The 164,859-nt window shown below is 60.8% G+C and carries 155 protein-coding genes and 1 tRNA gene (1 of these 156 cut by a window edge); 78 read left to right on the top strand and 78 right to left on the bottom strand.

All coding sequences use genetic code 11. The features are described 5' to 3' along the window. Nucleotides 1-237: 237 nt before the first annotated feature. On the bottom strand, nt 238-1,155 hold the full coding sequence (locus BM413_RS19130) for a TolB family protein (RefSeq protein WP_244537920.1): 918 nt from the start codon (nt 1,153-1,155) through the stop codon (nt 238-240). A 29-nt stretch (nt 1,156-1,184) separates the two neighbouring features. Beyond that, entirely contained in the window at nt 1,185-1,862 is a 678-nt protein-coding gene (locus BM413_RS19125; protein ID WP_091915938.1) for a ceramidase domain-containing protein, read from the bottom strand. Between the two features lie 193 nt (nt 1,863-2,055). Between BM413_RS19125 and BM413_RS19120 the strand changes: the two genes are divergently transcribed. Both BM413_RS19120 and BM413_RS19115 read left to right on the top strand, forming a co-directional pair. Next, on the top strand, nt 2,056-2,820 hold the full coding sequence (locus tag BM413_RS19120) for a DUF1223 domain-containing protein (RefSeq protein WP_091915936.1): 765 nt from the start codon (nt 2,056-2,058) through the stop codon (nt 2,818-2,820). Nucleotides 2,821-3,276: 456 nt separating this feature from the next. Next, nucleotides 3,277-3,663, top strand: coding sequence for a DUF2794 domain-containing protein (locus BM413_RS19115; RefSeq protein ID WP_091915934.1), 387 nt, complete (start codon nt 3,277-3,279; stop codon nt 3,661-3,663). 5 nt (nt 3,664-3,668) lie between these two features. Here the strand turns inward: BM413_RS19115 and BM413_RS19110 are convergent, their stop codons facing one another. The 4 genes from BM413_RS19110 to BM413_RS19095 form a co-directional block, all read right to left on the bottom strand. After that, a complete protein-coding gene (locus BM413_RS19110; RefSeq protein WP_091915932.1) occupies nt 3,669-4,238 on the bottom strand; it encodes a GNAT family N-acetyltransferase in 570 nt (189 codons plus the stop codon). A gap of 111 nt (nt 4,239-4,349) precedes the next feature. Then, nucleotides 4,350-5,129, bottom strand: a complete 780-nt coding sequence (locus BM413_RS19105; RefSeq protein WP_091915930.1) for a Bax inhibitor-1/YccA family protein — start codon at nt 5,127-5,129, stop codon at nt 4,350-4,352. Between the two features lie 230 nt (nt 5,130-5,359). Next, a complete protein-coding gene (locus tag BM413_RS19100; RefSeq protein WP_091915928.1) occupies nt 5,360-7,909 on the bottom strand; it encodes an ABC transporter permease in 2,550 nt (849 codons plus the stop codon). An 11-nt stretch (nt 7,910-7,920) separates the two neighbouring features. Beyond that, nucleotides 7,921-8,619, bottom strand: a complete 699-nt coding sequence (locus BM413_RS19095; protein WP_091915926.1) for an ABC transporter ATP-binding protein — start codon at nt 8,617-8,619, stop codon at nt 7,921-7,923. 64 nt (nt 8,620-8,683) lie between these two features. Between BM413_RS19095 and BM413_RS19090 the strand changes: the two genes are divergently transcribed. Then, nucleotides 8,684-9,328: an arylesterase gene (locus BM413_RS19090; RefSeq protein WP_091915922.1), complete on the top strand. Its 645-nt coding sequence runs from the start codon at nt 8,684-8,686 to the stop codon at nt 9,326-9,328. 111 nt (nt 9,329-9,439) lie between these two features. Continuing rightward, a complete protein-coding gene (gene thpR / locus BM413_RS19085; RefSeq protein WP_091915920.1) occupies nt 9,440-10,033 on the top strand; it encodes an RNA 2',3'-cyclic phosphodiesterase in 594 nt (197 codons plus the stop codon). Here the strand turns inward: thpR and BM413_RS19080 are convergent. Next, on the bottom strand, nt 9,940-10,455 hold the full coding sequence (locus tag BM413_RS19080) for a low molecular weight protein-tyrosine-phosphatase (RefSeq protein WP_091915918.1): 516 nt from the start codon (nt 10,453-10,455) through the stop codon (nt 9,940-9,942). The genes thpR and BM413_RS19080 overlap by 94 nt on opposite strands. 50 nt (nt 10,456-10,505) lie before the next feature. On the opposite strand from BM413_RS19080, the gene BM413_RS19075 reads away from it, so the two are divergent. The 8 genes from BM413_RS19075 (at nt 10,506) to BM413_RS19035 (ending at nt 15,479) form a co-directional block, all read left to right on the top strand. Next, complete coding sequence (locus BM413_RS19075; RefSeq protein WP_091915916.1) at nt 10,506-10,802, top strand: 4a-hydroxytetrahydrobiopterin dehydratase; 297 nt, start codon at nt 10,506-10,508, stop codon at nt 10,800-10,802. Between the two features lie 60 nt (nt 10,803-10,862). Then, nucleotides 10,863-11,216, top strand: a complete 354-nt coding sequence (locus BM413_RS19070; RefSeq protein ID WP_091915914.1) for a YkvA family protein — start codon at nt 10,863-10,865, stop codon at nt 11,214-11,216. Nucleotides 11,217-11,505: 289 nt separating this feature from the next. Then, complete coding sequence (locus tag BM413_RS19060; RefSeq protein ID WP_091915910.1) at nt 11,506-12,009, top strand: invasion associated locus B family protein; 504 nt, start codon at nt 11,506-11,508, stop codon at nt 12,007-12,009. A 228-nt stretch (nt 12,010-12,237) separates the two neighbouring features. Further along, nucleotides 12,238-13,473, top strand: a complete 1,236-nt coding sequence (gene rlmN, locus BM413_RS19055) for a dual-specificity RNA methyltransferase RlmN (RefSeq protein WP_091915974.1) — start codon at nt 12,238-12,240, stop codon at nt 13,471-13,473. Continuing rightward, nucleotides 13,470-13,931: a hypothetical protein gene (locus BM413_RS19050; RefSeq protein WP_139238611.1), complete on the top strand. Its 462-nt coding sequence runs from the start codon at nt 13,470-13,472 to the stop codon at nt 13,929-13,931. Before rlmN ends, BM413_RS19050 begins: the two co-directional genes overlap by 4 nt. Then, complete coding sequence (locus BM413_RS19045; protein WP_091915906.1) at nt 13,928-14,380, top strand: hypothetical protein; 453 nt, start codon at nt 13,928-13,930, stop codon at nt 14,378-14,380. Before BM413_RS19050 ends, BM413_RS19045 begins: the two co-directional genes overlap by 4 nt. Continuing rightward, a complete protein-coding gene (locus BM413_RS19040; protein ID WP_091915904.1) occupies nt 14,377-14,874 on the top strand; it encodes a hypothetical protein in 498 nt (165 codons plus the stop codon). Before BM413_RS19045 ends, BM413_RS19040 begins: the two co-directional genes overlap by 4 nt. A gap of 62 nt (nt 14,875-14,936) precedes the next feature. Next, nucleotides 14,937-15,479 carry an acyltransferase gene (locus BM413_RS19035; protein WP_244537919.1) on the top strand — a complete coding sequence of 181 codons (543 nt, stop codon included), beginning with the start codon at nt 14,937-14,939 and terminating at the stop codon, nt 15,477-15,479. Between the two features lie 3 nt (nt 15,480-15,482). Here the strand turns inward: BM413_RS19035 and BM413_RS19030 are convergent, their stop codons facing one another. Then, the gene (locus BM413_RS19030; protein WP_091915900.1) at nt 15,483-16,124 is read right to left on the bottom strand and encodes a LysE family translocator; all 642 of its coding nucleotides are present in this window, start codon (nt 16,122-16,124) and stop codon (nt 15,483-15,485) included. A 168-nt stretch (nt 16,125-16,292) separates the two neighbouring features. Here BM413_RS19030 and BM413_RS19025 point away from each other — a divergent pair, with 168 nt between their 5' ends. Continuing rightward, on the top strand, nt 16,293-17,516 hold the full coding sequence (locus tag BM413_RS19025) for an argininosuccinate synthase (protein ID WP_091915898.1): 1,224 nt from the start codon (nt 16,293-16,295) through the stop codon (nt 17,514-17,516). Nucleotides 17,517-17,663: 147 nt separating this feature from the next. Here the strand turns inward: BM413_RS19025 and BM413_RS19020 are convergent, their stop codons facing one another. Then, a complete protein-coding gene (locus BM413_RS19020) occupies nt 17,664-18,482 on the bottom strand; it encodes a lytic murein transglycosylase (RefSeq protein WP_091915896.1) in 819 nt (272 codons plus the stop codon). A gap of 272 nt (nt 18,483-18,754) precedes the next feature. Here BM413_RS19020 and BM413_RS19015 point away from each other — a divergent pair, with 272 nt between their 5' ends. Next, nucleotides 18,755-19,426, top strand: coding sequence for a DUF1236 domain-containing protein (locus BM413_RS19015; protein ID WP_091915894.1), 672 nt, complete (start codon nt 18,755-18,757; stop codon nt 19,424-19,426). 70 nt (nt 19,427-19,496) lie between these two features. Here the strand turns inward: BM413_RS19015 and BM413_RS19010 are convergent, their stop codons facing one another. Continuing rightward, entirely contained in the window at nt 19,497-21,254 is a 1,758-nt protein-coding gene (locus BM413_RS19010) for a putative bifunctional diguanylate cyclase/phosphodiesterase (protein ID WP_091915892.1), read from the bottom strand. Between the two features lie 148 nt (nt 21,255-21,402). Between BM413_RS19010 and BM413_RS19005 the strand changes: the two genes are divergently transcribed. From BM413_RS19005 to BM413_RS18975, 7 genes are all read left to right on the top strand, one after another. Next, nucleotides 21,403-22,374 carry a CPBP family intramembrane glutamic endopeptidase gene (locus BM413_RS19005; RefSeq protein ID WP_091915891.1) on the top strand — a complete coding sequence of 324 codons (972 nt, stop codon included), beginning with the start codon at nt 21,403-21,405 and terminating at the stop codon, nt 22,372-22,374. Next, the gene (locus BM413_RS19000) at nt 22,371-22,829 is read left to right on the top strand and encodes a GNAT family N-acetyltransferase (RefSeq protein ID WP_091915889.1); all 459 of its coding nucleotides are present in this window, start codon (nt 22,371-22,373) and stop codon (nt 22,827-22,829) included. Before BM413_RS19005 ends, BM413_RS19000 begins: the two co-directional genes overlap by 4 nt. Nucleotides 22,830-23,095: 266 nt before the next feature. Continuing rightward, on the top strand, nt 23,096-24,688 hold the full coding sequence (gene ffh, locus BM413_RS18995; protein ID WP_091915887.1) for a signal recognition particle protein: 1,593 nt from the start codon (nt 23,096-23,098) through the stop codon (nt 24,686-24,688). Nucleotides 24,689-24,696: 8 nt separating this feature from the next. Continuing rightward, the gene (locus BM413_RS18990) at nt 24,697-25,068 is read left to right on the top strand and encodes a chorismate mutase (protein WP_091915973.1); all 372 of its coding nucleotides are present in this window, start codon (nt 24,697-24,699) and stop codon (nt 25,066-25,068) included. Nucleotides 25,069-25,095: 27 nt separating this feature from the next. Beyond that, nucleotides 25,096-25,491 (top strand): 30S ribosomal protein S16, encoded by a 396-nt coding sequence (gene rpsP, locus BM413_RS18985; RefSeq protein WP_091915885.1) that lies wholly within the window; start codon nt 25,096-25,098, stop codon nt 25,489-25,491. Nucleotides 25,492-25,573: 82 nt separating this feature from the next. Further along, nucleotides 25,574-25,858 (top strand): hypothetical protein, encoded by a 285-nt coding sequence (locus tag BM413_RS18980; RefSeq protein WP_133304717.1) that lies wholly within the window; start codon nt 25,574-25,576, stop codon nt 25,856-25,858. A 142-nt stretch (nt 25,859-26,000) separates the two neighbouring features. Further along, a complete protein-coding gene (locus tag BM413_RS18975) occupies nt 26,001-27,623 on the top strand; it encodes an ABC-F family ATP-binding cassette domain-containing protein (RefSeq protein WP_091915881.1) in 1,623 nt (540 codons plus the stop codon). 52 nt (nt 27,624-27,675) lie between these two features. Here BM413_RS18975 and BM413_RS18970 read toward each other — a convergent pair whose 3' ends face one another. Beyond that, nucleotides 27,676-28,584 carry a bestrophin family protein gene (locus BM413_RS18970; RefSeq protein WP_091915879.1) on the bottom strand — a complete coding sequence of 303 codons (909 nt, stop codon included), beginning with the start codon at nt 28,582-28,584 and terminating at the stop codon, nt 27,676-27,678. A gap of 316 nt (nt 28,585-28,900) precedes the next feature. Between BM413_RS18970 and BM413_RS18965 the strand changes: the two genes are divergently transcribed. Next, the gene (locus tag BM413_RS18965; protein WP_091915877.1) at nt 28,901-31,420 is read left to right on the top strand and encodes a putative bifunctional diguanylate cyclase/phosphodiesterase; all 2,520 of its coding nucleotides are present in this window, start codon (nt 28,901-28,903) and stop codon (nt 31,418-31,420) included. Between the two features lie 86 nt (nt 31,421-31,506). On the opposite strand, the gene BM413_RS18960 is transcribed toward BM413_RS18965, so the two are convergent. The 9 genes from BM413_RS18960 to BM413_RS18925 form a co-directional block, all read right to left on the bottom strand. Further along, on the bottom strand, nt 31,507-31,746 hold the full coding sequence (locus tag BM413_RS18960; protein ID WP_091915875.1) for a hypothetical protein: 240 nt from the start codon (nt 31,744-31,746) through the stop codon (nt 31,507-31,509). Between the two features lie 239 nt (nt 31,747-31,985). Then, a complete protein-coding gene (locus tag BM413_RS18955; RefSeq protein WP_091915873.1) occupies nt 31,986-32,651 on the bottom strand; it encodes a TetR/AcrR family transcriptional regulator in 666 nt (221 codons plus the stop codon). Nucleotides 32,652-33,948: 1,297 nt separating this feature from the next. Continuing rightward, the gene (locus BM413_RS18950; RefSeq protein ID WP_091915872.1) at nt 33,949-34,983 is read right to left on the bottom strand and encodes an aspartate-semialdehyde dehydrogenase; all 1,035 of its coding nucleotides are present in this window, start codon (nt 34,981-34,983) and stop codon (nt 33,949-33,951) included. A gap of 104 nt (nt 34,984-35,087) precedes the next feature. Then, on the bottom strand, nt 35,088-35,216 hold the full coding sequence (locus BM413_RS34005) for a hypothetical protein (protein ID WP_280141844.1): 129 nt from the start codon (nt 35,214-35,216) through the stop codon (nt 35,088-35,090). 150 nt (nt 35,217-35,366) lie between these two features. Next, a complete protein-coding gene (gene leuB, locus BM413_RS18945) occupies nt 35,367-36,470 on the bottom strand; it encodes a 3-isopropylmalate dehydrogenase (protein ID WP_091915870.1) in 1,104 nt (367 codons plus the stop codon). A gap of 85 nt (nt 36,471-36,555) precedes the next feature. Continuing rightward, nucleotides 36,556-36,939, bottom strand: a complete 384-nt coding sequence (locus tag BM413_RS18940; RefSeq protein ID WP_091915868.1) for a RidA family protein — start codon at nt 36,937-36,939, stop codon at nt 36,556-36,558. Nucleotides 36,940-36,966: 27 nt separating this feature from the next. Then, complete coding sequence (locus BM413_RS18935; protein WP_091915866.1) at nt 36,967-37,794, bottom strand: hypothetical protein; 828 nt, start codon at nt 37,792-37,794, stop codon at nt 36,967-36,969. Between the two features lie 154 nt (nt 37,795-37,948). Next, nucleotides 37,949-38,554: a 3-isopropylmalate dehydratase small subunit gene (leuD, locus tag BM413_RS18930; protein WP_091915864.1), complete on the bottom strand. Its 606-nt coding sequence runs from the start codon at nt 38,552-38,554 to the stop codon at nt 37,949-37,951. Between the two features lie 94 nt (nt 38,555-38,648). Further along, nucleotides 38,649-39,818 (bottom strand): NAD(P)/FAD-dependent oxidoreductase, encoded by a 1,170-nt coding sequence (locus tag BM413_RS18925; protein ID WP_091915971.1) that lies wholly within the window; start codon nt 39,816-39,818, stop codon nt 38,649-38,651. 95 nt (nt 39,819-39,913) lie between these two features. On the opposite strand from BM413_RS18925, the gene BM413_RS18920 reads away from it, so the two are divergent. Both BM413_RS18920 and BM413_RS18915 read left to right on the top strand, forming a co-directional pair. Beyond that, a complete protein-coding gene (locus BM413_RS18920; protein ID WP_091915862.1) occupies nt 39,914-40,795 on the top strand; it encodes an HpcH/HpaI aldolase/citrate lyase family protein in 882 nt (293 codons plus the stop codon). Between the two features lie 55 nt (nt 40,796-40,850). Further along, nucleotides 40,851-41,060 (top strand): DUF1737 domain-containing protein, encoded by a 210-nt coding sequence (locus tag BM413_RS18915; RefSeq protein WP_091915860.1) that lies wholly within the window; start codon nt 40,851-40,853, stop codon nt 41,058-41,060. A 4-nt stretch (nt 41,061-41,064) separates the two neighbouring features. Here BM413_RS18915 and BM413_RS18910 read toward each other — a convergent pair whose 3' ends face one another. After that, nucleotides 41,065-41,403 (bottom strand): YunG family protein, encoded by a 339-nt coding sequence (locus BM413_RS18910; RefSeq protein ID WP_091915858.1) that lies wholly within the window; start codon nt 41,401-41,403, stop codon nt 41,065-41,067. Between the two features lie 10 nt (nt 41,404-41,413). Then, the gene (locus BM413_RS18905; protein ID WP_091915856.1) at nt 41,414-41,848 is read right to left on the bottom strand and encodes a metallopeptidase family protein; all 435 of its coding nucleotides are present in this window, start codon (nt 41,846-41,848) and stop codon (nt 41,414-41,416) included. A gap of 201 nt (nt 41,849-42,049) precedes the next feature. Between BM413_RS18905 and BM413_RS33620 the strand changes: the two genes are divergently transcribed. From BM413_RS33620 to BM413_RS18895, 3 genes are read left to right on the top strand one after another with little or no spacing between them, the layout of a single operon-like run. Next, nucleotides 42,050-43,054 carry an ImuA family protein gene (locus BM413_RS33620; RefSeq protein ID WP_244537918.1) on the top strand — a complete coding sequence of 335 codons (1,005 nt, stop codon included), beginning with the start codon at nt 42,050-42,052 and terminating at the stop codon, nt 43,052-43,054. After that, entirely contained in the window at nt 42,936-44,462 is a 1,527-nt protein-coding gene (locus BM413_RS18900) for a DNA polymerase Y family protein (RefSeq protein WP_244537917.1), read from the top strand. The genes BM413_RS33620 and BM413_RS18900 overlap by 119 nt, the downstream gene beginning before the upstream one ends. Continuing rightward, on the top strand, nt 44,459-47,836 hold the full coding sequence (locus tag BM413_RS18895) for an error-prone DNA polymerase (RefSeq protein WP_091915852.1): 3,378 nt from the start codon (nt 44,459-44,461) through the stop codon (nt 47,834-47,836). The genes BM413_RS18900 and BM413_RS18895 overlap by 4 nt, the downstream gene beginning before the upstream one ends. A 47-nt stretch (nt 47,837-47,883) precedes the next feature. Here the strand turns inward: BM413_RS18895 and BM413_RS18890 are convergent, their stop codons facing one another. From BM413_RS18890 to BM413_RS18875, 4 genes are all read right to left on the bottom strand, one after another. Then, on the bottom strand, nt 47,884-48,117 hold the full coding sequence (locus tag BM413_RS18890) for a Trm112 family protein (RefSeq protein WP_091915850.1): 234 nt from the start codon (nt 48,115-48,117) through the stop codon (nt 47,884-47,886). A 27-nt stretch (nt 48,118-48,144) separates the two neighbouring features. Further along, nucleotides 48,145-48,816, bottom strand: a complete 672-nt coding sequence (locus tag BM413_RS18885; protein ID WP_091915848.1) for an LON peptidase substrate-binding domain-containing protein — start codon at nt 48,814-48,816, stop codon at nt 48,145-48,147. A gap of 132 nt (nt 48,817-48,948) precedes the next feature. Further along, the gene (gene trxA, locus BM413_RS18880) at nt 48,949-49,956 is read right to left on the bottom strand and encodes a thioredoxin (protein ID WP_091915846.1); all 1,008 of its coding nucleotides are present in this window, start codon (nt 49,954-49,956) and stop codon (nt 48,949-48,951) included. A gap of 93 nt (nt 49,957-50,049) precedes the next feature. Continuing rightward, nucleotides 50,050-50,547: a prolyl-tRNA synthetase associated domain-containing protein gene (locus tag BM413_RS18875; protein ID WP_091915844.1), complete on the bottom strand. Its 498-nt coding sequence runs from the start codon at nt 50,545-50,547 to the stop codon at nt 50,050-50,052. Nucleotides 50,548-50,778: 231 nt separating this feature from the next. Here BM413_RS18875 and BM413_RS18870 point away from each other — a divergent pair. Continuing rightward, nucleotides 50,779-50,853 (top strand) — tRNA-Gly (locus BM413_RS18870). A gap of 446 nt (nt 50,854-51,299) precedes the next feature. On the opposite strand, the gene BM413_RS18865 is transcribed toward BM413_RS18870, so the two are convergent. Continuing rightward, on the bottom strand, nt 51,300-52,124 hold the full coding sequence (locus BM413_RS18865; protein ID WP_139238610.1) for a hypothetical protein: 825 nt from the start codon (nt 52,122-52,124) through the stop codon (nt 51,300-51,302). After that, nucleotides 52,057-52,353: a hypothetical protein gene (locus BM413_RS32560; protein ID WP_139238609.1), complete on the bottom strand. Its 297-nt coding sequence runs from the start codon at nt 52,351-52,353 to the stop codon at nt 52,057-52,059. The genes BM413_RS18865 and BM413_RS32560 overlap by 68 nt, the downstream gene beginning before the upstream one ends. 189 nt (nt 52,354-52,542) lie before the next feature. Between BM413_RS32560 and BM413_RS18860 the strand changes: the two genes are divergently transcribed. The 4 genes from BM413_RS18860 (at nt 52,543) to BM413_RS18845 (ending at nt 55,951) form a co-directional block, all read left to right on the top strand. Beyond that, nucleotides 52,543-53,985, top strand: a complete 1,443-nt coding sequence (locus tag BM413_RS18860) for a MobA/MobL family protein (RefSeq protein ID WP_091915840.1) — start codon at nt 52,543-52,545, stop codon at nt 53,983-53,985. 293 nt (nt 53,986-54,278) lie between these two features. Then, nucleotides 54,279-54,479, top strand: coding sequence for a hypothetical protein (locus BM413_RS18855; RefSeq protein ID WP_091915838.1), 201 nt, complete (start codon nt 54,279-54,281; stop codon nt 54,477-54,479). Between the two features lies 1 nt (nt 54,480). Further along, nucleotides 54,481-54,816 (top strand): DUF2958 domain-containing protein, encoded by a 336-nt coding sequence (locus BM413_RS18850; protein ID WP_091915836.1) that lies wholly within the window; start codon nt 54,481-54,483, stop codon nt 54,814-54,816. Nucleotides 54,817-54,913: 97 nt separating this feature from the next. Continuing rightward, on the top strand, nt 54,914-55,951 hold the full coding sequence (locus BM413_RS18845; protein WP_091915834.1) for a PIN domain-containing protein: 1,038 nt from the start codon (nt 54,914-54,916) through the stop codon (nt 55,949-55,951). A gap of 367 nt (nt 55,952-56,318) precedes the next feature. On the opposite strand, the gene BM413_RS18840 is transcribed toward BM413_RS18845, so the two are convergent. Next, nucleotides 56,319-56,927: a DUF3800 domain-containing protein gene (locus BM413_RS18840; protein WP_210188939.1), complete on the bottom strand. Its 609-nt coding sequence runs from the start codon at nt 56,925-56,927 to the stop codon at nt 56,319-56,321. Between the two features lie 222 nt (nt 56,928-57,149). Between BM413_RS18840 and BM413_RS18835 the strand changes: the two genes are divergently transcribed. From BM413_RS18835 to BM413_RS18815, 5 genes are read left to right on the top strand one after another with little or no spacing between them, the layout of a single operon-like run. Beyond that, nucleotides 57,150-59,912 carry a class I SAM-dependent DNA methyltransferase gene (locus BM413_RS18835; RefSeq protein ID WP_091915830.1) on the top strand — a complete coding sequence of 921 codons (2,763 nt, stop codon included), beginning with the start codon at nt 57,150-57,152 and terminating at the stop codon, nt 59,910-59,912. Beyond that, on the top strand, nt 59,909-60,760 hold the full coding sequence (locus tag BM413_RS18830; protein WP_091915828.1) for a hypothetical protein: 852 nt from the start codon (nt 59,909-59,911) through the stop codon (nt 60,758-60,760). The genes BM413_RS18835 and BM413_RS18830 overlap by 4 nt, the downstream gene beginning before the upstream one ends. Next, entirely contained in the window at nt 60,760-61,935 is a 1,176-nt protein-coding gene (locus BM413_RS18825) for a hypothetical protein (RefSeq protein ID WP_091915826.1), read from the top strand. Before BM413_RS18830 ends, BM413_RS18825 begins: the two co-directional genes overlap by 1 nt. After that, on the top strand, nt 61,932-63,983 hold the full coding sequence (locus BM413_RS18820; protein ID WP_091915824.1) for a DEAD/DEAH box helicase: 2,052 nt from the start codon (nt 61,932-61,934) through the stop codon (nt 63,981-63,983). The genes BM413_RS18825 and BM413_RS18820 overlap by 4 nt, the downstream gene beginning before the upstream one ends. Further along, nucleotides 63,976-65,166 (top strand): GIY-YIG nuclease family protein, encoded by a 1,191-nt coding sequence (locus BM413_RS18815; protein WP_091915822.1) that lies wholly within the window; start codon nt 63,976-63,978, stop codon nt 65,164-65,166. Before BM413_RS18820 ends, BM413_RS18815 begins: the two co-directional genes overlap by 8 nt. 191 nt (nt 65,167-65,357) lie before the next feature. Here BM413_RS18815 and BM413_RS18810 read toward each other — a convergent pair whose 3' ends face one another. The 12 genes from BM413_RS18810 to BM413_RS18755 all read right to left on the bottom strand — a co-directional run bounded on the left by BM413_RS18810 (nt 65,358) and on the right by BM413_RS18755 (nt 83,757). Beyond that, on the bottom strand, nt 65,358-67,877 hold the full coding sequence (locus tag BM413_RS18810) for a DUF927 domain-containing protein (RefSeq protein ID WP_091915820.1): 2,520 nt from the start codon (nt 67,875-67,877) through the stop codon (nt 65,358-65,360). Then, nucleotides 67,874-68,173, bottom strand: coding sequence for a hypothetical protein (locus BM413_RS18805; RefSeq protein ID WP_091915818.1), 300 nt, complete (start codon nt 68,171-68,173; stop codon nt 67,874-67,876). The genes BM413_RS18810 and BM413_RS18805 overlap by 4 nt, the downstream gene beginning before the upstream one ends. A gap of 116 nt (nt 68,174-68,289) precedes the next feature. Continuing rightward, nucleotides 68,290-68,763, bottom strand: a complete 474-nt coding sequence (locus BM413_RS18800) for a hypothetical protein (protein WP_091915816.1) — start codon at nt 68,761-68,763, stop codon at nt 68,290-68,292. A 24-nt stretch (nt 68,764-68,787) separates the two neighbouring features. Next, nucleotides 68,788-68,997 (bottom strand): helix-turn-helix transcriptional regulator, encoded by a 210-nt coding sequence (locus tag BM413_RS18795; protein ID WP_091915814.1) that lies wholly within the window; start codon nt 68,995-68,997, stop codon nt 68,788-68,790. A 413-nt stretch (nt 68,998-69,410) separates the two neighbouring features. Further along, nucleotides 69,411-70,292, bottom strand: a complete 882-nt coding sequence (locus BM413_RS32555; protein ID WP_139238608.1) for a hypothetical protein — start codon at nt 70,290-70,292, stop codon at nt 69,411-69,413. Between the two features lie 17 nt (nt 70,293-70,309). Further along, nucleotides 70,310-71,632, bottom strand: coding sequence for a tyrosine-type recombinase/integrase (locus BM413_RS18785; RefSeq protein WP_091915811.1), 1,323 nt, complete (start codon nt 71,630-71,632; stop codon nt 70,310-70,312). Between the two features lie 272 nt (nt 71,633-71,904). Continuing rightward, nucleotides 71,905-73,317, bottom strand: a complete 1,413-nt coding sequence (locus tag BM413_RS18780) for an HlyD family type I secretion periplasmic adaptor subunit (RefSeq protein WP_091915809.1) — start codon at nt 73,315-73,317, stop codon at nt 71,905-71,907. After that, nucleotides 73,314-75,458, bottom strand: a complete 2,145-nt coding sequence (locus BM413_RS18775) for a peptidase domain-containing ABC transporter (protein ID WP_091915807.1) — start codon at nt 75,456-75,458, stop codon at nt 73,314-73,316. Before BM413_RS18775 ends, BM413_RS18780 begins: the two co-directional genes overlap by 4 nt. A gap of 34 nt (nt 75,459-75,492) precedes the next feature. Next, complete coding sequence (locus BM413_RS18770; RefSeq protein WP_091915805.1) at nt 75,493-75,798, bottom strand: hypothetical protein; 306 nt, start codon at nt 75,796-75,798, stop codon at nt 75,493-75,495. A gap of 33 nt (nt 75,799-75,831) precedes the next feature. Then, a complete protein-coding gene (locus BM413_RS18765; protein ID WP_091915803.1) occupies nt 75,832-77,058 on the bottom strand; it encodes a GTP-binding protein in 1,227 nt (408 codons plus the stop codon). Nucleotides 77,059-77,066: 8 nt separating this feature from the next. After that, nucleotides 77,067-82,355 (bottom strand): DUF4082 domain-containing protein, encoded by a 5,289-nt coding sequence (locus tag BM413_RS18760; RefSeq protein ID WP_175544357.1) that lies wholly within the window; start codon nt 82,353-82,355, stop codon nt 77,067-77,069. Between the two features lie 511 nt (nt 82,356-82,866). Then, complete coding sequence (locus tag BM413_RS18755; RefSeq protein ID WP_091915967.1) at nt 82,867-83,757, bottom strand: DMT family transporter; 891 nt, start codon at nt 83,755-83,757, stop codon at nt 82,867-82,869. 81 nt (nt 83,758-83,838) lie between these two features. On the opposite strand from BM413_RS18755, the gene BM413_RS18750 reads away from it, so the two are divergent. After that, a complete protein-coding gene (locus BM413_RS18750) occupies nt 83,839-84,765 on the top strand; it encodes a LysR substrate-binding domain-containing protein (RefSeq protein ID WP_091915801.1) in 927 nt (308 codons plus the stop codon). Nucleotides 84,766-84,871: 106 nt separating this feature from the next. Here the strand turns inward: BM413_RS18750 and BM413_RS18745 are convergent, their stop codons facing one another. The 4 genes from BM413_RS18745 to BM413_RS18730 form a co-directional block, all read right to left on the bottom strand. Next, complete coding sequence (locus tag BM413_RS18745; RefSeq protein WP_091915965.1) at nt 84,872-85,594, bottom strand: response regulator transcription factor; 723 nt, start codon at nt 85,592-85,594, stop codon at nt 84,872-84,874. A 537-nt stretch (nt 85,595-86,131) separates the two neighbouring features. Further along, nucleotides 86,132-86,857, bottom strand: coding sequence for a Crp/Fnr family transcriptional regulator (locus tag BM413_RS18740; protein ID WP_091915799.1), 726 nt, complete (start codon nt 86,855-86,857; stop codon nt 86,132-86,134). A 401-nt stretch (nt 86,858-87,258) separates the two neighbouring features. Beyond that, the gene (locus BM413_RS18735) at nt 87,259-87,942 is read right to left on the bottom strand and encodes a sugar transferase (RefSeq protein WP_091915797.1); all 684 of its coding nucleotides are present in this window, start codon (nt 87,940-87,942) and stop codon (nt 87,259-87,261) included. Between the two features lie 446 nt (nt 87,943-88,388). Next, nucleotides 88,389-89,312 carry a glycosyltransferase family 2 protein gene (locus BM413_RS18730; RefSeq protein ID WP_091915795.1) on the bottom strand — a complete coding sequence of 308 codons (924 nt, stop codon included), beginning with the start codon at nt 89,310-89,312 and terminating at the stop codon, nt 88,389-88,391. 147 nt (nt 89,313-89,459) lie between these two features. Between BM413_RS18730 and BM413_RS18725 the strand changes: the two genes are divergently transcribed. The 5 genes from BM413_RS18725 to wecB all read left to right on the top strand — a co-directional run bounded on the left by BM413_RS18725 (nt 89,460) and on the right by wecB (nt 96,188). Next, the gene (locus BM413_RS18725) at nt 89,460-91,193 is read left to right on the top strand and encodes a GMC oxidoreductase (RefSeq protein ID WP_139238607.1); all 1,734 of its coding nucleotides are present in this window, start codon (nt 89,460-89,462) and stop codon (nt 91,191-91,193) included. A gap of 406 nt (nt 91,194-91,599) precedes the next feature. Continuing rightward, nucleotides 91,600-93,165: a GumC family protein gene (locus BM413_RS18720; RefSeq protein ID WP_091915791.1), complete on the top strand. Its 1,566-nt coding sequence runs from the start codon at nt 91,600-91,602 to the stop codon at nt 93,163-93,165. Nucleotides 93,166-93,223: 58 nt separating this feature from the next. After that, nucleotides 93,224-94,024 (top strand): CpsD/CapB family tyrosine-protein kinase, encoded by an 801-nt coding sequence (locus tag BM413_RS18715; protein ID WP_091915789.1) that lies wholly within the window; start codon nt 93,224-93,226, stop codon nt 94,022-94,024. A 25-nt stretch (nt 94,025-94,049) separates the two neighbouring features. After that, nucleotides 94,050-94,934 carry an ExeA family protein gene (locus tag BM413_RS18710; protein WP_197716833.1) on the top strand — a complete coding sequence of 295 codons (885 nt, stop codon included), beginning with the start codon at nt 94,050-94,052 and terminating at the stop codon, nt 94,932-94,934. 51 nt (nt 94,935-94,985) lie between these two features. After that, nucleotides 94,986-96,188, top strand: a complete 1,203-nt coding sequence (gene wecB / locus BM413_RS18705; protein WP_091915785.1) for a non-hydrolyzing UDP-N-acetylglucosamine 2-epimerase — start codon at nt 94,986-94,988, stop codon at nt 96,186-96,188. A 184-nt stretch (nt 96,189-96,372) separates the two neighbouring features. On the opposite strand, the gene wecC is transcribed toward wecB, so the two are convergent. The 3 genes from wecC to BM413_RS18690 are packed head-to-tail and all read right to left on the bottom strand — an operon-like array spanning nt 96,373 to nt 99,695. Beyond that, nucleotides 96,373-97,629 (bottom strand): UDP-N-acetyl-D-mannosamine dehydrogenase, encoded by a 1,257-nt coding sequence (wecC, locus tag BM413_RS18700; protein ID WP_091915783.1) that lies wholly within the window; start codon nt 97,627-97,629, stop codon nt 96,373-96,375. A gap of 24 nt (nt 97,630-97,653) precedes the next feature. Further along, nucleotides 97,654-98,463 carry a WecB/TagA/CpsF family glycosyltransferase gene (locus tag BM413_RS18695; protein ID WP_091915781.1) on the bottom strand — a complete coding sequence of 270 codons (810 nt, stop codon included), beginning with the start codon at nt 98,461-98,463 and terminating at the stop codon, nt 97,654-97,656. Nucleotides 98,464-98,483: 20 nt separating this feature from the next. Then, nucleotides 98,484-99,695, bottom strand: a complete 1,212-nt coding sequence (locus BM413_RS18690) for a hypothetical protein (RefSeq protein WP_244537916.1) — start codon at nt 99,693-99,695, stop codon at nt 98,484-98,486. A 418-nt stretch (nt 99,696-100,113) separates the two neighbouring features. Between BM413_RS18690 and BM413_RS18685 the strand changes: the two genes are divergently transcribed. After that, the gene (locus BM413_RS18685) at nt 100,114-101,037 is read left to right on the top strand and encodes a glycosyltransferase (protein WP_091915779.1); all 924 of its coding nucleotides are present in this window, start codon (nt 100,114-100,116) and stop codon (nt 101,035-101,037) included. A 23-nt stretch (nt 101,038-101,060) separates the two neighbouring features. On the opposite strand, the gene BM413_RS18680 is transcribed toward BM413_RS18685, so the two are convergent. The 3 genes from BM413_RS18680 to BM413_RS18670 all read right to left on the bottom strand — a co-directional run bounded on the left by BM413_RS18680 (nt 101,061) and on the right by BM413_RS18670 (nt 105,065). Continuing rightward, entirely contained in the window at nt 101,061-102,278 is a 1,218-nt protein-coding gene (locus tag BM413_RS18680; RefSeq protein ID WP_091915962.1) for a glycosyltransferase family 4 protein, read from the bottom strand. A 2-nt stretch (nt 102,279-102,280) separates the two neighbouring features. Further along, nucleotides 102,281-103,486, bottom strand: coding sequence for a GNAT family N-acetyltransferase (locus BM413_RS18675; protein ID WP_175544355.1), 1,206 nt, complete (start codon nt 103,484-103,486; stop codon nt 102,281-102,283). Nucleotides 103,487-103,616: 130 nt separating this feature from the next. Next, entirely contained in the window at nt 103,617-105,065 is a 1,449-nt protein-coding gene (locus BM413_RS18670; RefSeq protein ID WP_091915775.1) for an O-antigen ligase family protein, read from the bottom strand. A 253-nt stretch (nt 105,066-105,318) separates the two neighbouring features. Between BM413_RS18670 and BM413_RS18665 the strand changes: the two genes are divergently transcribed. Further along, the gene (locus BM413_RS18665; RefSeq protein ID WP_244537915.1) at nt 105,319-106,404 is read left to right on the top strand and encodes a glycosyltransferase family protein; all 1,086 of its coding nucleotides are present in this window, start codon (nt 105,319-105,321) and stop codon (nt 106,402-106,404) included. Between the two features lie 44 nt (nt 106,405-106,448). On the opposite strand, the gene BM413_RS18660 is transcribed toward BM413_RS18665, so the two are convergent. Both BM413_RS18660 and BM413_RS18655 read right to left on the bottom strand, forming a co-directional pair. Next, nucleotides 106,449-107,486, bottom strand: a complete 1,038-nt coding sequence (locus BM413_RS18660) for a glycosyltransferase family 2 protein (protein WP_091915773.1) — start codon at nt 107,484-107,486, stop codon at nt 106,449-106,451. Then, nucleotides 107,483-108,700, bottom strand: coding sequence for a glycosyltransferase family 4 protein (locus BM413_RS18655; RefSeq protein ID WP_091915771.1), 1,218 nt, complete (start codon nt 108,698-108,700; stop codon nt 107,483-107,485). Before BM413_RS18655 ends, BM413_RS18660 begins: the two co-directional genes overlap by 4 nt. Before the next feature lie 556 nt (nt 108,701-109,256). On the opposite strand from BM413_RS18655, the gene BM413_RS18650 reads away from it, so the two are divergent. From BM413_RS18650 to BM413_RS18625, 6 genes are read left to right on the top strand one after another with little or no spacing between them, the layout of a single operon-like run. Next, a complete protein-coding gene (locus BM413_RS18650; protein WP_091915769.1) occupies nt 109,257-109,757 on the top strand; it encodes an acyltransferase in 501 nt (166 codons plus the stop codon). 1 nt (nt 109,758) lies between these two features. Next, nucleotides 109,759-110,796, top strand: a complete 1,038-nt coding sequence (locus tag BM413_RS18645; RefSeq protein ID WP_091915767.1) for a Gfo/Idh/MocA family protein — start codon at nt 109,759-109,761, stop codon at nt 110,794-110,796. Continuing rightward, nucleotides 110,793-111,899 carry a DegT/DnrJ/EryC1/StrS family aminotransferase gene (locus BM413_RS18640; protein WP_091915765.1) on the top strand — a complete coding sequence of 369 codons (1,107 nt, stop codon included), beginning with the start codon at nt 110,793-110,795 and terminating at the stop codon, nt 111,897-111,899. Before BM413_RS18645 ends, BM413_RS18640 begins: the two co-directional genes overlap by 4 nt. Continuing rightward, nucleotides 111,889-112,620 carry an acyltransferase gene (locus BM413_RS18635; protein ID WP_091915764.1) on the top strand — a complete coding sequence of 244 codons (732 nt, stop codon included), beginning with the start codon at nt 111,889-111,891 and terminating at the stop codon, nt 112,618-112,620. The genes BM413_RS18640 and BM413_RS18635 overlap by 11 nt, the downstream gene beginning before the upstream one ends. Then, on the top strand, nt 112,610-113,584 hold the full coding sequence (locus BM413_RS18630; RefSeq protein WP_091915762.1) for an NAD-dependent epimerase/dehydratase family protein: 975 nt from the start codon (nt 112,610-112,612) through the stop codon (nt 113,582-113,584). Before BM413_RS18635 ends, BM413_RS18630 begins: the two co-directional genes overlap by 11 nt. Continuing rightward, the gene (locus BM413_RS18625; protein WP_091915760.1) at nt 113,581-114,750 is read left to right on the top strand and encodes a DegT/DnrJ/EryC1/StrS family aminotransferase; all 1,170 of its coding nucleotides are present in this window, start codon (nt 113,581-113,583) and stop codon (nt 114,748-114,750) included. The genes BM413_RS18630 and BM413_RS18625 overlap by 4 nt, the downstream gene beginning before the upstream one ends. Nucleotides 114,751-114,815: 65 nt before the next feature. On the opposite strand, the gene BM413_RS18620 is transcribed toward BM413_RS18625, so the two are convergent. The 6 genes from BM413_RS18620 to BM413_RS18595 all read right to left on the bottom strand — a co-directional run bounded on the left by BM413_RS18620 (nt 114,816) and on the right by BM413_RS18595 (nt 121,208). Beyond that, nucleotides 114,816-116,324 (bottom strand): O-antigen translocase, encoded by a 1,509-nt coding sequence (locus tag BM413_RS18620; protein ID WP_091915758.1) that lies wholly within the window; start codon nt 116,322-116,324, stop codon nt 114,816-114,818. A gap of 9 nt (nt 116,325-116,333) precedes the next feature. Then, nucleotides 116,334-117,251, bottom strand: coding sequence for a dTDP-4-dehydrorhamnose reductase (rfbD, locus tag BM413_RS18615; protein WP_091915756.1), 918 nt, complete (start codon nt 117,249-117,251; stop codon nt 116,334-116,336). Then, entirely contained in the window at nt 117,248-118,315 is a 1,068-nt protein-coding gene (gene rfbB / locus BM413_RS18610; protein ID WP_091915755.1) for a dTDP-glucose 4,6-dehydratase, read from the bottom strand. Before rfbB ends, rfbD begins: the two co-directional genes overlap by 4 nt. A gap of 19 nt (nt 118,316-118,334) precedes the next feature. Further along, nucleotides 118,335-118,892 carry a dTDP-4-dehydrorhamnose 3,5-epimerase gene (rfbC, locus tag BM413_RS18605; RefSeq protein ID WP_091915753.1) on the bottom strand — a complete coding sequence of 186 codons (558 nt, stop codon included), beginning with the start codon at nt 118,890-118,892 and terminating at the stop codon, nt 118,335-118,337. After that, a complete protein-coding gene (gene rfbA / locus BM413_RS18600) occupies nt 118,889-119,794 on the bottom strand; it encodes a glucose-1-phosphate thymidylyltransferase RfbA (RefSeq protein WP_091915751.1) in 906 nt (301 codons plus the stop codon). Before rfbA ends, rfbC begins: the two co-directional genes overlap by 4 nt. A gap of 88 nt (nt 119,795-119,882) precedes the next feature. Further along, entirely contained in the window at nt 119,883-121,208 is a 1,326-nt protein-coding gene (locus BM413_RS18595; protein ID WP_091915749.1) for a polysaccharide biosynthesis/export family protein, read from the bottom strand. Between the two features lie 842 nt (nt 121,209-122,050). Here BM413_RS18595 and BM413_RS18590 point away from each other — a divergent pair. The 7 genes from BM413_RS18590 (at nt 122,051) to holA (ending at nt 129,230) form a co-directional block, all read left to right on the top strand. Beyond that, a complete protein-coding gene (locus BM413_RS18590; RefSeq protein WP_244537914.1) occupies nt 122,051-122,827 on the top strand; it encodes a response regulator transcription factor in 777 nt (258 codons plus the stop codon). Between the two features lie 220 nt (nt 122,828-123,047). Next, nucleotides 123,048-124,658, top strand: coding sequence for an ABC transporter substrate-binding protein (locus BM413_RS18585; RefSeq protein WP_091915747.1), 1,611 nt, complete (start codon nt 123,048-123,050; stop codon nt 124,656-124,658). A gap of 40 nt (nt 124,659-124,698) precedes the next feature. Next, nucleotides 124,699-125,685, top strand: coding sequence for an ABC transporter permease (locus BM413_RS18580; protein ID WP_091915745.1), 987 nt, complete (start codon nt 124,699-124,701; stop codon nt 125,683-125,685). After that, nucleotides 125,682-126,512, top strand: a complete 831-nt coding sequence (locus BM413_RS18575) for an ABC transporter permease (RefSeq protein WP_091915743.1) — start codon at nt 125,682-125,684, stop codon at nt 126,510-126,512. Before BM413_RS18580 ends, BM413_RS18575 begins: the two co-directional genes overlap by 4 nt. Beyond that, a complete protein-coding gene (locus BM413_RS18570; protein ID WP_091915741.1) occupies nt 126,509-127,312 on the top strand; it encodes an ABC transporter ATP-binding protein in 804 nt (267 codons plus the stop codon). Before BM413_RS18575 ends, BM413_RS18570 begins: the two co-directional genes overlap by 4 nt. Then, complete coding sequence (locus tag BM413_RS18565; RefSeq protein WP_091915739.1) at nt 127,309-128,088, top strand: ATP-binding cassette domain-containing protein; 780 nt, start codon at nt 127,309-127,311, stop codon at nt 128,086-128,088. The genes BM413_RS18570 and BM413_RS18565 overlap by 4 nt, the downstream gene beginning before the upstream one ends. Nucleotides 128,089-128,171: 83 nt before the next feature. Beyond that, nucleotides 128,172-129,230, top strand: coding sequence for a DNA polymerase III subunit delta (gene holA, locus BM413_RS18560; RefSeq protein ID WP_091915737.1), 1,059 nt, complete (start codon nt 128,172-128,174; stop codon nt 129,228-129,230). A 32-nt stretch (nt 129,231-129,262) separates the two neighbouring features. Here the strand turns inward: holA and BM413_RS18555 are convergent, their stop codons facing one another. The 5 genes from BM413_RS18555 to mnmE all read right to left on the bottom strand — a co-directional run bounded on the left by BM413_RS18555 (nt 129,263) and on the right by mnmE (nt 134,990). Next, a complete protein-coding gene (locus BM413_RS18555) occupies nt 129,263-130,138 on the bottom strand; it encodes a ParB/RepB/Spo0J family partition protein (protein ID WP_091915735.1) in 876 nt (291 codons plus the stop codon). 33 nt (nt 130,139-130,171) lie between these two features. Next, entirely contained in the window at nt 130,172-130,969 is a 798-nt protein-coding gene (locus tag BM413_RS18550) for a ParA family protein (protein ID WP_162931536.1), read from the bottom strand. A gap of 36 nt (nt 130,970-131,005) precedes the next feature. Further along, on the bottom strand, nt 131,006-131,638 hold the full coding sequence (gene rsmG, locus BM413_RS18545; protein WP_091915733.1) for a 16S rRNA (guanine(527)-N(7))-methyltransferase RsmG: 633 nt from the start codon (nt 131,636-131,638) through the stop codon (nt 131,006-131,008). After that, complete coding sequence (gene mnmG / locus BM413_RS18540; RefSeq protein WP_091915731.1) at nt 131,635-133,512, bottom strand: tRNA uridine-5-carboxymethylaminomethyl(34) synthesis enzyme MnmG; 1,878 nt, start codon at nt 133,510-133,512, stop codon at nt 131,635-131,637. The genes rsmG and mnmG overlap by 4 nt, the downstream gene beginning before the upstream one ends. A gap of 155 nt (nt 133,513-133,667) precedes the next feature. After that, nucleotides 133,668-134,990: a tRNA uridine-5-carboxymethylaminomethyl(34) synthesis GTPase MnmE gene (gene mnmE, locus BM413_RS18535; protein ID WP_091915729.1), complete on the bottom strand. Its 1,323-nt coding sequence runs from the start codon at nt 134,988-134,990 to the stop codon at nt 133,668-133,670. A 61-nt stretch (nt 134,991-135,051) separates the two neighbouring features. Here mnmE and BM413_RS18530 point away from each other — a divergent pair, with 61 nt between their 5' ends. Further along, nucleotides 135,052-137,076 carry a thioredoxin domain-containing protein gene (locus tag BM413_RS18530; RefSeq protein WP_091915727.1) on the top strand — a complete coding sequence of 675 codons (2,025 nt, stop codon included), beginning with the start codon at nt 135,052-135,054 and terminating at the stop codon, nt 137,074-137,076. 6 nt (nt 137,077-137,082) lie between these two features. On the opposite strand, the gene rho is transcribed toward BM413_RS18530, so the two are convergent. From rho to hemE, 3 genes are all read right to left on the bottom strand, one after another. Beyond that, nucleotides 137,083-138,348 carry a transcription termination factor Rho gene (rho, locus tag BM413_RS18525; protein WP_091915725.1) on the bottom strand — a complete coding sequence of 422 codons (1,266 nt, stop codon included), beginning with the start codon at nt 138,346-138,348 and terminating at the stop codon, nt 137,083-137,085. A gap of 161 nt (nt 138,349-138,509) precedes the next feature. After that, on the bottom strand, nt 138,510-139,052 hold the full coding sequence (gene hemJ, locus BM413_RS18520; RefSeq protein WP_091915723.1) for a protoporphyrinogen oxidase HemJ: 543 nt from the start codon (nt 139,050-139,052) through the stop codon (nt 138,510-138,512). Next, nucleotides 139,049-140,083 carry a uroporphyrinogen decarboxylase gene (hemE, locus tag BM413_RS18515; protein ID WP_091915722.1) on the bottom strand — a complete coding sequence of 345 codons (1,035 nt, stop codon included), beginning with the start codon at nt 140,081-140,083 and terminating at the stop codon, nt 139,049-139,051. The genes hemJ and hemE overlap by 4 nt, the downstream gene beginning before the upstream one ends. 397 nt (nt 140,084-140,480) lie before the next feature. Between hemE and BM413_RS18510 the strand changes: the two genes are divergently transcribed. From BM413_RS18510 to dnaQ, 5 genes are read left to right on the top strand one after another with little or no spacing between them, the layout of a single operon-like run. After that, entirely contained in the window at nt 140,481-141,302 is an 822-nt protein-coding gene (locus tag BM413_RS18510) for a pyruvate, water dikinase regulatory protein (RefSeq protein ID WP_091915720.1), read from the top strand. Between the two features lie 34 nt (nt 141,303-141,336). Beyond that, entirely contained in the window at nt 141,337-141,936 is a 600-nt protein-coding gene (locus BM413_RS18505; protein WP_091915718.1) for a Maf-like protein, read from the top strand. Next, on the top strand, nt 141,929-142,768 hold the full coding sequence (locus BM413_RS18500; protein ID WP_091915716.1) for a shikimate dehydrogenase: 840 nt from the start codon (nt 141,929-141,931) through the stop codon (nt 142,766-142,768). Before BM413_RS18505 ends, BM413_RS18500 begins: the two co-directional genes overlap by 8 nt. Next, entirely contained in the window at nt 142,765-143,370 is a 606-nt protein-coding gene (gene coaE, locus BM413_RS18495; protein ID WP_091915714.1) for a dephospho-CoA kinase, read from the top strand. Before BM413_RS18500 ends, coaE begins: the two co-directional genes overlap by 4 nt. Before the next feature lie 53 nt (nt 143,371-143,423). Then, entirely contained in the window at nt 143,424-144,128 is a 705-nt protein-coding gene (gene dnaQ, locus BM413_RS18490; RefSeq protein WP_091915712.1) for a DNA polymerase III subunit epsilon, read from the top strand. Between the two features lie 72 nt (nt 144,129-144,200). On the opposite strand, the gene secB is transcribed toward dnaQ, so the two are convergent. Both secB and BM413_RS18480 read right to left on the bottom strand, forming a co-directional pair. Next, a complete protein-coding gene (secB, locus tag BM413_RS18485) occupies nt 144,201-144,707 on the bottom strand; it encodes a protein-export chaperone SecB (protein ID WP_091915711.1) in 507 nt (168 codons plus the stop codon). 114 nt (nt 144,708-144,821) lie between these two features. After that, complete coding sequence (locus BM413_RS18480; protein ID WP_091915709.1) at nt 144,822-145,310, bottom strand: FxsA family protein; 489 nt, start codon at nt 145,308-145,310, stop codon at nt 144,822-144,824. Nucleotides 145,311-145,498: 188 nt separating this feature from the next. Between BM413_RS18480 and BM413_RS18475 the strand changes: the two genes are divergently transcribed. The 4 genes from BM413_RS18475 to BM413_RS18460 are packed head-to-tail and all read left to right on the top strand — an operon-like array spanning nt 145,499 to nt 148,230. Beyond that, nucleotides 145,499-146,206, top strand: a complete 708-nt coding sequence (locus BM413_RS18475; protein ID WP_091915707.1) for a Tim44/TimA family putative adaptor protein — start codon at nt 145,499-145,501, stop codon at nt 146,204-146,206. 22 nt (nt 146,207-146,228) lie between these two features. Next, nucleotides 146,229-147,326 carry a murein transglycosylase A gene (locus BM413_RS18470; RefSeq protein ID WP_091915705.1) on the top strand — a complete coding sequence of 366 codons (1,098 nt, stop codon included), beginning with the start codon at nt 146,229-146,231 and terminating at the stop codon, nt 147,324-147,326. Continuing rightward, on the top strand, nt 147,323-147,865 hold the full coding sequence (locus BM413_RS18465; RefSeq protein ID WP_091915703.1) for a Smr/MutS family protein: 543 nt from the start codon (nt 147,323-147,325) through the stop codon (nt 147,863-147,865). The genes BM413_RS18470 and BM413_RS18465 overlap by 4 nt, the downstream gene beginning before the upstream one ends. After that, nucleotides 147,862-148,230: a helix-turn-helix domain-containing protein gene (locus tag BM413_RS18460; RefSeq protein ID WP_091915701.1), complete on the top strand. Its 369-nt coding sequence runs from the start codon at nt 147,862-147,864 to the stop codon at nt 148,228-148,230. Before BM413_RS18465 ends, BM413_RS18460 begins: the two co-directional genes overlap by 4 nt. A gap of 13 nt (nt 148,231-148,243) precedes the next feature. Here BM413_RS18460 and BM413_RS18455 read toward each other — a convergent pair whose 3' ends face one another. The 6 genes from BM413_RS18455 to hslV form a co-directional block, all read right to left on the bottom strand. Continuing rightward, nucleotides 148,244-149,203, bottom strand: coding sequence for a DUF1402 family protein (locus BM413_RS18455; protein WP_091915699.1), 960 nt, complete (start codon nt 149,201-149,203; stop codon nt 148,244-148,246). A gap of 102 nt (nt 149,204-149,305) precedes the next feature. Further along, a complete protein-coding gene (hslU, locus tag BM413_RS18450; RefSeq protein ID WP_091915697.1) occupies nt 149,306-150,616 on the bottom strand; it encodes an ATP-dependent protease ATPase subunit HslU in 1,311 nt (436 codons plus the stop codon). Between the two features lie 25 nt (nt 150,617-150,641). Continuing rightward, nucleotides 150,642-151,709 carry a hypothetical protein gene (locus BM413_RS18445; protein ID WP_244537913.1) on the bottom strand — a complete coding sequence of 356 codons (1,068 nt, stop codon included), beginning with the start codon at nt 151,707-151,709 and terminating at the stop codon, nt 150,642-150,644. A 4-nt stretch (nt 151,710-151,713) separates the two neighbouring features. Beyond that, the gene (locus BM413_RS18440) at nt 151,714-152,313 is read right to left on the bottom strand and encodes a DUF2585 domain-containing protein (RefSeq protein ID WP_091915695.1); all 600 of its coding nucleotides are present in this window, start codon (nt 152,311-152,313) and stop codon (nt 151,714-151,716) included. Next, a complete protein-coding gene (locus tag BM413_RS18435) occupies nt 152,310-152,831 on the bottom strand; it encodes a GNAT family N-acetyltransferase (RefSeq protein ID WP_091915693.1) in 522 nt (173 codons plus the stop codon). The genes BM413_RS18440 and BM413_RS18435 overlap by 4 nt, the downstream gene beginning before the upstream one ends. Next, nucleotides 152,821-153,369 carry an ATP-dependent protease subunit HslV gene (gene hslV / locus BM413_RS18430; RefSeq protein WP_091915691.1) on the bottom strand — a complete coding sequence of 183 codons (549 nt, stop codon included), beginning with the start codon at nt 153,367-153,369 and terminating at the stop codon, nt 152,821-152,823. Before hslV ends, BM413_RS18435 begins: the two co-directional genes overlap by 11 nt. 193 nt (nt 153,370-153,562) lie before the next feature. Here hslV and hisB point away from each other — a divergent pair, with 193 nt between their 5' ends. From hisB to coaA, 8 genes are all read left to right on the top strand, one after another. Beyond that, a complete protein-coding gene (gene hisB, locus BM413_RS18425) occupies nt 153,563-154,162 on the top strand; it encodes an imidazoleglycerol-phosphate dehydratase HisB (protein ID WP_091915952.1) in 600 nt (199 codons plus the stop codon). Between the two features lie 5 nt (nt 154,163-154,167). Next, a complete protein-coding gene (locus BM413_RS18420; RefSeq protein ID WP_091915689.1) occupies nt 154,168-154,653 on the top strand; it encodes a DUF2628 domain-containing protein in 486 nt (161 codons plus the stop codon). 1 nt (nt 154,654) lies between these two features. Further along, nucleotides 154,655-155,305: an imidazole glycerol phosphate synthase subunit HisH gene (gene hisH / locus BM413_RS18415; protein ID WP_091915687.1), complete on the top strand. Its 651-nt coding sequence runs from the start codon at nt 154,655-154,657 to the stop codon at nt 155,303-155,305. Beyond that, nucleotides 155,302-156,045: a 1-(5-phosphoribosyl)-5-[(5-phosphoribosylamino)methylideneamino]imidazole-4-carboxamide isomerase gene (gene hisA, locus BM413_RS18410; protein WP_091915685.1), complete on the top strand. Its 744-nt coding sequence runs from the start codon at nt 155,302-155,304 to the stop codon at nt 156,043-156,045. The genes hisH and hisA overlap by 4 nt, the downstream gene beginning before the upstream one ends. Further along, entirely contained in the window at nt 156,042-156,890 is an 849-nt protein-coding gene (locus tag BM413_RS18405) for an arginase family protein (RefSeq protein WP_091915683.1), read from the top strand. Before hisA ends, BM413_RS18405 begins: the two co-directional genes overlap by 4 nt. Nucleotides 156,891-157,001: 111 nt before the next feature. Next, a complete protein-coding gene (hisF, locus tag BM413_RS18400; protein WP_091915681.1) occupies nt 157,002-157,787 on the top strand; it encodes an imidazole glycerol phosphate synthase subunit HisF in 786 nt (261 codons plus the stop codon). Between the two features lie 20 nt (nt 157,788-157,807). Continuing rightward, entirely contained in the window at nt 157,808-158,125 is a 318-nt protein-coding gene (locus BM413_RS18395; RefSeq protein ID WP_091915679.1) for a phosphoribosyl-ATP diphosphatase, read from the top strand. Nucleotides 158,126-158,297: 172 nt separating this feature from the next. Beyond that, nucleotides 158,298-159,257, top strand: a complete 960-nt coding sequence (gene coaA / locus BM413_RS18390) for a type I pantothenate kinase (RefSeq protein WP_091915677.1) — start codon at nt 158,298-158,300, stop codon at nt 159,255-159,257. A gap of 82 nt (nt 159,258-159,339) precedes the next feature. On the opposite strand, the gene lysM is transcribed toward coaA, so the two are convergent. The 3 genes from lysM to BM413_RS18375 form a co-directional block, all read right to left on the bottom strand. Beyond that, nucleotides 159,340-159,861 (bottom strand): peptidoglycan-binding protein LysM, encoded by a 522-nt coding sequence (lysM, locus tag BM413_RS18385; protein WP_091915675.1) that lies wholly within the window; start codon nt 159,859-159,861, stop codon nt 159,340-159,342. Nucleotides 159,862-159,969: 108 nt separating this feature from the next. Continuing rightward, complete coding sequence (arfB, locus tag BM413_RS18380; RefSeq protein ID WP_091915674.1) at nt 159,970-160,407, bottom strand: alternative ribosome rescue aminoacyl-tRNA hydrolase ArfB; 438 nt, start codon at nt 160,405-160,407, stop codon at nt 159,970-159,972. A gap of 79 nt (nt 160,408-160,486) precedes the next feature. Then, a complete protein-coding gene (locus BM413_RS18375) occupies nt 160,487-162,097 on the bottom strand; it encodes a phosphoenolpyruvate carboxykinase (RefSeq protein ID WP_091915672.1) in 1,611 nt (536 codons plus the stop codon). Nucleotides 162,098-162,465: 368 nt separating this feature from the next. Here BM413_RS18375 and BM413_RS18370 point away from each other — a divergent pair, with 368 nt between their 5' ends. Continuing rightward, on the top strand, nt 162,466-163,167 hold the full coding sequence (locus tag BM413_RS18370; protein WP_091915669.1) for a response regulator transcription factor: 702 nt from the start codon (nt 162,466-162,468) through the stop codon (nt 163,165-163,167). 129 nt (nt 163,168-163,296) lie between these two features. Continuing rightward, nucleotides 163,297-164,859 carry the 5' portion of a sensor histidine kinase gene (locus tag BM413_RS18365; protein WP_091915667.1) on the top strand. Its footprint extends 222 nt past the window's final position, so the window shows 1,563 of its 1,785 coding nt (coding positions 1-1,563); its start codon is at nt 163,297-163,299; its stop codon lies beyond the right edge, outside the window.

Raw genomic sequence — 164,859 nt, 5'->3', positions numbered from 1 at the left:
CCCGAAAACTCGCCATTCTGGCCAATGCCGTCATCGCAAGGGGAACACCTTGGACACCAGTCCATACGCGATGACGCAAACATGGTTGCTCCCCCTCAAAAGGGGAGAGGAAGGGCGCCCAGCATTGCCGACGGCGTTTCCTCTCCCCCGTCGATCGGGGGAGAGGTGGCTCGGCGAAGCCGAGACGGAGTGGGGGAGAGTCTGCGCCGGGCTGTTTCCGCCAAGATATGAAACGCTTCAGCCGTACCTCGGATACCGGACATAAGCGAGGCAGCGCGAATCGGGCGACCAGGAATTGACGTTGATCGTTCCCTGCCCGCCATCGAAGGCATCGAGGTCGCGGCCGTTGTTCCCCTCCGGGTCCATCATGCGCAGGATCACGGCGCGGTCGGCGGGGTGTCCCGTCGTGCCTTCCGGATAGCTCAGATAGGCCACCAGCGAGCCATCCGGCGATGGATGCGGAAACCAGTTCACCCGAGCATCATGCGCCAACTGCTCCAGCCTGCTGCCATCACGGCGCATGCGGAAGATCTGCGCGTGGCCGGGCCTCTCCGCTGCCGCCTCCGAGTTGAAATAGATCCATTCCCCGTCCGCCGAAAATTCCGGCCCATCCACCGGACAGGCCCCGTCGGTGAGAAAGACATCACCGCCGCCCGCAGCCGCCATCGTGCAGATCCAGGTCGTCGCCACGCCCTCGGGCGTGCGGTACATGCCGACATAGGCGAGCGTCGCGCCATCGGGCGAGATGCCATGCAGATAGTGGCGCAGGCCGCGCTCCGTCTCCCGGGAGACCCTTGTCGGCACGCCGCCCGCAAACGGCAGGACGTAGAGATGGCCGTCATAAGCGGTGACGAAGATGCTCTGCCCGTCGGGCGCGATCACGTGATCGTTGTTGAGGTTTTCGACCGGCGCGCTGTTGATGCGGTGCGGCCCGTCGCTGCCGTCGAGCGAGATGCGGAACAGGCGCCCGTCGGCATTGTAGACCAGCCATTTGCCGTCCGGCGTCCAGTTCGGCGCCTCGATCAGTTCACCGCTGTCATAGACGACGCGAGGCTGCCCGCCGTCGCGGTCGATGACGACAAGCTCGCTGAAATGGCCGGCCTTGAGCCGTCGCGCCCGCGCGTCGGGGCGCATGCTTGTGCCTGATGCTGTCATCGCTGAAATTCCTGATCGGCAAGATGGAGCTATTGTTGCGATGTCCGGCGCAAACCACCATACTTTGCGACGGCCATCAACAGCACGCCCAGCATCAGCCCGTTCAGGATGTGCCACAGGAAGTGGGTGCCCAGCGGAAACGCATCGCACACCACGGGATCGATGGCGCGGAACGTGACCGAGGCGACGAAGATCGCCGCTGCGGCCAGATTGTACCAGCCGGCGCGATTGCCATGCGCCGTCACCAGAATGCCGAAGAAGATCAGGGCCAGGAACGGCGGCAGATAGCCCGTCGAGCCGTTCGAGGCCTGCCGCAGCCAGTCGGGCACCATGAAGGTGAGAAATCCGACCACAGCGTAGAAGCCCACGAAGATCGCGACCGCCTTCGGCCAGCCGAAGCCGAGGAAGCGGCGCAGGTTCAAGAGCGTGTAGGCAAGAGTGAAGCCGGCAATCGGCAGCACATCGGCCCAGATCGTCAGTCGATTGGCGAAGGTATGGAACAGGGCCGAGCCGATGCCGATTGCCACCGCCCACCACGCCAGCACTTCGGCAAACGTGCCGGTGCCGCGCCTGCGCACTTCCCGCACGCCCCACAAGCCTGCGATAACAAAGGCCAGATTTGTCAGGGCGTTGGCCGGCTCCGCCCAGAGTTCCGGGCCCAATCTTTCGCAGTAGAGATCAACATGATCGAAAAGGGTGTTGGGCATTCTCGAAAGTTCTTTGGCTGGCGCTTCAATATCCCTAACGTTAGCCTTGGCACCTTTACCACTCGTTACAACACTATAAGGCACGTCCAGGTCACTATGTCACCGCAACGTGACTTCCCGTTGATTGCCGCACTGCCTATTGTTTCGGCAATGAAAAACTCGGCCAAAGGCCGGTGGGGATTGTGGAACGACCATGGAATTGCGTTTTTTCTCTCGGCTGGCGGTGGTAGCGCTGGCGATGCCGGCCCTTACGGCGGCGGCGGCAGCCGACGGCACGCGGCCTGCCGGCGTGATCGAGCTGTTCACCAGCCAGGGCTGCAGTTCCTGCCCCCCGGCCGACGCTTTGTTCGAAAAATTCGCTACCGGCGGTGACTACGTGGCGCTCGCCTATCATGTCGACTATTGGGATTATCTCGGCTGGCGCGACACCCTCAGCAGCCCCGACAGCACCGACCGCCAATACGCCTATATGCGCTCCTTCGGGACGCGCTCCGTCTACACCCCCCAGGCAGTGATCAACGGCCGCATCCACGTCAACGGCGCCAAGCGCGACGACATACTGGATGCGTTCGACGAGCTGAACAAAGCCGAGCAAGGCCTCAGCGTCGACGTGAGCGTCAAGCTTACCGGCGAAAGCCTGGTCATCGAAACGGGATCGGCGGCGAACCAGAGCTCTGCCAAGGCCCATGTCGTTCTGGTCTATTTCGATGCGCCTCAGGCAATTGCCGTGCCCCGGGGCGAAAACAAGGGCCGCACGGTCACGTATGTCAACGCGGTGTCCGATATCCAGAGCGCCGGAATGTGGCACGGCAAGGCCGCCCGGTATGAACTGCCGGCAACCAAGATCGCCACCAAGGGCGGCTTCGCCGTGCTGCTCCAGGCAGTCGGCAAGGATGGCATGCCCGGCCCGGTCCTGGGCGCCGCCATCTACCGCAAGCCGGACGGCAACCGCATCTGACTAGCCGTGCCGGGCGCCATCTGAAGCAGCCAGCGAGATACTTCTTTGCAAGCCGAATGCGGCGGCCGCCGGCATTCAGCCAACAAAAAACCGGGGCCAAACTGAGCTGACACCGGTTCCAATTTATTTGGGATCGTCGCACTCAGCCTCCTTGAGGAAGCTGAGGTTGGTTCGATCCGACTCTGACCCGTGGGCGGGGGGCTTGGGGTTTACAGGCCGGTGCCGGACCGAACCGTCTCAGGCAACACCCGCAAAGTCGACTGACATTGAGGCGGCAGCTTGTGCAAAAGGTGTCAGAATTGTGGCAGCGTATCACCTATAAAAACAGAGTGTACGGATTTGTTACAGGAACCCGGCTTGATTCTACCCTAGGGCGTATTCGAGCGGCGGGGCTTGCTTTTCACGGGCGAAAGCGCGACTCTCTTGTCGCCAAACTGTCACGGAAGGTTAAGCTGCATGACCGATCGCGGAGGTGGAGCGGAGGATGGGCAGGAATCAGCAATATTGATTCCCCTTCACGAGGCCAGGCGCGAGCGGCAGGAGCTACCGGTTTCCTTCGAGAGGCGTGAGCTCGAGCAGATTCTTCGTCTGTATGGCCGGATGGTCGCCGCAAACGAATGGCGCGACTATGCCATAGACCGCCTTCCCGACCGCGCCGTGTTCTCCGTATTCCGGCGCGCCAGCGAGACGCCGCTGTTCCAGATCATCAAGAACCCCAAGCTCGCCCGCAAGCAGGGTGCCTTCAGCGTCGTCGCAGCCGGCGGCCTGATCCTCAAGCGCGGGCATGAGCTCGCCCGCGTTCTCGGCGTCTTCGACAAGACGTTGAAACTCGTAGAAGCCTGATTTCGCTATACTTTTCCGCGAAACTTCCGCTCCGGCAGCGAGTCTGGATCGGGCTGCAGGCCGGCACCGCCATTCATCGGAAACTGCATGAACACCGTGTCGAGCCAGCGGCCATGCTTGTAGCCCGACCCTTCCAGCTTGCCTGAATGGATGAAGCCCAGCTTCTCATGCAGCCTGACGGACGGGCTCTGCGGCGAGCCGTCGCCGATCACCGCGATCATCTGCCGGAAGCCTAGCGCGGTCGCTTCAGCGATCAGCCGTTCAAGCAGCGCCCGGCCGACGCCCTTGCCCTTGGCTTGCGGCGCGACATAGATGGAATTCTCGACGATGAAGCGGTAGGCCGGACGGGCGCGGAAGGCTCCGGCATAGGCATAGCCGATGATTCGGCCACCCTCTTCGGCGACGACATAGGGGTACCCCTCTGCTCGCAGGCTGGCGAATCGCTCGCCCATTTCTACCCGTGATGGCGGCTCCAGTTCGTAGCTCGCCGTGCCGTGATCGACCGCGTCCGCGTAGATCTCCGTAATCGAATCGAGGTCCGAAGCCTCTGCTGGCCTGATATTGATGCTGCTCATAATTTATGCACTCTAATTGACGTGCCCGAATTTGAGCAGAGTGTTCCATAAAAGAAAAGGGCGGCCTTTTGGGCCGCCCTCGTCTTGTTGCTGGTCCAGCAGCGGTCGCGATTACTCGCGGTTGCCGAGGAACTGCAGCAGGAAGGTGAACAGGTTGATGAAGTCGAGATAGAGCGTCAGCGCGCCCATGATGGCCTTGCGGCCGGCAACGAGCACGTCGTCACCCTCGAAATACATTTCCTTGATCTTCTGCGTGTCGTAGGCGGTGAGGCCGGAGAATATCAGCACGCCGATAGCCGAAATGGCGAACTGCAGGGCCGGCGAGCCCAGGAAGATGTTGACGACCATGGCGATGATCAGGCCGAACACGCCCATCACCAGGAAGGTGCCCATGCCGGTCAGGTCACGCTTGGTGGTGTAGCCGAACAGCGACAGCGCACCGAAGGCGGCGGCGGTCACGAAGAAGGTCTGCGTGATGCTCTGCGCCGTGAAGACCAGGAAGATCGACGACAGCGACAGGCCCATGAGGGCGGCGAAGACCCAGAACGCGGTCTGCGCGCCGGAAACACTCATCGACTGGATACGGGCGCTCAGGAAGAACACCATGCCGAGCGGAGCGAGCATGACAACCCACTTCAGCGGTGAACCATAAAGGGCCACACCGAGGTTGGTCAGCATCTTGCCGTTGGCAAGTGTGGCGACGGCGGTCGCCGGATCGTTGGTGGTCGCCATCATCATGGTGGCGAGAGCGGCCACACCGGTGATTGCGAGCCCAAGCGCCATAAGGTTGTAAACCTTGAGCATGTAGGCGCGCAGGCCCTCGTCGATGACGCTGTCGGCGCGGGTACCCGCGTTTGCGACATGCGTCTGATAGTTGCGAAGGTCAGCCATTGATTTCCTCTATTGCTTCTGCCCCGTCGGGTGTCAGGTTCAAATGAACCCAGGCGCCGCTGGCGGGACTCCAGCATGCCTGCGGCAAATATGATGATTCTTTTTGACGAGAACAAGACCCGTTACACCCCGCAATGCCGCGTGATTGCAGGAAATGGCCAAAAAATACCCTTTTTTGCCATCAGGACTAGCCGCGCCTAGCTCCTTCGATCGATTGACAGGGCGACCCGCTACAGATTCCGCAGCACCGGTGCCGCCTTGTGTCCCAACACTCTCCATGTGCCGATCAGGCCGATGCCTACCGTGACGGCGAGCGCGATCAGGATCGTTGCCACCGCCACCTCGGGTAGAAAACGCGAAGGCAGCGTCATGATTCGTGCGACAACAAACCACGCCGCGACGCCGCCGGCAGCGAGCGCGAACACCGCCGTCGCCAAACCGATCAGCATGTATTCGAGCGAGAAGGCAGCAATCAGCGTGCGCCGCGTCGCGCCCAGCGTCTTCAGCACCACCGCATCATGGACCCGCGCCCGGTTGCCGGCGGCGAGCGCGCCGGCCAGCACCAGCACCGACGCGATCAGCGCCACGCTTGCCGCCGCGCGGATCGCCGTGCCGAGCTGGCCGACGATGCGGTTGACCACCTCCAGCGCATCCTTGACCCGCACCGTGGTCACGGCGGGAAAGGCGCGGGTGACCGCGTTGAGCAGGCGCGTTTCCTCGGCGCTGTCGGCCTTCGGCGTCAAAAGTGTCGCCAGCCATGAGTGCGGCGCGCCGGCAAATGTGTTGGGCGAAAACACCATGACGAAATTGATGCCCATCGATTCCCACTGCACTTCGCGGAAATTGGCGATCTTTGCCGTCACGTTGCGGCCAAGCACATTCACCGTCACCGTGTCGCCGAGCTTCAGGCCGAGCTCGCCGGCTTCTTCCGCCGCGAAGGAAACCAGCGGCTCGCCCGAATAATCCTCCGGCCACCACGTGCCGGCGCTCAGCGTCGAGTTCTCAGGCTGGTTCTTGGCATAGGTCAGGCCACGGTCGCCGCGCAGCACCCAGGCGCCTGCCGGCGGCACGGTCAGCTTCTGCACGTCGACGCCGTTCAGCGCCATGACGCGGCCGCGCAGCATCGGCACGCGCACCAGCTTGCCGTCCGGTGCTTCCTTCTCGACCAGCGCCGAGAAGGCGTCGACATCCGTGCTCTGGATATCGACGAAGAAGAAGTTCGGCGCCTGTTTCGGCAGGCTGCCGGCGATCTGCTGGCGCAGATTGCCGTCGATCAGCGCCAGCGTCACCAGCAGCGTCAGGCCGAGCCCCAGCGACAGCACCACCGACGGCGTCAGCGCACCGGGACGATGGATGTTGCCGACGGCAAGCCTGAGTGCTGTCGAGCGCAGGCGCGGGCTTTTTCGCGCCAGCCACTGCACGCCGACACCGACGCTGCGCAACACGATGAAGGCGAAGATCGTCGCGCCGACGAAGATCGCGGCGATGCGCCGGTCGCCCGAAAACCAGATAGCGAGCAGCGCCAGAAGGGCTGCGATCCCCAGCGCACCGACGACATAGACCCGGCGCGGCAAGCCACCACCGCCAAAGCCCATCTCGCGAAACAGCGCGGTCGCCGGCACGTCGCGCGCCCGGCCGAGCGGCAGCAGCGCAAAGGCCAGCGTCACCAGCAGGCCGAAGAGTGCTGCCATCGCCAGCGCGCCGGGATAGATGCCGCCTTCCGCGGGCACCGGTATGACGGTGGAAAGGGCAGCACTCGCCGCAAACGGCATCAGTGCGCCGACGACCAGCCCGATGACGATGCCGATGCCGGCGATGATCAGGATCTGCACGAGATAGACGGTGAAGACGAAGCCGCCCGAGGCGCCGAGGCTCTTGAAGGTGGCGATGACGCCGCGCTTGCCATCGAGATAGGCACGCACGGCATTGGCGACGCCCACCCCGCCGACGACCAGCGCGGTGAGCCCGACCAGCGTCAGGAACTGCGAGAAACGCTCGATGTTGGAGGAAAGTGCGGGTGCCGCATTGGTGCGGGTACGCACGCTCCAGCCTGCCTGCGGAAACTTTTCGGTCGCTTCATCGCGCACGGAAGTCACCGCCGCCTCGCTGCTGCCGTCTGCCAGCCGCACCTTGTAGGCATATTCGACCAGGCTGCCGGGCTGGACGAGGCCGGAGGCGCGCAGGCCATCCAGCGACACCATCAGGCGCGGCGCAAAGCCGAAGCCTTCCGAAACCGCGTCCGGCTCCGTGGTGATCTTGGCGCGCAGTTCGAAGGTGGCAGAGCCGAGCTTTATCCGGCTGCCTAGCTTTATGCTGAGCCGTTCGAACAAAAGGTCGGAAGCCGCAGCGCCGAACACGCCGTCCCTTTCACCGAACATCGCATCGCGCGACAGTGCCGGCTCCGTCACCAGCGCCCCGAACAGCGGGTAGACGCCGTCAACGGCCTTCACCTCGGCCAGCGACTGGTCGGAACCATCCTCCAGCCGCGCCATAGAGCGCATGTTCGCGCTTTCCGACAGCGTGCCCAATCCCTTCAGGAAGGCGCTTTCGTCGGCAGTCGCCTCGCGCTGGTTGAGCTGGAAGCGCAGGTCGCCGCCGAGCAGCGACTGCCCCTCATTGGCCACGCCTGCCGTGATCGACCGCGCCACCGAATTGACGCCGCCGATTGCCGCGACGCCAAGCGCGATGCAGGTGAGGAAGATCAGAAAGCCGGAAAACCCGCCGCGCATTTCGCGCAGCGAGAAACGGACGGCGAGTTTGAGGGTTTGCGAAAACGGCATCGGCAGCCGCCTCAAGCCGAAACGACGGCAAGCGGCGGCTCGGCTTCGATCCGGCCCGAGCGCATCGCCACCTGCCGCGTGCAGCGCGCGGCAAGCGAAGGATCATGCGTGACCAGAACCAGCGTCATGGCGCGTTCCTTGGCCTTGGCGAACAGAAGATCGGCAATCTGCCGCCCCGTCGCCTGGTCGAGATTGCCGGTCGGCTCGTCGGCGATGAGAATGCGCGGCTCCGGCGCCAGCGCCCGGGCGATCGCAACGCGCTGCTGCTCGCCGCCCGAAAGCTCGCCCGGATAATGCGTCACCCGGTCGGCCAGGCCCACCGACGCCAGTTCGCGCTCGGCAATGGCGAAAGCGTCGCGCTTTCCCGCCAGCTCCAACGGCACGGCGACATTTTCCAGCGCCGTCATGTTGGGAATGAGGTGGAAGGACTGGAAGACGATACCGACATTGCGGCCGCGAAACGCCGCGATCTGGTCCTCGCTCTTGCCGTTCAGAAGCTCGCCGGCAATTCGTACCGTTCCCGAATCGACCCCTTCCAGCCCGGCCAGAACCATCAACAGCGTCGACTTGCCGGAACCCGACGGGCCGACGATGCCGGTTGCCTCGCCGGCAGTCACCGTCAGGCTCACACCCTTCAGCACATGGACGGACGACGCCCCCGTGCCCAGTGTCAGCGAAACATCCTTCAGGTCGATGACGGCTTCTGTCACGGCAAATCTGTCCTATATGGAAATGAAAGCGGCAGGAATTTATTCGTCATATGGGCTTTGACACATGGCATTGAAACATCTGATTTTCGCACTCTTTGCCGCATCTCTTGCCTTTTTCACGGCAAACACCCCGGTTTGGGCCGAACCGTTCAAGATAGTCGGCTTCGGCGACAGTCTCATGGCCGGATATGGCCTCAACCCCGGCGAGAGCTTTCCCGAAAAGCTTGAAAAGGCGCTACGCAACAATGGTCACGATGTCGTGATCACCAATGCCGGCGTCTCCGGCGACACCACCAGCGGCGGCCTGTCGCGCCTCGACTGGTCCATTCCCGACGGCACGGAGCTTGTCATACTGGAGCTTGGCGCCAACGACATGCTGCGCGGCATCGACCCTGAGATCGTCGAACAGAACCTCGACAAGATGCTGGCCCGGCTCAAGGAGCGCAATATTCCGGTGCTTCTGGCCGGCATGGTCGCAGCGCCCAATCTCGGCCACTCTTATGGCGAGCAGTTCGGCACGATCTATCCGAAACTTGCCGAAAAATACGGCGCCACGCTCTATCCGTTCTTCCTCGACGGCGTCGCTGCCGACAAGACCGCATTGCTGGAAGACGGCATGCACCCCAACGCCACCGGTGTAGACCGCATGGTCGAACGCATGCTGCCGGTGGTCGAGAAGACGATTTCGGCCAATGCGAACAAATCCTGATCAACCATGTTGATGACGATGTCATCGCACCGACATGACAAACAAACAGCTTGCTCACATTGCGGATCGGTGATTCGCTAGACATCAAGAGTTCGATTCGGGGAGGCAGCGATGCCAAGACTTTTCACCGCCCTCGAAATCCCGCGTGACGCAGCGCTTTCACTTTCACTGCTGCGTGGAGGTCTGCCGGGAGCCCGCTGGATCGACGTCGAAAACTATCACCTCACTCTGCGCTTCTTCGGCGATATCGAAGGCCACGTCGCCGACGAGATCGCCAATGCCCTCGACCGGATCCGACGACCGTCCTTCCAGATGAAGCTTTCCGGCGTCGGCGCCTTCGGCTCGAAAAAGCCGCATGCGGTCTGGGCCGGGGTGCAAACCTCGCCCGACCTCTACGCGCTTCAGGCCGAGATCGAGCGCATCTGCCAGCGCCTCGGGATACCGGCCGACCCACGCAAATTCTCGCCCCATGTCACGCTGGCGCGGTTGCGCAATTCCAGCCCGCTGGATGTCGCGCAATATCTTTCGGCGCGCGGCAATTTCTCCACCGTACCCTTCAAGGTCGGGCGCTTCGTGCTGATGTCGTCGCGCGATTCGGTCGGCGGCGGACCCTATATCGTCGAGGAGGCCTGGCCGCTCACGGGTGGCGATTCGCGCTCCAGCCTGTCGGCCAGCGATTCCGAAGCATTGCGGATCATGCGGTAGACATCGGCGAAGCCGTCTGCACCACCGTAATACGGGTCGGGCACGTCCTTCCCCTTGCCATCGGCAAAGTCGAGGAACAGATGGACCCTGTCCCGCGCCTCCGGCGGTGCGGCCCGCCTGAGATCATCGACATTGGAACGATCCATTCCCAGGATCAGGTCGAAGCGCTGGAAATCGGCCGACACCACCTTGCGCGCCTTCTGCGTCGAAATGTCGAGGCCGTGGTCGGCTGCGATCGCCACCGAACGCGGATCGGGCGCCGAACCTTGGTGCCAGCCGCCGGTGCCGGCAGAGTCGAGCAGGAAGTCATCAGCGACGCCGCGCTCGGAAATCACCGCGCGAAAAACGCCCTCGGCCAGCGGCGAACGGCAGATATTGCCGAGGCATACGAAAAGAATGGACGTCTGGGACTTTGCGATCATCGTGCCGACACTATGATAAGAACCGACAAGCGATAGCACGGAAGCGCGAAATGGCCAGACAGAAACTTGACAGGGATGCCGTGGACAAGGCTTTGGCCGGGGTGAAAGGCTGGAGCCTGGACCGCGAGGGTGCCGCGATCTCCAAAAAATTCGTCTTCGCCGATTTCAGCGAGGCCTTTGCCTTCATGACCCGCGCAGCCCTTGCCGCCGAAACCATGGACCATCACCCCGAATGGTCGAATGTCTACAAGACCGTCGACGTGACGCTAACCACGCATGATGCCGACGGCCTCAGCCGCCTCGACTTCGAGCTGGCCGGCAAGATGGACGGTTTTGCCGGTTTTTGACCCCTATCTCTTGCGCAGCCCTTCACGCTTTCCCACATTCCGGGCGACAGGAGTAACGGAATGGCCAAGGCGGGAAATTTCGACACCAACGGTTTGCGTGGCGACGAGAAGCGCGTCCGCGACAGATTCTGGCACACCGCCAAGCGCGCGGCGCGTCATGTCCCCTTCATGGAGGACGTGATAGCTGCCTATTACTGCGCGCTCGACAGCAAGACGCCGCTGCGCGCCAAGGGCATCCTGCTCGGCGCTCTCGCCTATTTCGTGCTGCCGACCGACGCCATTCCCGACATCATCTTCGGCCTCGGCTTCACCGACGATATCGCGGTTCTGTCGGCTGCGATTGCCGCCGTGCGTGCGCACATCACCCCGGCGCATCGCCTTGCCGCCAAGGAAGCCCTTGAAGAACTGGACTGACCGGCCGGACGTTGCGCGCAGCGGCGTTGACATCCAGATTGCAGCCTGAAAAGAAAAGTCAAATTCTTGCCGTTTTCGTGGTCTTCAACCACAACCAAGGGACGGTGCTTGCAGGTCTCGACGGCGAGGCTTGCATGCGCGAGGCGGTTATACCTTTGGTGGTAATGATCCTTTTTTCAGGGAACATTCACCCTTTGGTAACCCAGATTAAATCAAAATGAACCCAAACGGGCAGGGCGGACCGGCCTGCTTGCGCACCACAATGCGAAATACAGGGAAACCAAAAACAATGCGCCGACTGACTGTCCTTTTATCGAGCCTCATCCTGGTCGCGGGCGCGGCGCCGTCCTTTGCCCAGTCGGCAACCAAGATCGGCCAGCACAATGCCTGGGGCACCTACAGCTACCAGGCCAACAACGGCAAGGTCTGCTACGTGCTGACCGTGCCGACCGACAAGCAGCCGGCAACGCTCGACCATGGCGACATCTTCTTCTTCGTCAGCCAGCGCCCCGGCCAGTCGATCTCCTATGAGCCGCAATTCATCGCCTCTTACGATTTCCAGGCGAACTCCAAGGTCACCGTCACGGTCGGCGACAAATCCTTCTCCATGTTCACGCGCGGAAAATCGGCCTGGGTGGAAAACGCCGCCGAGGAGCCGCTGCTGATCGCCGCCATGAAGGGCGGCGCCGACATGAAGATCGCCGCCAAATCCGGCCGTGGCAATCCGACCAGCTACGTCTTCTCGCTCAAGGGCATTTCGGCGGCACTCTCCTCGATCGCCACCTGCAAGTAAGCGTTCTATCTTTTCAGCACTTCCAACTGGCCGGGCCGAAACGCCCGGCCTTTTCTTTTTGAAGCCCCGCCCCCGCTGGCCGGTATTTGACATCCTCTCTGGCCATACGTCTTGGAAACGCCGCATAGCCTCCCCATCTGCGGGGCCGTGACGCCGCCGCGATCTCGTGATATGTGCGGCGCACAGGATCGCCTCGTCGCGACCGCATCAACCCCGATTACCGGTATCATGGCTCTTTCGTTCGATCTCACCGCAGACACAACCCGCGACGCATTGCGCGCCCGCGCTGCCACCCCCGCCAAGGCTTCGCTGGTCGGGCTGACGCGTGCCGAGATGGCCGAGGCGCTGATTGCCGCCGGCATCGTGCCAGAGCGGCAGGCAAAAATGCGCAGCCAGCAGCTCTGGCACTGGCTCTATGTGCGCGGCGTCTCCGACTTCGCCCATATGTTCAACATCTCGAAGGATCTGCGCGGGGCCCTCGATCAGCATTTCACCATCGCTCGGCCGGAAATCGTCGAAGAACAGATTTCCTCAGACGGCACGCGCAAATGGCTCTTTCGATTCCCGCCGCGCGGCGCCGGCCGTCCCGTAGAGATCGAGACCGTCTACATCCCCGAGGAAGGGCGCGGCACACTGTGCATTTCTTCGCAGGTTGGCTGCACGCTGACCTGCTCCTTCTGCCACACCGGCACGCAGAAGCTCGTGCGCAACCTGACGGCGGAGGAAATCCTGACGCAGCTGATGTCGGCGCGCGACCGGCTCGGCGACTTCCCCGACCGCGACACGCCGGACGGCGCCATCGTGCCGGCGGAAGGGCGAAAAATCTCCAACATCGTCATGATGGGCATGGGTGAGCCGCTCTACAATTTCGAAGAGGTCAAGAAGGCCCTGCTGATCGCCTCCGACGGCGACGGGCTGTCGCTGTCGAAGCGCCGCATCACGCTGTCGACCTCCGGCGTCGTGCCCGAAATCTTCCGCACCGGCGAGGAGATCGGCGTCATGCTGGCGATCTCGCTGCACGCCACCAATGACGATCTGCGCGACATGCTGGTGCCGATCAACAAGAAGTATCCGCTGAAGGAACTGATCGCCGCCTGCCGCGCCTATCCCGGCCTGTCCAATGCGCGCCGCATCACCTTCGAATATGTGATGCTGAAGGACGTCAACGATTCCATCGAAGACGCCAAGGCGCTGATCAAGCTGCTGAAGGGCGTTCCGGCCAAGATCAACCTGATCCCGTTCAACCCATGGCCCGGCACCAACTACCAGTGCTCGGACTGGGAGACGATCGAGAAGTTCGCCGACTACATCAACAATGCCGGCTATGCCTCCCCGATCCGCACCCCGCGCGGCCGCGACATTCTTGCGGCCTGCGGCCAGCTGAAGTCCGAATCCGAGCGCATGAAGAAGACCGAGCGGCTCGCACTCGAAGCCATGATGATCGCAGGGCACGGCGAGGCGTGAGCCGACCGCTTGCCATGGTTCGGCGCTTCTTCGCCGTCTGGTTCGGTTTTCTTGCAGCCTGCCTGGTCGCCGCCGGGATCGTTCAGGGCCTCCAGCAGACCAATCTCCTGGCAGCCGCTCAGGACGTTCCTGACATTGCCCGCGAAAACCGGCTGGCCGCGATCCCGTTCCTGGCCCTCATGATTGCGCGCTATGCCTTCCTGCCCGGACTGGCCAGCGCCCTTGTCAGCGAGTTCTATGGCTGGCACCGATGGCACTATTATGCGGCAGCCGGCCTCCTCATCGGCCTCGCCGCCGCCTGCGCCTACGTGCTGACGCATTACCTCGGCTCCGGCAGCGAAAGCCTTGAGCCGCTGATGCCGGCTATCCTGCTGCTCGCCGGTCTAGGCGGTGGGGCGGCTTATTGGGTGGTCGCGGGCCGCAAGGCCGGCCTGCCTGCGGTCAAGGTCGAGCCATGACCGGGATCGCCGCCATCGGTTGTCGGATCGCAGTTATTGTGTCTGCCTATATGGCCGCTTCCCTGTGTCTTGGGGTGACGCTCGCGATAATCAGTTGGATCATCGACAGCATGCGAGGCGTCCCAACGTGGACTTTAGGCGAAAGCATAAACACAACCACCATGATCGCGGTTATATGGGCCGTGCTCTTACTCGTTTTTACACTTCCACCCATTCTTTGGGCAGAATGGAGGCGAGTGACCAATTGGCGGTATTTTGCTTCGGCCGGAATATCGTTGTGGGCGATATTTTTTGGATTGGTCGTTCTGGATCAATTGGGGATCGAACCGCTGCCGGATCTGCTTTTTTTTGGCCTCTCATTACTGCCGTCCTTCATGGTAGGCAGTCTGGTATATTGGTGGTTGACCGTTAAAGCCGTATCTCTCGGATTCAGGCCGCAAACATCGTGACCAACATCCTCCTCATCCTCGGCCGGCTGTTCGTCATCCTCATCGGCTATATCGTCGCCGCCTTTGCAGCAGCTGCCTTCTTCAACGTCATGATGCTCGGCGCGGCCGGTTTCTTCGCTGATGCGCCGCCATGGGCGGTCACGGCATCATTTGCCGCCGGCATTCCCTTCGTCGCGCTGATCACCGCCTATTACGCCTTCGTCCCGGCCATGATCGTCATCGTACTCACCGAACTGCTCGGCAAGCGCGACTGGCTGACCCATGCGCTGGGCGGTGGCGTGGTTTCGCTGGTCGTCATGGGCTTCCTGCGCCACCTTGCCACCCTCAGGATCGGAGACGCCGAAGGCGGCTTCACCCCGGACACCCGCTTCACCGACGACCCGCGCATGGCCATGCTGCTCATCGGCACCGGGCTTATCGGCGGCATCGCCTACTGGCTGGTCGCCGGCAACTCGGCCGGAAGCTGGAAAAACGATTTCAACAAGCAACGATGACTTCCGGCCATTGAAACGCCCTGATGGGGGTTTTGATCGTCATCATCATCAGGAAGTCATCATTGACGCTTCGCAAGAAAATAAGTTCGCGCTTCAAGGATCTGAGCAACACCTACCGGGCCTGGCGCAACAACTACGCGATCGGCGTGGGCACGCGCGTGAAGAGCAGCGCCAGTATCGAGGTGGGCCAAGGCGGTTCCGTGGTTATCGGCGACCATTGCCTCATCGAGGAGCATGTCCTGTTCCGCACCGGCGGCGGCGGCCGCATCACGCTGGGTGACCATGTCTCGATCAACCCATTCACCATACTTCACGGACAGGGCACGCTTACCGTCGGCAACCATGTGAGGATCGCCTCCCACTGCGCCATCGTTTCCTTCAATCACGTCTTCAGGGATCGCGATGCGCCGATCCACACGCAGGGGCTCAGCCGCAAGGGCGTGGTGATAGAGGACGACGTCTGGATCGGCGCCCATGCGACCGTGCTCGACGGCGTCCACATCGCAAAGGGCTGCGTCATCGCTGCCGGCGCGGTGGTCACCAGATCGACCAAGCCATTCGGCGTCTACGCCGGCGTGCCTGCCCGGCGCATCAAGGAACGCTGAGCGTTACTTCGCCTGCGCCGTAAGGATCTTCAGCGCAAAGGCCGAGAACACGCCGGCAAACAGATAGTCGACGATGCGCGTCACCGTCGGGTTCTTCTTCAAAAGCCCGGCGAATTTGTCGGCGGCGATCACCATCGGCACAGTCAGCGGCAGCGACAGCGGGATGAACAGAACGCCGAGGAAGAACAGCTTTCCCGGCGCATGCGGGTCATGCGCGGAAACGAACTGCGGCAGGAAGGTCATGAAGAACAGGATGATCTTCGGGTTGAGCAGATTGATGCCAAGCCCGGTCGCCCAGTTCTGGAACAGCGAGCGCGGCGCGCGCTTCGTCATGTCGGGCGAAAACGCCGAGCCGTGCCTTATCGCCTGATAGGCAAGCCACACCAGATAGCCGGCTCCGCCGATCTTCAACGCCAGGAACGCCTGCGGCGAAGCGACGATCAGCGCCGACAGGCCCAGCGCCACCAGCGCCGTATGGATGATGATGCCGGTCATCGCCCCGAACATGCAGGCAAAGCCGGCAGCCCGTCCCTCCGAAAGCGCGCGCCCGACGAACAGCGTCATGTCGGGACCGGGCGTGATCGCGATGATGAAGGTGGCGATGGCGAACTGGATGATGATGGCAGTATCGGGAATGAACGACATTTTTTCGGGCCCGGCTGAGAACGGCGCAAGCTAGCCGAAACCAGATTGCCGCGCCAGCGTGATTCACGCCCCGCAAAGCTTGCCCGCTTTGCCTTTCCTGCTAATAGTGCCCGCCGAAAGCGGAGTGCCGCCGTGGCCTTTCCGCGACTGGAAGGACCGGATCAGAAAATGTCGAAGTGGAAAGACGTGAAAAAGGTCGTGCTCGCCTATTCCGGCGGCCTCGACACCTCCATCATCCTGAAATGGCTGCAGACCGAACTGGGCGCGGAGGTGGTCACCTTCACCGCCGATCTCGGCCAGGGCGAGGAACTCGAGCCGGCACGCAAGAAGGCCGAGATGATGGGGATCAAGGAAATCTTCATCGAGGACGTGCGCGAGGAATTCGTGCGCGATTTCGTCTTCCCGATGTTCCGCGCCAATGCCGTCTATGAAGGCGTCTACCTGCTCGGCACCTCGATTGCCCGCCCGCTGATCTCCAAGCACCTCGTCGACATTGCCCGCAAGACCGGCGCCGACGCCATCGCCCACGGCGCCACCGGCAAGGGCAACGACCAGGTCCGCTTCGAGCTGTCGGCCTATGCGCTCAACCCCGACATCAAGATCATCGCACCGTGGCGCGACTGGTCGTTCAAGAGCCGCACCGACCTGCTCGACTTCGCCGAACAGCACCAGATCCCGGTCGCCAAGGACAAGAAGGGCGAGGCCCCCTTTTCCGTCGACGCCAACCTCCTGCACTCCTCCTCCGAGGGCAAGGTTCTGGAAGACCCGGCGGTCGAAGCGCCGGAATATGTCCATATGCGCACGATTTCGCCGGAAGCAGCACCCGACAAGGCGACGGTCATCAAGGTCGGCTTCGAGAAGGGTGACGCGGTTTCGATCAATGGCGAGCGCCTGTCGCCGGCAACCCTGCTGGCCAAGCTCAACGACTATGGCCGCGACAACGGCATCGGCCGTCTCGATCTGGTCGAGAACCGTTATGTCGGCATGAAGAGCCGCGGCGTCTACGAGACCCCGGGCGGCACGATCCTGCTTGCCGCGCACCGCGCCATCGAATCGATCACGCTCGACCGCGGTGCGGCGCACCTCAAGGACGATCTGATGCCGCGCTATGCCGAGCTGATCTATTACGGCTTCTGGTTCTCGCCCGAGCGCGAGATGCTGCAGGCGGCGATCGATCTCAGCCAGAAGAACGTCGAAGGCGAAGTGACGCTGAAGCTTTACAAGGGCAACGTCATGGTCACCGGCCGCGAGAGCCCGAAATCGCTCTATTCCGACAAGCTGGTCACCTTCGAGGACGACCAGGGCGCCTACGACCAGAAGGACGCCGCCGGCTTCATCAAGCTCAACGCCCTGCGCCTGCGCACGCTGGCAGCAAGGGATCAGCGGGGGTGAAATCTTTCTTCTCCCCGTCACTATACGGGGAGAAGATGCCGGCAGGCAGATGAGGGGCAGAGCTAACCTTGCCAGCTTTGGTGCTGCCCCTCATCCGGCCCTTCGGGCCACCTTCTCCCCGTGAACGGGGAGAAGGAAAAAGAGCGCTTACTGCCCGTCGATTTCCGCGCCGATGATGGCGATGGCCTGCTGGTAGACGCTGGCCGCATTCCAGCCCTGGATGGCGCCGAAATTGGCCTGTCCCGGCTGATAGCCGCCGCCGCGCGACCAGCCATGGCCACGCAGGAAGTTGGCGGTCGAGGCCAGAGCGTCGGCCTTGCCCTTGAGGTCGATGCGGCCGTTGCCGTCGCCGTCGACGCCGTATTTCAGCACGTTGACCGGCAGGAACTGCGTCTGGCCGATCTCGCCATGCGCCGCACCCGTGGTCGCGGCCGTCAGCGTGCCGTTCTGCACAAGCTTCAGCGCTGCATAGAGCTGGTCGGTGAAATATTCGGTGCGGCGGCAGTCATAGGCGAGCGTCGCGACAGCCGACAGCGTGTTCTGGTTGCCGGTGAAGCTGCCAAAACCCGTTTCCATGCCCCAGATCGCGATCAGCGGGCCGGCGGGCACGCCGTAGCGCTGCTCGATGCGATCGAACAGCGCCGCATTCTGCGCCTTCATGGCCTTGCCGCGCGAGGCGATGGTCTTGCCGCCGCGCTTGGCCATGAACTGGCTCAGCGACAGCTTGAAGCTGTGCTGGTTGCGGTCGGCGGAAATGGTCTTGGTGGCATATTTGGTGCCTGCCAGCGCGCTCAGTGCACGGCTGCTGATGCCGTTGGCCGCAGCTTCCTGGCTGAACTGCTTCTTCCATGCCTCGAAACCGGCGGCGGTGTTGCCGCATTGGGCCGCATTTGCGCTGCCGGTCGCAAGACCGAGCAGGGCGAAGGCGGCGGCGGCAAAAATCTTTCCCTTGGCAGAAAATGCCATGCTGTTCTCCTGATTGCCTGAATCACGTCCCTGAAACGCTATCTGCCAGCAATTGCTTGATTTGTCACCGTTAAGATCAGGTTTACAAGCAAAGCAAGCAATACTGGCGAACAAGATGAAATTTCCGTTTGGTCAGGTAGAACCGTCTGTTTCGGCAGCCTCCGTCTGCAACCCGCCCCGAAATCGTCACCGAATGACCTCATTTTAGCGGGAACTCATGGAGCCTCCCGGGATTGACCCCTCCATTGAAGGGTCAAAAACGGAGAGAGATGATGAAATCGAAGATTCTTGGCTCAGTGGCAGCAATTGCATTGCTTGCCATGTCCGGAGCGGCTTTTGCCGCTGATGTAACCGCCGTGACGGACCTCAATGTCCGCTCAGGCCCCGGCCCGCAATATCCTGTCGTCGGCTTCATCGGCGCAAATGAAACCACCACGCTCGACGGCTGCATCGAAAACAGCAAATGGTGCTCGGTCGTCACCGCTGATGGCGAGGGCTGGGTCTATGCCGACTATCTGACCGGCGATTTCGGCGGCTCGGCCGTCGTGCTCAGCGAGCGGCCTGCCAATTCCGAAGTAACCATCGTCGAAGCGCCCAAGGGTGACGGCGGCGCAACCGGCGCCTTGGTCGGCGGTGCCACCGGTGCTGTCGGCGGCGCGCTCATCGGCGGGCCGATCGGCGCTGCAGTCGGCGGTGTTGCCGGCGTGGCGGTCGGAGGCTCGGCAGGTGCCGCGGCAGAACCGCCGCCGGAAGTGCGCACCTATGTCACCAGCCACCAGGTCGACCCGGTCTATCTCGACGGTGAAGTCGTCGTCGGCGCCGGCCTGCCCGACACGGTCGAACTTCAGGAAATTCCCGACTACGACTATCGCTACGTCTATGTGAACGGCCAGCCGGCCCTGGTCGACCCGGGCACGCGCCGGATCGTCTACGTCGTGCGATAATCCTGACCGCATGACCCTATGAAAAACGCCGGACGGCGCTCGCGGTCCGGCGTTTCTGCAGGTTCAGCAATCAGCGCGATCCGGCGGCCTTGCCCCTGGCCTTCCCTTTGGTCTCGACGAACCGGCGTGTGAACGCCTCGGCCGGCAGCGCCTTGGCATAGAGATATCCCTGGGCGATCCTGCAACCCATGGCGAGCAGCACGGCCTGCTGTTCTTCGGTTTCGACGCCCTCGGCTATGACATCAAGCCCCATGCTGCGCCCCATGCCCAGCAATGCCTGGACGATTGCGCCCGCCGAGCGGTCGACGAGCAGGTCGCGAACGAAGCTGCGGTCGATCTTCAGCGTGGTCAGCGGAAAACGCTTGAGCGTGCTCAGCGAGGCGTGGCCGGTGCCGAAATCGTCGAAGGCCACCCCGACCTGGCGGTCGCGGAGTTCGCGGAAGGGTGCGAGCACGCGATCGTCGTTTTCGAGAACGACCGTCTCCGTCACCTCGATCTCCAGCGCCTCCGGCGGCAGACCGTGACGGTCAAGCGTCTCGGTCACCACCTGCGCCAGGTTTCCGGCATTTACCTGCGCCGAAAACAGGTTTGCCGCGATCCGCATTTCCGGCAGGCCTGTGCTGCGCCATTCGGCGGCCTGCCGGCAGGCTTCGTCGAGGATCCAGCAGCCGACCTGCAGGGCCAGCGAATGGGATTCGAGCACCGACAGGAACGTTGCCGGGAAGAGCAGGCCGCGCGTCGGGTGGTTCCAGCGCAGAAGCGCCTCGGCCCCGAACACCGCGCCGCTTTCGAGGTCGACCTGCGGCTGGTAGTGCAGAACCAGTTCACCGGCGCTGACGGCTTGAAGCAGTTCGTCCTTCATCAGCCGCCGTGCCGCGATGGCGCTGCGCATTGCCGGCTCATAAAGCCTGAAACCCGGGCTGCCGTCGCGCCTGGCGTGGGATAGCGCAAGATCGGCGCTCGCAATCAGCTCTTCCGGATCGGCGCCATGGGTAGGTCCGAGGGCAACGCCGACACAGGCGCCAAGCTTGAGGACATGATCCCCGATAGTGAAGGACTGCCGGAAGGCATCGAGAATGGACCGCGCGGCTGCCGACGCTTTCATCGGGTCGCCGACATCGGGCAAAATGACGGCGAACTCGTCACCGCCAATTCTCGCCGGGATGGCGTCGGCATCGAGCACGGCCGGCAGCCGCACCGCAAGCGCCTGCAACAGCGTGTCGCCGGTCGCATGGCCGAGATTGTCATTGACCTTCTTGAAGCCGTCGAGATCGAACAGGAGAATGGCCGCCTGCCCGCCTGCCGCCAGAATGGCGCCGAGCCGCTCGTTGACCTGCGCGCGGTTGGGAAGGCCGGTCAGCGGATCGTGATGGGCAAGCCGGTGAAGCCGCGTATCGCGCTGGCGGCGCTCGGATATGTCGCGGATGATACCGCCCATCACCACACCGTCCGGTCCCTGCCAGACCGACAGCGACAGCTCGATCGGGAATTCCGTGCCGTCGCGCCGCAAGGCCGCGACCTCGACTGTCTTGCCGCTGAGCTTCGACGGCTGGCCGCCGCCGACGCGCGCCACGCCGGCGCTGTGCGCGCCGCGCAGCCGTTCGGGGATGATCAGGTCGAGCGTGCAGCCGACCATTTCGTCGCGTTCATAGCCGAGCAGTCGCTGGCCTGCCTTGTTGACATAGGTGATGATGCCGCGCGCATCGATCATCATCAGGGCAAGTTCCGTCGTGTCGGCAAAGCCGGCTAAAGCCGAGGTGGTGCCATCGGAGTAGGAGCTATGGTCGTCAACCCCCTCCGAATGAGAAGGGTCGGATGCATCAATCATGGATGACCCTCTAAACGGAGCCGCATGCTCACCCCATAGTACCTTAGCTGGAATTTCTTAACATTAGCTAAGTTGAAAATGCCTTTTTGTCAGCCGCAACCTGTTTCCGCGGTCCCGAGATTGGGTATATTCGGGCAAGGGGGCTTGCATGACACTCGATCCGACCGCTTTTGCGCAATACAGGCGCAGCGCCAACAAGGCGACGCTGCTACGTCTGTTCTTCGGCGTCCTGATAATTCTGGCGTGCTGGTTCGGCCTGACTTTCGGCGTCATCATCGGCGCGGAAAGGTTCCCCGCCGCCACCGAAGCCGGCCTTCCCTATGCGGACTTCCTGACAACGCTTCCGGGAATACTGGCTTCGCTTCTCTCTTTCGCCGGCATCTGGCTTGGCGTGTGGATAGCGGTCCGACTGCTGCATCGGGAACGGCTCGGCGCAGTGTTCGGCTACAGCCGCAGGATATCGTGGCCGGGCTTCTGGAAGGGGCTGGCGGCCGTGCTGGCCACCTCGCTTCTGTCCGAAGTTCTGCTTTATGCGCTGCAGCCGGACGTGACGCGCAGTTCACTCGATCTGTCGTCCTGGCTGCTGCTTCTGATCCCTGCCGGACTTCTGATCTTCCTGCAGACCTCTTCGGAGGAAATCCTGTTCCGCGGCTATCTGTTGCGGGGCCTGGCGCATCGTTTTCGCAGCCCGCTGGTCTGGGCGCTGCTGCCGGGACTGGCATTCGTTTCCCTGCACTGGAGCCCCAGCACCAGCATGATGGTGAATGCCGCCGGACTGGCCTCGATCGGCCTGTTCACAGTCGTGCTGACACTGCTCGTCTACAAGACCGGCAATCTGGGCGCGGCGATGGGCGCGCATCTCGGCAACAATCTGGTGGCGTTCCTGCTGGTCTCCCATCAGAGCGCGTTCAGTTCGCTTGCCCTTTTCAACGGCAAGCCGTTCGAAGCGGATGGCTGGACATCGACCGACATGGTCCTCGTTACCGGGATCGGGCTTGTCGCCAGCCTGCTGACGGCCCTTCTGCTCCTGCATCCACGCTCACCCCTGAAGGTCTCCGCCGACAGCGCCCCGCTTCAGCCTGCGCCCGAGGCGGCTGAGGCGTCTCCTCTGCGGCCATGAGCGGTCTTCTGTTCCGCCCAGCCAATGAATCCGACCTTGCCGCCATCGTCGCCCTTTTGGCCGACGACAGCCTCGGCAGCACGCGCGAAAATGCCTCTCTGCCGCTGGACCAGCGTTATGGTGCAGCCTTCGAGGCGATCACGCGCGATCCCAACCAGCTTCTTGCCGTCGCCGAACGGGACGGAACCGTCGTTGGCTGCCTGCAGATCACCTTCATTCCCGGCCTGTCGCGCATGGGCATGTGGCGCGGCCAGATCGAAAGCGTGCGCGTCGCCGCATCGCTGCGGGGACGCGGCGCCGGCAAGGCCTTTTTCGCCTGGGCGATCGGGCAATGCCGCTCACGCGGTTGCGGCCTCGTCCAACTCACCACCGACAAGACGCGGCCCGAGGCGCTTGCCTTTTACGAGTCCCTCGGCTTCAAGGCGAGCCATGAAGGCATGAAGCTGGCGCTGTAAACCCCATCGGAGCCCCGTTTTCGCGCCATTCCCTTGACTCCTGCCGTGTTTTCCTGTCTACAGCCCCGAAATTCCGCGACGAGTAACAGACTCCGAGCAGCCGACCGGGACCCCTAGTGGTATAAATCGATCCCGGAGGCCAACACCCGGCAGCGCGATGCGCCCCCGGGTGCTTTTTGGTTTTGGGCTTTGCTTGGGTTTTAACTTCGGCGCGAAAGCACTACCTCTCGGGCATCATCCGGGTGCCAGAGACAGAAGGAAACACGATGTTTGAATCGCTACAGGAACGCCTTGGCTCGATCCTGAACGGCCTTACCGGCCGCGGCGCGCTGTCGGAGGCCGATGTCACGGCCGCCCTGCGCGAGGTTCGCCGCGCGCTGATCGAGGCCGACGTGGCGCTCGAGGTCGTGCGGTCCTTCGTCGACAAGGTGCGCACGAAGGCTGTCGGCGCCGAGGTCCTGAAGTCGATCAAGCCGGGCCAGATGGTCGTCAAGATCGTCCATGACGAGCTGGTCGAGATGCTGGGCGCCGAGGGCGAGCCCATCGACCTCAACGCGCCGGCTCCGGTCGTCGTCATGATGGTCGGCCTGCAGGGCTCGGGCAAGACCACCACCACCGGCAAGATCGCCAAGCGGCTGACCGAGCGCCAGGGCAAGAAGGTCCTGATGGCCTCGCTCGACACCCGCCGCCCGGCCGCCCAGGAGCAGCTGCGCCAGATCGGCGAGCAGGTGAAGGTCGCGACGCTGCCGATCGTCGCCGGCCAGACGCCGGTCGACATCGCCAAGCGCGCCGTGCAGGCAGCCAAGCTCGGCGGCCATGACGTCGTCATCCTCGACACCGCCGGCCGCACCCATATCGACGAGCCGCTGATGGCCGAGATGGCCGACATCAAGCGCGTTTCCTCGCCGCACGAAATCCTGCTGGTCGCCGACTCGCTGACCGGCCAGGACGCCGTCAACCTCGCCAAGAATTTCGACGAGCGCGTCGGCATCACCGGCCTCGTGCTGACCCGCATGGACGGCGACGGCCGCGGCGGCGCTGCCCTTTCCATGCGCGCCGTCACCGGCAAGCCGATCAAGCTGGTTGGCGTCGGCGAAAAGATGGATGCGCTGGAGGAGTTCCATCCCAAGCGCATCGCCGACCGCATCCTCGGCATGGGCGACATCGTCAGCCTCGTCGAAAAAGCCGCTGAAAACATCGACGCGGAACAGGCCGCGGCGATGGCCAAGAAGATGCAGTCGGGCAAGTTCGACCTGAACGATCTTGCCGGCCAGCTTGGCCAGATGCAGAAGATGGGCGGAATGGGCGGCATCATGGGCATGATGCCCGGCATGGGCAAGATGAAGGACCAGATCGCCGCCGCCGGCCTTGATGACAAGATGTTCGGCCGCCAGCTCGCCATCATCTCCTCGATGACCAAGGCAGAGCGCGCCAATCCCGACCTGCTCAAGCACTCGCGCAAGAAGCGCATCGCTGCCGGTTCCGGCACCGATGCCGCCGAAATCAACAAGCTGCTCAAGATGCATCGCGGCATGGCCGACATGATGAAGGCCATGGGCGGCAAGGGCAAAGGCGGCGGCCTGATGCGCGGCCTCATGGGCGGCATGGCGCAGAAGATGGGCCTCGGCGGCCTTGCCGGCGGCATGGGTGGCATGGGCGGCATGCCCGACCTCTCCAAGATGGACCCCAAGCAGCTTGAAGCCCTGCAGAAGCAGGCGCAGGCATCCGGCCTCGGCAAAGGCTTGCCCGGCGGCCTTCCCGGTCTTGGCGGCGGCGGTCTGCCCGGCCTTCCCGGCGGCCTGAAGCTACCCGGCCTCGGCGGACCCGGCGGTCTGCCCGGCCTCGGCAAGAAGAAGTGAGCGTTGCGATGGACGATGTGAACCCCAAGGCAATGCTTGCCGAATACCGCGCCTCGATCGACAACATCGACGCAGCCCTCATCCACATGCTGGCCGAGCGCTTCCGCTGCACCAAGGCGGTGGGCGTTCTCAAGGCAACGCATGGCCTGCCGCCGGCCGATCCGGCGCGCGAGCAGACCCAGATAGAGCGGCTGCGCCGGCTTGCCGACGACGCCCAGCTCGACCCCGATTTCGCGGAGAAGTTCCTGAACTTCATCATCCGCGAAGTGATCCGCCATCACGAGGCAATCGCCGCTTCGAGCAGCGGCGAGATCAACAATGCCGCCTCCAATGGCACCGAGAATTCGACCGCATCACGCGGCGGACAACAGACCACCTGAATTGAACGAACCCCCTAGGAGAAGAACATGTCACTGAAGATTCGTCTGGCCCGTGCGGGCTCCAAGAAGCGCCCTTACTACCACATCGTCATCGCCGACGTGCGCTCGCCGCGCGATGGCCGTTTCATCGAGACGGTCGGCGCATGGAACCCGATGCTGCCCAAGGAAGGCGAGCGCGTTAAGCTCGAAGAGGACCGCATCAAGCATTGGCTCGGCCATGGCGCCCTGCCGACCGACCGCGTTGCCCGCTTCCTCGACGCTGCCGGCCTGACCAAGCGCGACGTCCGCAACAACCCGACCAAGGCACTTCCGGGCAAGAAGGCGCAGGAACGCGCCGACGCCATCAAGAAGGCCCAGGAAACCGCAGCTGCAGCCCTCGCCGCAGCAGCCGCTGCTCCGGCCGAAGAAGCTCCGGCAGCGTAAGCCACGGTTGGTCTGTTATTGCGAAACGGCGGGCTTTGGTCCGCCGTTTTGTTTTGAGGGCATGGTTCAAAGGACAGACGACGTGCACCAGCTGATATCCTTCACGATTGTCTTCGTGGCCGCAGTGGCGCTCAACCTGAAGTCAGCCGCCATCGCCGCGTCCGATGGAAACTGGGGCGAAAGCGTGGGCAATCTTGTCTTCGGTCCTCTGGTCTTCTTCTTCGGCGTTTACACGATCGTCTTCTTCGCGGTCAGACTGGTGCGCGGAAAAGACGCCGTCGCTGCCTACTCGGCATCCCGACTGAACTATATCGCGGCCGTCGTGACGCTTTTGGGCGTGCTGGGCGCCGCAGCCAACCGCATCTGAACGGCGGCCAAAAGCCCACCGTTTTCTTCTTCAAGACCGTTTTTGTCGCGGCATGCGGGATTTTGCCCCGGCTCAAGCACTCGCCGCCGGAAACGGTACATGCCATAAGGCCACCGCAACCCCCTCCCAGGCATCGAAACCAATGATCCGCATCGAAAACGTCAGCAAGCAAAACAGCCACCGGCTGCTTTTCATCGAGGCCTCCGCGACCCTGCAGAAGCAGGAGAAGATCGGCCTGGTTGGCCCCAACGGTGCGGGCAAGACGACCCTTTTCCGCATGATCTATGGCGAGGAACTGCCCGACGAAGGCCAGGTTTCGACCGAGCGCGGCATCACCATCGGCTATTTCAACCAGGACGTTGGCGAGATGTCGGGCCGCAGTGCCGTGGCCGAGGTCATGGACGGCGCCGGACCCGTGAGCGAGATCGCGGCGGAGCTTCGCGCGCTTGAAGCGGCGATGGTTGATCCCGAACGCGCCGACGAGATGGATGCCGTCATCGAGCGCTATGGCGAAGTGCAGGCCCGCTACGAGGAATTGGACGGCTATTCGCTTGATGGCCGCGCCCGCGAGGTTCTGGACGGGCTGGGTTTCAGCCAGGAGATGATGGACGGCGACGTCGGCGCACTCTCGGGCGGCTGGAAGATGCGCGTGGCGCTCGCCCGCATCCTTCTGATGCGCCCGGACGTGATGCTGCTCGACGAACCGTCGAACCATCTCGACCTTGAAAGCCTGATCTGGCTGGAGGCGTTCCTGAAAGGCTATGACGGGGCGCTGTTGATGACCTCGCATGACCGCGCCTTCATGAACCGCATCGTCAACAAGATCATCGAGATCGACAGCGGCTCGCTCACCACCTATTCCGGCGACTACGAGTTCTACGAACAGCAGCGCCAGCTGGCCGACAAGCAGCAGCAGGCGCAGTTCGAACGCCAGCAGGCCATGCTCGCCAAGGAGATCAAGTTCATCGAGCGCTTCAAGGCGCGCGCCTCGCACGCCGCGCAGGTACAGAGCCGCGTCAAGAAGCTGGACAAGATCGACCGCGTCGAGCCGCCCAAGCGCCGCCAGACGGTAGCCTTCGAATTCCAGCCGGCGCCGCGCTCCGGTGAAGACGTGGTCACGATCAAAAACGTGCACAAGCGCTACGGCAGCAAGGTCATCTATGACGGTCTCGACTTTCAGGTTCGCCGCCGCGAGCGCTGGTGCATCATGGGCATCAACGGCGCCGGCAAGTCGACGCTGCTCAAACTCGTCGCCGGTGCTTCCGAGCCGGACCAGGGCACGGTGGCGCGTGGGCCGAGCGTCAAGATGGGCTATTTCGCCCAGCATGCCATGGATCTGCTCGACGGCGACCTGACGGTCTTCGAACAGCTCGAACATACGTTCCCGCAGGCGGGTCAGGCACCGCTGCGCGCGCTCGCCGGCTGCTTCGGCTTCTCGGGCGACGAGATCGAGAAGAAGTGCCGGGTGCTTTCAGGCGGGGAGAAGGCGCGGCTGGTCATGGCGATCATGCTGTTCGATCCACCCAACCTGCTCGTGCTGGACGAGCCGACCAACCATCTCGACATCGCCACCAAGGAAATGCTGATCGCAGCCCTTGCGCAGTATGAAGGCACGATGCTTTTCGTTTCGCACGACCGGCATTTCCTCGCGGCGCTGTCCAACCGCGTGCTGGAGCTGACGCCAGAGGGCATCCATACCTATGGCGGCGGCTATGTCGAATATGTCGAACGCACCGGTCAGGAGGCCCCCGGCCTGAGGCATTGAACAGGCAGGTCCGGTACGCCCGAGCCCTTCCCCGCTTTGGCGTATCAACGCCTCACGAATAATAATACTTCTCCGGCTTGATCATTTCCGGGGGCGTTTCGCCGAGCGCCTCGAACACCGAGATCTCGCAGACGCGGCAGAGCGCGTCGAGCGCGAGATCGTTGGCCTGCGTTCCGAACGGGTCTTCCAGCTCCTCCGACAGCGCATCGAGCCCGAAGAAGGAATAGGCGATAAGTGCTGTAAACAACGGCGTGCCCCAGCCGGCCGAAAACGCCAGCCCGAACGGCAGCAGGAGACAGAAGACATAGGCTGAGCGCTGCAGCAGCAGCGTATAGGCAAACGGCAGCGGCGTGCCGGCGATACGCTCGCAGCCGGCCTGCAAGGCGGCGATGCCCGAAAGCCGCTCGTCGAGGATGCGGAAATCCATCGCCTCGATGCGGCCTTCCGCCTTCAGCGCGGCAAACCGCCGTCCCATGCGCCGCACCATCTCGTCAGGCTTGTTGCTGGCCGCCAGCACGCCGTCCAGCTCATCGCCAATGAAGCCCCGCGCCTCGCCGCTGGCATCGACATTGCGCAACTGTCCGCGCAGGAGATGGCAGAAGGCCAGTGCCTCCATGAGGATCGGCCGCGCCTCTTTCGTCTCACCCGGCACCAGCGCCAGCACGGCGCGCGAAAAATTCCTGATATCGAAGACGAGCTGCCCCCACAGCTTGCGCGCCTCCCACCAGCGGTCATAGGCGGCATTGTTGCGGAAGCCGAGATAGATCGACAGCGTAACACCAAGCAGGCCGAAGGGCGCGATGTTGTAGCCGTCGAAGGAGATGCCCGACGCCTTCACGCCCGCCACCACAAGGGCCGCATAGATGCCGAAGCCGATGATCTGCGGCGCGATGCGCGGCACGATCGATCCGCGCATGACGAAGAACAGTTTCAGCAATCCGGGACGGGGACGGACGATCATTTTTTCTTCCGCTTTCTGTCAGTATGGCCTTATCGCCACCGGGGCTGGCGCGGGCCTTGCTGCACCGCAAACTATACGACCGATCCTGTGCTCCGATAGGCTCTCAACGTCACGATATGACGGAACCATGACACTGCGCTTAAGCGGATGGTAAGGCCGGCTTTCTAGTGTCCCGCCCGGTAGCCCGCGCAAGATGGCGCGGCGGCATGACGCCACGCTGCCGGACCGGCCTGCCCGGTATGCAAATCCGAAAATCCGACCGTGCCCGGCCATCCCCGGATGGCCCGTCCGAAGCCGCGTGCTTTCGGACATGTGAATGACCTGGAGTGCATCGATGAACCCGCGGCCCATATTCGCCGACGAGCAGAAAGTGGAAGACATCGGCGTCGATATCGACAGGTTGCCGCACCACATCACCACCGAATTCGACGACGTAAAGCTCATCCTGCGGCGCTGGCAGGCTGCCCAGCCCGATCGCGGCACGCTGCCGCAATATGAGGAGCTGGCGCTCGGCTCCATCGGCCGCTTCGCCGACGAGATGGCGGTGATCCGCCGCATGGAGGCAAGCGACCCGGTCATCCTGCGCGCCGGCGCGCGCTTCGAGGCCATCGTCGGCGGCCCTTGCATCGGCAAGTCGACGCAAAGCCTCCTTCACGCCTACGCCTTCTCGATCGTCGAGGCGCTGAATGCCGCCCACGAAGCGGCAAGTCCGCGCATGGTGCTGTGCCGCGCACTGGTCGACGGCATGGTCTCGACCGTCGAAACGCTGGTGCTGCCGCTATCCTGCCGCTGGCCGGGAGACTATTTTCTCGTCTTCCTGCGCCCGCGCCACAGCCAGCTCAATCTTGCCCGGCTGCTCATCAACGCCACCCGCGAAGGCATCATGGCGCTCAACGCCATCGAGCGCGACGGCGAGATCCGCGACTTCTACATCCTCAGCATCAACGACGCCGCGGCAAGCTATCTCGGCTCGCGCGCCGACCTGCTGCAGTTCACGCTGCTGTCGGAAGCGCTTGCCGGCCCCGGCCTGTCGCATGCGCTCGAACGGTTCCGGCAGGCGGCGCGGGCGCGCACCGCGCCTTTCGAACTGGAATACGAACTCGGCGGCGATCACATATCGCTGCAGGTCGGCGTCGCCGTTGCCGAAGACATCCTCGCCGTCACGCTGACCCATGTCGGCGAGCTCAAGGCGCGCGAGACCTTGTTCCGCTCGCTCTTCGACGAGAACCCGGTGCCGATGTATGTGCGCGACCAGGCCGGCAAGAACTTCCTCAATGTCAACGATGCCGCCCTGCGCCTCTATGGCTACGAGCGCGAGAAATTCTTCGAGCAGGACTTTGCCGACCTTTGCGCGGACGGCACCGGCGCGGCCCATCCCCACACCTCCGGCGAAGCCGCCTGCCGCCATGTAACCGCCGACGGCCGCGTGCTTGAGATCGTCGAATATGCCCGCGGCATCGTGGTCGATAATGCGCCGGCGACGCTGTCGACCATCGTCGATGTCACCGAGCGCAAGCGCGCCGAGGAACATGTTACGTTCCTCGCCCATCACGACCCGCTGACCGGCGTCGCAAACCGCACCGTCTTCACCCGCGAGCTTGAGCGCGCAGCCACCGCCACGCAAAAGCACGGCAGCCCCTTTGCCGTACTCCTCATCGACCTCGACGATTTCAAGATCGTCAACGACACGATGGGCCACGCCGCCGGCGACGCATTGCTGGTCGAGGTCACGGCACGGCTTCAGCGGCTGGTGCGCAAGTCCGACATCGTCGCCCGCCTCGGCGGCGACGAGTTTGCGATCCTGCTGCCGGGCGCGTCCTCGCGCGCCGTGGTCGACGGGCTGGCCGCACGGCTGCTTGGCGAGATCGCCTCGGTGCAGACCATCGACGGCAACGAGATATCGATCACCGCAAGCGTGGGCGCAGCACTCGCGCCCGACGATTCGGCCGACACCGAGAGCCTGCTGAAATGCGCCGACCTCGCCCTCTACCGCGCCAAGAATGAAGGCAAGGGCTCGTTCCGTTTCTTCGAGCCTGAAATGGACATGCAGCAGCGCGAGCGCCGCGAACTCGAAATGGAGCTGCGCGGGGCCGATATCGAAAGCGAGTTCGAACTGCACTACCAGCCGATCTTTGCCGTCAAGACCGGGCAGCTGCGCGGCTTCGAGGCGCTGCTGCGCTGGCACAACCCCAAGCGCGGCATGGTCTCGCCCGCCGTCTTCATTCCGCTTGCCGAGGAAACCGGCATGATCGACGCGCTCGGGCGCTGGGTCGCCGAGACGGCCTGCCGCGAGGCCGCCGGCTGGCCCGATGCGCTCGTGGTTGCCGTCAACGTCTCACCGGTGCAGTTTCGGCGTGGCGATCTGGTCGAGATGATCGGCGCCGCCCTCGCCCGCTCGCGGCTCAAGCCCGGCCGGCTGGAGATCGAGGTCACCGAATCGGTCCTGCTGGCCGACAGCGAGGCCAATCTGGCGATCCTGCGGCGCATCCGCGACCTCGGCGTCCGGATCGCGCTCGACGATTTCGGCACCGGCTATTCGAGCATGAGCTATCTGCGCCAGTTCCCGTTCAGCCGGCTCAAGATCGACCGTTCCTTCGTCCGCGAGATCAGCGACAGCCCGGAATCTCTGGCCATCGTGCGCGCCATCATTGGGCTCGGCGCCAGCCTCGGCATCGACACGACGGCGGAGGGCGTGGAAACGGTGGCCCAGTTGGAAGCGCTCCAGAGCGAGCAGTGCGGCGAGCTGCAGGGGTTCCTGTTCAGCCCGCCGGTGGCGAGCGAGAGTGTGGGCGAAATCATCGCCGCCTTCCATGAAAGCGTGAGCCGCGTCGCCTGACACCGGACGCAAAAAGAGCGACGGAAAAAAATCCGCCGCCCTTTTCGTGCTGCAACCTTGGGGAGGGTTGCGGGGGGAGATAAAAATTACTTGGTCTTGGCCTTCGGCTGGACCGCCGCAGCGCCCGACGGCTGGGCCGAGCTCTTGACGGTCTTTTGCTTGATCGATCCCGTCGAGGAATAATCGAGGGCCTTGCCAGGCTTGCTCGCAACCGCGTCGAGGCGCGGAGCGGCGACCGGATACTGCAGGGTAGCGGCGAAATCAGTGGCGAAGGCGCTGCCCGAAAGGGCGAGAACCGCGGCCAGAGCGAGAGCTGTCTTCTTCATCGTCTTTCTCCGTAGAGGCTTTTTCTTTTCGTACATGTACGTTACGATGAACATGTACGCCCGCTGCCATCGATCTTCAAGTGAAAATCGTACACGTACGAAAACGCTGCGATCACGTTTGATTGATCGCATCCGATGCCAATGGTTTCGATGTCGATTGGGGGACGGGCGCCTAGAGCATGTCGCGCAAAAGTGTCAGCGGTTTTGCGATAACGACATGCACTTCAAGCGGGAGAAAACTAGCAGCGCTCTTCCGGCAGCGTCAGGGCGCCGATCTCACGCGACATCAGCCCGGCCAGCGCCACATCCATGGAGGTCCGCAGAAAAGCCTCCCGGTCGCCGAAGGGATAGTGCGGGAAGGTGATGAGCAGCGACACGGTACCGTGCCCGTAGCTCCACAGCAGCGTGGAAATGGCATGCACGTCGCCCCTGAAGATGCCGGCGTCGATGCAGGCCTGGACCCGCTTGAGCAGGATCTGCATGGCGGGATTCTGCTCCTTGATCTGCCGGATCTCCTCCTCGCTCGCCCCGAGAGGATGGTTGTGGTCGCCGGTCATGAACACGGTCCGGTACTCGTTGGGATTGTCGAGCGCGAAGAGCGTGTATTCCTTCATCATCTTGTGGAGGGCAGCCATCGGATCGGCAGGCGTGTCCTGCTCCATGCGCCGGGCCAGGTTCCTATAGGCATCTTCGGCAAGCGCCAGCAGGATTTCGTGCTTGTCGGCGAAATAGGAATAGACCGACATCGTCGCGTAGCCGACCCGCTTGGCAAGCTTGCGAATGGTCAGGCCATCATAGCCCTCCTCCTTCACCAGCGCATGCGCGGCCGCCAGAAGCTCCGCGCGCAATTCCGCCTTCTGGCGCTCGCGCCGGCTCTGGGCATTGATCGGCGTATGTTCGGTCATCTGGTCCACATTTCAATGGCAAAGCATATACGCTGTACAATAAGCCATCAAGCGCGCGGAAGTTCCGGTGTTTGGTGGGGTACGTCATGCGGAAGCGATCAGGATTTGCGACTGCCAACCGATGATTGGCGGGGCTGAACATGCAGTTCATCCTTGGCGATCGGCATCGACAACCAATCGTCATCCCGGAAACCGGAGCGAAGCGCAGGTTATCCGGGACCCATTGGCCTGATCGTCGTCAAGCACGGCCCGGTCCTGATGTCGACGCGTTCTGCGCCGCTGAAGCTCTTTTGCATTCCGGCATGGATCCCGGGTCTCCGCTTCGCTCCGCCCGGGATGACGAAGAGAGGGGGTGTCGCCGCTAATCGCAAACGTTGTTGACTGCCGCACAGCAGGCGCGGCTACCGCGCCAAAGACGCAATTGCCGCGCACCAGCGTTGACGATTAGCGAAGACCTAACATGCCGTTCGTCATCCCGGGCGCAGCATGAGCGAAGCGCATGCGGAGACCCGGGGATCCATGCCGGACCATCGATGAAGGCTACAGCGGTGCAGAACCATCGAAGGCGAAGCTTGCGAAGGTGTGGAAAGATTTCCACCCGATTTCCCCTCAACCCATTGTTTCCATTCACCCCACACATTTTTTCTCGCCCAATCTTTCCACACCCCAAAACACCTCCCGCATAATCCCCCCATCGCTCCTGCGGGACCGGGTCTGGAACCGGGATCAAGGGGGAGTGGCGGTGACCTCCCGCCCTGGTGTGGTAGCCAGGGACCCGAGGGCCCGACACAGGCCGGCGTGGAACGAGCACGGCGCAAATGCCTCTGCCCAAAACCATGCGGAGAACCCGCGGCGTCTTGTCCATGGAATGTACATGGAGCGGGCGTTGTGACCGGCCGACTTCGGGACAGACACCGAGACGGGCGGTCGAAAGATCGCAGAAAAATACAAAAGATGAGCGAGATTTCGGTCGCCCGTCTTTCCCGATCTTTGACAATGGCCAGACGGTGAAACCCGGGCGTGGCGATGAACAGGTGCGCCGGCGCTAACCTCCCCCTTGAGGGGAGGTCGCGGACTGAGCGAAGCGAAGGAAGCGGGTGGGGTCCTTGGCGACAAACTCGACGCAGAATCGATGCCGAGCACTGCCGCAACGACCCCACCCGGCCCTACGGGCCACCCTCCCCTCGAGGGGGAGGGAAACGCCCGCGCTATGCCGCCTGCTTTTTAGTCCGCGACCGCGCCTCGTGGCGCACCCCGTCCGGAGCGAGCCGCAAAACGGCGACAGCGTGAGGACAGATCAAGCCGCCTGCTTCTTCGGCGTGATCAGCCCTCGCTCGACCAGCAGCTCGGCGATCTGCACGGCGTTGAGCGCCGCGCCCTTGCGCAGGTTGTCGGAGACGATCCACATGGCAAGGCCGTTGTCGACGGTCGAATCCTCGCGGATGCGCGAGATGTAGGTGGCATCCTCGCCGGCCGAATCGATCGGCGTGGCGTAGCCGCCGTCCTCGCGCTTGTCGATGACGAGACAGCCCGGCGCATCGCGCAGGATCTCGCGGGCTTCGTCAGCGGTGATCGGGTCCTCGAACTCGATGTTGACGGCTTCCGAATGGCCGATGAAGACAGGCACGCGCACGCAGGTTGCGGTCAGCTTGATCTTGGGGTCGAGCATCTTCTTGGTCTCGGCGACCATCTTCCACTCTTCCTTGGTGAAGCCGTCATCCAGGAAAACGTCGATATGCGGAATGACGTTGAAGGCGATGCGCTTGGTGAACTTCTTGGCCTCGACCGGGTCGGCGACGAACACCGCACGCGTCTGCGTGAACAGCTCGTCCATGCCTTCCTTGCCGGCGCCGGAAACCGACTGATAGGTCGCCACCACGACGCGCTTGATCCGGGCCTTGTCGTGCAGCGGCTTCAGCGCCACGACGAGCTGGGCGGTCGAACAGTTCGGGTTGGCGATGATGTTCTTCTTGGTGAAGCCGGAAATTGCGTCCGGATTCACTTCCGGCACGATCAGCGGCACGTCCTGATCGTAGCGGAAGGCCGAGGAATTATCGATGACGACGCAACCCTGCTTGCCGATCTTCGGCGACCATTCCTTCGAGACATTGCCGCCGGCCGACATGATGCAGAGATCGGTGTCGGAAAAGTCGTAGGTGTCGAGCACCTTGACCTTCAGCGTGCGGTCGCCGAACGACACTTCGGTGCCGAGCGAACGGCGCGAAGCGAGTGCGACGACCTCGTCGACCGGAAAGCCGCGTTCTTCGAGGATATTGAGCATTTCGCGGCCCACATTGCCCGTGGCACCAACGATCGCAACCTTGAAACCCATATTATGTTCTCCTGTCCCTCTCCGCTCGTTTTGGAGAAAACCCGCCGGCCGGTGCGGGCTTCGCCCCCGGGCCGGACCCGGGAGGGGCGAGCAGGCCAGGGAGATCAGACCGTTTTGGTGGTCGTTTTGGCCGCGGTTTTGGTGGTGCGAAGCTGCGCGCGCTCGTGCCCGCCCTGGGAAGACCCATGGCCGGGAAAGTCGATTGCGAAAAGCGCCATAAGCAGGCCGCGCATGAAAGGCTCCGGTCGCACACGACCCCGCAAAGTTTCAGACTTTGCGGAAAAGGCTCATGTGCCAAGATAGTTCGTGCTGGCTTTTACGCGGTTTGCGTAAAGAGTCAATCTGGCAGAAGCCGGCGTTTCGCCTCCTGCCGATCGCAACGACTAGGCGAAGAACTTCGCCACGATCGCATCGCCCATCGCCGTGGTGCCGACTTCGGTCTTGCCTTCGGACATGATGTCCTTGGTGCGCAGGCCTTCGTCCAGCACCGCCGCGATCGCCGCTTCGAGACGGTCGGCCTCGGCCACCATGTTGAAGGAATAGCGCAGGCACATGGCAAACGAGGCGATCATGGCGATCGGGTTGGCGATGCCCTGCCCGGCAATGTCCGGGGCCGAGCCATGCACCGGCTCGTAGAGCGCCTTGCGCTTGCCGGTGAGCGCATCGGGTGCGCCGAGCGAGGCCGAAGGCAGCATGCCGAGCGAACCGGTGAGCATGGCGGCAACGTCAGACAGCATGTCGCCGAACAGATTGTCGGTGACGATGACGTCGAACTGCTTGGGCCAGCGCACCAGCTGCATGCCGCCGGCATCGGCCAGCATGTGGTCGAGCTTGACGTCGGAATATTTGGCCTTGTGGGTGGCGGTCACCACCTCGTTCCACAAGACGCCCGACTTCATGACGTTGCGCTTTTCCATCGAGGTGACACGGTTCTGCCGGGTGCGGGCCAGCTCGAAGGCGACGCCCGAAATGCGCTCGATCTCGAATGTGTCGTAGACCTGCGTGTCGATGCCGCGCTTCTGGCCGTTGCCGAGATCGATGATCTCCTTGGGCTCGCCGAAATAGACGCCGCCGGTCAGCTCGCGCACGATGAGGATGTCGAGGCCTTCGACGACTTCCGGCTTCAGCGAAGACGATGCTGCAAGTGCCGGATAGCAGATGGCCGGGCGCAGATTGGCGAAAAGCTCCATGTCCTTGCGCAGGCGCAGCAGGCCGGCTTCGGGGCGAACCTCGTAAGGCACGGCATCCCACTTCGGCCCGCCGACGGCGCCGAACAGCACCGCGTCAGCCGCCATCGCCTTTGCCATGTCGGCATCCGAAATCGCCTGACCATGGGCATCATAGGCGCAGCCGCCGACCAGGCCTTCTTCGGTCTCGAAGCCGGTGCCGAGTTTCTCGTTCATCGCCGCAATGAGCTTGCGAACCTCGGCCATTGCCTCGGGACCGATGCCGTCGCCGGCGAGAAGGAGAAGCTTGCGCGATGCCATGGGAAAACCTTTCAAGGAAGCCGTGAACCGGCGTCTTGCTAAACGCCGAAAGCCCGGCGCGCAAGACCGAAAGGCTTGGTGCAGATCAAGAAGAACGCCTGAGCGCCGTCACTTCGATCTCGATCTTCATTTCCGGCTTGTTGAGCTGGCAGGCAATCATTGTCGCTGCCGGCCTGATCTCGCCGAAAGCTTCGCCAAGGATCGGGAAGACGATGTCGGCGAAAGCCGGATCGGTGATGTAGTAATGCGCCCGCACGACATCGGCGAGCGAGAAGCCGCCGTCCTCCAGCGCCTTAGTTATGGTTTTCAGGCAATTGCGGGTCTGGTCCTCGACGCTGTCCGGCATGGTCATGGTGGCGTAGTCGTAGCCGGTCGTGCCCGAGACAAAACACCAGTCGCCCTGCACCACCGCCCGCGAATAGCCGGCGGTCTTTTCGAAAGGCGAGCCGGTGGAAATCAGTTTGCGCATAAAAGGTCTCCGGAAAATTCAGAACAGCTATTGCTGGATCGATTTCTTCATCGCTTCGCGAATTTCAGCAGGCCAGGTATCGAGTGCCGGCCATGCATCAGGCTCGGCGCCGTCGCCCTGCTGCGCGAAATAGACAGCCTTTGTTTTCTGGTCGAAAGCAAAGAACCCGTCGCCACCACCGCACGCATGGGGAATACAGCCGCTGCCATAGAGAACGCCGGAAGCCGTCTTGTCGGGGCCGCCCGAAACCGAAAGCGCCAGGGCGACGTCTTCGAGCTTGTCGCCGAGAACCTTCTTGGCGGCATCGTAGAAATCGCCATTGGCGAAGAGATCGTAGGGGTGGGTGATCTTGGCCGGGTCGATATCGGCCCATTTCGTATCGGGCTGCGGCGTGAAACGCATCTCGCCGACGACGCGCAGGCCCTCTTCCGGCGACCAGCTTTGCACATCGGCAGTGGAGCCCGGGCGCAGATAAGGCACGAAATAGAGGCCGTCTTCGGTTGCAGCCGCAGGCGGCGCGCCGCAATCCTCGCCCACCGTCTCGGTCTTGAGTTCGCCACCTTCCGGCTTCCAGACGATCACGGTTGCCGGGCCACAGGCATTGCCGCCGTCGCCGACCGCGAAAAGGGCTACTTTCGTGCCATCGAGATCGACCGTGCGGTCGTAATAGACGACATAGTTGCGGGCCAATTCCTTGCCGTCGAAGGCAAGGATCTTGTCGAGATCGGCCGTTTCCTTGATGCTCAGCGTTCCGCCCGCAAAGGGGATCGAGCTCGGCTGATCTTCCTGCGCGACGGCAAAAGCGGTCGCGGCAAAAGTCAGGCCGGCGGCGAGAAGAGAAATAGCCCAGCGCATGACAAGCTCCGAATCAGGGCGTTTCGGAATGCCGGAAAATCAGGCTTTCCAGCGGCGAGGCCTCCGACCATGCCACAGGCCGGCAGACGCTGTCAGCCCCGAAGGAAATCTTTCGGGGCGGACAGCAAAGCTCATCATCTGAAATTGAGGGGCATCAAGCCCAGGGCCGGCTCTCGGCGTTCTTCTTCTCGAAGCTCGAGATGGCAGAGGCCTTTTCCATGGTCAGGCCGATATCGTCGAGGCCGTTGAGCAGGCAATGACGCTTGAAATCGTCGAGGTCGAACTTGACCACGCCACCATCGGGACCGCGGATTTCCTTGGCTTCGAGGTCGACCGAGATCGTCGCATTGGCGCCGCGCGAGGCGTCGTCCATCAGCTTGTCGAGGTCTTCAGGGCTGACCGTGATCGGCAGAATGCCGTTCTTGAAGCAGTTGTTGTAGAAGATGTCGGCGAAGCTGGTCGAGATGACGCAGCGAATGCCGAAATCGAGCAGCGCCCAGGGCGCATGTTCGCGCGACGAGCCGCAGCCGAAATTGTCGCCGGCAACCAGGATCTGCGCTTTGCGATAGGCCGGCTTGTTGAGCACGAAATCCGGATTTTCCGAGCCGTCCTCGTTGAAGCGCATTTCTGCAAAAAGCCCGACGCTCAGGCCCGTGCGCTTGATCGTCTTGAGGTAATCCTTGGGGATGATCATATCGGTGTCGATGTTGACGATCGGCAAGGGTGCGGCGACGCCGGTGAGCTTGGTGAACTTTTCCATGGCTTCTGCCCGTTTCTGGTTCCGGGAAATTGTTTTCGGCCCTGCTTTACACAAAGGAAGCCGGGAATAAAAGAACTTGATTCGAAGCAGGCCTTCAAATCACGTTGAGTTCGCGGAACGGTCGATTTTCCGTGATGCGCGCATAGCCGAAGGCCGAGCAGTCGATGGTCTTGTAGGCGCCATGGACCAGCAGTTCGGCCAGCGCCTTGCCGACCGCCGGCGCCTGCTGCAGGCCGTGACCCGAAAAGCCGTTGGCGAAAATGAAATTCTGCACTTCGGGATGCGGCCCGATGACGGCATTCTGGTCGAGCGTGTTGTAGTCGTAGTGGCCGGCCCAGGCGCGGGTCGCCTTGATCGCTTCGAAGGCAGGCACGCGGGTCGCCAGTACCGGCCAGATCGTCTCCTCGAACAGCGACCAGTCCGGGTCGAAATCCTTGGGGTCGGCGGGGCCTTCGCCCTCTTCATTCTCTGCGCCGCCGGTGATGTAGACGCTCCCCTCAGGCCGCACGTAGATGCCGCTTGGATCGACCATCAGCGGCATGTCGGCGAACTTGTCGCGCGCCTCGAAAATGAAGACGCTGCGCTTGCGCGGCTCGACCGGCAGGACCAGCCCGGCCATGGCCGCAATCTTGCCGGCGGAGGGGCCGGCGGCGTTGAAGATCGTGCCGCCTTCCAGCCGGTCGCCATTTTCCAGCGTGACCGCAACGACGCGGTCACCTTCGCGCTCGATGCCGGCGACGGCGTGGGTGATGAAATCGATGTTCTTTTCGCGCAACGCCTTGCGAAACAGCATCAGCATGGCATGGGCGTCGAACCAGCCCTCGCCCGAGCGCCCATAGGCCCCGGCCGAAACGCCTTCGGTCGAGATCCAGGAAAAGCGCTTCTCAAGGGCGGCGGCGTCTTCCAGCAAAATATCCGCGCCTTCGGCCATCTGCGCGGCATGGTTCTGCTGCAGGATCGGCAAGCCGTTCTCGCCGGCGAGAATGAGATAGCCGCCCTCGCGGAAACCGATATCAGAACCGGTGCCGAACTCCTGCTCCAGCCGCCGGAACAGCGCCAGCGTGAACTGCGACAGGCGGATGTTTTCGGGGATGGAGAACTGCTGGCGGATCGAGGCGCAGGACAGCGTCGTCGAGGAATAGGTGAATTGCGGATCGCGCTCGATCAGCGCGATGGAGCCCGAAAACCCCTCCTCGCGCAGATAATAGGCGATCGAACTGCCGACGATCGCCCCGCCGATGATGATGACGTCATATCGCGCCATGTGCATGTCCTTGCTGCAAGAATAGAGTATCGCTGCTTATCAAGGTTTCCAGCCTGCGTCTTGCAAGAGCCAGCATTGGCGGGCAAGAAGACCACATGACGCAAGAAACCCGCCTCTATCTGCGCCGTTCGGTGCTCTATGTCCCCGCCTCTAACGACAAGGCGCTGGCCAAACTGGCCTCCCTTGCCTGCGACGCGGTGATCATCGACCTGGAAGACGCAGTCGCGCCGGCGGAAAAGATCGCCGCCCGCGAAAAGCTCGGCATCATCTTCAAGAACCGCCCGGCCGGCATTCGCGAAATGATCATCCGCATCAATGCGGTTTCCAGCGAATGGGGCCAGGACGATCTTCTGGCCGCCGCCGCCTGCGAGCCGGACGGCATATTGCTGCCCAAGGTCGACACGCCGCGCGACGTGCTGGAAGCCGGCGACGTGCTCGACGACAATGACGCGTCCGACAGCCTGCGTCTCTGGGCGATGATCGAGACGCCGAAATCGCTGCTCAACATCGGCGCCATCGCCGAGCTTGGTCGCGACGCCGCCTCGCGGCTGTCCTGCCTGGTCGCCGGCACCAACGATCTTGTCGCCGCCACCGGCGTTCTGGCAACGCCCGACCGGCGCTATCTCATGCCCTGGCTGATGCAGATGCTGCTGGCCGCGCGTGCCGGCGGCCTCGACATCGTCGATGGCGTCAGCAATGATTTTCGCGATCTTGAAGCCTTTGCCGCAGAATGCACGCAAGCCGCCGCCATGGGTTTTGACGGCAAGACGCTGATCCATCCGGCGCAGATCGAGCCTGCCAACAAGGCTTTCTCGCCGTCGGAAGCCGCACGCAAGGAAGCCGAGAAAATCATCGCCGCTTTTTCTCTCCCCGAAAACGCCGGAAAGGGCGCGATCGGCCTCGACGGGCGCATGGTCGAGCTGCTTCATCGCGCACAGGCTGAAAGGCTGCTGGCGAAAACGTCCATGATTGGCTAGAAATCATCGAACGCCTTGATGCCGAAGATGGCCAGGGCAGTACGGGAATGACGACATGAAACTCTACCGCTTTCTGACCGGGCCGGACGATGCGAGCTTCTGCCACAAGGTCACGGCTGCCCTGAACAAGGGCTGGCACCTGTTCGGCTCGCCGACCTATGGCTATGACGCCGAGGCCAAGGTGATGAAATGCGGCCAGGCCGTGGTGAAGGACGTCGACGGCCAGGAATACGAAGCAGGCGTCACCAAGCTGAGCGACTGGTAGTCGTCTACATCTGCAATCTAGCCTTGAGGGCCTCATACTGGCGAGGCGAAGTATCTGCCATCGCCTCATCGCGGTTGGATGGCAGGTCTTCGAAAGGTATTGGATAATCGAACTGGCTGACGGTCAGATCCCATCTGACGCCGTCGATCATATTGTAGAAATGCGTGCCGCCTTTCGTCCGGGTTTTGAGGATTTCGCCTCCGAACGCATCCTGCACGACAAGCGAGGTAACGCTGCACTGCCCTTTGGCCGGGTTATCAAGGCTCCAGCTTCCCGAGCTTTCAGAACTCCACGCAGCCTTCAGTTTTTCGTACAATTGATCGGGTGTTTTGAAAGCGCTCATCGCGTGTCTATCAGCTTTGAGGATGGTCGGCCGCTTCCTCGAGCTTCTCCATATCGTCGTCGGAGAGGCCGAAATGATGGCCGATCTCGTGGATGAGGACATGGGTGACGATGTCGCCCAGCGTCTCCTCGTTCTCTGACCAGTAATCCAGGATGGCGCGGCGATAGAGCGTGACGCGGTTCGGCCCCTCGCCGGTCTGGGGGTTCCAGCGCTCGGCAATGCCGCGGCCTTCGAACAGGCCAAGCAGATCGAACGGCGTTTCGAGCGACAGATCATCCATGATCTCGTCGGTCGGAAATTCCGCGATCTGGATGATGACCTCGCCGGTGAGCTTGCGAAACTCCTCCGGCAGGTGCGCATAGGCTTCGAGAGCCATGAACTCCATTTCTTCCATCGATGGTGAAAGCTGGTCGTGCCAGGAGCGGGTCTTGTAGATGCGAGCCATTCTTTTCCCTTTTGACCGCATATAGCCTTTCGGAGCGCGGCTTTCGAGGCTTTTGCGCGCTTATCGGGAAATTAGCCGGGACAGTCGTTTTTGGCCTAACGCCCAAAAGGAATAAATTCTCCTAGCGTTCCGCTTGACTCTTCGGGCGCGCTCTGGAATCTATAAGAACATAACAGGAACACATCAGAAAAGCAGACCGTCATGGCGACATCCGCCGTGGCGCAGGAAATCGTTTTTGCCCTGCGCCAGAAAATCGCCCGCATAGAGGGCACGCTGCCCGAGCGGCTGGCGCCCCCTGCCGGGACAGATCCGGCCGGGCAGACCATGGTGCTGCGCCGCCATGGGGTCACAGTCGCGCAGGACCTTTTGCTGACGGGCGCGGAGGATTTCGACACCGCACTGGGCGGCGGGTTGCCGAAGGCGGCGCTGACGGAAATCCATGGAACACTGACCCGCGATGCCGGCGCGGTAGCAGGCTTTGGCCTGTCGCTAGCCGGGCTGCTCCTAAAGAATGCCGCGCAGCCGAAACTGCCCGTGCTGTGGATCGGCACGCATGAAATCTTCCGCGAGGCGGGCTTTCCCTATGCGCCGGGTCTGCATGCCCGCTTCGGCATTGCGCCGGAGGATCTCATCATCGCGCAGGCACCGAAACTCGCCGACGCCATGTGGATCGCCGAGGAGGCGGCAAGCCTGAAGGCACTTTCTGCCGTGATCCTGGAAATCCGCGGCAATCCGCAGAAGCTCGACCTCGTTGCCACGCGACGCCTCCATTACCGGGCCCAGGACGCAGGCAGGCCGGTTTTCCTGCTGCGCCAGGCAGCGCAAGCCGAGCCGACGGCAGCCCCCATGCGCCTCATCGTCTCGCCGGCCCCTGCCGCGCTGCGCTGGACCATCGCCGGGCCTTTGCCCGATTCCATCGGCCCCCCTGGCTTCATGGTCAGGATCGACAAAAGCCGCAATGCCTTGCCCGGACAGTTCACGCTGGAGTGGAACGCCGATGAACGCTCATTCGAAGAAAGACGGCCCAATGGTCTCGGCTCAGCGAATCCTGGCGCTATGGTTTCCGCATCTTCCCGCCGAGCGGATATTGCGCCAGCGCCTGGGGCGGTCCTGGCGTTCAAACCCGCAGGCAGCGCGGCCGCCTCTCGTCATCAGCCATCGCGACAACAACACCCAGCGCATCGCAGCCCTCGACGAGCAAGCTGAACGGCTGCGGCTGAAGCCCGGCACGGGCATCGCCGACGCTCGCGCCATGCATCCCGGCATAGAGATCGTCGAGGCCGACACGCAGGCGGACCGCAGGCTGCTCGAAAGCCTTGCCGACTGGTGCGACCGCTATACGCCGCTGGTGGCGCTCGATGGGCAGGACGGGCTGTTTCTCGACATCACCGGCTGCGCCCATCTCTTCGGCGGCGAGAAATCCATGCTGGACGACATGCTGTCGCGCTTTTTCCATCAGGGTTTTGACGTCCGCGCCGGGCTGGCTTCGACACCCGGAGCAGCCTGGGCAGCGGCGCGATTTTGCACGGCTTCGGTCGTCGCGCCGGGTGACGAGGAAAAGACCATGGCGCCCTTGCCGCTCGCCGCATTGCGCCTCGCGCCCGAAACGATCGCGTCTCTGGAGAGCGTTGGATTGCGCACCACGGGCGCAATCCTGCAGGCGCCACGCGCGCCCTTGGCGCGTCGTTTCGGCAAAATGCTTCTCCTGCGCCTCGACCAGGCGCTCGGACAGCTTGAGGAAGCCATTTCGCCGCGCTTGCCCGTAGCCCCGCTATCGGTGGAACGGCATCTGCCCGAGCCCGTTTCGCTCATGGAAGACATAGAGCATCTGGTGCTCCTGCTTGCCCGATCCTTGAAGACCGATCTCGAGCGCCATGGCGAAGGCGCGCGCGCCCTGCAGCTCCTTCTGTTTCGGGTCGACGGCGCGGTCAGCCGCATCGGCGTCGGCACGTCACGCCCATTGCGCGAACCGGGCCTGATCGGAAAACTGTTTCACGAAAGACTAACGGCTCTCGAAGACGTCCTCGATGCCGGCTACGGCTTCGACCTTGTCCGCCTTTCCGTTCTGGCGACAGCACCATTCGAGATGGATCAGGCCGATTTCAGCGGAGATGCTTCCGGCAGCGACGAGGATCTGGCGATTTTCGCTGACCGCGTAAGCGCTCGCCTGGGTGACGACACGGTGCTGAGGCCTGTCCCTGTCGAGAGCCATATTCCAGAGCGGGCGGTTTCCTGCCTGTCTTTTGCCGAGGCGGAAAAAGACCCCGGCCATGCAAGGAACAGAGGGCGTGAGATCGCGCTTCCCCCGCCGCCTGGACCGGAGCGCCCGATCCGCCTTTTTTCTCAACCGGAACCGGTCGAGGTCATGGCCGCCGAAGTGCCCGACGGGCCGCCTGCCCGCTTCCGCTGGCGTCGCGCGCTTTATGAGGTTGCACGCGCGGAAGGCCCGGAGCGCATCGCACCCGAATGGTGGCGCGATGGTGCGGATGAGGCGACGCGCGATTATTTCCGCATCGAGGACGCCGATGGCCGCCGCTACTGGCTTTTCCGCCAGGGGTTTTACGGCGCCACGCAAGGCAACCCGCGCTGGTTCTTGCAGGGATTTTTCGCATGAAGGAAGACGTTTCGCGCGCACCCGCCGCTTCCCCGCTTTATGTCGAATTCGGCGTGCAATCGAATTTTTCCTTCCTGCGCGGCGCCTCGCGACCGGAGGACCTGGTCGTTGCCGCCTGTTTTCTCGGCCACGCCGGCATGGGCCTTGCCGACCGCAACACCGTGGCCGGCGTGGTGCGCGCCTGGAGCCAGTCGAAACACATCAAGCTCTCGGAGGAGAGTAAGCCCCTATCGCTTGCCTATCATCCCGGTTGCCGGCTGGTCTTTGCCGACGGCACGCCCGACGTGCTCGCCTATCCGCAGGACCGCAAGGGATGGGGGCATCTGTGCCGCCTGCTGACGCAGGCCAATATGCGCGAGGAAAGTCCGAAAGGCGCGCCGCTTCTCTATGCCGGCGACCTTTTCGAATGGGGCGACAGCATGTCCCTCGCCGTGCTGCCCGACCTGTCAGGGCCGACGCAGGAGACGCTGACCTTTCTACATCGCCTCAAGGATCGTTTCGGCAGCAACCTCTGGCTCGCCGCCGCCCCCGATTACAGCGGCAACGATCGTTTCCGTCTCGAGCAGGCGGCGAACATGGCAACGGCTGCCGCCATACCTCTGATGGCGACCAACGATGTCCTCTATCACGCCGCCGACCAGCGGCCCCTGCAGGACGTGTTGACCGCGATCCGGCTGAACAGGCCCGTCGCCGAGTCAGGCCTCGAACTAGCAGCCAACGCCGAACGCCATCTGAAGCCATCGATGGAAATGGCGCGGCTTTTCAAGGCGTATCCGCACGCATTGGCGCAGACACTGCGTTTTGCAGAAACGCTCTCCTTTTCCCTCCAGGATCTCGAATATAATTACCCGGACGAACCCACCGAATCCGGCCTGCCTTCGCAAGCCGAACTGGAAAGACTGGCATGGTTGGGCGCCGATGAACGCTATCCCAAAGGTGTCCCGGAAAAAGTAAAAGGCCTTATCCGGTATGAAATCGGGATTATCGAAAAGCTGAACTATGCACGTTATTTTCTGACGGTTTACGACATTGTGAAGTACGCGCGCTCAAAGGGTATACTCTGTCAGGGGCGCGGCTCGGCGGCCAATTCTGTCATATGCTACTGCCTCAAAATCACGGATGTCGGCCCTGAGATCATCGACAGCCTGTTCGAGCGCTTCATTTCCGAAAAACGCGGCGAACCGCCGGATATCGACGTCGATTTCGAGCATGAAAAGCGCGATATCGTCATGGAGTATATCTACAGTAAGTACAGCGAGAAGCGCACCGCGCTCGCTGCCTCCGTCGTCACTTATCGTGCCCGCTCTGCACTCAGGGAAACCGCCAAGGCCATGGGCCTTTCCGACGATGTCCGAGGCGCTCTTTCGGGATCGATCTGGGGCTGGTCTTCTTCCGAGCTTGGCGAGAAGGAAGCGACTGCGGGCGGCCTCGACCAATCGGATTCAGCCACGAAACATGTAATCGACCGTTCCAACGAAATAATGGGCTTCCCGCGCCATCTCTCCCAGCATGTCGGCGGCTTCGTCATCACCAGGGATCGATTGGACGAGGTCGTGCCCATCATGAAGACGGCCATGGACGAACGGAAGATGGTCGAATGGGACAAGGACGACCTCGACGCCGTCAAGATACTCAAGGTCGATATCCTGGCGCTTGGCATGCTTTCCTGCCTGAGGCGCGCCTTCGACCTTCTGGAAGATAACTACAAGCATGACTGGCCGGAACGGCTGACTCTGGCGACGATTCCGTCGGAAGAAAAAAGTGTCTACGATATGATCTGCCGTGCCGACACACTCGGCGTCTTCCAGATCGAAAGCCGTGCGCAGATGAGCATGCTGCCACGCCTCAAACCTAGAAAATTCTACGATCTTGTCATCGAGGTCGCCATCGTGCGCCCGGGTCCGATCCAGGGCGATATGGTGCATCCCTATCTGCGACGAAGGGAAGGGAAAGAAGACCCCGAGTATCAGAAGCCTGAACTTAAGGCGATTTTAGAGAAGACCCTTGGCGTGCCGCTGTTTCAAGAGCAGGCAATGAAGATCGCCATCGTGGCGGGTGGTTTCGCTCCTGATGAGGCCGACGAATTGCGGCGCGCCATGGCGACTTTCAAACGCACCGGAACAATCGGCAACTACCGGGATCGCCTGATCGAAGGCATGGTCAAAAATGACTACGACCGCGGCTTTGCCGAACGCTGTTTCCGACAGATCGAAGGTTTTGGCGATTATGGTTTTCCCGAAAGCCACGCCGCTTCCTTTGCCTTGCTGGTCTATGCCTCGTCCTGGTTCAAGGCATGGTATCCGGACGTTTTCTGCGCGGCGATCCTGAATTCGCAGCCGATGGGTTTTTACAGACCGGCACAGCTTGTGCGCGATGCCCAGGATCATGGCGTCGAGATGCGGTCCATAGACGTCAACCATTCCGACTGGGATTGCTTGCTGGAGAAATCATCCTTCGACCCTGAGCGGATCGCCGCACGTCATGCCGGAATGCGCGGCGTGATCAAGAGCTGCCACGCCGTCCGCCTCGGCTTTCGGCAGATCAAGGGACTCGCTAAAGACGCCATGGAAATTCTCGTGAAGAACCGTGGTTCAGGCTACGCCTCCGTCCGCGATGTATGGCTGCGCTCCGGGTTACGCGTCGACGCGATGGAAAGGCTGGCGCAAGCCGATGCCTTCCGCTCGATCGGCCTCGATCGGCGTGCCGCCTTGTGGGCCGTGCGCGCGCTGAACGGCAAGAGTGCCGCAGAAAGCCTGCCGCTGTTCGATCAACCCGATATCCGCCTGCGTGACAACGAACCCGAGACAAAACTGCCGGTGATGCCGCTCGGCGAGCATGTCCTGCATGATTACCGGTCGCTTGGTCTCTCCCTGAAAGCGCATCCCTTGTCCTTCCTGCGCGGCAGGCTCGACAAGGCCGGCATCACGCCCAATGCGCTCCTGCCCGAAACGCCCAATGGCCGGCGCATTTCCGTTGCTGGCCTGGTTCTTGTTCGTCAAAGGCCGGGTTCGGGCAAGGGTGTCGTCTTCATGACGCTTGAAGACGAGAAATCGATCGCCAATGTCATCGTCTGGCCAAAGGTGTTCGATCGCTTCCGGCCGGTGGTCATGGGTGCGCGTTTCGTCAGGGTGAAAGGCCGCCTGCAATCGGTATCGAACGTCATCCACATCGTGGCCGAAACCATCGAGGATCTGTCGCTATGGCTGGGCGAACTTTCCGAGGAAGCGATGATAAGGCGGCTGGAGCAGCGTGAAAAAGCCCAAAGCGCGAACCCGTCAGCGCAGGATATCAAAACCACGATACCACACCGCGACTACGAAACCCTGTCCCGGCAGGCACGCAGCGTCATGCCGAAGGGGCGAAATTTTCAGTAAGGCCGATGAAAAGCCGCGGCAGCCGATTTCACAGAACGCACGTCGCTCTAATCGTCTTCCAATCCCGCCTTCGGTTTTGTTTCGCTATCGATTTCAACGCTTCGCGCTTCGGAAGGCAGCATGACCGGAATGCCGTCGCGAACCGGATAGGCAAGTCGGGCCAGCCGCGACACCAGTTCCTGACGCTCCGCATCCCATGTCAGCGGGCCCTTTGTCAGGGGACAGGCCAGCAGCTCCAGAAGCTTGACGTCGATTGCCGGGCTGGGTTTTTCCTGATTCATCGATTCCCCTCCGACCCATGCGTCCAGCTATTGCAGGCTTGACCCGAAGTCGTCGTTTTCGCGCGCAAGCACCATCTCGGTGATGGCGATCAGCGTATCGGCCCGCGTCTTCAGATCCGGCGCCTCGAGAAGCGCCTGCTTCTCCGCCGCGCCATAGGGCGCCATCATCGACAGCGCATTCACCAGCATGGCGTTTTCGGCCCGGCTGACATTTTCCCAATCAGCCTCGAGATCGTTTGCTTCCAGATAGGCTCGGAATGCCTTCAGCAGAGCCAGCCGATTGACCTCGCTTCCGGTCGGGTCATCCGACAGGTCGGCAATGAAGGGCATGATGCGGCATTGCCGAAAAGGCGTTTTCACCGCCAGTTCATGGGCGACCCGGAAACGGCAGACGCCCTGCAGGGAGATGAGGTAGCGGCCATCGCCCGATTCGGCAAACGAGGTGATACGCCCGACGCAGCCGACTTCACAGATTTCCGGCTCGCCGTCCTCACGCAAAGAGCCATCGAGCGCCGGCTGTATGATCCCGATCAGCCGCGTTCCGCCGACGGCCTCGTCGACCATCTGCAGGTAGCGCGGCTCGAAGATGTTGAGCGGGGTGCGGCCGCCCGGCAGAAGAAGCGCGCCGGTCAATGGGAAAACAGGTATCGTCGCAGGCACGTCCTTGCCCGACCGATAATGCGCATTTCCCGCCTGCATTTTCACCTCCGTGCCGGCCAGGGTGACCTGGCCAGTCCGAGAATCATCACCGGCTTCCCGGAACTTTCATCAGCAATGTGGAATGGAGGGCGGCAAGGGCAAGGGTAGGCCCTCGCCTTTCTCCATATCCGATCACGAAAACAGGAGTGACGACAGTTTTCGCCTGGTCGCCAGCGTCACCTCGTCGGTCATGCCCCACGCCTCGAAAAACTGCAGAAGCTGAGCGCGCGCGCCGTCATCGTTCCACGTCCTGTCCGCCTTGACGATCGCCAGCAGATTGTCCGCGGCCTCCTGGCGCTGGCCGAGCCCGTTCTGGATCATGGCAAGGTCAAACCGGGCCTGATAATCCTTGGGGTTTGCTGCGAGGCGCGCCTCGAATTCCGCCGGATTGCCGAGCGAAGCAGCCTGCTTGGCCAGAGTGAGCCTGGCTTTCACTGCGGAAAGTGCTGCCGTGTCCTTGGCGTCAGCCGGCACTTTGGCCAGAATTTCCTCCGCGCCGGCCACATCACCCGCCTCGAACAGCAGGTCCGCGAGGCCGGCCAGTGCATCGAGATTATCGGGATACTGCTGCAACACGGCATCGAAAATATCGGCCGCAGTCTGCAAATCGGCAGCGGCACGCGCCTCGGCGGCCGCGGCCAGGGCTTCCTCTAGCTGTCCCTTGCCATCGTCCTTGCCGGCGACCTTCTGGATGAAATCGCGAATCTGGCTCTCGGGCACTGCCCCCATGAAGCCGTCGACGGGCTGCCCATCCTTGAACGCGATGACCGCCGGGATCGACTGGATGCCGAGCTGGCCTGCAATCGCCGGATGGTCGTCTATGTTCATCTTGACCAGCTTGACCCGGCCTCTGGACTCTTGCACGGCCTTTTCGAGCGCCGGCGCCAGCTGCTTGCAAGGACCGCACCAGGGCGCCCAGAAATCCACGAGCACGGGCTGGTTTCGCGACTCTTGTATGACGTCGGCGGCAAAGCTCGCTGTCGTCGTGTCCTTCACCACGAAAGGCTCCGCGCCGGCGTCGGAGCCAAGCACCATAGCGGGAGAGCCGCCTTGCGGCTCCGCCGGCTTGGGTGCGCCGTAGCTGAAGCTGGTGGCGTAATTGCCGCTGGGGCCGCCGAATGAATTGTCCTGGTTGCTCATTGTTACCCTTTCACCGCTTTCCGGTGCGTGTTCGGCTTATTCTACGCGCGCAATGGGCACACGGAAAACCGTTTTCCGTCACCCATGTGGCGATCATGCGGAGACTTTCAAGATAACCGGCTCGTGGCCGGTCGCTTTTACGAAGGCGACAAGGTCATCGCGGGAAATCGAGGTCGTGGCTTCGTTGGTCAGCGGATGGGCATTGATGACCGCATTTTCCATCAATGTGCTGTCCAGAATGACTTTTACGCGGCCTTCGCTGTCGTTGATCAGGCCAAACACGGTTACAGCACCAGGCACGACGCCCAAAAGCTCCATCAGTGCTTCAGGCTTGCCGAAAGAAACCCTGCCGGACGCGCCGATAAGATGGTGGATCTGCTTGAGATCGACCTCGGCGTCCTCATCGACGGTGACCAGGAAGAAGTTATCCTTCTTGTCCTTCAGAAAGAGGTTCTTGGTGTGACCGCCGGGGATTTCGCCGCGCAGCGACTGTGAATCGGCAACGGTGAAAAGCGGCGGATGCGCCTTCGTTGCGACCGCAATTCCAAGCCCTTCGAGAAAGGCAAAGAGCTCATCGGGATGTTTCGGCATGGATGGCATCCGGCTTGTCATTATCTCTGGTGGAACGGTTATCGCCAAAGATCGCATGGAAACAACCCCGTTCTGCGCAATGCGACGAAACATTTGCGCGCGACGAGCCAGCCAAAATCCGGGGTGTCGCCGAAGGCCACAATTATTACGCATCTTCGTGCAATTTTCCCTGTTGCATTCGGCCGTCTCTTCCGCCATATAGGCGCGGCTTGCGGTCGAGAGACCGCGCGAGCGGGTGTAGCTCAGGGGTAGAGCACAACCTTGCCAAGGTTGGGGTCGAGCGTTCGAATCGCTTCACCCGCTCCAATTTCTCTAGGGAAATCAAGCAATTAAAGCGGCCACCTTCGGGTGGTCGTTTTGCTTTCCAAGAGCATTTAGCCACCGTTTAGCCACGGAACGTGAAACGGTAGGCAAGTGCAGGCAACCTGGTGCCTGCCGCTCTAGGCCCGCCATCGCCGTTTTACGAGAAGCGGTTTCCAATTCCTGCACAGCAGAGCAATCGAAAGGTCCCCTCATCGGCGGCCGGCGGCCCCGTTTCGCGCAGCGCGTGCTGACACTCCTTCGGCTACCGTGTTAACCGAGTTCGGGGTCACGAATTTGCTTCAGCGGTGGCGCGACATCGTCCGAGATTGCGGACGCGCCGCCGCCTGCGCCTTATACGCTGCATCTTTCGTTTGTGCCGGTCGCCGACCGGCACAGACGCGTGATCAAATTGGAACGCGAGCAACCGCATCATTGGATGAAAAACGCGGCTAGGGTCTCCAAGCGTTGTCCCCATCGGGGTCGTCCCCTCCTGGCTGGAATAGCGGATTGGTGGGAGGAGCCGACGCAACATCAGCGGAAAGTAGTTCCTTGCCGAGCACGGACCAGTCGGTCGCAAGCCGTCGAATTTTGCGATGACGCGGCGATTTCGGAATGGCCCCGACCGAGCCTTCCGGAGCGCCGGGCGAGGCCGCAGAAATCTCTATCTCGAGATTGTCCCATTCCCCGCGTGCCTCGATATCCCTGAGATAGATCGCCAGCGGGAGCGAGAACTCGTCAACGATCTTCCATTTGGCCCGTATGACTTCATTGTCCAGGCGACCGCGATTGCGGATCAAAAAGGCAATGGCCTGCCCGACGTCCTTCGCAAGGAACCCGGAAGGCGGCCGATTCTTGGGCTCCGGCCAGCCTCCAGTCACGTCGCCGCCCTCGTCAGCAACCAATAATCCGCCGAGAGCGACATCCTGGATGGTTTCCCGATTGCCGCTGAGCTTGTCCGACTTTTTCGGGAGCCGGACACCTTCTGGCACCTGGCTACGCTCGAAGAGCAGGGCGACAAGAATGAAGGTCGCGATGAGCGGCCATAGTGGCCGCGCGATACGATGCCGCCGTGCGTACCGGGCAGCCCGATTTTGGGCGACATCCAGACAGTCTAGCCGTCGCTTTCCGTGACGTCTGTTCGACCGGATCTCCAGCGCGGGCGCGATCGCGGGAAGATCGGCTCCACAGCCATTCGTTCTTGATCTCTCAGCTTGCATGAGCTTCTTCCTTCGTCTCCACCGAGAATGGCGTGTCGCGCAGGATTCGGCGATCAATGTCCCGGGCTAGGTAGCGGTCGAGCCAGCGCCGGAAATTGGTCACAAGTTGCTCGCCTTTGCCGGATTCGGCGAGCGCAACCATCGCCGCACCAAGCGTGAATTTTATTTGGCTCTGAGTTTTCCGATTCGAGCGATCAAGCGAACGACGTAGTCGCGCGGTTCGTGCGCGCGCAGCTCTTTCCCGCGTTCGTGCTGCTTCGAGTCTTTGAGCAAGATCGTCGGCCATGTCGTCCCTCCGGATTTTGAATGCTCCGGGACTATTGTTTGTCGGCATTTGCGCCGGCGCAAATGCGAGCTCATCTTTGTGCGATGAGAAGAGGGCAAAACAGGATGAGGCTCGCCTATACATTGCTGTCGCAACGTCGCTCGAAAAAAGATTTCTGTGTCGGCCCCTCCGACCATCGGAGTAGCGCCGATGGCTGATTTCTTTCGTATCCAGCTTGGCGTTGTCAGTCGCGGCGACGGTCACTCTGCAGCGAAACGCTCCGCTTATCAGTCGTGCGGCAAGACCGTGGACCATGAAGGCCGCGCGTTTGATTTCCGGAGAAAGGCGAAAGAGCACGTCCTCACCATGATGTTCGCGCCGGAGAGCGCTCCGGACTGGTCACGCGATCCGGAAGAGTTGTGGCAGCGTGCGGCGGCAGCCGAAAAGCGGATCGACGCACAGGAAGCGCGGATCGTCGATTTCTCGATGCCGAGGCAGGTTCCCGAGACGTTGTGGGAAGCCTGTATTCGCCATGTCTATGCGCCCCTCGTCGAGCGCGGCATGGTGTTCCAGATCGACATCCACGACACACTCGCTAGCGACAGCGGCAGGAACATTAATATCCATGGGTTGGCTAGCTTGAGGCCGCTCGACGGGGACGACTTTTCGAAACGAAAGGACCGCACCTGGAATGACTTGTTTCGTGAGCGTTCCGGGCGGGCGGTCAGGGAGATGTTCGCCGCACGGTTGACTGCCTTCTGCCAAGAAAACGGCATTCCGTACGAAGGGGACGCGCGCCCCAACTCCGAGCGCGACCTACCGGAACCCGAGCCGCAGTTGCCGAAATGGAATTTCGAGGCATTCGCGAGAACCGGAGAGAAGCCGGAGGCATTGGCGGCGCTGCACGGGCATCGAAGCCGAAGGCGTGAGTGGGAAGCGGCGAAGGCCCAGGAGATCGAAGCCACCCTTGAACTCGATCGGCTTGAGGCTCGGATCCGCGGCCAGCGCCGCATCAACCCGGCAATGGCGGACCAGCGGCCTTCATCGAAGAGCGACCGCCGCGCCGCGATCCTAAAGGCGTGGCACAAGGGCGGGTGGATTGAGGCGGAAACCATCCCGGCGATTGCCGCAGTCCGCTTCGATCGAAAGCGGAATCTGCTCTGGATCGACCTCACGGACGGCACCACTCTTGTCGACCGGGGCGATGCAATCACCATGAAGGGCCGCGTCACCTGGTCAGCTGCGCTGGAGACCGCCGCTGCTGCCAAGCGGCATGGCTGGACATCTGTTCAGATCACCGGAGATCAGGCCTACAAGGACGCAGTCGCGGTCGCTTGCTTGCTGCGCGGGATCGAGGTTACGAATCACGTTTTGTCGCCAAAAGCACAGGCGATCTTCGATAGATTGCGTACGGAGCAGATGGAGCGTTCGAGAAAGTCGAACGAGGAGAGCCAGGTATCCAGTCCCGCTACAGCGCCGCGTCTCGAAGATGGGTCAAGTCTGCAAGTTCATCAGCAAATTGCAAAGCGGCGATTCGTTCCAAGCCCGCCCCTCGACGGTTCTCCAGAAGCGGATGAGCCTGCGCCCGCCTACAGGCCACGTTGGAAGCCGCCAATAAGCACCGCGTCCAAATCACAGCGTCGCCCTGCCTGATCGCCGCCTTCTGAAGCTGTTTCGCCCTTTGAGCCAACTTCCCACAGGAGCCTTACACGCCTTCTCCCAATGGGACAGGGGTGGCGCATTCGTCCCGCACTTCCAAACCTGCCTATAGCCTTCGATTTCCAGCCGCCTCCGCGCCGTTCCTTTGGACTTCCCTCTACATCGGTCAGCCGGTCCGCCCATGGGCAAGCGCAAGCGTTCCTGTCGTCACCCAGCTAGTCCGGCTTAGCTCCGCTGTCCCCCGTCTCCGAAACGGCCGCAAGGGGCGGCTGGCACTGGAGGCCAAAATGGCAAAGAAGGAACACACCGCAGCACCGAAGACCCCGCCGTCACACGGCGTTTACGTCGTGGAAGGCGAAGGCGATCGAGGTTACTGGACGAGAGTTGGCGCGGCTTGGTCGCATCAGGACGGCGATGGCTTCAACATCACTTTGACCGCGCTGCCCCTGTCAGACCGCCTGGTCATCCGCGCGAAGAGGGAGCAGTAAGATGCTCCTCTCCTTCGAACTTCGGACCGCCCTCCGCCGAAATGCCGATCTCTCGCGCCAACGCGAACGAGATCACTACCCGGTCGTAAAATTCTTCACCCCGGACGCGTCGGCAACATGGCTTTTCACGGAGCTGGCTCCTGACGGGGATACCCTTTTTGGACTTTGTGACCTTGGCCACGGAACTCCCGAACTGGGCTACGCGAGCCTTGGCGAAATCCAAGCCCTTCGCGGTCCCCGTCTGCTCCTGGTTGAGCTCGATCGATCCTTTCGGGCGACAAAGCCTCTGTCGGAGTACGCCATCGACGCATGGCGACATCGCAGGATCGTCGCCTAGCGGCGGTCCTCGACGAGGTGGATGATGCACTCGCCGATCAGGAGCTTCCTAATCCTGCGGTCGGCGGCTACGAATCCTGCCGAAAGGAGGGATTCGGATGCTTCATATTCTCGTCGATACCAGCGTGTGGCTGGATCTCGCGAAGGACTGGCGGTCGCAGTCCGTCCTGACGACAGCGCGCGAGCTTTTCAATGCTCGCGCGATCGACCTGGTCGTGCCGGACATCGTGAGGGAGGAGTTCGCCCGCAACAAGGACAGAGTGGCTGCCGAGGCAAGGCGCAGTTTGCAGAGTCACTTCCGCCTCGTCAGGGACGCTGTGGATCGTTTCGGCGAGGACGCATACAAAATGGAAACGCTACGGTCCCTGAACGAGGTAGACCAGCGGATCGCCATGAAGGGGGAGGCTGTCAACGACTCCATCGACTGGATCGAACAGCTCCTGTCGTCCGGCCTACGGAAGCCCGCGACGAAGGCCATCAAGGAGCGAGTTACCGAACGCGCGCTGGCTGGTCTCGCACCCTATCACCGTTCCAAGAACAGCGTTGGTGATGCGATCCTGGTTGAGACCTACGCCCAGATGGTCAAGGCGGGTCACAAGGAAGAGCGCTTCGCCTTCGTCACCCACAACACGCGGGACTTCAGCGAACCCGGCGACGACCAGCGAAAGCCGCACCCCGATCTCACCGGCCTGTTCGATGGAAAGCGGTCCACCTACTGGACCTCGCTCGTCGATCTGATCAAAGCCGAGCATCCCGGCTGGCTAGAGGACACCGACGCGGAATTCAACTGGACAGAGGAGCCAAGGCGTCTGTCGGAGATCATCGAGGCGCTGCATGTGCTGGACAGGCAGGTCTGGTACAACCGCCATTGGAATACGCGAATCGCCATCGAAGAGGGGAAGACTCGGATCGTTGGCAGGAAAGAATGGGAGGCTGCCGAGCCTCCGAAGCGCAACAACGAGGTCATTATCGACAGCATCTGGAAGGGTGCGTTGGAGTCCGCGCGCAAGGTCGAGGAGGAGGTCGGTCTGGACAACCTTGGACCATGGACCGATTTCGAATGGGGGATGGTGAACGGCAAGCTGTCGGCCCTGCGGTGGGTGCTCGGCGAGGACTGGGACCAGCTTTATACGTAAGACCCCGGCCCAATGCGCTCCGTTTTCCCGACTGAGAACGCGCCGTATTCATACTCGCTGCGCTTGGAACACCTGGAACATTTGGAACACGCAAAAACAGGATAGGATTCTTCGCTCGGTGTGGCGGTCGGCTTCATCAATCAAAGATGGCAGACGGAGTGTTTTGTGTCTGGCCATTGGATCGGTATCAAGATGTAGAGGCCGATCTTGACAAATCACGCTAAACGAGTCCGCAGCTGCGATTCTTAACTTGACATTAATGCGTGAACGACCACATTAGCGCTGAAAAGCCGCTCTGCTCAGCCGAACTGTCACCGGATGGTGTGCGTGCCTGGCGATCGTCAGGATAGGCGAGCAGAGCGCACCCCTACTTGAACTCCCAGACATCTTCAATCTTAGCCTCGATCATTCGTCGCCACCGATCGGTGTCCTTACGATTATCCCGATAAGGACGCGCAATCGCGCCGGTACACATATCGGCAAGTTGAACCAGCTCATCGCTTTGCGAATCCGAAAATCGGACGGATTTGATAGCGCCCTTCTCCGTATGCCGTCGCAAGTAGGCCGAGAGCTCCTGCTTGAAGATTCGTTCCCCGGAGCCATCGATGACGACTTTTGCGTCCTTGAGAAGGCCGTTGTCGAATTTCAGCATCGACTTAACAAAGAAGCTATAGAACGCCTCCTTGCTCGACCGCAGGTATCCGCTGTGTATTCGTTCCTTCTCTACAACGACTGCCCTGACGCAAAACTCGAATGGTGCGACGGTCTTGAAGAATAGGTCTCTTATCTCAGGTCGGCTTTTGCTGAACTTGAACTCCGGAAACACCCGGTGGGCAGTCGCTGTCGCTTTGATCGCAGCCTGAGCGTCGATTGCCACTTGCTTATCCGCGAAAGCAACCATTGCCACGACGAACGCCGCTGACGATCCTCTCGCAACCTTGAAGCCGGGGTCTCCCGACTCGTCGATGAATACCAACATCATTCCAGATGAAAGGACATTGCCTTTGAATCAATGGCAACAAGCGATCATTTTGACCAGGCTGTTTGTTTTCTCGGGATAACCGCCATCATCCGACTCGACACCCGCCGACTTTGAGCATTTTGCGCGGTAGTCTAGTTTCGCGGATCAACGCTTCCCACGAATCAGCGCCGGTCTAGCTCGGCGCGTTAGGGCATTGCGTGGGCAAGGGGCAGGAAAATGAATCCCGTAGAGATTGAAGAGGCCATTTCGGCGCTCGCGAGTATACCCTTTGATCCCGGCGAATTCCCCTATGCCTTCCTGGAGGCATTTGGAAACAAGGAAACCACGCTCAGAAAGCTGCGCAGCGGCGCATCCAACAAATCCGATCTTGGCGGCGTGCTGCAAACCAACAACATTCACATTGCCGTCTCCCCGCGCGGTGATGTCGCCCGAACCCTGGCCGCGCTGAAGGCAAGCCCCGTAACCGCGCGCGCCAAGGCGAAGTTCATCCTCGCGACCGATGGAGACATGTTCGAGGCCGAAGATCTGATCGGTGGCGATACCATCGCCTGTGCTTATCCCGAATTTCCCGATCATTTCGGCGTGTTCCTGCCCCTCGCCGGCATCACCACGGTCAAGCAGCTCCGCGACAGCTCTTTCGACATCAAGGCGACAGGTCGTCTCAACCGCCTCTATATCCAGCTTCTCAAGGACAATCCCGATTGGAGCACGGCCGAGCGTCGCGGCGACATGAATCACTTCATGGCCCGGCTCATATTTTGCTTCTTTTCCGAAGATACCGACATCTTCGAAGCGCCTGACTTGTTCACAGGCACGATCGAGCAGATGAGCGCGGGGGATTCCTCAAACACCCACGAAGTTATCAGCACGCTTTTTCGCGCAATGAACATAAAGAGCGCGGATCGAGCCCAAGCCAAACTGCCTCGATGGGCAGATCGGTTCCCTTATGTGAACGGCGGCCTGTTTTCAGGCAACGCCGCCGTGCCGGTCTTCACCCGAATCGCACGCTCCTATCTGATCCATATCGGCCGGCTCGACTGGAAGAAGATTAACCCCGACATTTTCGGCTCGATGATCCAGGCCGTCGCCGACGACGAGGAACGCGGTGCACTTGGGATGCACTACACCAGCGTGCCCAACATCCTTAAGGTCTTGAACCCGCTTTTCCTCGACGATCTGCGTGAGAAGCTGGAGGAAGCCGCCGACAATACCCGCAAGCTGCTCAACCTGCGCAATCGCATGGCCCGCATCCGCGTGTTCGATCCGGCCTGCGGCTCGGGCAACTTCCTGGTCATCGCCTACAAAGAAATGCGGGCGATCGAGGCCATCATCAACGATCGGCGTGGGGAGCCCGATCGGCGCACCGAGATTCCTCTCACCAATTTTCGCGGCATCGAGCTGCGGGACTTTCCGGCCGAGATCGCGCGCCTGGCGCTGATCATCGCCGAGTATCAATGTGACGTGCTCTATCGCGGCCAGAGGGAGGCGCTACGCGATTTCCTGCCGCTCGATGCCCAGAACTGGATTTATTCGGGCAACGCGCTTCGGGTGGACTGGCTCAGTATCTGTCCGCCCACCGGAACGGCGGTGATACACCAGGCCGATGATCTGTTTCACACGCCGCTCGACCAAGCCGAGATCGACTTCGAGAACGAGGGCGGGGAAACTTTCATCTGCGGCAACCCACCCTACAAGGGCACGAAAAACCAGACAAACGAGCAGAAAGATGATCTGCGCAGTGTGTTTGAGGGTTATACCGACACTTACAAGTCGCTCGATTATGTCGCGGGGTGGTTTTTCAAGGCCGCCCTGTATGGGCAGGAGACTGTCTCAAAGTCCGCCTTCGTTTCTACAAACTCTATATGCCAAGGGGGACAAGTGCCGCTCCTTTGGCCGCTCGTATTTCAGCGGGGGAACAAAATACTCTTCGCTCACACCTCCTTCCTGTGGAGGAACCTCGCAGCGCATAATGCAGGTGTGACGGTTGCCATCATAGGCTTTGGGGTTTCGACCGATCAGCGACGTCTGATCTATACTGAGGAGAAGGGCGGGTTAGTTTCCGTTCGTGAGGCGACCAACATCAACGCCTATCTCGTTCCGAGCCGCGATATCATCGTCGAAGGGTCCGCTCGGCCTCGCAATGGCCTGCCAAGAATGAGCCTTGGCAATCAGCCCTACGAAGGCAATTTCTTGATCCTGGAGCATCACGAGTTCAGCGAGCTTTCGGAAGCGGAACTGGCCTATTTTACAAGGAATTTTTACGGCTCGTCGGAGTTCATTCGGGGCGGCCGGCGCAAATGCCTGTGGTTGACCGATGACGTTCGAGAACAGGCGCTCACGGTTAAGAGTATAAGTGACCGGGTAAAGAACGTCCGCGCGTGGCGTCTCGCAAGCACTCGTCCCGCCACTAGAGCCATGGCTTCGCGTCCGCATCAGTTTTGCGAGATGAACATCGGAAGAAGTCAGACCATCATTATTCCTATTCGGAGTTCAGAAAGCCGTGAGTATCTACCGGTTGGCCTATTGGATAACAATTGCGTCGTCAGCAACCTCGCTTACGCACTCTATGACGCACCTATTTGGTGCCTGGCCGTCATCGCATCGAAGCTGCATCTTTCGTGGATCGGTACAATCTGCGGGCGCATGAAGAGCGACTACAGCTATTCTAACAAGATGGGTTGGCACACATTCCCAGTCCCCCCGCTCTCCCAGAAGAACAAAGCCGATCTGACGCGCTGCGCCCAGGACATCCTACTGGCGCGCGAGGCTCATTTTCCGGCGACAATCGCCGATCTCTATGATCCCGAAAATATGCCCGCCGATCTGCGTGCAGCCCATGACCGCAACGACGAGGTTCTGGAGCGCATCTATATCGGGCGCCGATTCAAGAACGACACCGAACGCCTGGAAAAGCTCTTCGAGCTCTACACGAAGCTGACGGCCGGAGGCCAGGCAAGGCCCGAGGCAGGCGCGGCATGACCGGGTTCAACCGTATGACAGTGGTCGCTGCCGCCGAAGTCATTTCGGCCTTTAGCTCTCACGACGATATGGAAGTTCTGGAGGTGGAATGGGACGTTTCAGGTCGATATGGTACGAGCAGCAAATCTGGGCGTGTCGCGGGACTTTCGAAGATAGCCGTCGAAGAAAATCCGGAAGTCATGACAGCCGCAGGGCGGGTCAGTCTTGCGCGGGCGCTTATTGAGAGAGCCATCAAAGCGCCAGTTAAGGTGAAAGGCTCCGAAAGTTGGAAGAAGCTCGTCGCCGGGCTTCGTTTTGATGGCTTCGAAATCGTCGACACCATCACCGAAACACCGCCGCAGAGGCCATGGGGTTCTGCAAGAACTGAAACAACCGTCGAGCTGAGGCGCATGCTTCCCTCGGGCGTTCCGGGGGCCGACTTCCGCGAAGCGGAAAGCGAAGTCGAGATGCTGCTCGATCGCCACGGATTTGACGTAGCCAAAGGACATCTGAAGCGGGCGATCTCTGCTTTCAGCAGGGGAGAATGGTCCTCCGCGAACGGCGAGTTGCGGAACTTTTACGAGAGCTACCTGAACGAGATAGCGGACAAGCTCGGCTATGCGGGATCAGACAATAGCAAGGCAAAGCGTGACTTTCTCGGAGGGGGAGCGAACCCTCCGTTCCTTCTCGTCGACTACAATGAATGGGACAGCCAGAAGACGCAGTACACTCAGGCGTTGATGAATAGATTGCACCCCCATGGAGGGCATCCTGGCTTGTCCGAGGAGGAAGACGCGATGTTCCGTCTTCAGATCACGCTGGTAACTGCACGCTTGTTTCTTCGCCGCTTCGACCAAAGGGCCGCTTGATGGCAAAGAGCTCCAATTACAGTCAAGGTGGAGACGCGCAGGCGATCAGCCACATTGCGAAAAGCTACTACGGCAGCTATCGTAACATGTTTGAAGTGCACGACTGGGATGCTCCCGGCGACAAGATGATGACATCCGCGCCGGCATTGATTGTCAGGGAATACGGCAGCGTGCAGCGGTTCGAGGAATTGCATGCGCCCGGCGATCTCATGTCCCCGATGGAGGCTATCTATTCCGATCCGCCTAATGTTTGGCTGACCAGTTTTTACGGCTTCGGCCCCGAAGAATGGGGCTTCTTGGGCTTCGCCGATGAAAGGCGCAGGCAGAGTTTCATCGAAGGTAGCAGACCCGGCGTGCTCGTTGTCGTTTACGGAGCTGGCCGAGCGGAGAAGAACGACCTCTATCAGGTCATCGGCGTGCAGCAATGCTCTCATCAGTTGGCGCATGCCCACCAGTTCATGGCTCCAACCGCGTGGAACGCCAAGCAGCGAGATCCGGAGCAAGCCGACAAATGGAACTATGCCGTTAAAGCGACCCGAGCCTGGCGCGTCACTTCAGAATCCCGAATTTATGTTCGGGATTTCGCGCCAAAAGCTACTGAGAGGGAGGCATGGCAGCATATTGGAGCACGCGGTGTTCCACTTTCCAGGCAAGAGGCACTGAATATCCTGAAGCTTGATCTTCAGGAAGTCGATGTCTATGGCGAGAACCCGATCATCGGTTCAACTCCGGGCAACGCGAGAGAAATACTTGCGCCGAGTAAGGCTGGTCCGGTGTCGCAGAACGCTTTTGTGACGCGCGAGTCCGAAGGGCCTAAACATCTCTATGTGCTGAAGCTTCAAGGCGACACGGATGCCTTCCTCGGCGAGCCCGCGAGCGGAAAGATCGTAGTGAAAGCGGGTTTCTCAAGGAGTCCACAGACACGCTGTGATGATCATAATCGCACCTTGCCCAAATGCGCCTTCCGATGGGAGGTGCTTTACTCAGGGGTAAAGTCGGGGTTTGAACCACATCCAAGTTCAAATCATGCGAAAGCAGGCGAGCGTGCCATGCAGCAGATTCTCTGTAGATCACCTACCGGTACCTCTCTTGGCGGCGAGTTCTTTCTGGCCGATACGAATCTTGTCGAAGAAGCTTGGACCGAAGGCAATTTGAAGGCGGGGGCCTACACATGAAGCAGATAAAATCCGTGCCATCGGTATCCGTGACCTACGCGCGCAACGGCAGCTCGACCAAGGCAAATGAGCTCGGGATGCGGCCCATGCAAGAAAAGGCCTTTGAGAAGCGTGGGGAGCAATACCTGCTGATCAAATCGCCACCAGCGTCGGGCAAGAGCCGCGCGCTCATGTTCATCGCCCTCGACAAGCTCGCGAACCAGGGGCTGAAACAGGCCATCATCGTCGTGCCGGAAAAGTCGATCGGTTCGAGCTTCGCCGACGAGCCCCTGACCAAATTCGGCTTCTGGGCCGATTGGCACGTAGAGCCGAGATGGAACCTGTGCAATGCCCCAGGTTCAGACAATGGCGGCAAGGTCAATTCCGTCGCCGCCTTCCTAGAGGGCAGCGACAAGGTGCTGGTATGCACGCACGCCACCCTCCGCTTCGCCGTGGAAAAGTTCGGGGTAGATGCGTTCGATGATCGCCTGATTGCGATCGATGAGTTCCACCACGTCTCCGCCAATCCCGACAACAAGCTCGGCCAGCATCTCAGCCAGTTCATGGCTCGCGACCGTGCGCATGTCGTGGCCATGACCGGGTCCTATTTTCGAGGCGATTCGGACGCCGTGCTCGCGCCGGAGGACGAGGCTAAGTTCGATGCCGTCACCTACACATATTACGAGCAGCTGAATGGCTATGAATACCTGAAGCAGCTCGACATAGGCTACTTCTTCTATTCGGATGCCTATGCCGACGACATCCTGAAGGTGCTTGACCCAACTGAAAAGACGATCGTGCATATCCCGAACGTCAATTCGCGCGAGAGCACGAAAGACAAGATCAAGGAGGTCGAACACATCATCGAGGAACTGGGCGAGTGGCAGGGTGCTGACACTGTCACTGGATTCCAGCTGGTAAAGCGGTCCGATGGCCGAATTCTACGTATCGCCGACCTGGTGGACGATGATCCAGCCAAACGCGATCGAGTTTCGGCCGCTCTCAAAGACCCCGTGCAGAAGAACAATCGCGATCATGTGGACATCATCATCGCGCTCGGCATGGCTAAGGAAGGATTTGATTGGATCTGGTGCGAACATGCCCTCACGGTTGGTTATCGATCGAGCCTGACCGAGATCGTGCAGATCATCGGCCGCGCGACGCGTGATGCGCCGGGCAAGGAGCGTGCGCGGTTCAGCAACCTGATCGCCCAGCCCGACGCCTCTGACGAAGCCGTCAACGAGGCCGTAAACGATACGCTCAAGGCGATCGCCGCCAGCCTGCTTATGGAGCAGGTGCTGGCACCACGCTTTGAGTTCAAGCCGAAAAACCCAGGCAGCGGCCCGACACCGGGCTTTGACTATGGAGAAGAGGGCTACAAACCCGACCGGTGCAACGTCGGATTCAACGAGGAAAGCGGTCGATTTCTGGTCGAGATCAAGGGTCTCGTTGAGCCTAAGAGCAAGGAGGCAGCCCGCATCTGCCAGCAAGACTTGAACGAGGTTATCGCTGCCTTCGTTCAGGATCGCAACACCGTTGGCAAGGGCCTGTTCGATGAAGAGATGGTGCCCGAAGAGCTGACCCAAGTGCGGATGGGCAAGATCATCAAAGATCGCTATCCGGAGCTTGATGAGACCGATCAGGAGGCCGTACGACAGCACGCCGTTGCCGCACTCAACCTGACGCAGAAGGCCAAGGAAGTGGCCTTGGCCTCCGATAGTGAGCCGGGGCCGAATACCGCGTTCGTTCAGGGTGTCCGAAAATACGCCATGGATGTGCGCGAGCTCGATATCGACCTGATCGACAGCATCAATCCGTTCGGAGAGGCTCGCGCCATCCTCGCCAAAACGATGAGCGAAGAGAGCTTGAAACAGGTTCAGGCGATTATCAACGCCAGGAAGATCAGCCTCACGCTGGACGAGGCGAGGGAGCTCGCCAAGCGCGCCCTGAAATTTAAGCAGGAGCGCGGCCGGCTTCCCGATATCATCGCTGCCGATCCGTGGGAAAAGCGTATGGCCGAAGGTGTGGCGTTCCTCGCCCGCATGAAAGCAGAGGCCGCCCGTGGCTAGGTTCACCGATGAGGATGATGCCCTTCTAGCGGAGCTCGGAGTCGAGAGCGAAGAGAAGCGGCAGGGAGGTCATACGCCCCGCGAAGAGCGCATCATTGCCGGCTTTGAGGAGATACTACGCTTTGCGGAAGAGCATGGCCGGTCACCTCAACATGGTGAAAACCGCGACATCTTCGAGCGGCTTTATGCTGTGCGGCTCGATCGGTTGAGAGAACTTGAAGAATGCAGGACCTTGCTCCTCCCGCTCGACCATCAGGGCTTGTTAGCCGGTGACGGGCATATCCACGCCGCCGTTCCCGACGATCTTGATGATGATGCACTTCTGGCTGAACTCGGCGTCGAGACCGACGCTTCGCCTGATATCACCGAGCTGCGGCATGTCAGATCGGCTGAGGAAAAGCGCGCTGCCGAGGACATCGCAAACCGCGACCGATGCGACGATTTCGAGAAGTTCAAGCCGCTCTTCGAAAAGGTGCAGCGCGAACTCGACAGCGGCGAGCGCCAGACGCGTCCCTTCGAGCTCAAGGCGGAAATCCGTCCCGGCGCCTGGTTCATCGTCGGCGGTCAGAAGGCCTATGTCGCTGAAGCGGGCGAAACTTTCGCCAATGCCCAGGGACGCACTGATGCTCGGCTGCGTGTGATCTTCGACAACGGCACCGAAAGCAATCTCTTGATGCGCTCATTGCAACGCGCGCTCAACAAGGATGAGGCTGGTCGCCGGATCACCGACCCGGCCGCCGGACCTCTGTTTTCCGGAGAACAAGCCGACGATGATGAGGCAAGCGGTACCATCTATGTGCTCAGGAGCACATCGGACCATCCAATGGTCAGCGCCAATCGCGACTTGGTGCACAAGATCGGCGTCACCAATCTCGATGTTGAGCAGCGCGTCGCTGGCGCGCGCCTCCAACCTACCTTTCTTATGGCTGATGTTGAGGTCGTGGCGACCTATCGCCTGTTCAACATTAGCCGCGTCCGACTGGAGAACCTGATTCACCGCGTCTTTGATCCGGCTCGCCTAGAGATCGAGATCATGGATCGCTTCGGTCGGCCAGTTGTGCCGCGCGAATGGTTTTTGGTGCCGCTCTTTGTCGTCGATGAGGCGGTCGAAAAGATCAAGGACGGGACGATCACCGAGTATGTGTATGACCCCGGCAGCGCCTCGCTGAAGCGAAGGGACTGAGCGGAACTCTCCTCCCGCAGGACTGCGGATCTTCTCGATGGCTTCAGGCGCAGCCAGCTTTCCGCACCGGGTGGCAACCAACTTTCTGTGATGGCTGATAGAGAAGTGTGGCACGCCGATCCGATGTTCCAGGTGTTCGAGGTGTTCCGCGTGTTCCGGGAACATCCGGAACACGCGGAACACACTAACCGTCAGCCATCATCCTCGTTTTCGGAGGGCGGGACCAAGTGGTAGAGCCGCATCTTGGGATGCCCCGGCACTTTGACCGCCTTGGACGACTTTCCGTCCCCCGCCAGTTTCAGGATTTCCTTGGCCGCGAGTACCTTCGCCACCATCGAGCCATCGAAGCCGGTGCAGGCTTCCTTGAAACCGTCTGGGGTCAGGTAATATGACCACTGGCCCCCTTCTCGCTTTTTCCAACCAAGCCGGTCGCGGGCACTCTCAGACGAGGCGCCCTGTTCGCCCTCGTCCCACCAGTCGAACCTGGTAGCTCCGTGTCGTGTGATGAACCCGAGAACGGATTCCACGGACCGGCGATCCTCAGATGCGCCGACGCTGCCACGCGCCCTTAGCCATTCCTCGAAACAGACTTCGCAGCTCCAGATCGCCGAGCTCATTGTGAGCGGCAGAATGCCATGGCGAATTGCCAGCTCGCCAGCCCCCGCTACAAGGCCAAAGCGTTGTGCCACGCGAGCAACCTGGCCGTCAGCGCCCGCTGGCAGGGCCCTCTCAACGAACATTTTCTGGATGCCCTGTACGTAGCCGCGAGCGTCATCGATGTCGTCAATGATGGCTTTTAGAAATTCTGATCCGGCGACGCCGTAGCTTTTTGAAGCCAAGTCTTTGATGTGTCGAGATAGGTCGCTTCCGTCTACCCGGCCATTGAGCGTATCGAAAATCCCAAGCCCTTTCCCCGCGTCCGCAAGAATGTCGATAACCCGTACCTCCTGACCCGCTTTGATCCGCTGGTTTGGCCCGGCCTCCCGCATCTTGTCTTCGAAGCTCTCTTCGCCGGTGCTGAGGAACATCAGCCGCCAGCTTTTTGTCGGCCTTGCGCTTCCCGACTGGTCGGCGCGCACTTTGCCCATGCCGTTTCCGAGCATGTACATGGTTTCGCCGAGTGTGCGCCCCGACGCCTGGCTTAACTCGTCCAGGCAGAGCAGCATGTCGGAATGTCCGCTTGCGATTCCTTCCAGCCCGTTGTCTGTGGCCCGCCACTGAACCACGTAATTGCCGTGAGGCCCGCCCCAAACTGTCGATGCGAGCACCATCGTCGTGGATTTACCAGTGGAAGACTTACCCCTGAAATGGAACCCGCCGGTCTCGTCGCCGGTATGCCTGAGCAGTGGTCCGGCGAATGCCACGCTCAATGCCAGAATCAGACGGCTATTGCCCTCGGCGAAGCGCGCAAGTTCCTTCCAGTCTTTGATTGTACCGTTGGCACCAAAGAAGGACTTGTTCATGCCGGCTGGACGATAGAGGACCGTTTCAGACGTGGGGCCGATGACCTCGTCGGGAAGGACGAACACGTCGTTGAACCACCCGAGCGATGCTACCGTACGATAGCGCTCGGCCGGATCGGCGCTCATCAGATAGTGATTCAGGTGGGTGCGGCTGCTCTTCAGTGTGGTTAGCCGCAAACCCCGCTCCATGAGCATCTTGCGTACGGTAGCGCCATCATCCCCCAGCTGGCTGTTCGACACGAAGCACTCATGCTCGATGCCGTCACGATCCACCAATGCGACCAGAAGACTCCATTGCTGACCGTGTTCGTCGCGTGCCCACCCCCGCACACGGAGAGGTGAACAGAAGGGAACCATCTGGACCTCTCCATCAGCGTTCACCCGGCGGAAAGTCCACTCGGGTCCAACCACGAATTCCTGCGGAGGGCCGCGACGTTGATCGCCTTCCCCCGCATTGTCGTTCGCCGCAACCGGGAACACCGGCAACGCCGATTGTGTAGAAATCATTTTCTGGGCCATCTCTGCTGTCCATCCTTCTTCAATCGCATCCGCCAGGTCCCACCCCGATTTTGGAGGCGGTCCTGCTGTCCCGCCTTCAGTGTTCCCCTCCCGAGAGCTCAACAGCGTTGCTGACAGGTGCAAGACTTCCGAAGCACCCGCCGCAAGCGCGAGGCGAGCGATATCCTGGCCATAGGCGAGCCCAGGTTCGTCGAAATCCGGAGAAATCACGACCCTTCTTCCGGCCAGCAGGCTGAAATCGCTGTTGTGGGCGCTCTTGCTGCCACCCAAGGTGGTAGTAGCGACCCAATCTGGGAAAAGAGCCGTCGCAGCTGCGGCAGCCTTCTCGCCTTCGCAGACAATCACCGTCCGGGCGGGCAACTGAGCAATCTGATTTGAGTTAAAAAGCGGGCGATTATTGCCCGGTCCCTTAAACCGCCAAGTCGCGCGCCCCTTGTCGTCCTCGCACCAAGTCAGAGGGAGAACGACTTTGACTTTCGTACCATCGGCATCCAGGCGCTCAAAACGCAGAGCATGAAAACAGACCTGTCCGTCGCCGTTACGATATGTGTAAACGACGCTGGGTCGGCCGTATTCGCGATGGCGCGGGAATGGCGTATTGATGGCCGCCGGTGGAGCCGGCACGATCGGCTTGAGTGTGGGCTTGGCAGCCTTCGCCCCGGTCCCTTGATGGAGCCGTTCGGCCTCTGTCAATGGAGCGAACATGCTATTCGGAAGCGGCCTTTTCATTTCCGCACCCCCAGCATGTCAGCCAAACGCTCGGCAGCTTCAAGCTGGCGCATCCGGTAGAGGTATGCGGTGAGGCTGATCAGATCGCCGCCGTGATCGTTGGTTGCGAAATCCGCCCACCTTCCCGTGTCGATGTTGATCTTGAATGAGCCCGGTTTGCTGTCGCTCCGGTTCGGATTGAGAGCGACATACTCTCGACCTTTCAGGGTGCCCGCTGGCAGAAGGCGGTTGAGAACTACCGTACTGTTGTGGCGGGCAGCGTCCGCAACCCTGGAGAAGAAATCGCCGTCAGGCATCGCTTGGTCCTTTCTGTTTGCGATGTCGGCAGCGGGATGCTATTTTCTGAGTGTCTAGATCAGAGCGGCATCCCGCCGCCTCTCGAAAAGCCACGGCTTAGGTCGTGGTTTTTTCGTTAGTGCAGAGTGCGGTGGTCATTGTTGTCGTTCGCCGCAACCAACTCTGCGGGGAGCGGCTCGAACGACACCCTGACCCCTCGGAGCCCAAGGCCCGGGACAATCTGTACAAGTGTCAGGTCCCGCTCCGCCCTTTTAGTTGCCTCGCTGAGCTTTCCGACTTTATGCAAGAGCCAGACGAGGTTTTTGCCATGCATGTCAGATAGCCCCCCTTCGAATGGGGTGAACGATTCGGCGGTCTGTCCATTCTCGGCCATGTTGCCAAAATAGGCAGAGCAGAGAGCTGCCCCTTTGACAGTCATTTCCACCCAATCCGTCTTCTTCCATACGTTGATGCGCTTCCAGAGGCTGAGTTCTTCTATGATGTGCGGAACCGCATCCGTGGAGATCCGGGACATCGACCCACTAGGCCCACCAACGACAACGTTGGCGATATGGATGATGGACGGCACGTTTTTGAACGAAGTCTTCATCTGCTTTTCTCCTTTCAAGATGAATTAGGTACAAACCGAGGTGGACTGGCGGCGCTTGCCGTCGAGCCAGGCGTCCAAATCGGCGCGGTGGTACACCACACGGCGGCCGAGCTTGATGTAGGCCGGGCCTCCGCCGAAGACCCTGAGCTTTTCGAAAGTGGAAGCCGACAGGCCGCAGTAGTCGGCGGCTGCGGGCGTTCTGAACGCGGTCGAAGAGGATAGTACGTAAGTCATGCTGCTACTCCCGAATTGCGCCGGACAACCCCGGCTGGTGAGAGATACATGCCGAAATTCGACGTGGTCGTCTCAGCTATCGAGCATGACGCATGATGGTACCGGAGCATCCGAAAAGGCTCCGGAATGCCATCAATTAATTGTATTCATTGAATAAAATGAAGGTGCTCGCTCACGTGAGCACGGATCACAGCCGCCGTGGTCCGGGCGCGAGAAGCCCTGGAGCCTGGAGCGACGGGCCATAGATTTGAAATGTGCCGAAGAACGCCCAGCGGTGGTGAGGGAGGGGTCGACCAAAGCTTCGAAGCTGAAGCCTTCATGCCGATCGAGCAGACGCGAGGGCTGGCTAGTCTAGCTCTAGAGGCGGCTTATCGCAGCCGGGATCGCAACCTCCCGTTCAGCCCGATGGCAGCCTAGTTCGATTTCCGCGATTCGCGCTCGCTGTGCACGCGAGACCACTTTCCTTTTCCGTGTTCCAGCTCGCGGACGACAACAGCGATCGCGTCGGCTACGGTCGTGGGAAGTTTGGAATTGTGGCGGTCAAACCAGACATCCTGCGCCTTGCGCGAGATTTCCTTTTGCGTCCGGCCTTTCTCAAAGAAAAAGTCAAAATGCGCTTCGCTGAAATCGATTGCGAAGCGCAATATTGTCGAGCGCCGCAGCTCCGTTTCGGGAACACTCGCCAAAGCGGGGTTTGAAGGCAACTGGCGGGCGAGATCTGCAACATTGATGAATATCCAAGCGGCCGACTCATCTCGAATATCGCTTGTCGGCTTGAACGGATTTTCGGCATCAAGCTTGCCTGTAGCGAATCGGCTGCCGACATTCTCCGAATTCCAGTGAGTGTTCGGAATCGGCTGCAGCGAACCCCCTTCATGTGGCCGAAGCGCTGCCCTCACTTCGCCTGCGACGAGCCAATCCAGCAGCATCTGTTCTGCCTGCCTGCATCGCGCGCGTGCTGCGTCAGTTCTTGCCTTGTGTTCACGCAGAAGCTGCTCGCCGCGCACTCGCCATTGTTCTACCGGAAGCTTGACTCCGGGAGGGCGGATCTGAAACTGAAAAGGCACCTTCCATTCCGTGTCATCATCCATGAGCAATTTACGGATGAATGAGTGTCTAAGCTGCGTTGGCTCTGACGCCTTACCTCGAAAATCTGGTTGCGGCACTTGAAGAGGGTCTGAATCGTGCCATTCGCCAGGGAAGGCTGCTCGGCCGACCAGGCGCACTCCCTTTGTCAGGAAAATGAAATCCCCAAAGTCCCGAGGCCAGGAGTTCTCGTTTTTCCAAATCGTCATGAATGCACGGCCTCATCTTACAAGTCCGTTTCTATATCTGCCATCTGTGAAATTGCTCCTAACGTGCCCCCAGAAGCCTTGGCTTTGACGCTACCTGTAAGAGCAGCATTGATGTCGGCGACGACCCTGTCTGTCGCAAGCCTTGAGGGGTCATGTTGCACGTGCGCATAGATGGCCGTTGATCGAACATTTCGATGGCCGAGTATCGCTCCGATCATGGGAAGAGCTTCGCCCTTTGAAGCCGCAGCCGAGCCGATGCTATGGCGAAGCGTGTGTGGTGTAACGCCGATCAGTTCGGCTTTGGCGAGAACCTTCGGCCAGACTCCCTTGGTGCCCTGGTAATGGCCATTGCCAGACTCAGCGGGAAAAACATACGGGCTCGTATCGTCTACAGCGATATCCAAAAGGATCGTCCGTGCCGCCGATCCCAACGGCCGGATGTTCTTGCCAGTCTTCGAGTTCGAAAATCGGAACAGTCCCTCATCGAAATCAACTTCCGACCATTTCAGCCCGGCAATTTCATCACGGCGGCACCCCGTAAGAACCCAGAGTCGTGCAATGTTGATTGCCTTCGGATTTGTGCCCTCTGCTTCTAAGTCCCGGAACGCGGCACCTAGTCGGGTGATCTCTTCAATTTTGAGGAAGCGGTCCCTCTGATTATCAGTCTTTCGAACCCCAGCTGTAGCGCATGAATTCCTGGCAATCATCCCCCTGCGAACTGCAAAGGAGAGGACCGCCGAGAAGTCACGAACGACCTTCCTGGCAGCCCCTTCGCCGCCACGGACAATGATCCTTTTACGAGGCCCGACCTTTTCGTCCTTCGCGGTATTGCCCTTTTCGATATCCCTGACCATCCTTTCGATTTCGGCAGACCCAATTCCTTCAACTCGCAGCCTCCCCAACAGAGGCAAAACATGATGTCGAAGACGGGCGATCGTATATTGCTTGGTGCGATCCTTCATAGGCTCGCCCATACGAGTCCCGCGCTGGACGTAGCAGCCCTCTTGTTCATAGAGTTCGATGAGCTCGGAGACCGTCATCGCCTTTGAGGCGGCTTGCTTCTCCGCCGCAGGGTCTTTTCCAAGCGTGACCTCGGCAGAGTGCCGTCGTGCTATCTTTCTAGCTTCATCAGGCGTGACCTTGCCGACAGCGGCGATGGTGATCCGGTTCTTTCGGCCTTTTCGTCCCGAACCCACGCGATACTCGTAGCCCCACGCCTTTGCTCCAGAGGGCATGACCCTCAAAAAGAATCCGGTAAGATCGGTATCGTAATAGTACACCGCCTTGTTCGTGGGTTCGATTGAATCGACGGTCAATTTTGAAAGCTTGATTTTCGGCAATTTCGCGCTCGCTCATTGGTTTAGCCACCATTTAGCCACCAAGAAAGCATTTTCCGGTGGCCTGAGGCAAGATCAAGCGATAAGCCATAAGGAAAAACCGTTAATATTCAATGCCACGGCTACTGGAGGAAACTTCCGGCAAGAGCATATACAACCTTGCCAAGGTTGGGGTCGAGCGTTCGAATCGCTTCACCCGCTCCAATTTACAAGCAACGAAAAGCCGCGGTTCGCCGTGGCTTTTTCGTTTTTAGGCATCCAACGTTGAATGCCGGTCACGGCTCGCGGATGGCATCATCCAGGCCGCGCAGGAGCGGATAGAGGAAATAGGAGATCACTGTCCGCCGGCCGACTTTGATCTCGGCCGACACCGTCATGCCGGGTAATAGCCGCACGGGCTCGGCCGAAGCATGCAGCCGCGTGTCGGCAAGCAGGACGCGCGCCTTGAAATACGGAACCGCGGGCTGACCTACAGCCGCTTCCTGCTGGCTCGGCGTGAAGGCATCGCGGCTGATGGTTCGGATCGAGCCGGAAGCCGTGCCGAATTTCTGAAACGGATAGGCGTCGAACTTGATCCGCACGTCCTTGTCCACTGCAATACGCCCGATGTCGCGCGAATTGACCGAGACCTCCGCCTCAAGCGGCACGTTCAGCGGAACGAGCGTGACGATCGGCTCGGCCTCGCGCACGACGGACCCGATGGAACGTTGCGCAAGATCGAGCACGACCGCATCTGCCGGCGCCGTCAGGACGACCATGTTGCGGCGCAGCTCCATTTTCTTCAGCTCTTCGCCGACCGTGTCGCGCTGGCTTCTGAGCTCGACGAGCTTTTCCATCGTCACGCGGCGGAAATCCTCGATGAAGGCCTGGCGATCGGCCCGGAGTTTCGCCAGCGAATGGCCGGCCTCTTCGGCCTTGCCGCGCAACTGCGATATGCTCGAATCGACGTCGAGACGGGCGTCGCGCGAACTGAGGAGATTGAGCAGAGATCCGGTTTCCTGCTTGTACAGTTTCTCGCGCGCATTTTCGATCAGGCTGAGATTTTCACGCCGGCTGAGCAGGATCGTTTCCTGCTCCTTGCCGGCCGTCATCGACGCCGCCTGCCCTGCTATCTGCTGATCGAAATTCTGGATCTGCGCGACATAGAAGGCGAGCCGCTGGCCGAAGAGCTGAACCTGCAGCTGCTCATCCGAAGAACTGCCGGCGATTTTGGAATAGTCGGCGCCGCTGAGTTCGGCCTCGCTGCGCTTCACTTGTGCATCTAGGGCAGCAAACTTCGCACGCTGCTGCTCGACATCCGACTGGCTGAACGTTGCATCAAGGGTGGCCAGCGTCTGCCCTGCACGAACGACATCGCCATTGGCGACATCGATGGAACGGATGATGGAGGTTTCCAGCGGCTGCACGATGATTGTCGGCTGGGTGGTGATCAGCTTGCCGGGGGCAATGACCACCTCGTCGATCTGCGAGACAGAGGCCCATGTCACAGCGGCGACGATGAGCGCGGTGACGCCGTAGAGCGTAAGCCGCGCGATCTTCGGCGGAACGCGTTCTTCAAGTTCCACCGCGTCCGACTGGAATTCGGCAATGACCGGCGGAAGCGGCGGCCGCTTCACAACCAGTTCGGTTGCCGGCTTATTGACCGGTACGGGCAGGTTCTCGCTGGGCTTTGGCGTGTGCGCGTTCATGCCACCTGCCTCGTCTGCTGGGACCACAGATGGCGATATGTCATGCAACGCGAGACGAGCTGATCGTGGCGGCCGATATCGGCGATCTTGCCGCGATCGACGACGAGGATGGCGTCGGCGTCGACCAGCGTCGACAGGCGATGCGAAACGATGATGACCGTGCGCCCCTCAGCGATCTTGCTGAGGTTCTGGCGGATGATCGCCTCGCTGTCGGGATCGAGCGCGCTGGTGGCTTCATCCAGGATAAGCAGCTTGGGGTCGGTGATCAAAGCGCGCGCAATAGCGAGGCGCTGCTTCTGGCCACCGGAGAGGTTCGATCCGTTTTCCTCCAGCAGGGTTTCGAAACCGCGCGGAAGCCGCTCGATGAACTCCTCCGCACCGGCAATGCGGGCGGCTTCGACAATCTGCTCAATGCTCGCATTGGGCTTTGCCGCCGCGATGTTTTCACGGACGGACCCCTTGAACAGGAAATTGTCCTGCAGCACGACGCCTATGCTCGTCCTGAGATGAACGAGATCGATCTCGCGGCTGTCATAGCCGTCCATGCGCACCAGCCCCTGCTGGTTCTGGTAAAGCCCCTGGATAAGGCGTGTAACCGTCGTCTTGCCCGAACCGCTCTTGCCGACGATGCCGAACACCGAACCCGCAGGCACGGTGAACGAAACGTCATCAAGCGCCGGCGCACCATCAGGCCCGTAGCGGAACGTCACCTTTTCGAACTCGATCTGGCCCTTGAGCTCGGGTCTGATGCCGCGCCCGCGCCCGAACTGCTCGGGGCGCTGGTTCATGATCTCGCCAAGCATGCGGACGGAAAGTGCTACCTCCTGATACTCGTGAACCATTGTGACGATCTGGACGAGCGGCCCGGAGACCCGGCCGGCCAGCATGTTGAAGGCAACGAGCGCGCCGATCGTCATCGTTCCGCTGAACACGTCGAGCGCTCCAAGACCGATGATGGCGACGCTCATCAGCTTTTCGAGAAGACCGGTCAGCGCCTGCGCAATGTTCGAGATCTTGTCGACGCGGAAGCGAACCGAAATCGACTGCGCCGAGCTGTCGTCCCAGACGCGGCGCTGGCGCGGCTCCAAGGCAAGCGACTTGACGGTGCGCATGCCGTGCACGGTTTCGACAAGCAGTGCCTGCCTCTCGCCTTCGGCCTGATAGAGCGCCTGCAATCGTCTCTGGAACGGCCCCACAAGGCACATGACAACGAGGCCGACCAAAGCGGCAAAGCCGAGGACGACGAAAGTGAGCTTGACGCTGTAGAGAACCAGGATCGGTATGAAAACCAGAAGCGACAACCCGTCGAGAAGCGTCAGGAAGAGCCGTCCGGTCAGGAACTCGCGGATGCGGCCGGTCTGCTGCATATGCTTGACGAGAACGCCGGCCGATGCCTGCTCGAACAGCGCGATAGGCAGGTTCAGGAGATGCCCGAACGTGCGCGTCGCCATGCGGATATCGATCTTGTTCGTCGCATAGAGGAGCAGGTATTTCCTGAGAAAGGTGAAGGCCGCGTCGAAGATAAGGGCAACGGCAACGCCGATCACAAGCACGGTCAGCGTCGCATAGCTCTGATGCACCAGCACCTTGTCGATAACGAGTTGGAAGAAGATCGGCGTTGTCAGGCCGAGCCCGTAGAGAACGAATGCCGCCAGGGCGACATCGCGGAAAAGGCTGCGCTGGCGGATAATTTCGGGCAAGAACCAGCGGAAGCCGAACGGCTGGTCGTCATCGGCCAGACGATAGTTGCGCTTCAGAAGAATGACGGACCCGCTCCAGCCCTTCGAAAACTGCTGTTCGTTCAGAAGCAGGAATTCCGGACGCTGGGCCAGCGGATCGAGAATGCGGATCATGTCCTCTTCGCCGCCAATGGCGGCGCCTGCAATCACCACCCAGTTGCCGTTTTCGAGTTCGGCAAGCAGAGGATAGGCATCGCCCAGCTGGAAAAGTGAACGCCAGGCAAGCTTCATATGCCGGGCGCGCAGCCCGGCATCCTTCGCCATTCGCAGGAGCTTCCGCGTAGCGACAGGTTGGTCGCCCACGGCATAATCGTGAACGAGCCGTTCGGGCGATAGGTCGACGCCATGATGGCGCGCGACCAAGGCCAGGCATTGAAGGCTGGTATGCTGATACGTGTCCATGGCCCCGCCCGAGCAATAGAAGCTGCGTTACCGGTCAGTTGAAGTTTGGTGATGCGTTCTGGGGTTTTCCCTGGGAGCCCGTATCTGCCACCGGCGCCTTCTGGACGTCACCGACCCGGCGAACCGCACCGGCTTCGACGAGACCGCCAAGCGCCTTCTGCATGAGATCCACTGCATTGGCGAAAGCATCCACCGGCATGATGACCCGCTGGCGAAACACCGGCTTGGGATTGTTCTTGTCGTCGCGCTCAGTGGCGGACAGGGACATCAGGTCGATCCTGACGATCGTGCCGGTGACGGTGATTTCACCAATGCCGTCGGCGTAGAGTTCGTTGCTCATTGTCATCTCCATGGGTTTCAGGTTCGAGTTCGGTCATGCAGCATGTGCGTGCTGCCACGGTGGAAACGGATCGTTGAGGTCGCGCGCAAGTCGAGGATCAAAGCCGGCTTCTTCGCCGACCAGGCATTCGTCGAGCGCCGCGCAGATCGCTTGTTCATCGAGACCTGCGCCGATGAAGACCAACTCCTGCCGGCGATCGCCCCAGACCTCGCTCCAATGGCGATCGAGCAGCTCGCGGAATTGCGGATAGCGCGGCCAGTGCGCCTTCGGCACAGTCACCCACCACAGACCTTTCGCCTCGGTGCGGCGCTGCGTGCCGGCGATCGAAAGCAGGCCGATCCAGTCGGGACGGGTGGCCAGCCAGAAATGCCCCTTCGCGCGGATGAGGCCGGCCCATTCGCGCTCGAGGAAATCGTTCAGTTTCGAGGGATCGAAGGGACGGCGGGCGCGATAGACGAAACTGGCGATGCCATATTCTTCCGTTTCCGGCACATGATCGCCCCAGCCATAGAGTTCCTTGTGCCAGAGCGGATGTCTCGCCGCCTTCGCCTCACTGAAAAGGCCGGTGTCAAGGATCGCGCCGAGCGGCAGGTGGCCGAAATCGGTCTCGATGACGCGCGCATCCGGGTTGAGGGCGGCAACGATCCGGCGCACGGTGGCGCGGGCCTCAGCCATCACTTCCGAGATCTTGTTGATCACCACGACGTCGGCAAACTCGATCTGCTCGACGAGAAGATCGACCAGCGTGCGCTTGTCGTCCTTGTCGCGGGTCTCGCCGCGATCGCTCAGAAAATCCGAGCTCGAATAGTCGGACAGGAGATTTGCCGCATCGACGACTGACACCATCGTGTCGAGCCGTGCGACATCGGCAAGGGCTGCGCCCGTTTCGTCCTTGAAAGAGAATGTCGCCGCGATCGGCAGGGGCTCGGCGATGCCGGTGCCTTCGATCAACAGGTAGTCGAAGCGCCCTTCGGCTGCCAGCCGGCGCACTTCGCCCAGCAGATCATCCCGCAGCGTGCAGCAGATGCAGCCATTGGTGAGTTCAACGAGCGTTTCATTGGTGCGCGAAAGATCGGCGCCGCCATCGCGAACGAGATCGGCATCGATGTTGATCTCGCTCATGTCGTTGACGATGACCGCGACGCGGCGGCCTTCGCGGTTACGCAGGATATGGTTCAGGATCGTCGTCTTGCCGGCGCCCAGAAACCCTGCCAGCACCGTCACCGGCAGGCGATTGTCGCGTATTTTCTGGGCCCCCATGCTCACCTCTACGCCGCAAGCTGCGGTCTGAACGCCACATCCACATGGTAGTTTGTGCTGTTGAAGGAACTCGTCGGGAACAGCCCGCTCGACCCGTATGCGTAGACGCCGTTGCCACCGCTGAGGGTCGATGACAGGGCATGCAGGTTGTTGTTGGCGATGTCGGAGGTGAAGAAGTTGCCCGTCGCCGAATAGGAGCCGTTGGTGCTGTAGGAGACGACGTAGGTGGTGTTCGCCTGGATCTGGACCTGCTGGGACAGGTCGACTGACTGCCAGCCGCTCGCGGTCTCGTTGGTGAAGGTGGCGCTTGCCAGGAGTGTCCCGCCTGCCGTCCAGAGATAGCCGGTATGCGGACCGGTATTGCTGGGACCTTTGTAGAACTTGAAACCGGTGATCCAGCCGGCGACGTCGGCCTGGAACTTCATGCCGAGATTGACCGAATTGTTGTCGTTGACGGTGACCGTCGCCGGCGTGCTGCTTGGAGAGAACACGCTCTGTTCGGCGCCCTGCCCTATGACATTGAGCGAGACCTGGGCCGAGCTCGTGCCGCCATGGCCGTCGGAAATGGCATAGGAGAAGCTTGCCGGTCCAGTGTAGCCGGTCGTCGGCGTGAACGTGACCATGTTCGACTGGCTGTCGAAAGCAACGGTGCCGTTGACCGGGCTGCTGACGCCGGTGATCGTCAGCGGGTCGCCGTCAGGATCGTTGTCATTGGCAAGCAGGGCGGACGCCTGGATTGCATAGGGCGTGTTGAAGCTCGCCGAATAACCCGAGTCATTGTTGGCGACGGGAGCCATGTTCTGCGTCGCCTGCTGATAGACGACATCCACCCAGTAGTTCGTCGCATTGTAGCTCGCATTCGGGAACAGGCTGCTGGAGCCGTAGCGATAAACGCCATTGCCGCCGCTCGACGCGCTCGACGGTGCTGTGAGCGGGCCATTGGTGTGCGCGGTGGTGAAGTAGTTGTCGCTCGCCGAGTAGAAGCCGTTGGAGTGATAGCTCGCGACATAGGTGGTGCCGGCCGACACCGTGACCGGTTGCGAGAAGTTGACTGTCTGCCAGCCGCTTGCCGTCTCATTCGTGAAGGTGGCGGTGGCAAGCAGCGTGCCCGTGCTGGTCCACAGGGAGCCGGTGTGCGTTCCGGTATCCTGCGCGCTCTTGTAATAACGCAGGCCGGTAATGGTGCCGCCGGCGGACGCGATGAACTTGACGCCGAGTTCCACCGAGTTCGGATCATTGACCGCCGGGTTGGCCGGCGTGTCTGAAGGCGAGAACAGGTTCTTGCTCGTATCGAGCGGACGCACCGTCAGGTTGACCGTTGCCGATGCGGTTCCGCCGCGGCCATCCGATATACCGTAGGAGAAGCTTGCCGGCCCGCTGTAGCCTGCGGTCGGCGTGAAGGTGATGGCGCCGGTCTGGCTGTTGAACGAAACAGTGCCGTTCGTGGCATTGTTGGCGCCCGTTATCGTCAGCGCATCGCCGTCCGGGTCCGTGTCGTTTGCAAGCAGCGAGGCGGACGTGATGGCAAGCGGCGTGTCATAAGTGACGACGAAGCCATTGTCGTTGTTGGCGACCGGCGCGGTATTGACCGTCGACTGGTTGAAGACGACGTCGACCCAATAGTTCGTCGCCTGATAGCTGGATGTCGGCGCAACGCCGCCCGCGCTGTAGGTGTACACGCCATTGCCGCCGCTCGTCGTCGACGACGGTGCAGTCAGCGGTCCATTGGTAATGGCGGTGGTGAAGTAGTTCGACGTCGCCACGTAGCTTCCGGTCGTATGATAGGACGCGGTATAGGTCGTACCGGCGGTGAGCTGGATCGGGCTTGAGAACTTGGCCGTCTGCCAACCGCTCAGGGACTCGTTGGTGAAGGTCACAGTGCCGAGAAGCGCACCCGTGGCGCTCCATATCGAGCCGGTGTGCGTGCCGGTGTCGCCGGCCGCCTTGTAGTAGCGAATGCCGGTTATGGTGCCGCTGGCCGATGCGACGAACTTCATGCCGAGTTCGAGCCCGACACCTTCGTTTGACGCGCCACCCGTCGGGCCGTCGCTTGGCTGGAACAGCGAAACGCCCGCCGGCCCGTCTTCGACGGTCAGGCTGACGCCACCCTGGTCCGTTCCGCCTCGCCCGTCGGAAAGCGTATAGCTGAAGGTCGCCGGACCGGAATAGCCGGCATTTGGCGTGAAGATCACATTGCCGGTCTGGGTATCCAGCGTCACCGTTCCGTTGACGGCGTTGCCGACTGCGGTGATCGTCAGCGCATCGCCATTGGGATCGGTATCGTTGGCGACCAGCGCCGCGATGGAAATCGTCAGCGTGCCGTTCTTGGTGACCGTAAAGCCACTGTCATCGGTTGCCACGGGCGGTGAGTTTGGCCCTGCGTCAAAGACCACATCTACCCAGTAGTTGCTGCCGTTGAAGGTGTTGCCGGGGAAAGTGCCGGTGCTCTCGCTGTAGGCGAAGACACCACCCCCAGCCTGAACCTTGATCGCGCCATTCGAGTAGGCGGAATTGAAATACCCATCGGTGATCGAATAGTAGCCGCCGGTATGATAGGAGGCGACATAGGTCGTTCCTGCCGCGATCTGTATCGGGCTCGAGAAGGTTACGGTCTGCCAGCCGGACAGCGATTCTCCGGTGGAAACACCGGTCGCCAGAAGCGTGCCGTCGGCTTTCCACAAGCTGACGAGATGTTCGCCGACATTGTAGAAGCCCTTGTAGAAACGGATGCCTGTCACGAAGCCGCCGGTGGTGGTCTCGAATTTGACGCCGAGTTCGATGCCGACGCGGTCCATCGCCGTTTCCACCGCCGGCTTGGCGGCCATGGACCACAGGCTTGACGTTGACGGCAGAGTGACCGTCACCTGTTTTCCGGTGCCGGGTGTTTCGAGATTCAAACTGTCGTCGACGGCGCGCGACATGATGTTGTATGTGCCGCTGGCCTGGACGACCCAGCTGAAACTCCAGTTTTCGCGGCCCGTGGCCTTGAACCAGCGCAGGCCGCCATCCAGCGAAACCTCGATGCCGGCGATAACGCCGCCGCCGAGATCCTGCGCGGTGCCGGTGATGGTGACGCGCTGCCCTTCGACGAAGCTTGCGCCGAGGGTCGGAGACGTGATCGTCGAGATCGGCTTGGTGTGATCGGTGGATTGTGTCGCCAGGATCAGGCTTGCGTCCAGCGTTGTCGGCTGGATGCCCATATCCGCGAACATGTTGACCATGGCCTGCTGGACGTTGCGATCCGTGGCCGTTTCCGGGCCTTCGTGGTTGTCGCTGAGGCCCCAAGACCAGAACACCGTGCCCGCGCCGAACACCAGCGCGCCGCTTTCGGCGCGATACATGGTTAGGCTGTGCGTCGCATCTGCCGCACCAACGCTGGTGCCGTAGTCGCGCAGATAGGTGTTCACCGAAACGGTGGAGAGCGACATGTTGATCAGGCCAGCCGGCCTGAAGCCGTTGTCCACGTCCGAATCCCACTCGTAACCGAGAAGGTTCGGCGAGAGCTCAAGCGTCTGTCCAGGCTGAAGATTGGCGACGTCAGTGTTTCGCCAGAAGCGGAGATTGCCGTAATCGGACGGAATGGTGATCGTGTCCAGACGATAACCGTCGACCGAGAACATCGTGCCGGTGAGCGAGTTTTCGGGCTCCTGCCCGGGATCGGCATAGCGCGGATCGCGCCACGTCCCGGTACCTACATCGCTCGGATCGCTGCTGGTGCCCCACGTTTCCTTGTAACAGACCATGGTGCGGTAAGGCGTGCCGTTACCGTCGATGCTGGTTTCCCAGCGAACCTTCCAATAGACTTCATTGCCGCTCCAGAAGGCAAGATTGACGCCGGCATCGCGGGCGGCCTCGACATTGGCGCGCTGTTCGGCCGACCAGTATTCATCGTGCCCGACCGAAAGAAACGCCTGGTGGTTCAGCAGCTGACTGCCGTTGCGGGTCGCGTCTACGCCTGAAATGTAGGAGACATCGTAGCCGTTCTGCTCGAGCCAGCTGACGGCCGAGCTTTCCACGCCGAAGATGAAATCGTGCGTGCCGCCGACCGGGCTGGTGTTGGTGATGATGGGGCGATTGTAGCTGACCGCGGAGGCACGGCCGATGGCGTTGATGCCGCAACTGCAATTGGGCGGCATATAGCCGATCATATCGGCCGGATCGACCGGCACCTCGCCGAAATACAGGCTGGCGCCACCCCAGGCGTTATAGGCCTGCCAGGTCGTGTCGGACGTCTGGAAGACGATATCGCTGGCCGAGGCGTCGTCGCGCACGACGAAAGGAATGATGCTCTCACCGGGAGTGCCATCCAGCCGCACGAGCTTTGCAAAATAGATGCCTGAGGTCGCGTCTGCCGGAATTCCCCAGCTTGCCGATACCGACCAGTTGCCGCAGTCGATAAGCCCGAGCGACATGTCGACGATCGGATGCGGCTGGACCTGCGCGGTCGTCAGCGATTGGTCGATCGAGGCGACCTTGCGCGCACCGTCGCCGCCGTAATAGCCCATGCGATAGATGTCGATGCGATAATGAGTGGAATCGGTGGCGATCTTGAAGTCCACCGTCTGCCCGATATTGGTGCTGATTTCGGTGGCAAAACCCTGGATGTTGCCATCGCCGTCCCCGGTGATGCCCCATTCGCTTTGCGGGTTGCCTTGCTTCGCGTTTTCGATGGCAATCTTGTTGGGTGTCGCAGCCAAGGCTGCTGCCGCAGGTGCCGCTGCGGCGGGATCTCCGGCAGCGGCCGCCGCAACGAACGCACTGAAACTCTCCACATTGGGAGTGCCGGCGGCGGGATCTGAATTGGCCGCTGCCGCTGGCGTGACAAGGCTCGAGGTCGAAGGTCCAGCCGGCGTTTCGGCGCCAACCGACGAGGGTCCCACAGGAGGCGTGACGCCGCCGTCCATGTCCGTATCGGTAGCCGCCGGCGCTATGCCGGAGACGTCGACAGCAGGCAGGAGCGCGCCTGTTGCGGCAGGCAGTATGCTTGTCGCCGGTGCGGTGGACGTGGCGGGACTGGTGATGCCCCCGGCCGTGCCCGAGGAAATGACGTCCACGATCGACGTAACCGGCGCGGTCGGCGACAAGACATCGACGACTCCTGACGACGCATCGCTCGACACCCGCGAAACGGCGCTCGATGAGCCGGCGGACAGGGCAGATGTTGTGCCTACGGTCCAGGATGGGAATGGGGCAAATGCGGCAGACGCTCCAGAAGATCCTGTCTGCGGGACGGTAACGGACCTCTCCAGTGAAAAGCCGATACTCTTCAGCTCGGCGTCACTGTGAGCCGAAAACATGCGCGCAGACGCCGCAACGCCGGACAAGGCGGATGAATGACCCTCGTCGTCAAGCATGGCCGTCAGCACTTTTCCGCCACCGCCATGGGGCGCGTCCGGAAGCGAACAGGCTACACGCTTTCTGCCGTCGGACTCTTCGGCCTCGGCCGTGATGCCCGTCGATGGCCCTGCGTTTGCATTTGCAGAAATGTCCTCGCTCGCCGCGGTATAGACCCTGGTCGAACCGCCGGAAGCGCTCAAATAATCATGATTCCTGAAATGGATTCTGAGCATGTGCATCGCCCCGGTTGCCGCCTGACCCGAACATCTGGATCAGATATTCAAGAACGTTGATCCTGCCAGCTTTTGCGGATCAGTGAACGGCATCAATCGGTGTGCACCACCCTTCTAAAGTGGATACATAGCCCGTAATTACTATCCACCGATGTGATTATCACGGTAGGAGCAGGTGCCCTTCCGACGGTGACATATCGCGACGGCGGTGAATTTCGATGGAGATGGAGCCGGATGGCTATCGCCCGCGCAGATTGACGATGACCACGCCGCCGAGCGCCAAAATGCCGCCCACAATGCCCAGAAACGTCGGCACCTCGCCGAGCCAGAGGAAGCCGATCAAGGTGGCCACCGGCGGCACGCAATAGAGGAAATTTGAGGCCCTCGAAGCCGGCAGGCGCGACAGGGCTACGGCCCAGCTCCCATAGGCGATCAGGCTGGGCACGATTCCGAGATAGATGACTGCAACCAGGCCCTGATGATCGGCAACCGCCATCTGTGCGATCCCGTTCGACAGCCCCGGCAGCAGGCAGACGGCGCCGATGATCATGTTCCAGGCTGACACCGTCAGCGGCTTGTGACGAGCAAAGAGCGGCTTCTGCACGACCGTATTGAGCGAGGTGCACAATGCCGAACCGAGGATCAGCAAGGCGCCGTTGTCGAAATGAAGGCCCTGCCCTTCGCCCAGGGCAATGATTCCGATGCCGGCAAATGACAGGAAGGTGCCGAGCCATGCCAAGCCCGTAAAACGCTCACCAAGCATTGCCATGGCAAAGACGGCGGTCAGGATCGGGCTGACATTGATGATGAAGCTTGCAGCACCCGCCGAGACCGTCAGCTCGCCAAAGTTCAGGAGAACGGTGTAGAGCGCGACGAAGACCACGCCGCCAAAGGCAAAGCGCCACATCTCGCCGAGCCTCGGCAAGGCAGGTCTTGTCACCGCCAGGAAAATCGCGGCTGGAACGGCGGCAATGGCAAAGCGCAACGCGCCAAGTTCCAGCGGTCCGAATGCGGCAAGCCCGGCCCGGATTGCCGGGAAAGCGGAGGCCCAGGCCAGGATCGTAACGACGACCGCAGCGGCGGTAACTGTGTTTGCCGAGCGATAAAGCGATGCTGCGGTTGCGTTCATGGCGGCCTCCTCTGGATCGTCGACAAGAAGCGCCGCCGCGAGCTGATTGACAAACGAATAAATCGAGGTTCTGCTGTGAGCATGGATCACAGCTCGGAACCTATCCTGCCGCTGGAGACACTGCGCGCCTTCGAGGCCTCGGCCCGTCTTGGCAGCTTTTCCTCAGCGGCTGAAAAGCTGAACCTGACGCATGGCGCAATCAGCCGTCAGGTCGCAAAGCTGGAAGCGTGGCTCGGCCTTAAAGTCTTTGATCGCGGCGCACGCGGCGTATCGCTTACGCTCGAAGGCCAGCGTCTGTTTTTGCGGACCACCGAAGCCTTCGCCTTGATTGCCAATACCACCGAGCGATGGAGCGAGCCGCGCGGAACGGCGGTCGTACGCCTGACGTCCATCCCCTCCATCTGCGGCCTTTGGCTGATGCCGCGGCTCTCGGCGCTGGAGAACGGCCCAACAAAGCTGCGCATCGTGCTCGACATCGACATACGCCAGGCCGATCTCGACGATGAAGGAATCGACGTCTCCATTCGTTGCGGGCGCGGACGCATTCCCGGGCGAATATCCGTCCAGCTTTTCGAAGAGAGGTGCTTTCCGATCGCCTCGCCGGCATTGGCTGAGGAAATCGGTGCCGGCGCACCGGAGCGATTGCTGCGCTATCCACTAATTCACGATTCCGATGCCTCGGCATGGCGTGCCTGGTTCGGCGAGCACGGCATGGACTACCGGCCCCGCCCGCAGGATCGCCGTTTCGAAGACTACAATCTAGTGCTGGACGCGGCGGCGCACAATCTGGGCATTGCCCTCGCGCGGCCGCCTCTGACACAGGACCAGCTGCAATCAGGCCGCATCGTGGCGGTGGACAAGCGCCGGGTGCTCAATCCGGTTTCCTACTGGATGGATCGGCCGATGGGTCGGCCGCGGCCGGCAGCGGCAGAGCTGATCCGTCGAATCGGCGCGAAAGCCGGGCTCGATGCAAAGGTGATTGAGAATTTTCTTGCCGCCGATCACTGAAACGCCGCGCAACCCGGAGGTTACGCGGCGCTTTGCTTCTTGGATGTCTTCGGCGTCGTGCCTTTGCATTTTACGCCGAAGATAGTGTTACCCTCTGTCGGCCTTCTTACGCGGCGTTCATCTCGCCTGGGAACAGGTCGTTGATCTTGTAGGCGACCTCGGTCCTGTTCGTGGCCTTCAGCTTCTTCATGATGTTGCGGATGTGAACCTTCACCGTGCTTTCGCGGAGATTGAGTTCATAGGCGATGATCTTGTTCGCCTTGCCCCGCCGCAGCGCCTGGGCGACTTCAGCCTGGCGCGAGGTGAACAGCCCAGCCATCGGCCGAGCGGCCTCGCCACCGGAGGCGATGGTCTGGCGCATTGCCAGAACACTGCTTGCAGGCACGAAGATGCCGCCGGCAAGCGCCAATCCGATAGCCTCGACACAGACGTCGATGCCGACTGACGATGGAATGTAGCCGCGAGCGCCATATTCGAGCGCCTTGAGTATTTGCGTCAGATCATCCGTGTCGGCCAGCACGACAACCGGCGTGGTCCGAAATTCTGACGTCAGTTTTTTGATTTCGTCGGCAACGAGGGCATCGGTGATTTTGCATCCGCCAACATTCAGCAATATAGCCGACAGCGGCGGGTGAAGATCTTTCTCGGCTTTCCAGTCTTCGATAGTCCCGAACGCCAATACTTCCATCCCGATCTTGTGGGACGTAAGGCTTTGCGCAAAGCACTCACGGTCGAGTGCTCGATTATCCAGGACAACCAGAGAGCGATTTGCGCTTCTCGTTCCGTGAAAGTTGACCACGCTTTCGACAGGCCCCTGTCCTCCGAGCATGGATGTCTGAAGCAATTCGATTGGCACGTTATGTTCAGAAGCATGGCTTCCGTTGGTTCCACTCGTGGTACTCATAAGTTTACGCTCCGTTTGACAACTGTATTTGCCCAGATGACCGTTTATGCGACGGTCATCCTCCCAATAGTACTGTTGCACGTGGTAACGTCACTTTGCGGTGCTGTTTCGCACCTTCAAACGTCACAAGAAAGGATGTGATTGATACCCAGCCCGTTTCACCCCACCGCAAGCAGTGCTACAACCAAAGGTACATCACGACGGGAGAAAGGCGCTAATTTAAGTTAGCAAAAAATGAATATTTTTGGTTAAATTTCCGTTGGTGTAAATCTTGTGATGATGATCGCATATATTAAACATATCTATCTACACATATAAATACCGTTAGTAACAATTTATTGATGCTGCACAGCATTCGATGAACAAACTTTAGGTAATATTCTATATTAACAAAATAAAATTATAAAAGCATAAATCGTTTGAGTGATGAGCGGGTATTTACTGGTAGGTAAAGCTACAGGACTATATTCTTTCAAGTAAAAGATAAGACGGATTAAAGCCCGCGAACTTCTTCGTCGCTGGTAGGTTTATGAAATCGACCGTTCTGTGCCGAAAGGAAAGAAGGTCGAGTTCGCGCAAATCCTTGAGTATCCGATTGATATGAATCGCCGTCATTCCGAGCGCATCGGCTAGATCATATTGTGTAAGAGGGCATTCGTAATGGCTTGCCAGGCGCTGGCCGTCGCCCAGCCTGGTTCCGATTTCAAGCAGCAGGTGGGCTGCACGCGCAGCACCGCGCCTTCGTCCAACATTGGTAAGATGCTCGACAAGGATGGCTCTCTGGCGGGCGGCGACCGACAGGAAAGTTCCGGCCAGCCTGGGCGAGTGCTCTACCGCCGCGGTAAGCGCTTTTGCCGGAACTTCGAATACAATCAACTTGGTAATCGACGTGAGGGAGATGTAGCTCGGGCTCTGATAGGCCCGCAGGCCGATGATGTCGCCGCTGAAGGGAAAGTCGATGATCTGTCGCTCGCCGTCCGGAAGGTCGGTGTGGACGCAGCTCCAGCCGGAGTGAATGATGAACGCCCTGCCCTCATCGTCGCCTTGCCGCATGATCGTTTCATGCGGCGCGTAACGGCGCAAGGTTGCTCCCAGGCCTGTGAGGAACGCCCTGTCTGCGTCGCTGAGCGGAATGCGAAATGGAGGCGTATCCTGGATCTTCGGATTGCTCTCCGGAGCAAGCGTCATTCTTACATCGCCTCCTGTCGCCCTCGACCGATTCTCACTAATAGATACACTAGGTTCACAATCCCTTCAGTACAACTTTCGGGTATACATCCAGCTAAAAACTAATAACTCGTTTCTACATCCCGCTTTCTAATGCCGGCCACGGTCTATTTGAAACGATATATTAGTCATTTCAAAAAGCGGTCGACCGACTTGAAATGCGTTCGGCGCGACTCAAAAGGCCCCGATCGATAACTTCGAGCTTAGCCAAATTCCTGCACGATGTCGCCGCAAGAGCCCGCGGCAGGTGACGTCCCCGGGAAGCTTGATGGCGGCCATGCCATACAAAGCAGTTGGCCACCGCTTGCGCAGTGGCCAACAAAACAAGAGACCGAAAATGATTGGTGAGACCTGCGAAAAGCCTACAGGCCAGTGCCTCTGAGAACCACGACCGCCGTCATCATCAGGATCCAGATATCGGTGCCGAACGACATCTTCGTCGCATAGCGGGTGTCATGCGTGGCGCGCTCGGCGAACGTGCACCCATTCCGCTCGCTTATCTGCCAAAGCCCTGTCATTCCCGGACGCATGCTGAAATAGGCGGTGCCGGGATAGAGCGGGCGCTGTTCGGGGAACATCGGGCGAGGGCCGACGAGGCTCATGTCGCCGATAAGCACGTTCCACAACTGCGGCAGCTCATCAGCGGAATACTTGCGCAGGTAGTAACCTAGCCTGGTAATGCGCGGATCGTATTTCAGCTTCTGTGTCCCATCCCACTCCCGGCGCGCAGCGGGATTGTCCTGCAGGTATTCTTCCAGGCGCAACGCGGCATCGGGAACCATCGACCGCAGCTTCCAAAGCGTGAAGATCTTGCCGTCTCTTCCCAGGCGCTTCTGGCCGTAGAAGGCCTTGCCGCCATCCCGATGGATGAGAAACGCCAGGACGCCGACGATGGTAAGGGCGAGAGGAGCGATAAGCAGTATGACCCCGATGTCGAGGATACGCTTCACGCCGAGATAGAACGCGCCTGATCGAATCTCCGACCTTGAAGGGGCGGCATCGACTGGCAGATCGCCAAGATGCGATCTGGGATAACTTTCAAGCATACAGAATCTCCCCGCCACGAACAAAGATAAAATCTTCTTCGCCAGCTGTCATAAGATCAAAAGGAAGCGTATCTGACCGTTGCTTGGATGATTTCTTCCGACTTGTTCTTTTTATAAAAAGAAGAGAATCGCACAGCTACGCTTTTGCCAAAAGTTAATCGCCTGTTCACTGTGATATCAATAAATCCTCTTTAAACAATTCGGGCTAGACAACCCGGATGCCTTCCGCTTCGTCCGAATTGACGAGTCAGATACCCCAGGCGGCTCGACATTTGGCTGTGTCGCGGTGGCAATGAATCGAGCCCTATCGACGCTGATCCTGCGGTCGAATGAGTGCGGCAGACGGGGGAGGTAGGACGGATGAGCGGCCAGCAGCCGCCACGATAGGGCAGACGCGAGCTGCGCCGGGAATGGCTGGAAATCAATTCATGAGAAGCCGGGCAGGCTCAGGAGTTTTCGCGATTCCACGACCCGACCATCAAGGCGGTGTTGTCATGGAAAGCCAGCCCCAGCATGCGTCTGGCCCGGTAAAGGCGCACCCGCGTCAGGCAGGCCAGGGCAAGGCATTTGTCGCGAAGGCCGGAGACGCGATCGGAGCGCAGAATGCGTATGATCTCGCCACCGGGAGAGGCGGCAATGATGCCGCTGGTCGCCACCCATTTTACAAGGCTCATTCCGCCGTGTTTGATCTGCCGGAATTCGTGCGCGATATGCCGGTCCCAGCGACGCGTGAGCTCTGCAAAGGATTTGCAGGATGCGGTCCGCACCATTGCGTCGGCCACGTAGGCGATCTTGTAGCCTTTCGCCGTAGCCTTCTGGCCCCATTCGGTGTCTTCCATGGAGGATATGCCGCCAAAGGGGCCGACCGCACGAAAGACCTCCGCGCGAACGGCCATGTTGCCGGTCGCGGCAAAACCGTGCTGTTCGACATAACGCTTGGCACGATAGCTGTAGACGCTCTCATAGGCTTCGATCGCGGTCATGCGCTCCGGATCCGCGAGCAGGATCCGGATGTCGCCGCCGACGAAGTCGACGCGAGGGTTCTGATCCATGAATTCCACGATCGAGCGGATCCAGCCCGGCTCGGCTATGCAGTCTGCATCGATGAATGCCAGCAGCTCTGCCTGAGCGACCGACGCGCCGCGATTGCGCGCAGGCCCAGGTCCCGGAATAGCCTCGCTCTCGAGGCGGACACCGGGAACTGCGGCGCAAACCGCTACGGGAAGCTCGGCCGATCCATTGTCGACGACGATGATTTCAAACGGGATGCCATCGACACGCTGCGCCGCGAGCGCACGCAGGCAACGCCGCAGATCCCCCGGTTCGTTCAGATGGGGGATGACGACGCTTACTCGTGGCGACAATCGCATCAGCGTTTCCTGTAGCGAAGCATTTCCGCTTTTTCGCGAAATGCCGATCAGTTGGCCGGAACCTGACCGGGACCGAGCCTAGCGCCAACCTGTAACACCTATTCGCGTTTAAAATAATTCACCAATTTCCCAAAGGATATCAACCTTTTGGATAGCATCGACAAACCGATACGCGTGTGCGTACATAGAGGAATGTCAATATACAACCTCTCCGAACTGGAAAATGACTGTTCACGATCGACCGCTCCACTTTGCGTGATTGGAGCCGGCATCGCCGGTCTTCTTTTTGCAAGAAGAGTAGCCAAGAAAGGCCAGCGGGTTATTGTCGTTGAAAGCGGATACGCTTCCTATGACCCGGCCATCCACGCGCTCAACGAGATCGAGGATCCGGCCGAACGATATTCCAGGGCGTTGACCGGACGATACCGGGGGCTCGGCGGGACTTCAAGCCGCTGGGGCGGCCGCATGATCCCGATAGGGAAGCATGAGACCGAGGCGCGGCCCTATCTGCAGCAGCAGCGCTGGCCAATTGCAGTAGACCCTCTCGAATCCTATCACGATGAAATCGAGAAGATATTCAAGGTTGGCGACGGTCCATTCCGCGGAAACGTCATCTCCGATGAGATAACCTCAAAGTATTTCCCGGTAGAAGATAAATCACTTCTCAATAGATGGGCGAAAGTACCAAGCTTCAAGAACTGCAATGTCTTCACACTTTTGAAGGATGAACTGAAAGAGCTGGAGAATATAGAGATCTGGCTCGGCGCCACGGTATGCGAGTTCAAGCTTGATCGCGCCGCGGGAAGACTGAGCGGGATTGTCGCCCGCAACTTTAGCGGTAAGCAGCTGGAGGTGTCCGCCGACCGATTCGTGATCGCTGCCGGCACAATTGAGACGACCAGATTACTGCTTTTGATGAATGCGGCATCCGATGACAACGCCTTTCGTTCGTGCCGGGTGCTCGGCCGATACTTCCAGGATCATCTGAAATCGGAAGTCGCGACGATAAATCGGCGGAACCCATCACTCACCAATCGCATTTTCGGCTATCGATTCCTCAATGCGACGCGGCGTGACCTGCATCTTGAACTCACCGAAACTGCGCAACGCGGCGACGCAGTGGCAAGCGCATTCGCCTATGTCGCGATGGACCTTGCCGAAAGCCCCCTTGGCTATATCAAGAAGCTGGCGCATGGCATTCAGAAACGCCAGGTCGATCCGAACGATCTGTGGCAGGCGTCAAAGAACATGGGTCTGGTGGCCCGCTCGGCCTACTGGCGCTATCTGCGCAAGCAGCTCTTCGTTCCGGCAAGCATCGACCTGCATCTGATGGTCTGCGCAGAACAACTGCCGCAATGGAGCAATCATATCCGATTAGCCGACAAACGCGACAGGTTCGGCGTGCCGAAGGCGCAACTCGAATGGGCTCCGACCCAGACCGATGAGCGGACTTTCCGGTCAGCGATTTCCCACATCGCCGGTTATTGGGAACGCTCCGGCATGGATCGCGTCTGCCCGCTAGAGTGGTCGCCTGCAAGCAGCGATCCGGCACTTCCGATCATCGACAATGCGGAGGCCTGCGCGCATCCCTCCGGTTCGACCAGGATGGGTACGGACCCGGCCGAGTCCGTCGTCGGCCCCGACCTGCGTTGCCATGCCGTACCGAACGTCTCTGTGGTCAGCGCTTCCGTCTTCCCGACGGCAGGCAGCGCCAACCCGACCTTCACGATCATGAAGCTGGCCCTGTGGCTGGCGGACTCGCATCTTCAGGGCGCGCCACGGCGCGAGCATGCCTTTGTGCCCTCAGAGATTACGGGTAGCGTCGTTAGCTCGCATGAGGTACCGGCTCCCGTTGCGCGCGACCAGTTCGGCGCGGCCTGAGCAGCCATTGCTCCGTCAGATCGTTTCCGGTTGAGCCCGGCAGGTTTCCGCATCATCCCCACCCACAAGCCCGATCTTCACGCTCAAGTGACCGAGCAGATGCGCGCCGGTTCGCGCCTGATTGCACGGGTTATGCCGGAATCATCGACCGTTCCAACAGGGCGCCTGCATGTTCCAGCTTGTGATGCCGCAACGTCGCCTCACAGGCAGAGCTGCGCAACGCCAGATTGCCGAGAGGTCCCTGTCACTTAAGACGTAAGGGGATACGGGCCACCACCCATAGGGATTAGATCAACGGTCTAGCCGCGCGCCGCGCACCCACTATCGATGATCTATCAAGCAATCCATCCGCGTTTGTAAATGAGCACTCGGCATATTCCGATGTTCAGGCTTGGGGCACTGCGCAATGGGCGATTTAGACCTGCGCTTCTATCTATCGATCTTCCTTCGAAGATTGCCATACTTCCTGGTGATCGCCACATTTGTGACGACCGCGGCGGTAGCGCTTGCGCTCTATTTGCCGCCGATATTCCAGGCCAGCGCCAAGATTCTGGTGGAGTCGCCCCAGATCCCCGCGGACCTTGCCCGTTCGACCGTGCCCATCAACGCGGTGGAACAGCTGCAGATCATCGAACAGCAGATAATGACGCGCGAAAACGTTCTCGCACTCGCTGAGAAGCTGAAAATCTACGGCGACAAGGCGTCTGAAATTCCGCAGGCCGATATCATCGAGGACATGCGCGGCCGCACGAAATTCGAGCTGCTGCAGAAGGACGGCCCAAGCGGCAGCCTGGGCGCCAAGGTGTTCAGCGTGTCCTTCATTGCCGGCGATGCCGATCTGGCGGCAAAGGTCGTCAACGAGTTTACCAAGTTGATTCTCCAGATGAACGTTCGCCTGCGCACGGACAGGGCCGGCGAAACCATGCAGTTCTTCAACCAGGAAGTTGCTCGCCTCGGTGGGGAGCTGTCCCGGCTCGAGGCCGAAATCCTCAAGTTCAAGAACGCCAACAAGGACGCTCTTCCGGACGGTCTGGATTTCCGCCGCAACCAGCAGAACAACCAGCAGGAACGGCTTCAATCGCTCGAGCGCGAGGAAGCGGCCCTGCGCAGCCGGCGCAACAATCTGGTCGAGCTGTTCGAAAGCACCGGCCGCATCGTCAGCGCCGGCCCGGTCACCCTGGAACAGCAGATGCTGCAGGACCTGCAGCGCACCCTTTCCGAGCAGCTCGCTTTGTTTTCCGAGAACAGCCCGAACATCGTCGCGCTGCGCGCCCGCATCAAGACCCTGGAAAACGGCATGCAGGCAAAACAGGCCAGCGACGCCGACACGACAAAGGGCAAGCGCGGCACCTCCGAGCTTGATCTCCAGCTGTCCGATATAGACGACCGGCTGAAATACATCACGCAGGAAAAGGCCTCCATAACGGAAAATCTCGCCGAGTTGACCAAATCGATCACGGCAACCCCGCGCAACGAAACGATCCTGAATTCGCTCGAGCGCAACCGCGAGAACATCCAGGCGCAATACAACATCGCGACCGCAAGATCGGCCGAAGCCTCGACCGGCGAGCAGATCGAAGTAAGCGCCAAGGGCGAGCGGTTTACCGTTGTCGAGCCAGCCGTTGCCCCGCAGAAACCGACAAGCCCCAATCGGCGGCGCATTGCCGGCGCTGGCTTCGCCGGCGGTATCGGGCTTGGCCTCGGCTTGATCGTGCTGCTCGAGCTGCTCAACAAAAGCATACGCCGTCCAACCGAACTCGTGCGGACGCTCCAGATCCAGCCGCTCGCCACGATCTCCTACATTCCGGTCAAACGCGAAAAGAAGACGGCAAAGCTGGCACAGGCCGCAGGGTTCGCCGCGTTCGTCGCGACGACGGCCACCAGCGCGATCCCTATCGACCGGCAGGACCGTCCAGCCGGGCTTTCGACCGAACGGACTGTCTCCGGATTTGACGGCGGCAGGGTGATCTAGCGTGACAGGCAAACAAGGGACTGCAGAGCCATCTGCAAGAGGTGCGGGAACACAGACGATGGAGCATATTCACGCAGCCTTGCAGAAGGCCAAGCAACAGCGGGGTTCCGACCCGGCGAATGATCAGACAGCCACGACCGTCGCAAGGATGGGAAGCGACATGCTGTGGGCGAGCTTGCCCTCGCTCAAGCCGGACCCCAAGCATCTCGCCAAGACCCGGCTCGTCACGATCAACCGGTCGGACCTGGCGCACACGCAGTTCGACATGCTGCGGACGAAGGTGCTGCAGTATCTGCGCCAGAACAACTGGACCTCCGTCGCGATCACCTCGCCCACGCCGGCCTGCGGCAAGACGGTAGTCGGGCTGAACCTCGCCTTCAGCATGGCCCACCACAAGGAATGCCGAACGGTTCTGATCGATCTCGATCTGCGCCGGCCGCAGGTCAGCAAGGTTCTTGGGATCAAGGAACCGCCTTCGATCGAAAGCTTCCTGCGTGGCCGCAGCGAGGTCGAGGACGTCTTCATCCGATATGGCGACAACATCGCCATCGGCGCCAATGGCCGGCCGGTCCGCTTTGCCGCGGAACTGCTGCAAAGCCCGGAGGCGGCGCAGGCGCTGAAAAGCCTCAAGCAGAAACTCAAGCCCGACGTCCTGATCTTCGATCTTCCGCCGATGCTCGCCAATGACGACGTCATGGCTTTCCTGCCCAATGTCGATTGCGTGATCCTGGTTGCGGCCGCGGAGGCAAGCACCTTCAGCGAAGTGGACATCTGCGAGCGGGATCTTTCGGAGAAATCCAAGGTGCTCGGCGTGGTGCTGAACAAGTGTCGCTACGCACCCGAGAAATACGGTTACTGACGCAGGCAGTGTTCGCAGGATCGCGATGTCGAGTACCTTTCTGATCTATTCCGAACACTTCGGCCTGACCGGACGGCCATTCAGCCTGCGGCCTGACACCGACTTCCTGTTCTGGTCGGCAAATCACACCCGCGCTTACGCAATGCTTGAATATGGGCTGGCGACCTTCGCGCCCATCACCGTCATTACCGGGGAGGTGGGTGCCGGCAAGACCACGCTCATCTGGCATCTGCTGCGTTCCGCACCTTCCGACCTCAAGTTGGGATTGATCTCGAATGCCCATGGCGAACGGGGCAAATTGCTCCACTGGATATTGTCGTCGCTCGGGCAGCCCATCACCGGGCGGATGTCCTATGTTCAGATGTTCTCGCAGTTCGAGGCTTTCCTGAAGGAGCAGCACGCTGCCGGGCGCCACACCATTCTCATCTTCGACGAGGCGCAGAACCTTTCGGAGAAGATGCTGGAGGAGCTGAGAGGCTTCTCCAACATGAACGGCGAAAGAGACGAGTTGCTGCAGATCGTGCTGGTCGGGCAACCGGAGCTGAGACAGATCATCAGCCGCGCGAAAATGGTGCAGTTCGCACAGCGCGTCGCCGCCGATTTTCATCTCTTTGGCATGTCTGCCGAGGCCGTGCAGGACTACATCGCCCATCGCCTCAAGGTCGCAGGCGCCGACCACGAGATCTTCACGCCGGCGGCCTGCGAAATCGTCTTCCAGGCAAGCCGCGGCTTGCCGCGCGTGATCAACCAGATCTGCGACTACGCGCTGGTCTACGCTTTCGCCGAAGACATTTCCGTCGTCGACGAGGAAGTCGTCCGGCAGGTCGTCGCCGACCGCAAGATGCAGTTTCTCGACATGGCCGCGACAACCGCGGTCGAGACACCAGGCAAGCAGGGTTTCGCAGACTAGTCCAACAGCCCGGCCCATTCGCATGAGGGCCGGCAGAAGAAGGATTTCGATATGCGCAAGGTCTTGATCGTCTACGGTACGCGTCCCGAAGCCATAAAGATGGCCCCGCTGATCGATGCGTTGAGCCGCTCCCGTCACTGCAAGCCGGTTGTCGCGGTGACTGGCCAGCACCGGGCGATGCTCGACCAGGTCAACGACCTGTTCGGTATCCGGCCGAGCCATGACCTGAACATCATCACCGAGCGGCAGCGGCTGGAGGACATAACCAGCCGCGTGCTCGACGGCGTCTCGAAGGTGATCGAGGCCGAAGAACCGGATGCCGTTCTCGTCCAGGGCGACACCACGACCTGCTTTGCCGCGGCACTCGCCGCCTTCTATCGCAAGGTTCCGGTCGTCCATCTCGAGGCAGGCTTGAGAACCGGCGATCCCTACAATCCGTTTCCGGAAGAAGCCAATCGCCGTCTCACGACGCAGTTGGCAGCGGTTCATCTGGCACCGACCAGCACATCGCGGGAAAACCTGCTGCACGACGGGATTCACAAGAGCAACATCGTCGTCACCGGCAACACCGTCATCGACGCCCTGCTGGATGTTGTCTCCAGGGATCTGCCGGCCGAAAATCCCGACCTTGGCAAGATCAACGGCCGTCGCAGCGTTCTGATCACTGCGCACAGGCGCGAATCCTGGGGCGAGCCAATGGCCCGCACGGCCCGCGCCATCGCCCGCCTGGCCAGGACCTTTCCCGACATTGCCTTCCTGCTCCCGGCCCATCTCAACCCGGCAGTCCGCGAAGTGCTGCTTCCCCCTTTGGCCGGGCTCGAAAATGTTCTGGTCACGGCGCCGCTCGGCTACAGCGACTTCGTGCGCGCCATGTATCACTGCAGCGTCGTGCTCACTGACAGCGGGGGCGTTCAGGAAGAAGCTCCGTCACTCGGCAAGCCGGTGCTGGTCATGCGGGATTCGACGGAGCGCCCGGAAGCCGTATCCGCCGGCACGGTGCGGCTGGTCGGCACCGATGAAGACCTTATCGTCGACGAGGTCTCGACCTTGCTGACGAACAAGGCCGCGTACCAGACCATGGCACATGCCGTGAACCCTTATGGCGACGGGCACGCCGCCGAACGTTCCGTCCGCGCGATCGAGCATTTCTTCGGCATCGGCGATCTTCCGGTAGAATTCGATCCGACGATTCGGATCGAGGAAAGCGTATCTCCACGCCGCGCCGCGCAGGTCGTCAGCGGTTTCGCCGCCTGACCTCCAGTCAAGCGTGAACAGCCGGCCCGTTCCGATGATGTCGGGATGGGCCGGCTAATTTTTTCAACTTCAAAGGAATCGATTTGGCCGGATTATCCGTGCGATCAGACCACGAAAAACACAGCCCTCCGTTGGTAACGACGGAGGGCTGGATCGATTATTCAGCGGGAAACGAAGCCTGGCTTCAGCGCCAGGCACCGCGCGTGTCGTAGACGACCTTGCCGCCCAACCGCGTGTTGCGGATCGCCTTGAAGGGTTCGTGCTCAACCAGGAGCACGACGATGTCGGCGCGCTCGACGGCCTGGTAAGCGCCTTCCATACGCAGGTTCGAATAACCCGAAAGCATCGACGGCAGGGAGTCCACATAGGGATCTGCAAGCAATATGTCGACATTGGGAAGTGCTTCGGCAATCAGCCCGACGACTTCGATGGCCGGGCTCTCCCGGACGTCGTCGACATTGGCTTTGAACGTCAGGCCAAGGCAGGCGATGGTCGGTTCGCGGAAGCGCTTGGCCTTCTCGGCAACCTGCTCGGCGACATGATGCGGCCGCCGGTCGTTGACCTCGCGCGCGGTGCGGATCAGCGGCGACAGCTTTGGCGCTGCCGCAACGATGAACCACGGGTCCACTGGAATGCAGTGTCCGCCGACGCCGGGACCGGGGCTCAGTATGTTGACGCGCGGATGCCTGTTGGCCAGGCGGATGACTTCCCAGACGTCGATATGCAGCGATTCCGTGATAAGAGAAATCTCGTTTGCGAATGCGATGTTCACATCGCGATAGGCGTTTTCGACGAGCTTGGCCATCTCGGCGCTGGCGGCATCCGTGAGCAGGATTTCGCCCTGCGCAAACACCCGATAGATCGATGCGGCGCGCTCGGCGCAGCGCTTCGTCAGTCCACCGACGACGCGGTCGTTGGTGATCATCTCGATCATGATGCGCCCCGGCAGAACCCGCTCCGGGCAATGGGCGACGAAAATATCGGCACCGGTCTCGCCGTCATGCGGCATTTTCAAATCGGGACGCAACGCGCCGATCCATTCGGCGATCTTCTCGGTCGTTCCGGGCGGCGAGGTCGATTCCAGCACGACGATGTTGCCCGACCTCAGCTTAGGTGCGATCTGCTCGGCGGCGGCCTGGACATAGGAAAGATTGGCGGTGCGATCACCGTTGAATGGTGTCGGCACGGCAATGATGAAGGCGTCCGCCTCGGGCATCTCGCTGGTGGCCGAGAGCCGGCCCATGGCGACCGCGCCACTGACGGCTACCGCCAGATCCGGCTCCACGAAGGGAACCTCGCCACGCGATACCGCGGCAACCGTTGCGGGATTGATGTCGACGCCGATCACGTCAATGCCGCGCGTCGCCAGAACGACGGCGGTGGGCAGGCCAATATACCCCATCCCGACTATGGCCAATCGACCGGAAAAAACTTCATTCATCAAAGGAGCCCCACGCCCGCCTGGTTACTGATTTTGACGGCTGGCAGCCAATGTGCCGCCGCCGGTGATCGACCTTGTCGGCCGGAAAGCGCGAGCGGGATGAACCAGTTCGCGGGCAGTAAGCAGCAGGAAAGCGGTATTCGTCTTCAGATACCGCCACCACAGGCGGCGCGGCTCCTGCAGCAGCCGGTAGGCCCATTCCATCCCTGCGCGCTGCCAGATCGCCGGCGCGCGCCGGGTGATGCCTGCGAGGATGTCGAACGAGCCGCCGACGCCGTGAAGTATCGGAACATTCAGCGTTGCCCCGTAGGAGCCGAGGAATATCTCCTTCTTCGGGGAAGCCATGCCAAGGAACAGCATGTCGGCTCCGGAGGCCCGTATCTCGGCTGCTATGGCGGCGGACTCGTTGGCCTTGAAATAACCGTCATGCCGGCCAGCCACCTTCAGACCCGGAAACCGCTCCTGCAAACGCGTCTCGAGCATCCGCAAGACATCGGGCTGGGCGCCGAGAAGATAGATGGAGCGGCCTTCGCGGTGTGCGAGAGCCAGCAGCTGTTCGAAGATGTCGATGCCGGCGATCCGCTCGGGCAGGGGACGCCCGAGCAACCTGCTCGCCCAGACGATGGACTGTCCATCTGCAAGCAGCATATTGCACTCCAAAAGCGAGTCTCGCAAAAGCGCGTCGCTGCGCAGATTGACTACCTTGGCCGCGTTGAGCACGCCGAGCAGCAGCTTGCTCCTCGTCACCAGAGCCGTGTGGCAGCGCTGGATCACCTCATCCATCCGCAGCGGCTCGAGATAGAGCCCGAATAACAATTGCTGCTCGGTCGGCATGTTGAATGCTCCCTGGTCTGTCACCTACCGCCACGGACTGCGCTGTTGCGCAACCGCTCGACGACACCGCCTGAGAGCCACGCATAGAGCATCCAGCCGAGTTCATACGGACGGCACTCGTAGTCGACGCGGCTTGGCGGAAACATGATGTCGAGCCCTGGCAGGTGGAAGCCGCGCTTGAGCCCCGTGGTGAGTGCCGAAATTGCCCTGACAGCCTTTTTCGGTTCGCGGCGCGCGACCTTTCTCCAGATCACGCCGTCCTCTTCGGACACCATCGGAACGTCGACCTCGGGGTGTTCGTCCAGCCAGCGCAATCCCTTGGCCACCGACTTCATATGATCGGTGCCGCCGGCCTCGCGCAGGTCGAGCAGGGCCATTGGTCCCATCGCATGCTGATGCACGCTATAGACGGGGTAACCTTCGACGACGCTGCCGTCGCGCGTGTCATAGTGCCACCACCATTGACCGGCTGGACCCTGGAGGTGAGCGATGCGTCCGCCCGATGCTTCGGCTGCAGCTAGCGCCGTCGGATCGTTCTTCGCCACGGACAGGCGGGCAAGCCCCTGCGTCGAGTAAACCTGATCGGCAAAGCATCCGATGTGAGCACGCAGCCGGCCATTGGAAACGGCGGGCAGCATATGCGGGAAAAGTCCGGTCGCACCTTGCCCGCCCATCAGGCGGTTGGCCGCAAGCGTGGTCAAATGCTCGGTGTCGCCAAGGTGACGCGCCGCAAGGGCGGCAATCAGCGTCCAGGAACAATCCACCGTGGCAATCGTCTCTTCGGACTCGAGCAGGGCAGTCAAGCGCTTCAACAGCGGCGTGGCATAGACATCGGCCACCTCTGCCGCGGCCCAGGCGCAGAGTGCGACCGCGCCGGGATCCTTGGATTTCTCCGCGCGCCGTGCGCAATTCAGCGCCAGATCCGCGGCGGTCGCGCCTTCGAGGATGTGACGCTGCACGGCCTCATCCACGAAGGCCAGTCCCGACGCGACATTTGCCGCATAACGCAGGCTGTCGCCCTCGGGACGGACACTCCGGCCTGATGCTGTCTTGACCTCGCGAACGGTGTGAACGAATGCGCCATGCGCAAACATCTGCGGCAGGCCCTTCTTGGCCAGCTCGATGAGTTGCTCTGTCCGCGCCCGGGTTGCGCGGGATTCGGCGTCGAGCGCCTGAAGACGGTCGATGGGGAAAACTTCGACGGGTCCGGTAAGATTTGGCTGCGGGTTCATGCGGCTTGCCGACGGCCTCTCGATCTTGCGTGCGTCGACCTTTCGGCCACTGCACGAGGGTTTCTCCATGTGCCCGAGGGCACTGGCGGTTACAGTTGAAAGGCACGGCGATGAGCTGACGCTTCACAGTCCCGCCACGCCGAGACACAGACCGATGCTAGAAAATCTGAAGAAATATTCTATCGCCCTGAAAGACTTACGGAGCCGTTTTCCGGACCTGTACTGGAGCGTTCGACCTACTCCGATAGGACTATGGTTAGTATCATCGGAGTCAGCTCCATGGCTGAAAGAGCTTGTTGGTGTACCTCTAAGTTCACCACCTCATGTAGACTTTCATTGTGCTGATATTCCTGCAAAATATCCGGCAGAATTTCCCTGTATTTCGGCGTCTCGAAGCCAAGAGTCTGGGTGAATGCAAATGGACGGACCGACTGAACCTGCATCGATCCTTGCGCCTGCCGCCGTGGATGACACCGCTGGCGTTGCCGTGGTGGTCGTCACCTACAACAGCGCCAAGGTTCTGCCCGGTCTGCTCGACTCGATCCCTGATGGACTGGCCGGGATCAGCCGTCATGAGATCATCATCGTCGACAATGATTCTCACGACACGTCGGTCGATATCGCGCTAGCCCATCCGACCCATCCGAGAGTGATCAGGATGGGCCGCAACGCCGGCTACGCTGCCGGCATCAACGCCGCGACGGCGATAGTCGGATCCGAAGTGGACGTCCTGATCCTCAATCCCGATGTCCGGCTTCTGCCAGGGTCCGTGCGCCTGCTCAGCAAAAGACTGTCAGACCCCACGGCGGGCATAGTCGTGCCGCAGATCCTCCACGAGGATGGTACGACGGCTTTGTCGCTTCGGCGCGAACCGTCGATGAAGACGGCATGGTCGGACGCCCTGCTGGGAACGACGTTTGCCGCACGCATAGGCGCGGGCGAGATCGTCGATGATCCGGCGATCTACGATCGCGGCGGTGTCGTCGAATGGGCGACGGGTGCCGCCCTGCTTGTTGGAGCCCGAGCGCGTCGGGTCGTCGGTGAATGGGACGAGTCATTCTTCCTCTACAGCGAAGAAGTCGATTATCTGGAGAGGGTCCGCCGAAGCGGCCTGTCAGTGGTGTATCACCCACTGGCGCAGGTCGTTCATATCGGCGGCGAATATCACGACAATCCGTTCCTCTCGGCGCTGATGACGAAAAACCGGATTCGCTATTATCGCCGCCATCACGGGCGTCTTTCCACGGCCTTGTTCCGGCTGAGCATAGTCGTCGGCGAGACCATGCGCTTCACATTCGGACCGGGGCATCGCGCAGCGCTGCGTGCCGCACTCACCTTATAGAGATAGCGCCGGTAGTTTGATGATCAGGCGTCCTTGCGACGGGCGTTGATGAGCTGCGCATAGATGCTGTCCACACGATCGAGCTTGGCGCTCCACAAAGCGCTTTTCCTGACATGTGCATGGGCTGCCTCGCCCATCCTGCGCCGCAGCGCCGGATTGGTCGCCAGCCTGCGGATCGCTGCAGCTATATCGCTCGCCAGCGCTTCCGGCGTCGTGACTGACAGCTTTATGGCGCAGGCGTCCGTTGTCGCACTTCCCGGTCCACCGCGATCGACGACGATGAGCGGCAGCGAAAACCCCATCGCCTCCAATGCCACGTTGCCGCCTGGTTCGCGATAGCTCGGAAAAACGAAGACGTCCGCCTGCTTGTAGAATTCCGCGACCTCGGCCTTGGAGCGCCAGCCATGAAGTGCAACGCGATCGCCGAGATCAAGCCGGGCGATGAGCGCTTCGCATTCCGCTCGTTCCGGCCCTTCGCCGACGATGTCCAGCCGGACCGAAACATCGCGCAGCATGCCCATGGCGCGTATGATGTCGCGAGCGCCTTTCGTCCGCACGAGGCGTCCAACGTAAAGCAGCCGGATTGTCCCGGATCGCCCGCTGCGATCGATGGGTGCCGGGATCTCGTCCAAACCCGTTTCGCTCATCACCTCGAAGCGGCGCAGCGGGATTGCGGCCAGCTGTTCCTTCACATAGGCGGCTATTCCGAACACGCAGTCTGCGGTCCTGAAGGTCTTGCGCAAAAGCGGATCCCACTGTTGCCGGTACCGATCGAGCCCGCGCAGCGCCATAAACCAGGGCGCGGAACCTTCGTCGCCGGCAAAGCCATCCGGCGATGACAAGCCGCCGCCCACGGGCCCTATGACGAACGGAATGCCAAGACCGGCCGCAGGCGAGGGATAGCGCATGGCCACCGGCACGGGCTGGTGCACGAGATCGAAATGCTGCCCCTCGGCGATTGCCTGGCGTATCCATTTTCTGGCGCGGAAATAGAACGGGACGTAGCCAGGCTTCAGCATGCTGTTCAGCCGCTCGGCGCGGCCAAGCAGCGGCGGCTCGGTCCACTCCACGACCTTCATGCCCGGAAGCTGCTGCGTCGCAGGCCGGGCTCCCCGCTTGTGATAGGTCAGCAAGGTCACGTCATGCCGCTCGCCAAGGCGTCGCGCCCACTGATAGGCGACCCACGCCTCGCCGACATCCTCGCCATTGCAGGTCGGTGCTACGAGCAGAAGCCTTGCCATGGTTACCTGCTGGCCATGCGACGGCGCCATCCTGCCTTCAGGCGGCGACCCCATTCGGAATTCTCGACAAGCCGGCGAACCAGATTGTTGGCAAAGGACAGCGACGACACCGCAAGCATCACCAGCGTCGGCCATGGCCGCGACGCGGCAAGCATGACCTCGCTTTCGGAGCGAACCGCCCGACCGAAGGAGGATTTGTACTCGGCCTCGCCATGACCGAAATCGAGCTCCGAAATGGCTGGATCGGCGCACAGATCCTCGAGCATTCGCATCATCGTGAAGCGCCCGATCGAGAGTTTGCTCATATCGGGGTCGAAACCGGGCGTGCCGATCTGGAAAGTGCCGCCATAGCCAAAGCCGCTCCAGAAGGCGACAGGGCGCTCATCGATATCGAGCATCCAGGTTCGGTACCAGCCGCGCTCGAGCCCAAGCTTGATAAGCGCACACTGCATCGGCGTGCCGGAAAATCCGACGCCGAGACCACGCTGATAGGTTTTCGCGGCAACTGCTTCCATGTCTCGATACAGATCGGGCGCATCTTCTGGACGATCCAGATGCCGAAGCTCCAACCGGCCTGCGAATTCCATTCGGAGTTGATTGTCGTGCCGGCGCAAATTGCCTCGCGTCTTGGCCGAACGCGTCTCAAGGAACCGCGTCATCGAATCCGGTATCACAGCCATCCAGCGGCGGGAAACCGGCTGCGCATGTGCCCGCTGCGCCCAGCCCGTTGCTGCAAGGGCAGTCGTGTAGAGCGTGCTGTCCACGTCGACATTGCGCATCAGAATGAGGTCCGCGACACCCTTGTCGAGGTCCTTCATCAGGTGTCGCAGTACGATTTCTTCCTCGTATTTGTTCCTTGCACCCAGTATGCCGCCAAAGGTCACCACGATGGCACGCAAGGTGGCGGACCCGAGCCGCCGGTATCCGAACCGGAAAGGTACGGGCAGGTTTTCAAGCCGGGCAACCGCGAGCAGGTCGGCCCCTCCGTCCTGGCGGATATGAACCACATGCGGCCGGATGACCTGATCGGCATGGCGCACCACGGTCATGTAGTAGTCGATGTCGGAATCGATGTCGTCGACGTGAAGCGAATTCCAGACGTCGCGAAGCGCTTCGACCTCTTCCAGCGTGGTCGCAGTCGTCACCTTCTCTTCGACGACCGCGCTGTGGTCGGCGACGAACCTGCGGGATTCCATAATGGCAGTCATGAACCGCACCCCCGAGGATTGGCTGAACGAACTCTTCATCGATTGCGGAGTCTCCGCTACGAAGCTACCTGAGGCATACACGAGCAGCCAGAAAGTAGGCTGGCATCTATAGATTTAGACCGGTCGGCAATTAGACGTATGGCCGTTTCCGGCCTTCCGCGACCGGCGGCTTGCCACGTCCCGCCATATGCCCATTTCGACGATCATTGCCGGCCGTCTCGCCGCGCGATCTATCGCGTGGGGTCGCCGCTGCGGCGTTTGTCTCCACGTCGAGTACCCATACGCCGCTGCCGATCAGGAAGATGAAGATGACGTAGGTCGCGTTCCAGAAGTAGACAGTCCACCCGACCAGGAAGAAACCGGTCATCGCGATCACGAATGCGGTCTTGTAGGCCTGCGTTCTCTCGTCGAGCCCGGATTTGAACGCCACGGGCAGATAGACCGCAAAGAAGCCCAGCGCCATGAACAGTTCCGCCGGCAGCCCATGGCGGACCCCGTCGATGATCCAGAACATGTCGATGCTGGGGCTCATCCATGACGGCCGCTCCCAATAGCCAAAGCCAACGCCGAAAAGCGGGTGGTTCATGATCGATGCGGATCCGTATCGGTATATTTCGGCGCGGACATAGGCCGAAGACTCGTCGAACGAAAAATACGACATGAACACGACGGGCACGGAACGGTTGGACAGAAGCTCTATCGACATCGCCGCCAGGAAGCCGAAGGCGCACAGGATCTTCCAGCGCGCCTCTATGCTTCTGAACGCCCAGTTCCAGCCGAGCAGCATGCCCTGGCTGGCCAGCGCCGTCATCGGGCCGGCGGATAGCGAAAAGAAAGTCGCAGCTATGACAATGCCCGTGCCGCGCCAGCGGCCCGCAAAGCTCTTCCCGTAGCCAAGCACCATATGGGTGAAAGCCAGCGCGCTGGCACAGACCACGCCGTACAGTATCGGATGCTCGAAGACGCTCTGGACGCGCCGCATGCCCCAGCGGGGATCGACGAAATTGTCGGGAAATGTCGGATAGACCGCAGAGAAAGCCGACAGCAGGATATTGCGCCCGGTTATCGCCTCGAAGACCGCGAAGGGCAGGAGCAGGGTCACAAGCCGCAGCAGCATGCGCACCATGTTGTAGAAATCATCGGCGTCGCGGATGAAGCATCGGGCCAGCATGTAAGCACCGACCGTCTCAATGAAGATCATGCCGGACGGCTGAAACGCATAGTCGAAGCCGTGGATCATCCCGATCGCGAGAAAGCACCAGAAGCAATACAGGATGAACGAAATGTCGGCGATCCTTATGCGCCCCGCTCTGCCGCTTATCCAGCCGATCAGGCAAGGCAGGAGAAAGGCCAGGAGAATGAAGCGATAGAGCGACATCCGGATCGGGCCGATGGTGATGATCCAGGGAATGAGCAATCCCGCCATGAACAGGAAGACCGGCCATGGCAGGCCGCGGTGCGTAGACTTTTCACGCACGGACTGTTCGGCCCGGGACGAACGCCTGCCCGTTCCTGACTGCCGGCCCTGCCTGGCCTCGCCGGCGTGATCAGGCACCGCACCGAAAGTTCCATCCACCATTTTGGTTGCCCGGTTCACCCGCGTTCCAAATGTCGGCCGCTCGCAGATAATCTTTGAGGCAGACCCGAATTTACGCTCCTGCAACTTGGGTAGCAGTAAATATCCGGGTCATGTGAGTAGTTACTTTGATGTATAAAAGGTGGAATTGCTTTGCACCTTGCATCGTGGAACTCTTTCCCACGGGTCGGGGATACTCCAAGCTTAGGCCATCACGAAGCTCCGGCAGCATGACCAGAAAGCGGTGAGCTGAAGAATGACCTTGGTGTCTGCGGAAAATCTGGCGCGATCCCTGTTTCGAAGGATGAGCGAGGCGAAGGATCGCCGGCGAAGGCGCCGGTTGGAGATTCAGGTCAGCAACGAGAAGACCGCGACGCCTACGGTCTACTTCCTGACACCGGACCATCCCGAGCCTTCGGGCGGCATACGCGTCATATACCGGCATGTCGACATTCTGAATGCGGCCGGGATCAGCGCCTTTGTCCTCCACCATCGTCCCGGCTTCCGCTGCGAGTGGTTCGAGCACGAGACCAGGGTGACGGATATCGCCAGCGCGACCCTGCGTGCCGGTGACCTGCTCGTGGTTCCCGAAGTCGACATCGACCTTCTGCTTCAACTGCCGCGGGGCACGCGTCATGTCATCTTCAACCAGAACAGCCATCTGACCTGGAAGCGGCCGGTCCATCAGCTTGCGCGTCTCTACGCGGCCAATCCCGGCCTCGCCGGCATCATCACCGTCTCGCGGCACAATCAAGAGATGCTCGGCTGGGCGTTCCGCGAAGCGCTCATACGGCGCGTCCATCTCGGCATCGATCCGGCACTGTTCCATCCGGGGAGCGAACCATCCGGACAGCGCATAGCCTATATGCCGAGGCGCGGGCGCGAAGATGCGCGACAGGTCCTGGAGATGCTGGAGGCGCGGGGAATCCTCGACGGCTGGGAGGTCGTGCCGCTGGACAGGCTGACACATTCCCAGGTCGCGGACCGCCTGCGAACCACACGCGTCTTCCTTGCCTTTACCCATCAGGAAGGGTTCGGCCTGCCTCCGGCGGAAGCGATGGCCTGCGGGAACTACGTGATCGGCAATCATGGTTTTGCGGGGCGGGAATTCTTTCGCCCCGAGTTCAGCGCGCCGATCGAGTCCGGCGACATCCTTGGTTTCGCGAGCGCTGTCGAGAGAGCCATTCTCGCGGAGCGCCACCAACCCGGCTGGTGCCGCGATCGCGGGCTTGAAGCATCCCGCTTCGTCCTGTCCGAATATTCGCCGGCGCGCGAACGCGAAGACGTGACGAACATCTATTCCGAGCTTCTGCTCAAGGATGCGGCGGTGGAACGCGTTTAACGCTGCGCCCCAAAAGCCGGCCGATCAGCGGACTGGCAGCTCGATCAATAAAGCCCCGTCTGCCACCACCGACGCCAGGCATATTTGTCGGCGATCTCGCGCAGTTGCGCGTGACCGCGTGCCACCACGGTCGAGATCGCACCATCGACGCCATTGCGCCTGCGCTCAAGGCTTTGCCACTGTCTGGTGTTCGCCGCTGCCGGATAGAGATCGAGTGCGAATTCGCGGTAGAGGTCGACCTGCTCACTTTCGGCGCGACCGGAATCGATGATCTGGCAGGCATAGCGAAGCGCAGTCAGCGCAAGCGTCCGCCGCGCAGTCTCCTGCATCGCAGCCGCATCCGGCAAGGCACCAGCCTCGTTTTCGAAAGCCGACAGAATGGCATCGCGGCGCGACCGCAGATCATAGAGGAAGCCGGCATGTACCGTCCGATGCATGTTTGCGTTGTGAACGCGGTAATAGGCCTGATCGGCGCCATTGATGCGGCCGATATCCGAGATGGCGGCTGCGCGCAGCCACATTTCCATGTCGGCCGAATGAGGAAGCGATGCCTTGTATCCACCCAGCCGATGCTGGATGCTCGTGCGTATCACCACCTCCGGACAGCAGATAAAGTTCTTCCCGGCCCGGCACATGCGTTCGATCCAATCGCCGCCGCTCCAGATCGTCCAACCGGTATCCTCGGTCCTCGCGGGCGGAAGCGCCGAGCCGTAGACAGGTATGGGATAGCCGTAAGTCAGTCCGACCGAAGGATGATAGTTCATCAGGGCCGTCGCCCGCGACAGGCAGCCCGGGGTCAGCAGATCGTCGGCCGACAAAAGAACGAGATAGTCACTCTCGGCAAGTGCCAGACCCTCATTGTAGGTTGCGATATGGCCCTTGTTGACCGCGTGGTGGATATAGTCCACGCGGCGATCTTCGGACGCCAGCTGCTTGCACATATCCAGCGTATCGTCGGATGAACAATCGTCGATGATCAGAACCTTCACATCGACATTTTCCTGCGACAACGCGCTGTTTACGCATGCCCGCAGGTAGCGGCCGTAATTGTAGCACGGCACGATGATCTGGACGGTGGTCATGAGGCCAGTGCGTCCTGTCGCTTCATGCTGCTCATGCGCGTGACGTCCATGACCAGTTCGCCGAGACGCCGCGTCTGCTTGGCGGCGTCGTGACAAGCCACGGCGCGCTCCCGGCCAATGGCGCCGAGCTGCGCGCGCAGCACCGGGTCTGCTGCAAGCCGCTGCATCGCTGCGATCATGCCGTCGATGTCGCCCTCCGAAACCAGATAACCGTTCTGCCCGGTGGCGATCTGGTCGGTGATACCGCCGATCGTCGTTGCCACCACGGGCAGGGCGCAGGACATCGCCTCGACGATCGATACCGGCGAACCTTCCTTGATGCGCGAATGCTGGATGAAGATGTCGTGCAAAGGCAGTTTCTTCGCCAGGCTCAGCTCGTCTATGAAGCCATGGAAAGTCACCTTGTCGACAAGCCCCAGCCTCTTGACGAGCTCTCCAAGATTCTCACGCTCGACCCCGTCACCGAAAATGCCGAGCCGGACCTTCGGATTCTGCTTTGCGACCTCGGAAAAGGCTCTTATCGAAACATCGCAGCCTTTTTCCTCGGACAGCCGCGAAACCATCACGAACCGCACCAGATCGTCGCTGCGCTCGGGCACCGGCCGGAACACATCCGTCGGCGCACCGCAGGGGATATAGTGGATCTTGTCTTCCGGCGCGCCGTGTTCGCGCAGCCATTGCCGCTCCGCATCCGTCACCACGACAATCGCGGCAAAATCATGCAGGCAGCGATAGAGGCTCCAGCGATACCACCTGTTCCTGATGAAGGAAAAATCGCCGTGGAAATAAGCGACCAGCGGAATGCCGGCCTCGCGCGCAGTCGGCAGCAGGCGCATGGCGATGTCTCCGAAATTGCAAAGGATGACATCCGGCCGGTCCTTGTCGAACAGCTCCTTCAGGCGCGTGCGCTCCTCGCCGATCGCCGCATAGAAGCTGCCATTGAAGATCGCCCGGGACCGATAGAGCCAGCGTCCGTCATTGTGGTAGGGCGCAAGCTTGCCCGGCAGCACGTGCTCGCGAACGTCGGTCGTCGGTTGGGTACCGGCGTTCTGCCGTTCCCAGCAAAGCAGTTCCTTGCGGAAGCCCTGAAGCCCGACCACCTGCCGCCACATCCAGGGCTGGCCACTGGCGCCAAACACCCGCGTGGCGATCATCAGCTTCGGCCTTGCGTCCGATTCCTGTATCTGTTCGAAAACCCGTTCCCCGACTTGCACCCTGTCTACCTCCGCGCTTGATCAGCGGCCACGCGTTCCACATGGACTCACTGGCGAGTTTGACAAAACTATAGATGTTTTCGCCGGCTCCGAACTTTAGGCTTACGAGTAGGTCCGGTTTCTATCCCTGATTTCTCCGGAGGATAGCTCGGTCACTCCATAAGCCCTAAGGATTAGGCCGGGTACTATTACCAGCACCTTCCAGTGCTCGAATGGCTTACTATCGCTTAGCTTATGCGCACCGCCCCGAGCTCGGTGCCACGCGAGCCCGCAAATGCCGTCTGCCGGGCAAGCAGCGGGTATTGAGACCCTGCCACTCGGTCTATGCCGCCTAAGCCTTTCGGACGGGAATGTACTGCGTTTTCTTTCCTTTACTCCGATCCTGAAAAGAAATCTGGTTATCGGACGGATTTACTTTCAGCGCTTCTTCAAAACTCTGGCAAGTGAACGGCGGGGATCGGCATGGCGGGCATGGATTGCTCCTCTGTTTCCACATCCAGCCGGCGCATCGCGGAGTGTGCGGGGCAGCGGCTCAGGAAACAGGGAAACTGACGGAATGATTTCTTCCGATGTCACTCTGGACGAAGGTGTGGTCATCCATCACCCGGATCTGGTCAATCTATATGGCTGCCATGTCGGCGCAGGCTCGCGCATCGGCACATTCGTCGAAATCCAGCGCAATGCCACGATCGGCCAGAACTGCAAGATTTCGAGCCACACTTTCATCTGTGAAGGGGTGACGCTGGAAGACGGCGTCTTCGTCGGCCACGGCGTCATGTTCACCAACGATCTTCATCCACGCGCCGTGACCACGGACGGCGGGCTCCAGACCGACGAAGACTGGACCGTCATCCCCACGCTGGTCAGGCAACATGCCTCGATCGGAAGCAATGCCACCATACTGGCGGGTGTGATCATCGGCAGGGGCGCGCTCATCGGCGCCGGCTCCGTCGTTACCAAGGACGTTCCGGACCACGCGATCGTCGCCGGCGTTCCGGCGCGGATCGTCGGCAGAGCCAAGGACGCTCCGGTCCGCCGCATCGTTTCGGGAGAGTGACATGATCGGCGTTGCAGTAGTTGGTTACGGTTACTGGGGTCCCAACCTCGTTCGCAATTTTGCCGAGACGCCGGGTGCGCGGCTGATCAGCGTTTGCGATCTCAAGAAAGAGCGGCTGGTCAGCGTCCAGGCGCGGTATCCGGCCGTCGAGATCACGGACGACTTCGATGAGGTCCTGCGCGATCCGCGCGTCGATGCAATCGCGATTGCCACTCCGGTTTCCGCGCATTTCCGACTGGCGATGAGCGCCCTGATGGCCGGCAAGCATGTGTTTGTCGAAAAGCCGATGGCAGCGACCGCTGACGAAGCACGCCGGCTGGTGGACGAGGCTTCGCGGCGCAAGCTCGTGCTGGCCGTGGACCACACCTTCGTTCACACCGGCGCGGTACGGAAAATGCGCGAGCTCGTCGAAAGCGGGCTTGGCGACATCTATTATTACGACTCGGTCCGCGTGAATCTCGGCCTGTTCCAGCACGATGTCAGCGTTGTCTGGGATCTCGCCGTGCACGACCTCTCGATCATGGATTATGTCCTGCCGGCAAAGCCGGTGGCGGTCTCCGCGACGGGCATGAGCCACGTCGTTGGCGAGCCGGAAAACATCGCCTATCTCAACCTGTTCTTCGACAACAGCATGATCGCGCATATCCACGTGAATTGGCTGGCCCCGGTGAAGGTGCGGCGCACGCTGATCGGCGGCAGCAGCAAGATGATCGTCTATGACGATCTCGAGCCCAGCGAGAAGATCAAGGTCTACGACAAGGGCATCACGCTCAACGGCAACCCGCAGAAGAACGGCGAAAAGGTTTACCAGATGCTGGTCGGCTACCGCACCGGCGACATGTGGGCGCCGCAGCTGGACTCGACCGAAGCCCTTGGCGTCGAGCTTCGCGAATTCGTTAACTGCATCGAACAGGGCAAGGTCCCGACGGCCGACGGCCATGCCGGCCTGCGCGTCGTGCGCATCCTTGAAGCCGCCACCCAGTCGCTTGCCCAACGCGGGCGTGTCATCGAACTCGAGCGCGCGAGGCGCATAGCATGATCCCGTTTCTCGATCTCAAGGCCCAGTATGCGAGCATCAAGGGCGAGGTGGATGCCGCCGTCCTGGGCGTGCTGGCTTCCGCCCAATATGTTCTCGGCGACGAAGTTGCAGCTTTTGAGCGTGAGTTCGCGGCCTATTGCGACGCAAAACATGCAATCGCCGTCAACACCGGAACGAGCGCGCTTCATCTGGCGCTGCTTGCGGCCGGCGTCGGTCCCGGAGATGAAGTCATAACCGTGCCTTTCACCTTCGTCGCCTCCGTTTCGGCTGTCTGCTACACGGGCGCGCTGCCGGTGTTCGTGGACATCGAACCGACCACCTTCACGATGGACCCGGTCAAGCTCGAAGCAGCGATCACCGCGCGCACCAAAGCCATTGTTCCCGTCCATCTCTACGGCCAGATGGCCGACATGGCGCCGATCATGGAAATCGCTGACCGCTATGGAATTCCGGTCATCGAGGATGCCTGCCAGGCCCATGGTGCCGAATACAGGAAGAGGCGCGCCGGAAGCATCGGTACTTCGGGCTGTTTCAGCTTCTATCCCGGCAAGAATCTGGGTGCCTGCGGTGAGGGCGGCATCGTTGTCACCAATGACGACGAGCACGCCAAGACGATCCGCATGCTGCGCGACTGGGGCCAGGAGCAGCGCTATCATCACACGCTGAAGGGTTTTAATTATCGGATGGACGGCATCCAGGGCGCGATCCTGCGGGTCAAGCTTCGGCACCTTGAAGATTGGACCGAGGCGCGGCGCGACCACGGACGGCATTATTCGGCACTGCTCGCTGGATCGAGGCAGGTGACTGCGCCCACCGAGCTCGCGGATCGCCGCCACGTCTATCACATCTATGCCGTGCGGACGCGCGATCGCGACGGGTTGCAGCGCGCCCTGCAGGCCGAAGGCGTGCAGACGGGACTGCACTATCCCATCCCCGTCCATCTGCAGAAAGCACATGCGGACCTCGGCTACAAGGCAGGCGCATTCCCGGAATCGGAGGCAGCCGCGCGTGAGGTTCTCTCGCTGCCGATCTATCCCGAGATGACATCGAGGCAGGTGGAACAGGTGGTCGCTGCTGTGGAGCAGGAAGCCTATGTCGCTTGATCCCGCTCACGCTGCCCGTATCGTCAAGGCGGTTCATGGCCGGCAGGAAATCCTTGCCGACCCCGCCTACGAACTCGAACTGGCAGACACCCTGAAGACATCCTATGGCGCTTCGGGGCTGGTCGAACTCTACGGCCGTTTTTCATTCGGTGACGGCTTCGTCGACGCGCTGATGCGCCGCTCCATCTTGCGCGCGCTCTCGCGTAGCTGCGGCGCCCGCCTTCAGGTCGGCAGCGGCGCGGTGTTCAAGCACCCCGAAACATTCGAGTTCGGCAATGGCGTCTTTGTCGGCGCTCAGGCCAATATCCAGGGCCGCTATGACGGCACCTGCGTGATCGGCAACAATGTCTGGATCGGCCCGCAAGCGTTTCTCGATGCGCGCAATCTGGTGATGGAAGAATATGTCGGCTTCGGTCCCGGCGCCAAGGTGCTTGGTTCTGCCCATACCGGCATGCCGGCGGACGTGCCGATCGTTCGCACAGACCTCGAAATCAAGCCGGTGCGCATAGAGGCATGGGCCGACATCGGCACCAACGCCACCATCCTTCCCGGCGTCACCATCGGCAAAGGCGCGATCGTCGGAGCCGGTGCCGTCGTGGTGTCCGACGTCGAACCTTTCTCGGTCGTAGCGGGCGTGCCTGCAAAATTCCTGCATTGGCGGACGGATTCGGATCTGACGCGAACGGCGTCACAAAACAACGGGGTGATCCATGAAAGATAAGCGCGTTCTCATCACCGGCGGGGCAGGGCTCATCGGATCCCACATCGCCGATCTCGTAGCCAAGGAACAGCCGCGCGAGATCATCATTCTCGACAATTTCGTCCGTGGCCGGCGGGAGAACCTTCAGGTTGCGATGGATGCCTTTCCGCTCACCATCGTCGAAGGCGATATCCGCGACCGGCCTTTGCTGGCAAAGCTCTTCGACGGCGTCGATATCGTCTTTCACCAGGCGGCAATCCGCATCACCCAATGCGCCGAGGAGCCGCGACTGGCCTTCGACGTTCTCGCCGGCGGCACGTTCGACGTGCTTGAAGCGGCGGTCAATGCCAAGGTGTCCAAAGTCGTCGCGGCGTCGTCCGCCTCCGTACTCGGGCTGGCTGAAAGCTTTCCCACGACAGAGGCGCATCACCCTTACAACAACCGCACGATCTACGGTGCGGCGAAGGCCTTCAATGAAGGGCTGCTGCGCAGCTTCGCCGATATGTACGGCCTGAACTATGTCGCGCTGCGCTACTTCAACGTCTACGGCCCGCGCATGGACGTCTATGGCGTCTACACCGAAGTGCTGATCCGCTGGATGGAGCGCCTGGCCACCGGCCAGCCGCCGCTGATCTTCGGTGACGGCTCGCAGACGATGGATTTCGTCCATGTCGCCGACATCGCGCGCGCCAATATCCTGGCAGCGAAATCCGATGTGACCGACGAAGTGTTCAACGTCGCCAGCGGTGAGGAAACCAGCCTGCTCGAACTGGCACAGAAACTGACCCGCATCATGGGCTCATCGATCGAGCCGCAGCATGCGCCGGCACGTAAGGTCAATGCCGTGCCGCGCCGTCTCGCCGACATCACCAAGGCGCGGGATATGATTGGTTTTGAGGCCCAGATCCCGCTCGACGACGGTCTTCGCGGTCTTGTCGCCTGGTGGCAGGCCGAAAGTGCAGCGACCCGGGAGGCTGCGGAATGATACCGGTTGCCAAGCCCATCCTCGACGAACGCGAAGTCGAAGCGGTTCGTCGTGTAATTCTGTCCGGCTGGGTAACGCAGGGACCCGAGGTGGCGGCCTTCGAGCAGGAATTTGCCGAGCTTGTCGGCGCGCCTCATGCCTGCGCGGTATCGAACTGCACCACGGCACTTCACCTGGCGTTGCGGGCCGTGGATATCGGTCCCGGCGACGAGGTGCTCACCGTCAGCCATTCCTTCATCGCCACCGCCAACGCCATCCGCTACTGCGGCGGCGTTCCGGTGTTCATCGACATAGAGGCGGACGGCTTCAACATCGACCCGGACCTGATCGAAGGCGCGATCACACGCAATACGAAGGCAATTCTCTGCGTGCACCAGCTCGGCATGCCTTGCGATCTGCGCCAGATCGTTGAGATCGGCAAACGCTATTCCATCCCGGTCATCGAAGATGCCGCCTGCGCGACGGGCAGCGAAATTCTGTGGAACGGCCAGTGGGAAAAGATCGGCAAGCCGCATGGCGACATCGCCTGCTTCTCCTTCCATCCCCGCAAGGTGGTGACCACCGGCGACGGCGGCATGCTGACGACCGCCAATCCGGAATATGACCGGAAGTTCAAGCTATGGCGCCAGCACGGCATGAGCGTGCCCGATACGGTCCGCCATGGTTCCAGCCAGGTCATCTACGAAAGTTATCCCGAGATCGGCTACAATTACCGCATGACGGACATGCAGGCGGCCGTCGGACGCGAACAGCTGAAGCGGCTCCCCGAGATCGTGGCCCGGCGCAGGCAGCTTGCCGCTGCATACACCAAGCTTCTCAAGGATATACCCGGCGTCGAAACGCCGTTGGAGCCGAGCTGGGCGCGCAGCAATTGGCAGAGCTACTGCATCAGGCTACCGCACTGGGTCGGTCAGCGTTCGGCCATGCAGGCCCTGCTCGACAGGGGCGTTTCGACAAGGCGCGGCGTGATGAACATTCATCTCGAGGATGCCTATGCCGGTCCCGAAACGCACCGCCTTGGCACGAGCCTCCAGAACAGCGTCGCTGCACAAAACGGAACCATCATTCTACCGCTCTATGCACAGATGATGGATGCTGAGCTCCTGGCCGTGGTCGACACGATTCGCGAGTGCCTCGACACCAGCAATATCCGGGCAGCGGAATAACCTATCCAAGGTACTGAGATCGATCCAAGCAAAAGCCGCTGGCAATCGCCGGCGGCTTTTTCAGTTCAGGCCGATTTTGGCAGCCAGGGCCGGAGCGCTGCCGGAAACGAATCCGGTGGCATCAGACGCAAAAGCATCCGCAACGAATAGATCCCGCTGACGAGCACGATCACGCCACCCAGGACGGTCGCCTGCCAAAGCGGCAAGAGCTGGAACGCACCGAAAACCACGGCGGAAGCAGGCAGGAAGATCAGGCTGAGCTTGATATTTTCACGCGACCAGCGAAAATCGGTTAGTCGGCGCACAATCAGGTAGATCAGGATGTTATGCCAGACATAGAGCCCGAAAAAGGCCATGCCTGCCCCGATAAAGCCGAGCCTCGTGACCAGCAGCCAGGCAAGGCCGACATGCACGATTGCAGCCGCTACCTCCGTCCAGAAATAGATCTTCTGCGCTCCCTTCGCCAGCACGATGAACCCCATCGGCCACGCCACCAAGCGCAGCATCATGCCGAGGCAAATCCAGCGCAGCAGGTCGACGGCCGGATAGAACTCAGGTGAGTAAAGCAGCCTCATGACCAGCGGCGCGAGCGTGAGCGTCGCCACCACGCCTGGACCGGCGAGCAGCATGCTGATCTGCGCCTGCTCATTGACGAGGCGGTTGCATTCAGCGTGATCGCCCGCAACCGCTGTCAGGCGTGGATAGAAATCGGTACCCATGGCCTGCAGAATGAACCCGGCATAGAGACCACCGAGAGCCCATGCCGCCTGATACAACCCCGCAGCCGCAACACCATCTTCCCGCAGCACGATGATGCGGATCGCGTAAGCAGCACCCACGGTCAGAAACCCGCTGACCATGAAGACAAAACCCAGCTTCAGAAGGGCAGCTGTCTCCTGGCTCATCTGCGGCAGCGACATGGTCTGCGCGTTGATGTGGATTTTCCGTGCATACCACCACGATGTAAGGATCGTGATGCCGGCCGTGGCAACCAGCGACGGCACGATGCCCTGCTCGCCGAAGAAATAGACCATCGGTATGCTGATGACCGTGCTGCATAAAGCTGCAAACATGTTGATGCGGGCAAGGTTTGCGATCTGCCGCATGCCCTGTATCAGGGCGATCTGTCCCGCCGACACGAGCCGGAAGAAGATCGCCACCGACAGGAGCAGCACGCCTGCCGTGTGCTGGCTATCGCCGAAAGTGAACTCGGCGATCGGCAGGGAGAGGGCTGCAAGAAGCGCCGCGCCGGCCAATCCCAGAACGATGGATATCCGCCTCAGCACAATGGCCGTACGCGCGATCCTGTCGGCTTCACCGGATCCTACCGATTCGGCGATCTGGCGAACGCCGCTGGCCTGGATACCGAGGCCGGCCAGATTCTGCGCAAGGTCGGCTATGGAATTGTAGAGCCCCATCAACCCGACACCGCCGGGACCGAGAAGCACCGCCATGGCCTTGTTGCGGATTATCGCAAACAGGATGTTGACGACGGACGAGCCGCCGATCAGGGCCGTCGACTTCAGGATCTGGGTGTAGGATTGCCCGGACCCGGATGCAGCAGTTAAAGCCATCGAGTTGCTTCAGCCCCCGGTTCCGTGACGCATGGGTTTGAATTCGTCATGCCGCCCTGCGGGGATCAGGCGTTTTACGACCATATCGACGCTGTCCTGCCAGGCCGGCGCGCGCCAGCCGAAAGTCTCTTCGAACTTGTCGGTCGAAAGGCGTGAGTTCAGCGGACGCCTGGCCTTTGTCGGATAATCGGCGCTCGAAATCTCACGCACCGATGCGAACGGCCCGCCGGCGATGCGGCTCGTGCGGAAAATGTGGCTGGCAAAGCCCGACCAGTTGATCTCACCCGTCCCCGTCAGATGGTAAACGCCGTAATTCTCTCTGATCGGGCGCGAGGCAATTCGCAGGATCGCATCGGCGATATCGAGAGCGGATGTCGGGTTTCCCCACTGATCCGAAACCACGGAGACAGCGTCCCTCTCGCCAGCGAGCCTGAGCATCGTCTTGACGAAATTCGCACCAAACGGGCTGTAGACCCAACTGGTCCGCAGGATGATGTGATGCGGCGTAACGCTCGCGATCGCATGCTCGCTCTCGAGTTTGGTGTATCCGTAGATGGTCTTCGGGACGGCGTCGTCATCTTCCCGGTAAGGTCGGTCGCGGTCGCCTGAAAAGACATAGTCCGTCGACAGATGGATGATCGGCACGCCTATCCTCGTCGCCGCCTCGGCAACGCTTGCTGCCCCGATCGCGTTTACCACATAGGCGAGTTCCGGCTCGTCCTCGGCACGGTCGACGGCGGTATAGGCAGCGGCCGACACGATCAGATCAGGCTTTGCGGCGGCAATCGCGCGTCTCACCGACAGGGGCTTTGCCAAATCGAGCTCGGGGCGGCCGATCGTAATCAGTTCCACGTCCGGCATCTGCGCCGCTCTTTCAACGAGGCTGCAGACCACTTGGCCCTGAGTGCCGGTGACCAGGATTCTCATTGCGCTGCCACCAGACGGCCGAGACGTTCGCCGGCATAGCTGCCGTCGCGGATCGGCTTCCACCACCAGGCATTTTCGAGATACCAGTCGATCGTCCGCGACAGGCCAGCCTCGAAGTTTTCCTGCGGGCTCCAGCCCAGTTCGCGCTCTATCTTTGCCGCGTCCATTGCATAGCGGCGGTCGTGGCCGGGCCGATCGGAGACGAACGTTATGAGGCTTCGGTAGGAGGCGCCGTTGCGGCGCGGCCGCTTCCTGTCAAGCAGATCGCAGATTGTCTCGACGACGCTGAGATTGGTGCGTTCGGCCCTGCCGCCGATATTGTAGTTTTCGCCGACCTTGCCCTTCGTTGCCACCAGGGCAAGAGCCCTCGCATGATCCTCGACGTGAAGCCAATCCCGGACGTTGCCGCCATTGCCGTAGACGGGCAGGGGCTTTTCCTCTAGCGCATTCAGGATCACCAGCGGAATGAGTTTTTCGGGGAAATGAAACGGCCCGTAATTGTTCGAGCAGTTGGTGACGACGATCGGCAGGCCAAAGGTATGATACCAGGCGCGGACCAGATGATCGGAAGCGGCTTTCGACGCCGAGTAGGGTGATGACGGCGCGTAGGGCGTCTCCTCGGTGAACAGGCTGGTATCGAATGGCAGGTCGCCAAACACTTCATCTGTCGAAACGTGGTGGAAGCGAAAATCGGCGACCGCATTTGCCGGAAGCTCACGCCAATAGGCGAGCGTTGCCTGAAGCAGCCGGAAGGTGCCGACGACATTCGTCTCCACGAAAGCGGCCGGACCGTCGATCGAGCGATCGACATGCGTCTCGGCGGCGAGATGGATGATGCGGTCGATATGCTCGGCACGCAGGATTTCGGCCACGACCGCGTCATTGCAGATATCGGCCTGTATGAAGCGATAGTTCGGAAAGTTCTCGATCTGCCGCAGCGAGGCGAGATTGCCGGCATAGGTGAGCTTGTCGATATTGACGACGCGATTTCGCGGATCCACCACGAGATGGCGGCAGAGTGCCGAGCCAATGAATCCGGCGCCGCCGGTCACGAGAATATTCATGGTCGCTCGCCTCGTTTCACTACGCGAAAACCTCCGCATGCCTCAGCATTGGCGCCTTGCGGTCTTTGTCGGACAGTTGAAGTTCGGATGCGGCCAGGGGCCATTCGATGCCGATCTCGGCATCGTCGAAACGGATCGAACGATCATGCTCGGCGGAATAGTGGCTGGTCACCTTGTAGATGACCTCAGTGTCCGGCTCGAGCGTCAGGAAGCCGTGAGCGAAGCCCTTCGGCACGAGGATCTGGTTCCATTCCCGTGCGGAAATCTCGATGGCAACCCATTTCGCGAAGCTCGGCGAGCCTCTGCGGATATCCACGGCGACATCCAGTATCGCACCCTTCACCACGCGCACCAGCTTGTCCTGTGCATAGGGCGGCATCTGGTAATGCAGCCCGCGCAGCACGCCCTTGGCTGCCGAATAGGAATGGTTATCCTGGACGAAATTCAGCTGTACGCCGTGCTCGCCGAGCCGCTCGGCATTCCACGTCTCGGAGAAGAAACCGCGGTCGTCGCCAATCCGGCGGGGCAGGATCTCCAGCACGCCGTCGAGCCCCAGCGGTCTGACCTCGAGACTCATGCCGCGTTGTCCTCGACCAGACCGTTACCGTTGTCATCCTCCACCAGACGCCGGAGGTAAGAAGCATAAGACGTCTTTCCGAGCTGGCAGGCACGCTTCAACACCGCTTCCCGGCTGAGCCAGCCCATGTCCAGCGCAATTTCCTCGGGGCAAGCGATCTGCACGCCCTGGCGGCGCTCGACGGTACGCACGAAGGATGAGGCATCGTGCAAGCTGTCGTAGGTGCCGGTGTCGAGCCAGGCATAGCCGCGGCCAAGCTGGCAGACGTTCAGTTCACCCCGCTGGAGATAGATGTTGTTGACCGTGGTGATCTCAAGTTCGCCGCGCTCGGAAGGCTTGATCGATGCGGCGATGTTGACCACGTCGTTGTCGTAGAAATAGAGGCCGGTAACCGCCCAGTTGGATCGCGGATTGACCGGCTTTTCCTCGATCGTCAGCGCTCTGCCTGTAGATTTTTCGAAACTGACGACGCCATAGCGTTCCGGATCATCGACGTGATAGGCAAAGACCGAAGCGCCCTTTTCTCTCGCCGCCGCTTGCTGGCAAATGCGCGGCAGACCATGGCCAAAGAAGATGTTGTCGCCGAGGATCATCGCAACATTGCCATCGCCGATGAAATCGCGGCCAATGATGAAGGCTTCCGCCAGCCCGTTGGGATGCGCCTGCTCGGCATAGGAAAGTTTGAGCCCGAAATCCGAACCGTCCCCCAGCAGCGCCTGGAAGCAGGGCAGATCGCGCGGCGTCGAGATGATCAGAATTTCCCGGATGCCGGTCAGCATCAGCACGCTCAATGGGTAATAGACCATCGGCTTGTCGTAGATCGGCAGTATCTGCTTCGACACCGCAATGGTGAGGGGATAAAGCCGCGTACCGCTGCCTCCCGCCAGGATTATGCCCTTCATCTCGCCCCCATCTTAACGTTCCCGCCTCTGTGACGTTGCTTGCCTCAAGACGAAGAAAGCTGTTTCGCCGGCCAGTGATCCGCCCGGATCATTGGCTTCTTGCCTGTTCCGATTTTGTATCGTTTGCCGAAGGTGCATTGAGGCTGGCGGCGGCCGGTTCGGAAGATGCCGGCGCCTGTTTGTTGTAGGTCACCTTGAGCACATCGCCCGGCAGGAGGGTGGTCGCCTCCGACACTTGGATTTGCTTTGGCTCTCCACTGCCGTCCTGTCTTGTCACCGAGAACTCGATAAGGGTCGGCTCGCCGGGGCGGGGTGCATTCGAAGCCGAGGCCAGCGTGTCGAGAAGAAGCCTCTGGGCCACGTCCCGCTTCAACCTGAGCTGGTCAAGGTTGGCCTGCTCCTTCTGCAGCTCGGTGGCCACGTCGGTCTGCTGCTGGTCGCGAAGACCTTCCAGGCTGCGCGTTGCCTCCGTGATGCCCTGACGGGCCCGCATGATCGCGGTCACCTGGTCGAGACGGTCGGCGCGGAACCCGGCCAGCGCACGCTCGAGATCCGATCGCCGCGAGACGATTGCCACGCCCTTGTCGACGAGAACCTTGACGCCGACGAGCTCGTCTTCAGCGCTCTTGATGTTGAGATCGGCGCCCTTGATCTTTTCCTGGAGAACGTTGATTTCGGCGTCCAGGAGATCGCGCAGTTCCGACAGTGATTTCGTCTGCCGATCAAGCGCATTGGCACGCGCCGAAAAGATGATCTTTTCCTGACCGAAAATCTCCGCAGCAGCCCTGCTCTCGCTGTTCCCGAGCGGTGGCTGCGGAAACTTTATTTCCGTCGTCCCGGACATTTCCGCTTCCAGACGGGCGATGCGCGCCATGCAACGCAGGATGTCATCGTCCACGCCCTTCAGTTCCCCGACGAGCTTGATCTCATCCTGGGAATGCGCGTCCGAGCGCAACTCGCCTCCGCTCAGCGCCAGCGCCTGCAGCACCGTCATTCCAAGCCTGAACTGGTACTGGCCCGGCTTCGTGACATCGCCGACCACATAGACAGGCGGGTATTCGACAATCTCGACCGTCGTGTCCGGCTTGTTTACCAGGCCGATTTTCGATTGAAGCCGTGTGGCGATTTCCTCGGCAAGGCCGCTCGTGCTCAGATTGCCCACCGGGATCGAGCCGATCACCGGAAGAAGAACCGTACCGGCCTGCGAAACGATGAACTCTCCACCGAGTGCGCCCCATTGCTGGTACTCACCCTTGGTCGGCATCCACTGCACCACCGTGAGACGCAGTTTTGTCTGAGGCGCCAGTTCGCCGTTTTCGGCGCTGGCCAGACTCGTCCAGCCGACGGCAAAAGCAACGCCGACGGCAAGCACCTTGCGGAAGCGGCTCAATTGAATCGTGCAGTGCACAGCCATTAACAACTCCAACCCGCTGGCTGAAACTTGATCTCTAGGTTTCCGCTCAACGACCAGCCTCGCCAGGTCGACGAGGCTTGTTCAGCAGGGTTCAATGTGCGGAGTTCTTGTGAAGTTGAGAAGAGGAAGCCTCGGTCTCAGACCTCATACATCTTGATACATCACGTCGAGAAAGGGGGAGGCCTGGAGTGTCTGCTATCGATCCTAAGTATTTTCCTGCAGCACAGCCTAGCCAGTTTGGTCTGAATGAGGGGTACTGGCTAACACGATTGGTGGAGGCACTCGGGATTGTGCCGTCGCTCGCTACCCCATTTGAGCTAGTCAGGGTGATAGGGTCTGCTGGACGCCCTTTTGCAGTGCCGGAAACAGCTCAATTGCGGCACAAGCTTGCCAGGAACCTGGATCTCTCAGGATTTGCCGACCGATACCGTAGTCTGCGGTGGCGTAGCGACCGTTGAGAGTATAACCATGACGAAACAGATGGCAGTGACCGTATTGGCTAGTTCATTGGGATGGCATCTGGCTGCCCTGTGCACATGACAGCCCCACCAACCGAGGGAGTGATGGCTATGCCGCTCAATTTCCCCCGAACACAGCCAAGCGCCGGTTTCGGATACCAAATTGATTAGAAGAGTAGGCCTCCGTCGGTTTTGAGTATTTCCAGATACCGCTTTAGCACTATGAGTTGAAGCCAAATTTCAGCACAAAAACAACGGTGTCTGCCCTAGTCCGTCCGGTCTATATTTTTTAGATTACCGTTTCGCTATACGATTTGATCAGTCACCTGAACGGAAACTTACTTAGAGGCTCAGGATGCGCTGGTGGTACTGCAGATGTCTCAAATGACCCAACTGTTGAAAATGGATACAGAGGACGGCTCCATAGTTGCCAGCGTCGCACGCGTCGAGGCGGAGCAAGGATTGCGTCGTACTCTTCTCTTCGTAACGATGCCGGGTTCAGTGGCCGATTGCCTGCTCTATGCCATTGAGCGGGAATTGCCCTGGCTGGTAATAGAGCGGGTCGAGCATATACAAGCGGCGTGCACGAAGTTTGCGCATCCGGTATCGCTTGTCCTGATTGATCCTGAGCACGTGAAGGCGGCTGAGGATGCAGCCATGGACATCTCCCGGCTTCATCCATTGGCCCTGACGGCGGTGATGGAGCTCGACAGTCACAATCCTTCATGCAGCTTTCCCGAGATTTTCGAGTCCAAGCTCATTCGCGGCGTCCTGCCGATGGATCTGAAGCTCGATGTATGGCTGTCCGTCATCAGGTTGATGTTACGTGGCGGTGAATATTTCCCGACCGGCTTGTTCCATTCCTACGCGGACAAGTTCGTGCGGAACCCGACCGCTCGCCCGGCGAACGGCTCGGCATCGCCCGCAGCAAGAAACATCTCGGAAGACGACCTGTCGGATCTGACAAGCCGTGAGATCGAGATATTGGAAATGGTCTCGCGCGGACTGCAGAACAAAGCCATCGCCGCAGCTCTCGGGCTGTCGGAGCACACAGTGAAGATTCATCTTCACAACATCATCCGGAAACTTGGCGCCCACAACAGAACTGAAGCGGCTGCCCGGTTCCACGACTATCACAAGCCGGCATCTCGGCCGCGCTAAAACCAAGGCCTGTACAGCACCTGGATCACGGCGCCGTTGATTTTCGGATGGAAATTCCGGGATCGAGGCTGGCCGTGGCAATTCCGTGTCTGGCTTAATGCGTCTCCGTATCGATAATCGCGATACTCGACTAATCTTGTCGATGGACATTGAAGACCAGACGTTTTCGAGCCTGGGCAGATGATCCGGTTATCCGCTGTTGCAAAGAACGGAGAACGCCATGTCAGAATTCACGATTTCCCGGCGCGGGGTACTTGCCGGCTCGGCCTTCCTGCTTGCTTCAACCGCACTGCCCGGTGTTCTCCGGGCGCAGGAGGCGAAGAAAGGCGGACGGCTGATCGTCGCCGCCGATTCAGAACCGCGTAATCTCAATCCCGCAATTGTCGCTTCCAACGGCGTCTTCTTCGTCGCCAGCAAAGTTGTCGAGCCGCTTGCCGAAGCCTCCTTCGAGGGCAAGGATGGTCTCGACCCTCGTCTGGCCACCAGTTGGGAAGGCTCCGCCGACGGCCTGACGGTCACCTTCAAGCTCCGCGAAAACGTCACCTGGCACGATGGCAAGCCATTCACCTCGGCAGATGTTGCTTTCTCGGCCTTGCAGATATGGAAGCCGCTGCAGAACCTTGGCCGCGTCGTGTTCAAGGACCTCGAAGCCGTCGACACGCCCGACGAGCACACCGCGATCTTCCGCTTCGCCAAGCCGACACCCTTCCAGCTCATCCGCAACGCGCTTCCTGCTCTGACCAGCGTCGTGCCGAAGCACATCTATGAGAAAGGCGAGATCGCCGACAATCCGGCCAACACCGCTTTGATCGGCACCGGCCCGTTCAAATTCGCCGAGCACAAGCCGGGCGAATATTACCGGCTCGAACGCAACGACAAATACTGGGGTGAGGGCGAGCCGCATCTCGACGAGATCGTCTATCGCGTCCTGCCCGACCGCGCTGCTGCTGCCGGCGCGCTGGAGGCCGAAGAAATCCATCTCGCCGCCTTCTCGGCCGTACCGCTTGCCGATCTGGAGCGCATTTCGAAAGTGCCGGGCATCGAGGTAATCTCCAAGGGCTATGAAGCCCTGACCTATCAGCTCGTCGTCGAGATCAATCATCGCCGCAAGGAACTCGCGGATGTGAAGGTAAGGCAGGCGATCGCACACGCCATCGACAAGGATTTCGTCGTCAAGACGATCTTCCTCGGTTACGCCAAGGCGGCCACCGGTCCGGTGCCACAGAACGATCCGCAGTTCTATACCAAGGATGTGCCGACCTACGCTTTCGACGTCGCGAAGGCCAATGCCCTGCTCGACGAAGCCGGCTACAAGCGCGGTGCCGATGGCACGCGGTTTGCGCTGAAGCTGCTGCCGGCTCCCTATTTCAACGAGACCAAACAGTTCGGCGACTATCTGCGCCAGGCGCTCGCCGAAATCGGCATCAACGCCGAGCTGGTCAACAATGATGCGGCGGGCCACCAGAAGGCAGTCTACACCGACCATGCTTTCGACCTCGCAGTCGCACCGCCGGTCTTCCGTGGCGATCCGGCGATCTCCACGACCATCCTCGTCCAGAGCGGCATTCCGGATGGCGTGCCGTTCTCCAACCAGGGCGGCTACGTCAACGCCGATCTGGATGCGTTGATCGCCAAGGCGTCCGAGACGCTCGACCCGGAAGCCCGCATCGCCCTTTACCGCGATTTCCAGAAGAAGGTCGCGGAAGACCTGCCGCTGATCAATGTCGCCGAATGGGGCTTCATCACGGTCGCCAGAAACACGGTCAAGAATGTCTCGAACAATCCGCGCTGGGCGGTATCGAACTGGGCGGACACTGTTCTCGAAACGTGACATCATCGGACGTTTCGTCATTCAAGGTCCGTGACAGAGCGTGAGACGTGCATTCATCCTGCTGCGAAGGCGGTTGATCGGCAGCATTCCCGTGCTGCTGATCGTCGTTGTCGGGACATTCCTGCTCCTTGAAGCGGCCCCCGGCGACGCGGTCGATGCCTATATCGGCACGACCGGCGGCGATGCCGGCCTCATCGAAAGCCTGCGTCAAAGCTGGGGCCTGGATCAGTCCGCAGGCACGCGGCTTGCCGCCTATCTCTGGTCCCTCGCGCATCTCGATCTCGGCTACTCCGTCACTTTCTCACGCCCCATCCGCGATGTGATCTTCGAGCGTCTGCCCAACACCCTGCTTCTGATGGGCAGTGCCACCGCGCTCTCTTTCGGGCTGGGATCAACGCTTGGCATCGTTGCAGGTGCCCGGCCAGGCAGCTTTCGCGACCGGTTCCTGTCGATCGGCTCGCTCGCCCTCTATGCCGTGCCGGGCTTCTGGCTCGGCCTGGTGCTGACCGTGATCTTTTCGGTACAGCTGCGCTGGTTTCCAAGCAGCGGCATCGAAACCATTGCCTCCGGCAAGACCGGATTTGCCCGAACGCTCGACATAGCGCAGCATCTTGCTTTGCCGGTTGCCGCACTCGGCGTCATCTATCTCGCGCTCTACCTGCGCATCATGCGCGCCGGTATGGCCGAGGTCTGGCGCATGGATTTCGTGCTTGCCGCCCGCGCCAAGGGCCTCAGCCGCCGTCGCATCGTCATTCGCCATGTTGCGCGCAACGCACTCCTGCCGCTGGTCACCATGCTTGGACTGCAATCGGCGGCGATGCTCGGCGGCAGCGTTGTCATCGAGAGCGTCTTTTCTGTCCCAGGCTTGGGTAGGCTGGCGCAGGAAGCGGTCAGCTCGCGGGATACGCCGCTGCTGCTCGGCATCATTCTCGTCTGCGCCGTTCTGGTCATCGTCATCAATCTTGTCGTCGACATTTTCTATGCCGTGCTCGATCCGCGTGTCGGCGCAAGCGAGGAGGCCGCGTGAGCCTCTTTCACCGCTTCACGCGCTCGCCCGAAGCTATCGCCGGCGCGGTGACACTGGGCGTGCTTGTCATCATGGCGCTCGTTGCACCGCTGGTCTTCCCACGCGACCCGCTTTCTATTGCCGGCCCCGCACTGCTGCGCCCGTTTCAGGACTGGTCGCTGCCGCTCGGCACCGACCGTCTCGGCCGCGACGTGCTCGCCGGCCTCTTTCACGGCGCGCGGACCTCGCTTGCGATCGGCCTTGCGTCGGCCGCCACCGCAATCATCATAGGAACGATCGTTGGAACCTTAGCCGGCTTCATTGGTGGCCTGACCGACGAGGTACTGATGCGCGTCACCGACGCATTTCAGACCGTGCCCGGCTTTCTGCTGGCGCTGGCCTTTGTCAGCGTCGTCGGTCCTTCACTGTTCGTCGTCGTTCTCGCCATCGCGCTCGGCACCTGGACAGGGCCGGCGCGCATCGCCCGGGCCGAAGTGCTTTCCATTCGCGAACGCGACTATGTCGCAAGCGCGCGGGTCATCGGCATGCCTCCGCTGGAGATCGCCTTCCGCGAAGTCCTGCCCAACGCGCTTCCGCCGGTTCTGGCACTGTCGTCGGTCATCGTCGCCGCAGCGATCCTGACGGAGGCGGCACTTTCCTTCCTCGGACTTGGCGATCCCAATCGCGTGACATGGGGCGGCATGATCGCCGAGGGGCGCACCGTGCTGCGCTCGGCGCCATTCCTGTCGATCATACCCGGCATCGCGCTGGTGCTGACCGTTCTCGGCGTCTATCTCGCCGGCGAGGGCGCAGTCGAAACGACTGCCACCCGGCGAGACCGTTCATGACGCCGCGCGTGTCCCTACAAGGGCTCGGGGTAAGCTACCGCCGCGATGGAACCGAGGTCGAAGCGTTGCGCGACATCTCACTGGAAATCCGACCAGGCAAGCGGCTGGCCATCATCGGCGAAAGCGGTTCAGGCAAGAGCACTCTCGCACTCGCTATCGCCGGGTTGCTTCCGGCTTCGACAAGGATCGAGGGCCGCATCGACTGGCCCGAGCTTGGGCGCGTGCCGCAGAACGGACGTGATATCGGTTTTGTTTTCCAGGATCCGGCGTCCAGCCTCAATCCGGTTTTGAGCATCGGCGAGCAGATTGCCGAGGTCGCCTATACCCATCTCGGCCTGAACTGGCGGCAGTCATATAAGCGCGCGGAAGAACTTCTCCATCGCGTGCACCTGCCTGATCCTGCTTCCGCCCTTTCCGCCTTTCCGCATCAGCTGTCCGGCGGGCAGAGGCAGCGCGTCGCAATAGCCGAAGCGATAGCCGCCAGGCCAGCCTTGCTGATCGCCGACGAGGCGACCAGCGCGCTGGATACCATCGTTCAAGCAGAGATCGTCAAACTGATCCAGGAGCTGATCGCACAGGATGGCATGTCGCTGCTCTTCATCAGCCACGACATCGCGCTGGCGTCCGAAATCGCCGACCGCATCGCTGTCTTTCGCTATGGACGCCTGGTCGAAATCGGCGACACCGACGCGATCATCACAGCACCGGCGGAGGCTTACACGCGCCAGCTTCTGGACGCCCATATGGGCCTCGATGTCGTACCTCTGTTACGGCGCGCAGACGCGAGACGGCCTTCATGACGGAGCCGCTTCTTGTCGCGTCCAACTTGCACAAGCGTTTCAGCCGTAACGGCAAGACCGTTGTCGCTCTGGACGATGTAAGCTTCGAAATCGGGCAGGGCGAGACGCTGGCGCTGGTCGGCCCCTCCGGCAGCGGCAAGTCGACGGCGGCCCGCACCATTCTGAGGCTGGTCGAACCCGAGGCCGGAAATATCCATTTCGAAGGCGAGGACTTTCTCGCCCTGCATGGCGCCGAGCTTCGTGCCAGGCGGGCGAGGCTGCAGATGGTCTTTCAGGACCCGCTTGCCGCTTTCAATCCGCGCGCCACGGTCGCGCGCGTGCTGGACGATCCGCTGCGCATTCATGATCTTGCCGCTCGCCCCAACCGCCCAAAAATCATCGCCGCGCTGCTTGAGCGGGTTGGTCTGAGCCCGAACCTGCGCGACCGCGCCATCCATGAAATCTCCGGCGGACAGCGTCAGCGCGTAGCCATCGCCCGGGCGCTTGCGACGCGGCCCTCGCTGATCGTGCTGGACGAAGCCGTTTCCGCTCTGGACGTCTCGGTCCGCGGACAGATTCTCGAACTTCTCCTTGATCTGCAACGCACCGAGAACATCGCCTATCTCTTCATCTCCCACGATCTCGGCGTCGTCCGCTCGATCGCTCATCGCGTTGCGATCATGGATGCGGGCAGGATCGTTGAAACCGGAAATGCCGCTGAAGTCGTCGCCAATCCGCAATCCGAAATCTGCAAGGCGCTGGTTGCCGCCACACCCAAACTCTTGCGCCGCACCTGAAAGCGGCAGTGCGAAAGCACGACCTTGCGGTTGCGGCTCGGTTTCCTGTTCATCAGCGGCTGCCAACGTGATAACCGAACAGAATGGCACAGAAGAAAGCACACGAAGTCGATTCCTGGCTGGCGCGACCCAACCCGCAGACCGCCATCGTCCTGCTTTACGGTCCCGATCGCGGGCTCGTCGCGGAACGTGCGCGTGCCTATGCCGCGCGAACCGAACTGCCGCTCGACGATCCATTTTCCGTGGTCCGCCTCGACGGTTCGGAAGTCGACAAGGACGAAGGACGCTTGCTCGATGAAGCGCGCACCGTGCCGATGTTCTCGTCGCGCCGGCTGTTGTGGGTCCGCAACGCTACCGGCCAGAAAGGCCTGGCTGATGATGTGAAGGCATTGTGCGCCGAGCCACCGCGCGATGCCATCATCCTGATCGAGGCCGGCGAACTGAAGAAGAATGCGGCCCTGCGCACGACTGTCGAGGCCTGCGATTGGGCCATGGCACTGCCTTGCTATGCCGACGAAGCCAAGGGCATCGACGCGGTTATCGATGAGGAGATGCAGAAGGCCGGGCTGTCGTTGACGCTCGAGGCACGGCAGGCTCTGCGGCGCAATCTCGGTGGCGACAGGCTCGCTTCGCGCGGCGAGGTCCAGAAGCTCGCGCTTTATGCCATGGGCCGCAAGCAGGTCGAGCTTGAGGACGTCAAGGCGATGATCGGCGACGTCTCCGGCCTGTCCTTCGATGACGCCGTCGACGCCCTTCTTGAAGGAAAGATCGAAGAGTTCGACGCCGTCTTCACGCGCCATGCCTTGACCGGCAGCCAGTCGTTCCTGCTTCTGGCTGCCGCGATGCGGCAGTTCCAGGCGATCCATCTCATGCGCGGTGCAATGAACAATGGCGCGCGCAACGCGGCGGCAATCGTCGCCAATGCCCGCCCGCCGATCTTCTTTTCACGGCGCAAGGTCGTAGAGAACGCGGTGGAGCGCTGGAGTGGCGAGGCGCTTTCGCGTGCACTGGCCCGGCTACAGGAAGCAGTTTTGCAGACACGCCGTCGGCCCGACCTCTCCACAGCCATCGCAAGACAGGCGCTATTGGGCATCGCCGTGGAAAGCGCACGCCTTTCCCAGCGCGCACGAGCACGTAATTAGCCGGCTAATCTATATCAGAAAACTGAATAAAATCAGTGCTTGAGACGCCGGCACAGATCGTCGAGCTGCTCGAGCGTACGATACGCAATCCGCACCTCGCCGCCCTTGTTTTTGTGCTGAATGCCAACCTTCATGCCAGTCACGTCGGAAAGAAGCTTTTCCAGCGCCAGCGTATCGGCATCCTTTTCGACCGGCGTGGAAGCCTTTGTTTCATGCAGGGTTTCAGCAGGCAACTGCGCCAGAGCCTCAGCCTGCCGAACCGACAGACCTTCCTCGACGATCCGCTTGGCAAGACCGGCAGGATCGGCCGCACTCACCAGCGCACGTGCATGACCGGCCGATAAGGCACCGTCAACCAGCATGTCGCGGATTACATCCGGCAGCTTCAGCAGCCGCAGCGTGTTGGCGACATGGCTGCGGCTCTTGCCGATGACCTGGCCGAGATCGGCCTGCGTATAGCTGTGATCGTCGATCAGCTGCTGGTAGCCAAGCGCTTCCTCGACCGGGTTGAGATCCGTGCGCTGCACGTTCTCGATGATCGCCAGCTCAAGCGCCGTGCGGTCGTTGACGTCACGCACGATCACTGGAATTTCAGTCAGCCCGGCACGCTGCGCCGCGCGCCAGCGGCGCTCACCGGCTATGATCTCATAGCGGCCCTGCTGGCCAACGGCAGGACGCACGACTACCGGCTGGACGACGCCATGTTCGCGAATGGACTGCGCGAGATCAGTCAGTTCGGCTTCACCGAAATGACGCCGCGGATTCTTCGGGTTCGGCGTTACGAACTCGATCGGCACATGCCGATCCGAAAACACCGGTTGCTGCGCTGGCGTCGCGGGCTTGTCGATTTCGCCTATGAGGGCAGCCAGTCCGCGTCCAAGCCGTTTCTTCGAAAGATCTTCACTCATCACTTTTCCAGATTATTTCGATATCGAATCGTTTCACGCCGCACGCAATTTGCGTTCCTGGCGAATGACTTCGGAAGCGAGTTGCAGATAGGCCTGACTGCCCGAGCACTTCAGGTCGTAGAGGATTGCCGGCTTGCCATGGGAGGGCGCTTCCGAAACGCGAACGTTCCGGGGAATGACGGTTTCATAGACCTTTTCGCCCATATGCGCGCGCACATCCTCTACCACCTGATTGGCGAGATTGTTGCGGCCGTCATACATCGTCAGCACGATGCCCTGGATCGTCAGCGAGGGGTTGATCGATTGGCGAACCTGTTCGACCGTTTCCAGCAACTGGCTGAGACCCTCCAATGCAAAGAACTCGCATTGAAGCGGCACCAGCACGGAATCGGCCGCAGCCATGGAGTTCAGTGTGAGCAGGTTCAGCGACGGCGGGCAGTCAATCAATACGTAGGAAAACTTGTTTGTGCGCTCGGCAGAAGCGCGAACCGCATTGCGCAAGCGCAAGACGCGATCCGGCGCCCCGGCGATTTCCATTTCCACGCCGAGAAGATCGAGCGTCGAGGGGACGATCGATAGTCCAGGCACCGCGGTCGGCACCGCAGCCTCATCCAGCGTCATCGCCCCTGTCAGCACATCATAGGACGATACGCTTCGTTCTCGGCGATCGATACCCAACCCGGTGCTGGCATTGCCCTGAGGGTCAAGGTCTACAATAAGAACCTGCTCCCCAATCGCGGCAAGCGCGGTCGCCAGATTGATCGCGGTGGTCGTCTTGCCGACACCACCCTTCTGGTTTGCTATCGTGATTATGCGGGGTCCGGTCATCATGATCATTTCTGTAATGAACCTATCGCCCATTTCATTTTAAACCCGGCGCAGATTCCGTATTTCAAGAACGACGCTCTGCGGATCGACTACACTTTGATGTTCTATCAGGTCGAACACCCACAGTTTAGCGCTTTCTTCGATCTCAGCGCGGTAATCCCGCCCTTTGTGAAAAAGAGCCTTGGCGCCGCTTGTAAGCCAAGGCTCGGCAAGACCTAGAAGCACACCCAACGGGGCAAGTGCCCTGGCCGTGACCACCTCGACGTCGCGGATCTTATCATAAGTGTCTTCGATTCGCTTGGCATGGATACGCGCCGGCAATCCAAATTCACCGACAATCGCCTGCAGGAACGAGGTTTTCTTGCGATTGCTTTCCACAAGATCGATCTTGGCGCCTTTTCGCTCCATAAGCAGAAAGCCCATCACAAGGCCGGGAAAACCGCCTCCGGAACCCAGATCAACCCAGTTTTTCGCTTCGGAATCAAGCCGCGCGAGTTGGGCGCTATCCAGTACATGCCTGTTCCAGGCATCGTTCAGCGTGGAAGGCGCCACGAGATTTATTCGCTGCGCCCATCTTCGGAACTGAGCTTCAAAGGACAGTAGACGCTCAAAGGTTTCACGTGAAACAGGACCTGCCACACGCTGAAGAACTTCAAATGCTTCAGAAGTCACGCCGCCCCCTTGCTTAGCGGGCTGTTTCCGGCGTGGCGAATGTGAGAGACGATTATAGCCAGCGCTGCCGGAGTCATTCCATCTATCCGCTGTGCATCCGCGACAGAGCGCGGCCGCCTTTCGCGTAGTTTCTGCTTAAGCTCGTTTGAAAGGCCGGGTACGCTATCGAATCCGAGATCGGAGGGGATCAGCCGCTCCTCTTCTCTACGGATCTGTATTGCGTCGCTGTGCTGACGATCCAGATAAACCGCATACCGCGCTTCTATCTCAAGCGCCTCGGCGGCGCCGGAGTCTACTTCCCTGAGCTCCGGCCAAACCACTGCCAGGCGATCAAGCGTCATGTCGGGATACGAAAGAAGATCATAGGCCGATCTGCGGACACCGTCCATGTTTACGATCAAACCATGCCGGCGCGCCTCATTCGGTGTCACCTCTATGGATTGCGCCAAGGTGCGGGCTCGCGCAAGCGCGTTGGAGACAGCTCCAAAACGGCGTGCTCGATCGTTGCCGACAATACCCAGATGCAAACCTTTCGGTGTCAATCGCTCATCAGCGTTGTCCGCACGAAGGGAGAGCCGAAACTCCGCCCGCGACGTAAACATTCGGTAGGGTTCGCTGATGCCACGGCTGGTAAGATCGTCGATCATCACGCCGATATAGGCTTCGGTTCGGCTGAATATGACTTCGCCACCGCCCGAGGCTTTCCGTGCGGCGTTCAATCCCGCAACCAGACCCTGCGCAGCAGCTTCCTCATAGCCTGTCGTACCGTTGATCTGACCGGCCAGAAACAGACCACGTACACGCTTGGTCTCAAGCGTCTGCTCCAGCTCGCGCGGGTCGACATGGTCATACTCGATCGCATAGCCGGGCTGAAGCATAACCGCCTTTTCCAGGCCCGGAATCGTTTTCAGCAGTTCCAGCTGGACATCTTCAGGCAAAGAAGTCGAAATACCGTTGGGATAAATGGTGTCATCATCCAAGCCTTCCGGCTCAAGAAATATCTGATGCCCCTCACGATCGCCGAACTTGACGATCTTGTCTTCGATTGACGGGCAGTAGCGTGGACCGATCCCTTCGATCGATCCCGAGTACATTGCGGATCGACCAAGATTCTTTCGAATGACATCATGAGACTGCGCCGTTGTGCGCGTAATCCCGCAATCTATCTGGCGGTTGACGATCCTCTCCGTCATCAAGGAGAACGGCACCGGCTGATCGTCCGCTGCCTGCATGTCTAGCCCGGACCAGTCTATCGTCTTTCCATCCAGTCGGGGAGGCGTTCCGGTCTTCAGCCGGCCCAGGCGGAAGCCTGCTCTGGTCATCGTCGCTGACAAACCTACTGACGCCTGCTCATTCATACGGCCAGCTGGGAACTTTCGTTCTCCGATGTGGATCAGGCCACGCAGGAACGTACCGGTCGTGAGTACGACGGCACTACAGCGAAGCTCGCGGCCATCCGCCAACTGTACCGCCTTGATACTTCCATCTTCTATATCGAAGTCGAAGACCTCACCTTCGATAACCGAAAGATTGGGCTGCTCCTGAATCGCTGACTGCATCGACAGCCGATAAAGCTTGCGATCGGCCTGTGTCCTGGGGCCACGAACTGCTGGCCCCTTCTTGCGGTTGAGAAGCCTGAACTGGATGCCGGCCGCGTCGGCCACGCGTCCCATCAACCCGTCGAGCGCATCTATTTCGCGAACCAGATGGCCCTTGCCGAGACCGCCAATCGCCGGATTACAGGACATAACCCCGATGGTATCGGCGCGAAGCGTGACCAATACAGTCTTCGCACCGGCGCGCGCCGACGTGCTTGCGGCTTCACAGCCGGCGTGCCCACCGCCAACAACGATTACGTCGTAGCTACTGTCCATTGCATTGCTCCAGAATGCGGAAACCCATGTTTGCATTCGGTCATCATGTCAAGGGAAGAGACGCGTTCGCGCAATAATGTTTCACGTGAAACAGGGTTCTCCGTCTATGAGGGGTGTTTCACGTGAGTCACGCGCCGGCATATGTTTCACGTGAGTCACTTCCCTATACAGAACTGCGAGAATATCACATCCAGAAGGTCCTCGGGATCCACGGCGCCCGAAATTCTGCCCAGGCGATCGGATGCAAGGCGAAGATGCTCGGAGCGAAGCTCCAGGTCCGCCGCCGGCAGGCTTCTGCAGCTTCGCAGGAAATCCGCCGTCGCGCCCAACAATTCCACGTGCCTTTGCCTGGATGGCAGCACATCGCCCGTAGAGCCAATCTCGGCGGCCGCTCGATCGGAGAGGAGCGCAAGCAGCGCATCGATCCCTTCACCGGTCTCGGTTGAGACAAGAAGATCATAGGCACTATCTCTAATATCATCCTTTGACAGATCAGCCTTCGTGCCGATACGAATCGAGCCGGCGGGTATCTCGTCAGGCGCAAGGCGCTGGGGATCCCCAAGGTCCTCCAGATAGAGCACAGCATCGGCAGCGGATATCTTTTGCCGCGCCTTTTCGATGCCGATCAACTCGACCTTTCCGGATGTCTCGCGAATGCCAGCCGTATCGGTAAGCCGCACTTTGACACCGTCCAGTTCGAGCGCGACTTCCACAAGATCGCGGGTCGTGCCGGGTTCGTCGGTGACGATCGCCACGTCCCGTCGGGCCAAGGCATTAAGAAGGCTCGATTTTCCAGCGTTCGGTGCCCCGACTATCACCACATCATAGCCGTCCCTGATGATCTCGGCTTTTCGAAAGCCCTGCAGATGTCGTTCAATCTCTTCGATCATCAAATCGATATCGGCCCAGACCGCTGACGAAACCGATTCCGGTACATCACCTTCGTCGGAAAAATCCATCTCCGCCTCGATCATGGCTCGATCGTGGATCAAGCGCGTGCGCCAGGCCTGATATAGTTCGCTCTGGCGTCCCTCGCTGTTCAGCACCGCAAATCGCCGCTGCGCTTCGGTCTCCGCTGAGACCAGGTCGGCCAGGGCTTCGGCCTCGACAAGATCAACTTTACCGTTGAGAAAGGCGCGCCGCGTGAATTCACCCGGCTCCGCCTGTCGAAATCCGTCGAGCTCTCCTATGGCCTGTATCATCGCGGAGACCACCGCGCGTCCGCCATGGACATGAAATTCGGCGGAATCCTCGCCGGTGAAGCTCTTCGGGCCGGGAAAGAAGAAGGAGATTCCGCTGTCGAGTACCGAGCCGTCCCGCGACCTGAATTTCCCATAGTGCGCAAAGCGCGGTTTCGGCACGTTTCCGGTGATCGTTTCGAGAGCGAATCGAGTCTTTGGGCCAGTGATGCGGATAATAGCTATTCCGGATGGCAGGTGGCCGCTGGAAAGCGCAACGATCGAGTCCTGGAATATCATTGCCTGCCTTCCTCATGCGCCGTAGGCTTCAAAAAGTCCTCTCGCATCGAATTGTGGTTCCGTGAATCTTCCTGCTGAAAACCTGTTATCGAACGAAACCAGCCCGTACCTACGTCAGCACAGCGGGAATCCCGTGCATTGGCGGGCCTGGTCGCCACAATCTCTGGACGAAGCCAAACGATTGGAGAGGCCTATCCTGCTTTCAGTCGGCTATGCCGCCTGTCACTGGTGTCACGTGATGGCGCACGAGAGCTTCGAAAGCGAAGATGTCGCTGCCGTCATGAACCGGCTGTTCGTCAATATCAAGGTGGATCGCGAGGAGCGGCCCGACATAGACCAGATCTATATGGCCGCCTTGACTGCCATGGGCGAGCAGGGCGGCTGGCCGCTCACCATCTTCCTGACGCCAGACGCGAAACCATTCTGGGGCGGCACCTACTTTCCCAAGGAGCCGCGCTATGGCCGGCCTGGTTTCATCCAGGTTCTCGAGGCCGTGGACAAGGCCTGGCGCGAGAAACAGCAAAGCCTCACCGACAGCGCGGACAAGCTGACGGATCATGTCGAGGCAAGGCTTGCAGCCAACCACGTATCCTCATCTATCGACAGCGCTCTCCTGACAACACTCGCCGACGGCATATTCGGCATGATCGACCATCAAGCCGGCGGCCTGCGTGGCGCGCCGAAATTCCCTAATGCGCCTTTCATGCAGACACTGTGGCTCAGCTGGCTGCAGAATGGAAACGAGATGCACCGCGTCGCGGTTGTCTCCAGCCTTGAACATATGCTGCGTGGCGGCATTTACGATCATGTCGGCGGCGGGCTTGCGCGTTACTCGACAGATGCCGACTGGCTGGTCCCGCATTTCGAGAAGATGCTTTACGACAATGCTCAATTGCTTCGTATGGCCAACTGGGCTTTTGCTGAAACCCGCAACGAGTTGTTCCGGGTACGAATCGAAGAAACCGTTGCCTGGCTCCTGCGTGAAATGAGCGTCGAGGGCGGTGGTTTTGCGTCGAGCCTGGACGCGGACAGCGAAGGTGAAGAGGGGCTTTTCTACACCTGGGACAGAACCGAGATCGAAAGCGTGCTCGGAAACGATTCATCTTTGTTTTTCAATAACTTCGCTCTTGCCTCACCGTCCAACTGGGAAGGCAAGCCGATCATCTGTCAAACGCCGGCGCAGAGTCACGATTCCCTTGCAAACCGCGCTGAAGTCGATGCGATCAAACGCCGGCTTTTGACCGCGCGGGAAAGACGCATTCGTCCCGGCCGCGACGACAAGGTTCTGGCTGACTGGAACGGCCTTGCCATAGCAGGACTTGCCGAGGCCGGCCGCGCTTTGTCTCGCCCAGACTGGATCACGGCAGCTGCAAGAGCCTTTGGCTTCATAGTAGGGCACGCGGACGCCGACGGCCGGCTGCCACACTCCATACTTGGCGACCGCAAGCTCTATCCCGCGCTGTCGAGCGACTACGCCGCCATGGCCAATGCAGCAGTTTCGCTGTTCGAAGCAACTGGAGAGGTCGCCTACATCGAGCGCGCAAGGTCCTTTCTCGATCAGCTTGACCGATGGTATGCCGACAGCGGCAACAACGGCTATTATCTGACGGCATCGGACAGCACCGACGTTCCGATCAGAATCCGCGGCGATATAGACGAAGCGATCCCCTCGGCCACCGGCCAGATCATCGAGGCGATGATCCGGGTGGCGGACGCCGGCGGTGACGTTCAGCTTCAGGAAAAGGCCTGGCGCGTTGCAGAACATGCCACTGGGCGCGCGTCACGCCAGCAATATGGTCAGGCCGGGATCGTCAACGCCTGCGCGCTGGTGATCAGTCCGATCAAGCTTGTCATCGTCGATGATCTGGCTGATCCGAAATTTATTCCGGTGGCGAATCGATACCCGGACCCCAGACGAGTCGACCTCGTCGTTCCCGTTGGCGCCGAATCCAACCTGCCAAGCCTGCCCGGCGGTGCCTATCCGCCAACGACAAAGGCCGGCGCATTTCTATGCACCGGCCCGGTCTGTCTTCCGATTATTACCCACCCTGACGAACTCGAGCAGGCCTTGCGTCCGAGACGATGAACCCGATCAGGTGTTCATCGAGTCGAAGAAATCGGCGTTTGTCTTGGTCTGCTTGAGTTTGTCGATGAGGAACTCGATCGCATCGGTCGTTCCCATCGGCGCCAGAATGCGGCGCAGCACGAATATCTTTTGGAGATCCTGCTTGGCGACGAGAAGGTCTTCCTTACGCGTACCGGACTTGAGGATATCCATCGCCGGGTAGATGCGCTTGTCGGCGACCTTGCGGTCGAGCACGATTTCCGAGTTGCCCGTACCCTTGAACTCTTCGAAGATGACTTCGTCCATGCGGCTGCCGGTATCGATCAGCGCGGTTGCGATGATCGTCAGCGATCCGCCTTCCTCAATGTTACGCGCTGCACCGAAGAAGCGCTTGGGGCGCTGCAGGGCATTGGCGTCGACACCGCCGGTCAGAACCTTGCCGGATGACGGCACCACGGTGTTGTAGGCACGGCCGAGACGGGTGATGGAATCGAGCAGGATGACCACGTCACGGCCATGCTCGACCAGGCGCTTCGCCTTTTCGATGACCATTTCCGCGACCTGCACGTGACGCACCGCCGGCTCATCGAATGTCGAGGAAACAACCTCGCCCTTCACCGAGCGCTGCATGTCGGTCACTTCTTCCGGTCGCTCGTCGATCAGAAGCACGATCAGATAGCATTCCGGATGATTGGTCGTGATGGAGTGCGCTATGTTCTGCAGCAGCACCGTCTTACCGGTACGCGGCTGCGCCACGATCAGGGCGCGCTGGCCCTTACCGAGCGGCGCCACGAGATCGATGACGCGCGGCGAGATATCCTTGGTGGTCGGGTTTTCGACTTCCATCTTCAGGCGCGCCGTCGGGTAGAGCGGCGTCAGATTGTCGAAATGGATCTTGTGACGAATCTTCTCGGGGTCATCGAAATTGATCGTGTTGACCTTGAGAAGCGCGAAATAGCGTTCGCCTTCCTTGGGGCTGCGGATCGGACCCTCGACCGTATCGCCGGTCTTCAGCGAAAACCGCCGGATCTGCGAAGGCGAGATGTAGATATCGTCCGGGCCCGGCAGATAGTTGGCGTTTGCGGAGCGAAGGAAACCAAAACCGTCCTGCAGCACTTCAACGACGCCGTCACCGATAATCTCGATGTCCTGCGCCGCGAGTTTCTTGAGAATGGCGAACATCAGCTCCTGCTTGCGCATGACGCTGGCGTTCTCGACCTCCAGCGTTTCGGCGAACGCAATGAGATCGGTCGGTTTCTTGTTCTTGAACTCCTGGAGTTTCATTTCCTGCATAGACGGACTCTGAATGAGATAAGGGAAAAATATCGGCGAATGCGATGAGCGCCGAGCGCGGTCAAGGTGAAAGTGGGGACGGCGCGTGGCGGGAAGGAAGATCTGTCTTTTATCCGGCTACCCGGCAAAGAGCAAGGTGCCATTTTACGGGATCGAAGCGGTCAGAATGGCTTCACGATGACGAGAATGACGATGATGATCATCAAAACTGTCGGAATCTCGTTGATCATCCGCCAATGACGTGCCGGTTTGGTGTTTCGGTCTTCGGCAAAACGGCGAACCGCGCCAGCGAGATAACCATGCACACCGGATAGCGCAACGACCGCCGCAATCTTCGCATGCAGCCAGCCACCCGAGAAGCCAAAGCCTTTCCAGGCAAGCCACAGCCCGAACACCCAGGTAATGATCATCGCCGGATTGATGATCGCGCGCAGCAGACGCCGCTCCATCACCTTGAAAGTTTCCGACTGAACAGAACCCGGCTCGGCATCGACGTGATAGACGAACAGCCGCGGCAGATAGAGCATGCCCGCCATCCACGAGATGACGGCGATGACATGCACGGCCTTGGCCCAGAGATAGAGATTTTCCGGGTCGAAGTAGAACAGCAATCCCGTCAGAACGACGAAAATGCCGATCGCGATCGCCGCCCGCTTCATCGCCTGTCCGCCGCTTGGCGAAACTTTTGCGCTTTCAGCACTCATTGCCCTGAAAAGCTCCTGACTTGCCGGATCATCGCCTCGACATGTTCGATAGGCGTTTCCGGCGTAATACCATGGCCGAGGTTGAAGATCAGTGGCCCGGTGCCCAATGCCTTCAGGATAGCGTCCACGCCCTCAGAGAGGGCCCGTCCGCCGGCTACAAGCCGCAATGGATCAAGGTTGCCCTGCACGGCCCCGCCCGCCTGTAAGGCCCGCGCCTGGGACAAGGGCACCGTCCAATCCAGTCCGAGACCGGTAACGCCCGTCTTCTCGCGATAGGTGGAATAGCGGTGGCCGGCACCTTTCGGGAACCCGATGATCGAAACATCGGGATAGACGGCGCGAACCTGCCGCACGATTTCCGCCACCGGGCGGACGCAGAAAGCTTCGAAACAGGCCTCATCGAGCACGCCGGACCAACTGTCGAATATCTGGACGACGTCCACGCCGGCTTCGATCTGTTTGATGAGATATTTGGCCGAATAGTCCGAGAGCATCGAAAGCAACTGCGCCATTGCCTCAGGCTCACGAAAGGCAAAAAGCCGGGCCGGTGCCTGATCGGGCGTTCCATGGCCGGCGATCATGTAGGTCGCAAGCGTCCACGGTGCGCCGCAAAAGCCGATCAATGTGGTTTGTTCGGGGAGCTCAGTGCGAAGGCGCTTTACCGTCTCGTAGACCGGTTTCAGATGGTGATGGAAATTCGATCCGTCAAGAGCAGCAATTTCCGGTGCCGAGATCGGCGTCATCAGCGGACCTCGCCCTTCCTCGAAGCGAAGATCGCGGCCAAGCGCATGAGGCACGACGAGGATGTCGGAGAACAGGATCGAAGCATCGAAGCCAAAGCGGCGGATCGGCTGGAGCGTCACCTCCACTGCGAAGTCCGGATTGTAGCAGAGATCGAGGAAGCTTCCGGCCTTCTTCCTGAGCTCCCTGTATTCGGGAAGGTAGCGGCCAGCCTGCCGCATCATCCAGAGTGGAGGCGGAGAAACTGTCTCGCCTTTCAGGACGTCCAGCATGACGCGTTGCGCGTGCATTGAGCGTTATCCTCCCAGCTCTTTCTATAAATATAAATTCTATGAAAAGAGTCTTCTGATTCTTAGACTCTGTTGGAATCGGGAATTGCGACTTATCCCCGAACGAGCCTTTGTAACCAGAAAGCATATTGTCGCGCCGATTTCGATGTGAATTGGAAAACTCTGGGGACGAGCAGATTTCAGCCAGGAATTACAAAGCCTTGCTGGTCTGAAAATTTCAGGCCGATGACAATCTTCTGAGGCTTGTTCGACTTATCCCCATAACCCTCCTTGCCGCGAAAACGAAACAGACAGCAGGGCGAATTGTGGACAAACTGGCTTCTGATACAGTCCGCTCTGGCCGAGAGGGGCAAATGTCCTGCTTATCCACATTTGACCACAGAACCGGGCGCGCCTTGTGAACAAACCCCAGAGCTTCTTCCATCTTCACCTTATTTCGGACGCCACCGGCGAGACGCTGCTGGCCGCCGGGCGGGCGGCATCCGCGCAATACAAGGATGCAAGGGCGATCGAGCACATCTATCCGCTCATCCGCACCGACAAGCAGCTGATGAAGGTGTTCGAGGATATCGAGGAAGAGCCCGGCATCGTTCTCTATACGCTTGTCGACCAGAACCTTGCCGGCCAGATCGATGCGCGCTGCGCCGAAATGGGCTTGCCTTGCGTTTCCGTGCTGGAGCCGGTGCTTGCGGTCTTCCAGTCCTATCTCGGTACGCCGGCCGGCCGCCGGGTCGGTGCGCAACATGTGCTGGATGCCGAATATTTCCGGCGCATCGATGCGCTGAACTTCACCATGGAGCATGACGACGGCCAGTTGCCCGGCGATGTCGACGAGGCTGATGTCGTTCTCATCGGCATATCGCGAACCTCAAAGACGCCGACCAGCATCTATCTGGCCAATCGCGGCATCAAGACCGCCAACATCCCGATCGTTCTCGGCGTGCCGCTGCCGGAGAGCTTAGCTGACGCCAGGAAACCCCTCATCGTTGGCCTGGTCGCCACCGCCGAGCGTGTCTCGCAGGTCCGTCAGAACCGGGTGCTGGGAACGACCACCGGTTATGATTCACAAGGCTATGTCGACAGGGCGTCGATTGCCGAGGAACTTGCCTATGCGCGGCAGATCTGCACGCGGCACAACTGGCCGATGATCGATGTCAGCCGCCGTTCCATCGAGGAAACGGCAGCCGCAATCGTTGCCCTGCGCGGCAAGACGCGCTAGTCGAAGCGCGACCGACCCTTCGACCGAGGTTTGCATGGCAGCGAAAATCATACTGGCTTCGGCAAGTCCGTTCCGGAAGGCGCTTCTGGCCAATGCCGGCATCGAATTCACCGCAATCCCGGCCGATGTCGATGAGAGGGCACTCGAGGCGCCGCTCGAAGGCACTGGCGCTACGCCGGAAGATGTCGCGTCGATCCTGGCCGAGGCCAAGGCAATCAATGTCAGCGAAAGCCACCCCGGTGCCCTGGTCATAGGCTGTGACCAGACGCTCTCGCTGGGCGACCGCGTTTTCCATAAACCCCGCGACAAGGAAGATGCGCGCCGGCATCTGCTCGATCTCTCCGGCAAGACGCATCAGCTCAACAGCGCCGTCGTTTTGGTACGAGACGGCGAAACACTATGGCGCGATGTCAGCATCGCGCGGCTGACCATGCGCAAGCTCGATCCCGCTTTCATTGGCCGCCATCTGGCAAAAGTCGGCGACAAGGCGCTGGCAAGCGTCGGCGCCTATCAGATAGAAGGTGAGGGCATCCAACTCTTCGAAAAGATCGACGGCGACTATTTTACCATTGTCGGCCTGCCGCTGCTGCCGCTTCTGGCGAAGCTGCGCGATCTCGGAGCGATCGATGGCTGATCGTGCCGTTAAGGCCTTCGTGTGCGGTCACCCGATCGCCCATTCGCGTTCGCCGAAAATCCATGGTTTTTGGCTGAAAAAGCACGGAATCGACGGCTTCTACGATGCCGTCGATGTCGCACCGGAGAACTTCGAAGCTTTTCTCGGCGGATTGGCCGAAAACGGGCTGGCCGGCGGCAATATCACGATACCGCACAAGGAAGCAGCCTACCGCTTCGCTGATCGTCGCGACGCTGCCGCCGAGGAAATCGGCGCGGTCAACACCTTGTGGTTCGAGGATGGGCAGCTCTGCGCCACCAACACCGATGCACACGGCTTTGCCGCCAATCTCGATGAATATGCGCCGGGCTGGACGAAAGCTGGGACCGCCGTGGTGCTGGGTGCCGGCGGCGCGTCCCGCGCCGTCATTTTCGCGCTGAAACAGCGCGGTTTTACCGATATCCGCATCGTCAACCGGACTGTCGCGCGCGCTGCCGAACTGGCTGATCGCTTTGGCAAAGGTGTTTCGGCCCATCCCTCCGATGCCGTTTCGGAACTGCTCTCCGACGCCGGCCTGTTGGTCAACACAACGGCGCTTGGCATGCATGGAAACGCCGAGATCCCGGCCGACCCGTCACATCTGCCCGACCATGCCATCGTTATAGACATTGTCTATGTACCGCTGGAGACGCCGCTGCTTGCTGCGGCGCGGATGCGGGGACTGAAGACCGTCGACGGCCTCGGCATGTTGCTGCATCAGGCGGTTCCGGGCTTCGAGCGCTGGTTCGGCGTCAGGCCGGAGGTTACGCCGGAACTGCGCAGCCTCATCGTTTCGGATCTGGGTGCCAAATGATCGTACTGGGGTTGACCGGGTCGATCGGCATGGGCAAGTCGACGACGGCCAAGATGTTTGCCGATGCCGGCGTGCCGGTGCATGATTCCGACGAAACCGTCCATCGTCTTTATGCCGGGAAGGCCGCACCCCTGGTGGAGGCGGCGTTTCCCGGAACGGTGAAGGACGGCGTTGTCGACCGCACACTGCTGGCGCGTCAGGTTCTGGGCGACGCGGAAGCGCTGAAAAAGATCGAAGCGATCATCCATCCACTGGTTCGCGCTGATGCAGACGCCTTTCTGGCAAGGCACCGCGCGGCTGGAGCGCCGCTTGCTGTGCTCGATATTCCGTTGCTATTCGAGACCGGCGGCCGCAATCGCGTCGACAAGGTGGCCGTGGTGACCGCGCCGGCGGATATCCAGCGCGAGCGCGTGCTTGCGCGGCCCGGGATGACCGAGGAAAAATTCGCCAGTATTCTGGCAAAACAGGTGCCGGATGCGGAAAAACGCCGGCTCGCTGATTTCATCATCGATACCGGCCAGGACCTTGAGGTCGCGAAAAAGTCGGTCGAAGAAATCATCGCCACGCTGACCAAGGAAATGCCGGGACAGCCCGCTGCCTGACCTTGCCGGGATTCTCGGTCGGGGCCATGCTTGGTCAAGGAGTGGTGATTCGAATGCGCGAGATCATTTTCGATACGGAAACCACGGGCCTCGATTCCCGCGAGGACCGCGTCATCGAGATCGGCGGCGTCGAACTCGTCAACCGCTTTCCGACCGGCAAGACCTTTCACGTCTTTATCAATCCGCAAGGGCGGGCCGTTCACGCCGAGGCGCTGGCGATCCATGGCATCAGCAATGAGCAACTGGCGGATAAAAAGACCTTTCCGGAAATAGCCGAAGAGTTCATGGAATTCATCGACGGCGCCAAGCTGGTCGCCCATAATGCCAATTTCGACATGGGCTTCATCAATGCCGAGTTCGCCCGGCTCGGCCAGCCGGCGATCGGCTCGGAACGCGTCATCGACTCGCTCGCATTGGCGCGGCGCAAGCATCCTATGGGGCCGAATTCGCTCGACGCGCTCTGCCGCCGCTACGGCATCAACAACAGCCACCGCACTTTTCACGGGGCCTTGCTCGATTCGCAGCTTCTGGCCGAAGTCTATATCGAGCTGATCGGCGGCAAGCAGACGGCCCTTGTCCTGGACGCAGGCATGGAAACAAGGTCGGATGCCACGACCGAAATCCAGATTGAGATTTCGATCGAGCCGCGTCCCGAACCGCTACCGCGCCGCCTGACGGATGCCGAACGTGCCGCGCATATGCGCCTGATCGCCGATCTCGGCGAAAAAGCCCTCTGGCAAAATTTCCAAGAGAACTGAGAAACAAAAACAGAGCTGAAAACGAAAAACCCGGCGCTAGGCCGGGTTTTTCAATTGGTTTCGCTGGAGAAATCAGCTGACCTGGACTTTGGCCGCAGCCTGGTCTTCGGCCATCTTCTGCTGGAACATCTGCGCGAAATCGATCGGGTCGAGCATCAGCGGCGGGAAGCCGCCATTGCGCGTCGCGTCGGCGATGATCTGGCGAGCGAACGGGAACAGCAGGCGCGGGCATTCGATGAACAGCAGCGGCAGCATGTGCTCCTGCGGGAAGCCTTCGATCTTGAAGACGCCGCCATAGATGAGCTCGACATTGAACAGCACGTCCTTGTCGAAGGCAGCCTTGGCCGTCAGCGACAGATTGACGTCGAATTCCTTGTCCGAAAGCGGATTGGCGTTGACGTTGACATTGATGGCGATGCCGGGAGCCTTATCGCGGCCGCGCAGCGAATTCGGCGCGCCGGGGCTTTCGAAGGAAAGGTCCTTCACATACTGGGCAAGCACGTTCAACGAAGGCTGCACGCCGTTGTTGCCGTTTCCGTTGCTCACAGCGCCCGCGGCGTCATTGTCGTTCTTGGCCATGAGCCATGATCCTCTTTGCTTCAGCCGCCCGGCGGCCCGGATTAAAATCGTGCGTTGGCTAGCATGGTGTTCTTGCCAACACAAGTTTTTGCCGGTTTCAGGCCGTTTGGCGGATCACTCGTCGCCGATCTGCCGCCAGGGCGAACGCGGGTCGGGGCCTTTGGTATAGTCGTCTTCGTCGAGATCGATGGTCTTTTCGCGCCTGCCGTCCCGCGGGAAGCCGCCCATCCGGCCGAAATCCGCCGAAAAATTGACCCGCCGCTTGATAAAGCGCCAGCCGAGGTCGCGGATCGGTGGAATGAAAAGCAATATGCCGACGATATCCGTCACGAAGCCCGGAATGAGCAGCAGAACGCCGGCAAGCAGGATCATCACGCCATGGGCGAGGTTGCGGCTGGGGTCGCGCCCGGCCTCGATTTCGGCGCGAATGCCGGCCAGAACGCTGAATCCCTGGTAGCGCATCAGCATGCCGCCGGCGATTCCGGTGGCGATGGTAAGCCCCAGAGTAGGCAAAACGCCGATCTGGCGCCCGACGACCACGAAACCGGCGATTTCGATCAGGGGAAGCAGAAGAAGAAACAAAGGAATGAGGGAAACCCGCACGTGCCCGCCAATATTAAGGTTGCATCAAAATGCCCAGCACCCGATGCTGGCACATTATACGATAGATAGGTATGCATGCCTTTGATTTGAATGATGACGGCATGCGTTCTATATGCATGGATTGAAGCGCGGAATGCGGCGAAACGGCGGTGTTGCCGGCCGAAGACAAAGGACTAGTGGCGAAAGACATGGAATTCTTCGATTTCGGCACGATATTTTTTCTGATTGCGGCTGTCGTGATCTTCTTCCAGCTGCGCAATGTGCTCGGCCGCCGCACCGGCAACGAGCGTCCGCCCTTCGATCCCTACACTGCCGGGCGGACCCGCAGCGACAAGGACGCCTCGGCGAAACCCGAAAATGTCGTTTCCCTGCCGCGCAAGCGCGTTTCCGCAGACAATGACGAAGCCTATGTGGCAATCGACGCCTTCGCCAAGCCCGGCACGGAGCTGAACAAGGGCTTGCGCGCGATCAAGGACGGCGACCAGACCTTCGAGCCTAAAACCTTCGTCGACGGCGCCAAGATGGCCTATGAGATGATCGTCATGGCCTATGCCGACGGCGACCGCAAAACCTTGAAAAACCTGCTTTCGCGCGAAGTCTATGATGGCTTTGTCGCCGCGATTTCCGATCGCGAAGGACGCTCGGAAAAGATCCAGTCCTCTTTCGTCGGCATCGACAAGGCCGATATCGTCTCGGCCGAGATGAAGAATGGCGAGGCGCATATCACGCTCCGCATCGTCAGCGAGCTGATTTCCGCCACGCGCGACAAGGCCGGCGAGGTGATCGACGGCGATCCCGAGACGGTGGCCGAGGTCAAGGACGTCTGGACCTTCGCCCGCGACACCCGCTCGCGCGACCCGAACTGGAAGCTCGTCGCCACCGAAGAAGAAGACTGAGCCTTTTGCGGGAGCCGGGCCGGTGCCTTTGTCGCCTGTTTTCCGCATCGTCTCCTTCGACGACCTGCCCGGCTGGGCAGATGACACCCAGGCGGATGCCTACGCCGCCTTTCGCCACTCAGCCTTCCACGTCCTGAACAAACCCTATCGAACGGGTTCGCTCGGCATCGATTTTTCGGCCTTCGAAGAAGCCTATGCCGCGGCCCGAGCCGAAAGCACTGGCGATGCCAGGGCTTTTTTTGAGCGTCATTTCGTTCCGGCGCTCGTCGTGCCGGATGACACGGAAGCCGGTTTCGTCACTGGTTTCTACGAACCGGAAGTGGAAGCATCTGCCAGCCGAACCGAAAAATTCAGGGTTCCGCTCTTGGCGCGGCCCGACGATCTGATCGATATCGATGACGAAAACCGCCCTGCGGGCATGGATCCATATCTCGCCTTCGGGCGCGAGACGCCAACGGGCCCTGTTGAATATTTCGATCGCGCGGCAATCGAACAGGGCGCTCTGGCTGGGCGCGGGCTGGAAATCGCCTGGGTTGCCGACCCGGTCGATGCGTTCTTCATCGATGTCCAGGGAGCCGCCCGGCTCAAGATGACGAACGGATCGCTGCGCCGGGTCACCTATGCGGCAAAATCCGGTCAGAGATTTTCGGGACCGGGGAAAAAACTGGCCGATCTCGGTGAAATCCCGCTCGAACAGGTCACCATGCAGTCGATCCGGGCATGGCTGGCCGCCAACCCGCACCGGGTAAGCGAAATCCTCTGGCAAAACCGGTCCTACATCTTCTTCCGCGATGCGCCTGTCGACGAACCGGAGCTTGGTCCGATCGCCGCGGCAAAAGTGCCGCTGACGCCGGGCCGCTCCGTTGCCGTCGACAGGCTGCTCCACACATTCGGCACGCCGTTCTTCATCCACGCGCCGACGTTGACGGCCTTCGAGAAAAAGCCCTTCCGCCGCCTGATGATCGCCCAGGACACCGGTTCGGCCATCGTCGGCACTGCGCGAGGCGATCTCTTCGCCGGCTCCGGTTTTGAGGCCGGCGAGATTGCGGGTGTGGTGCGAAACAATGCCGATTTTTTCGCCCTCATTCCCCGAAGCCTTGCCGGCGAGGCATCATCATGAGCGGGCGCGTCAAAAAACTCAGCGACGAGGACCGTGTCCTCTGGAACCTGGTCGCGCGCTCGGCCAAGCCGCTCAAAGGCAAGGTGGGCGTGCAAGAACCGTCGCCGGAGCCGATGACCATGGAACAGGCGATGGCCATGGACAAACCGGTCGCCAAGCCGGCAGCTCCAACACCAGCCAAGCCGCGCCAGACCGTCACGCATTCCTTCGATGCGCCGACCCACGACAAGATTGCCAAGGGCCGCCTGCCGATCGAGGGCAGGGTCGATCTGCACGGCCTGACGCAGGATCAGGCCTATTCGCTGCTGCTTTCCTTCCTGACCCGCGCCTATGCCGGCGGTGTGCGCTACGTCCTGGTTATCACCGGCAAGGGTTCGTCTTCCGGCGGCGAGGGCGTGCTGCGCCGCGCCGTGCCGGCCTGGCTGATGACACCGCCTTTTCGCATGTTTGTAAGCAGTCACGACCATGCCGCCCGCAACCACGGCGGCTCGGGCGCGCTCTACATAAGGCTTCGCCGTCATGCGGTGCCGAAATCATGACGCCGCTTGGTGAAAGGCTGCGCGCGCTGCGCGACGAAAGAGGCGTCAGCCAGAAGGAAATGGCCGCAGCCCTCGGCGTGAGTGCCGCCTATCTCTCCGCACTCGAGCATGGCAGGCGCGGAACCCCGACCTGGGCTCTTATCCAGAAGATCATCGGCTATTTCAACATCATCTGGGATGACGCCGAGGATCTGCAGCGTCTGGCCGAAACGTCGCATCCGCGCGTGGTGATCGATACATCGGGGCTGTCTCCAGCAGCGACCGAACTCGCCAATCTGCTGGCCCGTTCGATAAACCGGATCGGTGAGGACGATATCCTGAACCTCACCGCGCAACTGAAAGCCGCTCGCGGGCGACGGCGCTGATCTTCGGCGTCGGCTAGAAAAGCGCCTGCAATTCCGGCAGCTTGTCGTTGACCAGCCAGCCGTAATAATTTTCTTCTGGAAACTTGGCTTCCTGGCCTTCGCTCTGCCGCTTCTGGTTTTCCGCTTTCAGCGCATAGGCGCGCGCTTCCGGGTTGCCGATATTGTACAAGGTCGCGGTGATCCCCGGATTCTTCGAAATGTCGAAGCCGGCAATATTGCGATAGGCGTCGATCGACGTTTTCACGACGGCGGCGACATAAGGCAAGGTCAGGTCCGGGTCCATGATCGTTTCATAGACCTGGCCCGGCCGCGCGGCATCGAGCTTCGGCAGTCCCGAAACCCGGTGGACCAGATCGCTCACCTGAAGTGCGGTCAGCGGATTGAGCTGGCCAAGGCCGAATGTCTGGCCGGCATAGAAGGGCTGGAAGAAGGTGGCGCTGAAACGGTCGTTGGGATAGCTCTTGCCACCCACCGTCTTGCCGCGGAACTGGCGGTTCCAGACGTTTTCTCGGCATTCCCACAGATCGTAGCTGTCGGTCTTGCTGGCGCAGCCGGCAAATTCGGGCCGCTGGATGAAATCGGTGACGTCTTCGCCCTTGTAGGTGAAGCTGATGCCGTTGTTGAGATAGGCCGCCGCCTTCACATAATAGGTCTGCAGCCGGTCATAGGCATCGACATTGTAGGTATGCTCGCCGACCAGGGCACCAACGATGTGCATCGGGTCGATCCTGTATGCGGATGCGACCTCGCGGATCTTCGCGCGCAGCGCGCTATCATTCTTGAACAGTGCATAGACCTTGCGGTACTTGGCGTCGAAGCTGGTCTTGCCGGCCTTGGTGCGCTTGGACGAGGCGCCCGGCACCGTCGGCTGTTCGGCGTTGCGGTTTCCCGGCGGCACAAGCGTTTGCGCCGCGGACGGCAAAACCCCGCCGGTCAGAACCAGAATAGATGCCAGGACAGACAGTATCTTCATGCGTTGCCGCAACCTTGCGATAGCCACGAGCCGCGCACGTTAGGAAAAGCGCCCGACCAAGTCGAGCGCTTTCCGTTGGTAAGGATCGTTTTGATGCGATCCTTAAAGGATAAATCGCGACAAATCCGTGTTCCGCGACAGATCGCCCACATGCTTTTCGACATAGGCGGCGTCGATCTTCACCGAGGTGCCCGACTGATCGGGAGCGGTGTAGGAGATTTCGTCCAACACGCGCTCCATCACGGTCTGCAGGCGCCGCGCACCGATATTCTCGACGCTGGCGTTGAGGTCGACCGCAATTCCGGCCAGCGCATCAATCGCATCGTCGGTGAATTCGAGCGTCACGCCTTCGGTGCCCATCAGCGCGATGTACTGCTTGATCAGGCTGGCTTCCGTCTCGGTCAGGATGCGCCGGAAATCATCCTTTTCCAGCGCCCGCAGCTCGACGCGGATCGGCAGGCGGCCCTGAAGCTCCGGCAGGAGGTCGGAGGGCTTGGAAACATGGAACGCGCCCGACGCGATGAACAGGATATGGTCGGTCTTCACCGGCCCATATTTGGTCGAAACCGTCGTGCCCTCGACCAGCGGGAGCAGGTCGCGCTGCACGCCTTCGCGGGACGGACCGCCGGAAATGTCGCTCCTGGCGGCGATCTTGTCGATCTCGTCGAGGAAGACGATGCCGTCATTCTCGGCCGATTCGAGCGCCTTGCGCACGACCTCGTCCTGGTCGAGCAGCTTGTCGGATTCGTCGGCGATCAGCAGCTCGTAGGACTCCTTGACCGTGGTCTTGCGCGTCTTGGTCCGCGTCTGACCCATGGCCTTGGACAGCATGTCGTTGATGTTCATCACGCCGATATTGGCGCCGGGCATGCCCGGAATCTCGAAGCCCGGCATGCCGCCGGTTCCGGTGTCGGCAACCTCGACCTCGATCTCCTTGTCGTCGAGCTCGCCGTCACGCAGCTTCTTGCGGAAGCTGTCGCGGGTGGCCGGGCTGGCCGTCTTGCCGACCAGCGCCTCAAGCACGCGCTCCTCGGCGTTGAGATGCGCACGCGCCTTGACGTCTTCGCGCATTTTTTCGCGCACGATGCCGATCGCGGTCTCGACGAGGTCACGAATGATCTGCTCGACATCGCGGCCGACATAGCCGACTTCGGTGAACTTGGTTGCCTCGACCTTGATGAATGGCGCGCCGGCCAGCCTTGCGAGACGGCGCGAAATCTCGGTCTTGCCGACGCCGGTCGGCCCGATCATCAGGATGTTCTTGGGCATCACCTCTTCGCGCATGTTGCCTTCGAGCTGCTGGCGGCGCCAGCGATTGCGCAATGCGATGGCCACGGCGCGCTTGGCGTCCTTCTGGCCGATGATGAAACGATCGAGTTCGGAAACGATCTCGCGGGGGGAAAAATTTGACATATTGGATACTCGGTTTTGTTTTTGCTTATGTATGAGCCGGAAGCCGGCCCGCAAGGGCGTCCGGCAGCCGTGACAGAAGAGTACGGCGCAGCGAATGCCAACCGGCGCTCAGAAGAAGCACCAGCGCACCGAGCACCAGCATGGTCAGCGGCACGACGCTGTCCGACAGTCCCGCCTTGACGACCAGCGAACCGAAGGCAAAGCCGGCATAGGACAGGCCCGAGACGAGAATGGCGCGCCTGTCGACCAGCACGGCGACGAATGCAAGGCCGATGAAGATCGCAAGGATGCTCCAGGCCGAAATGGCCTCGGGGCCGCCTTGGCCGACCAGGCCGCTGATGAGCGGATGGACGATCAGCGGTGCAGCCAGCATGTGCAGCCAGAAGGCGATGTCGGTGCGCCGGGTCTGGCGTAGCGGATCGCTCAGATCGAAGCGCATGGCGAGCGCGAACACCGCAAGCCCGCAAACGAGCAGCAGTGGCTTGGCGATCTGCGCAATGAGATCGGGAGCAGCGATGAAAACAAGCCCGACAGCGGCGGCGACCAGAGCCGCGACCCCGGCTGCCACTGTGATCGGCACGCGAAAACGCCAGTAGTGCAGCGCAGTGGCGCCGGCAGTGACGAGCCCGGCCACGACGATTGGCCAGCCGGTATCGTCGGCAAACGCTGATCCGAAGCCCAGCCTCGGATCCAGGGCCAAGGCGACGGCCCCAAACACCGCTGCCGCGAAAGCCAGAAGCAGCACGATGCTCGGCAGCGCCATGCGCCGCTTGCGGGTGAAATATTCTGCAAGCAGCCAGTTCGCCACCGCGATGACGACACACATGCCGACACTGCCGATGAATTCGATGGAGAAGTAGCCCACAGCGCCGAGGAACAGGCCAAGGCCGATCGTCACGAAGATATCGCTGAACCCGCTGATGAAACGGAACTTTTCGTCATCCTGCGGTTCGACGTCGAGGGCGGTGGCTCTCGTCCTTTCCAGATCGCGCAGCCCTTGCGCCTGTTCGGCCGTCACAAGGCCGCGTTCTATCGCCGCGAGCAGCGCTGCATTCGAGATGAAAATGTCCGGCGATTTGGAAAGCGTGTTCATAGGTCTAGATGGCCCCCGCCTGCCACTGCTTGATCGCCTCGAAAGGATGGACCAGCATGATTACGTTGAGTGTCAGATTGTCCCGGATGAGATAACCGACCCCGATTTCGAAGATCAGCGCCAGAACCAGGATGCTCCATACGGGCAGGCGTCGCGCCATGACAAAGCCCAGCACCATCGCCAGCGTGTCCGACACCGAATTGACGATGCTGTCGCCATAATAGTCGAGCGATATCGTGCCTTCCCGATAGCGGTTGATGATGAAATCGCTGTTCTCCAGGAGCTCCCAGGCGCCTTCCACGACAATGGCCAGCGCCAGCCGTACCCAAATCGATCGTCCGGGCAGCACCAGCCAGGCAAGCGCATAAAACAGGAAGCCGTGGATGATGTGCGAGAAGGTGTACCAGTCGCTGATATGCTGCGAATTCTCGGAACTCTGCACGACCCCGTGCCAGAGTTTCACATAGCCACATTCGCAGATCGGCACCCGGCCCATCATATAGAGGATCACCGCCTGCGCGATGATCAGCGCTGCTGCGATCGCGACGCCAGCCTGCCAGGACAGGTGAAAAGCGTCTTTTTTCTGCCCTGCCGAAGCGGTCATGCGTCCTCGTTCCAGTCATCGGCGTCGATCGCCATCATCAGGGCCGGACCATAGATCGAGGTCCGTGTGTCGAAGGCGCGAAAACCGGCCTTCTCATAGGCGCGAATGGCCCTTTTGTTGGCCGGGTCCGGGTCGATGATCACGCGCGGCGTGCCTTCCTCGAACAGCTCTTCCACGAACTGCCGCAAAAGTGCCGAGCCATGACCCATGCCGACAAGCTCCGGCCTGCCGATGGAAAGGTCGAGCCCAAGCGTGCCGAATGGCTGGTCCTGATAGGGATGGTCGTCCTCGAGATGCGGATCGTAGCTTTGCAGATAGCCGATCGGCTTGCCGTTCAGCTCAACGATCAGCGGCTCGACCGATATGCTGTCGATATGCTCGCGGATCGAGGCAATCTCGTCTTCAGCATCGTCCCACCACTCGGCGACATGCGGTTGCCGCAGCCAGCCGGCGATCATCGGCAAATCTGCCTCGACCACCGGACGGAAGCTGTAGCGGGGCTGCGCCTCAGGCGGCATCGAGCGTTTCGATGACGAAGCTGTGGTTGGTGTAGACGCAGATGTCGGCGGCGATTTCCATCGCCTTGCGGGCGATCTCTTCGGCGTCCTTGTCGGTGTCCATCAGCGCGCGGGCCGCGGCCAGCGCGTAATTGCCGCCAGAGCCGATCGCCATCACGCCATATTCCGGCTCCAGCACGTCGCCGGTTCCGGTCAGCGCCAGCGAGACATTCTTGTCGGCAACCAGCATCATCGCCTCCAGCCGGCGCAGATAGCGGTCGGTGCGCCAGTCCTTGGCGAGCTCGACGCAGGCGCGCGTCAGCTGGTCGGGATATTGTTCGAGCTTGGCTTCGAGGCGTTCGAGCAGGGTGAAGGCGTCAGCTGTGGCGCCGGCGAAACCGGCAATGACATTGCCTTTGCCGAGCCGGCGCACCTTCTTGGCATTGCCCTTCATGATGGTCTGGCCAAGGCTCACCTGGCCGTCGCCGGCGATCACCACCTTGCCGCCCTTGCGCACGGTCACGATCGTTGTGGCGTGCATCGTCAATTCATTCGACATATTCAGCTCCGATTGCGCGCCATCCCTTTAAGGCAATCGGCGCGGTACGAGGTTTGTTTCGCCATATGTATGCATAGGCCGCATGATTGCAAATCCCCACGAGACGCGCCGCAACACACGCGTCGTGCCAACTGGAAATCGTGGCAGCATGCTGTTAGAAGGCTCACGTTTTCTGAATGCAAGGAACCGCTCCATGAGCAAGCGTGCCGCCGAAGTCAGCCGCAAGACCCGCGAAACGGAGATCGCCGTTTCCCTCGATATCGACGGCACCGGCCGCTCCGATATGTCGACGGGCGTCGGCTTCTTCGACCATATGCTTGACCAGCTTTCGCGCCATTCGCTGATCGACATGACGGTTAAGGCCAAGGGCGACCTGCATATCGACGACCACCACACGGTCGAGGACACCGGCATCGTCATCGGCCAGGCTCTGGCGAAGGCGCTCGGCGAGCGTCGAGGCATCATGCGCTATGCGTCGATCGACCTTGCCATGGACGAGACGCTGACGCGGGCTGCAATCGATGTTTCCGGCCGGCCGTTCCTTGTCTGGGACGTAAAGTTCTCGGCGCCGAAGATCGGCACTTTCGACACCGAACTGGTGCGCGAATTCTTCCAGGCTCTGTCGCAGAATGCCGGCATCACGCTGCATGTCACCAATCATTACGGCGCCAACAACCACCACATTGCCGAAACCTGCTTCAAGGCTGTGGCGCGCGCCTTGCGGACGGCTCTCGAGCGCGACCCGCGCCAGCCGGACGCGGTTCCTTCCACCAAAGGTTCGCTGAAAGGCTGACGCCGATGAGCACTTATGTCGTCATGGAGCCGCCGCTCAAGGGGCGCGGCGAGGTATCCGACAAGGCCGTCTTCGTCCGCGACAGGTTTGCGGTTTTTGCCTTTCTCGTGCCCCCGATCTGGCTGCTCTGGCACCGTCTCTGGATCGAAGCCGCGTTTGCATTCGCCGCGGCTCTGGCGTTGGCAGCGCTTGGCGAAGTCGCAGGCTTCGGCGTGACCGGCTCGCTGCTGTCGCTGCTCGTCTCGATCTTTGTCGGCCTGGAAGGGCCGGCGCTGCGCATTGCAGCTCTTCGCCGCCGGGGCTGGCGCGAATGGGGCGCTGTCGAGGCCGATGATATATCTGACGCCGAGATACGCTATCTCACACAGGCTGCGAGCGGCGAGACTGCCGAGGCCGAGGATATTGCCCGGCCCGTCGCCGTTGCCTCGCCCCATGCGCTTTCGCGACCTGCACCGGCGCTAGGCCTCGTTCAATATCCCGGAAAAGCCTGACATGCGTGTTGCCATCATCGATTACGGGTCGGGCAATCTCCGCTCGGCCACCAAGGCATTCGAACGCGCCGCGCGCGAGGCGGGCATTGCCGCCGAGATCGACCTGACGGCCGATGCCGAGCGCGTCCGCACCGCCGACCGCATCGTGCTGCCGGGCGTCGGCGCCTATGCCGATTGCCGCGCCGGGCTCGACGCAGTGCCGGGCATGACTGAAGCCATCGATGAGGTCGCGATAAAACAGGCGAGGCCGTTTCTCGGCATCTGCGTCGGCATGCAGCTGATGTCCGAGCGTGGTCTCGAAAAGACGATCACCCACGGCTTCGGCTGGATCGCCGGCGACGTGAAGGAAATCACCCCGTCCGACCCGGCATTGAAGATCCCGCAGATCGGCTGGAACACGATTCACGTGAAACATTCGCATCCGCTGTTTGACGGAATCCGGACGGGAGAGGGCGGTCTGCATGCCTATTTCGTCCATTCCTACCATCTCGATGCGACCAAGCCGGACCAGGTGCTGGCCGTTGCCGACTACGGCGGTCCGGTCACCGCCGCGGTCGCGCGCGACAACATGGCCGGCACGCAGTTCCATCCCGAGAAGAGCCAGGCGCTCGGCCTTGCCCTGATCACCAATTTTCTGAAATGGAAGCCATGATCCTCTTTCCCGCCATCGACCTGAAAGACGGCCAGTGCGTTCGCCTGAAGCTCGGCGACATGGATCAGGCCACCGTCTACAACGCCGATCCCGCCGCCCAGGCAAAATCCTTCGAGGATCAGGGTTTTGAGTGGCTGCATGTCGTCGATCTCAACGGCGCTTTCGCCGGCGAGAGCGTCAATGGCGCGGCCGTCGAGGCGATACTCAAGGCGACGAAAAATCCGGTCCAGCTCGGCGGCGGCATCCGCACGCTCGATCATATCGAAAGCTGGCTTTCCAAGGGATTGGCGCGCGTCATCCTCGGCACGGTCGCCGTGCGCGATCCCGGCCTGGTCATCGAAGCCTGCAAGAAGTTTCCGGGCAAGATTGCGGTCGGCATCGACGCCAAGGGCGGCAAGGTGGCGGTCGAGGGTTGGGCTGAAGCCTCCTCACTGGGTGTCATCGAGCTGGCAAAAAAGTTCGAAGGTGCCGGCGTGTCGGCCATCATCTACACCGACATCGACCGCGACGGCATTCTCACCGGCATCAATTGGGATGCGACCATCGACCTTGCCGAAGCAGTCTCCATTCCGGTCATCGCCTCGGGCGGCCTCGCCTCGATCGCCGACATCGTGCGCATGACCATGCCCGATGCGACAAAGCTCGAAGGCGCGATCTCCGGCCGCGCGCTCTATGACGGCCGCATCGACCCGGCGGAAGCGCTCACAATTCTGAAAGCGGGGAAAGGCAGCCGGCGATGAAGCTTTCGCTCATCCTCGCACCCTATGACAGCGGCCATTATCAATCCGGCGTCGGACTGGGCCCTGAGGCTATCATCGCCGGCGGACTGGTCGAAGCGCTGACGTTGAGCGGGCACGACATTACGGTTGAGGATATCGGCAAGGTTGGCGACGAGCAGGGGCGCGAGATCGCGACCGGTTTTGCCGTCTGCCATGCCGTCGCGGCCAGGGTGGCGGCCAGCAAGGCCGCCGGGCGGTTCCCGATCGTGCTTTCCGGCAACTGCCTGACCACGACAGGCGCGGTTGCCGGAGACGACGCCGATTCGATCATCTGGGCCGACCAGCATGGCGATATCAACACGCCCGAGACATCGACCTTCGGCTTCCTCGACGGCATGGCGCTGGCAACCGTGCTCGGTCTGTGCTGGCGCCCGATGGCGAATGCCATTCCCGGTTTCCAGGCAATCGACCCTTCGCGCTGCTTGCTGGTCGATGCCCGCGATCTCGATCCGGACGAAAAACGCCTTCTGGAAAGCCTGCCCGTCATCCGCGCAGAGTGCACGCAGGCGCCTGGCGCTGTCGGCAGGCTGAAGGCTGCCGGTGCCAGCCGCACGCATCTGCATCTCGACCTTGATGTCCACGACCCGGATATCCTGCAGGCCAACCGCTACGCTACGCCGGGTGGCCCAAACCCCGACCAGTTGCGGCTGATGGCCTGCGGTGTTGCGCGGTTGATCCCGGTCGTCGGGCTGACTATCTCTGCCTACGATCCGGTATTCGACGCCAGTGCCGAAGCGCCTCCACTGGTTGGCAAGCTGCTCGTCGACTTCCTGGATACGCTGGAACGCAAGGAACGGGAGGCCTGATGCAATGACCCTCAAAGCCCGCGTTATTCCCTGTCTCGACGTCAAGGACGCCCCGCGACGCCCGCAGCCGCGAAGCGGCGAGGACGCGCAAACAAAAATGGAGGCCGTCCTTTGACCCTCAAAGCCCGTGTCATTCCCTGTCTCGATGTTAAGGACGGCCGCGTCGTCAAGGGCGTCAACTTCGTCGACCTGATCGACGCCGGCGATCCGGTCGAGGCGGCCAAGGCCTATGATGCGGCCGGTGCCGATGAGCTTTGCTTCCTCGACATCACCGCATCGTCCGACAACCGCGAAACCATCTTCGATGTCATTGCCCGCACGGCGGAGCACTGCTTCATGCCGCTGACCGTCGGCGGCGGCGTGCGCCAGGTGGCTGATATACGAAAGCTGCTGCTGGCCGGCGCCGACAAGGTGTCGATCAACACGGCGGCGGTGAAGAATCCCGATTTCGTTGCCGAAGCTGCTGACAAGTTCGGCAACCAGTGCATCGTCGTTGCCATCGATGCGAAGAAGGTCTCGCAGCCGAGCGAGGGCGACCGCTGGGAAATCTTCACCCATGGCGGCCGCGAAAAAACCGGCATCGATGCAGTGGAGTTCGCCCGAAAGGTCGTCGATCTCGGCGCCGGCGAAATCCTGCTCACTTCGATGGACCGCGACGGCACCAAGGCCGGCTACGATATCGCCCTGACCCGCGCGGTGGCTGACGCGGTGCGCGCGCCGGTGATCGCCTCGGGCGGCGTCGGCACGCTCGAGCACATGGTCGCCGGCATCCGCGACGGCCATGCGACTGCCGTGCTGGCTGCTTCCATTTTCCATTTTGGCACCTACACCATTGCGCAGGCCAAGGACTACATGGCAAAAGCAGGCCTGCCGATGCGGCTGGATGCTGCCGCGTGACCTCTCTCGCCGAGATGCGAATGACCGGTTTTTCCCTGAACGATCTCGAACGCATCGTCGCTGAACGTGCCCGTTCCGGCGATCCCTCGTCATGGACCGCCAAGCTCTTTACCCAGGGCATGGAGCGCGCCGCCAAGAAGCTTGGCGAGGAAGCCGTTGAAACGGTCATCGCCGCCGTCAAGGGCGACAAAAAGGACCTCGTTTCCGAAAGTGCTGATCTTCTCTATCATTGGCTGGTCGTGCTGGCGGTCGCCGGCGTGCCGCTGTCGGACGTGCTTGCGGAGCTCGAAAAAAGGACCGGCCAGTCCGGGATTGCCGAGAAGGCATCGCGCAGCTAGAGCATGATCCCGAAAAGTTGCAGACTTTTCAGGCAAGATCATGCTTCAAAATCAATATGCTAGAGTGAGATGACGATTCAAGGAAACGTCATCTCACTCTAAGCAATTCCAGGAAAAACGGTTTTCCGCCCGGGAATTGCGTAAAAACAAATGCTTGGCCTGAGGGTAAGCGATGGATCAACTCGCTCCGACCGTAAAATATTCCCCGTACCGCTTCTTTTCGGCCGAGCGATGGGCCGAATTCCGCGCCGATACGCCGATGACCCTGACGGCGGACGAGGTCAAGCGGCTGGGCTCGCTTTACGACCCGATCGATCTCGACGAGGTCCGCCGCATCTACCTGTCGATGTCGCGTCTGCTCTACGCCCATGTCGAGGCGAGCCAGTTGCTGTTTCGCCAGCGCCAGGCGTTTTTCAGCGGCGATCAGGTCGCCAAGACGCCCTTCATCATCGGCATGGCCGGTTCGGTGGCGGTCGGAAAATCCACCACGGCGCGTATCCTTAAGGAGCTTCTCGGGCGCTGGCCGTCGAGCCCGAAGGTCGATCTCGTGACCACCGACGGTTTCCTGCTGCCCAACGAGGTGCTGCGCCGCGAGAACCTGATGGAGCGCAAAGGCTTTCCCGACAGCTATGATGTCGGCGCGCTGCTGCGCTTCCTGTCGGCGATCAAGTCGGGCCAGCGCGACGTGCGCGCGCCGCTCTACTCGCACCTGACCTATGACGTGATGCCGGGTGCGTACGTCACCATCGATCGGCCTGATATATTAATCTTCGAAGGGCTGAATGTGCTGCAGCCGCGCGAACTGCCGAAGGACGGCAACTTCGTCCCCTTCGTCTCGGATTTCTTTGATTTTTCGATCTATATCGATGCCGAGGAAGAGCTGATTCACAGCTGGTATATCAAGCGTTTCATGCGGCTGAGGGAGACGGCCTTCCGCAATCCCGAGTCTTTCTTCCATCGTTATTCGCAACTGTCCGAGGATGCCGCCAAGGCGATCGCCGAGGGCTTATGGGGCAATATCAACCTGAAGAACCTCCGGGAAAACATCCTCCCGACCCGCCCCCGCGCCGACCTGATCCTGCGCAAGGGCGAGGACCATCTGGTCGAGGAAGTGGCGCTGCGGAAGCTTTAAGCGCCGCTGGCGATAAGCCTTTTGGAAAATGAAAACAGCGGCACAAGGCCGCCGTTTGAATTTCGAGTGTAAGAGAAGCCGTTCAGGCCTGCGCGATATCGGGGATGCGCAGCACCTGGCCGGGATAGATCTTGTCGGGGTGGGTCAGCATCGGCTTGTTGGCCTCGAAGATCAGCGTGTTCTTCGCTCCCTTGCCCTTGCCGTATTGGGCCTCGGCGATCTTCCAGAGATTGTCGCCCTTTTTCACGGTGTAGAATACGGGTTCCTTGGCAGGCGTTGCAGCCGCCACCACCGCGTTCATGTCGACATTGCCATCGAGCTTCAGCCCACTCTCAGGCGCGACGACTTTCAGTTCCCCGGCTTCGACCTTGGAAACGCCGAGCGTGTTGCCGACCGCAATGATGGCCTTCTCGAAGATCGACTGATCCGCGACGACGCCCTTGAGAACGGCCTTGTCGCCCTGGATTTCGACCTGAACCTTGTCGGTGCCGAGCTTGTGGGAATCGAGTTCCTTTTTCAGCTCTTCAGCCGTCGCCACCTTTTCGTCGTCGCCGCCGAAGCCCAGCTTCTTGCCGACATTCTTCACAAAATCGAACATACCCATGGTCAGTATCTCCTTGCTGCCGCATTGATCCGCAACGCGAATTTTGCATCTGTCGCGAGAAATTGAAAGCAGTGATTGAAATTCGCCACTCTTGGGCGGCCGTCTTGCTCAATCGTTTTCGACCTTGCCGCGCAGCTTCTTGACAGTGGAGCGGCCGGCCTTGGTTTTCAGCCGTCGTTCAACCGCACCCTTCGTCGGCTTTGTTTTCCTGCGCGGCTTTGGTGGCGGCTCGGCTGCCTTGGCGACGAGTTCCGTCAGCCGTGCGCGGGCGTCGGCCCGGTTCTGCTCCTGGGTACGAAAGCGTCCGGCTTCGATGACGATGACGCCATCCTTGGTCGCGCGCTGGCCGGCCAGCTTTATCGTGCGTTCGCGCACACGCTCGCTCAGCCCCGGCGCATTCCTGGCGTCGAAGCGCAGTTGCACGGCGGTCGCCACCTTGTTGACGTTCTGGCCACCCGGGCCGGAGGAGCGGATGAAATTCTCCTCGAGGTCATCCGGGTGGATGACGGCTTCCTCGGCGATGATGATCTTTTCGTCGGCGCTCATGCGCTACTGATGACCCGCGTCGCGCAAAAAGAAAAGGCCCGGCAGAACCGGGCCTTTTCGAAGTGTGGTGAGGAAGAGCCTATTCGGCTGCATCCAGTATGCGCGGCGCGGCGCCCAGAACGCTGGCATCGACATGGGTTTCGAACTTGCCGAAATTGTCGATGAACATGTTGACGAGCTTCTTCGCCTGCTGGTCGTAAGCCTGCTTGTCGGCCCAGGTCGAGCGTGGATCGAGGATCGCGCTGTCGACGCCCGGAACCGTCACGGGAACCTCGAAGCCGAAATTTGCGTCGGTGCGGAATTCCGCGCCGTTCAGCGAGCCGTCGAGGGCAGCCGCAAGCAGCGCGCGCGTTGCCTTGATCGGCATGCGCTTGCCGGTGCCATAGGCGCCGCCGGTCCAGCCGGTATTGACCAGCCAGCAATCGACGCCGTGCGCGGCGATTAACTCGCGCAGCAGATTGCCGTATTCCGAAGGATGGCGCGGCATGAACGGCGCACCGAAGCAGGTCGAGAAGGTCGCTTCCGGCTCGGTCACGCCCTTTTCGGTGCCGGCGACCTTTGCCGTGTAGCCGGACAGGAAGTGATACATGGCCTGCGCCGGCGTCAGTCTGGCGATGGGTGGCATGACGCCGAAGGCATCGGCGGTCAGCATGATGATGTTCTTGGGATGAGCGGCACGCCCGCTGGCGCTGGCATTGGGAATGAAATCCAGCGGATAGGCGCAGCGCGTGTTTTCGGTCAGCCGCCCGTCGTCGAAATCGGGAACGCGGGCATCGTCGAGGATCACATTCTCCAGCACGGTGCCGAAGCGCTGCGTCGTCGCAAAAATCTCGGGCTCGGCCTCCGCCGAAAGCCGGATCGTCTTGGCGTAGCAGCCGCCTTCGAAATTGAAGATGCCTTCCGGACCCCAGCCATGCTCGTCGTCGCCGACCAGCGTGCGCGCCGGGTCGGCTGAAAGCGTCGTCTTGCCGGTGCCGGACAGGCCGAAGAAGACGGCTGCGTCACCGTCCGGGCCTTCATTGGCCGAGCAATGCATCGGCATGACACCCTTGACCGGGAGGTGATAATTCAGCGCCGTGAAGACCGACTTCTTCATCTCGCCGGCATAGGAGGTGCCGCCGATCAGCACGATCATGCGCGTCAGGTCGACCGCGATCACGGTTTCCGTGCGGCAGCCGTACCGTGCCGGATCGGCGCGGAAGGACGGCAGGTCGATGATCGTCATCTTCGGCGTGAACACGTCGAGTTCGCTCGCTGCCGGGCGGATCAGCAGGTTGCGGATGAACAGCGAATGCCAGGCATATTCGGTGACGACCCGCGTCGGCAGCTTCTGCGTCGCGTCAGCGCCGCCGATCAGGTCCTGCACGAACAGATCCTTGTCAGCCGCATGGGCAATGAAATCCGACAGCAGCAGCTCGAAATGCTCGGGCGACATCGGCTTGTTGTTGTCCCACCAGATATGCGGTTCGGTGGCAGCGTCGCGCACAACGAACTTGTCCTTGGCGGAGCGTCCGGTGTGCTGGCCGGTTTCCGCCACGAGGGCTCCGTGCGCAGTCAACTTGGCTTCGCCGCGCCGAATCGATTCCTCATAAAGCGCTGCGGCACCGAAATTATAATGCACGGTGCCCGAAGTTTTCAGGCCGGATTTGTCGATCCCGTAATTCGGGTTTCGTTTGCCGGTCTCGCTCATGCGCAGCTCTCCATCCATAACAAGGGCGCCAATGTTCGGGCACATGACCCGCCGTCATATTCCTCCTCTCATGGAGGGCAATTGTGGTCAGAAACAGAAAAGGTAAGTAATTTCAAATCTTTAATCGATTTAAAAATTTTGAAAATATTTTAAATCGTTTATATCCAACGAAAGATGCTAGGGTTGCACAATAAGCATGCAATTTTTAATCTGGCATTCAGGCGAAGCCGGGTCGCCAAGAGGGAGTATGCGGTCAGGGTCCATGCGACAAGGAGCGGCGGCGGTGCCACATTTTGTACCCAATTTGTCCGCCAATAGCCCCTTCCGACGCAAGAAGGGACACTCCGCACATGAGGGAGCCGCTTGATATGGCAACAATCGCGCTTGTCGATGACGACCGCAACATTCTGACTTCGGTTTCGATCGCGCTGGAATCCGAGGGATATCGCGTCGAGACCTACACCGATGGCGCATCAGCGCTCGAAGGGCTCGCCGCACGTCCACCCAATCTTGCCATCCTCGACATCAAGATGCCGCGCATGGATGGCATGGAGCTTCTGCGCCGCTTGCGCCAGAAAACCGATCTTCCGGTCATCTTCCTCACTTCGAAGGATGACGAGATCGACGAATTGTTCGGCCTCAAGATGGGCGCCGACGATTTCATACGCAAACCGTTTTCGCAGCGTCTGCTGGTCGAACGCGTCAAGGCGGTGCTGCGCCGCGCCAGCGCCCGCGATGCTGCGGCCAAGACGCCGAGCCAGCAGGCCCGTTCGCTCGAGCGCGGCCAGCTCGTCATGGACCAGGAGCGCCACACCTGCACCTGGAAGGGCGAGCCGGTAACGCTCACCGTCACCGAATTCCTCATCCTGCACTCGCTGGCGCAGCGCCCCGGCGTCGTGAAAAGCCGTGATGCCTTGATGGATTCGGCCTATGATGAGCAGGTTTATGTTGACGACCGCACCATCGATAGCCACATCAAGCGCCTTCGCAAGAAGTTCAAGGCTGTCGATGACGATTTCGAGATGATCGAAACCTTGTACGGCGTCGGCTACCGGTTCCGCGAGGCATAACAGCCCGCGAACCGTCGGGCCATGATCCGGGAAGGCGGGAACCGGGTTCGGATCAGGCTCGCAGTGTGGAGCGCCCCGTCCCGGTTCGTGAGAACCGGTAAGGCTCCATGATCTGGGATTTGTGACTGCATGGCCATTGAGGTCGAACTCAAGAAACCGGCAACGGCCTCACGCGGGCCGGGCAAGATGGCGTCTTCGCTTCTGCGGCGCGTGACCGTGCCGCTGCGCCGCTTTCTCGGCCATCATGTCTTCTCCAGCCTCACGCGCCGCATCCTTTTCCTCAATCTTGCCGGCCTGGCGGTCCTCGTCATCGGCATCATGTATCTCAACACCTTTCGCGACGGGCTGATCGACGCGCGCGTCGAAAGCCTGATGACGCAGGGCGAGATCATCGCCGGCGCGATCGCCTCCTCCGCCACGATCGAGACGGACACGATCAGGATCGACCCGGAAAAGCTGCTCGAGCTTCAGGCCGGCGAAAGCCTTGGGCCGGGATCGGACCAGCTCGACAGCCTCGACTTTCCGATCAACCCGGAGCGCGTGGCGCCGGTTCTCAGGCGGCTGATTTCGCCGACGCGGACGCGCGCGCGCATCTACGACCGCGATGCCAATCTGCTGCTTGACTCCCGGCATCTCTATTCGCGCGGGCAGATCCTGCGCTACGACCTTCCTCCGGTGCAGGAAGAGGAGCCCGATTTCCTCGAGCGCGTGCAGAAGTTCGTCTTCGACCTGTTCCGCAATGGCGACCTGCCGGTCTACCGCGAGCAGCCCGGCGGCAACGGCGCGTCTTTCCCGGAAGTCATGAGCGCCCTGACCGGCAGCCCGTCGACGATCGTCAGGGTCAGCGAGCAGGGCGAGCAGATCGTCTCGGTCGCGGTTCCCATCCAGCGCTTCCGCGCCGTAATGGGCGTGCTGATGCTGTCGACCGAAGGCGGCGACATCGACAAGATCGTCGCTGCCGAGCGCAAGGCCATCCTGCGCGTCTTCGGCATCGCTGCCCTGGTGACGGCAATCCTTTCGATGCTGCTTGCCTCGACCATCGCCAATCCGCTGCGCCGGCTTTCTGCTGCCGCCGTGCGCGTGCGCCGCGGCGTCAAGAATCGCGAGGAAATCCCCGATTTCTCCGATCGCCAGGACGAGATCGGCAATCTTTCCGTCGCCGTGCGCGACATGACCAATGCGCTCTACGCCCGCATCGAGGCGATCGAGAGTTTTGCCGCCGACGTCTCGCATGAACTGAAGAACCCGCTGACATCGCTGCGCAGCGCCGTCGAAACCCTGCCGCTGGCCAAGAACGAGGCATCGCGCGGACGCCTCATGGAAGTCATCCAGCATGACGTGCGGCGTCTCGATCGGCTCATCACCGATATCTCGGACGCTTCGCGTCTCGATGCCGAGCTTGTGCGTGAAGACGCCGCCAGGATCGACCTGAAGAAGTTCATTTCCGATCTCGTCGCCGTCTCCCAGGATGCCGGTCGTCACAAGCGCAAGGTCGGCATAGAATTCAGGCCGGCGAAGCTGCCGCAGGGCGTCAAAGGCTATTTCACGCTCGGCCACGACCTTCGCATCGGCCAGGTCATCACCAATCTGATCGAGAATGCCCGCTCTTTCGTTCCGGAAGAGACCGGCCAGATCACCATCTCGCTGGAGCGAGCCGGCAAGTTCAACATCGTCACGATCGACGACAATGGT

The sequence above is a fragment of the Mesorhizobium sp. YR577 genome (assembly GCF_900116595.1).
Taxonomy (GTDB): Bacteria; Pseudomonadota; Alphaproteobacteria; order Rhizobiales; family Rhizobiaceae; genus Mesorhizobium_M.
Note: the sequence above shows the minus strand (reverse complement) of the source record. Positions and strands in the feature narration are given on the sequence as shown.

Coding starts and splice junctions, on each gene's coding strand:
- hisH (WP_091915687.1), top strand. CDS start 154,655: ATGCGTGTTGCCATCATCGATTACGGGTCGGGCAATCTCCGCTCGGCC.
- BM413_RS19045 (WP_091915906.1), top strand. CDS start 13,928: ATGACCGGGATCGCCGCCATCGGTTGTCGGATCGCAGTTATTGTGTCT.
- BM413_RS18735 (WP_091915797.1), bottom strand. CDS start 87,942: ATGCTTGAAAGTTATCCCAGATCGCATCTTGGCGATCTGCCAGTCGAT.
- BM413_RS19120 (WP_091915936.1), top strand. CDS start 2,056: ATGGAATTGCGTTTTTTCTCTCGGCTGGCGGTGGTAGCGCTGGCGATG.
- BM413_RS18675 (WP_175544355.1), bottom strand. CDS start 103,486: ATGACTGCCATTATGGAATCCCGCAGGTTCGTCGCCGACCACAGCGCG.
- hslU (WP_091915697.1), bottom strand. CDS start 150,616: ATGTCAAATTTTTCCCCCCGCGAGATCGTTTCCGAACTCGATCGTTTC.
- BM413_RS18780 (WP_091915809.1), bottom strand. CDS start 73,317: ATGAACGCGCACACGCCAAAGCCCAGCGAGAACCTGCCCGTACCGGTC.
- BM413_RS18730 (WP_091915795.1), bottom strand. CDS start 89,312: ATGCGATTGTCGCCACGAGTAAGCGTCGTCATCCCCCATCTGAACGAA.
- rfbA (WP_091915751.1), bottom strand. CDS start 119,794: ATGAAGGGCATAATCCTGGCGGGAGGCAGCGGTACGCGGCTTTATCCC.
- hisA (WP_091915685.1), top strand. CDS start 155,302: ATGATCCTCTTTCCCGCCATCGACCTGAAAGACGGCCAGTGCGTTCGC.
- rpsP (WP_091915885.1), top strand. CDS start 25,096: ATGTCACTGAAGATTCGTCTGGCCCGTGCGGGCTCCAAGAAGCGCCCT.
- BM413_RS18650 (WP_091915769.1), top strand. CDS start 109,257: ATGATTTCTTCCGATGTCACTCTGGACGAAGGTGTGGTCATCCATCAC.
- BM413_RS18960 (WP_091915875.1), bottom strand. CDS start 31,746: ATGAAGAAGACAGCTCTCGCTCTGGCCGCGGTTCTCGCCCTTTCGGGC.
- BM413_RS18855 (WP_091915838.1), top strand. CDS start 54,279: ATGGCAAAGAAGGAACACACCGCAGCACCGAAGACCCCGCCGTCACAC.
- BM413_RS19060 (WP_091915910.1), top strand. CDS start 11,506: ATGCGCCGACTGACTGTCCTTTTATCGAGCCTCATCCTGGTCGCGGGC.
- dnaQ (WP_091915712.1), top strand. CDS start 143,424: ATGCGCGAGATCATTTTCGATACGGAAACCACGGGCCTCGATTCCCGC.
- BM413_RS18625 (WP_091915760.1), top strand. CDS start 113,581: ATGATACCGGTTGCCAAGCCCATCCTCGACGAACGCGAAGTCGAAGCG.
- BM413_RS18885 (WP_091915848.1), bottom strand. CDS start 48,816: ATGCAGGCGGGAAATGCGCATTATCGGTCGGGCAAGGACGTGCCTGCG.
- BM413_RS19075 (WP_091915916.1), top strand. CDS start 10,506: ATGGCCAGACAGAAACTTGACAGGGATGCCGTGGACAAGGCTTTGGCC.
- BM413_RS19070 (WP_091915914.1), top strand. CDS start 10,863: ATGGCCAAGGCGGGAAATTTCGACACCAACGGTTTGCGTGGCGACGAG.
- BM413_RS19010 (WP_091915892.1), bottom strand. CDS start 21,254: ATGATTGATGCATCCGACCCTTCTCATTCGGAGGGGGTTGACGACCAT.
- BM413_RS18435 (WP_091915693.1), bottom strand. CDS start 152,831: ATGCCGCCTGAGGCGCAGCCCCGCTACAGCTTCCGTCCGGTGGTCGAG.
- BM413_RS18555 (WP_091915735.1), bottom strand. CDS start 130,138: ATGAGTGAAGATCTTTCGAAGAAACGGCTTGGACGCGGACTGGCTGCC.
- BM413_RS18585 (WP_091915747.1), top strand. CDS start 123,048: ATGTCAGAATTCACGATTTCCCGGCGCGGGGTACTTGCCGGCTCGGCC.
- BM413_RS19000 (WP_091915889.1), top strand. CDS start 22,371: ATGAGCGGTCTTCTGTTCCGCCCAGCCAATGAATCCGACCTTGCCGCC.
- BM413_RS18670 (WP_091915775.1), bottom strand. CDS start 105,065: ATGGTGGATGGAACTTTCGGTGCGGTGCCTGATCACGCCGGCGAGGCC.
- BM413_RS18910 (WP_091915858.1), bottom strand. CDS start 41,403: ATGAGCGCTTTCAAAACACCCGATCAATTGTACGAAAAACTGAAGGCT.
- BM413_RS18760 (WP_175544357.1), bottom strand. CDS start 82,355: ATGTTTTCGGCTCACAGTGACGCCGAGCTGAAGAGTATCGGCTTTTCA.
- BM413_RS18845 (WP_091915834.1), top strand. CDS start 54,914: ATGCTTCATATTCTCGTCGATACCAGCGTGTGGCTGGATCTCGCGAAG.
- leuB (WP_091915870.1), bottom strand. CDS start 36,470: ATGGCATCGCGCAAGCTTCTCCTTCTCGCCGGCGACGGCATCGGTCCC.
- mnmG (WP_091915731.1), bottom strand. CDS start 133,512: ATGGACAGTAGCTACGACGTAATCGTTGTTGGCGGTGGGCACGCCGGC.
- BM413_RS18715 (WP_091915789.1), top strand. CDS start 93,224: ATGGAGCATATTCACGCAGCCTTGCAGAAGGCCAAGCAACAGCGGGGT.
- BM413_RS18955 (WP_091915873.1), bottom strand. CDS start 32,651: ATGACCGAACATACGCCGATCAATGCCCAGAGCCGGCGCGAGCGCCAG.
- leuD (WP_091915864.1), bottom strand. CDS start 38,554: ATGGAAAAGTTCACCAAGCTCACCGGCGTCGCCGCACCCTTGCCGATC.
- BM413_RS19130 (WP_244537920.1), bottom strand. CDS start 1,155: ATGACAGCATCAGGCACAAGCATGCGCCCCGACGCGCGGGCGCGACGG.
- BM413_RS18890 (WP_091915850.1), bottom strand. CDS start 48,117: ATGAATCAGGAAAAACCCAGCCCGGCAATCGACGTCAAGCTTCTGGAG.
- BM413_RS18500 (WP_091915716.1), top strand. CDS start 141,929: ATGGCTGATCGTGCCGTTAAGGCCTTCGTGTGCGGTCACCCGATCGCC.
- BM413_RS19080 (WP_091915918.1), bottom strand. CDS start 10,455: ATGATCGCAAAGTCCCAGACGTCCATTCTTTTCGTATGCCTCGGCAAT.
- BM413_RS19020 (WP_091915896.1), bottom strand. CDS start 18,482: ATGGCATTTTCTGCCAAGGGAAAGATTTTTGCCGCCGCCGCCTTCGCC.
- holA (WP_091915737.1), top strand. CDS start 128,172: ATGGCACAGAAGAAAGCACACGAAGTCGATTCCTGGCTGGCGCGACCC.
- BM413_RS18570 (WP_091915741.1), top strand. CDS start 126,509: ATGACGCCGCGCGTGTCCCTACAAGGGCTCGGGGTAAGCTACCGCCGC.
- rfbD (WP_091915756.1), bottom strand. CDS start 117,251: ATGAGAATCCTGGTCACCGGCACTCAGGGCCAAGTGGTCTGCAGCCTC.
- BM413_RS18990 (WP_091915973.1), top strand. CDS start 24,697: ATGGACGATGTGAACCCCAAGGCAATGCTTGCCGAATACCGCGCCTCG.
- BM413_RS19125 (WP_091915938.1), bottom strand. CDS start 1,862: ATGCCCAACACCCTTTTCGATCATGTTGATCTCTACTGCGAAAGATTG.
- BM413_RS32560 (WP_139238609.1), bottom strand. CDS start 52,353: ATGGCCGACGATCTTGCTCAAAGACTCGAAGCAGCACGAACGCGGGAA.
- hslV (WP_091915691.1), bottom strand. CDS start 153,369: ATGTCGAATGAATTGACGATGCACGCCACAACGATCGTGACCGTGCGC.
- BM413_RS18850 (WP_091915836.1), top strand. CDS start 54,481: ATGCTCCTCTCCTTCGAACTTCGGACCGCCCTCCGCCGAAATGCCGAT.
- BM413_RS18620 (WP_091915758.1), bottom strand. CDS start 116,324: ATGGCTTTAACTGCTGCATCCGGGTCCGGGCAATCCTACACCCAGATC.
- rho (WP_091915725.1), bottom strand. CDS start 138,348: ATGCAGGAAATGAAACTCCAGGAGTTCAAGAACAAGAAACCGACCGAT.
- secB (WP_091915711.1), bottom strand. CDS start 144,707: ATGGCCAAGAACGACAATGACGCCGCGGGCGCTGTGAGCAACGGAAAC.
- BM413_RS18635 (WP_091915764.1), top strand. CDS start 111,889: ATGTCGCTTGATCCCGCTCACGCTGCCCGTATCGTCAAGGCGGTTCAT.
- BM413_RS18825 (WP_091915826.1), top strand. CDS start 60,760: ATGGCAAAGAGCTCCAATTACAGTCAAGGTGGAGACGCGCAGGCGATC.
- BM413_RS19105 (WP_091915930.1), bottom strand. CDS start 5,129: ATGGCTGACCTTCGCAACTATCAGACGCATGTCGCAAACGCGGGTACC.
- BM413_RS18765 (WP_091915803.1), bottom strand. CDS start 77,058: ATGGGGGCCCAGAAAATACGCGACAATCGCCTGCCGGTGACGGTGCTG.
- BM413_RS18875 (WP_091915844.1), bottom strand. CDS start 50,547: ATGCCGAAACATCCCGATGAGCTCTTTGCCTTTCTCGAAGGGCTTGGA.
- BM413_RS19025 (WP_091915898.1), top strand. CDS start 16,293: ATGTCGAAGTGGAAAGACGTGAAAAAGGTCGTGCTCGCCTATTCCGGC.
- BM413_RS18405 (WP_091915683.1), top strand. CDS start 156,042: ATGAAGCTTTCGCTCATCCTCGCACCCTATGACAGCGGCCATTATCAA.
- arfB (WP_091915674.1), bottom strand. CDS start 160,407: ATGAGCGCCGACGAAAAGATCATCATCGCCGAGGAAGCCGTCATCCAC.
- BM413_RS19030 (WP_091915900.1), bottom strand. CDS start 16,124: ATGTCGTTCATTCCCGATACTGCCATCATCATCCAGTTCGCCATCGCC.
- trxA (WP_091915846.1), bottom strand. CDS start 49,956: ATGAGCAACCAGGACAATTCATTCGGCGGCCCCAGCGGCAATTACGCC.
- BM413_RS18690 (WP_244537916.1), bottom strand. CDS start 99,695: ATGAACCCGCAGCCAAATCTTACCGGACCCGTCGAAGTTTTCCCCATC.
- ffh (WP_091915887.1), top strand. CDS start 23,096: ATGTTTGAATCGCTACAGGAACGCCTTGGCTCGATCCTGAACGGCCTT.
- BM413_RS19110 (WP_091915932.1), bottom strand. CDS start 4,238: ATGAGCAGCATCAATATCAGGCCAGCAGAGGCTTCGGACCTCGATTCG.
- thpR (WP_091915920.1), top strand. CDS start 9,440: ATGCCAAGACTTTTCACCGCCCTCGAAATCCCGCGTGACGCAGCGCTT.
- hemJ (WP_091915723.1), bottom strand. CDS start 139,052: ATGAGTGCTGAAAGCGCAAAAGTTTCGCCAAGCGGCGGACAGGCGATG.
- BM413_RS18805 (WP_091915818.1), bottom strand. CDS start 68,173: ATGCCTGACGGCGATTTCTTCTCCAGGGTTGCGGACGCTGCCCGCCAC.
- BM413_RS18720 (WP_091915791.1), top strand. CDS start 91,600: ATGGGCGATTTAGACCTGCGCTTCTATCTATCGATCTTCCTTCGAAGA.
- BM413_RS18370 (WP_091915669.1), top strand. CDS start 162,466: ATGGCAACAATCGCGCTTGTCGATGACGACCGCAACATTCTGACTTCG.
- coaE (WP_091915714.1), top strand. CDS start 142,765: ATGATCGTACTGGGGTTGACCGGGTCGATCGGCATGGGCAAGTCGACG.
- BM413_RS19090 (WP_091915922.1), top strand. CDS start 8,684: ATGGCATTGAAACATCTGATTTTCGCACTCTTTGCCGCATCTCTTGCC.
- BM413_RS18505 (WP_091915718.1), top strand. CDS start 141,337: ATGGCAGCGAAAATCATACTGGCTTCGGCAAGTCCGTTCCGGAAGGCG.
- BM413_RS18565 (WP_091915739.1), top strand. CDS start 127,309: ATGACGGAGCCGCTTCTTGTCGCGTCCAACTTGCACAAGCGTTTCAGC.
- rfbC (WP_091915753.1), bottom strand. CDS start 118,892: ATGAGTCTCGAGGTCAGACCGCTGGGGCTCGACGGCGTGCTGGAGATC.
- BM413_RS33620 (WP_244537918.1), top strand. CDS start 42,050: ATGGCGACATCCGCCGTGGCGCAGGAAATCGTTTTTGCCCTGCGCCAG.
- lysM (WP_091915675.1), bottom strand. CDS start 159,861: ATGGGTATGTTCGATTTTGTGAAGAATGTCGGCAAGAAGCTGGGCTTC.
- BM413_RS18775 (WP_091915807.1), bottom strand. CDS start 75,458: ATGGACACGTATCAGCATACCAGCCTTCAATGCCTGGCCTTGGTCGCG.
- BM413_RS18440 (WP_091915695.1), bottom strand. CDS start 152,313: ATGACCGCTTCGGCAGGGCAGAAAAAAGACGCTTTTCACCTGTCCTGG.
- BM413_RS18475 (WP_091915707.1), top strand. CDS start 145,499: ATGGAATTCTTCGATTTCGGCACGATATTTTTTCTGATTGCGGCTGTC.
- BM413_RS18455 (WP_091915699.1), bottom strand. CDS start 149,203: ATGAAGATACTGTCTGTCCTGGCATCTATTCTGGTTCTGACCGGCGGG.
- BM413_RS18950 (WP_091915872.1), bottom strand. CDS start 34,983: ATGGGTTTCAAGGTTGCGATCGTTGGTGCCACGGGCAATGTGGGCCGC.
- BM413_RS18895 (WP_091915852.1), top strand. CDS start 44,459: ATGAAGGAAGACGTTTCGCGCGCACCCGCCGCTTCCCCGCTTTATGTC.
- BM413_RS18755 (WP_091915967.1), bottom strand. CDS start 83,757: ATGAACGCAACCGCAGCATCGCTTTATCGCTCGGCAAACACAGTTACC.
- BM413_RS19115 (WP_091915934.1), top strand. CDS start 3,277: ATGACCGATCGCGGAGGTGGAGCGGAGGATGGGCAGGAATCAGCAATA.
- BM413_RS18395 (WP_091915679.1), top strand. CDS start 157,808: ATGACCGGTTTTTCCCTGAACGATCTCGAACGCATCGTCGCTGAACGT.
- BM413_RS18860 (WP_091915840.1), top strand. CDS start 52,543: ATGGCTGATTTCTTTCGTATCCAGCTTGGCGTTGTCAGTCGCGGCGAC.
- BM413_RS18940 (WP_091915868.1), bottom strand. CDS start 36,939: ATGCGCAAACTGATTTCCACCGGCTCGCCTTTCGAAAAGACCGCCGGC.
- coaA (WP_091915677.1), top strand. CDS start 158,298: ATGGATCAACTCGCTCCGACCGTAAAATATTCCCCGTACCGCTTCTTT.
- BM413_RS18800 (WP_091915816.1), bottom strand. CDS start 68,763: ATGAAGACTTCGTTCAAAAACGTGCCGTCCATCATCCATATCGCCAAC.
- BM413_RS18820 (WP_091915824.1), top strand. CDS start 61,932: ATGAAGCAGATAAAATCCGTGCCATCGGTATCCGTGACCTACGCGCGC.
- BM413_RS18830 (WP_091915828.1), top strand. CDS start 59,909: ATGACCGGGTTCAACCGTATGACAGTGGTCGCTGCCGCCGAAGTCATT.
- BM413_RS19100 (WP_091915928.1), bottom strand. CDS start 7,909: ATGCCGTTTTCGCAAACCCTCAAACTCGCCGTCCGTTTCTCGCTGCGC.
- BM413_RS18915 (WP_091915860.1), top strand. CDS start 40,851: ATGAAACTCTACCGCTTTCTGACCGGGCCGGACGATGCGAGCTTCTGC.
- BM413_RS18645 (WP_091915767.1), top strand. CDS start 109,759: ATGATCGGCGTTGCAGTAGTTGGTTACGGTTACTGGGGTCCCAACCTC.
- BM413_RS18935 (WP_091915866.1), bottom strand. CDS start 37,794: ATGCGCTGGGCTATTTCTCTTCTCGCCGCCGGCCTGACTTTTGCCGCG.
- BM413_RS18640 (WP_091915765.1), top strand. CDS start 110,793: ATGATCCCGTTTCTCGATCTCAAGGCCCAGTATGCGAGCATCAAGGGC.
- BM413_RS18750 (WP_091915801.1), top strand. CDS start 83,839: ATGGATCACAGCTCGGAACCTATCCTGCCGCTGGAGACACTGCGCGCC.
- BM413_RS18375 (WP_091915672.1), bottom strand. CDS start 162,097: ATGAGCGAGACCGGCAAACGAAACCCGAATTACGGGATCGACAAATCC.
- BM413_RS18680 (WP_091915962.1), bottom strand. CDS start 102,278: ATGGCAAGGCTTCTGCTCGTAGCACCGACCTGCAATGGCGAGGATGTC.
- BM413_RS18420 (WP_091915689.1), top strand. CDS start 154,168: ATGAGCACTTATGTCGTCATGGAGCCGCCGCTCAAGGGGCGCGGCGAG.
- BM413_RS34005 (WP_280141844.1), bottom strand. CDS start 35,216: ATGCGCGGCCTGCTTATGGCGCTTTTCGCAATCGACTTTCCCGGCCAT.
- BM413_RS32555 (WP_139238608.1), bottom strand. CDS start 70,292: ATGACGATTTGGAAAAACGAGAACTCCTGGCCTCGGGACTTTGGGGAT.
- BM413_RS18925 (WP_091915971.1), bottom strand. CDS start 39,818: ATGGCGCGATATGACGTCATCATCATCGGCGGGGCGATCGTCGGCAGT.
- BM413_RS18920 (WP_091915862.1), top strand. CDS start 39,914: ATGACGCAAGAAACCCGCCTCTATCTGCGCCGTTCGGTGCTCTATGTC.
- hemE (WP_091915722.1), bottom strand. CDS start 140,083: ATGCACGCGCAACGCGTCATGCTGGACGTCCTGAAAGGCGAGACAGTT.
- BM413_RS19005 (WP_091915891.1), top strand. CDS start 21,403: ATGACACTCGATCCGACCGCTTTTGCGCAATACAGGCGCAGCGCCAAC.
- BM413_RS18740 (WP_091915799.1), bottom strand. CDS start 86,857: ATGACGCTTGCTCCGGAGAGCAATCCGAAGATCCAGGATACGCCTCCA.
- BM413_RS18465 (WP_091915703.1), top strand. CDS start 147,323: ATGAGCGGGCGCGTCAAAAAACTCAGCGACGAGGACCGTGTCCTCTGG.
- BM413_RS18630 (WP_091915762.1), top strand. CDS start 112,610: ATGAAAGATAAGCGCGTTCTCATCACCGGCGGGGCAGGGCTCATCGGA.
- BM413_RS18665 (WP_244537915.1), top strand. CDS start 105,319: ATGACCTTGGTGTCTGCGGAAAATCTGGCGCGATCCCTGTTTCGAAGG.
- BM413_RS18685 (WP_091915779.1), top strand. CDS start 100,114: ATGGACGGACCGACTGAACCTGCATCGATCCTTGCGCCTGCCGCCGTG.
- BM413_RS18975 (WP_091915881.1), top strand. CDS start 26,001: ATGATCCGCATCGAAAACGTCAGCAAGCAAAACAGCCACCGGCTGCTT.
- BM413_RS18965 (WP_091915877.1), top strand. CDS start 28,901: ATGACCTGGAGTGCATCGATGAACCCGCGGCCCATATTCGCCGACGAG.
- BM413_RS19015 (WP_091915894.1), top strand. CDS start 18,755: ATGAAATCGAAGATTCTTGGCTCAGTGGCAGCAATTGCATTGCTTGCC.
- BM413_RS18695 (WP_091915781.1), bottom strand. CDS start 98,463: ATGCCGACCGAGCAGCAATTGTTATTCGGGCTCTATCTCGAGCCGCTG.
- BM413_RS18835 (WP_091915830.1), top strand. CDS start 57,150: ATGAATCCCGTAGAGATTGAAGAGGCCATTTCGGCGCTCGCGAGTATA.
- BM413_RS18595 (WP_091915749.1), bottom strand. CDS start 121,208: ATGGCTGTGCACTGCACGATTCAATTGAGCCGCTTCCGCAAGGTGCTT.
- BM413_RS18460 (WP_091915701.1), top strand. CDS start 147,862: ATGACGCCGCTTGGTGAAAGGCTGCGCGCGCTGCGCGACGAAAGAGGC.
- BM413_RS18590 (WP_244537914.1), top strand. CDS start 122,051: ATGACCCAACTGTTGAAAATGGATACAGAGGACGGCTCCATAGTTGCC.
- BM413_RS18745 (WP_091915965.1), bottom strand. CDS start 85,594: ATGCTCGGAGGACAGGGGCCTGTCGAAAGCGTGGTCAACTTTCACGGA.
- BM413_RS18970 (WP_091915879.1), bottom strand. CDS start 28,584: ATGATCGTCCGTCCCCGTCCCGGATTGCTGAAACTGTTCTTCGTCATG.
- BM413_RS18660 (WP_091915773.1), bottom strand. CDS start 107,486: ATGACCACCGTCCAGATCATCGTGCCGTGCTACAATTACGGCCGCTAC.
- BM413_RS18905 (WP_091915856.1), bottom strand. CDS start 41,848: ATGGCTCGCATCTACAAGACCCGCTCCTGGCACGACCAGCTTTCACCA.
- BM413_RS18810 (WP_091915820.1), bottom strand. CDS start 67,877: ATGAAAAGGCCGCTTCCGAATAGCATGTTCGCTCCATTGACAGAGGCC.
- BM413_RS18795 (WP_091915814.1), bottom strand. CDS start 68,997: ATGACTTACGTACTATCCTCTTCGACCGCGTTCAGAACGCCCGCAGCC.
- rfbB (WP_091915755.1), bottom strand. CDS start 118,315: ATGAATATTCTCGTGACCGGCGGCGCCGGATTCATTGGCTCGGCACTC.
- hisB (WP_091915952.1), top strand. CDS start 153,563: ATGAGCAAGCGTGCCGCCGAAGTCAGCCGCAAGACCCGCGAAACGGAG.
- wecB (WP_091915785.1), top strand. CDS start 94,986: ATGCGCAAGGTCTTGATCGTCTACGGTACGCGTCCCGAAGCCATAAAG.
- rlmN (WP_091915974.1), top strand. CDS start 12,238: ATGGCTCTTTCGTTCGATCTCACCGCAGACACAACCCGCGACGCATTG.
- BM413_RS18770 (WP_091915805.1), bottom strand. CDS start 75,798: ATGAGCAACGAACTCTACGCCGACGGCATTGGTGAAATCACCGTCACC.
- mnmE (WP_091915729.1), bottom strand. CDS start 134,990: ATGATATTCCAGGACTCGATCGTTGCGCTTTCCAGCGGCCACCTGCCA.
- BM413_RS18445 (WP_244537913.1), bottom strand. CDS start 151,709: ATGAACACGCTTTCCAAATCGCCGGACATTTTCATCTCGAATGCAGCG.
- BM413_RS18550 (WP_162931536.1), bottom strand. CDS start 130,969: ATGATGACCGGACCCCGCATAATCACGATAGCAAACCAGAAGGGTGGT.
- BM413_RS18710 (WP_197716833.1), top strand. CDS start 94,050: ATGTCGAGTACCTTTCTGATCTATTCCGAACACTTCGGCCTGACCGGA.
- wecC (WP_091915783.1), bottom strand. CDS start 97,629: ATGAATGAAGTTTTTTCCGGTCGATTGGCCATAGTCGGGATGGGGTAT.